Raw genomic sequence first — 228,650 nt, forward strand, 5'->3', positions numbered from 1 at the left:
CGGCAACTTCGCCCACAGAATGTCGAAGGCGACATGATCGCTGTCGCGGCTGACGAAAGCGTCCGTGAGAAACATGCACCAGAGAAACACGATCATCGCCAGCTCATCGGACCAGGCGATGGGGGCAGAGAATACATATCGCGCGGCGACACCGGCGATGTAGATGGCAAAGATCGCAAAGAACATCGCCGTCGTCACCCACTCCGCAACGATGCGGAAGCGGGTGACGACGTGTGTAAAAGCCGCGCGCAAAGCGATGCCTATTTCGTGTCGGCGATGCGCTTCAGGAGATCGGCATTCCATTTCTGCGACAGGCCGGAGTCCTGATATTGCTTGTCGACGGAGGCCTTGAATGCCGCGAGATCGGGCTCGGTAATGGTGATCCCGGACTTGCGGAAGGTATCGACCAGTTCCTTTTCGTCTTGCAGGCGGCTCTTGTCGTTGAACTCAGCTGCTGCGCGCGCGTGCTTGAGGATCACGACCTTTTGTGCCGGCGAAAACTTGTCCCACACCGGTTTGGCCACGGCGAAAGCCACTGGCTGCACGACGTGATTGGTCAGCACGAATTGCTGCGACACTTCGTTGAGGTTATTAAAGCGCGCAATGGCGAGCGGATTTTCCTGTCCATCAATCGCACCGCTCTTCATCGCGAGATAGACTTCCGGCATCGCCATCGGCGTCGGCGTGACCCCGAGCCCGCGGCCCAGCGCATTCCATCCCGGCCCCGGCGGCATTCGCAGCTTGACACCGGCCAGATCGGCCGGTGTTTTCACGTTGCGTGCCTGACGCAGATTCACCTGCCGCGTGCCAAGATAAATGAAATCGATGATCTCGATCCCCATCTTCGATGCCACGGCCGCCGCATACTCCTTGCCGATCGGCCCGCCCATCACCTTGCGCATGTGATCGTAGTCGCGGAACACGTAACCGGCAGAGAACAGACCGAATTCGGGGATCTGCTGTTCGATCTCGAAGGTGGTCATCGTGCTCATTTCGAGATTGCCGCGCTGGATGGCCGGCAATTCGGTGCCCTGACGAAACAGCGAGGAACCAGGATGCACCGATATCGCGACCTGCCCTGGCAGATCGCGCTCGACATTCTCCTTGAACTGCTGAAGCGCGCGCGTGAGCCAATCCTGCTCCGCCGCGGCCGTCGAAATGCGAAACTGAATCGGCGCGCCTTGCGCCAAAGCAACGCCCGGCAAGCAGCTTGCAAGCGCGAACGCGCCAGCAATAACGGTCCGTCTGGTGATCATATCGACACTTCCTTATGTTGCGCCGTTCACCCGGTCAGCGGCTCGCGAATGGTGACTGAAAGCGTTCCGATACCTTCGATGGTGGCGTCGACATGATCGCCGACCGACAGGAATGTCTGCTTCGGCGCGCCGACACCGGCAGGCGTCCCGGTCAGCACGACATCGCCCGGATCGAGCGTCATGATGCGCGACAGGATTTCGATCTGCTCGGCGATCGAGAAGATCATGTCGGTCGTGCGTCCGTCCTGCTTGACCTCGCCGTTCACCGAAAGCTTCAGCGCAATATTCTGCGGATCGGGAATAGCCGATGCTGGAACGATCCGCGGGCCAAGCGGACAGCAGGTATCGTGCGCTTTGCCCGCCACCCAATCGAGCTTATAAAAGGTGTCCGGTGCGCGGTTGTGATCGCGCGCCGAGAAATCGATGCCGATGGTGTAGGCCGCGACATACGACAGCGCGTCTTGCGCCTTCACCGCCCGTGCGCGCTTGCCGATCACGGCGGCCAATTCGATTTCCCAATCGAACGCTTTGGTATCGATCGGCATGTGGACGGTCGGCCCCTCGCCCACCACCGCGTTGTGCGCCGGCTTGAAGAAGAAAAACAGCCGCTGCGCTTCCTTGCGCGTATCGGGAACGCCCATCTCCTTCAGATGATCGTAATAATTCGCACCAGCGCAGAGGACCTTTCCGGGATAAAGCAGCGGCGCCAGGCGCTCCGACGCAGCCGGCACCTTGTCCTCCGCGCTTACCGTGGCGGCGGCTTTGTTGAGCGCCGCGTACGAGCGGTCCCAATCGGAAAACAGGCTCGCGACATCGCTCGCGCCGCTCCAGCCGGCACGCGCCAGTGTGGGTTCCAAGCGATAGAGATTGCCGTCCACTTCAAGACAGGCAGTCGGCCCGTCCAACTTCACGGTTGCAAGTGCCCAATTGGCAACTGTCATTCGCCCCGTCCCCCTAGAGCATGATGCCGAAAAGTGCGAAGCGGTTTTCGGACGAACATCATGCTCTAACGTATTAGAATCGATCACGTTTTATGGTTTTGGATCAATTTGATCCAAAACCATCGTGATCTATTGTCATGAATTGCACCAGAATTTATAAATTCTGTCAAACGTGAGATTCCAACTTTCATGAACGATCCACTGGCGCCTTTCGATCTTGAGCCGCGTTCGGAAGCCGAGCGGGCCTATCAAGTGCTTCGCCGCGAATTGCTGAGCGGGGAATGGTTGCCGCTCGAACGTTTGCGCCCCTCCGTCTTGCAGCAGCGGTTCGAATTGGGTCTCACACCGATCCGAGAAGCGTTGATGCGGCTGGCCGCCGATGGTCTGGTGCAAGGCGAAGCGCAGCGCGGCTATCGCGCCTGCGGCGTATCGGCATCGGAATGGAAAGATCTGATGTCGACCCGGCGCGAGCTCGAGCAGTCATGCCTTACCCAAGCCATGCAACTGGGCGATGCGACCTGGGAAGCCAGGATCGTTGCGACCATGCATCTGTTGGCCCGCACGCCGCTGCCGAAATCGGCCAGCGACCGCAAGTCCGCGGAATTATGGGAAGTGCGCCACCGCAATTTCCACTTTGCACTTGTGTCGGCCTGCGGATCGGACTGGCGTCTGCGTTTCTGGAGCACGCTGACCGATCATTCCGAACGCTACCGCAAGCTGCGTCTTCTGCGCCGCAAGGAAACCGCCGCGCATGTGCGCAATGCAGTGGGCGATCACCAGACCATCATGGAAGCGGTGCTTGCGCGCGACGTCCCGCGCGCGACGCAACTGATGGACGATCATCTAGCGACAACGGAACGTGCGATTTCCGAATTGCTGCGCCACGCCGACGACGGAAACGGCAAACATAAACAGCAAACATAAACAGCAAACATAAACAGCAAACATAAACAGCAAACATAAACAGCAAACATAAAAAAAACGGGGCGATCGCTCGCCCCGCATCCAGTTCTCAGCGGTGACTGTTTTTTGTTATCCCGGCACCGCCCTTTCCTGCCCGCGTTTTCCGCGTTCTATTTTTCGAACTTCAGATTGCCGGCCTTGATCACGTCCGACCACATCTTCTGCTCGTTCTCGATGACCTTCGTGAATTCGTCAGTCCCGGTGCCGGTCGGCCGTACCGCCATGCCACGCAGTTTGTCCTTCACCTCGGTCTGTGTGATCACCGCACTCAGTTCCTTGTGGATCTTGTCCACGATCGCTTTCGGCGTTCCAGCCGGGACGAAAAATCCGCTCCACAAGCTGACATTCACATCCGGAAATCCAGATTCGGCCATCGTCGGCACGTCCGGCAGATCGGGAAAACGCTCCTTAGACAGCACAGCGAGCGCACGCAGCTTGCCGCCCTGAACCTGCGGCACCATCGGCGGCGGATCGACGACCGTCATCGCCGCGTTACCGGAAATCACCGCGAGGATGGATTCACCCGAGCTCTTGTAAGGGATGGCAGTACCGCTCGCGCCCGACTTCATCTTGAACAATTCGGACGGCAACGTGAACGCCGGCGACGAGGTCGCGTAATTCGCCTTATCCTTGTTTGCGTTGGTCCAGGCGACAAGATCTTTCGCAGTCTTGGCCGGATGATCACTCCCGACCGTAAGGAAAAGCGGAAAATCTCCGATCATCGTCACGGGAATGAAATTCTTCAGCGTCTGATAGTCGGTCTTGTAGATCAGCGGGCCGATCGCCATCGCACCGCTTGCACCGACAAGGATCGTGTAACCATCGGCCGGCTCGCGCGCGACATATTCAGCCGACAGCCGGCCGCCGGCGCCCGCCTTGTTCTCGACGACAACTGTCCAGCCGGTCCGTTTGCTCAATTCATTCTGGATCAGGCGCGCGAAGATATCGTTGCCGCCGCCGGCTGCGAAGCCAACGATCATGCGGATCGGCTTGTTGGGAAATGATGCGGCTGGATCCTGCGCCAAGGCCGCACCAGCGGACAAGCTCAAAGCAAGAATGCCGACGCTAAACGCTGAGCGGCTGAGCCACCCTGAAACCATGCTATCCTCCCGTATCAGGTTTTTCTTGCCGGCACTGATTGATCGCACCGGTCACGTTCGCTTCACACCATAGCGGGTTCGCCCCCGATCAGGATAGCCAATTTTTGATGGGCTTTGATCGCGTCCGGCAGGCGGTCTAAACGATCGGCAGGCCCGCATAATTCTCGGCCAGAGAGGTCGCCGCCGCCCGGGAATTAACGATGTAATCGAGTTCGGCCAATTGCCGGCGGCGGTCGAACGGCACTTCGTTCGGGAAGACGTGGAAGATCTGCGTCATCCACCAGGAGAAGCGCTGCCCCTTCCAGACCCGCTCCAGACAGGTTTTCGAATAGCCCTCCAGAAGATCGGTCTTGTGTGACTTGTAGTAAGCGGACAATGCGCGTGAGAGCATGCGCACATCGGCCAGTGCGAGGTTCATGCCCTTTGCACCGGTCGGCGGCACGATATGCGCGGCGTCGCCGGCGAGAAACAATCGGCCAGTCTGCATCGGCTCACAGACAAAACTGCGCATCGGCGTCACGCCCTTCTGCAGAATCTTGCCTTCCTGCAGCTTGCGCGTGCCCTGCAACCGGATGTGCAATTCCTCCCAGATCCGGTCGTCCGGCCAGTTGTTGACGTCCTCGTCGTGATCGACCTGGACATACAGCCTTGAGATGGTTGGCGAGCGCATCGTGTAGAGCGCAAAACCCCGATCATGATAGCTGTAAATCAGCTCGTGATCCGGTGGCGGAGAGTCCGTCAGGATACCAAGCCAGCCGAATGGATATTCGCGATCGTAGAACGTCAATGTGCCTTCCGGAAAGCTCGGACGGCAGATGCCGTGGAAGCCATCGCAACCGGCGATGAAATCGCAATCGATGCGCTGATCTTTGCCATCCTTGCGGAACGTGATCGACGGCTTGTCAGTGCCGAAGTCATGCACCGCTGTATCCTCGACCTCAAAGATGATCTGGCCACCATCCTTCAGACGTTGTGCGACCAGATCCTTCACCACCTCCTGCTGGCCATAGATGGTGATCCCCTTCCCGACCAGGTCCTTGAAATTGAGGTGATGCGTTTCGCCATTGAAGCAAAGATGATTGCCGTCATGAAACATCGCCTCGCGCTGCATGCGCTCGCCGACGCCGGTCTCGATGAGCATGTCGGTCGCCCATTGCTCGATCAGCCCGGCGCGAATGCGGTGCTCGATATAGTCGCGGCTGCGGTTCTCGATGATGATCGATTCGATGCCGGCGAGGTGCAGCAGATGCGACAGCATCAACCCGGCAGGACCTGCACCGATGATTCCGACCTGTGTTCGCATCGTTCTCGCATCTCCTTAGAGTTGAGACGCGCGTGTTACCGGCACGGCCTGCTCCGGCAAAGGTCTTTTTCCCGGAACGGCTGGCACGTTTCATGAGGCTTTTGCAGTACGGCAATCATGCCGCACTGCACACATCAACGATTCCCGCGAGCATCCGCGCGGAATGTCTTGGTTTCCGATACCGAACCATCGCGGTACGTCAGCTCGATCGAAACGAATTTCGTGCCGGGCGAAAGCTTCAGATATGGCTGCGCGCTGTGCGGAATCGAAGATGGATTGCTTGGGTCACAGACCGGCATCGCCAGCTTCTTGTCCGGCACGGTCGAATCGATGCCGATCTTCACCTCGCGGATCGCGCAGCGATACGACATCAGATGTGTGTAATAGACCATCAGGCCATTGAACTCCCGGAACGACAGCCAGCTGCCGCTGGTCATTTCCAGGATCTGGCGCTCACCGCGTTCCAATGCAGCAACCGGGTCGAACTTGATCGGGAACGGCTCCGCCCACTCGCCGCGGATATCGGCGTACCGCACATAGATCGTACCTTCCGGCGTATCGGCATCGAGCTGCAGTGACGGGTTGGGCATGCGCTTGCGCGTGCGCGGATCGAGCGTGTCGAGGAAGCCCGTCTCCCTGAAATTACCCTTGTCGCCATAGCGCCAGGAAATTGCGGTCACCGGATCGGCGAATGACAGCGTCACCGACCAGCCGCCATTGTGGCGCATGAAATTGGCCAGCGGCGCGTTGAGTTGCTCCGGCTCGCTCGGACGGTTCGGCAATGGCGACGGCTGCACCGGCAGGGCCGCGACCTGTTGCGGGATGACCTCCATCGCACGCTTTGGATCGAGCGTGCCGTTCAGCACCACATCGCCGACGATCTCGTCATAATAGGCCGGGCGCTGTGCGTGCTTGTATTTGCGCGCCAGCTCAGTGACGCTCGCCTGCGTGCGCTTGGCGACCTGCACCAGCGACAGTCCCGGTGTCTCCAGCTCCTTCACGAAATAGCGGGTGAACACGGAATTGGGGTCCTTGTCGTCAGCCGACGCATAATCGAGCGCGGTCTGGTTCTCGGACGCCGAATAGATCACGAAGGCGCCGTCCTCGCTCATCGCCGCGAGACCACCGCCCCCACGGACACTGCGGGTGCCGGCGCGCTCGAACGGATTGTTGCGGCAGGCGTCGAGCACCAAAATAGTCGTGCGGACGCCCTTGCTGCGGACCCGCTCCATGATCCGCCGGGCAAGGAAGGAGTTCTCGTGAATCTTTTCCTCCTCGCCGTCGAGGGCCATCGGCACGTCGGTCGGTAAGAGGTAATTCTCGCCTTTGATCTGGAAGCCGTGGCCAGCGAAGAAGAAAAAGGCGGTATCGCCTTCCGACAGCGCCCGCTCAAAGGCAGTCAGGCTGTCGCTCATGCTGCGGCGGTTCTGGTTGGTGGCCGAGATCACCTGGAAGCCGAGACCCTTGAGGGTCTTGGCGATCCGCTCGGCATCGTTGCCGGCTTTCCTGAGGGGCGTCACGTTCTGATAGGTGTCGTTGCCGATCACCAGTGCCACGCGCTTCTGCGCCGCCGCCGGTGTGAGCCCCAGCGCAAGCAGCATTGCTGCGACAATACACGTCAGCCTGACCATGAATGCGCCCCCTCAGAACGCCGCTAAGCCTTGAAGAATCGCGGGCGCCACGTGGAGCGCCTAGTCAGCCATAGTCGCATGAAAGGCTGCTGCGGTTCAATTTTGACGGCCGTCCGGATCGGATATTCACCCGCCCGAATTGAGGCAATACGGAATCGCCGTTATCAATTGTGTGACACAGCGCCGTGAGAGTGCTGGAGCAAGGGGCGAACGCGGGAGGACGAGATGATGAACCGGGACCATGGCATGAGCCAAAGGCGTATGATGCGCGGGCGGGAAACGGCGGCGGCAGCGTTTGCAATCGCCCTTGTCGGCGCGATGCTGGCCATGGCCGGCACCCCGGCTCAAGCCCAGACCTGGCCGCAGCGCCCGGTCCGGCTGGTGCTGCCCTTCGGCGCCGGCAGTGCCACGGACGTGGCCGCGCGGCTGATGACCGACAAGCTGCAGGCCAAGTGGGGCCAGCCGGTCGTGATCGAAAACAAGCCGGGAGCTGACGGCCTACTCGCCATCAACGCCTTCCTGCAGGCCAATGACGACCACGTCCTGCTTTATTCCTCCAGCGCCTCGTTCATGGCGCATCCCTATACGCTCGACAAAATGACCTACGATTTCGAGCGCGACATGACGCCGATCGCGCGGGTGACCGATACCGTGCTCTGCGTGAATGTGCCGGCCTCCTCGCCGATCCAGACGCTCGGCCAGTTCGTCGCCGCCACGCGCGCCGCCCCCGGCAAAATGAACGTCACCGGGGCGCCCGGCGTGCCGGATTTCACCCTCGACTATTTCCTGAAGACGCAAGGGCTGCAGGCCCAGAAGATTCCGTTCAAGAATATCGTCGAGGCGGCCACCGCCCTCGCCGGCGGCCAGATCGACTTTCTCCTGACCTCGGTCGCCATCGTCCAGCCGCTGGTCAGCGCCGGCAAGATCCGCATCCTTGCGGTCACAAGCCGCGAGCGTGCATCCTTCGCACCCGATATTCCGACCGTCCACGAACTCGGCTTCGGCGGCCTCGGCGTCGAAACCACCGCTGGCCTGTATGGACCCAAGACGATGCCGCGTGAATTACGTGAACGTATCGCCCGCGATGTGACGGAGGTCGCTGCCGACAAAACTGTCTCGGAGCGGTTGCTCGCCACCGGCCAGGTGGTGCGGACCGGAAGCCCGGACCAGCTTGCGAGCACTATCAAGGAGCAATCCGACCTGACCGCCCGTATCGCCAAGACACTCGATCTGAAACCGAAAAACTAGGAGCCAAACCCACAGAATGCAGCGCAGATTCAAATGGGCTTCGCTGCCGGATGACAAGCTGCTGAAACTGCGGCTGAAGGACCTGCACGTCCGTGTCGATGGCACATGGCTCGAAGACTGTCTGCAGGACCTCTACGAGGAACTCGAAGAACGCGACCTTCGCATCCACCCTCATGTCTGGCTGTCAGATGAATGGTTCAGCCCCGATACGACACCGGGCATCGCCATCCCGTTCTATCTCGCGCATCCGCGGCTGATGCAGCTCGAGCGCAAAATGATCATCGACGTCGAAGGCGGCACGCGGCTCGACTGCATGCGCATCCTGCGTCACGAAACCGGCCATGTGATCCAGAACGCATTCAAGCTGCAGCGCCGCCGCCGCTGGCAGGAATTGTTCGGCAATTCTTCCGCGCATTATCCGCGCTATTACCGGCCCAACCCGGCAAGCAAGAATTACGTGCAGCATTTGCGCCTGTGGTATGCGCAAAGCCATCCCGACGAGGATTTTGCCGAAACCTTCGCCGTATGGTTGAAGCCGCGTTCGGACTGGCGCAAGCGCTATGCGGGATGGCCGGCTTTACGCAAACTCGAATATGTCGACGAGGTGATGAACGAGGTCGCCGGCCAGCGCTCGCAATTGCCGCGCGGCCCCGCGGTGCATCCGTTGAGCCAGATCAAGACAACCTTGGCCGTTCACTACGAAAAGAAGCAGGCGCTTTACGCTGTTGACACGCCACGCACCTATGATCGCGAACTGCTTCGCATTTTCTCCGACGACCCGAAACATCGCAGCACGTCGCCGACAGCCGCCGAATTCATCCGGCGCAATCGCTCCCACATTCGTCACGTCGTGGCACGCTGGACCGGCGAATATCAGTTGACACTCGACACCGTTCTCGACGACATGATCGACCGTTGCCGGGAACTGAAATTACGCGCCGTCGGTCCCGAACGGCAATTACGAACAGATTTCACCGTTTTGTTAACGGCGAAGACGGTTCACTCGCTTTATAGTCCGTCTCGCCGACAATGGTACGCCCTATGAAAAAAACGCGCGTTCTGGTTCTTTTGCATCCAGAGCAGGCGCCGCCGGACTCGATCAAAGGATACAGCGAGCAGGATATACTCGCGTTCAAGACCGGCTACGACGTCGTCAATACATTGCGAAAGGCGCGGCACGAAGTTCGTGTCCTCGGCGTGCAATATGAATTGCGGCCGATCCGGCAAGAAATCGAAGATTTCAAACCCGACATCGTCTTCAACTTGCTGGAGGAATTTCACGGCGAGCCGGCCTACGACCAGAATGTCGCAAGCTATCTCGAATTGCTCCGCATCCCCTATACCGGCTGCAATCCGCGTGGATTGATTTTGTCACGCGGCAAGGATCTGTCGAAGAAACTCGTTCACTATCATCGCATTCCGACACCAGCCTTCGCCGTCTTCCCGATGAACCGGAGAATCAAGCGGCCTGACCGTCTGCCTTTTCCGCTGATTGTCAAAAGCCTGAGCGAGGATGCGTCGCTTGGCATTGCGCAGAAATCCATCGTCGATAACGACGACAGGCTGGAGGAGCGCGTCACCTTCATTCACGAAAAGATCGGCACCGCTGCGATTGCCGAGCAATATATCGACGGCCGCGAACTTTATGTCAGCGTGCTCGGCAACGAACGGCTGCGCCTTTTCCCGATCTGGGAGCTTGAATTCGGCGATATCGGCAGCCGCATTGCAACCGCCAAAGTGAAATTCGATGTCAAATATCAGGAAGAGCGCGGCATCCTGCAGGGCGCCGCTGTCGATCTTGCGCCGGACATTGAAAAGCGCATTTACAGCCTGACACGCCGCATTTGCCGCACCCTCGAACTCGACGGTTACGCGCGCGTCGATTTTCGGCTCGCGGCCGATGGCACGCCGTATTTTCTCGAGGCTAACCCCAACCCGGAAATCGCCCGCCATGAAGTGTTCGCGGAAGCGGCTGAATATGGCGGCATGAAGTATTCCGATATGCTGCGCCGGATCGTCCAGCTTGGCCTGCAGCGCAGCCGGAAGATGCAGCGCTAGCCTGAAGGCATTGCGAGTGGCGAGCCGGCCGCGTCCGTCTTACTTGATCGCAGCGAACGCGCCCTCCAGATCGGCGATCAGATCGTCCACGTCCTCGATCCCGACCGACAACCGCACAAGACCGTCGTTGATACCGAGCTCCGCCCTCACCTCTGGCGGTACCGATCCATGTGTCATCACGCCGGGATGCTCGATCAGGCTTTCGATGGCGCCAAGGCTTTCGGCGAGCGCGAATAATTCCGTCCGTTCGAGGAACGCTTTCGCACCATCGAGATCGGTTTTCAATTCCACCGAGATCATGCCGCCGAAGGCGCGCATCTGAGCTTTCGCCAACGCATGCTGCGGATGGCTCTCAAGTCCTGGATAGATCACGCGCTTCACTTTCGAATGCGCTTCCAGCCACTCGGCAATTTTCAGCGCCGATGCCGATTGCCGCTCCATCCGCAATGACAGGGTTTTCACGCCGCGCAATGCCAGGAATGAATCGAATGGCCCCTGGATGCCGCCGATGGCGTTCTGCAGAAAGCCGAGCCGCTCACGCATGTCCGCATTGTCGCCAACGACGGCAATGCCGCCGACCATGTCGGAATGACCGTTGAGATATTTCGTCGTCGAATGCACCGCAATATCGAATCCATGCTCGATCGGCCGCTGGATATAGGGGCTGGCAAAGGTGTTGTCGGCGACCGCAATGATCCTGTGCTTGCGCGCGATCTCGGCAATGCGCGTCAGGTCGGCGAGCTTCAGCAGTGGATTGGTCGGCGTCTCGACCCAGATCATCTTCGTGTCGGGGCGGATCGCCTTCTCCACCGCCGCCAGATCGCTCAGGTCGACATAGGTCGTTTTGATCCCGGCCGAGCGCTCGCGCACGCGCGCGAACAGCCGCCGTGTCCCGCCATAGAGATCGTCGGACGCCACCACATGCGCCCCCTGATCGAGGCATTCGAGAATGGTCGAGATCGCCGCGAGCCCCGACGCGAAGGCAAATCCGGCCGTCCCGCTTTCCAGATCAGCCACGCAGCGCTCGAAGGCCATCCGCGTCGGATTTTGCGAGCGCGCATATTCATAGCCTTTGTGAACGCCGGGACTCTGTTGCACATAGGTCGAGGTCGCATAGATCGGCATCATCACCGCGCCGGTCGTCGGATCGGGCGACTGGCCGGCATGGACGCAGCGGGTGGCAAAGCCGGGACGGTTGGGTTTGGTCATTGATGAAACACCGGTCTGTCGCTGTGCGATGAAAGATTCAGCACGCCAGTAATCACAAAACGTTAGTCTGGTCACGCCATAGAATAAGATGCTGCTGTACGGTCTGAATTCGATACTTATATTGCTGAAATCGATCTCGGGCTGTGTATCCCGTCCTGCATGGACGGCAACAAGGTCTGGCTTCCCTGATGTATTGCGCAACGATCGGCACCCAGCGTTATACGTTCGACGACCTGAAGACCTTGCTCGCCAAGGCAACGCCCCTGCGCAGCGGCGACCAGTTGGCCGGCGTTGCCGCCGAAACAGGTGAGGAACGCGTCGCCGCGCAGTTTGCGCTGGCCGACCTGCCGCTCGATACATTCCTGCGGCATGACGTCGTTCCCTATGAGACCGATGAAGTCAGCCGGCTGATCGCCGATACGCATGATCGCGATGCCTTTGCGACGGTGTCGCATCTCACCGTCGGCGGGTTTCGCGACTGGCTGCTGTCAGACGAAGCAACGGCCTCGTCACTCACCGCCCTCGCCCCCGGCATCACGCCGGAAATGGCGGCCGCCGTCTCCAAGATCAGCCGGCTGCAGGATCTGATGGTGATGGCGGCGAAATGCTCGGTCGTCACTCGCTTTCGCAATACCATCGGCTTGCCCGGACATTTCTCCGTCCGCCTGCAGCCCAACCACCCGACCGACGATGCCCGCGGCATTGCCGCCAGCATCCTCGATGGGCTCTTGCTCGGGTCAGGCGACGCCGTCATCGGCATCAACCCCGCCACCGACAGCGTCGAGCGCGCGCACATGTTGCTCTGCATGCTCGATGACATCCGCCAGAAGCTCGACATCCCGACACAAACCTGCGTGTTGGCGCATGTCACGACGACGCTCGAATTGATGCACAAAGGATCACCTGTCGATCTCGTGTTTCAATCCATCGCCGGCACGGAGGCGGCCAACAAGGCCTTCGGCATCGACCTCGCCCTGCTGACGGAGGCGCACGATGCGGCGCTATCGCTGAAGCGTGGCACGATCGGCAACAACGTCATGTATTTCGAAACCGGTCAAGGCAGCGCGCTTTCCGCCAACGCCCACCACGGGGTCGATCAACAAACGCTCGAAGCGCGCGCCTATGCCGTGGCGCGGCGCTACAAACCGCTGCTGGTCAACACGGTGGTCGGCTTCATCGGCCCGGAATATCTGTTCGACGGCAAGCAGATCACACGCGCCGGACTTGAGGATCATTTCTGCGGCAAGCTGCTCGGTCTGCCGATGGGTGTCGATGTCTGCTACACCAATCACGCCGAGGCCGATCAGGACGACATGGATGCGCTTCTGGCACTTCTTGTCGCCTCCGGAGTGAATTTTATTATGGGCGTTCCGGGCGCCGACGACATCATGCTCGGCTACCAGAGCACCTCGTTCCATGATGCGCTGGCGATGCGCGATCTCTTTGACCGCAAGCCGGCGCCGGAATTCGAGGACTGGCTGTCGCGGCAAGGGCTGATGAACGAGGCTGGACACATCCGCCCGCGCGAATTGCCCGGCCGTTTCCGCGCCCTGCTTCCGGATCTGTCATGACCGACGACTGCTCTCCACCGTCCGGCATGCCATCGCAAGTTGATGCGCTGTGGATCGATCTGCGCCGGCTGACAGCGGCACGGATTGGGCTCAAGCGCACCGGCGCGTCGCTCGCAACCAGTCCGCTGCTCGATTTCAGGCTGGCGCATGCCCGCGCCCGCGATGCCGTCCATGAGCCGCTCGACGACAAACGGCTCGCCGGCGATCTCGCGCCTCTCGGGCTGCCGGTGATCGATATCGCCAGCGCCGCCAACGACCGCACGAGCTATCTGATGCGCCCCGATCTGGGCCGCCAGCTTGCCAGCGGAGCTGAGACCGCACTGCAAGCATATACCGCGCGTTACGATATCGCGTTTGTCATCAGCGATGGACTGTCGGCGCGCGCCATACAGTCGCATGCGGCGCCGGTGCTGGCTCATCTGCTGCCTGCCTTGCAAAAGCGGAACTGGGCGATCGCGCCGCTTGTCATCGTTCGTAATGGGCGGGTTGCGATCGGCGACGCCATTGCCAACGTGCTGAACGCGGATTGCGTTGCGACACTCATCGGCGAGCGGCCGGGACTCTCTGCTCCCGACAGCATGGGAGTCTATTTGACCTGGCAGCCCAGCCCGCGAAGTACCGATGCCGACCGCAACTGCATCTCGAACATCCGGCCCGACGGCATCGGCTATGCGGATGCAAGCAGAAAGATGCGGCATCTTTTGCAGACCATCCGGTCGCAGCAGCTGTCGGGGGTGAAAATCAAGGACGGTTCAGATCGATTACTAGACAACGAAGGCTGATAAACAATCAGCTTATTGCATCGTCATGCGGAAATAATTGATCAGGTCGATCCGCGTCACGAGACCGAGATAACGATCTCCGTCCATCACGATCGCCACATAATCCTGCTTGAACAACGGGACCAGATCGCGGATCGGCGCATCCGCCGATATCGTCTCCAGCTTCGTCACCATCATGTCCTTGACCGGGCGGTCGAACGCCTTGTCCTCGCCGAGCGTCAGCACGGCGCCAAGGAGATCACTCTCGGTCACGAGCCCGACGATGCGGTCGCCTTCAATCACGGGAAGCTGCGATACATCGGAGGCTCGCATGCGGGCAAAGGCCGCACGCAGATTGTCCTGCGGCCGCACCTCGACGGCACTGCCGCCACCGTGCGGGCTGGATACCAGATCGCGCACCTTGCCGGTGCGCGCACCGATGAAGCCTTCCTGCGCGAGATAGGCTTCGTTGAACACCTTGGAGAGATATTTCGCGCCGGAATCGCAGACGAGTGTCACAACGCGTTTTGGCTCGCTCTGCTCGCGGCAATAGCGAAGCGCCGCCGCCAGCAACGTGCCCGATGACGAGCCGCCGAGAATACCCTCCGCGCGCATGAGCTCGCGTGCCGTTGCAAAGCTCTCACGATCGGGAATGGTATAAGCATCTTTCACCAACGACAGGTCGCAATTAGGCGGAATGAAATCTTCGCCGATGCCCTCCACTGCCCAGCTTCCGGCTGATCTCATCTCGCCGGTCTTCACATATGGCGCAAGGATCGACCCTTCCGGATCGGCCAGCACCATCTTCGTCTTCGGCGAATACTGGCACATGTAGCGGCCGATGCCGGTCAGCGTGCCGCCGGAACCGACGCCGACCACGATCGCATCGATATCGCCATCCATCTGCCGCAGGATTTCCGGCGCGGTCGTCTGCTCATGCGCGTAAGGGTTTGCCGGGTTTTCGAACTGGTTGATATAGATCGCGCCCTTGGTTCGCGCGGTGAGATCGGCGGCGAGATCCTGATAATAATCGGGATGGCCTTTGCCGACATCGGAGCGCGTGACGATGATCTCCGCGCCCATCGCCCGCGCATGCAAAATCTTCTCGCGCGACATCTTGTCGGGAACGACCAGAATGGTGCGATAGCCCTTGCGCGCGCCGACGAAGGCCAGACCCAGGCCCGTATTGCCGGCCGTCGCCTCGATCACCGTGCCGCCCGCCTTCAGCCGCCCGTCATATTCGGCCGCCTCGATCATCGCGCGCGCCGGCCGATCCTTGATTGAGCCGGACGGGTTCTGGCTTTCAAGCTTGAGGAACAGCCGGCATGGCCCGGTCTCGAGCCGGGTCACTTCAACCAGCGGCGTGCCGCCAATGAGATCGATGATCGAGGTCATTTAGATTTCGCTCCGGTCTCCCAGTCATACACGAAAGAGTGACGTCTGAAGACCGGTTGATCCAGCTCAATACGAGGCGATGCAATCCAGATCAGATACATTTGAATATTTGCAAATATGAGCAGTCATGTCGCCCAAGATCAAATTTTCTGCCGTGGCGGGCGCCGTCCTCATCGTGGCGGCTGCGATATTCTATTGGTACGGCACGCGGGAAATTGCGGTTCGGATTGCCAATCCGCAGACCGATACGGACGTCAGGGTCTTTGGCATTGGCACGGTTGAAGCTCAGGTCGTCTCCAAGGTCGGCTTTCAACTGGCCGGCAAGCTCAGCCAAATCGGCGCGGACCAAGGCGACTTTGTGAAAACGGGCACGCTGTTGGCCAAGCTCGACGACGACGCACAGCGCGGCAAGCTGATGAAAAGCGAAGCCGCCCAAAGGCAGGCCGCGGCCAACCTGCTCAGGGCACAGGCCCAGCGCGACCGCGCCGATGTCCTGTATCAACAGAAAAAAAGCGTCAACTTCCGGCGCCAGACCCTGGTCGGGCGCGGAACCGTGTCACAGGAAGCAGCCGAAGATACACAGGCCGCCGAAGAAATCGCACGCAGCGAGCTCAAACTGGTCGAAGCGGATGTCACTGTCGCCAATGTGTTGCAGGACGATGCCGCCGCACAACGACGGATCGACGCCGTCCTCCTCGATCAACATGAGTTACGCGCACCCTTCGATGCCAGGATCGTCGCGCGCCATAAGGAACTCGGCAGCGTGGCCAATGCCGGCGAAGCGGCCTTCACGCTGATCGAACCCGCTTCGATCTGGATTCGTGCCTATGTCGACGAAGCCTCCGCCGGCGGACTGCAAATTGGTCAGAAGGCTTTTGTCCGCCTTCGTTCTGAAGCCAATACCGAGGTCGAAGCCGAGGTCGTCCGCATCGATCAGGAGAATGACCGCGTTACCGAAGAGCGCCGCGTCTATGTTCGGTGTCTGCAATGCGGCCCGGAGCATCAATTCCGCTTCCTTGGCGAGCAGGCGGAAGTCGAAATCGTCAAGAAACGCATCGCCGCTGGGCAATTCATCCCGCTGAAATTCGTCGAAGGCTATGACGGTCGTTCCGGCACGATCTGGGTTCTCGAAAACGGTCGCCTGGCCAAACGACAGGTCCAATTCGGCGAACGGCTGCTGGATGGCCGCGTCCAAATCGTCGGAGGGACGACACCAGACACGGCCATTGTCGCCGACGACAAACCGGGAATGCGCGTAGGCCGTGCGGCGCGCGCCTCTTCCGATTCAGGATCATGACGTGAATCTCGCGTTACGCGATATCAAGCATAATCTCGGCCGGTTCCTGCTGACATGCCTGGGGCTCAGTCTGCTGCTCGGCATCGTGCTCGCCATGGTCGGCATTTACCGCGGGTTGATCGAGGAGTCGCTCGGTCTGGTTCGCGCGGCGAAAGCCGACATCTGGGTTGTCGAGGGCGGCACGCGCGGGCCGTTCGCAGAATCCTCGCGGCTCCCGGCCGACACACGCGAAATTATCGCCGCCCAGTGGGGCGTTGCCGCCGCCGGTTCCGTCGCCTACCAGAATGCGGAGGTCCTGCATCGCGGCACCACACAAAGGCTGCTCGTTGTCGGCTCCGAGATCGGGCGCATCGGCGGCGCGCCGCATATCGCAGAAGGCCGTCCGATCCTGCGCAGCCGCTATGAAGCGGTCGCCGATATCCAAACCGGCCTCGCGCTCGGTGAGCGGATCAAACTTGGGCGCGACAATTTCACGATTGTGGGATTGACGCGGGGGCTTGTCGCGTCCGGTGGCGATCCGGTCGTCTTCGTCTCGCTCCGTGATGCCCAGAAACTGCAATTCGATCTCACGCCCGCTGCCGCGCACCGCGAAGCCGCCAGAAATCCAGCAGCGACCGGTTCGACCGACACGGTGAATGCGGTGCTGGTGCAATTGCTGCCCGGAGTCAGCAGCGAGCAATTCGCCGCCGCCATTGATCGCTGGAAGCATCTGGGCGCGCTGACGCAGGATCAGCAGGAGACCGTTCTGTCACGATCGGTAATCGAACGTGCGCGACGCCAGATCGGACTGTTTACCAGCCTGCTCCTGGTTGTTTCTGCCGTGATCATCGGCCTCATCATCTACACGATGACAATCGACAAGAAGAAGTCGATCGCCACCCTCAAACTGATTGGAGCACCGGACAGCAGGATCGTCGGCCTGATCGTTCAGCAGGCTTTGGCGATGGGCGTCATCAGTTTCGCAGCGGGTGCGGCGCTCATCAACGCCATGCACGGATATTTTCCGCGCCGCGTCGTTCTCGAAAGCGGCGATGCCATGCTGCTCTTCGCCATCGTCCTGTGCGTTTGTTTATTGGCGAGCGGGCTCGGCGTCAGGACCGCACTGAACATCGACCCGGCGTCTGCCCTTGCAGGATGAGATATCGAACATGCCGGTTGTCGAGATCAGAAACATCTCCAAGCATTTCGGCGAAGGGTCAACGCGTGTCGATGCGCTGCGCGATGTCTCGCTCGATATTCACGCCGGGACAGTGATCGGACTGCGCGGCCCAAGCGGTTCCGGAAAGAGCACGCTTCTCAATGTGATCGGCTGTATCCTCGAACCCAATTCCGGAACGATGACTTTGAACGGCGAACTCGTCTATGCGCAGAAATGGCTGCGGCACGATCTGAGACGATTGCGGCTTGAGAAGATCGGCTTCATTTTTCAGTCGCACAATCTTCTGCCCTTTCTTAATGCGTGGGAGAATGTTGCCATTGCCAACATTCTGGCAGGAAAAAGCCAGGCGATGGCGCGGAAGCGCGCCATCGAGCTGCTCGCCTATCTCGGCGTCCAGAAGCGCAGCGGCGCCATGCCGGGTCAATTGTCAGGCGGCGAAGCCCAGCGCATTGCGATCGCTCGCGCGCTTGCGAATGATCCGCGCATCATCCTCGCAGACGAGCCGACGGCGGCTCTGGATTCCCAGCGTGCAGGCGCAGTCATGGACTTGCTGCGGAAGGTGGCGGAGGAACATCGCTCCGCCGTGATCGTCGTGACCCACGATGAGAAAATCTTCGATCGCTTCGATCGTATTTTCACATTGCGTGACGGTGCACTCGAGCGGACTGAATCGCTCGCAGCCTGACGCAGACACGGAATGGTCCGCTTCGCCGATCCCGTGCCCCTGTCAAATCTTCATCCACTCCATCAGCGTCTTCGTCACGAATTCCGGCTGCTCCAGCGTCGAGAGATGTCCGCAATTTCGCACCACAACATGCCGGCTGCCGGGGATCAGGCTCGCCATCTCCTCCGCCAGATGCGGCGGCGTCAGTTGATCGCCGTCGCCGACCAGCACCAGCGTCGGGCATGTGATGGCTGGCAAAAAGGGCCGCGAATCCGGCCGCGTCATGATTGCCTGCTGCTGCCGCACGAAAGCCTCGGCACCGCTCATCAGGCTCATCTCGGTCACCACCGCCTTCAAGGCCGCATCGTCCTTTCGCTCGGCGTGAACGAGGAGCGGCCACAGAATATCGTTAATCGCCTCGAGCTGGCCATTCTGAGCCATGGCAATCTGGGCCTTGCGGCGCTCGGTCTGCTCGGGCGTGTCGCTGCGCGAGCCGGTGTCCAGCAAGGCCAGTTTGGCCACCCGCTCCGGCGCGATCCGCATGATCGCTAGGGCAATGTAGCCACCCATGGACAGTCCGGCCAAAGCAAACCGGCGGGGCGCGTTATCCAAAATCTGCCGGGCAATGGTGTCGACATGGTCCGCCCGCCGGTGATCCGCCACGGTTATTGGCCCGAACGTCCCTAACGCAGGCATCTGCCCGGTATAGAGGCGCGCGGTGCAGGCGAGGCCCGGAATCAGCACAATTGGCAGGCTTTTCATATCGCTCATGTCATCATTCCGTCATCGCTTCAGCGCCGAAAACGCTTGTATTTATTTAACTTAACCAACCTTTGCAGCATTGACTTTCGGCCCCCCGGCCCTATGTTCCCGGCAACGGTTTGACCGACAGGATTCGACCGCCCTTCCCCGCGCGAAATGTCGTCATCTCATGATCCGGCGCGGATGAAAAATGCCCGGGCGGCGCCGTTCAGAGGTTTCATGTCTTTTTCCCAGCTCGGTTTGTCCGACAAAGTATTAGCCGCAGTTCAGGCTGCGGGTTACACCAATCCCACCCCCATTCAGTCTGAAGCCATTCCGCACGTGCTCGCAAGGCGCGACGTCCTCGGCATCGCCCAGACCGGCACCGGCAAGACCGCGGCGTTTACCCTGCCGATGATCACCATGCTTGAGACCGGCCGCGCGCGAGCCCGCATGCCGCGCACGCTGATCCTCGAGCCGACCCGCGAACTCGCCGCACAGGTGCAGGAGAATTTCGAGAAATACGGCGCCGGGCAAAAGCTCAATGTCGCGCTGCTGATCGGCGGCGTCTCCTTCGACGATCAGGATGCCAAGTTGATGCGCGGCGTCGATGTGCTGATCGCAACGCCGGGCCGCCTGCTCGACCATTTCGAACGTGGCCGCCTTCTGCTCACCGGCGTCGAACTGCTGGTGATCGACGAAGCCGACCGCATGCTGGATATGGGCTTCATTCCCGATATCGAACGCATCTGCAAACTGGTTCCATTCACCCGCCAGACGCTGTTTTTCACCGCAACGATGCCCTCGGAAATCCGGCGCATCACCGAGCAGTTCCTGCACAATCCGGTCAAGGTCGAGACCTCGCGTCCGGCCACTGCTGCCACCACGATCACGCAGCAACTCATCAAAAGCGGCCGCGAACCGCATGACAAGCGTGAAACATTGCGCCATATCCTGCGCACCGCAGAGAACTTCAAGAACGCGATCATCTTCTGCAATCGCAAACGCGAAGTCGCGCTGCTGCATCGCTCTCTGGTCAAGCACGGCTTCAATGCGGTTGCCTTGCACGGCGATCTCGATCAATCGACCCGCACCGCCGCGCTCGACAAATTCCGCAAGGGCGAAGCCGATCTGCTGATCGCATCCGACGTCGCCGCCCGCGGCCTCGATATTCCGGATGTCAGCCACGTCCTCAATTTCGACGTGCCATTCCATGCGGACGATTACGTGCATCGTATCGGCCGTACCGGCCGTGCTGGGAAAACCGGTGTCGCCTACACCATTGTCACCTCGGCCGATCACAAGTCGGTCCTGGCGATCGAGAAACTGATGGGCCAGGCGATCCCCACCGGTCCCGAGATGGCCGCCAAATCCGAGGAAGCCGAACAATTGCCGCCAAAGCCGGCTCGCCGCGAACGCTCCGGCAACCGCAATCGTGCCCCACGCAAACCGGCTTCCCAAGTGCCGGCCGCCGCTGCCCCGGCTCCCGTGACCCGGATTGATCAAGCCCGCCGCAAGCCGCAACCGGTGGCTGACCTGGAGCCGGATCACTCACATTTGCCGGCGTTTCTGCTGCGGCCAGTCGTCCGCGTCAAAGCGTAAGGTCATCCGTCTTTTAGAGCGCAATCAAACACTCAAAGCCCTTTTGAGCGGACCGCCTGTCTGACGATGAATATTTACCCCCCGTTCATGGCTGTCGAATAGCTTTTTGAAAGTTTGAAGCTTCCGGCCACCCCCCAATGGCGGGGGCTGGCCATATTGCGTTGCGCGCGTTCGGGGATCCAAGGAATGGCGACCAGCAGCGGCGAGCACGAACGCACTTTGGCGTTCGCCGAGATCGCGCTCGGGCAGATCAAGGCCCTCCGTCAGCCGGCATCGCCGCGCAATTTCGAAGTTTGGTATTCTTACGCCACCGGCTACTACCCGTCGTTGAACGAGATGGTCAACGACATCCTGTCGCGCACCGGCACATTGTCGGAGCACGACGCCGACAGCATCTACAACCTGTATCTTTCACCCACACGTCTTGGCGACAAGATCGACAAGGTCGGCGCCCGTGTCGTGGACGAGATCGAGCAGGTCATGGCGATGGTGGATGCGGCCGTCGGTTCGGCCAGCAATTATTCGGAGAGCCTTGCCGGCGTCTCGCGCAGTCTGCCAGCGGCCGATCGCGAAGGCGTACGCACCATCATCGAAAGCCTCGTCGGCATGGCCAAGGAGATGGAGCTGATCAATTACAAGCTTGAAGAGCGTCTCTCCGCCTCAAAACGGGAGATCAACCAGCTTCAGCGCAATCTCGAAGTCGCGCGCAATGAAAGCCTGACCGACCCGTTGACGTCGCTGTCCAATCGCAAATTCTTCGATCAGACACTGACCAGGGCCGTCGCCGAAGCCGCCACCGACAATGAAGCCTTGTCGCTGATCATGACCGACATCGATCACTTCAAGACATTCAACGATACCTATGGTCACCTGACCGGCGACCAGGTGCTGCGGCTCGTCGCGCTGTCGGTAAAGCAGAACGTCAAAGGCCAGGACACCGCCGCACGCTATGGCGGCGAGGAATTCGCCGTGATCCTGCCCGATACCGTGCTGCGCTCGGCCGTCACCGTTGCCGACCACATCCGCCGCGCGGTGATGAGCAAGGAATTGATGAAGCGCTCGACCGGTGAACATCTTGGCCGCGTGACGATCTCGATCGGCGTTGCCACGCTGCGGCGGGGCGACACGGTGCAATCATTGATCGGCCGTGCCGACGCTTGCCTCTATGCCGCCAAGAATACTGGCCGCAATCGCGTGATCTGCGAAACCGATCCGGAAGTCTCGGCCAACGAGAAGACCGCCGCGGTCGCGTGACCGCAAGCCTTCAAAAACTCCACGTCGCGAACAGATAACCGGCAAGCCCGCTCCCGTTCACGCCCCTCTGTCCTTTATTGATGCCAGGCAACGGCAGATTGGTATTGATCGCCGAAGCGATCGAGCTACCCAAAAGATTGTTGAAGAACACGGGATTGAACAGCCCAAGGCCGAGCAGGCCGATCGGTCCGCCGCTGTCGATATCGGCCTTCACGTAACCCACCTCCGCGCCAAACCTGAGCTTGTCGTCGGGCTTGTAGATCAGGTTCGCCGCATAGCGGTTGGTGCGGATCGACGGCGACTGGCGATCCATGGCCAAATCGAGCGCAAGATAGCTCGTCATCGCGTTCGCCTCCCAATGCTCGGAGAAGACATGATGATAGGATCCGACGATGCTCCAACCTTTTGTCGTGACTGGCACGCTGACGACGCCCGCGAGGGTCGACAGGTCGGCGACCGTGCCGAGATAGGGTGACGCATTCACCGCGTACGTGGCCTGCATGCTGAAGGCGCTGCCATCCTCGCCCCATTTCACCGGCAAGGTCAGCCCCGCGGTCGTCGCCCAGCCAAAGGCATCGAACGCTTGCGGACGCCCCGCGAATGCAAGCTGCGGATGGGTGCCGTCGATACGCAGGTCATGCACCATGCCGGCGAGCTGAAATTCGGTATCGTCCTTCTCGTAATAGAGCTTGGCGCTCGCGACCGGGTCTTTCGGATACACGGTGACGAAATCAGACTGACCTGCCTGCGAGGTCGGCAGGCCGGTTTCGTAAGCCAGCGTGAAGGTCCAGGCATCGTTGAGTTTGAACTCGTACCCGGCGAGCCCCACCGTGCGCTGCGGCGCCGTCGCGGAAAACTGGAAATCGCCCGACCAGAAATTCATCTGGCTGTCGGTATAGCCCCCCTTGAAACCGGACCAGGTGAGGATGCCCTCGATCAGCGTCGCAATGCCATTGCCGCCATCGACCGTCGTCTTTTCGTATTGAACCTCAAACCCCGTCTTCAGATCGCCAAGCGACGTCTTGCGCGTGGTATCGACACGGATGCTGGCATCGAAGGTGCCGAGTTCGCTTGCATTGGTCAGGCCGCCCTGCCGTGTGGTCAGGATCGGGATGCGGCTGCCGGAATTCTTCTGCTTCTGATAGACGATGGACAACTCGCCCGACACTTCGAAACACGCGCCCTCCCAGGCAAACCGCTTCCACAACGGCACCGGCTTGTCGTCGTCGTCATCATCGTCGGATTTGCAGATCTCGGATTGCTTGGCGGGCACGGGCAGGACCTGCGCCAGGGCCACAGCAGGGATGGCAAAAACAAGGGCCATCGCGGCGCAGATGATCGCCGGCACGCGCATTCCAACGCAACGCAGCTGAACGCAACGAGTCCCGCACACAACGCATTCCCCCGCCCGCATTGGGCAGAGCGATCAGCGCTTCGTCAAGCGTCTGGCTTTGGTTGTCCGCTTGGTCTTTCCGGATTTGCTCGCCGTTTTTGATGCCTTGGGGCTTTTTGATCTGGCCGCGCGCTGAGGCATGGCCGTTTTGCGCTTGAGCACGTTTTTGGCCTTTGACCTGCCTGCCCGTTTGACGGTTGTCTGACGCGGTGCCGATTTGCTCAGCGCCGCCGCAAGAGCGCGCGAGGCCCATTGCGCCAGTTCGTCCGGGTCGTCGTAAAGCCGATCCGGCATCCGGCGATACGACCTTATGCCCCGCATGACGCCATTTCGCTCATATTCGAACGGTGGCAGGTCCTCGCGCACGAAATCGGACTCGTTCTTCTCATCAACCTTGAGATAGAGCACGCCCTGCGACGACAGCAGTGCGAACATCACGCTGTCGGCATAGACGCCCGCCCCACCGAACAGGCGCCGCACGGTGACGGGACGAAAGCTGGAAAACAGATCGCGGATGAATTCAGCGTCCATGCTCTATGCACCCGCTCGTCCCCGCGAAAGCGGGGACCCAGACTTTTCAATTTTACTGGATTCCCGCCTTCGCGGGAATGAGCGGAAACAGCAAGCGCTTAATGCGCCGCGACCGCGTCGCCCTCGGCGGGCGTGATCTGCACCGACTCGCCGCAGCCGCAGGCCGAGGTCTGGTTCGGATTGTTGAACACGAACTGCGCCGCCATCTTGTCGATCTTGTAATCCATCTCGGTGCCGAGCAGGAACAGCACCGCCTTGGGATCGATCAGGATACGCACGCCCTTGTCCTCGACCACCTCATCTGTGGCCTTAGCTTCCTGCGCATATTCCATGGTGTAAGCCATGCCGGCGCAGCCGCCATTGCGCACGCCGACGCGCAACCCGGCGATCGGGTGATCCGATTGCGCCATCAATTCCTTGATGCGCTCGGCGGCAGCTTCGGTCAGCCGCATCACCTGTGGCCTTGGACGGGCAGTAGCCATTCTTGCAACTCTCCTCTCACCGGATTCAAGGTCCGGCAACGGACTCGCATGCCACTAAAATAACAACGAAATTCGCCGTGTGAAGGCCGCAAAACCTGGATTTGCTCCAGCCATTCCGGCGCCTCAATAGATCGCCCACAAACCGGGTGTGGCCAATTCGAGCAAATGACCGTCCGGATCGCGGAAATAGATGCTGTGGCCGCCGCGTGGCCAGTCGGTCCGGCCCTCGATGGCAATCCCGTGCGAGTCCAGCCGCTTGGTCCAGACCGGCAGGTCGTCCGCACTGACCGCGAACGCGATATGCAGCGGCCCGTGCCCGTCATGCGGCGGAATGGTGCCGCCCGGCAGATGGACTGTTTCCAGCGTTGCGCCACGATGAAACAGCAAAAGCACATTCCTGCCGCCAACGTCATAGGCGCGGAAGCGGGAATCCTGCGTCAGCACCGGAAGTTCAAGCACCTGTTCGTAAAACCGCGCCGCCGTCTCGAGATCGTCGACATAGAGCGCCGTTTCCAGAACGCCGTTGAGCTTCGGTGCCAAACGCCTCATCACCACATGTTCAGGACGAGACGGGCCTCATCGGACATGCGGCTTGGATCCCACGGCGGATCCCAGACCACCTGCACGGTGACCGGGCCGACGCCCTGCACGCTCGCCACCGCATTCTCCACCATCATCGGCAGTTCGGCGGCGGCGGGGCAATTCGGCGTCGTCAGCGTCATATCGACATCCACGGTCCGGTCGTCCTTGATATCGACCTTGTAGATCAGGCCGAGTTCATAGATGTCCGCCGGGATTTCCGGGTCATAGACGGTCTTCAGCGCCGAGACGATATCCTCGCTCATGCGCGACAACTCCTCGGCCGGCAGCGCCGATTCCGGCTGCGGCGCAGCCTGGGTTTCGGCGGGTTGTGTTTCTGCAGTCTTTGTTTCGTCGGTCATGAGAAAAATTCCTGGGCCTTCACGAGGGCGCGCGCAAGGCTGTCGACTTCGTCCTTGGTATTATAAAGCCCGAATGATGCCCGGCATGTGGCCGTCACGCCGAGTCGGTTCAAGAGCGGCATCACGCAATGGGTTCCGGCTCGCACGGCGACGCCGGAGCGGTCAATGATGGTGGCGACATCGTGCGGATGCGCCCCCTTCATTTCGAAGGAAATCACCGCCCCCTTTTCCTTCGCCTGGCCGAAGATCTTCACCGAATTGAGTTCCCGCAGCCGGTCATGCGCATAGCGGAGCAGGCTTTCCTCGTGCGCGCGGATGCGCTCCTTGCCGATCGAATTCACGTATTCGATGGCGGCGCCGAGACCGATCGCCTGCACGATCGGCGGCGTACCGGCTTCGAACTTGTGCGGCGGATCGCCATAGGTGACGCGGTCCTCGAACACATCGCGGATCATCTCGCCGCCGCCATTGAACGGCGGCATGGCTTCGAGGTGCTGCGACTTGCCCCACAGCACGCCGATACCAGACGGCCCGTAGATCTTGTGGCCGGTGAACACGTAGAAATCACAGCCGATGTCCTGCACGTCGATCGGCAGATGCACCGCAGCCTGGCTGCCATCCACCAGCACCGGAATGCCGCGCGCATGCGCAATGCGGACCACCTCTTTCACCGGCACATAGGTGCCGAGTGCATTCGACATATGCGTGATCGCGACCATCTTGGTGCGCGGCGTCAAGAGCTTCTCGAACTCGTCGATCAGGAAATTGCCGTCCTCGTCGATCGGCGCCCATTTGATCACCGCGCCCTGCCGTTCGCGCAGGAAATGCCATGGCACGATGTTGGAATGGTGCTCCATGATCGAGAGCACGATCTCGTCGCCCTCTTTCAAGCGCTCGCGGCCGAAGGTGTAGGCAACGAGATTGATCGCCTCGGTCGCGTTGCGCGTGAATATCACTTCTTCCTTGCGCGGGGCATTCAGGAATTTCGCGACGATCTCGCGCGCGCCTTCATAGGCGTCGGTTGCGGCATTGGCGAGATAATGCAGACCGCGATGCACATTGGCATATTCATGCGTGTAGGCATGCTGGATGCGATCCAGCACCGCCTTCGGCTTTTGCGCGGAAGCCGCGTTATCGAGATAAACCAGCGGCTTGCCATAAACCTGCATCGCCAGCGCGGGGAAATCCTCGCGAATGCGGGCAACGTCATAAGGCTCGATCGTGACAGCCTTGTTCATGCACTTCACTTTCCTGTCCCTCCCGCACAGGGAGGGATAACAACTACGTCCGGGACGCGAGCCAGTCGCGTGTCTGGGTCATCAGCGCCTCGCGCAAGGCTTCATGGCTCACCGCTTCAACCGTCTCGCCGACAAAGGCCTCGATCATCAGCGCCTCGGCTTCCTTCTGCGGAATGCCGCGTGCCCTCAGATAGAATAGCAGATCCTCATCAAGCGCGCCGGCCGTGGCGCCGTGTCCGCAGACGACGTCGTCGGCGAAGATTTCCAGCTCCGGCTTGTGATCGGCTTCGGCATCTTCTGACAGCAGCAGCGCATGCGAGGCCATCTTGCCATCGGTTTTCTGCGCGTCCGGGCGCACGATGATCTTGCCCTGAAAGACCGAGCGGCTCTCATTGTCGAGCACCGACTTGAACAATTCACGCCCGGTGCAGTGACCGACCACGTGGTCGATTTCCATCGTGGTGTCGGCATGCTGGCGCCCGCGCAAGAGCGAAGCCCCTTGCAAGGCGAGTTCCGAGCCCTTGCCGTTCAGCGCGATGAAGATCTGATGGCGCGACATCGCCCCGCCGACATTCATCGAAAAGCTGCTGAGCCTTGCGTCGCGTCCGACCTGCGCGCCGAGCGTCGACAGCCCGAGCGCGGCATTGCCGGCATTGTTGTTGCGGATGTGATCGATCTTGGCGCCGTCGCCGGCATCGATCTCGACCAGCGTGTTCGACTGATAAGCTACGCCCTCCGGTCCATCATGCGTCTCGATCAAGGCGACCGATGCGCCCGCCTCCACAACCACAAGCACACGCGCGAAACTCGCCTGCGCAACATGGCCGGTGTTGCGGAAGATGAGATGCAGCGGACGCTCCAGTTTTGTACCGGCCGGCACATGCAGGATGGTCACATCATTCATGAACGCGGTGTTGAGCGCGACCGCGGCATTGTCGGCATAGCTGCGCCCGCTGTTCAGCGCCTGCGTGACGGTTGGCGGCAGCGCATCGCCATTCGCCAGGCGATACCAGTTGAAACCTTCGGTCTTGCCAGTCGAGACATCGCGTCCGTTCACGAACAGGACGCGATGCGCATTGACAAGATCGAGCGGCGTCGCCTGTTGCGCCGCAGCCTCGACCTCGGCGCGCGACGGCGCATCGGCGATCGGCGGCAAGTCGCGCATAAAGGCGCGCAGGTCGGTATATTTCCAGTCCTCGACGCGGCGCGTCGGCAGGCCTTTCGCTTTCAGCGTCTCGAATGCCTGTTGCCGCTGGCGCGCGACCGGCACGCCGCCCCAGGATTGGGTGGCGTTGAAATCCGGAAAGCGCGAGAGGATCGCCTCTTCCGCTGCCGAGCGTATGAGAGTGAGTTCCGCCATCGCGCTCACGCGGCCTCGCCGACATACTGGGCGTAGCCCTTCTCTTCGAGTTCGAGCGCAAGCTCCTTGCCGCCGGTGCGGACGATGCGACCACGCGACAGCACATGCACCACATCCGGCACGATGTAATCGAGCAGGCGCTGATAGTGGGTGATGACGACGAACGACCGCTCCGGCGAGCGCAGACGATTGACACCGTCCGACACGATCTTCAAGGCGTCGATATCGAGGCCGGAATCGGTTTCGTCGAGCACGGCAAGGCGCGGCTCCAGCATCGCCATCTGCAGGATCTCGTTGCGCTTCTTCTCGCCGCCGGAAAAGCCGACATTGACCGCACGGCGCAGCATGTCCTGATTGATCTCGAGCCTCGCCGCGGTGTCGCGCACCTTCTTCATGAATTCCGGCGTCGACAATTCCTCTTCCCCGCGCGCCTTGCGCTGCGCATTCACCGCGGTGCGCAGGAACGTCATCGTCGCAACGCCGGGAATCTCAATCGGATACTGGAAGGCCAGGAACAAACCCTTGGCCGCACGCTCATCCGGCTCCATGCCGAGCACGCTCACACCGTCGAGCAGCACATCGCCCTCGGTGACGTCGTAATCGGCCTTGCCGGCCAGCACATAGGACAGCGTCGACTTGCCCGAGCCGTTCGGACCCATGATGGCATGCACCTGCCCCTTCTCGACGGTGAGGTCGAGGCCATTGAGGATTTTCTTGCCGCCGATCTCGACGTGCAGGTTTTTGACTTCAAGCAGAGACATCGTGTTGATCCAGTTAGTCGCCGAGCGTCGCGATCTGATCGATCAGCTCATTGAGTGTTGTTTCGCGGCCGCCGCCATAATCGACAAGGTTGGTCGAAGGCGCGGCCACGCTCAGGGAGACCCGGAACAGATCGGGACCCGCACGGCGCACGATCAGAAACCGCCCGCCCCCCTTGATGAAGAGATCGTCGTTCTCGCGAAACACGTCCGCGTCCGGGAAATATCGCGAAACGCAGTCGACCATGTCCCCGGCCGGCTTGTCCTGCCCGAGACACGCGGCAGCTTCTGCCCTGAATTCGTCCGGGCTCATCCGACGCTGCCTTCCAGCGAGATCGAAATCAGCTTCTGCGCTTCCACCGCGAATTCCATCGGCAGTTGCTGCAGCACGTCCTTGACGAAACCGTTGACCACAAGCGCGGTCGCCTCTTCCGCCGACAATCCGCGCTGGCGGCAATAGAACAGCATCTCTTCGGAAATCTTCGAGGTGGTCGCTTCGTGCTCGAACACCGTCGAGGAATTCTTGGCTTCGAGATACGGCACCGTATGCGCACCGCATTTGTCGCCGACCAAGAGCGAGTCGCAGTTGGTGAAGTTGCGCGCGCCCGATGCCTTGCGATGCGCCGACACAAGCCCGCGATAGGTGTTCTGCGATTTGCCCGCGGCGATACCCTTGGAGATGATCCTGGAGGTCGTGTTCTTGCCGAGATGAATCATCTTGGTGCCGCTATCGACCTGCTGCATGCCGTTCGAGATCGCGATCGAGTAGAATTCGCCGCGCGAGTTATCGCCGCGCAGGATGCAGCTCGGATATTTCCAGGTGATCGCCGAACCGGTCTCGACCTGCGTCCAGGAAATCTTCGCGTTCCTGCCACGGCAATCGCCACGCTTGGTGACGAAGTTGTAGATGCCGCCGCGGCCTTCCGCGTCGCCCGGATACCAGTTCTGAACGGTCGAGTATTTGATCTCGGCGTCGTCGAGCGCCACGAGTTCAACCACCGCCGCGTGAAGCTGGTTCTCGTCGCGCATCGGCGCGGTGCAGCCTTCGAGATAGCTGACGTATGAGCCCTTGTCGGCGATGATCAGCGTGCGCTCGAACTGGCCGGTATTCTTCTCGTTGATGCGGAAATAGGTCGACAGTTCCATCGGGCAACGCACGCCCGGCGGCACGTAGACGAACGAACCGTCGGAGAACACCGCCGAGTTCAGCGTCGCATAGAAATTGTCGGTCACCGGCACGACGCTGCCGAGATATTTCTGCACGAGTTCCGGATATTCGCGGATCGCTTCGGAGATCGGCATGAAGATCACGCCGGCCTTGGCCAGCTCCGCCTTGAACGTGGTCGCAACCGAAACCGAGTCGAACACGGCGTCGACCGCGACGCGGCGCTCGCCTTCAGGCCGCACCACACCGGCGAGGATTTCCTGCTCGCGCAGCGGAATGCCGAGCTTCTCGTAGGTCGCAAGGATTTCCGGATCGACCTCGTCAAGCGAGGCCAGCGCCTTCCGCTTCGGCGCCGAGTAGTAATAGTAATCCTGGAAATCGATCTTCGGATACTGCACGCGCGCCCAGGTCGGCTCGCGCATGGTCAGCCAGCGGCGATAAGCCTCCAGCCGCCAGTCGAGCATCCACTGGGGCTCGTCTTTCTTCGCCGAGATAAAGCGGACGGTATCTTCGGACAGGCCCTTCGGGGCCTTCTCGGATTCGATCAGCGTCTCGAATCCATACTTATACTGGTCAACGTCGATACGGCGAACCTGTTCGACGGTCTCTTGTACGGCCGGCATTCTAATCTCCCCTTGCGGTTTCAAGGACCGCAGCGGACGGTGTCGGTTATGGTCAGTTCTGGCCTTGCGTCGGTTACCCTCCGCCAAGCCGCTCAAGCGGCGATGATGGTTCGCCCCTTAAGTAGTGATTCCGAGAGCTTTCTCCAAGCTTTCAGGCAATGATCAATTTCGGCCTCGCCGGTCGCATATCCGGTGGAAATGCGGATCGCGCCGCGGGCAAGCCCGGCCTCGATCCCCATGGCCGCCAGCACATGCGAGGGCTGGACCTTGCCTGAGGAACAGGCAGAACCCGATGACACGGCAACCCCCTCAAGGTCAAAGGCGATCACCGCCGTTTCGGCCTTGAGACCGGGATGGGTAAACAGGGTCGTGTTGGGCAGGCGCTGCGCGCCCTGTCCGAAAATGATGGCCTCGGGGCTTGCAGCCCTGATCCCGGCCTCGAGCCGCTCCTGCAGCCGCGCCATCTGCGCAGAATCGCTCTCCCGGGCCGCGCCGGCAGCCTCAGCCGCCACACCAAAGCCGGCGATCGCCACCACGTCCTCGGTCCCAGCCCGCAGGCCGCGTTCCTGCCCGCCACCGCGGATCAGCGGCTCAGACAGGTGCAATCTGTCATGGCGCACCAGCGCGCCGGTCCCCTTGGGACCACCCAGCTTATGCCCGGAAATTGTCAGAAGATCGGCACCCAAGGCTTTGATATCACAAGGAATACGTCCCGGCCCCTGCACCGCGTCGACATGCAGCAGTCCGCTGGCTTCATGCACGAGATCGGCAATCTCCCGGGTTGGCTGGATCACCCCGGTCTCGTTATTGGCCAGCATGACCGACACCAGCGCCGGCCCCGCCTTCAGGGCGGAGCGCAAAGCCTCAAGATCGATGATACCTTGGCCAGTTACGGGAATGTTCTCAACACGATCCGCAGGAAACCGCCCGCCCTGTCCGGCGGAAGGATGCTCGATGGCCGAGACCAGGAGCCGGTCAAAGATCGCGCCCCCCCTGCCAGCCGACCAGGCCGGCGACAGCGCCATCATATTGGCCTCGGTGCCGCCCGAGGTGAACGTCACCTGCGCCGGATCCGCTCCCACCAGGGCCGCCACCTGCGCCCGCGCCCGCTCCACGGCGACGCGCGCTGCCCGTCCCTCGGCATGAACCGATGATGGATTGCCGGCCAGATCGAAGGCCTCGGTCATCACGGCGCGCGCCCGCGGCCGCAGCGGGGCGGTCGCATTCCAGTCCAGATACGCACGCGCGCTCATCACCACACTGAGTACCGGTTTCGAACCCTGTTCCGAACCTCGTTCTGCCCTTTGGCTCGCCATCGGGACAGTCAACGTCCTACCACACGAGGCCGCCAGGCTTGGCACGAGAAAGCTTGCATTTTGCCCCCGGCCTCATGTTAGAAAGCCTTCATTCGCGCCGGTCGGTTCCGCTTCTTGCGGTTGCAACCCCGGAGCGACACCATATTTAGAATGGTTCTAAAAATTACGTGCGCGCGTTCCCAACGTCAAGCACGGTTTAAGAACCCGCGGCAGGGCTCAAGTCCTTGCCGCTGCAGCCGAGGTCTTTCATGCCAGAGGTCATTTTTACCGGTCCCGCCGGACGCATCGAGGGCCGATATCACCCCGCCGCGCAGAAAAATGCCCCGCTGGCACTGATCCTTCATCCGCACCCGCAATTTGGCGGGACGATGAACCATCAGATCACTTATCAGCTCTATTACGCCTTCGTGCACCGCAATTTTTCGGTGCTGCGTTTCAACTTCCGCGGCGTCGGTCGCAGCCAGGGCTCGTTCGATCACGGCGTCGGCGAATTGTCGGACGCGGCCTCGGCCCTCGACTGGGCCCAGACCATCAATCCGGAAGCGCGAACCTGCTGGATCGCCGGCTTCTCGTTCGGTGCCTGGATCGGCATGCAATTGCTGATGCGCCGGCCGGAGATTGAAGGCTTCATCTCGATCGCGCCGCCCGCCAATCTCTATGACTTCTCGTTCCTCGCGCCCTGCCCGTCTTCCGGCCTGATCATTCATGGCGACAAGGATGCGGTGGTGCCGCACAGAGATGTCACCACGCTGGTCGACAAGCTGAAGACGCAGAAGGGCATCGTTATCGAACAGAAGGTCGTGCCCGGCGCGAACCACTTCTTTGACGCCAAGATCGATACGCTGATGGAGCAGGTCAACGGCTATCTCGACAAACGGCTCGGCGCCACCGGACGCAAGCCCACGGCGGCTTAAGTTGCGGCTCAACACCGTCCTGGAGCCCGGTTCAAACGGGCTCTAATGACCGAGCCACTATCGCGAAGCCGTTGGGTCTTTTGCCGGCCAGTCGTTCAGAAGCGTGATCCCAAATTTCGGTGCGGCTTTTTTGAGCCGATCGAGATCGGCAGGAGTCGGCGGTCTGACGACCTCTCCCTCCTGAAGTTCATGGCCACCTTCGGCGAGGAACTGCTCGAACACACTCGGCGTGCCAATCAGGATGTAGCGAGCGGGCCGATTGCTCGGGTTCATGAGTTGGTGCGGGATACCGCGCTTTAAAAAGATGCTCTCGCCTGGCGAGAGCACCCGGACCTCGCCATTCAGAATTGCGGTCATCTGGCCTTCGATGACGTAGATCGTCTCATCGTCATGCGCATGAACATGGATTGGCGTCTTCGTCTGCCCGTCGCTTCTGTTTTCGAAGAGACAAAACGAGCCGCCCGTCTGCGCGCCGGAAATCAACCGCTTCATAGCGACGCCAACAAGCACAAACTCCTTCGGTTCGATATCCGTCATCGTTTTAATCCTGTCTGACAGATGAGAGCTTCAGCGCATTCGCTTAAGGCCCGAGCATAACTGGCTCAGCTAGAGCGTTTTCGAGCGAAGTAGGCACCGGTTCGCGTGAAGAAAACGCGTCAAAACAAAAGGCTAGAGCCTCGGCTTTGATTCCATCAAAGCCGGAACGGCTCTAGAGGTTCGGAACGCTCTCCGCTCCAAATTTAGGTCCTCCCGCATGCTGCCTTCAAGGTGAAGAAACGGTGACGGAACCCGGGCGTTATCCTTCGCGTTTGCTTGCAAGCAATATGGGGAGTACCGATGCGCGAAGGCCATTCACCGGACACGGTGAAGCCGTCAGATAATCACGACGACAAGAACAAAGCCGTCGGAAAAGAGCCTTCGCTCGACGATGCTGCCGCTCACCCACCACAGAACGATACGTCAAAGGACGATCCGCAAGCCGAGGCGGCAAAGGAAAAACGGCGCAAGCGCGCGCTGCAGAGCCGGTTCTGGGCGTCGGCCTCCGGCTTCTGGGGCCACAAGGGCGATCGCCTCGCCTGGCCTCTCACCATCGGGCTGTTGCTTCTGATCTTGCTGACGGTCGCCGCGCAATACGGCATCAATGTCTGGAACAGAGCAATCTTCGATGCGCTGGAGAAGAAGGAGGCGGCGCGGGTTTTCACGCTGGCGATGATCTTCTTTCCCCTGGCCGGCGCCGCCATTGCGCTCGGTGTCGCCAATGTCTATTCGCGCATGTCGACGCAGCGGCGGTGGCGCGCATGGCTCAGCGACCATATTCTGAACGAATGGCTGAAGAACGGCCGTTACTATCAGCTCAATCTCGTCAGCGGCGATCATCAAAATCCCGAAGGCCGTCTCACCGAAGATTTGCGGATATCGACCGATGCGCCGGTCGATTTCGCAGTCGGTGTGACGACGGCGTCGCTCTCGGCGATCACCTTCATCTATGTCCTGTTGACCATCGGCGGATCGCTCACTGTATCTCTCGGCGGCAACGAGATCACCATCCCTGCCTTTCTGGTCATCGCCGCCGTGCTCTATGCCGTCATCGCCAGCGGCACGATGACCTATGTCGGCAAGCGCTTCGTCGAAGTTTCTGAATCCAAGAACCAGACCGAAGCCGAATATCGCTATCAGCTCACACGTGTGCGCGAGAATGGCGAGAGCATCGCCCTCCTCGGCGGCGAGCAGGAAGAACGTGCCGGTCTCGACCGTTCGCTGATCGGAGTCTTGCGGCGCTGGCGCGATCTCTGTGGCCAGCACATGCGCACGACTATCGTCTCGCAAGGCTCAGCCATCGTCGCGCCTGTGCTGCCGGTCATCCTCTGCGCGCCGAAATTTCTGGATGGCTCGATGTCACTCGGCCAGGTGATGCAGGCCGCCTCCGCCTTCACCATCGTACAGGCGGCCTTCAACTGGCTGGTCGACAATTATCCCCGCCTCGCCGATTGGAATGCTTGCGCCCGCCGCGTTGCTTCGTTGATGGTGTCGCTCGACGCCCTCGAACGCGCCGAAACCGGCGAAAGCATCAATCGCATCAGGCGCGGCGAGACCACCGACGCCGCTTTGCGGCTGAAGGATTTCAATGTCTCGCTCGACAACGGCATGGCCGTGGTCGACGACACCGATATCGTCATCAAGAAGGGCGAGCGCGTCCTCATTGTCGGCGCTTCCGGCTGCGGCAAAAGCACCCTGGTGCGCGCGATCTCAGGACTGTGGCCGTGGGGCGGTGGCGAGATCGACGTGCTGAAGGACGCGCGGCTGTTCCTCTTGCCACAGCGTCCTTATGTGCCGACCGGCACCTTGCGGCGCGCGGTCGCCTATCCGGGCGCCGCCGAGGACTGGGATCTCGAAACCATCGGCAAGGTGCTGGATCGCGTTGGCCTCGGCCACCTGATCGACCGCATCGAAAATGACGAGCCGTGGGATCAAACGCTGTCCGGCGGCGAGAAGCAGCGTCTCACCATCGCGCGCGTATTGTTGCATCGGCCCGATATCATCGTGCTCGATGAAGCCACCGCCGCGCTCGATCCGAAGAGCCAGGACGACCTGATGAAGATGCTCGCTGAAGAGATGGAGGGGTCGACCATTCTCAGCGTCGGCCATCGCCCCGAGCTTGAGCAATTCCACTCCCGCAAACTGACGCTCGAGAAAAAGCCCGGCGGCGCCAAGCTTGTCAGCGACATTCTCTTGGTGAAGCCATCCTCTCAACCGCGATTGATCGGGCGATTCCTGCGGCGGCAAAAGCAGAGCAGGAAGGCCGCGTAATTTTTTCCGACGTCAGCCGCGACAATCGTCTTCGAATCGTGTTTCACGCCCGAGCAATCGATGTTCTACGAGCATGACGGTATCGCTATAGGAATATTTTCACGTGAAACAGAGAGACCAGAAGCCTCAGTGCTAAAAGGACTTTTTCACTTTCCGTCCGCGCGGTTCGACCAGCACGCCGCCCGTCATGGGAGCCGCAACACCCGTTGTCGTCGGGAATGTAATGGGTAATCCCCGCATTGATCGCACGGCGAGATAAGCAAAAGCCTGTGCCTCGATCGCATCCGCGCTCCAACCGACCGCATCCGCTGCTTCAACGCTTGCAGGCGAAAGCCGCTCGCGCAGCATCCGCATCAATGTCGGATTGCTGGCGCCGCCGCCGCAAACAATCCATGTGCGCGGCGCTTTCGGCAATTGCGGAACGACCGCGGCAATGGTCGCCGCGGTGATGGCGGTCAGCGTCGCCGCACCGTCTTCAACTTTCATCTCCGACACAGCGGCCTGCTCCGCCACCCACTCGCGGAAGGCGTTGCGGTCGAGCGACTTTGGCGGTTTCAACGCAAAGAAGGGATGCGCCAGCACGCGCGCGACCGCGCCGTCGTCGACCTTGCCGCGCGCCCCCGCTCCGCCATTCTCATCACGCGAGGCGCCAGCACGCGCCCGCATGAAATCGTCGATCAGCGCATTGCCCGGTCCGGTGTCGCAGGCCCAGGGATCACCCGCACCGTCAATGAACGTGACGTTGGCGACACCGCCGATATTCAGCACGGCAACCGGGCGCGGACGATCAAGCATGTTCACCAGCGCGCGATGATAGACCGGCACCAGCGGCGCGCCCTGCCCGCCGACCGCGACATCCTCAGCCCGAAGGTCATAGACCACGGGAATGCCGGTTTCGTCCGCAAGCGCCTGCCCGTCGCCGATCTGCGCCGTCAGCCTTGCCTCAGGGCGATGCAGGATCGTCTGGCCGTGAAAGCCTATCACGTCGATACTGGCAGGATCGATGCCATGGGCGTCGAGGAAGCCGCGCACCGCACCTGCATGCAGCGCCGTCACCATCCGCTCGGCCTGCCCAATCACACCCGGCCGTTGCTTGCGGTCGGTCAGGCCCACGGCGGCGTCCACCGCCGCGCGCAGCAGGGCCACCTCGTTTTCGGCGTAGGGATGCAGTGCCGAGGGGCCGAAACGGGAGACGGTCTCGCCGTCGGTTTCGATCGCAGCGACGTCGATGCCGTCCATGGACGTGCCGCTCATCAGCCCGATAGCGCGATAGGTCCGCAAAATCTGCCCCTTGTTTTACTCCGTGACCGAACCTGATACACCACCGGCTCGCTAGCGGCGATAACGGTTGTATTCATGAGCCAGTTCAAATCGGATTTTCTTCGCGTCCTGTCGGACCGCGGTTTCATTCATCAGGTCTCGGAACCGGAGGCTTTGGACGCGCTCGCGGCCTCCTCCCGGATTACCGCCTATATCGGCTATGACTGCACCGCCCCCTCGCTGCATATCGGCCACCTCTTGCCGATCATGATGCTGCACTGGATGCAGCAGACCGGTCACCGGCCGATCGCGCTGATGGGCGGTGGCACCACGAGAGTTGGCGATCCGTCGGGCAAGGACGAGTCGCGCCGGATTCTGACCGAAGACACCATCAACGAGAATCTGAAGAGCATCCGCGCGACCTTCTCGAAATTCCTGACCTTCGGCGACGGCCCCGGCGACGCGGTGATGGCCAACAATGCCGACTGGCTGAATACGCTCAATTACATCGACTTTCTGCGCGATGTCGGCCGGCATTTCTCGATCAACCGCATGCTGTCGTTCGATTCGGTGAAGCTGCGGCTTGAGCGCCAGCAGGAATTGTCCTTCCTCGAATTCAACTACATGATCCTGCAGGCCTACGACTTCGTGGAGTTGCACAAGCGCTACGGCTGCGTGCTGCAGATGGGCGGCTCCGACCAATGGGGCAACATCATCAACGGCATCGATCTCGGCCGCCGGATTCAGAACGCACAGCTCTTCGCACTGACCGCACCGCTGATCACCACCTCCTCCGGCGCCAAGATGGGCAAGACCGCGGCGGGCGCCGTGTGGCTGAATGCCGACCTGGTGAGCCCTTACGATTATTGGCAATTCTGGCGCAACACGGAGGACGGCGACGTCGAACGCTTCCTCAAGCTGTTCACGGTGCTGCCGCTCGATGAGATTGCACGGCTTGGCGCCTTGAAGGGGCAAGAGATCAACGACGCCAAGAAGACGCTGGCGACCGAAGCGACGGCGCTGATGCATGGCCGCGAAGCCGCCGAACTCGCAGCGGAAACCGCACGCCAGACCTTCGAGGAAGGCGCACTGTCCGAAGATCTTCCCACCATCGAGATCAAGAAGGCCGATCTCGACAAAGGATTGGGCGTTCTGGCCGCAAATGTGGAAGCTGGCCTTGTCGCCTCGACCAGCGAGGCGCGGCGTCAGATCAAGGGCGGCGGCCTCAAAATCAACGATGCGACGGTCATCGACGAGAAGATGGTGCTAACGGCAAAGGACCTGACGCCCGAAGGCGTCATCAAGCTTTCGCTCGGCCGCAAGAAGCACGTCTTGCTGAAACCGGTCTAACGGGTCAGCGCGTCGCGGCGCCGACCGGCGCCGCATCCGGCATCTCGATCCGGTTAGAGTTCGGAAATTCGAAGAATTTGCGCAGCATGCCGGGCGCAACGGCGGAAATCGGGTTAACGCGCAATGTCGGTGAGCTAGGCGGCCCCACCACCTCATAAGTGATACCGACAAGCCCCTCATTGGCGCCGCCCAGGAACAAACCAACGATCGGGATTTGCCCGAGCGCGTTGTTCAAGCCGTAAAGCGGCACAAAGGTGCCGCGCATACGCACATCGTTCTTGGCGAAATCGATCGTGCCGTCCACCGTCGCGCCGACGGTCGGACCGCGCACCACCCCTTCTTTCACCTGCAGTTTTCCGGGCATTCGCGTGAAATCGACCTTCATGCGGGTGAATTCGACACCGCGTGAATCATTCTGTGCCGCACCGACGACGTTGTTGAGCGCCGGCTCGCCGCGTACCCAGAAGTCGCGGAAATTGACGATACCGTCCTGCGGCGCCTGATCGCCGGTTGGCGCATCCATCGCCACCCACATCTGGCCGCCATGCATGCGCGGATAGGTATCGGTGAAGCGCATCAGCGCGCCGGCATCATGCGCCTCGAAATACATGACGTTCTTGCGCTGTGCCGACGATCGCAGTTCTCCCGTCAAGGCAGCATCGCGTCCGATCTTGGAGTTAAGAGCGAAGGTGCGGATCTGGCCGTTCCGGCGCGATACTTTCAGGTCGACGCCGCGCAGTGCTTCGCCATTGTGGCCGGCAATCGCGCCGAGGCGAACGTCGACATCGAGATCGATGCCGACGGTCTTCGGCTTTTCGTTCGCGTCCCCGCCGCCGAAGAACGCCTTCACGAAACCACGACCATCATAGACATCGCCGCGCATCGATATGCGCATCACGCCGTCATTGCCCCGCTCGGCCTTCACACTGGTCTTATCGCCATCGGAGAGCGCGAAGACCGGAAATACCGCGGAGGCGAGATCGCCCGCCGCATCGAGTTCGACCGTTCCGCGAACATTGGCGCCAGAGCCGTCGATGACGATGTCTTCGAAACGCGTGCCTTTTTCGCGGCTAACCAGCGTGAAGACGGCCCGGTTGGTCTTGCCCGCGGGTTTCACCCAGCCCGGCAACAGATTCTCGATCCTGGATGGCGTGAGGTCGGCGTCGATCGTCAGCCGCGCATCCTTGTTGTCCGAAATCTTGCCGGCGATCTTAACCGGCACCGGTCCACTCAGGGATGAGCCTGTGGCAAAACCAAAACGAGCACGCGCCGCTTCGTCGAGCGTCGCCTGCACCCGCACATCGGCGTCGGGACTGTCATTGGTCTTGCGATAATCCAGAGCCGCCGGAGTACCGTTGATGCGGACATCACCCCTGATCTGATAGCCCTGATTGTTGGCACTGACCTTCAGGGCCTGCGCTTCGATTTTCTGGCCCATCACCATCTTGTCGGCGGCGAATCCGGCAACATCGAGATTGATGGTGTATTGCGTTGAGTTCGGCGGCGGATCGGCGGTAATCGGCAATCCGACCGTCACCTGCCCGCTGAAATTGCCACGGCTGTTCGCTGCATCCATCGGAATGGCGGCCTGCCCGCGCAGTCGCTCCATGTTGAGCAGTTCGAGAGCGACCGGCACCGGCCCGTCAATCCGGAAGCGCGCTTGCGCCGGTGGCGCCTTCGGATCCGTATCCGGCACTTCGAATACACCGTTGGTCAGCGTCAGCTTGCGGCCGCCACCAAGGTCGATGATGCCCCGGCCGACACTGACGACCACCTGACGGCCCTTGATACTGGTTTTCAGATCGGCCTCGGTGATCGGCGGCAGCCCGGTCACCGGCCGGATCGTCGCGTTACGGACCGTGACATCGACCGACAAGCCGTCGGCGGGAATGGGCGGGCCTCCCTCCTTCAGCGTCTCGATCGGCGCATTGGTGGCAATATCGACGCGCTCGATGTCTCCGCTCTGCAGATTTTCGGCAACCCAATTGCGCACCTTGGTCGCAATGAAAATCGGCCAGACCTTCTTGGCGACATCAGAGCTCATCGGCGTGATCGCCAGACCGATCGTCAGCCGCGGATCGCTGCCGGAAAAATCGACACTGCCGCTGAGCGAACCGGCAACGCCCGCGCCGCCCAGATCGCCCTGCACGAGATCGATGCGACGGCGCATGAGATCGAGATTGGCGCGCATCATGATCTTGTTGAGCACTAGGGTTCGCGGATCGTCCGCGCCATCGCTCAGCACGACTGAGCCACCGGCCACTGTGGCCCGCCACGGGTCCCCCGGCATATTCGGCGCCTCGAAGCGGCTGAACAAGGTCACGCGATTGGCGCCAGACTGAATCTGGAACGGCATCGCAAGACTGCGCCGGTTGGCATCCCAGTCGAGCGTCAGGTCGGCACGATCGATCTGAACATGCCCGCCGATATCGGCCGGGTTGCCGAGAATGCCCGAACCCGCGGTGAATTTGCCCTCCACGATGCGTGGTAGGGAATCGGGTCCGATCTCGGCCCGGAGTTCACCGGTCAGCGGAATATCGGCCTGGAATTGTCCGTCACCGATACGCGTTGCAAGAAACAGATCCTTGATGGAAACGCGGTCGAGACTGATACGCACCGCTCTGCGTTGCACCCCGCTTTGGCGGATGGCCGCCACGAGCGACCAGGGCCGTTCGTCGTCATCGGAACTCAACCGCACAGAGATGCCGCTGCCTGGCCGATTGATGCTGAAATTGATGTGCTCAAACGTCCAATGCTTGTCGGTGCGCAGGTCGTCGACTTTCAGCACGCCATCCTTCAGACCGATTTCACCGAGCCCCTGACCGTCGAGGCCTGTCTCCGACAGCCGGTCGAGCCAGGACACGAACGCAACAAAGCGTTCCGCACCCGTGGCTTCCAAGGTTTGCCCCGGTGCCGGACTGATGGATGCGGTCGATGGCGGAGCCAATTGAACATGCGGTGCTTGTCCGGGCGTCAGAGCCCCGGCTGGTCTGATGATGGCTGGGGTCGCAGCCAGCGGCCGGTCCGTTCCGGTCGAAATCGTGACCTGCCCGTCCTGCTCGATCCGAACCGACAATTCTGCGCCGACGAGACTGACGCGCTGCGCCCGCAATTGCCCACGCAGCAAGCTCGCCCCGGATAACGAGACTTCGGCTTTTTGGGCATTGGCAACCACTACGCCTTCGGTATCGCGGACCTGCATGTCGCGAATACGAACCGATGTCCGGCCGGATTGATCCCGTTCAATCTGGGTGCCGCCGATCATCACACGATGCTGCTGACCGATCGCCTGTTGAACGGCGGAGGATATCCAGGGCGAGGCGAAATTGATTTCGATCGGACCCGCGCCTAGCCGCAGCCACAGACCGGTACAGGCAATAAAGGCGAACGCGGCTACACCACCGACGCCGTACGCGATTCGCCGCGCCAGCGGGCGCCGCAGCTCGCGCCGGGCGCGCCACCACAGCCGCAATGCCCGTGTCCGAAGGTCATGACAGGGCGTACGTTCCCGGTGTGCCTTGAGGGTGTCCTCAAGGTCACGCAAACAGTGAAAGCGTGATGCGTGATCCGGTTTGGTCATGCCCGGTCGGACATCCCCTTGTCCGTATGACCGGCGGCTGTAACGTCGCCGATCTGGTTGACCTGAATTCGGTTTTGGCCGGACATGCCTGCATGCCCCTCCGCTTTCGCCCAAAAGCGGGACCGATCAGGCAGATTGACCCGCTGAAAGCGACGAAAGGAAGGCATATGACAAAGGCTCTGGTCGACGGCGGCAAAGCTCCGGCCTTCAACCTGTCCGGCAGCGACGGGGGCAAGATTTCTCTCGCCGATTTCAAGGGACGCAAGCTCGTCCTCTATTTCTATCCCAAGGCCGACACCCCCGGCTGCACCCAGGAAGCCATCGACTTTTCCCAACTCAGGGCGGCCTTCGAAAAGGCCGGAACCAGCGTGCTCGGTGTTTCCGCCGATCCGGTCCGAGCCCTCGATCGGTTCCAAGCCAAGCATGATCTCAATGTCGCGCTCGGCTCCGACGAAAGCCACGCCATGCTCGAAGCCTACGGCGTGTGGGGCCAAAAATCGATGTTCGGAAAGAAATACATGGGTGTGAACCGCACGACCTTCCTGATCGGTCCGGACGGACGAATCGCCAAAATCTGGCCGAAGGTCAAAGTGTCCGGTCATGCGAAAGAGGTCCTCGAAGCGGCCAAGGCATTATAGAGGCTTAGCACTGAATCATTTGCGGAAAATTAACCATACACGGCTGAAATCGACGCTGTTCTCAGCGTCGGCCCGTCCGACGAGCCCGGCGGGAAATGTTCATGTCGTACCGGTCCATTCATCAACCTCCGCGACATCGGCATTACGCCCAACCGCAAGATAGCTGGGCCTCCGAGGCTCCCGACGCTCATCACCGGCCGCTCTATCAACACGCACCGGTGCCTCCGCAACATGCCCGCCTACAACAGCGCCCGCCCGTGCAGGCTCAGTCGCCTCGCCGCAAGCATGCCGGGGGCGACTACACACTGGCTCACGGTCGACGTCAGGTCAGGCTGGGACCGTTTGCGTTCTGGGTTGTTGTCGGCGGATTGATCGTTATGGCCGGCTGGTCGGTCCTGACCGGCACCTATTTTGCTTTCCATGATGACGTTCTGAAGCGGTTGATCGCTCGCCAGGCCGAGATGCAATTCGCTTATGAGGATCGTATTGCCGAATTGCGGGCCCAGGTCGATCGCATTGCCAGCCGTCAGTTGCTCGATCAGGAGCAATTCGAGCAAAAGCTGGACCAGGCGATCCGCAAACAAGCCGTGCTTGAGCAGCGCACCGAGACGCTCTCGGCTCTTCCAGATATGATGACGACGGGATCGATTCCAAAGCCGGCGAAGGGCGGTCATCAGCGCAGATCGTCGCTAAGGCCCTCCCCGATCGACAATACCGATTTCACTGCAACGGCTCCGGATCGAGAGGCGCGTTCCTTTGTCCCTTGGCGCAATTCAAACAAGCCACGCGGAGGCTTAGAAGCTGCGCTGGCGCGGGTGCAAGATTCGCTTGAGAGGCTGGAAGCGAAACAGGCCAGCGCGCTCAATGCACTTGAAGAAAGTTTTGAAGCCAAAGCAAAACGCATCCGCTCCGCCCTTGCAGATATCGGCATCAACACTGGCAAAGCCGCTGCAGCACCATCATCCGGTGTCGGCGGCCCTTACGTTCCCGCCAATCTCACGTCGGACAACAAATCCTTCGAACGCCAGCTCTCTCGCATTCAGGTTTCGCGATTGCAGGTCGATCGTCTGACGCGCACGCTAAACGACATTCCGATCCGAAAGCCGGTCAGCGGCGAGATCGATATGTCATCTGGTTTCGGCATGCGCATGGATCCTTTCCTGCGCTCGCCGGCGATGCATACCGGCCTCGATATGCGCGGCGATACGGGCGAACCCGTTCGCGTCACGGCGAACGGGACGGTAACAATTGCCGGCGTGAATGGCGGCTATGGCAAGCTGGTTGAAGTCGAGCACAGCAACGGTCTGGCAACACGCTACGCCCATTTATCCTCTATCGATGTGAGGCTCGGTCAGACTGTGAAGATCGGGCAGATCATCGGCAAGATCGGCTCAACTGGCCGTTCAACTGGTCCGCATCTGCATTACGAAACGCGCGTCGACGGCGATCCGGTTGATCCGCAGAAATATTTGCGTGCGGGCGTTCGTCTCGGCCTCAACGAGCTTCGCTGAGTTCCAAACGAACGCCGCCGAATAACTTTGCACAATGCGACCTTTCGTGACTTGACTTCCATTGTAGATGATTCAGTCTTTGCGTGTTTACGCCACGAGCACGGAGGTTGCGATGGAACCACCTGCACATTTGGCCGCGATGATCGCCGAAGAACTCGTTCGGCCTGCTGCGTAGCGGCTAAACAACACGAACGGCTTGCCGGGGTGGGCCTCCAGGGGCAGCATCAGTGAGGCAGTGCCCCGCTTCGGCCCTCCCGGCTAAGTAAATACCGCTGCGTACGCCTCCATTATGAACGCAAGACTGCGTTTTGAGCGCGGGGCGTTATATCCCATAAATGCTGGCGCGATTTGATGTCATCGCAAGCGGCGGCTTGCCGAACGTCAGTCGACGTCTTCGACACTTTCCGGACCACCGCCGAACGCCTTCTGCGCCAGCGCAGCAGCCATGAACGGGTCGAGATCCCCATTGAGAACACCGGCCGTGTCCGACGTGGAGACGCCGGTACGCAGATCCTTCACCATCTGATAAGGCTGCAGCACGTAAGAGCGGATCTGATGTCCCCAACCGATATCGGTCTTGGCGGCGTTTTCCGCAGCAGCCTTTTCTTCGCGGATCTTGAGTTCACGCTCATACAATCGCGCACGCAGCATGTCCCATGCCTGCGCACGATTACGATGCTGCGAACGATCATTCTGGCAGTAGACCACGATATTGGTCGGAATATGCGTCAGGCGGATTGCCGATTCCGTCTTGTTGACGTGCTGACCGCCCGCTCCGCTCGCGCGCATGGTATCGACGCGCACCTGGGATTCGTCGATGTCGATCTGGATCCGATCGTCGATCACCGGATAAACGTTCACACTGGCGAATGACGTATGGCGCCGCGCATTGGAATCGAAGGGCGAAATGCGAACCAGACGGTGCACGCCATTTTCCGATTTCAACCAACCATAGGCATTCCGGCCGGAAATCTTCACCGTTGCCGATTTGAGGCCGGCCTCTTCGCCGGGCGATTCTTCGAGATACTCGACCTTGTATTTGTGTTGCTCAGCCCAGCGCACGAACATGCGCATCAACATGCTCGCCCAATCCTGGCTTTCGGTACCACCAGCTCCGGCATGGACTTCGAGGAAGGTATCGTTGGCGTCAGCCTCGCCCGACAGCAGCGCCTCAAGTTCGCGGCGTGCGGCTTCAGCCTTCAATGCCTGCAAAGCCTGCTCGGCCTCAGTGACGACGGACTGATCCTGCTCGGCTTCGCCAAGCTCGATCAATCCGACATTATCATCGAGGTCTTGCTGGATACGACCGATAGCGTTGAGTTGATCTTCGAGCGCCGTGCGCTCTTGCATCACCTTGGACGCCCGCTGTGGGTCGTTCCAAAGCGATGGATCTTCGGCAAGGGCATTCAGTTCGGCAAGACGGGCATTGGATGCATCGAAGTCAAAGATGCCTCCTCAGCAGTCCGACTGACCGCTTGATATCTTCTACGAGTGCTTCAGTTTCAGCGCGCATATTTTTGTCCGCCACAATTGCAGCCGCATTTAACGGCTGACCGTTGCAGACGCAACCCGTTCGCCCGTGAATGATGAGTCCACGCCTGGGATATCAGGCGTGGACTTGCAGAACACGCCTAGTAGAGGCCACCCGTCCCCGAGCGGATGAAACGGTCGGAGTCGGCCGGGTTCGTGCTGTAGCCACCGCCCCCGTCGTAGCCAACCACCGAATAGGAATCCGGTGGTGCCGTTCCCGGTTTGAAGGCCTCGAGGATCACGCGCTCGGAGCCAGGACCCGCGCGCATGCCGCTCTTCGGATCGATGCGGATCAGCTTGATTCCGGCCGGCACGCGGAACGGCACGGCCGGCTTGTCGGCCAACGCGACCTTCAGGAAATCGCGGACGACCGGGGCAGCCAATTGACCGCCGGTCGCACCACGTCCCATCGACTTCGGCTTGTCGAAACCGAGATACACCCCCACCGCGAGATCCGGCGAGAAGGCGACGAACCAGGCATCCTTTTCGTCGTTGGTGGTACCGGTCTTGCCGGCTACGGGCTTGCCGACTTCGCGAACCGTCGTCGCCGTACCGCGCTGAACCACACCCTCCATCATCGACGTGATCTGATAGGCCGTCATCGGATCGATGACCTGCTCGCGTCTGTCGACCAATGTGGGTTCAGGCTGATTGGACCAGCGCTCGGCGTCGCAACCGCGGCATTCGCGTTGATCGTGCTTGTAAATCGTATGACCATAGCGGTCCTGGATCCGATCAATCAATGTCGGCTTGATGCGACGTCCGCCATTAGCGAACATCGAATAAGCGGCTGTCATGCGCAGCGTCGTTGTTTCGCCAGCGCCCAACGCGAACGACAGATACGGCGGCAGATCGTCATACACGCCGAAGCGCTTGGCATATTCTGCGATCAGAGGCATGCCAACATCCTGCGCTAGACGCACGGTCATCACGTTACGCGAATGCTCAATGCCAAAGCGCAATGTTTGCGGGCCGTAATACTTGCCGGCCGAATAGTTTTCTGGCCGCCACATACCCAAGCCCGGTCCCTGATCGATCTCGATCGGCGAATCCATCACGACGGTCGATGGCGTGTAGCCGTTGTCGAGTGCAGCAGCGTAGACGAACGGCTTGAAAGACGACCCTGGCTGGCGCAGCGCCTGCGTCGCGCGGTTGAACTGGCTCTGATCGAACGAGAACCCGCCAACGAGCGCCAGCACGCGGCCGGTCCTAGGATCCATCACGGTGATAGCCCCGCTGATTTCGGGAATCTGGCGCAACCGATATTGCGCATTCTGTTCCTGCTGCGCGTCCTTTGCGGCCAGCGGCTCGACATAAATCACGTCGCCTGGCTCGAGCACCTGGCTGACCTTGCTCGGAGTCCGCCCGCGGCCCGGCCCGGAGGCAGCCTTTGCCCATTTCACGCCTTCGAGCGGCACGATACCGACGCGGCGCTCCCGCATAATAGCCCCACCCGGCTCTCGCGCAGGCTGAAAGCCGATCCGGGCCGATTGATCGGAGGTTTCGAGGACGACGGCCATTTTCCATCCAATATCGGACAGGGCCTTCACTTCGGCGAGCTTCACCCCCCAATCGCCGGTGACGTCGAGTTTCTGAACCGCGCCGCGATAGCCCTGGTTCTCATCGTATTTCGTTAGGCCATCGGTGAGCACCTTGCGGGCCAGCGCCTGCAACTTCGGATCGAGTGTCGCGCGAACCGAAAGGCCGCCTTCGTACAGCTTCTTCTCACCATAGCGGTCGTAAATTTCGCGGCGCACTTCCTCGGCGAAATACTCGGCCGCGAAGATGTGCGATCCGGTCGGGCGCGCGGTGACGGCAAGCGGCTCCTTCTTCGCCTTCTCGCCCTCTTCCGGCTTCACATAGCCGTTCTCGACCATGCGATCGATGACATAGTTTCTGCGCTCGGTCGCGCGCTCGCGTTGACGGAAAGGATGCAGCGATGACGGCGCCTTCGGCAGCGCTGCGAGATAAGCCGCTTCCGCGACCGTCAATTCATGCACCGACTTGTCGAAATAGAGCAGCGAAGCCGCAGCGACGCCATAAGCCGAGAAGCCCAGATAGATCTCGTTGAGATACAGTTCGAGGATCTTGTCCTTCGTGTAGGCGCGCTCGATCTTCATCGCGAGCAGCGCTTCCTTGATCTTGCGCGTGAACGACACTTCGTTGGTCAACAGAAAGTTTTTCGCAACCTGTTGTGTGATCGTGGAGGCGCCCTGGGGGCGGCGGCCGGTGCCATAGTTCTGGATATACAGAGCGCCGGCTCTCGCCATGCCGTTGAAATCGAGGCCGCCATGCTCGTAGAAGTTCTTGTCTTCGGCCGAGAGGAAGGCGTGGATCACCCTCTTCGGCACTGCCTGGATCGGCAGATAAAGACGACGCTCACGCGCATATTCGGCGACCAGCGATCCATCGGTCGCGTGCACCCGCGTCATCACCGGCGGCTCGTAATCCTGGAGCTGCGAGTAATCCGGCAGGTCCTTGGAGTAATGCCACATCAAGCCGGCGACGCCGGCGACCCCGACCAGGAACAGGATCGTTCCGACCGCGAACAGGAAGCCGAAAAAGCGCAGCATCAATTTCATGATCGTTCAACCACTGGCAACGTTAGACCAAAATACGCCAAACGATGGCACGCCGGCGATGCTCACCGCACTCTGCCGCGCCGTTTGGGCATAATACCGCGATTTTTGCGAACCGTCTCTCACATCCGCCCGACTTTTTCCTCGTCGCGCGGTTTTATGGTCAAACTGAGGCCCCGCAGGTCAATATTACCATTGCCACGACCATTACCGTATCTGCCCGTTATCAACGCCGCGCCGAAGGCCCCGCCTCGGTCCCAGCGATTCGGGTGCGGAAGAACTGGTCCACCGCCTCCGCCATGGTCGCGGCGGTCTTGGCCCGCCAGGCATCCGAGGTCAACAGCTTCAGATCCTGCTTGTTGGTCATATAGCCGAGTTCGATCAGCACCGATGGCACGTCTGGCGCCTTGAGTACGACAAAGCCCGCCGACTTGAGCGGCTTCTTGTGCAGGCGGACGGCATTGCGCATCTCGCCGATCAGCAGCCGGGCGAAGGCATGGGAAAACGTCTTGGTCTCGCGATGCGCCAGATCGAGCAGGATGTCGGCGACATCGCCCGGCTCCTTGCCAAGATCGATGCCGGCGATCTGATCCGAACGGTTTTCGTCTTCGGCGAGCTTGGCGGCTTCCGCGTCCGACGCGGTATCGGACAATGTATAGATCGTCGCTCCCTGCACAGCGCCTCCCGACTTCGGCAGCGCATCGGCGTGAATCGAAACGAAAAGCTGCGCCTGGCGGTTGCGGGCGAATTTCACGCGATCGATCAGTGGAATGAAGGTGTCGTCGGTGCGGGTCATGACCACGCGATAACGTCCGCTCTTTTCAAGCTGATCGCGCAGCACGGTCGAGAAGCCGAGCACCACATCCTTTTCCAGGATCTCGCCGCCGCCGGCCTTGGTGCCGGTATCGGGCCCGCCATGCCCAGGATCGATCACAATCAAAGGCCGCACATCGCCGGACGGCTTGTCCGCAACCACCGTATCGATGCTTTTGCGAATGGCTTCATTGGCCCGAACCGCCGTGCGGTCGAGCGCCAGATGCCGCATGAAGGCTTCGCGGTCGGTCGCGGTCAGATCAAGCACCAGCCGCGCCGGCTGGCCGTCCTTGGCCTCCAGCACCTGCGCCTTCTCGATCCGCACCGGCTTGGTGACGTCAATGACGATGCGCGAGCCGCCGGCCATCACGAGGCCGAACCGATAAGCCTTGATCAGCCCCCGCCCCGCATCGCCCGATTTCGGCGGAAGCTGGAAGATGGTCTGCGGGATATCGACAACCACCCGATAGGGATCAGCCAGCGTGAAGGCGCGGACGCCAAGATTCTGCGTCACGTCCATGATCAGGCGGGTCGATTGATCGTCGCCGGCGACGCGAATGTCGGTCGCAACGGGAAGTGCCGCCGGAGCCTGGGCGCGGCTTTGCGCCAGCACGGGCGAAGCGCCCGCCAGTGTCAGCAACGCGGCAGCAAGAATGGTCGTCCGCCAGCGGCCGGTCACGATTTGCCCCTCCCGCTTCATCCATAACGCTTAAGGAGCAGACGGTTAACGACTTGTTACGGGCTTCGGTTCGATCCCAAAAAGGTGTGGCGGCCGGGAGACGCTAAAAAGGGGTGGATGCTGGGCCGTTCGGCCAATCCGGTCCGTGGTCACCAAAGCCAAAGACCCGGGCCGGGGCTGATTTTCATGACGCTCCTCAAGCACTCTTTGTTTTTTTCCGAGCGCGGGCGGCCTGCGCCGACGTATTCAGTGTGACAGCGGCGCGAATGAGCGTCTTCAACGCCTTCTCATTGATCTTGTCGCCCTCATGGATATCGATGGCGCGCCTGACATTGCCGTCGAGGCTGGAGTTGAAAAGACCTGAAGGGTCATCCAGCGACGCACCGTTTGTGAAAGTCAGCTTCACTTTGTCCTTGTAGGTCTCGCCGGTGCAGACGATTCCGTCGTGTGACCAGACCGGAACGCCGGCGGGATTGGATGGCTTTCGCCATTTCACCTCCTCGGCGATGTCAGGATCGGCCTGCTTGATCAGCGCACGAACCCGCGCGAGTGTCTCGCCGCGCCAGTCACCGAGCGCCGCGATTTTCGCATCGATGAGGCGGGAGGGACAGTCTCCTGCTTTTTCTTTCTTCGGGGCGGTTTTGCTCTTCTTCATGGGTGCCGTTGCATTCTTCATTGTGGACGTCATTAGCTCGAGTCGAACTCACTCAATCGGCACATAGCCGGTCGGGCTGAGTCTTGTGATCTCCGCGTAGCGGCGGCGAAGATACGCCAGCACGCGCTGATCGATCTCAACGTCTTCCAAGGGTGCAGGGCTAGCGGAATTCCTTTCGAATGGCCTGTAGACGGCGACGGTGTGAATCTCATGCAGATAAGCCCGCGCGCTATATTGGTGCTGCTCGGTCTCAAACTCATAGACGAGATAATTGTAGTCCTGCTCCAGACTGTTGCCGTCCCAAAGTTGCTCGCAGTTGTGCGTGATCCGCACCGGCGAGATCGGGTCTTCATCATCCAGTCTGAATTCTGCCATTGGCGCGCTGACTCCAACAATTGCTATTGCTGATAAATCCCTCGACCTAATGAACGGCCGTGGATATCCGCTATTGCCGAGACGGTCACTCGGTTTGGCCGAACTTGGACAGCCAAGTGCGCAGGGTGACGAAGAAATTGTCGCGCGCAAAGCGTTCAATCCAGGGCGAGTGGCCGCATTTATCGAATTCGCGATATTCAAGCTCGGAAAGATGAGGCATGAGGCTGTCCCGAATCATTTTTCCCGGATGCGGATCGTATGAACCGTGCAGCATGAGGACGGGCGAAGTGATGACCGCGAACGCCGCCGGATAAACGCCTTCGTGCTGCAGCCGTATCATGTCTTCCCAAGTCTGCAGATGGGCGGCCTTGTCAAGAGAGTCGTCAATGCTCTGCGTGATTGTTTCCAAAGGCGCGAAATCGTAAAGGCTCTCCCCGCGCGCGAGTCTGGCTTCGAGCGTTGCCGCTAACTTTGCTCGTGCAACAACATCAAAAGTGCCGCATCCGATGAGCGCGATCGGCCCAATAGTTTCCGGATGTGCGGCTGCATAGGCAAGCGCCAGCATCGCTCCCCAGGACTCGCCGACCAAGGCTGGCCGTTCACCGCCGGCGCGCGCAACGATTATGTCGTGAAGATCGGCAATGTGAGTTGAGACGGAAAGCGGATCTCCGCCACTGCCGCGCTGAAAAGGTTCCAACACGCGGAAAGTGTCCGCCAGCTCTTGAGCTATCGGCGTTGCATTGCCTGTGGCCGCCGGACCGCCGTGCAAGACGACAGTCAGAGGGCCGCCGGCCCCATAACTGCGAACGCGAAGGTCGCCTACCAACTCTAGTTTCGTTTTTTCTTCGATTGAACGTTCCTTCCCTCAATGGTGCGACGGAATGGCGTGGATGTCCGCTGATCGCCGGGGAGCGGATATTAGATGATGCCATGTTTCCTGAGCACCGCCTGCTCGTCGCCCGAGACCCATCCAAACACTTTTGGTTCGGAATTCAGCTGCTGAACAAAGTAGTGAACCTCGAAGTCTATTGCGGTGTCTTGCTGATCTTCGCGTGCGTATGTTGCCGTCCACGCGGCATGCGCAACGCAATGGTGTCGATCGATGGTCGAAATGCGAAGCCTCCGAAGCCGCATGTCCTTCATTCCCATGGCGCGATAGCGCTCATACCCCTTCGCCATGACTTGCTTGAGTTGCTCGTCGTTCTTTCCGCCGACGACTCGCGCAGGCGTGGCGGCTATGAAGTCGGACGCGTAGAGTGATGCCGCTTCATTCATGTCCAAGTCGCCGCGAAGACCACTTCTGAAGACCTGCTCATAGCGCTCGAAAAACCTTCTCACGCCTGTTTCCATCACCTTTTCTCCAGTCGTGACGACCTCGGCTCACATCACGTACGCACCTCGCCACGTCCCGCTCACATGCGTTCGCCGGGCAATTGGCTCGCCTGCTTCACCCAATCGACGAACTGCGCGTCGTCGAGCTGGCCCTCGTAGATGTCGAGGTAGCGCACGTCCTTATGCTTGGATTCACCGGGCGGCACAGGTCGCAGTGACGCGCCGCGGAAGAAAGCTACCTTGATGTATTTCGTGAAGCAGTGAAGGCTGAGGAACCAGACATTGTCTTCGACGCCATAGAACGGCGAATTCCATTTGACCGCCTTGCGCACACCGGGAACGGTGCGCACGATCAGCGCGTCGAGACGGCGCCCGACATCTCTTTTCCAGCCCGGCATGGCCGCGATATAGGCCTGCACAGGTCCGTCGCCATAACCTTTCGCGATCTGCGGATTGCCGCCTGAAAGCAGGACCGGACTTTTGGAGTCGCGGGATTGCGGCTTCGACGCCGCCTTGCGCGGCTTGACCGCTTTGGCAGCCACCGGTTTAACGGCGGCCTTCTTTGCGGCCTTCGTTGACCTGACGGATGTCTTGCCCACCATTGTTCGCTCCTAACCGCCGGCACCTCGCGCGCTGCGCCGCTTTGCGGCATACGGCAATATGAACATGTACAGACCGCTGAACAGCAGCAGAAACAACGGGAGGAGTGGCGAATAGACCACCCATGCGGGTGGTTCTCCCCATCCCATGGCCACGAAGTTGGCGATGACTGTTGCCGTAAAGGCGATCGACAGCCAGCGGTGGATTTGTCGAACCCAGTTGTTCCAAGTCAATGTGATCTCCTTAAGCTGAAGCGTGGGGTTGGTTAGGCGCACTCGGATCGGCGCTTCGCGCCGTCCGGGCACAGGCTCCACGCCGCCCCCCCACCGTCGGGACTGGCAACAAATTCAGCCGGTGGGTTACGCGCCTTTGGCGCTAACCCACTCCACAAGTTCTTACTCTGCTCGCATCAAGACCTGCTCCAGCTTTTCAAAGAACTGCTGCCAGCCGTGCCTGGCGCCGCCGTAAGCCTGTTTCTGATCCGGCCGGAAGCCCACCTGCTCCATGCGCAGATGTGTCCCGGTGCGCGTTGGCGTGAGCGTGAAGGTCACCACACTCCGCAGATCGTAGGCTGCATCGTCGTGCGCAAAATTCCACGTATAGGACAGCGTTCGGTTCGGCTCGATGGCGAGGACCTCGCAATCCAGCACGCCGCCCCACTCTCCGCGCAGATTGAAACGGTGACCCACCACCGGCTTGAAGTCGTTCTTCATCAGCCATTCCTCGATCAGGTGCGGTTGCGTGAGCGCGCGCCAGATCTTTTCCGGCGGATGCGGAATCTCGCGTTCGACAACGACGGAGCGCGTTTCGGCCGATGTTTCGGTCATTGGTCCATCCTTTTGAGCAGGGATTCGAGGTCGTCGAACCGGCTTTGCCAATAGCCGGTCATCTGGCTGGTCCAGTCGATCAGCGGAGCAAGCGCTGCGAGCTGCGCGCTGTAATGCGTCTGGCGGCCTTCATGACGGTCGCGCACCAGGCCGGCCTGCCTCAGAACCCCCAGATGCTTGGAGACGGCCGGTTGCGAGACCCCGGCCCGCGCCGTCAGGGCCGCAACGGTCTGCTCGCCTTCGCGGCACAATCGCTCGAAGAGCGCCCGCCGCGTCGGATCGGCGAGCGTTCTGAACAGCACATCGTGGGCGTTGGGCATTTTTGATCGATAACTCGCTGGTTATTGATAGACCTATAACCACCGAGATATGAATCAGTCAAGCGTGACCGTGAGTAGCGAGTATGCCGCAAGGGGTCTCAATCGCCGTCAGCTGATCCGTTGCAAATCCGGCTCAGTCGCTCCGCCTTGGCGAGATACTCCCTTCCCATCGCGCGAAATAAGTCAGCCAGCGCCAGGTTCTCCGGACGCATGGCTTCCAAGAACGCTCTACGGGCCAGCCGGCGCAATTCATCTGCATAGGCTGCAGCAGCCTCTTTTCGCTTCATTTCCGCTGGATGTCTGAGCCGGCGCAGCAATGTAGCTGGCACGCCGAAGGCGCCGGTGGTGCTATGTGAGCATACCGTTCCCTGTACAGAAAAAAGCCCGGCGCGCGGGACACCACGCTCTCACCCGTTAAAAACGCAGGGACCGGTTTGGCGCGTCACCACTCACGGCTGCGGTTAATGGACGGGCCGCGCATTTTAATGCTCATTCACCACATCGACGCCCATCGCATCGCGCCACCGGAACGTTGCCCGGCATTTCTTTTTGAACTTGTATGAGAGCGAACCGAAACGAGATCGACGAGTGTCGGCGTCACGAATTGGAATACCGCCACATGGCAGAGCAGACCGGCGATGAGGATCAACGTCTGCGACTACTTCGGCTTGCGGATTACTGGCACCGCCGCTTGGAGCGCGCCAAGCTGCCGACCACCTGTGCTATGGGTCGACGGCAGATGCGTGGACGGTAGTCCGCGGCGGCAGGATCTATGTCCAGCGCCAATTTTTTCGCTTTTCCGGATATACGCTTTGAACCGAAACGCGGGCCGGATCGACCCATGTTCAGGATGTGATGGTCGCATCTGCAAACAGGGGACTAAACCAATGATCCGCAACACCGTTCTCGCACTTGCCGCCGGCGCCGCTCTGGTCACGGCTGCCCTCGCACCGACCGCCGCTTCGGCAGGTGGATATGGCTACGGCTATGGCTACCGCTCGTACTATGCGCCTTCGTACAACAGCTATCACTACACCCCGTCCTACAGCTACGGTTACAAGTCTTACGGTTACAAGTCCTACGGCTATAAGTCCTACGGTTACGGCTACTAATAGCCCCGCGGGCCCTTCCGCAGACGTGACCTTTAAGCGCTTTGCCGCTCGAAGCCCGGCTACCGCGAGGTGAGCCGGGCTTTTGCCCAGCCAAGCGCGTCGCAACGCTTCGACTGCCGCCCATCTCTTAAAACTGTAGGCAAGTGAAACTGAAGCGGCATCGCCGGTGTTGCTTGCTCATGCTTCCCTTTGGACGAAAAACGCGCCCCTCGCGCCGGCGCGTCGACAAACAGGCCTGGCTTGTGTTCGACGGCGACTTCGCGCTGCGGCCCTGCACCGTCATTGACATGTCCGATGATGGTGCACGGCTGAATATCGATCAGACGGACCGGCTGCCGAAGCGTTTCAGCCTCACCTTCTCGCGCGCCAGCCGCGCCGGCCGACATTGCGAGGTCCGCTGGAAACATGGACGGTCGGTCGGTGTGAAATTCGTCACCTAGCTTCTTGCATTGCCATCGGGCCTTCAGACCGCACGCGACAGTGCGGGACGATAATCCGCATTGAAAGTCGGCGGCGACGGCCGCAGCAGGTACATCACCAGCACAAACCCGACGAGCAGACCGAGCGCAACGGCGAGGATCACGTAAAGCCTTGTTTGATTCATGACGGATTGTCTTGAAGAGCATGAGGCAAGGTGCCGGGGTAACGGATGTTTCTGACGTCATTGTCCGACGTTATCGCGACAAAGACTATTTTCGATGACACGCGGAAGACTTTGTTAACCGCTTGAACCGGGACGAAAGCGTCGCCCCGATTCGTTCTTCTGGAACGGAGCGCGAACGCTATGCCCGCAAGACACGTTTACCCGCAGTGCATGTTTACAAGGCATGGTCTCGCCGTCGTGATCGCGCGTGTTGTTATTTTCGCTTCTTGGCTTTCGCCTTGCGCGTCGTTGTTCGCCGCTTCGTGGCTTTCCGCTTCTTGGCCTTGCGCGTGCTGCGCGTCTCATCCTGGCTGAGAACAGACGCCGCAAGCTGCATAACTTCGCGCTGCGTCGCCTTTGCACCCTGCAAGACGCGCGAGGCGATTTTCGACAATGCACCGCTTGATTGCCTTGCCATGATGCCTCCTTCAGCAAATGGGCTCCGTTTGCAACTCCCGCGCGCTATGGAACTTCCGACACTGGATAAAGTTCCGCGCACAACACAAGGATTGGAATGCAGAAGGTCATTTCAGATCTGTGGAACGGACGAACACCGCTGCCGCGCGCCTTCTGGGAATATGCGATCTGCTATGGGACGCTGCTGAATCTCGTGACCACATTCGCGTCATTGGCGGCGCTGTCGATGGGCGCGGCAGGTCTCGTCGCGCTCGCGCTTCACTTCATGCCACTTCCCTACAATCTTTTCGCCGTTGTCGCAGTGTGGCGCAGCGCCGGCCATTATCGCGGATCTGCAAGCTGGGCTCTGCTGTCCCGCATCGGCGTCATCGTGTGGGCATTGATCGCCAGCGTTGCATGATTGTGGATCCGTGCGCGACTTCATCGCGCCAATGGCTGAGCGGGTGCGTCAATGACCGAGTTAATCAGTGACACCCGCCACGGCGTAGTCTGTGCTCAGTTGCACAACACCTTGCCGATGATGTGGGTGAGATCCTTTTGCAAACGCTCGCTATAGACGCAGCGCCCCGTGGCAAACAAAAACCCCCGGCGCTCATCGCGCACGGGGGCTTCGTTAACTGCAGACTGAAAGCGATCAGTCCTTGAGATCGGCCGGCACCTTGCCACCATTCTCGGCCAGCTTTTTCATCACGTGCTTGTGCAGCCAGATGTTCATCTTGGCGGAGTCATTCATGTCACCGGTATATTTAAGTTCCTTGGCGAGTTCCTGACGGGCCTTGAGGCTTGAATCGAGGTCAAGGACCTTCATCAGGTCGACGATCGACTTCTTCCAGTCGAGCTTCTCTTTTTTCTTGGCCGCCATTTCCGATACGACCTTCTCGACATCGACCTCCGACATGGTCCCGCCACCAGCCGCGCCTGTCGTCGCGCCGCTATCGGCCGGCGCCGCAGCCGAACCGGTACTCGCGGCCGAAGTGCTGGAGCCGAAAATCGTCGACATAATCTTCCCGAAAATACTCATCTTGTTCTCTCCTGCTTGCCGTCGCCTCCGAACACCGATTCTCTCATCGAGCAAGCGCCCCAGGCACGTGTTCAGTGTAACTCAATTTTGGCGGAAATCGTCGCATCATCGCCCGGTTTTCGCCGTTCCCTCATATGACGCGATCAATACATCGGGATGACGTGCAGGCTCCTCCGGATACCTGCGGCGGCGCCGATGAAGCAGAAAATCTCGTAAAAAGAATGGGTTAACCCATAAAATGATGGCTGCGGTGCGCACTGCTCACTTGCTATCCATGCATCCGCGTCTTAATAAGAGTCTGCTTATGGTTTGCACAGTTCCGGTTCGTGCCGCGTTCAGGCACCCGGCACGCCCGTCTCGGAGAGGCTCCGGCAAGAGGTCCGGACGCAGAGGTGGCGGGCGTAAGGGTCCCAAACCGACCCCCTGCCACGTTGCAGGCGGCGGATGACCCGACCAGCCGGTGTCGAGAAAATTTGTATCTTGGGATTCAGTATTGGATCGCAAGGACGACCGGAAGGGGCGCCAAAGTCAGGCGCCATGCAGAAACCCTGAGCGAAGGACTAAACCGCGGCCGCGCGTCAACGCGAAGGGCCGCCCCGCCACGGGTATTGAAGTGATGGCGCAGGTGGAAGCCAGGATCGGTTCTCTAGAAAGCGGACATGTCCGCGAGACCGGACCGCGCACGACTTCAGCATCCAAACATTCAGTCACACCATTGTCCCCTCGCCCGCGCCACGTTCCGATTCTCCAGGCTAGCCTGCTGCATGCCAGCACGCATCGGCCCTGGACGTTGACGCACGCGGCGCCGCCCGGGGCCCAGAGAACATTCGATGTCCAACAAAATGCTGATCGACGCGACCCATCCGGAAGAAACCCGGGTGGTCGTCCTGCGCGGCAACCGTGTCGAGGAGTTCGACTTTGAAAGCGCAAGCCGCAAGCAGCTTCGCGGCAATATCTATCTCGCCAAAGTCACCCGTGTAGAGCCCTCGCTGCAGGCGGCCTTCGTCGACTACGGCGGTAACCGTCACGGCTTCCTGGCCTTTTCGGAAATCCATCCCGACTATTACCAGATCCCGGTCGCCGACCGGCAGGCGCTGCTGGAAGACGAGCGTCGCTCGCACACCGACGACGAAGACGACAATGGCGGCGCCCAGAGCAAAGGCGAGCGGCGCGGTGGACGCCGCGGCCGTCACAGCCGTCGCGGTTCCAATCGCAATCGCAACCGCGATGTCGTGCGCAGCGATGTCATCGAAGGACAGACGGAAACGCCGGTCATCGACAAGGAAGCGCCGCACCATTCGTTCGAGGGCGATGCGCCAGAACAGGTGCTGAATGATAACGGCGACCAGTTCACACAGCAGGAATATTCCCGCGAGGCTGGTGAGACCGTCGCCGAAGCCACGTCAGGCGAACCGCAGCCGCAGGACGTCACACCACAGGTGTCCGAAGAGCCGGTGACGCCGCAAACATCCGAGCAGCCGGAAGCGAAAGAACCATCCAGCGAAGCCTCGGAAGCGAGCGTCGCTCCGGAAGCGAGCCCCGCCAGCGCCGCGGCCGTGGAATATGATGCGGGCGTTCCGGTTGAATCCGTTTCGGCGGCGTACGACAATGACGATGCCGACAATGACAATGCCGACAAAACGGCTGAAGACGCACCGGGCATTGCGGCCGACGCCAGCACTGACGACGAGCATGGCGCAGACGATCATGCCAGCGACGATCGCAGCACCGATCATGAAGATCGCAGCACCGATCATAATGGTGACGATGAAAACGACGACGACGATGGTGAGGAATCGGAAGAGTCGGACGAGGAAGAAGTCGTCGAATCGGTCGGTGGCGATGCCATCGAAGAGGTGATGGAGCGCGCTCCGCGCTATCGCCGCCATTACAAGATCCAGGAAGTCATCAAGCGCCGCCAGGTGATGCTGGTGCAGGTGGTGAAGGAAGAGCGCGGCACCAAGGGCGCTGCGCTGACCACCTACCTCTCACTCGCCGGCCGTTACTCGGTGTTGATGCCCAACACCGCGCGTGGCGGCGGCATCTCCCGCAAGGTCACCAATGCGGAAGACCGCAAGCACATGAAGGAAATCGCCGAGGCGCTTGAGGTGCCGGAGGGCATGGGCGTGATCCTGCGCACCGCCGGCGCGGCCCGCACCAAGATCGAGATCAAGCGCGACTTCGAATATCTGTTGCGGCTGTGGGAAACGGTGCGCGACCTGACGCTGAAATCCACCGCCCCCACCCTCGTTTACGAGGAAGGCTCGCTGGTCAAGCGCGCAATCCGCGACCTCTATCACAAAGACATTGAAGAGATCGTGGTTGAAGGCGAAGCCGCCTATCGCGAGGCCAAAGACTTCATGCGCATGCTCATGCCGAGCGCGGTGAAGAGCGTTGTGCCCTACAGCGATGCGCAGCCGATCTTCACCCGTTACGGTATCGAGTCGCAGCTCGATGCGATGTTCCAGCCGACCGTGCAGCTCAAGTCGGGCGGCTATATCGTCATCAACCAGACCGAAGCTTTGGTTGCGATCGACGTGAATTCAGGACGCGCCACGCGCGAGCATTCGATCGAGGACACGGCGACCAAGACCAATTCCGAAGCGGCGGTCGAAATCGCACGGCAGCTCCGGTTGCGCGACCTTGCCGGCCTGATCGTGATCGACTTCATCGACATGGACGAAGGCCGCAACAACCGGTCGGTCGAACGCAAGCTCAAAGACGCGCTGAAGAGCGACCGCGCCCGTATCCAGGTCGGCCGCATCTCGCATTTCGGCCTGATGGAAATGTCGCGCCAGCGCATCCGCTCGTCGGTGCTGGAGAGTTCGACCGAAACCTGCCCGCATTGCGGCGGTACCGGCCATGTCCGCGCCGTCTCGTCGGTGGCGTTGCAGCTCGTGCGCGGCGTCGAAGAGACGCTGCTCAAGGGCGCAACTCACAATCTCATCGTGCGCTCGCGCTCCGACGTCGCGATCTACGTGCTCAACCACAAGCGCGCGCATCTGCGCATGCTGGAAGAGCGCTTCAAGATCACGATCGCGGTGACGGTCGATCCGACGCTGACCGGACACCCCTCCTTCGCCATCGATCGCGGCGAGCAGGTGATGTCGATGGATCAGGCCAAGGCCATCGCTGCGACCATCAAGCCGGATTCGATTCCGGTTTATGCCGAGGACGAGGATATCGAGGTGGTCGAGGATGAAGTCCTCGACGAACTCGAAGCCGAAGGCGAAGAAACCGCGGAGGCGCAGGAGCAGCAGGAACCGACCGGCCGCCGCAAGCGTCGCCGTGGACGCCGCGGCCGCGGTCGCGATGGCGAAGGCCGTGAACAGGCGGAAGCGTCCGCCGTGCCGTCCGAAGGCGATGAGATCGCGGCGGGTGAAGCCGTTTCTTCCGACGGCGAAGCTGCAGCCGAGGATGCCACCGCATCCGCTGACGGCGATAGCGAAGGCGACAGGCGACGCCGCCGGCGCGGCCGCCGGGGTGGACGCCGCAATCGCCGTGATCGCGATGGTCAGCCTGACGACGCAACTGGTGATGAAGCGTCTGGTGAGGACGTTGCCCGCGACGACATTGCCGCAAAGCATGACGAGCCGGTCGACAAAGAGGCGGTGCAGGATGCGGTTCTTGCCATCGAAAACACTGGCTCCTCTCCGCAGGACGAACCGCAGCCACTGATCGCTGAAACACCGGCTGCCGAACCCGCCCCCGCTTCTCAGGCCTTCGAGGCACCGCAGGCACCGGCCGAACGCGAACAGCCCGTTGTTCGGCGCCGCTCGACGGTTCGCGAAGCGCCACCGGTGTATTCTTCGAACGGAGAAGCAGCGCCGACCTATGCGCCGCCGGCTCCGCCGCCCACATCGGCTCCGGTTGAATCTGCCGAGCCTGCTGCCGAGACGGCGACGCAGGAGAAGCCGCGGCGGTTTGGCTGGTGGTCAAAGCGTATCTGACATGAACATCAAAGGCAGGCTGTGCAAACAGCCTGCTTTTTTTTAACCGGCCCTGCGTTTGTTAGAGCCGCGACCAGCGTAGACTTGCCCGTGGCCAAGCTCATGCAGGCCGCTTAAAACCGAACAGATCAGTCGGAGCAAGCCATGAAAAGCGCGTGGGTCGAACGCGACGCGCAGGTCACCGTCGCGCATTACGCCAAGGCGGGCATTGCGCCTGATCTCGCGCTCCGCGTTTACACCACACGCCTGCTCGGCCGCGATCCAAAGCTTGTCCTGCATGGTGGCGGCAATACTTCGGTTAAAATGCGCCTGCGCGACCTGAACGGGGACGACACCGAGGTCCTGTGTGTGAAAGGCTCGGGCTGGGACATGGGCAACATCGAACCGGCGGGCCTGCCGGCGGTGCGGCTCGAAAATTTGCGCAAGCTGCGCATGCGCGATGCCTTGTCCGACGAGGACATGGTGAAAGTGCAGCGCGCCAACCTGATCGATCCGACGTCGCCCAACCCGTCCGTCGAAACGCTGCTGCACACGTTTCTCCCACACACCTTCATCGACCACACGCATTCCACCGCCGTGCTCGGCATCGTCGATCAGCCCAACAGCCGCGACTTGTGCGAGGAGATCTATAACGGCCGCATGGGCTTCGTGCGCTATGTCATGCCGGGCTTTGGCCTCGCCAAGGAAGCGGGTGAGGTGTTCGATAAAAACCCGAAGGTCGAAGGCCTGATCCTCGACAAGCACGGCATCTTCACCTTCGGCGACGACGCGCGGCAGGCTTACGAGCGCATGATCGACATGGTCACGCTTGCCGAGGAACGGCTGCGGAAGAATCGCAAGTCCGTATTCGTCACCGCGCAATTGCCGCAGAGCGCCGGCGCGCTGTCCGAGATCGCACCGATCCTTCGCGGTGCGGTCGCCCTGCCCGATGCAAAGATCGAGGGCGCGTGGAAGCGGCTGGTGTTCGATTTCCGCACGAGCGATGCGATCCGCAATTTCGTCGATGGCGCCGATGTGCAGCGCTACGCGCGCGTCGGCGTCATCACGCCCGACCACACCATCCGCACTAAGAACTGGCCGATGATCGTGCCGGCTCCCGACGGCGGCAAGCTCGCCGATTTCAAGCAGGCGGCCAAGATTGCTGCAGGCGAATTCATCGACCATTACAAGGCGTACTTCGCCCGCAACAATGATCGCGCCGGCGGCACCAAGACGATGCTCGATCCGGCGCCGCGCGTTATCCTCGTGCCGGGCCTCGGCCTGTTCGGCCTTGGCCGCTCGAAGAAAGCGGCGAAGGTCGCCGCCGATCTCGCCGAGGCTGCGGTCGAAGGGATCACCGATGCTGAAGCGATCGGCCGCTTCTCCCCGATCGGCGAAGAGGACATGTTCGACATGGAATACTGGTCGCTGGAACAGGCCAAGCTCGGCGGCGCCAAAGAACCGCCGCTCGCCGGCCAGATCGCGGTGATCACGGGAGGCGCCGGTGCCATCGGCTTTGCGACGGCGAAAGCTTTTGCTGCGGCTGGCGCGGAAGTCGCCCTGCTCGATCTCGATGGCGATGCAGCCCAAGACAAGGCCAAGGCAATCGACGGCGCGGCGCTCGGTCTTCCCTGCGATGTGACCGACGATGCGTCGGTCCGCGCGGCGTTCGACATGATCGCCGAGACTTTCGGCGGTGTCGACATCGTCGTGTCGAATGCCGGCGGGGCCTGGCAAGGCCGCATCGGCGAGGTCAATGACGAAACACTGCGCAAGAGTTTCGAACTGAACTTCTTCTCGCATCAGCGCGTGGCACAGAATGCCGTGCGTATCATGCTGGCGCAGGGCACCGGCGGGTGCCTGCTCTTCAATACATCGAAACAGGCGATCAATCCGGGGCCGAATTTCGGTCCCTATGGTTTGCCGAAAGCCGCCACCCTGTTTCTCGCCCGCCAATACGCACTCGATTACGGCGCCGACGGCATTCGTGCCAATGCCGTGAATGCCGACCGTATCCGCTCCGGCCTGCTCAACGAGGAAATGATTGCCTCACGCGCGCAGGCGCGGGGCCTTTCCGAGAAGGATTATATGTCCGGCAATCTCCTCCAGCGGGAAGTGACTGCCGACGATGTGGCGCAAGCGTTCCTGCATCAGGCGCTGGCGCTGAAGACCACCGCCGATGTGACCACCGTTGACGGCGGCAATATCGCGGCGGCCTTGCGGTAAATTCTTCTCGCCGGGTCGCTTGGCGCAGCAAGCCCGTCCAAGATCGCCTGAACAATAGGATGGCGCCACTCTTTCATGCCCCATCCCCTCGCCTTAAGTTAATGCTTTAGCAATGTGGAGGCATCGCCATGGCCCAGGCCGTACGACAGCAAACCGAGCCGCAATTCGTCGAGGCGACGCTCAATTACATGCTCAACAACGGGGAGAAGATCTTCACCCAAACCATGAGCGAAGGCGGCGCGGCCGACACCCGGGCTGGCGGTACGCAGGATCCACACCCGGTCACCATCCGCAACGGCCGGCCGCTGGCAAACGAATTCTCGCTCGATCGCGAGGGCTTCCGGTTTGTCGATCACGATACGAAGGTCAAGGATTTCTTCGACGAGAACGAAATCCGGCAGGTCTATTATCCCGAGATGGAAGCGCTGATCAAAGCGCAGAGCGGCGCAAAACGCGTCGTGGTCTTCGATCATACCTTGCGCACCGCAGACGAGGCAGAGCGCGAGGCGCGCAAGATCCGCGAGGTCGTGCCACGGGTGCACAACGACTATACGGAATGGTCAGGTCCCCAGCGCGTGCGCGATATCCTGCCGGATGAGGCGGAGGACCTCCTCTCCCGCCGCTTTGCCATCATCCAGGTCTGGCGGCCAATCCGCCTTCCGGTGGAGAGCTTTCCGCTGGCCATGTGCGACGCGCGCAGCATCTCGCCGGACGATCTGATCATCTCCGAACGGCGTTATCCGAACCGCATCGGCCAAACCTATGCGATCACCTACAATCCGGCGCACCAATGGTATTGGTTCCCGCTGATGCGGCGCGACGAGGCGATCGTGTTCAAGGTCTATGATTCGCTGAAGGACGGCCGCGCCCGCTGGAGCGCGCATACGGCCTTTGACGACCCAAGCGCGCCGCCGAATGCGCGACCGCGCGAGAGCATCGAGATCCGGACGCTGGCGTTTTTCTGATTCCAATATTCTCCCGTTCGGCTCCGAAGGACCAAAGCGAACGGAGAATACTCTTTCCCTGATGCAATCAGCGCGACACGCTGAATGTGTAGCGACAGGCTGCGATTTTTCAGATCGTTGACTCTGCGCGCAAGCACTGAAATCTTGCGCATAACGGCGCCTCGACGCGCCGGCTGATAATATTTTTCAGGCGAGGACATCATGATCCGGATACTAGATCACGATGATTTTGCATCTAATCGATCCAAAATCATAAACGTGATCGATTCTCAAAAGTCAGAGCATGATATCGTCCGAAGACCGCTTCGCACTTTTCGGTATCATGCTCTGGGCCTTTCGGCCGGTCTTATCGTTGCAACATCTCTCACTGCCGCACACGCGCAAACTTCGCCAGCGCAATCCTGTGAAAGTCTGCAAGGCCGGACGATCGCCCGAACGCAGATCGGGCTTCCTGCCGGTAACCCAACAATCGTTTCAGCCACAACAACGACGATGCCGGCGACCATGTCTGGGCCGGAGCCCACAGTCGCGTTCTGCAAGTTGCTTGGCGCGATTGCGCCTCTCGATCCCAACGCGCCGCCCATCCGATTCCAGATCAACCTGCCCGCGCAATGGAACGGACGCGCCGTGCAATATGGCGGAGGCGGCTTTAACGGCGTGCTCATCACCGGCCTTGCCCCGTTACGCGACGCTCCTCTCGACCTGCCACCGCCGGTCGCGCGCGGTTTCATGACGTACGGCACCGATTCGGGGCATGACAATGCGAAGCAGAAAGAAATCCAGGAATTCGCGCTAAACGACGAAGCGCTCGAAAACTTCGCGCATGCTGCCTATAAGAAAGTGCGCGATGTCGCGGTTGAGGTCGCCCGGCTGCATTATGGCCGGGCACCCGAAAAGCTCTATTTCTACGGCGGGTCCGAAGGCGGGCGTGAAGGCCTGACGATGGCACAGCGCTACCCCGCCGACTTCGACGGCATCGTCAGTGTCGTGCCTGTAATCAACTGGGTGGGACTGCAATTCTCGGGGGCACGCACGGGTCTCACGCAAATGGATGGCGGTTGGCTCAATCCGGCCAAGGTCAAGCTCCTGCATGAGGCCGTGCTCGCCGCCTGTGACGCCAGCGACGGGCTCAAGGACGGGATTGTCAGCCGCTACGAGACCTGCGCGAAAGTGATGAGCCCGAAGAACCTGCGCTGCCCCGACGGCAAGGACACCGGCGACACCTGTTTGTCCGATGCGCAGATCAACACTGTCGAGACCGTGCGCACGCGCTTCGAATTTCCATTCCCCCTCGCCAACGGGATCACATCCTATCCCGGCTGGAACTACGGCGGTGAGGATCAAGTAGACGGCATGACGTATTGGATGACCGGTCCGAAGCCACCCCAGCACCCACTCCCCTCCACCGTCGCCGAACAAGGCCGCATCTGGTACTACGGCTCGGGCATGCTGCGCTATTTCATCGCCCGTGATCCTTCAAAAGACCCGCGCGATATCACCCCTGCGGCCTACAAAGACCAGGTGTTGAAAATCTCAGCCCTGATGGATTCGACTAATCCCGATCTGTCCGCCTTCGCACGCCGCGGCGGCAAGTTGATCCTCAAGGAGAACATGGCCGATCTGGCGCAAAGCCCGAATGCCGGCGTGGACTACTACAAAAGCGTCGTTGCCAAGATGGGTCAGCCCGAGGTCGACCACTTCATGCGCTTTTATGTGACACCCGGCGCCAATCATGCGGGCGGCGGCAACGGCGCAAATGGCGCGCCGCTGGCCCGTGGCGTCGATCTGCTTGCGACGATCGATCAATGGGTTTTGAAGAACGAGCCGCCGTCCAGGCTCGTGCAAGTGGCGCAGGAGACAAAAGCCCCCTTTGCGACGATTGCGGCACGGCCGATGTGCCGATATCCAGCTTGGCCGCAATACAAAGGATCAGGCGATCCAAAAGACGCTGATAGCTTCACCTGCGCCACCGAATAGGCAGCGCAGGAAGCTACATGCCGTGGTGATCTAAAACTCTTCCCACTGATCTCGTGCAACCGCGGTCGCAAGGGCCGACTGCATCTGCCGCGCATTGCCACGCACGACCGGCGCGGCCCGCCGCACCGTCGGCGTTGCGCGTGACCGGACCGGAGCTGCGACCACAGGCGCTGGCTCGGCCTGCATATCCTCCTCGGCTTCTTCCATATAACCGTCGCCGTCGCGCAACCGGAAAGCCGCAACGCGGCCATCCAGCGCCGTGGACTGATGTTCCAGCGTCTTCGCCGTCGCCGCATTTTCCTCGACCAGTGCCGAGTTCTGCTGCGTCGCCTCATCCATCTGATTCAGCGCCCGGTTGATCTGATCGATTCCCGACGCCTGCTCGGCGGACGCATGCGCGATATCGGCAACAATCGCCGCGACCTGATTGAGAGATGACAGGATATCCTTCAGCGAGTCGCCGGCGCGGTTGACGAGCTGCACGCCCTCACCGACCTGATTGGATGAATTGACAATCAGGTCCTTGATGTCCTTCGCGGCCTGTGACGAACGCTGAGCGAGGCTGCGCACTTCGGACGCGACAACCGCGAAACCACGGCCCGCTTCGCCGGCGCGCGCGGCTTCAACCGCGGCATTGAGCGCGAGAAGGTTGGTCTGCCGCGCGATTTCGTCGATGACCGAGATGATGTCGGAAATCTTGCGCGAGGAATCCTCGATCCGCGACATCGCCGCAACCGCCTGTGACACAACTTCGCCGCCGCGATCGGCAACCTGCCGCGTTCCGCGCATCAGGCCGTCGGCATGCTGCGCATTCTCGGCATTCTTGCGAACCGTGGCCGAAATCTCTTCCATTGACGCAGAGGTCTGCTCGAGGCTCGCCGCCTGCTCTTCCGTGCGCTGCGACAGATCGGTGGTGCTGGTGGAAATTTCCGCCGAGGCGTTAGATACCTCGCGGGTCGATTCGACGATCGCGGTCAGCGTGTCCTGCAACTGGCCGATCGCGCCGTTAAAGTCGTCACGGATCTTCTGATATTCGTCCGCCCAGTTGTCGTGGACGCGATAGGTCAGATCGCCCTGCGCGAGGCGTTCGAGGCCGCGGCCAAGACCATCAACCACTTCCGCAACCTGACGTGCGGCTTCCGCACGCGCCGCGTCGTTGCGCTCGCGTTCCTCTTCGGCGGCACGCCGCGATTCCGCAGCCTCGACTTCAAGCCGCTCCTTCTCGATCGCCGCATCGCGGAAGACCAGGACAGAACGCGCCATCTCGCCGAGTTCGTCTTTGTCCTTCACGGCGGGAACGGCGACGTCATTCTGCCCGCTGGCCAGCATCTGCATGGTGTTGCGCAAGGCGACCAGGCGACGAACGATGTTGCGCTGAACGTAGAAGACCGCGATCGCACCGGCAGCCAGGAGGCTGATGCCGGCAATGGCGAGCAGCAGCCAGCGGCTCATTTCGAGCTGACTGACAAGACGGTCGATGCCGGCCGTCATGCCGCTCTTGGTCTCGCCGACCAGCTTTGACACGGCCTGATCGAGCTGCTTCTGCACCTTGACGTTTTCGTCGATCGCGCGCGCCGCACCGGCATTGACGTTCAATTCCTGAGAGCGGAGCGTGAAAATGCCATCGTTGCTACGACCAAATTCCAGAAGCGTATCGATATCCTTGGTCACCTCGGCATTGCGCACGGCCTGGGCGGCCTGCATCAGCAGCAAGCTCGACATCGTGAACTGATCGACCAGCGGCTGCATGCCGTTTTGCTCGCGCACGGCGGCGCCGGCGCTGAGCAGGCTGACGACCTGATGGGTCTGGGCCTTCAGTTCCAGCGCATTGCGGAGCGCATTCAGATGCGTATTGCCGGTGCCTTCGGCACGGTTGAGCGCGTCAAGATAGGCCTTGTCGGCGATCGGGGTGATGATGTCGGTGAGCTTGGTATGTAGCTTGTGCAGTGCTTCGATCTTGCGCTCGATCTGGGCGCGCAAATTCGATCGCGACACCATCACGGTGTCGAGCTCCGACAGATTGTTTTCCAGCAACCGTGATGCCATGTCGACCGCGCTGAAGGCCTCCTTGCTGGTGCCCTGCCGGACCTTGTCGATCAATGCACGCATCTGCATGCTGCGATCGTCGATCTGCGAAGCGATAATGCGCTGATCGCGAACGGTCGTGGCGCTCACAAAGCGTGCAGCGGCCGCGGATATTTCACCCGACATCACAGAGAGGCCTTGCGCCTCGGTCATCAGCGGCACTTCACGATGCGCGATCTGCTGGACGTCGCCTTCGGTGCTCCAGAAGGAAAAAATCGAAACAGCACAGGCAATCACCGTCATCAACGCCGCTGCACCAAATGCAAGCTGCAGCCTTGAGCCAATGCCTGAACGAAACAGCGATCGAAAAACCTTAATGGGATTGAGCCAAGAAATTGCTGACTTCAGCGCGCCCAGAGCTTTCATTCTAACCCCCAAGCCGGATTCTCCGGCCGCCCCGATATGGACAGACACAGTCGCCCTTTCGACGGTGTCTCATTCACCTCATACAGCCGGAAGCCTTCCGGCTGTATCAACCAAACGTTGCGGGAACTCTGAACGCTTGTGGTAAATCGAGTCCTAACAAGGTATGACGTTCCGGCATTATTATGGTTTTTTATTATCTGATAATTCGTCCGGTTATGACCCAGCGTCAGGTAGCGGCTCATCCTGTTCGGCCTGAAGAAGGTGGTTGATATTGATCATCGCGATCATACCGCCTTCGATGGTCAGGAGACCTGACAGAAACTCGGTCCGGCTGTTGCGGCTGACCTGCGGCACTGGTTGCATCTGCGATGTTTCGAATGCGACGATATCGAGCACGCGATCGGCCAAGAGCCCGACCTGCTGATCCTCGATCTGAACGATGATGACGACATGCAGCGGCGTCGCCTCGGTCAAGCCGCCGCCGAACCGGCAACGCAGATCGATGATCGGCACCATTACGCCGCGCAGATTGAGCACGCCACGCACGAATTCTGGCTGCTTGGGCAAATGGCTGATCTCGGACCAGCCCTTGATCTCGCGCACCGCCATGATGTCGACGCCGTATTGCTCGTCGCCGATGGCAAAGCTGATCAGTTCTTCCTGCACACCGGTCTGTGTCCGTGCAGCAGAATGCGAACCGGAAACGTCAAGCGCAAGCGTCATTGAAAGATCCCGTATCGAAAGCAGCGTGAATTCGGTGCGAGACCCTGCCAAACAAGTCTTAAGATCGACCTAAGTAACCTGGTAGGGCCGCAGCATTTGCTGCGGCCCTACTCATGTCAGAACCTTCGGTTAGCGCGACGCCCGCCTCCGCTTTTCCTTCAGCGGCAGCCGCGTCACCACATTCGAGGCAGGCGCCGATAAAGCACGCGCCGGCGTCTTGGCTGCGCCCAGCGCGAAGGCTGCGATCCTCTCATTCATGGCCACGGCCTGCTGCTCGAGCGTACGGGCGGTGGCGGCATTCTCCTCGACCATGGCCGAATTCTGCTGTGTCACCTCGTCCATCTGGGTCAGCGCCTTGTTGACCTGCTCAACACCGATGGATTGTTCGGCGCTGGCCGAGGCAATATCGCCAACGATGTCGGCGACCTGCCTGATCGCATCAAGGATTTCCTTCAGCGAGGAGCCGGTGCGGTTGACGAGTTCGACGCCCTCCTGCACCTGACCCGACGAGTTCGTGATCAGATCCTTGATGTCCTTGGCGGCTTGCGAGGAGCGCTGCGCGAGACTGCGCACTTCGGACGCGACCACCGCAAAGCCGCGACCCGCCTCGCCGGCGCGCGCGGCTTCCACCGCGGCGTTCAACGCCAGCAAATTGGTCTGGCGGGCGATTTCGTCGATCACCGAGATGATGTCGGAAATCTTGCGGGACGATTCCTCGATCCTGGCCATGGCCGACACCGCGCTCGCCACCACCTCGCCGCTGCGATCGGCGACTTCGCGCGCATCGCGGCTCAGATCATTCGCGCGCCTTGCATTCTCGGCATTGGTTTTCACCGTGGCGGCGATTTCTTCCATCGACGCGGAGGTCTGTTCGAGAGTAGCCGCCTGCTCTTCGGTTCGCTGCGACAAATCCATCGTCGTATGCGAGATTTCCCGGGACGCGTCGGTCACTTCATGCGCGCCAGCCGCAATGGCACTGACCGTGCTGCCGAGTTTCTCGATTGCGAGATTAAAGTCATCCCGCAACTTCTGGTAGGATGGATCGAATGTCTCCAACACGCGATGCGTGAGGTCACCCCTGGCCAGGCTGTCGAGCGCCGCTGTCAGCGAGCGGACGACGATAGCCTGTTGCTGAGCCGCCAGCGCATTGGCTTCTTCAGCAGCGCGCCGCTTTTCGTCTGCAGCTTCGATATAGGTCGTGATCGACAGGTCCATATCGAGCAGGACCGCCTTGACCAGAGCGGCAACCTTGGCTGCCACGTCCTCGCCCTTGGAATCCTTGCCGCCAAAGAAACCTTTCGGCCAAGCCTCCCGCAGGGCGGCTTTGATGAGACCGTCGGCGATCAGAGCGTAGCCGCCGATATACCAGCGCGGCTCAAGCCCGATCTTGGCATGGACCTGTCCCACCGCGCGAGCATTGTCGAGGTAGTCCTGGTCGAAGGCGCCGGCACTGATCCGTCCCCAATTGCGGATCTGCGCCGACTTGGCCTTATCGGCATGCCCGGAATCCTGGAAATAATGCGCCACCTCGGGGAATTCGCGGATCCGCGCATACAGCCCATCAAGAATCGCAGGCAACGCCTTGTCGATCATCGGCTTTATCGAACGGATCGCCGCCACGCTGTTCTCGTCAAGGGTGGTGAACTGCATGCGCCGGGAAAGCGACGAATCGTCAGACATTCTAATAGCCTTGGCTGGGTGACTGGACGGTTGCTCGCTCAAGCAGAAAAGCCCGCTTGTTCGAATTCAACATCACATGATGGGTTGCGCTAATCGGGATCAAGAATCACAAATGGCCGGATGTGCCTGTCGTGACTTTCGTCGGCTAGGCTTGATTTATAGTTAACAAAACGTCGTCGGGGCTGCGGCACACGCGCGGTTCTCTCCGCGCCAGAACAAACGGCGGACCGTTACCGGCCCGCCGCCCTGAGGATCGCTGTTTGAAGCCACCTTCCCAAGTGAATGGACGGCGCCAAGAAAAACGCCGCAACAAGCAGCGGGCGTCCCGGTCTTGATCCTGGTCAGGCCAGAGAGGCTTAGAATTCCCGCCAATCATCGCGCGCAACAGCGGTGGCGAGCGAGGCTTGCATCTGTCTGGCGCCGCGCGCCACCGGTTTCTTCGTGGCAGTCGGCAGCTTCTGTCGCGACAAGACGAGAGTTGGCTTTGCCGTGCCAGCCTTGTCCAGTCGGAACTTTCCGATTCGCTCATCCATGTCCGCAGCCTGTTGTTCCAGCGTTCTGGCGGTCGCAGCATTCTCTTCGACCATCGCCGAATTCCGCTGCGTCATCTCATCCATTTGAGTGAGCGCCTTGTTGATCTGCTCGACACCGCCAGCCTGTTCGTTGCTGGCCAATGCGATATCGGCAACGATATCCGCGACCTGCTTGATCGAATTGAGAATTTCGCCAAGCGACGAGCCGGCGCGATTCACGAGCTCGACGCCGTCGCGCACCTGACCGGACGAATTCGTGATCAGGTCCTTGATGTCCTTTGCGGCCTGCGAGGAACGCTGCGCCAGACTGCGCACTTCAGAGGCGACGACTGCAAAACCCCGGCCCGCCTCGCCGGCGCGTGCGGCCTCAACAGCCGCATTCAACGCCAGCAGATTGGTCTGTCGGGCAATTTCATCGATCACGGAAATGATGTCGGAAATCTTGCGCGAGGAATCTTCGATGCGGGCCATTGCCGATACGGCTTGGCCGACGACCTCACCGCTGCGGTCGGCCAGTTCGCGCGCGCCGCGGGTCAGTTCGTTCGCATGACCAGCATTCTCGGCATTCTTTTTCACCGTTGCGGCGATCTCCTCCATCGACGAGGATGTTTCCTCGAGGCTGGCCGCCTGCTCCTCGGTTCGCTGAGACAAATCGGTGGTTGAGGACGAGATTTCCGCCGCCGCACTCGCGACCTCTCGTGAGGTCGACTTGATCTCGCCCATCACGGCCGCAATGCGGTCGAGCAATTCATTGACACCGCCGCAGAGCGTTTCGAGTTCCCCGGTCTTGCCGGTCATCGGGATGCGTTGCGTGAGATCGTTGTCTTTCGCCGCGCTTATGGCTTCGCCGATCTGTTCGACGGCCATGCGCATCGGTGTGATGTCCGTTGCGAACTTCACCACTTTGAACGGGCGCCCGCTCGCATCCATGATCGGGTTGTAGCTGGCCTGGATCCAGACTTCGCGACCGCCCTTGCCAAGGCGCAGGTATTGTCCGGCGTCGAATTCCCCGCGCCCGAGCTTGTCCCAGAACAGTTTGTATTCCGGCCTCTGCTGGAATGCTGAATCGACGAAAATGCTGTGATGCTTGCCCTCGATTTCGCGCAAGCTGTAACCAAGGGTTTTCAGGAAATTATCGTTGGCGGTGATGATCGTGCCATCGAGATTGAATTCGATGACAGCCTGCGCTTTGTGAATCGCCGCGATCTGGCCTTCGAAATCTGAACTCCTGGTCTTGTCAGCAGTAATGTCCGTCGCAAACTTGATAACACCGGACACCTTGCCGGAACGGTCCAGGAGCGGATTGTAACTGGCTTGTAGCCAGACCTCACGACCACCCTTGCCAAGGCGCTTGTATTGGGCGGTATCGAATTCACCTTTGCCGAGCTTCGCCCAAAACGCCTTGTATTCGGCGCTTTGCCGGTAAGCCGGCTCAACAAACATGCTGTGGTGCTTGCCTTTGATTTCGTCGAGTGTATAGGCGACAGCCTTGAGAAAATTGGCATTGGCATGAATGATCGTGCCATCGATGGCAAATTCGATCACGGCCTGCGAGCGTCCGATCGCGACAATCTGCGATGCCATTTCGCTGCGGCTTAATTTTCGGCCGTCATCAGCAGCGGCATTGCCCCACATGGACCAGCTCATCGACTCATCCTCCCAGATGCAGACATGGTTGATCGGACGCGTGGGCGTCATGTTTCAGCGGATCTGCTGGCGACCGGCGCAGCAGAAACCACGCATGCGACAAATTCAGAATGGCGGGACGTTACTTCTTGAAGCAACGTGCCCCCTCAAGCCCGCGCCTCAGCAACAGATTCTCACAACGCAGTTCCGTAAAATAGAACCTGCACGAGTATGATTAATGCTGAATTAAAATCTTCGAACTGGTGTTCTGACGAGAAGCGGCGCCGCTTATTCGGCGGCGAGAATCAGATTCTTCACCAGCGGATAGATCTGACCTTCCCATTTCTTGCCGCTGAACACGCCATAATGGCCGACGCCCGGCTGCATGTGATGGCGTTTGCGATAGGGCCGCAGCGTTGAGCAGAGATCATGCGCAGCGAGCGTCTGCCCGACAGCGCAGATATCGTCCCGCTCACCTTCGACCGTCAGCAGCATGGTCTTTCTGATGGCTGAAGGATCCACCGGGCGCCCGTCATATTCCAGTTCGCCCAGCGGCAGCTTGTGCTCCTGGAAGACGATTCGCACCGTCTCGAGATAGAACTCGGCGGCGAGATCGAGTACGGCGAAATATTCGTCGTAGAAATCCTTGGTGATCTTCGCCTTCTCGATCTCGCCTCTCGCAAGATTTGCATAAAGCTCGCGATGCGCCTTGGTGTGGCGATCGAGATTCATGCTCATGAAAGCGGTGAGCTGCACGAAACCGGGATAGACCTTCCGGAAGGCACCATCATAGCGGAACGGCACACGCGCGATCAGGTTCTTCTCGAACCAGGAAATCGGCTTGCTCTTGGCTAGTTCGTTGACCTTGGTCGGATTGACGCGCGTATCGATCGGACCCGCCATCAGCGTCATCGATCGCGGCTGCGCCGGATGACCGTCCTGTGCCATCACCGCCGCGGCAACCAGCGCCGCAACACAAGGCTGACACACCGCCACGATATGCGCACCCGGCCCGATCACCTCCAAGAAATCGATCAGATGCGTGACATAATCGTCGAAGCCGAAACGGCCCGCCGAGAGCGGCACGTCACGCGCATTGTGCCAATCGGTGATATAAACGTCATGTTCGGGCAGCATGGTGCGCACCGTACCGCGCAACAGCGTCGCGAAATGGCCGGACAGCGGCGCGACGATCAGGACGCGGGGCTGTTCGGTGTCGATGTCCTTGCGAAACCGCAGCAGGGTGCCAAATGGCGTGACCCGCGCCGGCTCCTCGATCACCTCGACCTCGCGATTGCCGACCATGACGCTGCGGATGCCGTAATCCGGACGGGTGTGGGTCAGCCGCGCGCGGGAAATGAGCTCATAGGCCGCCGTGAGATTGCGCATAACCGGGCTGGACAGGCCGGGGAGAGCATTATGGGCGGTCAGCGCAAAACCTGCGAGGGCGCGAGCCGGAAGTGAAAAATCTGAGCTCGCCTGATAGGCCTGATACAACATTCCGCAGCGACCCCGCCCCTGTTGCGCTGCAAAAAGCCTAGTGCATTTTTCTTTGGCCCGCGAGATAATTCGCCGGCCGGTGGATAGCGCCGGGCGTACGGGGCCCGGCGCATGGGCCTTAAGGGGGACATCGGGAATGGCGCAAGCCACATTATCCATCAGCAGCCGCAATTACGGCTCCTGGTCGTTGCGGGGTTGGTTGCTTTGCAAGTTTTCCGGCATCGATTTCGAGCCGGTCATGGTTGACAGCGACGATCCCTCGGTCCGTGCCGAGCTGCTGCTCCTCTCGCCGTCTTTTCTCGTCCCCTGCCTGACCCATGACGGGGTGCGGGTGTGGGACACGCTCGCCATCGGCGGCTATCTCAACGAGCTCAGCCCCGATGCCGGCCTGCTGCCGCGCGAGCGGGTGGCGCGGGCGCATTGCCGCTCGGTATCAGGCGAGATGCATTCCGGCTTTTCGAACTTGCGCTCGGCGTTGCCGATGAATCTCAAGGCGCATTATCCGGGCTTCAAGATCTGGGCCGGTGCGCAAGCCGACATCGACCGCATCGCTGCGATCTGGAACGAATGCCTCTCCGCTTACGGCGGCCCCTATCTGTTCGGAGCCGTGCCCAGCATGGCGGACGCGATGTATGCGCCCGTCTGTGCCCGCTTCACCACTTACGACGTGCCGCTCGATCCGGCTTGCGACGCCTATCGCAAGACGATCATGGCGATGCCGCTGATGCAGGAATGGATCGAAGCGGCGAAGACAGAACCCGACGAGGTGGAAGAGCTCGACGTGGAGTTTTAGGCTGGCGTCTCGAACGGCAAACGGGTGGCGGACTTGGAAAAGTACTATGTTGCCCGTGATAGTGTAACAGCAGCGCCTTGGGTTACTCTGAATGTGGTCAAACGCAACGGAGCAAACCAATGACGGCCATCGACGTGACTATGGTCAAGTGCGCATGCAGTGACTGCATCTGCGTTTTCAGCACGAAAGCTGCCGTGACCAAGGAAGGCCGTTTCTATTGCAGCGAGGAATGCGCCAACCATCACAAGGGCGGATCAGGCTGTCATCACGCAGGCTGCACCTGCCACGGCTGAGCATCAGCACGGCCGCTTCAAGGCGCGCGTTCGACAACACTTTAAATTAATATGAGACTTACGGCGTGACCCCTCTCCAGGCGTTTGCGCCGTAAGCCCGTTGAATGACGTGAATCGGCCGCCTATAAGCTAGCCGACATGCGCCAACGGCTGGCCGTCGATTTCGACCGGCGCTGCATCGATTAGCACGAAAGCGATGACGCAGGGCTTGTCGCCCTTGTTGATCCAGTCATGAATGGTGCCACGCTGGACCATGACATCGCCGGCCTTCAGATGCACGACTTCGTCATCAAGCGTCATGTCGATCTCGCCGGACATCACGACCGCAAAGTCGATCGAGTCCGTGCGATGATTGCGCGGCGCGACGCCGGGTGCGTATTCGATCACCCGAAACACCGCCTTGTCCTTCATCGCCGTGCCAATAATCTTTTTGGCGCCGTCGCTGTCGTCGTTGTTGTCCACAGGCAGTGGCGTCGACCAGATGTTGAAGAAGGTGCAACCCTGGCGCGGGTTGACAACATCCTTGGAGATCTCATCGATCAAGACAGTCGCTTTTCCATCCCTCTTGTGACCGGTGACGACACGACGCACTTGCATTGACAATCCTCTGAAACAGTGACGGTGACGAAGAATACCGAGCTGGCAGCCACCCTACTTTGCCTCCAGCCCGATGCTACGGATGATCTCACCCCAGCGCTTGGTTTCCGACTTCACATAATCGTCGGCATCCTTCGGCGTGCCGCCGACCGCCATGAAGCCGATCTTTTCGAGCTGGTTCTGCGTATCCTTTTCCTTGAGGATCGCATCGACATCGGCATTGATTTTTTTGATCACGGCGTCGGGTGTTTTGGCCGGAACGAAGAACACAACCCAGGTCGTGTCGTCCTCTTCGCCGAGCCCGAGCTCACGCGCGGTCGGCACATTCGGCAGCGATGGGACACGGTTTTTGCTGGTGACGGCGAGGCCCTTCACCTGCCCGCCTTTGACATTTTCAACGCCTGCCGACATCGCGATGCTGGCCAGCGGAATATGCCCGCCGGCAACCGCCTGGAGAGCTGGGCCTGCGCCGGTGAACGGCGCATGTGGGATATCGACCTTGGCCTGCAGCTTGAAGATCCGCTCGGCGGAGAGATGCGGCGTCGTGCCGACGCCGGCGGTGCCATACGTCATTTTCTCTGTCTTGGCCGCCTCGACCACCTCTTTCAGGTTGTTGCCCTTGAGGCTTGGCGCACCGATGATCAGGTTCGGCGTTGAAGCAACGACCACGACGGCCTTGAAATCGTCGGAGCTGTAGCCAGGATTTTTGGTCAGCGTCTGATTGACCGCGAAAGCCGATGTGGTCACCAGAATGCTGTATCCATCGGGGTCCATTTTCGAGACCGCAGCCGCCGCGATGTTGCCGCCGGCGCCGCCACGATTTTCAACAACGACGCTCTGCTTCCATCGCTCGCTGAGCTTTTGCCCGATGATGCGGGCGATGACGTCGGCTGGACCGCCGGGCGCAAACGCTACCTGCAATTTCACCGGACGGTTCGGATAATCCTGCGCCGAAGCCGGCCCGGGGCCAAATGTGGCCGCGGCCAAAGCGACGCAGAAGCTTGTGACGATTCCAAATTTGTTCACGTGCGTTTCCTCAATCGTCTCTGATTGAGGGCCAAAGGCCATATCGGGTCGCTCTTGGCAAGGCGCGAGATTGCAGAACGCGCACATCCGCAATGCGTCTGCGACGCATGACCGCAGACCGGACGTTGTTCGCCCTTAACCTGCGGCGGCCTTGCGCGCCGCAGGTGCAACGCGCTCGGTTGGCAGGACGTCGAAACGGCGCAACTGGCCGCGGCGCAGCACATCGAAAGTCACAGTCCGGCCGATGCGATCCGCATTCAGGAGCCGGATCAGATCGTCAACGCCAGTGACCTTCTCACCATCGACCCGCACGATCACATCGAGCGTCATCAGGCCGCCGGCATCGGCCGGTGCCCGCTGCTCCAGCGAGGTGATCATGGCGCCTGTGGCATTGTCGATCTCGGCAGCGCGCGCATGACGGCGCGGTACGGCGATGGTCTGGCCGGCGATGCCGATGAAGCCGCGACGCACCCGGCCATGCCGGATCAGTTCGCTCAGCACGATCTGCGCGGTATTGCTGGCAACCGCGAAACAGATGCCTTGCGCGCCCATGATGATCGCAGTGTTGATGCCGATCACATCGCCATGCGCCGTGACAAGCGGTCCGCCCGAATTGCCGGGATTGAGCGCGGCATCGGTCTGGACCACATCCTCGATCAGGCGCCCGCTCTGCGAGCGCAGCGAACGGCCGAGCGCCGAGATGACACCGGCCGTGACCGTGGACTCAAAGCCCAGCGGATTGCCGATCGCGACAACAAGCTGTCCGCGCCGCAGCGCCTTGGAATCGCCGAGCGAGGCCGTCGGCAGATTGCGGACGGAATCCGCGCGCAACAGCGCCAGATCAGTGTCGGGGTCCTCGCCGAGTAGGCGCGCTTCCATCACCCGGCCTTCGGCATCGGTGAGCCGCAACTCGCGGGCGCCATCGACCACATGGCTGTTGGTCAGCACGAGGCCGTCCGGCGCGATGATGACGCCGGAGCCAACGCCGCCGGCGGGGCGGCCATTCTTGTCCTTGCGGCGCGTCTCGACGCGCACGACAGCGGGGCCGACGCGATCAGCGACGCCGATCACGGCATTGGAATAAGCATCGAGCAAGGCCGCGTCGGTCGCGGCATTGTCGGCATGATTGTCATTGTCGATACGGTTCTCTTCATCCGCATCGAAGACAGCATTGGTGCTGATATCGAGCATGATTGACTCACAGAGATCAGCGCAGCCGGTAAACACGCCAGAGCCCAATTCCGCAGGCTGCGCTTTGGGGTGTGGCCCGATATAGGACCGCGCCGCGTAAATTAAAGTGGCAGGGAAAACGAGCGTGTCAGGGCCGGATATGATGGAAAAACTCACTAAAAAAGTACGGCCCGAGACAATAAACGCTCGTCCACAACACCGCGCCCGTGCCTTGTGCCATCAGAAAATGATGCCACGGCATGGCCAAAGATCCTGCAATCAAGCCATTCAGCTGACGCATGACTGGCAGGAAGCGCGCAATCACCACAAGCCACGGCCCGCCTTTGCGGAATTTGTTTTCGATTTCCGAGAGTTTGTCGGGGGTCAGTTTAATATAGGGGCCGAATTTGCGGAGCAAAGCCCGGCCGCCGAAGCGGCCGATCACATAGCCAGTGGAGTCGCCAAGAATCGCACCCGCAAGAACCGCAAAATAAACCGGGACAATCGACAGCTCGCCCTTTGTCGCCAGCAACGCCGCCGCAATCACGCCGGTCTCGCCGGGCACCGGGGCGCCGAAGCTTTCAAAATAGATCATGAAAAAGATGGCGATCGCACCATAAGAGACGATGTAGGGCTCGATCAGCGCCCAGCCCTCGTGCAGCGTTCCCAGCATCTCAATTTCCGAGCGCGCTGCTGACGGCGCCGCCGATCTGCTGCATCACAGCGTCCTTCCATTGCACCGCCTGCGGCGTATCGAGTACCTGTGGCGCAACATCGGTCTTCTTGGCGCCTGGCGTCAGCCGCGCAATCCAGATTTCGCCGTCGGTCCAATAGCGGTCGCCTTCGCCATTGCGTGCGAGCAGTGTCGGCCCGATGCCGGTGACCTGATAGATCGCCTCCACCACATGCGCAGCTTTCAGGTCGTCGATCAAACCGTCACGCTCCTTGTCGATATCAGGCGAGATGTGATGCGTGACCTGGCCGGTATAGTGGCTGATGCCGACACCGCGATCGAAGGTGACGGAGCCGAGCCAGACCGGGCGGCCTTCCTGACCACGATTCAGCACCTGCCAGAACCGAACATGATGCCGACGGTCGGCGCTGCGCCCGTCCGGCTTCTCGAATGCGAGATCCTCAACCCGCCCGTCATAATAAAGCGGGCTAACGGGCGCGTCTTTATAGGGTCGATCCAGCAGCACGCTGCCGACGATCTCGATGCTCGATTTCATCGTGATCGGATCGGCCGGATACCAACCGGCTTCGTGCATGGCGCGGATCACGTCTGTTCGATCGCCGACCAGACCGACATTCAACGCGTCGCCGGGAATGCCTTGCTTTGTGCGTGTCACCATCGGCTTGTTCGCGAGCCCCGGCTGATGTTCGTGATGCGTCCACGCGGCCGGAAGAATAATATACGCAATCGCACCATACAGCAGCGCGCTGACCGCAGCCGTAAGAATGACCGTGCGACGAACGCTTCGTTTCATATCACTCACACCGGATCTATTCCGCCGCGGATCGCCGACCATGCGATCAATGCAGCAACGACAAGAATGGCGGCGCACGCACTCCAAGGTCCCGTAAAGGCGTAAGCCAGCGCTCCGCCCATCGCGCCGACCAAAAATCCGATCAACACCATGAACACTGTGGCGAAGCGCTTGCGCGCTTCGGCGACCTGAACGGCGAGCGCGGTATCGGCCGCGACGCGCGCCGGCCGGAATATCGCGTAAATCAGTTCCGTCGCGTCGATCGCAAGCTGGGTGGAATTGCCAGTCATCACATTGGTCTGCGGCACGCCGCGCAGCAGCAATCGCACGAGCGTCGATTGCACGCCCATCGCTGCTGCCGATAACAACCCGGCAGCCGCGACACGCCAGGAATCAGGATCGTCGACCGGCCATGAATACAGCATCAGACCGGTGAAGCCTGCAAGCAACAATGTTTCCAATGCAAACACCAGCGGCAGCGATGAATGTTTGCTTCCGCGACGGGCAATGATGATCGCGGCAGCGATACCCGCTCCCAGCATAAAAACCGGAATGGCGAGGAGCTTCGCCGCAACGCCGCGGTCATCGACCACGATCTCGGCGGCAGCGACGACAAAGCTGCCGGTCACCTGCGCGGCGAAGAATCCGAACAACGCCAGGAAAGTGATGCTGTCGACATAACCGGCGACGAAACTGAGCAGAGGCGGAACAACGCGTGGTAATGGCGCCGGACCGGTTGCGTCACTCATCTTTTTGCCAGCCATTCTCCGATGCGCTGCACGGCTGCGTGCATGTCGGCCTGCGATTGCGCATAGCAGAAGCGCAGATAATGCCGCCCATCGATCGGATCGAAATCGACGCCGGGCGTTGCGGCGACATGCGCCTCTTCCAACATGCGTTTGGCAAAATCGTAGGAGTCATCGGAGAAGCGCGACACATTCGCATAGAGATAGAATGCGCCATCGACGGGCAGAAATTTGTCGAGTCCGGCTTTCGGCAAACCGTCGATCAGGATCTGGCGGTTATCCTCATAGCCATACTTGACCCCATCCATCTCATTGCGGCCGTCAAAGGCCGCTTCCGCCGCGATCTGCGACAGCGTCGGCACGCTGATAGCGAGATTGCCCTGCAGGCGCTCGATCGGACGCACCAGCGGCTCCGGCGCAACGATCCAGCCGATCCGCCAGCCGGTCATGCAGAAATATTTGGAGAAGGAGTTGATCACCAGTGCATTCGACGAGAGGCGCAACGCCGTTTCGGCCGGGAACGCATAATCGAGGCCGTGATAGATTTCGTCGGAGATGAACCTGATGTTTTCCGCATCGGCCATGGCGATCAGGTCGGCCAGCGCCGCAGGTCGCATCATCGTGCCGGTCGGATTGGCGGGGCTTGCAACGAGCAAACCGGCCAGCGGCTTCTGCCGATGCACCGCCATCACCGCATCCGGCGTCACTGCCCAGCGCGTTGCCTCATTGGTCTCGATCAGCACCGGCTCGCAGCCGAGCGCTTTCAGGATATGCCGGTATGGCGGATAACCGGGATTGGCGATGCCGACCCGATCGCCCGGTTCGAACATCGCCAGGAAACTGAGAATGAAACCGGCGGACGAGCCAGTGGTGACGATGACGCGGGCCGGATCGAGATCGACCTTGTAGGCCTCACCATAATGCCGCGCGATCCGCGCCCTGAGCGAGGTGAAGCCCAACGCCTCGGTGTAGCGCAGCGGACCGTCGAGCGCCTTTCGTGCGGCCTCGATGGCGGTGCGCGGTGCCGGTGCGGCGGGCTGGCCGACCTCCATGTGGACAACGTGATGCCCGGCCGCTTCCACGCGCGTCGCCGCCGCGATGACGTCCATGACCATGAAGGGCGGAACATCGCTGCGCGCTGACGGTGAGAGAATCTGTCGGGCCCGCTCCTGCATCATGTCAGGTGTCTTCCAGTGACGGTTCCGGTTTCCTGCGCCCCGCTCCTGCCGCATTCGCGGGTTTGCTTCGTATCTTTCCGGACCATGACCTTGGCGTGATTTGACCGGCCACTGCCAGCTATCTAGTTTGCGCCAAAACGAAGCATCAGGGCGTTATGAGCGCAGCCGTAAACTCGCACAGGCCTGGTGCCGCGATTTTGAAGTTCCTGCACCATTTGCGGCAAACTCCAGTCAGGAACTTCAAAATCGAAAGCGGCACTAGAATCATAGACTTGCTAATGCACCTTTGTTTCCGAAGTTCGTGTAAGAGATTGCCGCAGATGGAGCATGAACTTCGGAAACGGTGCATTAGCAGGACCATGCGCGCGAAGCCAGTCTCCCGCTTCATTGCGGCCGCCGTTGCAATGGTCATGGCTTGCCCGCCGATGCCAGCCAAGGCGCAACGGGGCGGGCTGCCGCTGATCCGCGATGCGGAAATCGAGCAATTGCTGCGCGAATATACACAACCGATCTTCAGAACGGCCGGCCTCACCGGCGCCAATATCCGGATCGTGCTGATCAACGACAAATCCTTCAACGCCTTCGTGGTCGACGGCCGCCGCATCTTCGTGAATACCGGCGCTCTCTCAGAATCAACAACGCCGAATCAGATCATCGGCGTGCTGGCCCACGAAACCGGCCATATTGCCGGCCGACACCTGTCGCGCCTGCGCGAAGAACTCGCCCGTCTGCAAACGGCAGCGCTGATCGGCATGCTGCTCGGCGCTGCGGCGATGGCCGCCGGGGGCGGCTCGAGCGGAGCGGGCCAAGCCGGCGCGGCGATGATCACCGGTACCCAGCAATTCGCCACCCGCTCGCTGCTGTCATACCAACGCGCGCATGAGGAACAGGCCGACCGTGCGGCGGTGAAGTTCCTGGCGGCGACGGGTCAGTCCGCCAAGGGCATGTACGAGACCTTCAAGCGTTTCGCCGACCAGTCGATGTTCACTGCGCGTTACGCCGACCCCTACGCGCAGTCGCACCCGATGCCGACCGAACGTATCGCGGCGCTCACCGAAATCGCCCGCTCAAGCCCGAACTGGGAGAAGAAGGATTCGCCGGAATTGCAGGCACGTCACGACATGATGCGGGCCAAGCTGGCCGGCTTCATGGAATCGCCTCAGACAGTCGCGCGCCGCTATCCGTTGAGCGACACGTCTCTTCCTGCACGCTATGCGCGGGCGATCTCGACCTATCGTCACTCCGACCTGCGCGCTGCCATTGCCCAGATCGACTCATTGATAGCGGTACAGCCGAACAATCCCTACTTCTATGAGCTGAAGGGTCAGGCCCTGCTGGAAGGCTCACGTGCGGCTGAGGCGATCGCACCGCTGCGCCGCGCTGTACAGCTCGCGCCGCAGCCTACACTGATCCAGCTCATGCTCGGTCAGGCGCTGGTCGCCACCAACGATCCGAGACATTCGGAGGAAGCGATCACTATCCTGCGCAACGCGCTCGCCCGCGAACCCGATGCGCCGCAGGCTTATCAGCAACTGGCCATGGCCTATGGCCGCAAGGGCGACGTCGCGCAGGCCGACCTCGCCTCCGCGCAGGCCGCCTTCGCGCGCGGCGACATCAAGACTGCCCGCGAACTTGCCGCGCGGGCCAAGACCCGTTTGCAGGTCGGCTCCCCCGGATGGGTGCGGGCCGATGATATCGTAGCAACCAAGATACCCACTCTTCCCAACCGTCCGAACTGATCGGGCAAAGGATGATCCGATGACCGCCCTCTTCCGTTCACTCTTTGCGATTGCCGTTGCGGTCGTCGCATTCTCAGGCGTGGCGCAGGCGCAAAGCTTCACACCACAGCAACGCGGCGAGATCGAAACGATCATCCGCGACTATTTCATCAAACATCCCGAGATGATCGAAGAGTTGCAGGCGCTGGCTGCGTCCGAGAAGGTCAAGCGCCTGATCGGCGAGAACAAGGACATGCTGCTCAATTCGCCGCGGCAGGTGACGCTCGGCAATCCCAAGGGCGACGTCACGATGGTCGAGTTCTTCGACTACAATTGCGGTTATTGCAAACGCGCGCTCGACGACATGATGACGCTGATGAAGAACGACCCCAATCTGCGCATCGTGCTGAAGGAAATGCCGGTCCTCAGCCAAGGCAGCATGGAAGCGGCACAGGTGGCAGCGGCGCTGGCGATGCAGGACAAGTCTGGCAAGCGCTATCTCGACTTCCACCAGAAATTGCTCGGAGGCCGCGGACAGGCCGACAAGGCCCGGGCGCTGGCCGTCGCCAAGGAAGCCGGCGCCGACATGGCCCGGCTGGAAAAGGACATGACCAGCCCCGAGGTCAAGACAGCGCTGGAGGAGAGCTTCAAGCTGGCGGAAGCCTTCAACATTCAGGGCACGCCCTCCTACGTGATCGGCAATGAGGTGCTGGTGGGCGCGGTCGGCCTGAAGGAATTACAGAGCAAGATCAACGCCGCCCGTTGCGGCAAAGCCACCTGCTGAGGGGCGCTTAACAAGCCGTCAATCCTCCCGGCCGATGCCGGGCCGGGAGGGCCTCCGTCCGCCTGTTTGTTCCCAACCCGGGCTTTCCCTCGGCCGACAGCCCGCCTATAAGGTGCCCGCCAGGGCGCCCGCGCCCTTTTTCCCCCTCGTAACGACGGCGCGACAGAACGGCCACGCATGGCGACGATTTACGTCCTGAACGGTCCGAACCTGAACCTGCTCGGCACCCGCGAGCCGGAGGTTTATGGCCGTGCCACACTCAAGGATGTGGAAAAGCTGTGCCGGGACGCCGGCCAGAAGCATGGCTTCACAGTCGAATTCCGGCAAAGCAACCATGAGGGCCAACTGGTCGACTGGATCCAGGAGGCACATGCGCAACAGGCCGCCGGGATCGTCATCAATCCGGCCGCCTATACCCATACATCGATCGCGATCCTGGACGCCTTGCTCATGGGCAAGGCGCCGACGATCGAGGTCCATATCAGCAATATTCACGCGCGCGACGAATTCCGCCGCCATTCGTATGTCTCCAAGGCTGCGAAAGCGGTGATCTGCGGGTTCGGCGTGCAGGGTTACGTTCTGGCGATCGATGGCATCGCCGCAATGATCGACACATCGAAGGGCTGACACAACGTGGCTTCAGACAAAGACAAAAAAACCGGCGCCCAACCTTATGACGAGGACATGATCCGTGGCCTCGCCAAACTTCTCGACGAAACCGGACTGACCGATATCGAGATCGAGCGCGACGGATTGCGCGTTAAGATCGGCCGGGCCGCCCGTGCCGTTCAGGTTGCAGCCCCAGCGCACGTCCCGGCGGCCGCGCCTGCAGCGATTGCCCCGATCGCAACCAATGATCCGGCGAAACATCCGGGCGCGGTGCCGTCGCCGATGGTCGGCACGGCCTATCTTGCGCCATCACCGGGCGCGCGCCCCTTCGTCGATATCGGCCAGCCGGTGAAAGCCGGCGACACGCTGCTGATCATCGAAGCGATGAAAACCATGAACCAGATTCCGGCGACACGCTCGGGCATCGTCACGCAGATCCTTGTCGAAGACGGCCAGCCGGTCGAATTCGGCGAAGCACTGGTGATTATCGAGTGATGTTCGATAAAATCCTCATCGCCAATCGCGGCGAGATCGCATTACGGGTGCTGCGCGCGTGTAAGGAGCTCGGCATTCCCTCGGTCGCGGTGCATTCCACCGCCGATGCCGACGCGATGCATGTGCGTCTTGCCGACGAAAGCGTCTGCATCGGTCCGCCGCCGGCGCGCGACAGCTATCTGAATGTGCCGGCTCTGCTTGCGGCGTGCGAGATCACCGGCGCCGATGCCGTGCATCCCGGCTACGGCTTCCTCTCCGAGAATGCCCGCTTTGCCGAGATCCTTGCCGAGCACGGCATCGGCTTCATCGGTCCCAAGGCCGAACATATCCGCCTGATGGGCGACAAGATCGAAGCCAAGCGCACCGCCAAGAAGCTCGGCATTCCGGTGGTGCCGGGTTCGGAAGGCGGCGTCACCTCCGATGTCGAAGCGTTCAAGATCGGCAGGGAGATCGGTTATCCGGTGCTCGTGAAAGCAGCAGCTGGCGGCGGCGGACGCGGCATGAAGGTCGCCTATACCGAACAGGATATGAGCATGGCTCTGTCCACCGCGCGTTCGGAAGCGAAGGCGGCCTTCGGCGACGATGCCGTGTATCTTGAGAAGTACCTGCAGAAGCCGCGCCATATCGAAATTCAGATCCTGGGCGATGGCCGCGGCGACGCGATCCATCTCGGCGAACGCGACTGTTCGCTGCAGCGCCGGCATCAGAAGGTGCTGGAGGAAAGCCCCTCGCCCGCACTCAATACCGAGCAGCGCAACAAGATCGGCGAAGTCTGCGCCAAGGCCATGCGCGAGATGAAATATCTCGGCGCCGGGACAATCGAGTTTCTATACGAGGATGGCGAATTCTATTTCATCGAAATGAATACGCGCATCCAGGTCGAGCATCCGGTGACGGAGATGATCACCGACATCGATCTCGTGCTCGAACAAATCCGCGTCGCCGCTGGCGGCGACCTGCCCTGCAAGCAGGAAGACCTGAACTTCTATGGTCACGCGATCGAGTGCCGCGTGAACGCGGAAAATCCCTTCAACTTCCGTCCGTCACCCGGCAAGATCCTGCATTATCACCCGCCGGGCGGCCTTGGCGTGCGCGTCGATTCCGCAGCCTATCAAGGCTACACGATCCCGCCCTATTACGATTCGATGGTCGGCAAGCTGATCGTCCACGGCAAGACGCGGCAGGAATGCCTGATGCGGCTGAAGCGAGCGTTGGATGAATTTGTGATCGACGGTGTCGAGACCACGCTGCCGCTATTCCGCACACTGGTCCGCAATCAGGATATCATCGACGGAAATTACTCCATCCACTGGCTTGAGCAATTCCTCGCCCAAGGCGGGATGGAGAGTTAAAGCATTTCGAGCGAAGCGGGAAGCAGCCCGAACAGCACCGCGCCGCCCCAGGCTATGAGCCCGATGCCGGCCGCGCGGCCGATCCAATGACCGGCCGGCGCAAGCTTCTCGATCAGCACGAAGATCGAAAGACCTGCGATCCAGACGAGGTTCATCACGCCGCCAACGAACAGCAGCAGCATCAGCGCCCAGCAGCAACCGAGGCAAAAACCGCCGTGCCGCAATCCCATCACAAGCGCGCCGGCCCTGCCCTCCCGCCACTCGCTCACAATGAAATCGAGCGGCGAGCGACAGCGACGCAGGCATGACTGTTTGAAGGGAGTCCATTGATAGAGGCCGGCCAGGATCAGCATCGCCCCGGCCAGAGCGATACTCGTCATCTGCATCATCGGCGACATAAGGGCCACCTGTTCTGCGCCGAACTGAAGCGCGGTCGCTGCAACGCTGAACAAGACCCAGATGACGACGTAGCCAAGCGCGAACGATACTGTCGTCAGATCGTCCTTTTGCCGCCGCCGCTCGATCGTGCCAAACAGAAGAATGATGGGAGCGGCGCTCGGCAGCATCATTGCCGCCATCATGATCGCCCACATTGCAAAGACCAACGCGGCGTAGTTGAGCGTCCACGGCTCCATCCGCATCGGCATGAGCATGCCATCCATCTCGTGCATGCTCATGCCCGCGCCTGTCAGGAGATAAATCCACGACAGCACAATCACAGCGAACAACGCGGCCGCGACCAGCATCCGATCGCGGCGTAGCAGCCCTGCGATGGCCGTATTGATCACGACGGCTTTCCCAATCGCGCGTGGATTTGCCAAACGCTTAGATCACGCCGCGACACCCTGTGGCGTTTGCACGACATTCGCAAGCGTGCTGTGGGTGCCCCGGGTTTCAAACTTGATTGCGCCCATGCTGCGGATATTCGCGGAGGCCACCTCGCCCTCGATGTGCTCGAAGCCTTCGGGCATCACCACCCTGATGCGATGCGGCGCTCCGGTCACAGGATTCTTGATTGGCTCGACATCCGTTTCGAGCACACCTGGAATGCTGATGCGAGCGGTTCTCGCCTCTTTGTCGAAATCAAACGTGATAGGCGCGAAGATCGGATCGTGAAATTTACTCACGATCAGGCTGACGATCTGAAAAAGCGTTCCTTCGGCGGCGTTCTGTCCCGACAATATGTTGAACAGTGCCTCGCGCTGCGCCGCACTCGCCCGTTCGTCGATGATCGGTTGGGCCTGTCCGTTACCTTCGTGGAGAGCACCGGGAAACGAGACGGTGACGCAAAAACTCAAGCCATCGAGACTGACGTCGTTATAATGGCCCTTCGTGATCCGCATGGCGACAAATCCCTGGCAATCCCCGTTTGTCGGCTTGGCATTGAAGTCGCACGGGCATCCGAATGCACAGGTACAATTCTTCATCCATTCGCCTTCGAGGCGCCAATCGGCCATTGCCATCAGACTCTCCTGGATATCGGTGTTGCGTTATTGTCGCTCGGTACCTCCCAGTCCCGCTTTGAACGACAAGACTAGCCCTGAAGGCCGCACCCGAGAAGTATGGCCTTCGCTCACTTCTTGTTGTTTTCGGGGTCTGCTTCTCGCGTCTGCGAGATGAATCAGGCCGGCTATCCGCGGACGGCCCGGAGCACGACCTCTTCGACCCAATTGCGCCAGCCGGACAAACTGTCTGCGCCCATCAGATCGAGCCCAAGAAACGCCGACAACGTATAACGGTTGGACACATAGAAATAATTGAGCGCAAGAATGGTCAGATAGATGTGGAGCGGGGCAATTCCGCGCCGGAATACGCCCTGTTTAACGCCGGCCTGATAGACCTGCTCCATCAAATCGAGGGCCGGCGACGACAATTCCTTCATCGCCTTGGATTTTGAAACGTATTTGCCCTTGTGCAAATTTTCGTTGTTGAGCAGCGTCAGCATTTCCGGATGAGCGAGATAATGATTCATCGTGAAATGCACGATGTGCTTGAGCGCGGCGACCGGCTCTGAAAGATCGAGAGCAAGTTTGCTCTCGGCCTCCCACATGTCGCGGTAAATCTTTTCAAGCACCTCGACGAACAGCTTCTCCTTGCTGCCGAAATAATAATAGATCATCCGGTCGTTCGAACGCGCCGCGCGAGAGACGAGATTAATCCGGCCGCCGCCGAGCCCCCGTTCGGCAAATACTTTCACCGCTGCCTGCAGAATGTTGTCACGCGTATCCGCGGCTTCACCGCGCGGCTGCGCCTTTGGACGTCCGACTCGCGGAGCCTTGCGCTTTCCGGGTTTGAGGACTTCGGATTTTGACACTTTGGTCTTTGACACTTCAGTCTTTGACGATTCAGCCATTGACGCTTCGGTCTTGGGTCTTTTGACCTTAGACGCGGCTCGTGACGATTGAACCAGATCCCCCGGCATGCGAACGACCCCACTACGCGCCCAAGATATTTTTCGCACCTAAAGCTTTGCACATCCAGACGTGTATGGGCCCAAAGCGCTCTGGTACTCTGTCGCGCCTCGCCTCACATTTTCAAGTTCTGAATCGGCTTCAGTTCTGAATCGGCGCAATGTGAACCTGTATGCATGTGCACTGCGGGATTCACAAGCACGTCACCCGGCACGCCTCCAATGTCGAGGCAACGGTGCCGCGTTTTTCGACATTCACTCCCATTGACAGCGCTGGGAGACTGTCTAGACTTTAATTAAGTAAATACTTCATACATAGATTATGGTGAAGCGGAGCGGCGCCGATGGATGAATTCATCAGGAATGCTTGGTACCCCCTAGCTTGGTCGCGCGACATCTCACAAAGCCTCACGCAACGGCGCATATTGGGCCAGCTTGTCGTCCTCTACCGCAAGGCGTCGGGGACGGTCGTAGCGCTCGACGATGCCTGTCCGCACAGGCTCGCGCCACTGTCGATGGGTCGCCTGAAGGACGACAATATCGAGTGCGGCTATCATGGCCTGACCTTCGATTGCAGCGGTCAATGTATCCGCATTCCAGGGCAACCGGTCATCCCCCCGAATGCCCGTGTCCGCGCCTATCCGATCGTCGAAAATATGGGACTCGCCTGGATCTGGATGGGCGACCCTGCCCTCGCCGACCCATCAAAGGTGTTCGACCTGCCGCAATATCACGATGCCAACTGGAGCGCCGTGGAAGGCGACGCGCTGGAGATCGGCTGCCACTATCTCAACCTCGCCGACAATTTGTGCGATCCGGCCCATGTCAGCTTTGTCCATCTGTCGACGCTCGGCAATTCCGCCAGCGAGGACATTCCGGTTCACAGCGAAAAGCAGGGCGACACCTTCCTCACCTGGCGCTGGATTCTCGACGCGCCAGCGATCCCGCTGTTCCAGAAATTCGGAAATTTCGCCGGCAATGTCGATCGCTGGCACTACTATCATTATACGCCGCCTTGCATCGCTATGGTCGACTTTGGCAGCGCACCGACAGGAACGGGAGCTCCGGACGGCGAGCGTAGCAATAGTCTTCAGATTTTTGCATGCCACTTCATCACACCGGTCGATGCGGAACGCTGCATCGATCATTGGCTGTTCGTTAAAAACTTCCAGACGGACGAGGCGACCACGCAGGCAATGATCGGCCAATTCCGCACCGCCTTCGATGAAGACAAGACCATTCTCGAGGCGATCCATCTCAACGAGAAGGAACCGCGAAATACACGGCCGGTTCGTATCGCAATCGATGCCTCGCCCATGCGGATGCGCCGGGCCGTCGACAAGATAATTGAAACAGAGAAATCGTTCGCCCAATCCGGCGGTGCCAACGCCGCCTGACATATCCGATCTCGCCGAGCCGGCAGCGAAATCACATTCTTTGCTCATGCCAAATGAGGGGTTTGCCATGAAATACCGGTCCGTTGTCATCGCCACATCCATGGCTCTGGCCGTTGCGCTGGCCACTGTGAGCTCGTCGTCCGCGCAAAACGTCATCAAGATCGGCGACATCAACAGCTACAAGGCGATGTCGGCCAATCTCGGACCATACCGGAAAGGCGTCGATCTCGCGGTCGAAGAAATCAACGCGGCTGGCGGCCTCTTGGGCAAAACACTTGAAATCGTCGCGCGCGATGACGGGGCCAATCCCGGTGACGCGGTCCGCATGGCTGACGACCTGCGCCTCAATGCAAAAGTCGACATTCTCACCGGCACGATCCTGTCGCATGTCGGTCTCGCCGTGGCCGACTATGCCAGGCAACACAAGGTTTTCTTCCTGGCCTCCGCGCCGCTGACCGACAAGATCGTCTGGGATTCCGGCAACCGCTACACCTTCCGCCTGCGGCCATCGACTTACAGCCATGCCGCCGCGCTTGTGCCGCATGCGGCCGCTCTCAAACGCAAGCGCTGGGCTTTCGTCTATCCCAATTATGAATACGGACAATCGGCTGTTGCGACGTTCAAGAGCCTTTTGAAAGCCGCGCAGCCCGATGTCGAATTCGTCATTGATCTGGCCCCTCCCCTTGGCAAGATCGATTCTGCGTCTGTCGTTCAAGCACTCGCGGATGCCAAGCCCGATGCTGTCTTCAATGTTCTGTTCGGCGCTGACCTCGCCAAATTCGTGCGTGACGGCGAGACGCGGGATCTGTTCAGCGGCATCGAGGTTGTCAGCCTGCTGACGGGCGAGCCCGAATATCTCGATCCTCTTAAAGATGAAGCGCCGAAAAACTGGTATGTCACCGGTTACCCTTGGTATTTGATCAAAACCCCGGAGCACATGGAGTTTCTGACGGCCTACCAGAAGCGCTATAACGATTATCCGCGCATTTCATCGCTTGTTGGCTACACGACAATCAAGGCGCTTGCGGCAGGTATCGACAAGGCCAAGTCCACCAATTCGGAAGAGCTGGCCAAAGTCTTCGAGGGCCTGACGTTCCTGTCGCCATCGGGCAAGGTGACTTTCCGCGCCCTCGATCACCAGGCCACACTCGGTCTCTATGTCGGCCGAACGGCACTGCAAAACGGCAAAGGGGTCATGACCTCCTACGATTATCTCGACGGCGCCAAGTTGCAGCCGGCCGACGACATCGTGCGCAAGATGCGCCCGGCCCACACCCAATAATCGCGTCCATCCATCGGCGGATCCGGCACCACCTCTGTTAATATGACGCGGCTTTGACCGGAGATTGCGGCTCGCGGCCCGCCTGCGAAGCCCTATATTTATCAGATGATGATGCCGGTCGTGACCAGATGGCTCGCGGCTATAGGGAGCGCGGCTCTGATTCTCGCGCTCTTGGCCGCCCTCCTAGCCGGCGCACAAGCTGCGCCTGGCAAGCGGGTTCTTGTTATCGAGATCAAGGGTGCCATCAGCGTGGCCGCGCAACGTCAGGTTTCGCGCGCCATCGACCTGGCCCGCCGGGACGATGCTGCAGCGATCCTGATCAACCTCGATACGCCGGGCGGCCTTGTCAGCGCCACCCGCGATATCATCCGCGACCTTGTCGCTTCGCCGGTTCCCATCATTGTTTACGTCGCACCGAGCGGTGCCCGGGCAGCCTCGGCGGGCACCTTCCTTGTATACGCCTCGCATCTTGCTGCCATGGCACCCGGGACCAATCTGGGCGCAGCAACGCCGGTGCAGATGGGCGGCATTCCGGGCGTGCCGCAGCCCAAGGATGACAAGAAACCTGCCGAGCCGAGTGCGGCTGAAAAGAAATCGATCAACGATGTCATCGCGCTACTGCGCAGCCTCGCCCAGATGCGCGGACGCGATCTCGACTTTGCGGAAAAGGCGGTGCGCGATGCCGCCACCCTCACCGCCACAGAAGCCCGCGCGCAGGGCGTGATCGAAATCGTGGCCAGCAATGTGCCGGATGTGCTGGCACAAGCCGACGGGCGCCGCGTAACCGTCGCTGGCGCAGACCGGACCTTGTCCACACGCGACGCTGAAATCGTGAATGTCACGCCCGACTGGCGAACCCAGTTGCTCGCCATCATCGCCGATCCCAATGTAGCGTTCATCCTGCTGCTGATCGGCATTTACGGCCTGTTGTTCGAATTCTGGACGCCCGGCGCGATCATCCCCGGAGTGCTTGGCAGCATCTGCCTGCTGCTGGGATTGATCGCGCTTTCAGTATTACCGGTTCAATATGGCGCGCTCGGTCTGCTGCTGCTGGGTATTGCGTTGATGATTGGCGAGGCCTTCACGCCCGGCATCGGCGCTCTGGGCATCGGCGGGCTTATCGCCTTCGTGGTTGGATCATTTTACCTGTTCGAAACCGATGGCGCCGATTTCGATCTACGTGTTTCGCTTGCGGTGATTGCCGGTGCGGCGATCGTCAGCGCCGGATTTGCCTTTCTCGTTCTCGGCGCGGCGGTTAAGGCGCGTCACCGTCCAGTCACGCTCGGTCTGGATGACATGCTCGGCACCCGGGGCATGGTGATTGACTGGCAGGGTGAGCAAGGCCATGTCCGCGTCCAGGGCGAAATCTGGAATGCGCGCGGCAACCATGCCTTCGGAAACGGAGACATTGTGCGCGTGCAGCAGCGCAAAGGCCTGACCCTGTTCGTCGAACCGGGATAGACAACGGAGAGCGTCATGTTCGATTTCCTGTTTCCAGGCTTTTCGGGGCTGCTGATTCCCGTCATTGCTGTAATTGCGCTGCTCTTTTATGCGTTCCGCATCTTGCGGGAGTACGAGCGCGGTGTGGTGTTCATGCTCGGCCGGTTCTGGAAGGTGAAAGGCCCCGGTCTTGTCATCGTCATTCCCTTCATCCAGCAGATGGTGCGTGTCGATCTGCGAACGCGCGTCTTCGATGTGCCGTCGCAGGATGTGATTTCTCACGACAACGTATCGGTCAAAGTCAATGCGGTGCTCTATTTTCGTGTAATCGATCCCGAAAGAGCGATCCTGCAGGTCGAGCATTTCTTCGATGCGACAAGCCAGCTCGCGCAGACGACATTGCGCTCGGTGCTCGGCCAGCATGATCTGGACGAGATGCTCGCAGAGCGCGGCAAGCTCAATCTCGACATCCAGAAAATCCTCGACGAGCAGACCGACGCGTGGGGCATCAAGGTGTCGAATGTCGAGATCAAGCATATCGACCTCAACGAAACCATGATCCGCGCTATCGCCAAGCAGGCGGAAGCCGAACGTATTCGCCGTGCCAAGGTGATCGATGCCGAGGGCGAGTTTCAGGCGGCTCAGCGGCTTGCCGATGCCGGGCAGATCTTCGCCTCGCGCCCGGAAGCGATGCAGCTGCGCTATCTCACGGCATTGCAGAATATCGCCGGCGAGCGCGCCTCGACGATCGTACTGCCATTGCCGACGAACTTGCTCGACAAATTACGAAGCTAGGACCCTGAGCGGCGCGTGCCGGCTTTCCAGCACCGCCATGCGTTGCGACATCAGCACCTCCACAGCGGCGCAGGCCCGTGCCGGGCTGTATGGCTTTTGCAGGGTGGTAGAGAGCGGTAAGTTGCGGACTTCTTCCAGCCGGCCCCAGCGGCCGGATGCATAAATGACCGGCAGATCCGGCAGCAGCCCTCGCGCCTGCTCGGCGAGTGCGGCGCCGTCAAGCTCGCCGGGCAGATTGATGTCGGTGAACAAGATGTCGACCCGGGAACCGGTCGACAGATGGGCCAGAGCTTCGGAGGCGTTGGACACCGAGTGAACAGAGAAACCGTGCTCTTCCAGCGCTTCGCCGATAATCTCGGCAATCAGGGATTCGTCCTCGACCAGAAGCACGCAGGTTTGCGACGATTCGACCGTTCGCAGACCTTGTTCGTTGGGTTCTTGCTCGTCCTGAGCAGACCGTTCGTCCTTGGCCTTCCCGTTCCAGGTGTCCTGATCCATGATCAGCCCCCTCTTTACGCAACATCCGGGTGAGCAAATCCTGCCCGGCGGATTTGTTCGCAAAGTGTCTAAAATTTAACAAGCCAAGGGATAACAGCGGGTTAAGTTAAAGAATGGCTAGCAGAGACACCGCCCGTGAAACTGGCCTTGTCGAGATCACCCCGGAGGTGCTCCTGAAGGCCTATGCCTGCGGCATTTTCCCGATGGCGGAGAATGCCGATGACCCCTCGCTCTACTGGATCGAGCCGGAGCATCGCGGCCTGATCCCGCTGGACGGGTTCCATGTTCCCCGCCGGCTGGCTCGCACGATCCGCAGCGATCAGTTCGAGGTTTTCATCGACCGCGATTTCGAGGCGACCATTGACGGCTGCGCGGAGCCCCAGGCCGGGCGGTCCCGCACTTGGATCAACGGCCGGATTCGCTCGCTCTATTGCAAGCTGCACGAAATCGGTCATTGCCATTCGGTCGAGACCTGGCGCGACGGCAAACTGGTCGGCGGCCTTTACGGCGTGCGGCTTGGCCGTGCGTTCTTCGGCGAGAGCATGTTCCATCGCGAACGCGATGCCTCGAAGGTGGCGCTGGTCCATCTCGTCGCGCGCCTGCGCGCTGGCGGCTTCACCCTGCTCGATACGCAATTCGTCACATCGCATCTGTCTGGCTTTGGTGCGATCGAAGTCAGCAAGCGGCTCTACAATCGCATGCTGGAACGCGCGCTGGAGGACGAAGCCGATTTCTTCGCACTCGACAACGATCCGGTGCCCGGTGCGGCGGCGCTTGCCGCACTCGGAATAAAAATACAACCGTCATCCTGATGACGGGGCGCAAGCTAGAGCGTTTTCAAGCGAAGTGAGTACCGGTTCGCGTGAAGAAAACGCGTCAAAACAAAAAAGCGAGAGCCCTTCTGGCTTTGATTCCATAAAAGCCAGAAGGGCTCTAGCACAGACGCACTGGTCTGCGCCGTGATGGACGGCTGTGAATCGCATCTCACAACGAATACCGATCACGACGATGACCTGGAATCGGTTCGATCCAAAGTGATTTAGCGGATCGGTGCCGGGAATGCGCGATTGAACTCCGCCGGCCGCTGCGGCTGAGCTTGCGGCCGCGGACGCGGCCGTTGTGCCGCTTGCGGCTGACGCGGCGCAGGCGAGGTCTGCTGTGCTGGTGCCTGTTGTTCCGTGCCGGCTTGCGGGATCGAAGCAGGATCTTCGGCGACCTTTACCAGCGGCTGCTTACAATCGGTCAACCATACATCGTAAATAGGGTGTTCCACGGCATTGAGGCCGGGGCTTGCCGCGAACATCCAGCCGGCGAAGATGCGCCGCACCTCGCCCTGCAACGTCACCTCGCTCACCTCGACGAAGGAATCGGTGGCAGCCGCTTCGGTCGGCGGACGCGTGTAGCAGACACGCGGCACGACCTGCAGCGCACCGAATTGTACGGTTTCGCCGATCGCCACATCAAACGAGATGATGCGGCCGGTGATCTTGTCGAGACCGGAAAATACCGCAGTCTGATTCGGGATCTTCTGGGTCGGCGGCGCGCTCACCACCTCGTCGCCGGGCTGCGGCGCTGTGTTGGCCGGCTGCGGCGTACCGCGCGGCTGACGAACCCCTGGCGGCAGGCCCGGCGTGACACCGGATTGCTGGGATGCCGGCCCGCCATCTGCCGGCGGCAACGGCTCGGCCTGAATGGGAGCAGGCGCGCGGCGCGCCGATGGCGGCGGTCCAGGCGGCAGGCGTTCCGGGAACTGATCGGGCGATTCCTGCGGGAATTGCTGGCGCCGCGGCGGCGGCTCACCGAAAGGCTGAGGGAATGGACTTTGCTGCTGCCGCCCGCCGGGAACGCCGGCCGGGGGCCGCGGCGGTGAGGGATCACCAAAGATCGAGCCGAACTGGGCGCTCGCATCGGAGGCCACAAGACAAAGCATGATCGCGCTTGCCGCCGCAGCGACCAGCCCGGCAGTCTGGTGTCGTGTCGAAACGACCGTCATAGAGGCCCCGGTAATAGCGCAATCCGCCCGCGCAACGGGATTGCAAGTCCCCCCGGTTAACATGTCGAATGCGGCGGCGAAAGGGCGATCGGCTTCCGGATACCCCCTCTCGCCCGCTTGCAGCGCCGGTTGCCTCCAGTCATGCTGAATCCATCGAGAGTGCCGCAAAGGCGCCTGATCACAGGGAGGAACCTCGCTCATGCCGTCGATCATCGGTCGCCGGGCGATGCTGATGCTTATCACCGCCGCCCTTTTCTATCCGACCATCACCACCGCACAGACATATCCCAACCGTCCGATCACCATTGTCGTGCCACTGGCCGCCGGTAGTGGTCTGGATGCCCTTGTTCGGATCTATGCGGAGAAGTTGCAATCGAACCTCGGCCAGCCAGTCGTTGTTGAAAATCGTCCCGGTGCCGCATTGATGCTCGCAGCCTCGACTGTCGCGAAAGCGCCGCCGGATGGCTATACGCTGCTGGTCTCGACATCGTCGGCGATGGCGATCAATCCGGTTCTCTACAAGAAGGTGAACTACGACCATGTGAAGGATTTCGTGCCGATCTCCTTCTACGTGAAATCGCCTATGATCCTTGTCATTAATCCCGATCTGCCGGCGAAGACCGTTCCCGAACTCATCAAGCTGGTGAAGGATTCCAAAACGCCGCTGACCTATTCATCGCCGGGCGCCGGCGTCGCGCAACATCTGTCGATGGAATACATGAAGAAGCGGTTCGGCCTCGAAATCACGCATGTGCCCTACAAGAATACGCCGCAATCGATCGCCGACATCGTCGCAGGACACGTCAATCTCGGCTTTGCCGAAGCCGGCGCATCGCTGCCGCTCATTCGGGAAGGCAAGCTGCGCCCCCTTGCGGTCTCGGCGACAACACGCATTCCGTCCCTGCCCGACGTACCGCCTTTCGCAGAAGCGGCGAACGCGCCGGATTTCGAAGCGGTGTCCTGGCACATGCTGTTCGCGCCGGCGGCCACGCCGAGACCTATCGTCGAACGCCTGCACGCCGAAATGAAGAAGATCATGCTCGATCCGGAGATGATCAAGCTCACCGAAAAGATCGGCCTGCTCCCCGTCGATACGCCCTCGATCGACGGCATCCAGACCTACCTTACGTCCGAACGCGACAAATGGGGCTCGCTGGTGAAGCAGCTCGGTCTCGAGGGAACGATGTAGCGTAGCCGCTACGCAAACGAGGGCAGTCTAGGCCGGGCGGGCGTGGAAGAATTCGCTGCAATAATAAAGCAGCGCAACCGCGGCAAATCCTGCGCCCGCGCACGACGTCGCAATCCATCCGCCATGGACATATACCGCACTCGCAATGGCCGAGCCGACAGCACCGCCAAAAAACGCCGATGCCATATACAGCGCGTTCAGCCGGCTGCGAATCTCCGGGCCAAGCACATAGATCGCGCGCTGACCGAGAACGAGATTGAGGATGCACCCGACATCCAGAAGAATGGCTGCGGCGACGAGAAGCGCAATCGAACCGACAACAACGCCGAGCGCGGCAACAACAAATGAAAAGAGAACGAGAAACAGCGCGGAACCTGTTGCTGACCGCGTCCATCCGCGGTCGGCAACGCGTCCGGCCACCGGAGAGACCAGTGCACCGGCGGCGCCAGCCAGAGCAAAAACGGCGATGCCGCGCTGGCCCCATCCAAAAGCCGGACTCGCAAGCAATAAGGGCACCGTCGTCCAGAACAGGCTGAACGCTGCGAACATCGCCGCCTGATACAAGGCGCGGCGGCGCAGAATGGTTGTGTCGCGCCAGACCGGCCAGAGCGAGGCAATCAACCGGCGATAGGCAAAACCGCCCTCGGGACGGCGCATGGGCAAATTCCAGCGCAGCAGCGCCGCAAGACACGCCATGAGGATCGCGGCAAGCCCGAACACGGCGCGCCAGCCAGCCAAGTCGGCGATCAGACTCGCCACCGGCCGCGCCAGCAAAATCCCTGTCATGACGCCGCTGACAACCTTGCCGACGGTTGCTCCGCGATGGGCTTCTGGCGAAAGCGTTGCTGCGAAAGGCACCAACATCTGTGCAACAACCGCGCACCCACCAAGTACCAGCGCCGCCGCAAGAAAAGCGGGCTCCGAACCTGCAAGAGCCGAAATCGCAAGGCTCGCACTCACGGCAAGCAGCGTCAGCACAACGAGTCTGCGGTTTTCAACGAGATCGCCGAGTGGTACCAGGAGAAGAAGACCGATGGCGTAACCGACCTGCGTGAACGTCACCATCAGGCTCGCCAGGACCGGACTGAGCCCGATGTCGGGGCCAATCAATCCGATCAGCGGCTGCACATAATAGATGTTGGCAACGGCTGCGCCTGCAGCGAACGCGAACAGAAAGATCAGCGCGCCCGACATCGGGGTCGGCGTCGGTGTTTGTTCAGTCGCGACAGGCCCGGCGGTCTGTCCTGCAAGCTGACCAACTCCACCCTCACCGCCCGGATGCTCGATGCGCGCCATCACAAATCTCTTTGGAAAAATGCTGGCCCGACACCAGTTGTGCCGGCCTCAGGTAGAAGCCGGTCAAAACGGTTTCAATCGCAACCTTTGTATAGGTTGCAGCACAAGAAAAAGAGAAGACGTTCGGGAGGAACGACCGCCGTTCGCGGCGGTAAACGCCATAAGGCGCCTCGTCGCCTTGATGCGGCCGTTTCGCTCAGTGTCTCTATCAAGCGATGCGAAATGGGCGGCAGATATTTTGCCGCAGCGATCAGGCCGCAGCGACTGACGCGGGCCTCGCGATGCGAATGCCGCGCTGTTCCAGCAGCGGCAGCACATTGTCGCGGAAATACGGGAATTCCTCGACATAGTCGACGAACGACAAGGTCGTACCGCGGAAGCCGGCGGCATGCAGTGCGGCAATGCCGTCAGCCACTTGCTCTGGCGTTCCCGTCAGCGGGAAGCCGCCATGACCAGCGGCCATGCGATCGCGGATCAGCGCCAGCAGGTCATGCGGGAACGATTGCGCGTGCGCGAATTGCAGCCGCACCAGATTATCGACCGCATCCCAGTCGGCATGCGTTTTACCGGAATGCTCGAGATAGGATTTCGCTTCGGCTTCCGTCGGACGGCACACCACATGAGAGAATGTCAGCACATCGACATCGCGCCCAACCTGCTTTGCCTGCTGCTTCAGCGCGGCAATCTCCTCCGTCGAACGCGACAGGTCGATCGCCGGCGTGAACAGAAAATTGGCATTGCGCACGGCGAACTCGCGGCCCTGATTTGAACCGGCCGCGTTGATGATCGGCAGCGGCACGCCGGGTCGTGGATCGCCAAGCACATTCTTCAGCTTGAAAAACTGCCCGTCCCAATCGAAGGCCTGATTGCGCGTCCACAACGCGCGAACGATATCGAACCATTCCTGCGCGTAGCCGTAGCGCGTCTCGTGATCGTCCGGCAGCGTCAAGCCGAGCGCCTCATATTCTGGCTTGTTCCAGCCCGCGACGATATTCAAGCCGATACGGCCACCGCTGATCTGGTCGATTGTCGCGAGTTGCTTGGCGACGACGACCGGGTGATTGGCGGCCGTGTGAATTGTCGCAAACACGGTGATCTCGCGCGTCCGCGCCAGCAAGCCGGCGGCCCAGGTCATCGTCTCGAGCACGCTGCCGTGGAAATTGGTTTCGCCGCCGTAACCGATCCAGCGCGCGATCGGCAGCATGAAATCGATTCCGGCGTCATCGAGAAGCGCCGCCAGTTTCAGGTTATTGTCCCACGAACTGTTCCAGCGTTCGGGAAGCTTCGTCACCGTCATGCCGCCGGAACAATTGGAGGCGAAGGTACCAAGTAGAAACTGGTTGCGGTCGAACATCCGGTTCTGTGACGGCATCATTGCGTCTCTCCATTGCGAATGTCGGAATAAAATTAATTTTATGATAGAAAGTCTATTTGATCGTCAATCTGGACGCAAGCACAAGTCCGGTGCAATGCCCTGAGCCGAAGTTGTGCAGGAGAGGCAAGCGAAATGCCGAAGAACAGCCGCCGCTCCGCCGGTGATCGGTCCAAACCGATCGATCGTTCCTGGCATTTAGCGCGCACCGCGCAGGAAATGGATGTGGCGGAGCTAGAATATGCATTGATCCGCTGCTGGGAAGGCTTCGGGCATTGGCAGGCCGAGTGCCTCGCTTCGGTCGCGGAATTTTCCGCCAGCGGTCCGGATAATGCCTTACTGCACATGATCCGCATGAACGACCGGCCGAAAAGCTTGCGCGATCTCGCGCATATGGCCAATCGCGACGATATCCCCAACCTGCAATACAGCTTGCGCAAGCTGATCAAGGGCGGCCTCGTGACGCGCAGCGGCAGCGGCCGATCCGGCGTGACATACGAAACCACCGCCTTAGGCAAAACCGTCACCGATCGTTACGCCGACGTGCGCGCCCATCTCCTGATCGAAGCGGTGGCGCGTGTGCCCGATCTTGCCAAGCGCCTGCAAGATGTTGTGCACACACTCGACTTGATGACGGGAATTTACGAACAGGCCGCGCGCGCGGCCGCCACCCACCGGCACCGGGCCGGACGTCTCGGCCAAGAGAAATTAGGCCAAGAAAAATTAGGTCAAGAGACATCGGATCAGGAAAAATAGTCGACCAAGAGTTATCGCGCCGCCATCGGCATCTTGAATCGCGCGAGCATCGCAGCAACGCCGACCAGCGCAAGCGCTGTAAATCCGGCGCCGGCAAAGAAGGTGGCGGCCGGCCCGATCATGTCCCACAAGGCACCGGCTATAACGCTCGCCGCCAGCAGCATCAGGCCGCCGGCGAAGCTGAAAATGCCAAAGGCCGTTCCGCGCAGATCGGCCGGCGTGACATCGGCGATCAACGCGGCCAGCAGCCCTTGAGTCAATCCCATATGCAAACCCCAGAGCGCAGTGCCGGCCACGACCACGGCAATGTTGCCCGCAAGTGCCAGCACGATGTCAGCCAATAGCAGTGCCACGATGCCGATAAGCAGCATGGCGCGGCGACCAAGCCGATCCGACAGCGCGCCCGCTGGATAGGCCGATAGCGCGTAGACAATATTCATCACCACCAGGATCGCCGGAACCAGCGCAACGGCCATGCCGAGCTGTTGTGCGCGAAGGATCAGAAAGGCTTCGCTGAATCGCGCGAGCGTCAACACACTGCCGACGGCGACAACGATCCAGAACGCAGGCGGCAACCGCCGGACATCCGATAGCGCGAGCCCCGGCCGGCCGTTCTGCGGTTCCGCGTGCCGCACGGGCTCCTTGACCGCAAACAGGATCAGCGCAAATGCGATGAAAGCTGGAAACACCGCAATCCAGAACACGCCGATGAAATTGTCGGCCATCACCGCCATCAGTCCGACCGCCAGGAGCGGGCCGACAAAAGCGCCGATCGTATCGAGCGACTGACGCAGGCCGAAAGCGGCGCCGCGAATGGGTGCCGGCGTGAGATCGGCCACCAGCGCATCGCGCGGAGCGCCGCGGATCCCCTTTCCAAGGCGATCGATGAAGCGCGCAGCGACGATCCACCCCAATCCCGTGGCTAGTGGAAAGATCGGCTTTGTGAAGGCCGCAAGCCCGTAACCGATCACGGCCAAGAGCTTGCGCTTGCCGAGCCAGTCGCTGAGTGCGCCCGAGAAGACGCGGACCACCATCGCCGTCGCTTCGGCAATGCCCTCGATGACGCCAACCGCGACCATCGACGCACCGAGCCCGACCACCAGGTAGACCGGCAACAGCGCATGAATCATCTCCGAGGAGATGTCCATGAACAGGCTGACCAGACCTAGCGCCCAGACGCTACGTGGAATGTCCCTGAGGCGAGAAAGATGAGACCTGTCGGATGAGGTCGCCACCCGGCGTTCGCGTCAGCGGCCTGGCGTCCAGGCCTTGTAGTCGCCGGTCGCCTTGGGGCGACGACCCTGCGCCAGCGTCGAACCGCTCGGACGATAGGCACCCAGCGTGCCGGTCAGATTCGGCCGATGCGGCTTCTGCCAGGCGCGGGGCTTATATTTCTCTTCGGTCGGCGGCGTGTCGACGGTGTGATGCATCCAGCCATGCCACGACGGCGGAATGGTCGAGGCCTCGGCATAGCCGTTATAGATCACCCAGCGACGCTCGAAGCCGAGCACCGGATCGATCTTGCCGCCCTTGGTCCGATAATAGCGGTTGCCTGCCTCGTCGTCGCCGACATGCTCGCCATAGAGCCACGTCCAGAGCTGTGTGTTCAGCGTCTGTCCGTTCCACCAGGTGAAGAACTTGAGCAGGAAACTCTTCATGTTGCGCCGCGTTGGAAATGGATCGCGGGTTTCATGCCATTGCCGGCGGATGAAGTCCAGAGAGCCATTTTCCTGAGAATTCACACCAACAGGCGGTATGACGGACCTCTTTTGGAACCTATGGACCTGGATCGATTCTGTCCTTGAGGCCATCCCGGCCCCGATTGCCGCAATCTTCTTGCTTGCCGGGGCCATTGCGGCGGCGATGCTGTTATTTTCCATCATCGTCCGGCTGACCCGCCATCTCTTTGCGGTCCGCCACCCGATCCTGTTCTCGTTCCTGCGCCGGACCAAGGGGGTGCTGCGTTTCGCGCTGATCCTGCTCGCGCTCTCTGTCGCCGCACGCAATGCTCCGCTCAACCAGGATGTCGCCGGCGCCCTTGGCCGCATCTTCCAGGTCGGCTTCATCGTCATGATCGGCTGGCTCGCCATCGTTGGCGCCAATCTGCTGGCCGACATTTACCTCCTGCGTTTTCGCATCGATACCGAAGACAACCTGCTGGCGCGGAAGCACGTCACTCAGGTGCGTATCCTCAAAGGCGCGGTGCAGATGCTGATCATCGTCATCACCGCCGCCTCCGGTTTGATGACATTTGAAGTCGTGCGGCAGTTCGGTGTGTCGCTGTTCGCATCCGCCGGGATCGCCGGCATCGTCGTCGGCTTTGCAGCCCGCCCCCTACTTTCCAGTCTGATCGCGGGCATGCAGATCGCAATGACGCAGCCGATCCGCATCGACGATGCCGTTGTGGTGGAAAACGAATGGGGCTGGATCGAGGAGATCAAAGCCACTTATGTCGTCATCAAATTGTGGGACTGGCGGCGCATGGTCGTGCCTCTCTCCTACTTCATGGAGAAGCCGTTCCAGAACTGGACGCGTGAGACGGCCTCACTGATCGGCACCGTGTACGTCAATGTGGATTACACCGTTCCGGTCGAAGAGGTGCGGCAGGAGGCGTATCGTATCGCCCGTGAATCGAAATTATGGGACCGCAACGTCATCAATCTGCAGGTCACGGACGCGAAATCCAACACGATCGAGCTGCGCATCCTCGCCAGCGGCCGCAATTCGCCCGAAGTGTTCGATCTTCGCTGCGAGATCCGCGAGAAGATCATCGATTATCTGCAGCGCGAGCACCCCGATGCCCTGCCCCGCGCGCGTCAGGAACAATATTGGCACAACACGCCATCGCTCGTTCCGGGCGGCAATGCGAGCAAAGACATCAATGCAACGGAAACCACCGGCACCGACGGCAACGGCAAGGATCCTGCCCTCCCGCGGCAACGGTCGTGACATTGGTATTGCAACTGATTTGCAATTGAATTCATAGCGCTTGCATCGCTGCGGCGCGCGGCCTAGATCCTGCGCATCCAATCTAGTGCACTGTTTCCGAAGTTCGTGCAGTATCTGCGGCAGTCTCTACACGAACTTCGGAAACAAGGTGCACTAGGAACTCTATGATTCTAGTGCCGCTTTTGATTTTGAAGTTCCTGACAAGAGCTCGCTACAAATGGTGCAGGAACTTCAAAATCGCGGCACTAGCCTGTTATGACACGTATTCAGACCCTTGCCGCTGGCAGCATTGCGGTTGGCTTCATCGTTCTTGCACTGAAATACGTTGCCTATCACCTGACGGGCAGCGTGGCCTTGCTGTCGGATGCGATCGAAAGCATCGTCAATGTCGCAACCGCCATCGCCACACTGTTCGCCATCAGCTTCGCGGCACAGCCGGCCGACGCCAATCATCCCTATGGCCACCACAAAGCCGAGTACATCTCCGCCGTTCTCGAAGGCGTGTTGATCGTTGTCGCCGCGATCGCCATTCTGCACGAGGCGTGGCTCGCCTATCAATCGCCACGGATGATCGACGCACCCTGGGTCGGTCTTGCGGTGAATGGCGGCGCCTCTGTTCTCAACGCGATCTGGTGCTACGTCCTGATTGCACAGGGCCGCGCCCATAAATCGCCGGCGCTGGTCGCGGACGGCCGACATCTGTTCACCGATGTCGTCTCATCTTTCGGCGTGTTTGTCGGCATCGCCCTTGCTGCTCTCACCGGGCTGTCGATCCTCGATCCGATTCTTGCCGCGCTGGTCGCGCTCAACATTCTGTGGGCGGGCTGGCGTCTGATGAGCCAATCCGTGGGCGGCTTGCTCGACGAGGCCCTACCGGAAGGTGACCTGTCACGGATCCGCGCGGTCATCGCCGCCAATGCCGATGGCGCGATCGAGGCGCATGATCTTCGCACGCGCCAGGCCGGCCGCATGACATTCGTCGACTTCCACCTTGTGGTGAAAGGCCAGATGAGCGTCACCGAAGCGCACGATATCTGCGACCGGCTCGAGCGCGCGATCAAGGCGGAGGTTCAGGATGCCTTGATCTCGATTCATGTGGAACCCGACGACAAGGCCAAGCATTCCGGCATTGTGGTGTTGTAAAAGCTTCGCCAGCTATGCCGGCGACGGCCGGTGCCCACCTCGCTCGAAAACGCTTAGAACGGCAGCCCGACATAGTTCTCCGCGAGAGACCCCTTCGCCAGATCGGACGACATCAGATAGGCCAGATCGGTGTCCTGAAGCTTGTCCTCATAGGGGCTGTTCGCCGGGAAGCGATGCAGCAGCGACGTCATCCACCAGGAGAAACGCTGCGCCTTCCACACCCGCGCTAACGCCTTGTCCGAATAGCCATCGAGCTTTTGATTGTCGCCCTTCTGATAGTGGTCAACCAGGCCGTGATAGAGGTAATAGATATCCGACGCCGCGCTGTTGAGCCCACGCGCGCCGGTTGGCGGCACGATATGAGCGGCGTCGCCGGCGAGGAACAGGCGCTTGTAGCGCATCGGTTCGGCGACAAAGCTGCGCAGCGGCGCGATGCTCTTCTCGATCGCCGGCCCGGTGACCATGCGCGCCGCCACCTCCGCCGGCAGACGCCGCTTCAGCTCCGCCCAGAACGCGTCGTCCGACCAATCCTCGACCGAATCCTCCAGCGGCACCTGAATGTAATAGCGGCTCAGCACTTGTGAACGCAGCGAACAGAGCGCGAAGCCGCGCTCGTGCTTGGCATAGATCAGCTCCGGCGACACCGGCTTGGTCCGTGACAAGACGCCAAGCCAGCCGAACGGATAGACCCGCTCATACTCGCGCAATATTCCCTTCGGGATCGCCTTGCGGCTAACGCCGTGGAAGCCGTCGGCGCCGACGATGTAGTCGCAATCGATACGCACGATCCTGTCGCCGGCGCGATAGGTCACATAGGGCGCATCGGAGGCAATGTCGTTGAGATACACGTCCTCGACATTGTGGATGACATTGCCTTTCATGCGCTCGCGCGCCTCATAGAGATCGCGGGTGAGTTCGGTCTGGCCATAGACGACCACCGAATTGCCCCCCGAATATTTATGCAGGTCGATGCGGTCGAGTCGGCCGTCATGCGCGATGAAGAAGCCCTCGTGGATCTCGCCCTCGCGATCCATACGCTCACTGCACTGCGCTTCGCGCATGAGCTTGGCGAAACCGTGCTCCAGCACCCCTGCGCGAATGCGGCCCAGCACATATTCACGGCTGTGCCTCTCGAGCAGGATGGTATCGATGCCCTTGAGATGCAGAAGCTGTGACAGCAGCAGGCCGGACGGGCCGCCGCCGATAATGCAGACCTGTGTTTTCATTGCCGTTTCCTCCCGTCAGATGCGGCTCTGCAGCATCAATTATGGCGGGAGCGCCGGAAAGGACATGGATCAAGCGTGCGATCTCTTGTACAAATCGAACATGCCCGGCACCGCAAAATCTGTTATCCAGTCGTATAATCTGTTCGGCGAGACCGGCGACCTTCCCGACGTCATCCATTGCGAGACCATCGCGGCGCGCTCGGTGCTGCATGACTGGGAACTAGAACCGCACCGGCATGCGCGCCTGCATCAGGTGCTGCTGGTAGCGCGCGGCGGCGGACAGCTAACAATCGAGGGACGGCGCCATCGCTTGCGCCCGATGCATCTCGTCAATGTGCCGGCCGGTCAGGTGCACGGCTTTTCGTTTCGTCCGGGCACGCAAGGCTTCGTGGTGACCTTCGTGGCCGAGATGCTCGATCATATCCTGGTGCCGCCGGAGGGGCTCGCACGGGTCCTTGCCGAAGCGGCGGTGCTGCGCGGCACGCCGGAGATGCGCAGGGTCGTGACGAATATCTTCGCCGAATATGGCGCGCGGCACTATGCGAGGGCCCACATCCTGCGGGCGCTTTCGGCGACGTTGCTCGGCCTCGTGGCGCGCGAGATCGCGGCCGAGCACGGCCCGAACGCCCGCGCGTCCGGCGCCGATCTCGTCCAGCGGTTCGAGGCGCTGCTGGATGCTCATTTCATCGAGCACTGGCCGGTCGCGCGCTATGCCAAGGCGCTCAAGGTGACACCGACACATCTGACACGCGTCGTGCGGGAGACTCATGGCTGTCCGGCGACCCACATGATCCGCGATCGCATGGTGCGGGAGGCAAGGCGCCACCTCGTCTACACGAACCTGTCGATCTCCCAGATCGCCTATGCGTTGCGCTTCGATGACCCCGCTTATTTCTCCCGCACCTTCACCCAGGCCACCGGCCAATCACCGCGCGACTTTCGTCACCGCATCGGTTCGCTCTGAATGTGGACGAACGGGTACCCGAAGTCCCCTTCACGACGATCAAGGCGGGGCGAAGTCGGCCGAAGCCGGACAACTCAACAGCGCAGTTAAGAGAAGTAAGACCTCCGAAGCCATGCATGGTAGCTGCAGTTTGCGTATGTTGGCCACCATGCACGGACATCGTGACAGGCCGATCACGCCGCCTGCGTCTGCCGCTGCGCGTCGCGCACCGACAGCCGGCCGGCAAACAACGCGAGCTTGTCGAGATAACTCTGCAGGAATGTCGCGGTCTGCTCGTCGGTGATGTTGCCGTCCTCGTCGATCAATTCCGGCTTGTAGGCGAGATAGACTTCCGGCTGCCCCAGAACGAGAGCGCCAACCGCCGTCAGCATCGTGCGCATCTGGTGCTGGGCGACCGCCGTGCCGATGACACCCGGCGACGTGCCGGTCACGGAGGCAAGCTTGCCGTCCCATACATTGGTCCCCCAGGGACGGGTGCCCCAATCGAGCGCATTCTTCAGCACGGCCGGTACACCGCGATTGTATTCCGGAGTCACGAACAGCACCGCGTCCGAGGCCGCAACAGCCTCCTTCATGCGCTGGACGGACGCCGGGACATTGTTCTCACGCTCGGGATCGAAAAACGGCAGATCGTCGACCTCGACCAACTGAAAATCGAGCTTGGCGGCGCCGAGCTTTCCAAGCGCCTTGGCGAATTTCCGGTTGATCGAACCCGGGCGCGAGCTTCCCACAAAGACCGCGACCTTGGATTTGGGTGAATTGGACATGGCTTACCTCGGTTTCAGGAGCGTGAATGTGATGGTATTGTTTTGTAACCGAGGATGATTAGGTGACTGCCTGGGCAGGCCACAAGGAGGCACAATTTTGTCACGCGGTTACACCCATGTGCCCGAGGAATGCGGGGCCATCAGCGAGATCCTGTCGCGCATCGGCGACAAATGGACCGTGCTGGTGGTGTCGATGCTCGGCAACGGACCGATGCGGTTCAATGAGTTACGCCGGGAAATTGGTGGCGTTTCACAACGCATGCTCACGCTGACGCTGCGCGGCCTTGAGCGCGACGGCCTTGTTACGCGAACGGTTTATCCGACAGTACCGCCGCGCGTGGATTATGAACTGACCGAGCTCGGCAAGACCTTGCTGGAGCCGATCGTCGGCGTCGCCGCCTGGGCCAGGGCCAATCGCGCCAAGATCGCTGCGGCCCGTGTCGTTTACGACAAGGCGGCCAATCGCGAGGCCAAGCCGGGTGTTGTGGCTCGAACGCCGGCTGCTTGAGCCGCATATCGGTTTATGAAGACCCTTTCGCCGCGACAAAAGCCTGGCCGAAGGCGTCGGACGCCACGAAACTCAAGACCTTCCGAAGCTCGGCAGCCCTTTTTTTTCCAAAGGCGGTTTCAAATGCCCCCTGAGCTTTTGCCCATAACGCACTTGCCGCTTTCACCTTCTGCTCTCCGACCGCGGTCAGCTTCACCCGCTTGGCACGTCTGTCCCGCTCATCCGGAAATGTCTCGACCAGGCCGTCGCGTATGAGCGGCTTCAGCGTGTGGCCGAGTGCAGACAGATCCATCACCAAGGCGCTCGCCAGCTGCGCCATCGTTGGCCGATCGAGCGCGACGACATAGGCCAATAGACCGAACTGCGTCGCCCGCAGTCCGCTCGGACTGATGATGTCGTCATAGAGCTGGCCTAACTGTCGCGCCGCCTGCCGCAACACGCTGTTGTTACACAGGGTCGGGTCCATATCGGCCGGCTTCAAATCTCTCTCCTTGTGTACCGGACGTCATGCGAACGGCGGATTTCATCCTAACGCATGACTTGATTGGCGGACAACAACAGGTATATGCCAGTAGTTAATGGCATATACCTGTAATTTCAATCTCAGGAGAGACCGAAATGGCCACCAATCCATCCACGGGGACCGCCCTCATCACCGGCGCATCGGCTGGTATCGGGGCTATTTACGCCGACCGGCTGGCGCGCCGCGGCTACGACCTCATCCTCGTTGCGCGTAACGAGGCCCGGCTTCGTGCTGTTGCCGACAAAGCCGCCGCCAATACCGGTCGCCACGTGCAAACGGTGATCGCCGATCTCGGCAAAAAGAACGACCTGCTGCGCGTGGAGAAGATCCTGCGCGATGACCCATCGATCACCATGATGGTGAACAATGCCGGTTTCGCTTCTGTTCAGCCGCTGCTGAACGAGAATGTGGACCGCATGGAAGACATGATCGCCCTCAATGTCACCGCGCTGACCCGCCTCGCCTATGCAGCCGCGCCCGGCTTCGTCGCCCGCGGCAAAGGCACGATCATCAACATCAGCTCGATTGTCGGCATCAGCGTCGAAACGCTCAACGGCGTCTACGGCGCCTCAAAGGCCTATGTGCTCGCATTGAGCCATTCATTGCAGCATGAACTTGCCGGCAAGGGTGTACGGGTCCAGGCCGTGCTGCCCGGCGCGACTGCGACCGAAATCTGGGAGAATGCCGGTGTTCAGCTATCAAGCCTGCCGAAAGAGATCGTGATGTCTGCCGACGAAATGGTCGACGCCGCACTGGCCGGTCTTGATCAGGGCGAGACAGTCACAATCCCCAGCCTCCAGGATGGCAGCGAATGGACGCGCTATGAGGAGGCCCGCCGGGCCCTCTCCTCCCGCCTCTCCACCGATCATGCCGCACCCCGCTACAGGGCGGCGTAGGCTCTCCCCGACAAACCGCTTACCAGGGCCATGGAGTTATCCCCATGGCCCTGAAGCTATTGGGAGAATCGGTGCGCTTTCCGCTTTGCAAATCGCTTTTTCGGCGGTTTTATCGCACCGCTCTCTGGGGCCCTGCTGGATATCCCAATCAGCGTCTCGCCACCGCTTCCGCCCGAAAAAAGCCTATTTTCTGCCAGGCGACGGCCTGATGACACCATCTACAAGGATGGCCGGAATTTCGCTCTTGGCGAATCCGAAATCCGCTCCCAAACTCCCTCATCAGCGCACGAGTATTCCCCACAATTCACACAAGGGGACACAAGCTTTAGCGTTTGATTCAGACTTGGCCACTAAAGCTTGACGGGCTAGCCGAGTCTGCATAGTTTTAAAGTCTAGTCCGGTGCGGGTGTGTCTGAAGTCTCCGCCGGCTCCTCCGACAGCATGCGAGGCAGTCTCACCCGCCTAGAACTAACCCTTGGCGGGGGTGTGCTTCGCGTCGCCGCAAGAGGTCAATCGGTGCCGGCCAACGGTACCGGACGTTAGAGTGAACGGGCGTCGAACAGAAATATGGGCTGAGGGTACGGGCTGGGGGACAGCGTCTGTATCTCGACTCGCCGGTGCAACGTCACCGGCATTGGAAGACAACGGGGCAAGACGAATGCGAATTGAGCGGCGCTACACCAAAGAAGGCCAATCTCCCTACGCGGAGATCGGCTTCCGGCTGACCACGAGCGAGATCAAGAATCCGGATGGCTCGGTGGTGTTCCGGCTCGACAATGTCGAGGTGCCGGACTTCTGGTCACAGGTGGCGTCGGACGTTCTCGCCCAGAAATATTTCCGCAAAGCCGGGGTTCCGTCGCGGTTAAAGCGCGTCGAGGAAAATTCTGTCCCTTCTTTTCTGTGGCGCTCGGTGCCGGATGAATCCGCGCTGTCCATGCTCGTAGAAGCCGAGAAGTACGTCGGCGAGCACTCCGCGAAACAGGTATTCGACCGGCTTGCCGGCACCTGGACTTACTGGGGCTGGAAGGGCGGCTATTTCGACAACGAGGACGATGCCCGCGCCTATTACGACGAGCTGCGCTACATGCTGGCGATGCAGATGTGCGCGCCGAACTCGCCGCAATGGTTCAACACCGGCCTGCACTGGGCCTATGGCATCGATGGTCCTTCGCAGGGCCACTATTATGTCGACTACGAAACCGGTCAGCTCACCAAGTCGGATTCGGCCTACGAGCATCCGCAGCCGCATGCCTGCTTCATCCAGTCGATCTCCGACGACCTGGTGAATGAAGGCGGCATCATGGATCTGTGGGTGCGCGAGGCGCGCCTGTTCAAATACGGCTCCGGCACCGGTTCGAACTTCTCGCGTCTGCGCGGCGAAGGCGAAAAGTTGTCGGGCGGCGGCAAATCGTCCGGCCTGATGTCGTTCCTGAAGATCGGCGACCGCGCCGCGGGCGCGATCAAGTCGGGCGGCACCACGCGCCGGGCGGCGAAGATGGTGGTGGTCGATGCCGACCATCCGGATATCGAGCAATATATCGACTGGAAGGTGAAGGAGGAGCAGAAGGTCGCCGCTCTCGTCACCGGCTCCAAGATCAACCAGAAGCATCTGCGCGCGGTGCTGAAGGCCTGTGTGAATTGCGAAGGCTCGGGCGATGACTGCTTCTCGGCCGACAAGAACCCGGCGCTGAAGCGCGAGATCAAGCTGGCGCGCAAATCCTTCGTGCCGGACGCCATGATCAAGCGCGTGATCCAGTTCGCGCGTCAGGGCTATACCGATATCGAATTCCCGGTCTACGACACCGACTGGGATTCAGAAGCCTATCTCACCGTCTCGGGCCAGAACTCCAACAATTCCGTGCGCGTCACTGACGACTTCCTGAAAGCGGTCGAGACCGACAGCGGCTGGAATCTCAACTGGCGCAACAAGAAGGGCGTGGCGAAAACGCTGAAGGCGCGCGAGCTGTGGGACAAGATCGGCTATGCCGCCTGGGCCTGCGCCGATCCCGGCCTGCAATTCCACACCACGGTCAACGACTGGCACACCTGCCCGGCTTCGGGCGAGATCCGTGCGTCGAACCCGTGCTCGGAATACATGTTCCTCGACGACACGGCGTGTAACCTTGCCTCGCTGAACCTTCTCACCTTCCGCGACAAGGTCACCAAGGAGTTCGACGTCGCCTCGTATGAACATGCGGTGCGGCTATGGACCATCGCCCTCGAAATCTCGGTGATGATGGCGCAATTCCCGTCCAAGGAAATCGCCCAGCTCTCCTATGAATACCGGACGCTCGGCCTTGGCTACGCCAATATCGGCGGCCTGCTCATGTCGTCCGGCATTCCCTATGACTCCGATGCCGGCCGCGCCATCGGCGCTGCCCTCACCGCGATCATGACCGGCATTTCCTACGCCACCTCGGCGGAAATGGCGGCGGAGCTCGGCACCTTCCCCGGCTTCGACAAGAACCGCGAACACATGCTGCGGGTGATGCGCAACCATCGCCGTGCCGCTTACGGCGAAAGCACCGGCTACGAACAGCTCGGCGTCAATCCGGTGCCGATCGAGGCCTCGCATTGCCCCGATCCGAAACTCGTCAGCCATGCCAAGCTCGCCTGGGACAAGGCGCTGGCGCTCGGCGAACAGCACGGCTATCGCAACGCGCAGGCGACCGTGATCGCGCCGACCGGCACGATCGGCCTCGTGATGGATTGCGACACCACCGGCATCGAGCCGGACTTCGCGCTGGTGAAGTTCAAGAAGCTGGCCGGCGGCGGTTACTGGAAGATCATCAACCGCGCCGTGCCGGAGGCGCTGCGCGCGCTCGGCTACAGCGAAGCCGATATCGCCGAGATCGAGGCCTATGCCGTCGGCCACGGCAACCTGTCCAATGCGCCCGGCATCAATCACACGACGCTGAAGGCCAAGGGCTTCACCACCGAGGCGATCGCTCTCGTCGAAAAGGCCCTGCCGACCGCCTTCGACATCAAGTTCGTCTTCAACAAGTGGACGCTCGGCGAGCAATTCTGCCGCGATGCGCTCGGCGTCTCGCCGGCCGATCTCGCCAACCCGTCCTTTGACCTGCTCGCCCATCTCGGCTTCACCAAGCGCGAGATCGAAGCCGCCAACATCCATGTCTGCGGCGCGATGACGGTGGAAGGCGCGCCGCACCTGAAGCCGGCGCATTACGCTGTGTTCGACTGCGCCAATCCGTGCGGCCGCACCGGCAAGCGCTATCTCTCGGTCGAAAGCCACATCCGCATGATGGCGGCGGCGCAGCCCTTCATCTCCGGCGCCATCTCCAAGACCATCAACATGCCGAACGAGGCGAGCGTCGAGGATTGCAAGAACGCCTACCTCCTCTCCTGGAAGCTCGCGCTGAAAGCCAACGCGCTCTATCGCGATGGCAGTAAGCTCAGCCAGCCGCTCAATTCGCAGCTGATCGCCGACGAGGACGACGAGGACGACGATATCGAGGCCTTCCTCGACAAGCCGGCCGCGGCGCGCACCACGCAGCTTGCCGAACGCGTGATCGAGAAGGTGGTCGAGCGCATCACCGTCATCCGCGAGCGCGAGAAGCTGCCGTCACGCCGCAAGGGCTATACGCAGAAAGCCGTGGTCGGTGGCCACAAGGTCTATCTGCGGACCGGCGAATACGATGACGGCCGCATCGGCGAAATCTTCATCGACATGCACAAGGAAGGCGCCGCGCTCCGCTCCTTCATCAACAACTTCGCGATCGCGGTGTCGCTCGGCCTGCAATATGGCGTGCCGCTCGAGGAATATGTCGACGCCTTCACCTTCACGCGGTTCGAGCCGTCGGGTCCGGTGCAGGGCAACGACACGATCAAGTTCGCAACCTCGATCCTCGACTATGTGTTCCGCGAACTCGCCGTGTCCTATCTCTCGCGCTTCGATCTCGGCCATGTCGATCCGTCGGAAGGCGCGTTCGATGCGCTCGGCAAGGGCGAGGACGAAGGCAAGGCGCAGGGTATCCCCTCGCCGGCCGCGAAATATCTGTCCAAGGGCCTCACCCGCTCGCGCACCGACAAGCTCGGTGTGATTGCGGGCGGCACGACCCAGACCGGCAGCAGCGTGCCATCCTCGCCTGCGCAGCAGGCGGCGACCAATGTCACCTCGTTCCATTCCGCCGGCGCCACCGCGCTGAAGGCGGACGCCAAGCCCGCCGCCGGTCTCGACCGGCTGGAATGGCAGCAGGTGGAAGAGCGCATGCGCGCGATGGTGGGTGACGCCAAGCCGCAAGCACAGGCCCAGGCCAAAGCGGTCGTCTCGGAGCGGCGCGCGGAAGCGAAAGCCCGCGGCTATGAAGGCGAAGCCTGCGGCGAGTGCCAGAACTTCACGCTTGTGCGCAACGGCACCTGCATGAAGTGCGACACGTGCGGCTCGACGACCGGCTGTTCGTAGGGATTTGGTTGTCATGGCCGGGCGTTCGCCCGGCCATTTGTTTCGCAGTATGTGCTCTTGGCGTTTCAGCGGCCATCGGTCATTGAACGATTTCAAACCAATACAAAAAGGATAACGCATGACCTTCTTCCGCACCGTGTGCGTCGCGCTTGCCGCTCTCCTCGTTGCCGGCCTCACCAACGCCCGCGCCGACACCGGCACCATTCGCATCTCCTTCATCAAGGCGGGCTGGGTGATTGGCGGCACGGTCGGCTCAGGGACACTCACCTTTCGCGGCCGCACCTATCCGCTGACCATCGGCGGCCTCAGCTACGGCCTCACCTTCGGCGGTTCGCAGACTAATCTGCGCGGCCGTGTCAGCAACATCTTCCGCCCGCAGGATATCGAAGGCGTCTATGGCGCGGGCTCGGCCGGCGCCGCCGTGATCCGCGGCGCGCAGGCGGTGATCCTCACCAATCAGCGCGGCGCGGTGATGGAGCTCTCCGGCACGCAGACCGGGCTGATTTTGAATCTGGATCTGAACGGGATGGCGCTGAGCCTGAGGCGGTAATCTTCCAACACTGGAGAGCTGCGGGTTCTTAGGCAAACTCTCTCAACGTCATGGCCGGGCCTAACCCGGCCATCCACGACTTCAAAGGGCGGCCCAAAGGTCGCCCTTTCTGTTAGTCTCACTCCGAGAACGCAATATCGCGAGTGCATGGCATGAGCATTTCGGCAACTAACGTCAGCTTCGACGACTATACGATGTGGGTCGAATTGACCGACGGACGCACCATCGGCGTGCCGCTGGCATGGTTTCCCCGGCTTCTGCAGGCGACGCCGGCACAGCGCGCGCGGGTCGAGCTGAGCCGCACCGATTTGCATTGGGAAGAGATCGACGAGGATATCTCCATCGCCGGCTTGCTGGCGGGGCGTGGGGATATGACGAAGAAGGTCGAGAGCGCAGCCTGATGCGCGATACTCGTAGGGTGGGTTAGCGCCGAAGGTGCGTAACCCACCCGCGCTATCACGACGAGAAAGATGGTGGGTTACGGCACTGCGTGCCTAACCCCACCCTACAAATCTCACGCCGCAGCACTCACCCCACCTCCACCGCACCATATCTCCGCGCGGCCTCGATCGTCAGCCCCTTCCCGACCGCGCCGAAGGTGTCGCCTTCGACTACGCGCGCGTCCGGCACGCAGGCGACAATCGCGCGCCGCACATGCGCAAGCTGCACCGAACCGCCCGTGAGGAACACCGCATCGATGTCCGCCGCTTCAAGACTGGCTTGCGCGAGGCATCGCCCGATCCGCGCGGCGATGCCGTCGGCCAGCTCCGACGTGTGCTGCACGAGATCCTCGCGCGCGAGGTCGACGCTCAAACCCTGTTCGATCCAGTCCAGCGAAAAGCCTGAGCGCGGCGTATCCGACAAGGCGATCTTCGATGTCTCGACATCCATCGCCAGCGTGTGGCCGCGCTGCTCGTCGAGCACGCGCAACAGGCGGTCGAACAGCTCCGGCTGTCTGGCTTCCTTGCGCACATGGCGGATGTCCTGCGCGACGCCGCGCTCATACATGCGGTTGATGTTCGACCAGGTCGCGAGATCGTGGAAATAGCTGGTCGGCGCGTTGAGCCCAGCCCGGTTCATCGCGCTGCCATAGCCCAGAAGCGGCATGACCTTGCCGAGGCTGACGCGCCGGTCGAAATCCGTGCCGCCGATCCGCACACCGTCACTGGCGAGAATGTCGTCCGCGCGATCGGCCAGGCGATGCCGCTGCGGGCTGAGGCGCACGATGGAAAAGTCCGACGTGCCGCCGCCGATATCGGCGATGAGCGCGATCTCCTCGCGCGATATCTGGCGCTCGTGTTCGAGCGCGGCCGCGATCGGCTCGAACTGGAAGGTGACGTCGTCAAAGCCGATGCCGCGGGCGATCGCGCGCAGCGACGTCTCGGCCGCCTTGTCGGCGTCCGGCGCATTGTCGACGAAATGCACCGGGCGGCCATGAACGACGTTGCGGAACTCCTGGCCCGCCGCCTGCTCCGCCCGCCGCTTCACCGCGCCGAGATAATAGGCGATGACATCGCTGAACTTGCGGCGCTCGCGTCCCACCTGCGTGGTCTCGTCGATCAACGAAGTGCCGAGCACGGATTTGAGGCTGCGCATCAGCCGGCCCGGCAATCCCTCGACATAGGCGTCGATGGCCCGCCGTCCGATCAGCGCGCCGCCGTTGCGTTCAAAGAAGATGGCGCTCGGGATCGTGCCGTGGTCCGCCTCCAGCGGCACCAGAACAGGGGCGTGATCGATGATATGGCCGAGCGTGGTATTCGAGGTGCCGAAATCAAATCCGCAAGATGACATTGTCGCTCCGCGAGCATGATGCCGAAAGCCTGCCCTCGGGCATCGACCCGAGGATGCGAAGCGTCATGCTCCAACGTGTGAGAAGGAGCGTCCGTGTACACAGGTCGGGCGCAGCGATCCAGCGCTATTTGCCTTCAGGCAAAGCTCTCAAGGCCGCGTTCAGATCGGACCCTGGCGCATGTGCTTCTCGCGCCATTTCGGACCGGGACCGCGCATATAATGCAGCTCGGGACGATACGGATCGAAGAACCACGTCGTCGCCTTGAATACGATCCGCACGGCACGCGCCTGGCGGACGCGCGAAACAGCGTTGCGATGAAAACCGATTGCGAGCGGAGCCTGTGTCGAGATCGTCATGGCGCTCTCCTGCGACCATCAAGGACAACCAACCTGCCCCGACGATATCCACGCCCTGACGCCGATCCATTCTATGGAGGTTCATCCGCACGCGACGTTGGTGTCGTGGCTCACATACCAAGGTTTAGATCGCATCGAAGCGATCGGACGCGGACGCGGACGCGCCATTTCATTCACCGCGCATTGACCAAACGCAATGACGCGTGGCGCATGCCGGCAATGGTCTGGCGTCAAAACCAAGTGGCGCGATCGCAACGACAACCGCTTTGCACGATGTGTCCGACATGGTGCGCTCGAGCGCTGTGCTGAATGAGACAATTGGGTAAGCGATGAACCGCCAAATGATGAATTTCGCACTGCAACATGGGCATTTACCAAGCCTTCTTTCGGCAAATTTTGCGATGCTGCGATGCTTGTTTCCTGCGGCCATCCGGTGGGAATGGACCTGTGCTGTGATCGTGATATGAACAAGCCAGGGCGACTGGAAGAGGATCGTTAAGGCAAGGATATGTCGACCGCTTTGCGCATTGCTCATGGTGAATTCGGCCGTGTCGCCCTGCTCGACATGGACCGTTCGCTGGTGCGCCACGCGCATCCGCATTGCCATGTTCTGATCAAGGCGAGCGGCGCCGACACGCAGTTCGCGGTCGGCGATCATCTCGTCCCGCTCACCGACACGCAAGCCGTATTGATCAATACGTGGGAGCCGCATGCCTATGTGCATGATCAGGAGCGGCCGCGGACCACGATCCTGGCTTTGTATATCGAGCCGGACTGGCTGAAGAGTTTCCGTCCGAACTGGAGCGCCAGCGGCGCGCCCGGCTTCTTCGAACAGCCTGCAGGCGAAGTGTCGCCGCGCATCCGGCGATTGTCGATGGATCTGGCGGCGCAGATGCTGGCGGACCCGACCGCCGAAGCCACGGAAGTGTTGCTGTCGGATCTGATGATCTCGATCATCGAGCGCTTCACGCCCTGGCGTGCCATGTCCAACCTGTTGCGCGAATTCGAAGCACAACACAACCAGTTCGACTGGCGCATCCGGCGCGCCATCACCGTCCTGCGCAACGATCCGAAAGCTGCGCCGGATGTCAGCGCGATGGCGAAGGAGGCCGGTCTGTCGCGGGCGCATTTCTATCGGCTGTTCGAACGCTCGACGCGGATGACGCCGCACCTCTACGTCAATCTGCTGCGGATGGAGCTTGCCGTCAAAACCGTGGTGCATAGTGACGAGAGCCTGGCTGCGGTGGGAGATTCGCTCGGATTCGCAGCTCCCAGTCACTTTACGCGCTTTTTCCGCGATCATTCCGGCGTGAATCCCAGCGAATTCCGGCAGGTTGCCCGACTTGGTTCGGCATTTTCCGCCTGAGTTTGCAGCGTTTCAGATGAGACATTTCGGTAAGCCGAAATGAGACGCTTCGGTAAATCGTGAGACATGGCGGTATCGCCCCGCCCTGCAAACCATGACAGCGTGACCCTCGAACGTGCCGGCAAGAGCATGTTGAGGGAACGTTTTGAATTCAGTCACACCGATCAAGAGCGCCAGTTGGTGCGGACAATCAGTCGAGCGCGTGGAAGACGCCGCGCTGCTGACGGGACGCGGCCGTTTCGTCGATGATCTCGGCGTCAGGCCCGGCACGCTGCATGCCGCCATTCTGCGTTCGCCGCATGCGCATGCCACCATCACCGCCATTCGCACCGACGCCGCGCGGCAGATGCCGGGCGTCGTCGCGATCCTGACCGGGCCCGACATCACTGCCAATTCGGCAAGTCTTCCGGTCGGCGTGCGTGCGCCGATCGAATGCTGGCCGATCGCCGTCGATCGCGTGCGCTATGTCGGCGAGCCGGTCGCCATTGCCGTGGCCGAGAGCCGCTATCTCGCCGAAGACGCGCTCGATCTGATCGAGGTCGATTACGAAACGCTGCCGCCGGTGATCGATCCGCTTGCAGCGCTCGATAATGCCGGGCCCATCCTGCACGCCGCCTTGGGTTCGAACCTCGTCAACGAGCGCCATTTTCGCTACGGCGATCCGGAGCAAGCCTTTGCGCAAGCCGCGCGCAAGATCTCCGTCACGATCCGCTATCCGCGCAATTCCTGCACGCCGATCGAAACCTACGGCATCGTCGCCGAATACGATCCGGGCGAAGACGCGTATGACGTTCTCACCAACTTCATGGGGCCGTTCAGTCTGCACAGCGTAATGGCGCGCGCGCTGAAAGTGCCAGGCAACCGCTTCCGCCTGCGTACGCCGCCCGATTCCGGCGGCAGTTTCGGCGTCAAGCAAGGCGTCTTTCCTTACGTTGTGCTGATGGGCGTGGCTGCGCGTCTTTGCGGCCGGCCGGTGAAGTGGATCGAGGATCGGCTGGAGCATCTCGCCGCCTCCGTGTCCGCGACCAATCGCGTCACGACGCTGGAAGCCGCCGTCGACGCCGGAGGCCGCATAAAGGCGCTGTCCTACGACCAGATCGAGGATGTCGGCGCGCATATCCGCGCGCCCGAGCCGGCAACGCTCTATCGCATGCACGGCAATCTCACCGGTGCCTATGACATCCGCCATGTCGCGGTGCGCAACCGCGTGGTGGTCACCAACAAGACGCCGACCGGCCTCAATCGCGGCTTCGGCGGCCCGCAGGTTTATTTCGCGCTCGAGCGATTGGTGCAGCAGATCGCGATCGAGCTTGGTCTCGACCCGCTCGACGTGATCCGCAAAAATCTCATTCCGTCCGGCGCCTTCCCCTATCGCACGGCAAGTGGAGCGCTGCTGGACTCCGGCGATTACGTCAAAGCGTTCGATCTTGCGCTGGCCGATGGCGGTTTCGATGAACTGCGCAAGCGCCAGGCGCAAGCGCGTGCCGAAGGCCGTCTCTACGGCATCGGACTGACGGCCGCGGTCGAGCCCAGCGTCTCGAATATGGGCTACATCACCACGGTGCTGACGCCGGAAGAGCGGCGCAAGGCCGGGCCGAAGAATGGTGCGCAGGCGACAGCGACGATATCGCTCGATCCGCTCGGCTCGGTGTCGGTTCATGTCGCGTCCGCCCCCGCCGGTCAGGGCCATCGCACGGTCCTGGCGCAAATCGTTGCCGATGCATTCGGGCTGAAACCGTCCGACATCCGTGTCGTCGCCGAACTCGATACCGCACGCGATGCCTGGTCGATTGCCTCGGGCAATTATTCGAGCCGCTTTGCCGCCGCCGTCGGTGGCGCGGCGCATCTCGCCGCCGGCAAGATCAAGGCAAAGCTTGCGAGGACAGCGGCGGCGCAACTCAATGTGCCGGCCTCGGAGATCGAATTCGCGCACGGCCGCATCCGCGCGCGCGGCAATCCCGACAACGCGATTTCGTTCTCGCGCCTCGCAGCCGCAAGCCACTGGTCGCCCGGCCTCGTGCCGGAAGAAAACCAGGCGCTGCGCGAGACCGCCTTCTGGACGCCGCCGGAACTCACGCCGCCGAACGAGCAGGACGAAATCAACTCCTCGCTGTGTCACGGATTCATCTTCGACTTCTGTGGTGTCGAGATCGATCGCATCACGGGCGCGGTGCGGATCGACAAATACGTGACGATGCATGATTGCGGCCGCATTCTGCATCCGGGCATGGTCGAAGGCCAGGTCACCGGCGGCTTCGCGCATGCCGTCGGCGCCGCGTTGTACGAAGAGTTCGCCTACGGACCGGACGGCGCGTTCCTGACCGGCACCTTCGCCGATTATCTCGTGCCGACGGCGACGGAAGTGCCCTCGCCGGTCATCCTGCATTTTGAAACGCCGTCGCCGTTCACGCCGCTTGGCACCAAAGGGGTTGGTGAAGGCAATTGCATGAGCACGCCGGTCTGCCTTGCCAACGCGGTCGCGGACGCGCTCGGGATTGATGCCGTTGATCTACCGCTGACGCCGGCGAAGATTGCCGCCTTCGTGCATGGTGAGGAAAAGCCGCAACGCCATGCCAAGCCTGCTCCCGCGACATCTGCGAAAGCCGGAGGCCGCGCGCTGCGCGGTCAGGGCGAAGCGCGTGTTGCAGCGTCTCCCGAAGCCGTCTGGGAGATGCTGCTCGATGCGAACACGCTTGCCTCGATCATTCCCGGTGCGCATGGCGTTCAGAAACTCTCCGACACGCATTTCAAGGCCGATGTAACGCTCGGCGTCGGACCGGTTACCGGACGCTACAAGGCGGATATCCAATTGTCCGATCTGGTGCGGCCGAAATCGGTGACATTGGCCGGCGTTGTGACGGGAGCACTCGGCGACGGGCGCGGCACCGGCCGCATCACCCTGACGCCGACGGATAACGGCGGCACGACCCTCGCTTACGACTACGACGCCGAGATCGGCGGCAAGGTCGCGTCGATCGGCGGTCGTCTGCTCGACGGCGCAGCCAAGATGGTGATCCGGCAATTTTTTACGGCGCTGGCGCGGAAAACTGGCGGCGCGCCCAAGCGCGGTTTCTTCGCACGATGGTTCGGAGGCGGCGCATGAAACCGGCCCGCTTCGACTATCTGCGCGCCACTACACTCGCCGAGGCACATGCTGCGCTCGTGGAAGACGGCAACGACGCCCGCATCGTCGCCGGCGGACAGACTCTCATGCCGATGCTGTCGATGCGGCTGGCGCGTCCCAAGGTCCTGGTCGACATCATGCATCTTCCCGAGCTGCGGAAGATTACCAGCAGCAACAACACCATTCGCGTCGGCGCCGCCGTGCGGCAGGCGGAACTGCTCAGTTGGCCGGAGCTTGCCAAAGAACAGCCTCTGCTTGCCGCCGCTCTGCCCTGGGTTGGCCATCCACAGACGCGCAGCCGCGGCACGGTCTGCGGCTCGGCCGCGCATGCCGACCCCAGCGCCGAAATCCCGCTCTCGCTGATCGCGCTCGGCGGCACCGTCGAACTGTCGTCCCGTCGCAAGCGGCGAAGCGTTGCCGCCGAAGATTTTTTCACCGGCATGATGTCGACCGCGCGTGATCATGACGAGATGATCGAGGCGGTCACCTTCCCCACGGCGAAGCGCGGTTACGGCTACGCGTTCAGTGAGTTCGGCCGCCGTCACGGCGATTTCGCGATTGTCGCTTGCGCCGCTGTTGCATCAGACAAGGAGACGCGGCTTGCGATTGGCGGCGTGGCCGACCGGCCGTCGACCCGTGAGTTCGGGACGCTCGAGGGCAGCGCTCTCGACGATGCGCTCAACGATTTCGCGTTCGATCTCGATGCGCGCGACGATCTGCATGCGACCGCGCGTTATCGCCGCGAGCTGGTGCGCCGGATGGGCCGCGCAACGATCGAGGGGGCCCGCCAATGCCGCGTCTGAGCGCCGATGCGCGTCATCGCATTCGCTTCACCGTCAATGGACGCGTGATGGAAACCGAGGCCGAACCGCGTGCCTTGCTCAGCGATGTCCTGCGCCACGATCTTGCGCTGACCGGAACGCATGTCGGTTGCGAACATGGTGTGTGTGGCGCCTGCACCATCCAGATCGATGGCGTGCCTGCGCGGTCGTGTCTCACGCTGGCTGTCCAGGCCGATGGCGCCGATGTTCGCACGATCGAAGCATTGGCGCCGGCTCCCGGCCGATTGTCCGTCTTGCAGGACTCGTTCCGTCGTCATCACGCCCTGCAATGCGGCTTCTGCACGGCGGGCATCCTGATGTCGCTCGACAGCTATCTCCGCAAACATCCCAACCCGTCCGAAGGCGAGTTGCGGGACTATCTCGGCGGGCATCTGTGCCGCTGCACCGGCTATGTCCCGATCGTTGCCGCGGCCCTCGACGCCGCGAAAAGACTGCAAGAGGAGCCCGCCCGTGCTTGATCTTGGCAACAGTTTCCTGGGCAGCGTCGAGCGCAAGCCGGATGCGCTGGCCTTTGTCGATGGTCCGGTGCGCCTCACCTATGCGCAGGCCTATGAGCGCATCTCGGCGCTTGTCGCCGGCTTCGACGACCTCGGACTGATGCCCGGCGATCATCTCGTCACCGTGCTGCAGAACCGGTACGAAGCCGCCCTGCTTCACTGGGCCTGCCAGTTCGCCGGCATCGTCATCACGCCGTTGAACTGGCGCGCCAAGGCCGACGAGATCGATTTCGGCATCGAAAATTCGGAAGCCAAGGCGATCGTGTTCGAGGACGTGTCGGCGGACGCCACACGGCTATCGTCGGAAGCACAAGCCCGCAAGTGCATTGCGCTGGACGGCGCCATCCCTGGTGAAACGACATTCGACAGCCTTATCGACCGCAAGGCGAGACCGGTCGAACCGCGCGTCTCCGCCGATGCCTGGTCGATCATGCTCTACACATCCGGCACCACAGCCAAACCGAAGGGCGTGCCGCGCCGTCAGCGGGCCGAACGCGCGGCGGCTTTGGCTCACGTTGCACAAAATCTTTACGGAACGGGCGAATGCACGCTCGGCGTGATGCCGCTCTATCATACGATGGGCGTCCGCTCGCTCCTTGCGATGTCGCTCATCAACGGCACGTTCGTGTGCCTGCCGCGTTTCGATATTGCGACGGCGTTGAAGCTCATCGAACAGGAGCGCGTCACAAACCTCTATCTCGTACCGACGCTTTATCACGACATCATTCACGATGAACGCTTCGGCACGTTCGATGTCAGCTCGGTGCGCAAGCTCGGCTTTGCCGGCGCGCCGATGACCGATGGCCTGCTGAAAGAATTGACCGCCATCTTCAAGCCCGAGCTGTTCGTCAACCATTACGGCTCGTCCGAAGTATACACCTTCACGATCGACCAGAACGCACCGAACAAGCCCGGCTCTGCCGGACGCGCCGGCATCAACCAGCGCATCCGTGTTGTGAAGCTCGGGTCCGGCTCGCCGGACGACCTTGCCGATATCGACGAAGAAGGCGAGATCATCGCCCTGCTCCTTGGCGATGAGTCCTTCGAGGGCTATTGGCGCCGTCCTGACGCGAACGAAAAGTCGATCCGCAAAGGCTGGTACTTCACCGGCGATACCGGCTATTTCGACAAGGACGGCGATCTGTTCGTCACCGGCCGCGTCGACGACATGATCATCACCGGCGGCGAGAATGTCTCGCCGGTGGAGATCGAAAGCTGCCTGTCGTTGCATCCCGGTGTGTCCGAAGTCGCTGTCGTCGGCCTGCCCGACGAACGCTGGGGCAAGATCGTCGCCGCCTTCATCAAGCGTCGCGGCAACGTGCAGGACGCTGAGCTCGATCAGTTCTGCCGCACATCCGGCCTCGCCAATTTCAAGCGGCCGCGCCGCTACATCTTTGTCAACGACATCCCGAAATCGCCGGTCGGAAAACTTCTGCGCCGCAAGCTGGTCGCAGGCGAATTCGAGACCGAAGAGCAATCCCGCACAAAAGGCAATGCAGCATGACGACCAAGATGACATTCACCGATCCGCGCCTGGCGGCGCTCAACGGCTTCCGGGTTGAGCTGACGCCGGACAAGCAGCGCGCGGATATCATCCTGGATCGCCCCCCGCTCAACGTCATCGAGATGGCGCAGCGCGATCAGTTGCGGCTGGTCTTCGAAGCGCTTGACGAGGACGACCGCGTGCGCGTGATCGTCTTGCGCGGCATCGGTGAGCATTTCTCCAGCGGCGGCAACATCAAGGGCTTCATGGAAGCCTCGCCCGAGCATGTCTCGAAGCTCGCCTGGAATATCGCAGCTCCTGCACGCTGTTCGAAGCCGGTGATCGCCGCCAACCGCGGCTATTGCTTCGGCGTCGGCTTCGAGATTTCGCTCGCCTGCGATTTCCGCATCGTTTCCGAAACATGTTTTTACGCCCTGCCCGAACAGAAGCTCGGCCAGATCCCGGGCTCCGGCGGCTCAGCCCGGTTGCAGAAGATCGTCGGCATCACCCGCACCAAGGACATCGTGATGCGCTCCAAGCGCATCCCCGGCAAGCAGGCGCTGGACTGGGGCATCGCCACAGAATGCGTGCCTGACAACAAGCTGGAAGCGGCGACCGACGCTCTCGTCGATGAATTGCTGACCTTCTCGCCGCTCGCACAACGCACCGCCAAGAAACTGCTCAACGACACCGAAGACTCGACGCTCGCCATCGCCATCGAGCTCGAGGGTCATTGCTACAGCCGCCTGCGGCAATCGACAGACTTTAAGGAAGGGGTGGAAGCGTTCCACGGCAAGCGCGCTGCGAAATTCATTGGAAGCTGAACGTGAAATGCCGGTGGCAAAAGCCACCGGTCAATAATTCCAAAGGGAGAAATGCCATGAGACAGATCAAAACAACCGCCCTCGCCGCCCTGATGTCGGCAACGGCACTGACCACCGTTTACGCCGCCGATCCGATCAAGATCGGCGTCGTGACGCCGCTCAGCGGCACCTATGCCGGCATCGGCCAGCAGGTGAAATGGGGCCTCGAACTCGCAACGAAGGAAGTGAACGCTGCCGGCGGCATCATGGGCCGGCCGGTCGAACTGATCTTCGAAGACGAGGAAGCAAACCCCGCCGTTGCCGTGCAGAAGGCCGACAAGGTCTTTCAGGTCAACAAGGTCGACTTTCTCACCGGGACTGTGAACTCGGGCTCGACGCTTGCCGTCGGCCAGGTTGCCGAACGTGCCGGCAAGCTGATGGCGACAACCGTGTCGTTCGCCGATTCCATCACCGGCGACAAATGTTCGCCCAATGTCTATCGCGTCAATGCCCGCGCCGGTCAGCAATCGGCCGCCCTCGCCGTCTGGATGTCCAAGGACAAGCCGAAGGCGAAAGTGTTCTATCTCGGCCCGGATTATGAAATGGGCCGTTCGACCGTCGCCGCCTTCAAGCAGAGCGCCGAGAAGGTCGGCGCGCAGACTGGCGGCGAGGTTTTCGCCCCGCTCGATTCCAAGGACTACACGCAGTATTTCGGTCAGCTTCGCGCCGCCCGGCCGCAGGTGCTCTACACCTCGGTCGCCGGCAACGACACCGTGCGTCTGTTCACGCAATTGCAGGAATTCGGCCTCCTTAACAACCTGACCGTTGTCGGCGCCTCCGGCACGGTGACGGCGCAGAATATCGGCGCAATCGGCAAGGCGGCGGAAGGTTTCGTCACCGGCGTCGGCTATTCGGCCGAGATCGATACACCCGAGAACAAGAAGTTCGTCGAAGCCTTCAAGGCCGCGAACAAGATCGATCCCGATCTTTATGGCGCGGACTCCTACGGCTTGATCTACGCCTACAAGGCGGCCGTCGAAAAAGCCAAGAGCACCGACACCGACAAGGTCCGCGAAGCCTTCAAGGATCTGACGTGGAAGACGCCGCAAGGCGAAAAGACGCTGCGCGCTGGCGATCATCAGGCCGTGCAGACGATGTATGTCGTGCGTGTCAACAACGGCAAATTCGGCATCGTCGGTCAGGTGAAGGGCGAAGACGCTATCGGCGCCGACACCTGCACGCGCTTCTGATCGAAACGGATATCGGGCGCGAGGCACGATGATGGCCGGAGCATTCGACTACTTCCAGTTCGTTCTGGCTCCCCAGATCGTCATCGGCCTCGTGCTGGGTGTCGCTGTGATCCTGGTGGCGCTCGGGCTGACCATCATTTTCGGTCTGCTCGACGTGATCAACATGTCGCACGGCGAGTTCTACGCGCTCGGCGCCTTCATCAGCGTCTCGCTCGCAGCGCTCGGCGTGCCGTTCTGGCTGCTGCTGGTGCTTGTGCCGGCGCTGATGTTGCCGATCGGCTATGCGGTGGAGCGATTGCTGATCCAGCGGGTGTTTCATTCGCCGGATCGGCACGTCACGACATTGCTGCTGACCTTCGGCCTCGCTTTGGTGCTGGAAGATGTTTTCCGTCTGATCTGGGGCCCCAATCCGCTGCGGCCGGAAACGCCGATCCGCGGCGCGATCGAAGTCGCCGGCCTGTTCCTGCCGCTCTATCGCGTCTTCATGATCGGCATCGGTGCGCTGATCATCATCGGCACGGCGCTGATCGTCTATCGTACACGCATTGGCGCAATGGTGCGCGCCGCCGCCTTCGACCGCAACATGGCGGCCTCGCTCGGCGTGCCGGTGCAACTGGTCTATGCTGGCGCTTTTGCCTTCGGCGTCTCGCTTGCGGGCCTCGCCGGCGTTCTGCTGGCGCCGCTCTATTCGGTCTTTCCGACCATGGGCCGCGATTTCATTTTGATGGCCTTCACCGTCGTCATTGTCGGCGGCATGGGCTCGATCGCCGGCGCCGTCGTCGCCGGCCTGTTCCTGACACAGGTTCAGGCGATCGCGTCTCTTTATATCTCGCCAGTCTGGACCGACCCGATCGTGTTCGGAATCATGGTGATCATGCTGATGGTGCGGCCGCAGGGCCTGTTCGGGCGGCTCGGCCATGCGTGATGCTCTCACCACATCGATGCGTGCGAGCCATTGGCTCGCCGCCCTGCTCGTCGTCTTCGCGCTGATCACCGCCGCGGTGGGCGCGGCGATGAACGACACCTTCTACCTGCGGCTCGCCACTGAGGCGCTGATCTTCGCCGGTCTTGCTTTATCGGTCGATATCCTTCTCGGCTATACCGGCCTCCTCTCGCTCGGACAGGCGCTGTATTTCGGACTCGGCGCTTACATCTCCGCATTGACGCTGATGCAGGTGCCGTCATTCTGGCTGGCCTTGCTGGTCGCTCTCGCGTCCGGACTGGTGCTGGGCCTCGTCGGCGGCTTCATCGCCTTGCGGGTGCGCGGTGTCTATTTCGCGCTGATCACCTTCGGCATGGCGCAGGTGATTGCCAAGGTCATCTATAATACCCGAGCGCTCGGCGCCTCCGACGGCATGACCGGCGTGCCGATCATCGATGTCAATCTCGGCATCACATCGATTTCAAGCGCATCGCCGGCCGGCTTCTTCCTCGTCGTGCTGGCGGTGACCATGGTGCTCTACGCCATCGCCGCCTATCTGCTCGATACGCCGTTCGGCCGGTTGCTGATCGCGATCAAGGCCAATGATCGCCGCGTGCCGTTCCTCGGATACAAGGCGCCAACACTGCGGCTCGGCTCCTATGTCCTCGCGGCGACCATCGCCACCGTGTCCGGCGCGCTATATCCGATGCTGCGCGGCTTCGTGTCGCCGGAACTGCTGTTCTTCTCAACCTCCGGCAATGCCGTCATCACCGTCATTCTGGGCGGCGTCGGCACACTGGTCGGTGCCCTCTATGGCAGCATCTTGCTGACGGTTCTGAAATCGGTGATCGGCAGCTGGACCGAACACCATCTGATCATCATCGGCCTTCTGTTCATGGGCGCTGTGATCTTCTTCCCGCAAGGCCTGATGGGCGTCATACGCCCGCAGGTCGCCAAGTGGCTTTCGTACAGGTGGCTATCGCGCGGAGGCAAACCATGACCGCGCCGGTTCTCGAAACCCGCAATCTCTCCATCTGGTTCGGCGGCTTGCGCGCGGTCGACAATGTCAGCTTCAGCGTCGCACGCAACCGCATCACCACCATCATCGGGCCGAACGGCGCCGGCAAATCGACGCTGTTCAATCTGATCTCGGGTGCGATACGTCCGCGCTCCGGCGGTCATGTGCTGATCGACGGCACGGACTACACCGCGCAGCCACCGTACAAGATGCAGGCGGCGGGGCTCGCGCGTTCGTTCCAGATCACCAACCTGTTCTTCAACCTGTCCGTTGCCGAAAACCTGCGGCTCGCCTCGCAAATTCTCGAACCCTGGCGCATGGCATGGCGCCCCGTCTCCGCGAGCAAGGCGGCGCTGACTCGCGTCGATGAATTGCTGGAGCGTTTTTCACTCACCAGCAAAGCCGCCTATCAGGCCGGCGAACTCTCGCATGGCGAACAACGCCGTCTGGAAGTCGCAGTCGCCCTCGCCTGCAAACCCAAAGTGCTGCTGCTGGACGAGCCGACGCAAGGCATGAGCCACGGCGACACACAGGACACGGCGGAACTGATCAAGTCGCTGGCGAGCGATGTCACGGTGCTGCTGATCGAGCATGACATCGGCCTCGTGATGAGCCTGTCCGATCATGTGATCGTCATGCATCAGGGCCAGAAGCTCGCCGAAGGCGCGCCCGCGGACGTCCGCAACAACCCGGCCGTTCAGGCCGCCTATTTCGGGCACGCCTGACATGCTCGACATCCGCAATCTCCACACCAATTACGGTTCGAGCCACATCATTCAGGGCATCGACGTTTCGGTGCGCGATGGCGAAGTGTTCGGCATCTTCGGACGCAACGGCGTCGGCAAGACGACGCTGCTGAAAGCGATCGCCGGTTGGGTGAAGCCGACCCAAGGCGAAATCGAATTCGCCGGCACGCGCATCGACGGTCTCAGGTCCGATCGCATCGCCCGGCTCGGTGTCGGCCTTGTCCCGGAGGACCGGCGGATCTTTCCCGGCCTCAGTGTCGAGGAAAATCTCACGCTTGGCTTCCTGCAGGTGCCGGGCCGCTCCCGCGCCGACGGTCAGGCGGCACTGGACAACATCTACAAGCGGTTTCCTCGATTGGCGGAACGCCGCCGCCAGAACGGCACGACCTTGTCGGGCGGCGAGCAGCAGATGCTGGCCATGGCCCGCGTCATGATCGGCAAGCCGCGCCTCCTGCTCATCGACGAGCCGAGCGAGGGCCTGGCGCCGATGATCGTGGCCGATCTCTTCGCGATCATCCGCGAGATGAAAGCCGCTGGCTGCACGATCCTGCTGGTCGAGCAGAATGTGCACCAAGCCCTTTCGGTGTGCGACCGCTTCATCGCCATCGAGCGCGGGCGCGTAATGCTGAGCGGTGATGCAAAGAACAAAGGCGATTGTGAGCGTCTGGTCGAAGGGATCGCCGTTTAGCACACACTGAAAACAAGAAATTGGGAGGATAACCGTAATGATGAGAACGAGATTGCTTCTGGCCGCAGCGTTTCTGTGTGCGGCAACAACCGTCGACGCGCATGCACAAAGCGATAATTATCCCAATCGGCCGGTGACGGTGATCATGCCGTTCGCCGGCGGCAGCGCCAGCGATGTCATCACGCGCATCCTGCTCGATCGCATGTCGAAGACCTTGGGACAGCCCTTCGTCGTCGATAACAGGCCCGGCGCCGGCGGCAATACCGGAACGGCGGCCGCCGCCAAGGTCACGCCCGACGGCTATACGCTGCTCGTCAGTTCATCCGGCCCGCTGGCGGCGAACAAGACGCTGTTCAAGTCGCTGCCCTACGAACCGGAAAAAGACTTCACACCGGTCTCGCTGTTCGCGGTGATGCCGAACATCGTGGTCGTCAATTCCAAATTGCCGCCCAAGACGCTGAGCGAGTTCATCGGCTACGCCAAGGCGCATCCCAAGCAGCTCAATTACGGCAGTGTTGGCGTCGGTTCATCGCAACACCTGGCTGGCGCCTTTTTTGATCAGTTGGCGGGCGTCGAACTGGTGCACGTGCCCTATCGCAACATCGCGCAATACACGCCGGATTTCATCGCCGGTCAGGTGCCGATCGGCTTCCAGCTTCTGCCGAATGTGTCGGCGCTGCTGCAATCCGGCGACGCACGGCCGCTGGCTGTCACCAGCGACAAGCGCATGACCGCGTTGCCGGATGTTCCGACAGCGGAAGAAGCGGGCCTGAAAGGCTATCAGACCGGCGCATGGTTTGCCTTGCTCGGCCCGGCCGGCATGCCGAAGCCGATCGTCGACAAACTGTATGCGGCCATGTCGGAAGCCTTGAAGGACCCGGAGGTGCGCAAGCGCCTCACCGAACAAGGTGCCGAGCCATCCTCGCCCGGGCCCGAGCACCTCAAGAAGTTCATCGCCTCCGAAACGATCAAGCAGCGCGACATCATCAAGAACGCCGGCGTCGAGCCGATGTGAGACGGATCAGCGGGGCCTTTACAGGCTCCGCGCTTGCCCTGCTCCGGGCGCCGGCCTCATTCCGCCCGGCGCGACGTTGCGTGATGCCAGGGCAACGCAATGCGCTCGATCGCTCCGATCAGCGCTATCAGGGCGACACCCAGCACCGCGAGAATGGCGATCGCGGCAAAGACGCGCGGCGTGTCGAAGGTCCCCTGCGCCGTGAGGATCACATAGCCAAGACCACGCTGCGAGGAGACGAACTCGCCGACAATGGCACCGACCAGCGCCAGCGACATCGCCACCTTGAGCCCGGCAAACAGATGCGGCAGCGCGCAATAGAGCTTGATCCGCAGCAGCACTTTCAGGCGCGATCCGCGCAGCGTGCGCGCCAGATCGATGGTGTCCGGCGGCACCGATTGCAGACCGAGCGCGGTATCGATCACCACGGCGAAGACCGCGATCAGAAAGGCGATGGCGATTTTCGGTTCCGCCCCGGTGCCGAACCAGATCAGGAATAGCGGTGCCAGCGCCACCTTCGGCACGCTGTTGAGCGCGACAAACAGCGGAAACAGCAACCGGTCCAGCACCTTCCACTCAACGATGAGAATGGCGAAAAGGACGCCGAACACGGTGGCGACGGCAAAGCCCGCCAGCGTGATGCCAAGTGTATACGCCGTCTGCTCCGCGAACCAGACCGGCGAAGCGATCAGTTCTTCGCCAATCAGCGAGGGCGCCGGCAACAGGATCGGCCGCACGCCGAACAGGCGAACGCCCGCCTCCCACACGAGGAGAAAGATCACCGCGCCGAGGAGCGGCATGGCGCTGCGGCGCGCGGCTTTGGCCAGAGCACTAATCATGGATCAGGCCCATCTGTTCGAACAGGCCCCGGATGCGGCTGGTATAAGCGCCGAATTCTGCGCTTTCCCGTATCGCCAGTTTGCGTTCGGCCGGAAGATCGATGGCAATGTCCTCGACGATGCGGCCCGGCCGCGGCGTGAACACGACCACGCGGGTCGAGAGAAACACCGCCTCGGTGATGCTGTGCGTAACGAACACGACCGTCATCCGGTGCCTGGTCCATAGCCGGCGCAGATCGACATTGATCTGATCACGCGTCAGCGCATCCAGTGCTCCGAACGGCTCATCCATCAGCAGCAGGCGTGGATCCAGCAGCAGCGAGCGGCAGATGGCGACGCGCTGGCGCATGCCGCCGGATAACGCTTGCGGATAGGCGCCGGTGAACGCGTCCAATCCGACCATCCGCAGCAATTCGCGCGCGCGGGCTTCGTATTTCTTCTTGCCATAGCCGCCGAAATCGGCAGGCAGCAGAACATTCTCGAGGACGTCGAACCATTCCAGCAGCGCATCGCGCTGAAACGCCATGCCAAGACGCTCCGGCGGCCCCTTGATCGGCGCGCCATCGAGTTGAAGGCTGCCGCTCGTCGGTACTTCGAGGCCGGCGAGACAACGAAGGAATGTGCTCTTGCCGCATCCGCTCGGCCCGACCAGGCTAATAAATTCACCTTCGGCAATGTCGAGCGAAATGCCTTGCAATGCGGTGACGCCATCGGCACCGCCGAAACGTTTGACGACGTCAGACGCCGCGATCATCGGCTTCGTCAACGGACGTGATCAATGCTTGCCGCTGGCGACATCGGCAACGATCGCAGCGTCGATCAATTCGTTCGTGAATGTCGAATTCGAATCCAGGCTTTTGTCGACCAGTCCACCTTCCACCAGAACCTCCACCGCCCGTTTCCAGTCGGAGGCCGCCATCGTGCCGAAGGGCAGCGACTTGGTCGCCTCGGTCACGGTGTAATCCTTCAGCGTATCGATTTGCTGGCGCAGCACGGCGGGATTAAGCTTGGCCTGCGGCCGCGCCGCGATGATCGCCTGCACCGCTTCATCCTGATGCCCGTCGAAGATATAGGCCCAGGTCCCGGAGACGACGCTGGCAAAGCGTTTCAGCGCCTCGCGTTTCGACGCGATCGACTTTTCCGTCGCCATCAATCCGAAGCTTGGAAAATTGAGGCCCTGATCGGCGAAGCGGATGGCATTCGAGGGCCGCTGGCTTGCGACCACGGCCAGAAAGAATGGCGCCGACGAAAACGCAGCATCGGAGCGTCCCGCCATGTACAGCCCCGCCTTCCCGGCCGCGTCGACGCTGATCAGATCGACATCGCCTCGTGTCAGCTTGCCGGCGGCGAGAAAGCGATCAATGAACGGCGCTTCCAGCGAGCCGGCCGTAAAGGCAATCTTCTTGCCCTTGAGATCGGCCGGCCCCGCGATGCCGCTGTCTTTCGGCACCAGCAGGCCGATATCGTTCTGCTTGATGAAACCGGCAATCGCCTTGACCGGCAATCCCTTGGAGCGGGCGATAACCATCGGCGCGAGCGAGGCATGGCCGACATCGTATTCGCCATTGCCGACGATCTGAACGGTGGCGACGGATCCGTTACCGTCTTCCAGCACGACATCGAGATCGTATTTTGCGAACAATCCCTTCTTCGCTGCCAGATGGAAGGGCGCTTGCGATCCCCACGGCGTCCAGTCGAGCCGGACGGCCAGACGATCGGCGGCCGACGCCGGCTGATTCGTCAGTACACCAGCAGAAAGAACTGCAATCGCAGTCAACAACCGAAATCCAAACATGTGCACACCCCTCACATTTGCCCGGCATTACTGCTGCTTCCGGAAAAAGGATACCACGCCCCCTCACTTCCGCAAGATATGATTATGTACTGATCATTTGCCAAAGCGCCGCACAAACAAGCGTGGCGTCGAAGCGCCCCAGACGCAATTTACGTCGCTCGCAACATTCAGGCCGCACGCGCTGTTTCAGAACGCGTCGGCCTGCGTGCTTGGTTCGGTCGTTCGGAAGGCATCGAGCGTCATGCAGCGATCGGTGATCGCCAACAGCTTCGGATAAGCGTCCAGCGAACAATTGAACCGCCGCGCGTTGAAAATTTGCGGCACGAGGCAGATATCCGCCATTGTCACCGTATTGCCGTAACAGAAATCGCCGGACATCCCCTCGCGCGCGAGGTAACCCTCAAGGCCCGACAACCCTTCGGCGATCCAGTGCTCATACCAGGCATTGGTGGCCGCTTCGTCGGCGCCGAATTGCGCCTTCAGATGCTTCAGCACCCGCACATTGTTGAGCGGATGAATTTCACAACCGATGATTTGCGACACCGCCCGCACATAGGCCCGCCCGGCCGGATCCTTCGGCATCAACGGCGGATCGGGATAGACCTCATCGAGATACTCGATGATCGCCATCGACTGGATCAGCGACCGGCCGCCCTCGACGAGGAGCGGCACCAATCCCTGCGGGTTGATGTCCCGATACGACGGGACCCGGTGCTCCATCTTCGGCAGGCTGACATAATGCGGCTCGTAATCGAGCCGCTTGTAAGCCAGCGCAATCCTCAGACGGAACGAGGTCGAGGAGCGGAAGAACGTGTAGAGCTGACGTGACATGTCACGTCACTCTGCCGCCTTCTGCAGGATCTCGTCCGGTGTCGAGGAGACCACCTCGACATATTTCGGGATGAATTTCCCGCCTTCGATATACTTGATGAATTCCGGCTTGATCTCGTTGGCGAGAATCTTGCGGATCTTGGCGTGCTCCTCGATGTCACTCCACTCGGCGATCAGGAAGAAACGCTGCGGATCTTCGGTGTCGCGGCAAAGCACGCCGTCCTTCACCTGCGCCGATGATTTATGCATCGGATTGCCGTCCGAATAGTCAAACTCCTCGAACAGCCTGATGAATTCTTCCTCATGCCCAGGCATGACTTTGAAGTCGTAAATGTGAAGATAATTGCCCTTGGTGGCGATCGGCTCCTGCGCCATGCGAGTCTCCCGTTCCGTGGAATATATGATGGTACACTGAGTATTTTTCTTTAGCAATAGCGTCGATATCGCGCGCTTTTGCGATGCGCAACGGTTCGTCTGCAGTTGTGTGACGGAAAAATGATGTTATACTGATTATAATTTCCAGTGTGAGAGATGCCGCAGATGGCATGGACGATAGCGGCTTCGTTGAACGAGGTCCCCGAGGGCAAAACCCTTGGCGTGGAAGTCGATGGCGTTCACATCGCGCTCTACAATCTCGACGGCAAAATCTACGCGACGCACGGAATTTGCACACACGCCCTCGCCCTTCTGTCCGAAGGCTGGATCGAAGACGGCAAGATCGAATGTCCGCTGCATCAGGGGCAGTTCGATATTCGCAGTGGAAAGGCATTGTGTTCGCCCGTCACCGAAGACTTGCGGACATTCGCTGTGCGTGTCGACGGCAACGACATCCTCGTCGATGTCGATCAGCCGGGGGCCGCCTCACCGCTCAAGCATGTTACGCCCGAACCGGCGGCCTCGGAAAACACAAATCGGTCGGACAACACCAATCGCGTGGTGATTGTCGGCGCCGGTCAGGCTGCGGCGGCGGCCATTCGCGCGATGCGCGCCGAGGGTTTCAACGGCAGCATCGATCTCGTCGGCGCCGAACCGCATCTTCCCTATGAAAGGCCGCCGCTGTCGAAGGAGCTGTTGCTCGGCCAGGCGGACGCTGCATCCGGCGTACGGCTCAGCGAGGCGGATGCAGCGCAGCACGGCGTGCATCTGCATCTTGGCATTGCGGCGACGTCGGTCGATCCGGCGCAGCGGCAGATCACGCTCGATGATGGCGGTGTGCTGGCCTACGACGCGTTGCTGATCGCCACCGGCGGAGAGCCCCGGCGTCTGAGCATTCCCGGCGCCGATCTCGCCGGCGTCCATTATCTGCGGACGATCGAGGATTCGCTGGCGATTGCAGCGGCCCTTGACGGCGCACATCATGTTGCCGTCGTCGGCGGCGGCTTCATCGGGCTGGAGCTCGCATCGGCAGCGATCACGCGTGGCGTTGCCGTCACGCTGCTCGAGCGCGAGCCGGAGATCATGGCGCGGATCATGCCCGCGGCCATCGGCGGCGCCTTCCGCGATCTCGCGCGGCGTCATGGCGTCGATGTGCGCCGCAACGCCACCGTCACCGCCATCACCAAGCGCGGCACACGCCTCGGCGTCATCACCGGTGAGGATGTGGTCGAAGTCGATGCGGTGCTTGTTGGCATCGGCATGCAGCCCATGCTGAGCCTGGCTTTGCAGGCCGGCTGCGCAACCACGACAGGCGGCATCGCTGTGGATGCGCAGGGGCGCACTTCCGTGCCGGGAATCTGGGCGGCGGGCGATTGCGCCTTATATCACGATGCCATCGCCGGCCGTCGGATATCGCTCGAAAGCTGGCAGAATGCCGAAGAACAAGGCGCGGCAGCAGGCCGCTCCATGGCCGGAAACAAGGCGCCGGCTGCGCAAAAGCGGCCATGGTTCTGGACCGACCAGTTCGGCTGCAACATTCAGATGCTGGGCGTGACTGGCCCGCAAGATGGCGTGGCGTTTGCAGGTTCAGCCCAAGCGGCGCCCGGCGCGATCTATCGCACCTTCGATCGCGCGACCGGCGTGCTGACCAGTGTTGTTGCTTTCTCCGACCCGCAGGCCATCCGGGCTGCGCGGGCCGAACTCGACGCCGCAACCCTATACGACCCAGCGGTCCACGGCCCTCTCCTGTCCGACGAGCGGGAGGACGCCGACACAACGACGGAGGCTAGCCTCATGAATGCCCATCCGAGCCTGTCGCTCACCAAGCGCTATATCTGGCCGGCCGACGGCCTGACGCGCATTCCCGATTGGGTCTATACCGATCAGACCATTTATGAGCGCGAGGTCGAGAAGATCTTCCATGGCCGCACGTGGAATTATGTCGCGCTGGAAGCCGAAGTGCCGAATGCCGGCGACTATATCCGCTCGAATGTCGGGCCGACGCCGGTCGTGGTCGCGCGCGCCGAAGATGGATCGATCAATGTCTTCGAGAACCGCTGTGCCCATCGCGCAGCTGAGTTCTGCCGCGAGCTGTCCGGCAATGCCAAGGAGTTCGTCTGCCCCTATCATCAATGGTCCTACGACCTGAAGGGCAATCTTGCGGGCGTTCCGTTCCGGCGGGGCGTTGGCGGCAAAGGCGGCATGCCGGCCGACTTCAAGAATGCAGACCATGGCCTGCGCCGTCTCAAAGTCACCACACACCGCGGCGTTGTGTTTGCATCCTATTGCGAGGACATGGAGCCGCTCGCCGACTATCTCTCCCCGGAGATCCTGCGCGAGTTCGAAGCGACCTTCGACGGACGCCGCCTGAAGGTCCTCGGTCATTACCGCCACTCGCTGCCGGGCAATTGGAAGCTCTATCACGAGAACCTGAAAGACCCGTATCACGCAACGCTGCTGCACACCTTCCTGGTGACATTCGGTCTTTTGGTGGCCGGCAACAAATCGCTGATGCTCGCCGATCCGAGCGGGCGTCACGGCGTGATGGCGTCGGCCAAGTCGGACGGCAAAGCTGTGTCCAGCGACGCCAAGAAGGAAATGCGCGCCTACAAGGAAGGCATGACGTTGGCCGATCCGCGCTTCATGGATTTCGTCGACGAGTTCGACAGCCCGTGGTCGGTGACCATGGCGACGATCTGGCCCAATCTGATCATCCAGCGCGAGATGAACACGCTCGGCATCCGGCAGATCGTCCCCACCGGCCCGCATGAATTCATCATGAAATGGACCATGTTTGGCTATGAAGGCGATACCGAAGAGATGACACGGCATCGCCTGCGGCAAGGCAATCTCATGGGTCCCGCAGGCTTCCTCGGCCTGGAAGACAACGAAGCGATCAAGTTCGTCCAGGATGGCATGCTGGGCGTGCCGCATGGCGAACATCTCGTGAAGCTCGATCCCGCGGTCGAAGCCGGCACCGCCGACAACCTGATTTCGGAATCGGCCATCCGCGCCATGTACAAACACTGGCGTGCGGAAATGGGACTCTAGGTCATGGATCTCGCCGTCAAGCGCACCCCATCGCCCGCTCCGCTCATGGATCCCCGTCTTGAAGCCGTTCTGCTGCGGCACGAGATCGAAACCTTCAACGTCCGCTATGCGGCGGCGCTGGATGAGCAGCGCCTCTCCGACTGGACGGACATGTTCACCGACGACGCGCTCTACGTCGTCCTTTCGCGCGAGAATTTCGACCACAACATGCCGGTCGGCCTGATCTATTGCGAAGGCAAGCCGATGATCCATGATCGCGCTTTCGCATTGAGCGAAACGGCGATGTTCGCGCCGCGCTACCTGCGGCACATCATCGGAAATCTCGATGTGCTGAGCGAGGAACAGGACGGCATCGTCAAGGCGCGCGCGAACTATGTCGTGCTGCAGGTGCTTTTCGATCGCCCCGACGCAACACTGCATCAGGTCGGCGCCTATCACGATGTCTTCCGCCGCGAGAACGGCGTGCTCAAGCTCGCCGAACGCCGCTGCGTCTACGATAACCTGCTGGTTCCGAACGCGCTCTGTTTGCCGGTTTGAGGCCACATGATCTGCGGACAAACCCCGACAGATACAGGTCCCGCTCGCACCAGGCGAGCGGCCTCAGCTCGGCTGAAACACTGTCCGGCCCAGATGGTTGTTGGCGTCCACAAGCCGCAACAGTCCCGCCATCAATGCTGCCCGCTCCTTCGGCGGCAACGGCTCGAGCAAACGGGCCTGCGCGCGCTGCATCGCCTTGAACATTTCGCGGGTGACTTTCTCGCCCGCTGGCGTCAGACGAGCGAGCACAGCTCTGCGGTCCACCTCGCCTCTGCGGCGCGTCAACAGACCCCGCTGCTCCAGGCGGCGAAGAACATCGGCGACATTGGTGCGATCGATGCCGACCTCGCGCCCGAGCGTGTGCTGATCGGTATCGGGATTGAGACTGAGCGTCGTCAGCAGCGAGTATTGGACCGGGGTGATGTCGAAGCCGGCGCATTCCTCGAAGAACAGCGCGTAATTGATTTGATGCAGCCGGCGGATCAGGAATCCGGGACGGGCCCACAGCGGCATGCTGGCATAGAGAGACCGGTGCTCGACGCTCTTTTTGCGGGCTGGCGCGGCTTTCTTGGTCCGGACTGGGGTGGTCTTCTTGCTTTTCTTGGATTTGGCCAACGTCAAAAATCTCCCTGCGACTTCTCCGGCCGCTCTCTATCACCGTCCGCTTTCACTCGCATCTCCTTCGTTTTGGAAGATCCCATAAACTCGTCACGGCTCCATCTCCGCGCGTGACCGATTGCAGGCTTTCCCTATGACGGAGTTCATCAGCCCTGGGCCCGCAAAGAAAATAAGCAGCACGCTGCATAATATAGCGAGTCAGCGAATGTCCGCAATCGATCGGCGCCGCAATCGCCCGGTTCGTTTCATCGGACATCGCCGGGACTACACCAGATCCATTCTAATATATCTGCGGAATCCTGCAGTTTTTGCCGCAGTCGACCGATCGCCCATATCGAAGATGCCCTGACGCCGGTAGACGCCCTGAAGTGGTGCAGCTTTTGCATCGTTCAAATAGGATATATACTGAGTAATATGGTTCAGACATGACCGCACACGGCACGACGAACATGGTTCTTGGCAGACATGAAAGCGATTCCGATGGCGCGATGGTCGCGGCCGCAATGCATTTGTCAGCCGTCGTATTTTTCCAGTGAAGAAGAAGGGGATGGGAACTATGAATCGTCGTAAGCTATTAAAGGGATTGGCGGGCGGGACCGCTGCAACTGCTACGCTCGCTGCACCGGCCATTGCACAGACGCAGCCGACTGTCCGTTGGCGTATGGCGACGGGCTGGCCGAAAAGCCTCGACACGATCCATGGATCGGCAGAAGAGCTTTGCAAGCGCGTCGGTCAATTGACCGAAGGCCGCTTTGACATCCGCTGCTTCGCCGGTGGCGAAATCGTTCCGCCGCTGCAGGTTCTCGACGCCGTCCAGAACGGCACGATCGAGTGCGGGCACGTATTGTCCGCCAATTATATCGGCAAGAGCCCGACCTACGCCTTCGACGCCGGCTTGCCGTTTGGGCTGAATGCGCGGCAACAGGCAGCGTGGCTCTTTGAAGGCGGCGGATTGCCGCTCATTCGCGACTTCTACAAAAAGACCAATGTCATCCCCTTCCCGTGCGGCAATGTCGGCACTCAGATGGGCGGCTTCTACCGCAAGGAAATCAACTCCGTGCAGGACCTTCAGGGCCTGAAGATTCGCATCGGCGGTCTGGGCGGTGTGATCCTGCGCAAGCTCGGCGCCGTGCCGCAGCAATTGCCGCCGTCCGATATCTATTCCGCCCTGGAGCGCGGCACGATCGACGCGTCGGAATGGATCGGACCATATGACGATGCCAAGCTCGGTTTGAACAAGGTGGCGAAATTCTATTACGCCCCCGGCTGGTGGGAAGGCAGCGCCGGCATTACCGCGCCGGTCAGCCTGCCGGCGTGGAATGCGCTGCCCGAGCATTTCAAGATCGCCTTCGAGACCGCGTGCAACGAACAAATGATGATGATGCTCGCGAAATACGATGCGCGTAATCCGGATGCGCTGCGGCGCATGATCGGCGAAGGCACGCAACTGCGTCTCTTCCCGCGCCCGGTGCTCGACGCCTGCTACCAGGCCAGCTTCGAGACCTTCGACGAGTTGTCAGCCAAGGACGCCGACTTCAAGACGATCTACGGCCCCTGGAAGCGTTTCCTCGAAAGCTCCAATCCGTGGTTCCGGGTGGCCGAGCAAAGCCTCGACGCCTATCGCTTCTCCCACGATATCCCGCCATCCAAATGAACCTGCGCATCTGATTGCGCGACCCGTGCCGGGCGATCCAAATCGCCCGGCACATCTTCATTTGCAGATCGATACGCCATTCGCTTTGCGAGCCTGCGGTGAACAGGGCAGCGAATGTCAAATCCTCCCCACGAGATCGATCTGCAACAAAGGATGGATTGATGCGTGCTTTGATGGCCTTGAGCCGCGGCATTGATGCCTTGAGTGCGGCCTTCGGCAAGATTGCGGACTGGATGGTGGCAGCGGCCTGTCTCATCAGCGCCGCCAATGCCGTGATCCGCTACAGTCTGAGCAACAGCTCGAACGCCTGGCTGGAAGCGCAATGGTATCTTCTGGCGGGCATGGTCATGCTCGGCGCCAGCTACACGCTGTTCCGCAACGGGCATGTCCGCGTCGATCTGCTGTACAGCACCTACAGCACCCGCACGCGTCTGTATGTCGACCTGTTCGGCATGACCTTCTTTCTGCTGCCGACCACCATCCTGCTGACCTGGATGACCTGGCCATTCTTCGTCACCAGCTGGTTGTCGGACGAAGCCTCCTCGAATGCCGGCGGGCTGCTGCGATGGCCAGTGAAGCTGATCCTGCCCCTCGGCTTTCTGCTGCTCACGTTGCAGGGCTTTTCGGAAATCATCAAACGCATCGCGCTGTTGCGGGGCATGGATCCGCAAACCGAAGTCGTGACCGATTATCAACGACCGGACCAATGATCATTTCCCCTGTACCTGCCGATCTCGTGAAAGATACCGCCCGATGTTGACTGTAGAGCATATGCCGCCGCTCATGTTCGGCGGCATCGTCGTGTTCCTTTTGATCGGCTTTCCGGTTGCTTTCTCGCTTGCCGCGGTCGGGCTGTTCTTCGGCTTCCTGTCGGTCCATCTCGGCTTCTTTCCGGAGGTCTATCTCGGCAATCTGCCGCTGCGCGTGTTCGGCATTCTGTCGAACGATCTGCTGCTGGCGATTCCGTTCTTCACGCTGATGGGCGCGATCCTCGAACGCAGCGGCCTGGCAGAAGACCTTCTGGAGGGAACGGGCCAGCTCTTCGGCGGCGTTCCGGGAGGCCTCGCTTATGCCGTGGTTATTGTGGGGGCCATTCTCGGCGCCATCACCGGCACCGTCGCCGCGTCGGTTATTGCGATGGGCATGATCTCGCTGCCGATCATGATACGCTACGGCTACGACATGCGCATTGCAACCGGCGTGATCGCCGCATCGGGCACGATCACACAGATCATTCCGCCCTCACTCGTCCTCATCATTTTGGCCGATCAGCTCGGCCGCTCTGTTGGCGACATGTATGCCGGCGCGATCGGCCCAGCGATTCTTCAGGTGCTGCTGTTCCTTGCCTTTGTCACCGTCGTGGCGCTGATTGCGCCGCATCGCGTGCCGCCACTGCCGAAGGAAGCTCGTAAACAGCGAGGCTGGCCGCTGATCCGGCGCGTTCTTTGGGGCATGGTGCCCTCCATTATCCTGATCTTCATTGTGGTCGGGACGATCTTCATGGGGCTCGCCACCCCGACCGAAGCCGGCGCGATGGGTGCCGTCGGCGCCGCCATTCTTGCTGCGCTCAACCGCCGTTTGACCTTCGCGTTGATCAATCAGGCCCTGCAGAACACCATGCGCATCACCTCGATGGTGATCTTCATCCTGATCGGCTGCACCGTGTTCAGCCTCGTCTTTCAGGGTGTGGACGGCTCACGCTGGATCGAGCATCTGCTCAGCCACGTACCCGGCGGACAGACCGGCTTCCTGATCTTCGTCAATGTCTTCGTGTTCTTTCTCGCCTTCTTCCTCGACTTCTTCGAGATCGCCTTCATCATCGTTCCGCTGCTGGCGCCGGTGGCCGACAAGCTCGGCATCGATCTCATCTGGTTCGGCGTTCTGCTTTGCGTCAACATGCAGACGAGCTTCATGCATCCGCCGTTCGGCTTCGCGCTTTTCTATCTGCGGGGCATTGCTCCGAAAGAAGTGTTGACGCGCGATATCTATCTTGGCGCCGTACCCTGGGTCGGGTTGCAACTCGTGTTGGTTGCGATCGTAATCGTCTGGCCCGGCAGCGTCACCTACTGGCTCGATAAACGCGCGAACGTGGATCCATCGACGATCCGCATCGAACTTCCGAAGACCGACAGCGGCGAGAACGACGCTCCGGCCTTGAGTTTCAAATAACGCCCCCCCTGCGCCGTTGCCTTGACAGGCCCTTCTTTATAGTCAGTATACATCGCATTATTGGACGGACAAGAAACCAGAATGGCCCTGACACGCACGCAGATGAACGATCGGGCGAAAGCAGGCAGCATCGAGGAAACGATCGCCGATACGCTGGACCGCTGCGAGCGCAGCCAGTCGGAGCTCAATGCTTTTGCCCGCATTGATCGCGACGGTGCACTCGCGACTGCGCGCAAACTTGACGCGGGCGAACAATCGGGAAAACTCGCCGGCATTCCGATCAGCGTGAAGGACATTCTCAATGTCGGCGGTCTGCCGACCCATTGGGGATCGCGGCTGATGCAGGATGCAGCGCCTGCCGCGGCCGATACGGTCGCCGTCGCGCGTCTCCGCGCCGCCGGTGCCGTCATCATCGGCAAGAGCACGACGACAGAATTCGCGCACACCATGATGGGCTCCTCGCCCCACACCGGCCTGACCGTCAATCCCTGGAATGCCGACATAACATGCGGCGGATCGAGCTGCGGCGGCGGCGTCTCCGTCGCCGCGGGCCTCGTTCGCATGGCACTGACCACCGACGCCGGCGCATCGACACGCTTGCCGGCGGCCTGCACCGGCGTTCTCGGATTGAAGCCGACCCTCGGCCGCATCCCGCATGATCTCGTGCCGGAAGGCTTTGCCAATTTCATTCATCTCGGCGCTATCACCCGCAACGTCGCGGACATGGCGCTCGCCCTTGAGGCGATGGCGGGACCAGCATCGAGCGATCCGCATTCGCTCGCCGTGCCGCCGATCGACACCTCGCGCATCAACGCCCAGGCCGGAAATCTTGCGGGCAAACGCATCGGCCTGCTCATGCAGGTCGGCAACGCCCGCATCAGCCGCACGATGACGGACACGATACGGCGCGTGGCCAAGTCCTTTGAAGACTTCGGCGCTTCCGTCGCGGAGATCGACTGGACGATCGACAACCCCGAGCCGACCTGGCGCATCCTGCAGCAATCGAACTGGGCGGCGCGGCTGGGCAAGACCATCGACGAGGTCGAGAGCAAGATCGAGCCAAGCCTGACCGAAGGCGTGCGCATCGGCCTGTCTTATTCCGGTCAGGATCTCCAGGGCGCTCTCAATCGCCGCACCGCCATTTTCCGGCATGTGCAGAAACTGTTTGAAGGCTTCGACTTCCTTCTGACGCCGGTAATGAGCCGCGAACCGCTGGATGCGCTGCACAAGCCGCTCGACCCGATCAGCATCGACGGCGAGGTGGTCGGCGACATGCGGCGCGAATGGACGCCCTATCTCAATCTTTTCGACCTGAGCGGACATCCCGCCATCAGCGTGCCGGCCGGATTGTCGGACAGCGGCGTTCCGCTGGCCTTCCAGCTCGTCGCCCCCTGGTATGCGGAAGAAAGATTGCTGTCGGCCGTCGCTTTCTATGAGCAGCAGCATCCCTGGCCACTTCTCGACGCCCGTTCGTGAGGTAAGCTATCGACCCGTTCAAGAGCGCAAAGCAGATGACACACGATAATGATGGCGAAGGCATCGGCGCACGCGTCCCGCGAAAGGAAGATGATCGGCACTTGCATGGCCGCGGTCAGTTTACCGGTGACATTCGTTTGCCGGGCATGCGCGAGGTCGCCTTCCTCCGCAGTCCGGTCGCGCATGCGCTGATCACCCGGCAGAGCAAGCCGCAAGGCTATGAAGACAGTGTCTTCTTCCACGGCGACCTTGCCGGCGTCTTGCCGATCACCACACGCTCATCCATTCCCGGCTATAAAGTCTCGGACTATCCCGCACTCGCAACCGGACGTGTCCGCTTTGTCGGAGAACTGGTTGCGATGTGCGTGGCGAGCAACCGCGCAGCCGCCGAAGATCTCTGCGAGCTGGTCGACGTCGATTACGACGAACTGCCGGTCATTGCCTCCAGCACCGCCGGCCGCCAGCGCGATGCGGCGCTCCTGCATCGCGAATGGGGCGACAATCTCTTCCTCGAAACCAGTTTCGATCGCGGCATGGACAGTGTCGCCAAGACCGCGCCCGTCGCCGTCGAGCTCGACTTGTCGACCGCCCGTCAGGTGATGCACCCGATGGAGGGCAAGGGCCTCGTGGTGTGGTGGGATCACCGCGCTGGCCAGCTTGTCGTGCATACATCGACGCAGGTGCCGCATCTGATCCGCATCGGTCTCGCCGAATGCCTCGGCATTCCGCAAGCGATCGTGCGGGTGGCGCCGCCCGATGTCGGCGGCGGCTTCGGCTATAAATGCATGTTGATGCCGGAAGAGATTGCAGTTGCCTGGCTTGCATTGACGCAGAAGCAGCCGTTCCGCTGGATCGAGGACCGCCGCGAACATCTGACGGCGGGCGCCAATGCGCGACAGCACGAATACAAGCTCAAGGCTTATGCGGATGAGCGCGGGCGCCTGCTCGGCCTTGATGCGGAAGTGGCGGTCGATTGCGGCGCCTATTCCGTGTGGCCGTTCTCGGCTTGCCTTGAAGCCGCGCAGGCCGGCGGCAATCTGCCCGGCCCTTATGATCTTAAATCCTATCGCTGCAAGACCTATTCGGTTGCGACCAACAAGCCGCCCTTCGCACCTTACCGCGGCGTCGCGCGTCCCGGTGTCTGCTTCGCCATCGAACTGACGATCGATGCCATCGCCAAGGCCGTCGGACGCGAGGCGTGGGAGGTCCGCATGGAGAATCTGGTGGCAGCGGCGGCGATGCCCTACACCAACATCACCAACAAGCACTACGACAGCGGCGACTATCCGGCTTCCCTTCTGGAAGTGAAGCGCATGATCGACTTCGATGCGCGGCGCAAACTGCCGGCGCGGGACGAGAAAGGCCGCTATCTCGGCATCGGCTTTGCGACCTATACCGAACAATCGGCGCATGGAACGAAAGTCTTCGCCGCCTGGGGGCTGCCGCTCGTGCCCGGCTTCGATCAGGCGCATGTCAAGCTCACGCCCGATGGCGCGCTCGAGGTGAAGGCTGGCATTCACACGATCGGACAGGGCCTCGAAACAACACTGGCGCAAGTGGCACACGAGATGACGCGCGTGCCGTTGAAGGACATTCGCGTCACGCTCGGCGATACCGCAAACACCCCCTTCTCCACCGGCGCTTATGCCTCGCGCGGCATTGTGATGACCGGCGGCGCCGTCTCGCGCGCGGCCGATATGGTCGCCGTGCGGATCAAGGCCATCGCCGCGCATCTGCTGCAGGTCAAGGCCGACGACGTCACCTTCCGCGAAGGCCGCATCTTCGCCGGCGCGGCGAGCGTTTCCTACGCCGACGTCGGCCGCGCCTGGTATATCCGGCCCGATGAATTGCCCGACAATGTCGACCGCTCCGGCCTTGAAGCCACCGCTGCCTACAAGCCAGAAACCGACAACGGCGTGTTCTCTTATGCCAGCCACGCGGCCTATGTCGCTGTTGATGCGCAGACCGGGCTTGTCGAAATTCTGGATTACGCCATCGTCGAGGATTGTGGACGCATGGTGAACCCGATGGTCGTCGAAGGGCAGACCTTCGGCGGCGCCGCGCAAGGCGTCGGCACCGCGCTGTTCGAGGAAAGCCCCTATGACGATAACGGCCAGCCGCTGGCATCGACCTTGATCGATTATCTGCTGCCCGGCCCGACCGAATTGCCGCGTTTTCGCATCCATCACATGGAAACGCTGTCGCCCTATTCGGCGCACGGCGTCAAGGGCGTCGGTGAAGGCGGCGCCATCGCGCCATCCGCCGCGATTGTCAACGCGATCAACGATGCATTGTCGCCGTTGAACGCCGTGCTGCGCGACATTCCGGCGACGCCGGAACGCATCCTGCATGCGATTGCCGCGGCCAAACCCAGCGCCCCCGAAAAGGATGCGGCATGAAACCCGCAGCACTCGATTATGCTCGCGCGCGGACGCTGGACGAAGCTTCGGAATGGCTCGCCGCCGGCAATGGCGACGCCAAGGTTTTCGCCGGCGGCCAATCCATCGGGCCGATGCTGAATCTGCGTCTCGCCCGCCCCGGCAAGCTGATCGATATCCGGCACATCCCGCAATTGCGGGCGATCGAGACTGACAGCCGCATCACGTCCATTGGCGCAACCTGGACTCATGCCGAGATCGAAGACGGCATGATCGAGGATCCGACGCGCGGCTTTCTTCCCTTTGTCGCGCGCGGCATCGCCTATCGCGCGGTCCGCAATCGCGGCACGATCGGCGGCAGCCTGTCGCATGCCGATCCCGCCGCCGACTGGGTGTCGACGATGGCCACGCTTGGCGCGACCATCGTCATCCACAATGCAAAATCGGGCGCGCGCCGCATCGCCGCCGACAGTTTCCTGCTCGGCGCCTTCACGCCGCAACTGGATGCAACCGAAATTCTCTGCGCGGTGGAAATTCCGCGTTCCTCGCCGGACATGCGCTGGGGCTATTACAAGGTGTGCCGCAAGACCGGCGAATTCGCCAAGGCCATTGGCGCCTGCGTCGCGGATGCAAGATCGGGGACCTATCGCGTTCTGGCCGGCGCGCTGAACGGCCGTCCGCTGCTTCTGCCGAAAACCTCCGAATGCTTGAAGCAGGACGGAGCGGAACAGGCTGCCACCGTTGTGCGCGACGAAATCGATCAGTTGCTCGCGCATCTCGATGCGGCGCATCGCCAGCAATTGACGGTAGCGGTCCAGCGCAGCCTCGCGCAACTAACGGACACGCGGAGTTCCTGACATGCCGACGACGATCGATGTCTCTCTCTCGGTCAACGGACAGCCGGTGCGGCGTCAGGCCGAGCCGCGCATGCAACTGCTGGAACTGCTGCGAGACGATCTGAATCTCACCGGCGCGCATGTCGGCTGCGAGCAAGGCGTCTGCGGCGCCTGCACCGTCATCGTCAACGGCAAGCCGCAGCGCTCCTGCATCAGCTATGTCGGCGATGCCGACGGCTCTGCCGTGACCACCATCGAGGGGTTGGATAACGATCCGCTGATGAATGAATTGCGGGCGGCATTCACCAGACATCATGGCCTGCAATGCGGCTTCTGCACGCCGGGCATGCTGATCACCGCGCGCGATATCGTCACCCGTCTTGGCGATGTCTCGGCAGCCCGCATTCGCGAAGAACTGTCCGGCAATCTCTGCCGCTGCACCGGCTATGTCGGCATTGTCGAGGCGATCCAAGAAACCTGCGCCGGCAAAACGCCAGTTGCGGCGTCCGCCGCAATCGCAGCCAGCGGCGCGCGAACCGAAACATCGTCGTCGATCGCGGTGACAGAAACCGCCGCGCCGCCGCGCCCATCATCCACCCCCGCCACATCCGCTGCAGGCAAGCCGTCCCGGCAGGGCTGGACCTCGATCGAGCAGCGATTGCAACTGGTATCGGCACCCGCCGATGTCTGGGCCAAACTGGCGAATTTCCAGGAGGTGGCGCGCTGTCTTCCCGGTGCGGAAATCACCGCCATTGAGGGCGAGCACATCGAGGGCCGGATGCACATGGCGCTCGGCCCGATGAAGGTCGCCTTCAAGGGCGAAGGCCAAGTGCACCTTGATGCGGCAACGCATCAAGGCACGATGACCGGCCGCGGGCGCGACACCGGATCGGGATCTGCGGCAGAGGGTGAAGTGATCTGGCGCGTGCTGCCCGCAGACGACACGCACGCAACCGGCAGCACTTTGCTGGTCACGTTGTCCTGGCGCCTCAGCGGCCGGCTGGCGCAATTCAATCGCGCGGGTCTCGTGCAGGATATCGTGCAGCGCCTCGCCGCCGACTTCGCGGCCAATCTCGACAACGCGATGACCGGCGCGCCGGTCTCGTCATCGCAGGTGAAACCGATCAGCGTCTGGTCATTGCTCTGGTCGATCCTGAAGTCGCGCTTGAAGGGATAACGCACGAATCTCTCTCGACTTGCCCCGGCAATTGCGACGCAGCTTGCCGGGGCAATCGTCCACGACAAGATCGATGACTCTGAATTAATGTCGCTCGACATTATACCGCTTCCAGTAACTGATCAGCGGCCAGACTGAACCGAAGCAATGGAAGCGCCCGTCCACGAACGGGCATTTCTTTTGGATGGACGGATCGTGCTTCGGCTTCTTCGGATCGTAATCGCGGCTTGCATAACAGTCAGCGCGATTTGCTACGTTGCATTCAAATTCAGCCCCTGGCCATCGGCGATGCTCGTTCGCCTGCCCTTCGATTGGGAGGCGAGAAAAATGGCACAAGCGCTTGAAAAACATGTCCCGAAAGATGTGTCGGCGCATCTCGACATTCCATATGACGCCTCCGACGACGACGCGACGCTGGATGTCTTCTATCCGTCGCGCATCGAGGGAAGCGACATAACCTTGCCAACGATCGTGTGGATTCACGGCGGCGCGTGGGTCTCGGGCAACAAGAATTACGTTGCAAATTATCTCAGGATACTCGCAGCACGCGGCTACACGACCGTCGGCGTCGGTTATTCGTTAGCACCGGACGCGACCTATCCGACACCCGTCAGACAGGCGAACGCGGCCCTTGGCTATCTGACGAAGAATGCAAAGTCGCTTCATATCGACAGCGGGACATTGTTCCTGGCGGGAGACTCGGCCGGAGCGCAGATCGCGGCACAACTCGCCAATATCATCAGCGTTGCATCTTATGCCGCGGATATTGGCATCATGCCAACCATACAACGATCCCAATTGCGCGGGGTGCTGCTCTATTGCGGCGCTTACGACATTGCCAAAATCGATCTCGACGGCCGTTTCAGCGACTTCCTGCGGACAGTCCTGTGGTCGTATCTTGGCACCAAGGATTTCATCCATGACCCACGATCGGCGCAGGCCTCGGTGGAAAGGCATGTCACGCCGGCGTTTCCTCCGACGTTCATCACGGCCGGTAACGATGATCCGCTGAGGGCACAATCACGCGAGATGGCGAAGGCTGTGGCGAGCCAGGGCGTCTATGTCGACAGCCTGTTTTATCCGGACGATCATAAGCCGCCGCTTCCACACGAATACCAGTTCAACCTCGACAATGCCGCTGGCCAGACCGCTTTGGAAAGGTCGCTGCAATTCCTTGCACGGCAGACCCAATAATAGGCCATGCGTATCTACCCAGCCGCGATCAGCGCCCGGATGCCGGTCCACAAAATCTGGATGCCGATGCAAAGCAGGATGAAAGCGGAAAGCCGCACCACGACGTTGGTGCCGCTCCGGCCCAACAGGGCGATCACGCTTTCGGCCGAGCGGTAGCAGACAAACACCGTCAGCGCGATCGCGAGAATGCCGGTGATCGCTGCACCGGACAACGCCACCCATTGCTCCCAGTCATGAACGCCGGACGGCCGCTGGCTGCCGAGCGCAATCGCCACCGAAATGCCGCCCGGACCGACGGTCAGCGGCATGGTCAGCGGGTAGAATGAATCGATCGGCGTCCCCTGCTTTTCCGCCTTGGCGGCACGCTGGTCGTCCGAATCGACGCCGCTTTGCAAAAGCTTCCAGCCGAACGCCGCCACCACCAGCCCGCCGGCGATGCGCACCACCGGCAGCGTAATGCCGAAAAACACCAGAAGATGCGAGCCGATAAACATCGAGCCGGCCAGAAGAAAAATGCTGTTGATCCCCACACGCCATGCCAGCGTGTTGCGCTCGGCCTCCGTGCAGCCCGCGGTCAGCCCGAGGAAGATCGGCGCGCTGCCGACCGGATTGATGATCGGAAACAATCCGGCATAGACCAAGAGAAAGGCATTTATGACGTCAGACATGGGGGAATCCAAAAGAACACTTGGTGCCGTCGAGGAACGGCATTCAAGGACGCAAGCTTATCACGGCATAAGCAGGAATATCCTAAAGCCCATCGTCAAAAATAGCCTGCGTCAATTGACGCTGCTCGCCGCCGGCACATAATGGCATCGCCACTGCGATTCAGCCGTCCCGACCTGGATCCTTTGTCAAAGGCTCGCCATGATCCTCCCCGATCTGCTCTGGCTCTGCACCGCGGCCTATGCCCTCCACGTCGTCGAGGAATACCAGTTGAACTGGCGCGACTGGGCGCGCGCGGTGATCAGGCTGCCGGTGCAGTGGACGGATTTCTACATCGTCAATGTGCTGGCCATTCTGCTCGGCATCGTCGCCGCCAACATCGTCCGCCAGCCGGCGCTGGCCCTCGCCTATCCCGCGCTGATGCTGATCAATGCCACCTTCTTCCATGTGCTGCCGATGCTGCTCACGCGCGGCCGCTATTCCCCGGGGGTTTTCACCGCGGTCGTGCTGTTCTATCCGCTCGGCATCGCCTGCTTTCATCGTGCCTTGTCGGTCGGTCTCGTTGGCTGGCGCGGTGTTTCGCTCGCCTTCGTCATCGGTGCGCTGTTGATGGCAAGCCCGGTCGTGCTGCTCAAGCTTAAGAGCAAGCCGTATTTCCGGCAGACCTGACATGCACCTCCGCAGCCCCTGCGAAACTGCCAACATATGGGCTGATCGCCGCAACCATTCAGTAACGCGCCGCGCCTAGCTTCGCCGGATGGGCTCGGTCGTTCCTTTCCGGCGCAATCCGCCGCCGCCTGCACGCAAAGCTGCGCCGCGTGGCCGGCGCCTGCTCGGCATTCCGGTCAGCATCGTGTTTATCGGCGGCGTCATCGGCGCAGTCGTGCTGCTGCGGCCGCTGATCGATCCAAAGCCCACCGCGATGACTTCGCCGGTCACGGTGATCGACGGCGATTCCCTGCGCACCGGACCTGAGACCATCCGCATTCTCAACATCGATGCGCCGGAGCTGCATCAGAGCTGCCGCGACGAACAGGGGCGCGAATGGCCCTGCGGCCGCGCGGCGCGCAGGCGTCTTGCCGAGTTGACGGCGAAAGGCGACGTTGCCTGCACATCGCAAGGCCGCGACCGCTTCGGCCGCACGCTCGCCACCTGCACGGCGAAGGGTGTCGACGACATTGGCGCCGTCATGGTGCGCGAGGGCCTTGCCGTGAATTTCGGCGGCGAGACCGGTCCCTATGCATCGATCGAGGATGATGCGCGCATTGCCAAACGCGGCCTGTGGCGCGGCAGCTTCGAGCGCCCGCAGGCCTGGCGCGATGCGCATCCGCGACAAAACTGACGCACACTTCGCGGCGGCGGCACTGAGCGAAGGCCTTTCTCGCGCGGCCTGCATCACCGATATCCGTTATCGTTCATCGGAATCATGATGGCGCGCTTTTCCGGCGCTGCAGAGCATTGTTTTCCTCGTTGCCCGGAACCTCCGCCGTCGCGGTCCGTTGACGCATGCGCCTTTTGATTTGTGACAATGCGAGGTCGGCACGCGAATGAAAGACGTTTTGCGAAAGCACGCCGCTCGGACGGAGAGGCGTCAGGCTCGCAGTATCGATATTGCCAATCGTGCAGAACTCAGGACATCCAAACACTGGCAAAAAGCCTTCGCCCATACCCGAAAGGACAAACGCTATTACGAGATCGTGCAGGACACGATCATGCCGGACTTCGACTTCCGCTATTTCATCCTTCGCGATGATGACGGCAAAGTCTGCGCAGTGCAGCCGTTCTTTCTGCTCGATCAGGATCTGCTTGAAGGCTCATCACGCATTCTGAGATCCAGCGCAGAGCTCATTCGCGGGATGTGGCCTTCTTTTCTGAAGATGCGCACTTTGATGCTCGGCTGCGCCGCAGGCGAAGCCCATCTCGACCGGAGCAATGGCCATGCATCGGCCGATGCAGCCTTGATCGCGCAAAACATCACCCATCATGCGAAAGCGATGGGTGCGAAGCTGATCGTGCTCAAGGAGTTTCCGGCCCGCTATCGCCACGATCTTGAATTCTTCATCGATCATGGCTTCGCGCGTATTCCCAGCCTGCCGATGGCGGAGTTGAAACTCGATTACAAGGATTTCGAGGATTATCTGCGGCGCGGTTTGAGTGCGCGCATGCGGTCGGATCTGCGGCGAAAATATCGTGCCGCCGACGCCGGCCCGCCAATCAGCATGACCGTGCTGCGTGATGTGTCGGATATCATCGACGAGATCTATCCGCTCTATCTGCAGGTTTACAATCGCTCGAACCGGCATTTCGAAAAACTGACCAAGGACTATTTCCGCGCGCTTGGCGCCCGCATGCCGGACAAATCGCGTTTTTTCGTCTGGCGGAGCGAGGGCCGCATCGTCGCCTTCAGCCTCACCATGGCGCACGGCGATCACATCTGTAACGAGTATCTCGGGCTCGATGACGATGTCGCGATGGAACGGCATCTGTATTTCGTGGCGTTCCGCGATGTGATGAGCTGGGCCATCGCCAATGGTTACAAGCGCTGCCTGTCGACCGGCTTGAGCTACGGCCCCAAGCTCCATCTCGGTTTCGATCTTTATCCCATTGATCTCTATGTGCGGCATGTGTCGGATCACCTGAACGGATTGTTCAAACGCGTTCTTCCCTTTCTCGAGCCGACGCGCGCGGAGCCTCTGCTGAAGCGGTTCAGGAATTACGATGCGCTATGGGCGGGACAGTCGTCTCTCGGCGAAGGCAGGGCCCATGACCACCGCTCTGCGAAAGCTACCGCACACCGATAGGAATGCCCTGCGTCTTTCGGCGCATCATTCCCTCACCTTCTCAAGCTAAAAGCGTACCCCGCGCCGCAGAGAACAGGGGCGATCGAGCTTGCCTTGTGCGTCTCAGGTCTCCGGCTCGGTGGTGAAGAACAGCGGATAACCCTTCTGCTTGCCGAGATCGGTCGCTTCCTTCGCCTTGGTCTCGGCGACATCGCGGGTGTAGACCGCGATCACGCAGGCGCCGCGGCGATGCGCCGTCATCATCACCGCATAGGCCCGCTCGGCCCCCATGCGGAACACAGCCTTGAGCACCTGCACGACGAATTCGCGCGGCGTGTAGTCGTCGTTCAGCAAAATGACCTTGTAGAGCGGCGGCCGCGCCGTCCTGGTCTTGGTTTTCGGGCGGGTTTTGACGATCGGGTCGGGCATTGCGGCCTCCGGCGTCGGCATCCGGCTAAAGGTAACGCAGAAGCCGGCAGGCGCAATATTGCCCTCGGCGCAGGTCAGCTCTTCGCAACCAGCGCCAGCAGCCGGTCGATGAAGTCACGCTGGCTCTCCAGGATTTTCACACGCGCGTCCTCAGGCGAAAACCACGCCACCCGGTCGACTTCGGGAAAGCTTTGCCTCCGCCCGCTTTTCGGCGGCCATTCCATCTCGAAGGCGCCGGGTTTGATGATGCTGATTTCGAGATCGCTCTCGAGCGCGAACGCGGTCACGATCTTGCCGCCGCGCTGCTTCACCTCGCCGAGCGCGTGGCAGTCGCCGCGCGGCACGATCCCGAGTTCTTCGGCAAATTCGCGCCGTGCCGCCGACAGCGGCGCCTCGTCCGCACCATATTCGCCTTTGGGGATCGACCAGACGCCGTCATCCTTCTTCGCCCAGAAGGGCCCGCCGGGATGCACGAGCAGAACCTGCAAGCCCTCGCCCGCGCGCTTGTACACCAGAAGACCGGCGCTGCGTTTTGACAGGATAGCCTCACCCGCTCACAACGAAGGTGACGCCGACATTACGCGCCTGCGCCCGTCGCGCGAACCTCGCCAGTTCGCTCAACCAGGCCCGGGCCTGATGCGGGGCATGGCCAAGCTCGGTTTCAAGCAGCGCAATCAACGCCGGAAGCTGCGGCGCAGTGAACCAGAATTCCTCATACGCGCCGATGATGCCTTCATGCGGGATGCCGTGCATATGTTCGCAGAGTGCGGACGTCTCGAAGGCACTCCACGCATCGGCGGGAATGGGCCGGCTTTCGAACAGCGCCTCGTCGGCGGGGTCGCCCGGCGTCACGTCGTCGATCCATGGCCCGCGCGCGGCATAGGTCCGGCCGATCTCACGCGCCGTCTCGTGTGCGAGGTTTTGCGCCATCGTCGCCCCCATCAATCGCTTCCAGCTCCGACGCGGGCTGTCGGGCCCGCGCCCATGAGGAAAGATCGAAGGCGCGCGATGCGCGGCGGATCACGCCGCCGGTTTAAAGTTCATCGCAACGCCGTTGATGCAATAGCGAAGACCAGTCGGCGGCGGGCCGTCCGGGAAGACATGGCCGAGATGGCTGCCGCAACGGCTGCAATGCACTTCGGTGCGCACCATGCCGTAGCTGCTATCTTCGGTCGTCTCGACGGCGCCCGGCTCCGGATCGTTGAAGCTCGGCCAGCCGGTGCCGCTCTCGAATTTGCGGCCGGACTTGAACAGCGGCTGGTCGCAGCCCGCGCACTCAAAGGTGCCGGCACGCTTTTCATAATTCAGCGCACAGCTTCCCGGCCGTTCGGTGCCGTGCTGGCGCATAATGTGATATTGCTCGGGCGTCAGCAGCGCACGCCATTCGGCATCGGTGCGGGTGACGGGATAGGTTTTTGTCAGGGTGTCGCTCATGGCCGTAATATGGGCCCGGCGGCCTCACCTGCCAAGCCTGTCGCTCGGCCTGCCGCCGGGCGAGACGATCACATCTGCGGAACCTTATTGGTCATGATCGAAACAGCGATCCGGTTTGCCCTTTCGAATTTCACGCTCACCCTCTTGATGATCGGCCTGATCGCGGCGGCGATTGCGTATGCCGCAAAGCCCGCGCCGCGGACGCGCGGACAACTGGTCGAAGCGCTGTTTGCGTATTTCCTCTTGTTCTCGATCGGCATCAGCTATTTCTACAATTTCGTGATGCATGTGTTCTTCGGCGAGATGGCCGCGCGCTTCATCGGCTGGGCCGACAGCCCGTTCCAGACCGAGGTCGGTTTCGCCAGTCTCGGCTTTTCGGTCGTCGGGTTCCTCGCCTTTCGCGGCGATATCGGCCTGCGGACCGCGGCCGTCGTCGGCCCGTCGATCTTTCTTCTCGGCGCTGCCGGCGGCCATATCTATCAGATGATCACGGCGCATAATTTCGCGCCCGGCAATGCCGGCGTTATTTTCTGGACCGACATCCTCCTGCCGGTCATCGGTTTCGCACTTTTGTATCTGCAGAGACGTGAGATCGCGGTTTCGAAGCAGAATCCTCCGTTGTCCGCGGTCAACCAATTCAATCCTGCGCCGCCATCCCCAGCAGCACGATCAGGGCGTAAAACGGCAACGCAATGATGAGGCCGATGATCGCGCTGCCAACCGGTGTTTCACCTGGCGACGACCATGCCACCAGCGCGAAGAATTCAGCGGCTAATCCGCCAAGAAAGATGCCGGCGCAGATGACAATGGCAATCTGACGCCCTCCGAAGAATACGTTCAGTGTCACGCTTGTTTCCTGCGTCACCCAAAGCCACAAAACGGCTCCGATCGCCAATGCGACCGCCGCGGCAATGCCGGGAACATGGCGACGAAGGAACGGCGACAGAATCATAACGAAGACTCCAAATGGGTCTTCGTCAGTCGCGAGGGACCTCAAGCCGGTTCAGAGCAAGAATAAACCGTTGCGCCAGTTTGGGTTATAGATGTCCGGGCGGCCGATTCACGGCGCTATCGAGGCCCCATCATGAACCGCAATAACCTGCTCTATCTGGTCATCGGCGCTTTGGCGGTGATCGTCGCCATCCTCGGCTACAACCTTTATCAGGAGAGGAAACAGCCGGACGGAGTGCAGATCAATGTCGGTCCGGGCGGCATTTCCATCGAGAAGAAGTAGACCGTCGCTGGCCATTATTTCTCGACAAAGTCGGCGCATTTGGCAACATCGCCATTGGTGCCCCAGGGCATGATCGGAACCGATGACGTCGAATTTTTCGGCGATCCTTCAATGATGCGATCGGAATAGACCATGTAAACAAGGACGTTGCGCTTCTCGTCGCAGCCGCGCACGATCTGCATCTTCTTGAAAAAGAGCGAGCGCCTGGCGCGGAACACATCCTCGCCCTGTTCGAATTTCGCCTTGAAGCGGATCGGACCGATCTGGCGGCAGGCCAGCGAGATATCGGACACTTCCTCGGCAAGGCCGAGCCAGCCCTTGAAACCGCCCCTCTCCGGAACGGTGAAATGGCAGGCAACACCTTCAACCTCAGGATCATCAAGGCCGTAGGTCGCAAGCTTGTCGTTCGGCGAGATCCATTTGAACACCGTGGATCGCTTGAAGATCAGATCCGGCTCTTCAGCCGCTCCGGCCGACCCAAGCGGCAACAGCACAAACGCGAACATCGCAACACTGCGGGCGAACATTCCCCAGCCTCCCAAACAACAGCGGCCCCTACATAGTGTTGGTCGAGACCGGTGAAAGGGGCCGCCTTTACACAGGATCGCTCGCGGTTTTCAGCGGCGGGTGCGGTCGCGCTCTTTCGGCGCCGCTCGCGATGACGGCGCCGACGGCGCCTTATAGAGCGGATTCACAACGCACATATCGGTCCCAAGACGGGTCTGCTGACATTGCTCGAAGCTGACATAGCCGCAGCTATAGGCGCCCTCACTCAGACCGCCGGTGATGATGCACCACGGATAATTTGTGTCGGCGGATGCCGTATTGCCGCCGGCCAGCCACAATCCAAAACCCAGCGCGATCACCGATAACGTTTTCATATCGATCCTCTCCGGAAGGGGCAGTGTACGCGAGAAAACCCCGCCTGACCGGGCGGTGTTCCCTGACAAACACAAACCCGCAGCGACGTCACCACCGAGGCCTGCATGGTCTCCATGCGAATGGCGTCCTGCGCGTGAACATAAAGCGCAACACTGCCGCCCACAGCCAGGATCAGCGCGATCACACACAGCAATCGATTGACGACGTGCATGGGCAACCCGGAGCGTTCAAGGAATCCCTAGTTAGCTGTCGAAGGCCGCACTCCGTTCAGGCTTCGCCTGGTTGTAATGACGCTGCTGGTTACCCGCGGCTCAATGCGATCATAGAAAGGCGGTTTCGTTTTGCTCATCCCTATGGCGAGCTAGCCACAAATTTCTCCGAATTCGCGCCGTTCCACTTTGAACCGGCCTCAAAGTGGCCGCGACCAATGGCCATCGCATCCAATCAAGGAAATCAGGCCATGACCATTGTGACGAAATCCGCACTCGCCGCCGCAATTCTGGCCGTGATGGCCGTCTCCGCTCACGCCCAGCAGGGCCCGAGCCGGCAAATCCAGGTTCTTCCGGCTCCCGGCCAGCAAGCTCAGCTTCAACAGCCACAAGCAGCCGCCGCGCCGGCTCCTGCACAGGCTCAAGAGGCGTCTCAGGCCGAGGCGCCCGCGCCAAACGCTGCTCCTGCTCCCGCTCCGGAGGTCGCACCAAAGGCCGAACCGAAGCTCGTCCCGGCACCCGCACCGAAATTTGCTGAGCCAAAATTTATCGAGAAGCCAGCTCGCAAGGCCTACGGTTACGCCGGTTACAGCGGCGGCTACGGTTACGGCCACCGCGCTCCGAACTGCCACTAAATATTCGCTAGCTCCGCCGGCAGCATCTGATGCGGCCGGCGAACGCGTCAAAGATCAGCGGATCATCGAGAAGAAGCCGCCATCGAACGGTCCCCGCCGCCAGCCACCGCTATTGGATGAGGAATAAGAATTCTCGCTCCAACGGCTGGCGCTGCGCTGCTCGTCCCGTCTGGCTCGCAATTCGGCACGGGCCTCACGCTGCTCGCGCGTCATACGCACCTTGCGCCGCGCTTCGCGGCGCTGGTCCTGTGCGCGATGCGTAATCGTATTGTTGATCTTTGGCGGCGTTGGACTGGTGACCGGTGCGGCGGTCGGCGGAGCTGCCGCTGGCGGCGTTTCGGACGGCGCTGCATTCGCCACGGTCGTCGCCTTTACAGGTGCGCTTGTCGCTTCGTTGCGCGGTGACACACCTGTCGTGCTGGCGGCCGTCTGCGTGGATCGAGAACGCGTCGTAACGATGGTTGTACCATCGGGCGATTTCACCCTCGTTCTTTTCTTGCGGGAGGCCAGCACGTGCGATCCAGATCTCTCCTTTCCCACGAGCGCTTGTCTGGATAGCCCACGCTCGGATCGTTTGAGAGATTGAGTATCGATCAGGCAGCGTCCCTCGATAAACGGCCAGCTTTGCTCGGCACAGGATTTGTCCTGGTTCAACACGATTGCAGGCGGACGCACATCAGGCCCGGCATTCGCCAGATCGGAGAGTTGATTGGATTTCAGATGCAGGATTGTCAGCAAACCTCCGCCGATCACGACGACGGCCGCGCTTGTGAGCGCGATAGCTGCCAGACGGCCCCTGCGACGCTGTTGCGGCCGCAATCCGCCGTCGAAGGACGCTTGGAATACACCGAAAGCTGACATGCTCCCTGTCCCTTTCAGCCCCACAGCGTCCCGCTGATCAAACTCCTTAGTGGCCTCGCCGTTCCGCACCGTTGCACTCATGGAGGGCGCGATCACGGGTATTTGCATTCGATGGTTTTGAGAGCATTGATAAGCAACGGAAAAGGATAATCGAAGCTGATGAACCGACCGCGCTTTGCAGCAGTGTTGGTGGCGCTCGCTACGCCACTTTTATCGGGGCACGCAAAGACTTAGGGCGTGAGCCGTGCCGCAGCTTTCGGTTTTTCGTTCAAGACGCTGGACGGTGGCGACATCAAGCTCGCCGATTACAGCAGCCGGCCGATCCCCGTCGCGAATATGGCGTCGTTGTGCGGATATTCACCGCAATATGCCAGGCTAGCCAGACTAGCTAGATATGAGGCGTCCCAATGAATGAACCCTCCACAGAGACACCTATGACAGCCCAAGCCGCAATGACCGAAAGCGAAGTTCACGACCTGCTCAGGCGCTTTTTTGCCGCGTTTACCAACCCGGCTACGAAGCCTGAGCAATTTTCCGAGTTGCTGTCGCCCGACTACATCCAGCGTGTCGACGGCGAGCAGCTCGATTATGCTGGCTTCCTCCGACACAGCGAGGCAGTTCAGGCGAGCATTTCTTCAAGTAATGTGACGTTCGAGCATATAGTCACCGATGGCGTTTCTGCGGCGAGTGTTCATATTGCCGAGGCTATTAAGACCAACGGTAAACGCATTCGTCTTAAGGTGATCGCGTATTACCAGTTTCGCGGCAACCGCATCAGCCTGGTGGATGAGCTGACCCACCTGCTCGAGGGCGATGCCCAGGATCGCGATCTCGGTTCACGGATATCAGATTGAGGGATGACGAAGCGGGCCCGTGGTCACAACAGGCACCGCACTGGAAGTTGAACGTATCGGTCGCACCCGCGGACAGGGTCATCGGGAACCGAACGCAAGCTGTCCCAAACGGGGATTCCTGTGGAACAAATCGTGTCTGCCGCGTCACAGCTAACCATATTTCATTAACAATCATGGCGGGATTGGGCTGATTCGTTGACTCCAGCCGGCAGAAGCGCTTTCCATGGAAAATCAGTGGGTAAGGAGCATAAGCTCCGCCACTTCTTGAGGGGGTTCCATCATGCGCACCTCTTTCGCGTGTGTTCTTTTTGTGTCCGCATCACTCCTGAGTGCTCCAGCGATCGCCCAGACGGCCGGAACTGCGGCGAAATGCGACAATCCGAACGCGCTCGGCATTTCGCGACTGGTCGAGATCGATACCACCGGCGGGCCGGGTTTCGGCTTCGAACATTTCAAGCAGCATGACTTCCTGCGCGCCAATGAAGTGCTACTGACCTTCGACGACGGCCCCTGGCCGGTGAATACGCCGGCCGTGCTCAAAGCGCTGGCCGAGCATTGCACCAAGGCGACGTTTTTCATCGTCGGTAAGCACGCGACCTACCACCCCGAGATCCTGAAGCAGGTTTACGACGCCGGCCACACTGTCGGTTCGCATACCTGGTCGCATCAGAATCTCAACCGCAAGTCGATGACACCGGAACAGGCCAAGGCGGAGATCGAAAAAGGCATCAGCGCCGTCAGCTTCGCTCTCGGCGCACCGGCTGCGCCCTTCTTCCGCTTCCCGGCCCTGCAGCATCCGCCGGAACTCGTGACCTATCTTGGCGAACGCAATGTGGCGATGTTCTCGACCGACCTCGACTCGTTCGATTTCAGAGCGCGCAAGCCTGAGCAAGTCATCAATACAATCATGGCGAAGCTGAAGAAATTCGGCAAAGGCATCGTGTTGATGCACGACTTCCAGCATGTCACCGCGGAAGCTCTCCCCGAATTGCTCAACCAGCTCAAGGCGAACGGCTACAAGATTGTTCACATGCGGGCGAAAGACACCGTGAAAACGATCGCCGCGTATGACGAAGCGATCAAGAAGGAAGCCAAGCTTCCGACTGTGAGCCAGCGTCCGACCGCGAGCGTGGTGCGCACCGTCGACTGATCGTCGTACGACAATCCAGATTGGTGAAATCGCCGGGCTTGCCCGGCGATTTTCTTTTTGTGTCACCGGCGTCACAATGGCTCACTCGTGACAAGAGCGGACGTTCCAAGTTATGCTTTATCGCTTCATCGGCTATGCCATCGTATCGGAAGACGGAATGCTGGCCGATATCGCCGGCGTGATCCCTCCATCACTGATTGTGAAAGCAGACCAGGAGTTTTTCATGCGCGGCCTCGATGCCGCTGCGGCGCTCGTGCATGGCCGCAACTCCGCCGAACAACCGACCTCGCCGCTTCGGCGCCGCCTGATCGCAACGCGAAAAATACCGGCGACCGCGCCGGCCGGAGACAATCCGAACGCGTTGTTATGGAATCCGCAAGGCGTCCCGGTTGACGACGCACTCAACAGGCTGGGCGTCCAGGGCGGCGACATCGCCATCATCGGTGGTACCGACATCTTCGGCGCTTTTCTGCCGCGTTATGACGTCTTTCACCTCACCCGGGTGCCGGACGTGGTGTTGCCCAGCGGGCGTCCGGTTTTTCCCGGTGTGCCCGCGCAATCCCCGGAAACACTCCTGAAAACCGCGGGCCTCGCACCGGGTATGGCCCAAAGTCTCGATCCGGAACGCGGTATCACGGTAGTTAGTTGGCGGCGCGGTGAAGCATGATTGCCATTTCTCAACTGGCAACGTGCGGTAGCAAGATAAGGGTGACGCTGCCCAAGAATCGGGCGATGATTCCTGCGAATTTCGATTCGCTTTTTTATTGGTCACGCGAGGCCGGCAGCTGTTGAGCGCCACTCGCATACGAGGTTCCTCCCGCGTGGCGTATCAAACTTGGGGCGGCTCGCTTGGCCGCCCTCTTCCTTTCAGACAATCAGTCTTCGCCGCTGAGCATCGTCAGCGATAATATCGCCGCGGCTGATAAGGGCCGGCAGGATAGCCGGCAAAGCGCGGGTTGATCGCGCAATCGCCGCCGGTCGCAGACACCGCCTCCTGGCATTGCTCGAAGGTGAAATACGAACAATCCATCTGCCCGTCATAGGCGCGGACACACCACTTCGTTACCGGCCAGCGGCCAGCCTGAGCATCGTTCACCGCATCTGCGGCCATGGCCATCGCCAACACACCGGCCAGCATTAGCCCGCGCAGGAGATAACGTGACATTCTCAAAGCTCCTTCACCGTTACAGGCGTTCCGCCGCAGGATCGTCATAGCGATAGGCCGAAGGCCGCCACGAACCAAGAACAAAAAACACCAGCAAGCCGCCGATCAATGACACATTCTTCAGTGCGTTGACCATATTGGCTTCGCGCTCCGCTCCGGTCATCGTCCAGAACGGATGGAAATAGTAGATCGTAGCAATCGTAAACAGAATCAGAAGTACGGCCCCGGCCCTTGTCCCGATATTGGCAGCGATCATCAATGCCGCGCCGACTTCCACGATACCGGTGAGAATGGCCAGCATGTTGGCGGTGGTCATGCCCGTGGCCGTTTCGAGCTGTGGCGTATAGGCGGTCACGAAATCCGGCAGGACGACTTTGGAGCCGATCAGCGTCGCCGTGCCCGGAATATCCATCAGCTTCTGTGCGCCCGAAAGAATAAAAATCAAAACAAAAGCAATCCGTCCCACAACGAAAAGAATATTCATCGCAAGATCTCCATAAGGTCGCTGCGGCAAGACGTGACCGTGACGATCGCATGGGGCGAGCAACGGACCTGATGAAACGTGGCGACCCGGACACGACAATGCCATGACGGGGTCTTTTCCGCCGCTTCATTTTTTCGTGGCGCCGCCTTTCTTGGATGATTTTTTACCGGCTTTGGAGGGCCGCCCCTTCTTGGCCGCCGCAGCAGGAGGGCGCCCCCTGATCTCGACCACAAGCGCCCGGACCTCCTTGTCCCCTTCGTTCGCCGTGGCGGTTTCCTGGGAGGGAATCCACAATGCCTCACCCGCCTTGAACGTCAGCTCATAGGCGGTCCGGCCGGGCGGCGTAAAAACAAGGGAGCCGTCCGTCAGGGCATACAAGAAAGTATTCGGGCGCGCTTCGGCCGGCTGCTTGGCACCCGGAGCGAGGCGCAATTCGCGCACCCTGATCTGATCGTTTTCCAGCAGCGCACGGCTGGGTTGATTTTGGGCGAAGGCAACCGACGCCGGCAAGATCGTCAGCGCGATAGCAAGAACAGCAGGTTTCATGGAATCCGTGATGCTGGGGGCTATGGATGTCACGCGGCTCTGGTGCGTTGGAAATGGCGATCGTAACGCATACTCGCGAGGCGGTAAGAGCCAAAGACAAAACGGCATTTCAGCCCGCCTGTTCCTTGCCCCACCATAAACAGGAGCCAGACCGGCTTCAAATGCGCTGCCTCAAACGACATCAGGCGGCAAAAGCCGATTTTCGAGGCGAAAGCTGCCGCAACGGCCCCGGGCTCAAGTCCAGCTCCCGCGGCCGCGGATCGATGGCGTCCATCAATTGCAGGAACGACGACGCCGGCAAAGGTGGCGCAAAAACATAACCCTGCGCCGACCGAATACCGCGCTCACGCAAGGCGATGACCTGCTCGAAGGTTTCAACACCTTCCGCGATGATGTCCATGCGCATGCTGTCAGCGAGATCGACCAGCGTCTCGATAATTGTCGAGGAATGGCTTTCGGTTGCCAGTGCATCGACGAACATCTTGTCGATCTTGATGATGTCAGCGCCGAGTTTGAGCATGTAGGACAAGCCGCCATGACCGGTCCCGACATCGTCGATGGCGACGCGAACGCCGAGATCCTGCAGCGTCGCCACGACGCGCCGCGTGCGGCTCAAATTCTCCAACGGCTGCCGCTCGGTGACTTCGAGGATGATTTGCGAATAGCGAATGGGAGAGCGCTCGAAGATCGCACGCAGGTCCCGCACGATGGTTTCGCGATCGAAATGCTGGGCGGTCATATTGAAGCCGATCTTGACTTTGGGACGCGCTGCGTAAGCATCGCCCATTTCCGCGATCACCGTCCGCATCATGCTGCGGGTCATCTCGATGATGAGGCCGCTCGATTCCGCCAGCGGGATGAAGGCGGCAGGCGGAATGATGGTGCCGTCCTTCTTTCTCCACCGCATCAGCACTTCAGCGCCGTGCAGCTTGCCGTTCGTGATGTCGACGATCGGCTGATAATAGGGGATGAACTCGCCCGCCTTGAGCGCTCGCTCAAGCTCAGCGACCGGATTTTCGCATCGGCGCTGACGCAGCAGCAAGGCGAGGACGATGAGCACCAGGAGGCAGATCGCCGCAATAACGATCATCATTTCGCGCACGCCAGCGAGTGAGACGTTGCGATCGCGCTGCGGGTAGGACGTCGCGACGCGCAATGCAAACCGGTCCGAGCTGCGTGCATTGGCGTTGATGGCTGCAAGCGTGTCGGCATCCGAAGGACGATCGCCGATTTCGTCGATGATGGTTCCATCCATCAACGCGATTTCAGCATAGCTGCCGGGATCGACATTGTGGCCCATCTGCGCAGACAATACGCTGGTCGGCAACAATGCGGCGACGCCATTGGCACCAAAGCCGCTCTGACGGCGCAACCGCACCATGCGGGTCACACGATCGCCGATCTGGACGACCTCGAGCACCGCCCCGCTGCCCTTGACCGGCCGCGCACCCAGCACCTTGACGGGGCCGACTGTCACGCTGGAATCGGTGCAGAGCGGCTGGCCCGCCGGTCCCAATACCGACATCTGCTTGACCCAGGCGACGGAGAGCGAGGCAGCGTTTAGCGCATCGATCTGTTCGGGGCGGCAATCGTCGATGCCGCGACGCGCCAGGTCATCGAGTGCCGCCAGCGAAGCGCCGAGCCGTGCGTCGGCGAGAGTGATCGATCGCCGCGCGAAAGTCTCGATCTCGCTGGCGCTCTGGCGGACGATCAGCCGGTCGATCCAGCTATCGAGCGCGATGAGGGGGACGCTCGCCAACAGGACTCCGACCGCCACCGCGATCAGCTTTTTAAGTCTCGGAGTCAAAAAACCGCCCCTGCTTATTCCGGACAAATTGCCGGTATGGCGTAAAAAGCAGGTTTAAGCGCGCGCTCGCCTTACGCGGTTACAGCCTCCATATCGCCTGTGATCGGAAATATGGTTACAAGAAGCTTAAATTGCGTGACATTCAAACGGCCGCGACGAACAGCTCGACCGTGTCAGTCATTCGGCAACGGGATGAACTCGACGTCATCACCCGGAACGGTGTCAAACCGCGCCGCTTTCCAGTCAGCCTTGGCCTGTTCGATCCGGTCCTTTCGCGACGACACGAAATTCCACCAGATATGACGCGGACCATCGAGCGCGGCGCCGCCGACAATCGCGATATGCGCTTTTTGCGTCGCGCGGATTGTGATGGGGTCACCGGGCCGAAACACCAGCAGCCTTGGCGCGGAGAAGCTGTCACCGGCGACCTCGATCTCGCCATCGACGATGTAAATGGCGCGCTCTTCGTAATCCGTATCGAGCGGAATCGTCGTTCCGGCTTCTAGCAGCACGTCGACAAAGATCGTGTCGGACGCCGTGACCACCGGCGAGCGCATGCCAAAGGCCGAGCCCGCAATGACCCGTGCCGCAAAGCCATTGCCGGTCGTCAATGGCAGATCGCTCGCGTCCCGATGAAAGAAATCAGGTTCGATCTCTTCCTTGTCGGATGGCAGCGCCACCCAGCATTGCAGGCCGTGCAGTTTATCACCGGCGACGCGGCGTTCCGCGGCCGTGCGCTCCGAATGCACAATGCCGCGCCCGGCCGTCATCCAGTTGACCTCGCCCGGCCGGATCGCGGCGAAGGTGCCAAGGCTATCGCGGTGCTGGATTTCGCCATCGAACAGATAGGTAACGGTCGCAAGCCCGATATGCGGGTGCGGCCGCACATCGAGGCCGCTGCCGGCGCGAAATTCCGCCGGACCCATGTGATCGAGAAAGACGAACGGACCGACCATGCGGCGCTGCGCCGATGGCAATGCTCGGCGGATTTCAAAACCGCCGAGGTCAGTCGTGCGCGGTACGATCACGCGTTCAATGGCGTCACAAGCGAGCTTGTCGCCCGCAGCGGGATCTTGGCCTGGAAAAAAGCTCATCGCCGATTGTAAGCGCGCAATCGTGAAGAATCCAAGACGCGCCTCATGTCCGTGACCAAGCGGTAATCAAACCCGCAGGCCAAAGACATCACGAAACTTGCGCGCGCCAAGCGGCGTGACTTCAACCACACGGCTGCTGCGGCTGCGTTTGATCCAGCCAGCCCCAAGGCAATGATCCATCATCCGCGCGCCCAAAGTGCCCGCGAGATGATGGCGCCGCTCGCTCCAGTCGAGGCATGGCCGGCAGAAAGGCCGGCCGTTCTTCGCGTCGGCCAGATCGAGACCGAGGCGGCGAAGGAAGATGCGTCCGCTATCGGTCAGTTCACCACCATCGCCGGACAGCGACAGATGCCCTGCTTCGACCAACATATCGGCGATGCCGACAGCGAGCCGCCCGGCAAGATGATCATAGCAGGTGCGGATCAGCCGCAGCCTCTCGTCGGACGGCCCGATCCGGCCAAGCCTGTGCGTGGGCTCTGCCGCCACCACCATCATGCTTTCCAGCATCAGCGCGACTTGTGGCGAGGCAAGCCGGTAATAGCGGTGGCGTCCCTGGCTGGCGACTACGAGCAATCCCGCATCGACCATGCGTGCCAGATGCCCACTCGCAGTTTGCGGCGTAACGCGCGCGACAGCCGACAATTCGCCGGCGGTGAAAGCGCGACCGTCGGCCAAAATGGACAACATGCTGGCGCGTGCCGGATCGCCGGCGCAGGCGGCCACAATGGCGAGTGTGTTGCTTGCAGTCATGCACGCGAATCTGGACCGCCGGAGCGAAGCGCGCAAGGCGCAACCCTTCGGCAATTGCCGAAACATTGAGGGGACGAGCGGCGATATGCGGAGCGTCCAGACGATGGACGAGGCCGACCATGACCAAGCTATGTCGATGGATATCCGCAATGATCGTGTCGCTCGCCGCCATCGCAGAACGGCGGCGGCAGCGACGATCGCTGGCCAATCTCAACGATCATCTTCTGCGCGATATCGGGATCACTCGTTACGATGCTGAGCAGGAAATCAAGAAACTATTTTAGCGACACAGGATTACGCCGCATCTACACGGTCACGAATGAAGCGCGGCAATGCGAAGGCGGCGCGATGGACTTCGGGCGTCCAGTATTTGGTGGAGAAACGGCCGGCCGCCTCATAACGCTGCGTCAGCGTTTCAACGGAAACATCGCGCAGCGATTTGTCGTCGCTTGCCCATCCCATCGCCAGGTGGCCGCCGACATAGGTCGGAATCGCCGCGACGTAGCAGCTACCATCGGCAAACAGCTTGCGGAATTTCGATACCGAGCCTGTCAATTCGTCGGGCTGGAAGAACGGCACACCGTTCTGCGTCACCATCACGCCGTCCGGTTTCAGGCAGCGCTTCACACCGGCATAGAATTCCTCGGTGAACAGCACGGCGCCCGGCCCTTGCGGATCGGTTGAGTCGACAATCACCACATCGAAACGGCGATCCGTCTCGGCGACGAATTTCATGCCGTCATCGATGACAAGATCGAAGCGTTTGTCAGACAGCACCGGGCCGGTGAATTCCGGGAAATGCTCTTTCGAAAATTCGACAACGGACGCGTCGATTTCGACCTGCGTCAGGCGCGCCACCGATTTGTGCTTGAGCACTTCCTCGGCAATGCCGCAATCGCCGCCGCCGACGATCAGCACCTCTTGCGCATTGCCATGCGCCAGGATCGGCACATGCGACATCATCTCGTGATAGACGAACTCGTCGGCGGTCGTGACCTGGGTCGCGCCATCCAGCATCAGCATCTTGCCGAAATACGGATTCTCGAACAGCACGAGATCCTGATGCTCGGTCTTCATCTCGTACAGCACGCGCTCGACCTTGTACGACACGCGGAAGCCGAGTTCGTCGAACAGCGTTTCCGAAATCCAGCGCTCGTTGGTCATTGTTTATGTCCGCTCATTCCCGCGAAGGCGGGAATCCAGAGTCTTTGCATTACGCGCTGGGTCCCCGCCTGCGCGGGGACGAGCGGCAGATTTTGCACCACTCAGCGCAATCAAACGCCCTGCCCGCGCAGGATTTCACTCACCGCGATGCGGCCCGGCTTGAACGCCTCGCGCAGCACCGGCACGCAGGCTTCCGGCTTGGCATCGCCGCACATGAACACATCGAGCGCGGCATAGCCGTTCTCGGGCCATGAATGGATCGAGATGTGGCTCTCGGCCAGAACGGCGACGCCGGATACGCCTCCATTCGGCTCGAAGTGATGCAGATGGATGTGCAGCAGCGTCGCACCGGACGCAGTCACGCAGGCGCGCAAAGCCGCCTCAATGTGATCGATGTCGTCCAGCTTCTGCGCGTCGTAGAGATCGATGATGAGATGCGCACCGGCGCACTTCACCCCGTTCCTCACCACGAAATGGTCGTTACGTTCATCAGCTTGCGCCGTTGGCGTCGCGACCGCGAAATCCTTCTTTCGGGAGGTACTTGGGGTCCCCAAGCCCGTCGCCGATTGAAAGAGGCTGTTCCGGCTCATATGCCGTCCTCCTCAACCAGAGAGCGAAGCCCGAGAGACCGGCATGCCGGCTCACGGAGTGAAAAAAAACGCCGCCCCGACAGCCCATCACGAAGCAAATGGACTAATCCAAGCGGCTTCAGGGGAAATAGTCAGTTCGGCGCAGGGTATCAAGCAAATTCTTGATTTGGCGTTGTGACAACGCCAATGGGCGTTAATTAAGGACAATTTGCCGCGAAACGCGCGCTCGACAGATTTTGTCAGAATTTTGCGCCTTGCGCTTCCACCACCGCCAGCGCCGTCATGTTGATGACGCCACGCGCCGTCACCGACGGCGTCAGGATATGCGCCGGCATTGCCGCTCCGATCAGGATCGGCCCGACGGCGAGCGCGTCGGCCAGCACCTTCGTCATCTGATAGGCGATATTCGCCGCATCGAGATTGGGCATGATCAGCACATTGGCTTCGCCCTTGAGCCGTGAATTTGGGAACACCCGTTCGCGGATCATCGGGCTCAGCGCGGTGTCGCCATTCATCTCGCCCTCAACTTCCAGATCCGGATGGCTTTCGCGCAACCGTGCCAGCGCCGCACGCATCTTGGCGGCCGATGCGCTGTCGAACGAGCCAAAGTCGGAATGCGACAGCAGAGCGATTTTCGGTTGCAGGCCAAAGCGGCGGACATGTTCCGCCGCCAGGGCGGCCATATCGGCGATCGCGTCGGCATTGGGCTCGGGCGTCACTTGCGTGTCGGCCAGGAAATACGCGCCCTTCTTGGTGATGACGAGCGAGAGCGCTGCGAATTCGCGCACGCCGGGCGCCAGCCCGATGACATCGCGGATATTCTTCAGATGCGCCATGTAGCGGCCTTCAAGGCCGCAGATCATCGCATCGGCGAGCTTCAAGCGTACCGCGAGCGCAGCAATGACCGTGGCATTGGTGCGCACAATCGTGCGCGCCGCATCCGGCGTGATACCGCGCCGTCCCGCCGCCTCGATATAGGCGTGGACATATTCGCGGTAGCGCGGGTCGTCCTCGGGATTGATCAGCGTAAAGTCGCGATCCGGACGGATCGAGAGGCCGTAGCGTTCAAGCCGCGTCTCGACCACCGACGGGCGGCCAATCAGGATCGGCGTCGCCAGCCCCTCCTCCACGATCACCTGTGTTGCACGCAACACGCGCTCATCTTCGCCTTCGGCGTAGATGATGCGCTTGGGCTCCTGCTTCGCCCGCGTGAAGACCGGCTTCATGATGAAGCCGGAGCGGAACACGAAACGATTGAGCCGCTCACGGTAAGCGTCGAAATCGCTGAGCGGCCGCGTCGCCACGCCGGATTCGATCGCCGCCTGCGCTACGGCCGGCGCGATACGCAGGATCAGCCGCGGATCGAACGGATTGGGGATCAACGAGCCGGTGCCAAAGGTGCGCGCCTCGCCGCCATACGCCATCGCGGCCACATCCGACGGCGCCTCGCGCGCCAGCGCGGCGATAGCCTCAACGGCGGCCCGCTTCATCTCCTCGTTGATCGTGGTGGCGCCGACATCCAGCGCGCCGCGAAAGATGTAAGGGAAACACAGCACGTTATTGACCTGGTTCGGATAGTCCGAGCGGCCGGTGCATATCATCGCATCGGGCCGCACCGCGATCGCCTCTTCCGGCATGATTTCCGGGTTCGGATTGGCCAGCGCCATGATCAGCGGGCGCTCGGCCATGCGCTTGACCATGTCCGGTTTCAGAACGCCGCCGGCCGACACGCCGAGGAAAACGTCGGCACCTTCGATGATCTCGCCAAGTTTCCGCGCCTTGGTGTCCTGCGCGTAAACTTCCTTCCAGCGATCCATCAGGGTGTTGCGGCCGCGATAAACCACACCCTCGATATCGGAGACGAAGATATTCTCGCGCTTGGCACCCAGCGCAACGAGAAGATTGAGACAGGCGAGCGCCGCAGCACCCGCGCCCGACGTGACGATCTTGACGGCCTCGATCTTCTTGCCTGTCAGATAAAGGGCATTCAGAACCGCTGCGCCGACGATGATGGCGGTGCCGTGCTGGTCGTCGTGAAAGACCGGGATCTTCATCCGCTCTTTCAGTTGCGCCTCGACATCGAAACATTCCGGCGCCTTGATGTCTTCGAGGTTGATGCCGCCGAAGGTCGGCTCCAGCGCCGACACCACATTGACCATGCGCGCGACATCCGGCGCATCGATCTCGATATCGAACACATCGATGCCGGCGAATTTCTTGAACAGAACCGCCTTGCCTTCCATCACCGGCTTTGATGCCAAGGGGCCGATATTGCCGAGGCCCAGCACGGCACTGCCGTTGGAAATCACAGCAACCAGATTCTGGCGGCTGGTCAGTTCGGCCGCTTCTTTCGGATCAGCAGCAATCGCCTCGCAGGCTGCGGCAACGCCGGGCGAATAAGCCAGCGCCAGATCGTGCTGGGTGCCGAGCGGCTTGGTGGCTGCGATCTCGAGCTTTCCGGGCTTCGGAAAGCGGTGATAGGTGAGCGCTTGCGTCTTAAGGTCGTCGGACAGATTGGACATTACAGATGGCATCCAAGGATTCTCCCGACGTCCAGCTTAGGAAAGAATGGCGCAGGACCGAAAGACTTATGACTTCTGAGGCAGTGCAAGCCGGATATGCAATTCCTTGAGCTGCTTCGGCGTCACTTCCGACGGCGCACCCATGAGCAGATCCTCTGCCCGCTGGTTCATCGGGAACAGCACAACCTCGCGGAGATTCTCTTCTTCGCACAGAAGCATGACGATACGATCTATGCCTGGCGCAATGCCGCCATGCGGCGGTGCGCCAAGCGACAGCGCCCGCAGCATGCCGCCGAACTTGGCTTCCAGCACGTCCTCGCCGTAGCCGGCGATGGCGAAGGCCTTCTTCATCACGTCGGGGCGATGGTTTCTTATGGCACCCGAAGAAAGCTCCACGCCATTGCAGACGATGTCGTACTGGAACGCCTTGATGCCGAGAATTTTGTCGGTCTCGCTCGGATCGAGGCCTAAGAATTCATCGACCGGCATGTTCGGCATTGAGAACGGGTTGTGGGAGAAGTCGATCTTCTTCTCCTCCTCGCTCCATTCATACATCGGGAAGTCGACGATCCAGCAAAACTCGAAGCGGTCCGTGTCGACCAGCTTCAGTTCTTCGCCGACGCGCGTGCGCGCAAGGCCTGCAAATTTCACGAAGTCCTTCGGCTTGCCGGCCACGAAGAACACAGCGTCGCCAACGCCAAGCTTGAGCTGATCGGCAATCTGCTTGGTCCGCTCAGGGCCGATATTCTTGGCAAGCGGACCCGCGCCGCCCTCCTCGCCTTCGCGCCAGAAGATGTAACCCAAGCCAGGCTGCCCTTCGCTCTGCGCCCAGGAATTCATCCGGTCGCAGAAAGCGCGGTTGCCGCCGGTCGGCGCCGGGATCGCCCACACCTCGACCGCTGGATCATTCGCGATCATGTTGGCGAAAATCTTGAAGCCCGAGCCCCGGAAAGCATCCGTGACATTGGCCATCTTGATCGGGTTGCGCAGATCCGGCTTGTCGGTGCCGTAAAGGCGCATCGCATCCGCATAAGCAATGTGCGGAAACTTCTGCGTCACCGGCTTGCCGTTCGCGAACTCCTCGAACACGCCGCGCAGCACCGGCTCGACCGCATTGAACACGTCGTCCTGCGTGACGAAGCTCATCTCGATATCGAGCTGATAGAATTCGCCCGGCGACCGGTCGGCGCGCGCATCCTCGTCGCGGAAACAGGGCGCGATCTGGAAATAGCGATCGAAGCCCGACACCATGATGAGCTGCTTGAACTGCTGCGGCGCCTGCGGCAGCGCGTAGAACTTGCCGGGATGAATGCGCGAGGGCACGAGATAGTCGCGCGCGCCTTCCGGCGAGGAGGCCGTCAGGATCGGCGTCTGGAATTCGAAGAAGCCGCCCGCCTTCATGCGGCTGCGGATCGAATCGATGATCGCGCCGCGCTTCATGATGTTGTTGTGCAGCCGCTCGCGCCGCAGATCGAGGAAGCGGTACCGCAGCCGGATGTCTTCGGGATATTCCTGATCGCCGAACACCGGCATCGGCAATTCGCCGGCCGGCCCGAGAACTTCGATTTCGCTGGCGAAAACCTCGACCATTCCGGTCGGGAGATCGGGATTCTCGGTGCCTGCGGGACGATTCCGCACCTTTCCGTCGATCTTTACGACCCATTCCGAGCGCAGTTTCTCGGCGTCCTTGAAGGCCGGGCTGTCCGGATCGGCCACCACCTGGGTCAGGCCGTAGTGGTCGCGCAGGTCGATGAACAAAAGGCCACCATGATCGCGCACGCGATGCACCCAGCCGGACACCCGGACCGCGGAGCCAATGTCGGTCTCGCGGAGCGCGCCGCAGGTATGGGTGCGATAACGGTGCATGAAAATCAGGTCTCGCGGTCGATTCGGTACGGAAATCGGTGTGTCTGGAGGCGCGGGAAAAGCGCATGGGGGTCACGCTTTGTCAAGGCAAGCTGCGGCCTCGACAGCGCCGCGCGTATCTGCATTGTGAGAGGCGGAAACAGACCCTCAAGGAATCATGACAAACACAAGCGCAAAGCCGGCTCCAAGCCCGGCCAGCCTCAGCAATTCCAACCCTCCCGCGCGGATGACCACCGGCCAGGCCGTGGTGTCCTCGCTGCTCGCGCACGGAATCGACACGATTTATGCGCTGCCGGGCGTTCACAATGACCACTTTTTCGACGCCCTGTATGGCGCCGGGAACTCTGTCCGGGTGCTCCACAGCCGCCATGAGCAGGGCTGCGCCTATATGGCCCTTGGCGCGGCGCTCGCGACCGGCAAGCCGCAGGTCTACTGCGTGGTGCCCGGCCCCGGCCTCCTGAATACCGGCGCGGCGCTGTTGAATGCCTACAGCACCAACGCCCCGGTGCTGGCGCTAATCGGCCAGATCCCGCAAAGCGCCATCGGCCGCGACCTTGGCCATCTCCACGAAATCCGCGATCAAGCCGGTATCATCGCCCGGCTGGTCGACCATTCGGCCCGGATTCCCCGCGCGGCCGATGCGCCCCGGATGGTGGCGGCGGCGGTCCAATCCATGTTCACCGACCGGCCGGGTCCCGCAGCTCTGGAAGTCGGCATGGACGTCTGGGGCCGGACCGAGCCGGTGGCCGAAATGGGCCCCTTGCCCGCTTTCCAGCCACCGATCGACGAGGACGCGGTCGCGGCGGGCGCCAAACTGCTGGGGGCCGCCAAGAACCCAATGATCATTTGCGGTGGCGGCGCGCAGGACGCCTCGCCGGAGGTGACCGAGCTCTCCGCGATGCTGCAGGCCCCGGTCGCCGGCTATCGGCGCGGCCGTGGCGTGCTCGACAGCCGCGACCCGCTCAGCATCACCCTGCCGCTCTGCCATGCCATGTGGCCGGAGGTCGATGTGGTCGTCAGCGTCGGCTCCCGGCTGCAGCAGCAGCTCACCGTCTGGGGCACGGACAAGAACCTGAAAGTCATCCGCATCGATGCCGACCCGGATGAACCGGAGCGCGCCTGCAAGCCGGACGTCGCCCTGATCGGCGATGCCGCGCCGATCCTGCGCGCCCTGCTCAAAGCCCTCCCTGCACACAATGCCAAGCGCGCCTCGCGCAAGGAAGAAATGGAAGAGCGGCAAGCAAAGATGCGCAAGCGGCTTGAGGTGCTGGTGCCGCAGCTTGCCATCCTTGAGGCCATCCGCGCCGAATTGCCGGAAGACGGCATCTTCGTCGATGAGGTGACGCAGATCGGCTTTGCCGCGCGCCTCACCATGCCGGTCTACAAGCCACGCACTTTCATCTCGCCCGGCTATCAGGACAATCTTGGCTGGGGCTTTGCCACTGCGCTCGGCGTTCAGGATGCGCGGCGCGACGTACCGGTGCTGTCGATTTCCGGTGACGGCGGATTTCTTTACACCGCAAGCGAACTCGCCTCCGCTGTGCGGCACAACATTCCGCTGGTGACAGTTGTGTTCAACAACAACGCCTATGGCAATGTGAAGCTGATCCAGCAGGAATGGTATGGCGGGCGTACCATCGCCAGCGATCTGGTCAATCCGGATTTCGTGAAATTCGCCGACAGCTTCGGCGCCGCCACCGAGCGCGTCGAAAATCCTGACGAGCTTCGCGCCGCCTTGCGGCGCGGCTTCAATCGCCGCACTGGACCGACCCTGATCGAGATGCCGGTCGGGCCGATGCCTTCGCCCTGGGACTTCATCATGATGCCGCGCGTGCGCGGGTGACTTCGAGACACTATGGACCTTATTACAGCAACGAAAGATCTCGCTGAAATCTGCGAACGTATGGCGAAGCATCCCTTCGTCACCGTCGATACCGAATTCCTGCGTGAATCGACCTATTATCCACAATTGTGCGTGGCGCAGCTTGCGACTGAAGATGAATCCGTCGTTGTCGATGCGCTGGCGGACGGCATCGATCTCAAGCCGTTCTTCGAGCTGATGGCCAATGAAAGCGTGGTGAAGGTCTTTCACGCGGCACGGCAGGACATCGAAATCGTCTGGCACAGGGCCAATCTCATCCCGCATCCGGTCTTCGATACGCAGATTGCGGCGATGGTTCTCGGCTATGGTGATTCCGTTTCGTATGACCAGCTGGTCCAGCGCATCACCGGCGATGCACTCGACAAGTCATCCCGTTTTACCGACTGGACGCGCCGGCCGCTCAGCAAGGCGCAGATCGAATACGCGATCTCGGACGTGACGCATCTTCGCGATGTCTATCGCAAGCTGAAGGCCGATCTCGAAAAACGCGGACGCACCGATTGGCTGAGCGAGGAAATGGATATCCTCACCTCGCCCGACACCTATCGCATGGACCCGGACAATGCCTGGCAGCGGCTGCGCACGCGTGTGCGCAAGCCAAAAGAGCTGGCCGTGCTGATCGAAGTGGCAGCGTGGCGCGAGCGCGAAGCGAAAGCGCGTGACGTCCCGCGCGGCCGCGTGCTGAAAGACGACCTCGTCGCCGACATCGCCATTCAGGCTCCCACAACGATCGAACGTCTCTCCTCCCTGCGCTCGTTGCCGAAGGGGTTCGAGCGCTCGAAATGGGGCATGGAAATTCCGGACGTGGTCAAAGCAGGGCTGGCGCGCGATCCGAAATCGCTGCCGACGATCGAACGCAACAAGCCGGTGCAGAACGGCTCGGCCATTGTCGAATTGCTGAAAGTGCTGCTGCGCATGACGGCGGAGAAGCACGCCGTCGCCGCCAAGGTGATCGCAACCGTCGACGATCTCGAACGGCTGGCCGGCGATGACAACGCCGACATACCGGCGCTGAAGGGATGGCGCCGCGATCTGTTCGGCGAGAAGGCGCTGGCGCTGAAATCCGGCCGCCTTGCTTTGGCGATCGAGAAAGGCCGCGTGTCAACGATCGAGAAAGACTGATCGAGCAATCTCTCTCCCCGCTCGTCCCCGCGAAAGCGGGGACCTAGAGTTACGCGCTGGATTCCCGCCGGAGCCTGCCATCGGGCGCGCGCAAGCGCGGCCCGTTGGCGGGAATGAGCGGGTTTTCAGCCCAACCGAAAAGGCAGCCGCATGTCCAAAGCCCCGATCGCTAAACGTGTGCCGCATAGCTTCACGCGACATGGCGTCACGATCGCAGATCCATACGCGTGGCTGCGCGATCCCAGCTATCCGAATGTCACCGAAGCCGATGTGCTGGATTATCTCAAAGCCGAGAATGCGTATTTCGAAGCCGAGATGAAGCCGCATCAGGACCTGATCGACACCATCTTTGCGGAGATGAAGGGCCGCATCAAAGATGACGAGTCCAGCGTGCCGCAGAAGGACGGCGACTACGTCTACTGGTCGGCCTTCGATGCCGGCGGCCAATATCCAAAATGGTACCGGCGACTGGCCAAGGGCGGTCCCGACATTGTCATTCTCGACGAACCCGAGATGGCAAAAGACCATGAATTCTTTCGTCTCGGCGGCCATGCCGTCAGCCCGGACGGCCGCCTCCTCGCCTATGCCGTCGATACCAACGGCTCCGAACGTTATGTGCTGAAGGTCCGCGATCTCGATACGGGAATGGACCTTCCCGATGTGATCGAGAACTGGCGCTACGGCCTTGTCTGGGCCGCTGATTCAAAAAGCTTTCTCTACACCGACGCGGACGAAAACTGGCGCTCCAAGACCGTCTGGCATCACAAGCTCGGCGAGATGCAATCGGCAGACCGCATCGTCTATCAGGAAAGCGAACTCGAATTCAGCGTATCCGTCGGGCTCACGCAATCGCGCGCCTTTGCCGCGATCAGCACCGGCGACAGCGATACCAATGAAGTGCGCCTTATTCCGACCAGCGATTTCACCGCCGAACCCGTGCTGATCTCACCGCGCAAGCCGGACCGGCTTTACGATGTCGACGAGCGCGAAGGCACGCTCTATATTCGCGTCAACGACACGCATGTGAATTTCCGCATCGTGACCGCGCCGGTCTCAGCGCCCGGCACGTGGACCGAACTAATCGCGGGCGATGAGCATCACTACCTTCTCTCGCTCACGAGTTTCGAAAATCTTCTGGTGATCGAAGAACGGATCGACGGCCTCTCGCAAATCCGGCTGCGCGACTATGCCGATGGCAAGGATCGCTACATCTCGTTCAAGGAAGCGAGCTATGTCGCGGGCCTTGGCAACAATCCCGAATACAAGGTCGACCGGCTGCGCCTCTCCTATCAGTCGATGGTCACGCCGAGCACGGTCTATGACTACCACCTCGCCGATGCCCGCCTTGAAACGTTGAAAGTCCGTGAGATTCCCAGCGGCTACGACGCTTCGCAATACGTAACCGAACGCCTGATGGCGCCGGCGCGCGACGGCGTCATGGTCCCCATCTCGATCGTCTATCGGAAGGATTTCAAGAAGGACGGCTCGGGCTTCCTGCATATCTATGCCTATGGCGCTTATGGCTTTGCCTATCCGCCGAACTTCTCGGCCAACCGGCTGTCGCTGCTCGACCGCGGCTTTGCCTGCGCGATCGCGCATATCCGCGGCGGCGACGATCTCGGTTACCGCTGGTATCTCGACGGCAAGCTCGACAAGCGCACCAACACATTCAACGATTTCGTCGATGTCACGCGCTTCCTGATCGACCAGGGCTATGCCAAGGCCGGCCACGTCACGGCGGCCGGCGGCTCGGCCGGTGGCGAGTTGATGGGCGCCATCGTCAATCAGGCGCCGTCACTCTATGGGGCGGTTGCGGCGCATGTGCCTTTCGTCGACGTGCTGAACACCATGCTCGACGACACGCTGCCGCTGACGCCCGGCGAATGGTCACAATGGGGCAATCCCATTACCGACAAGAAAGCGTTCGATTACATCCGCAGCTACAGTCCCTACGACAATGTCACCGCGCAGGATTATCCGGCTTTGTTGATCACCGGCGGTTTGAACGATCCTCGCGTGACCTATTGGGAGCCGGCCAAATGGGCCGCGAAACTGCGCGCCACCAAAACCGACAACAATACGCTGCTGATGAAGATCAACATGGGCGCCGGCCATGGCGGCAAATCAGGCCGTTACACCTCGTTGCAGGAATCTGCCGAAGAATATGCGTTCATGCTAACGCAGATGGGCGCCGTGCAACCCACAATCGCCCCGGTGTCTTTGACCTAGCGCAAACCAATTGCCGACTGAGCCGCTACCCTTCTTTCCAAATCACAAGGAAAAAAGGGTGCCGTATGGGAGAACTCGTCCTCGCCGCCAAGATCACACATGTGCCCTCGCTCATGCTGTCGGAGACGATCGAGCCGCTGAAGGGAACGCGGGACGGCCCTATCAATGCGCTGAAGCTCCTCGGCCAGCGGGCACGCGAACGCGGCGCCGATACGGTCGTGGTCTTTGACACGCACTGGATTTCAAATTTCGGCTTCCACATCAATGCCAATGCATGGCATCGCGGCACCTATACGAGCCCGGAAGCGCCGCACATGATCAGCGACATTTCCTACGACTATCCGGGCAATCCCGATCTCGCCGATCTGATTGCGGTGGAAACCGCCAAGACCGGCCCGCTCGCACTCGCACATCAGGTCGCAACCCTGCCGGTCGAATACGGGACCATCGTCCCGATGCATTACATGAATGCGGACAAGGCATTTTCCGTCGTTCCGATTGCCTCGCCGATTTTTGCATCGGTCGATGAGAACCGGCGCTTTGGCGACGCCGTCCGCCGCGCGATCGAGAAGTCGAAATCCAAGGCCGCTATTCTCGCGAGCGGATCGCTCTCGCATCAGCTGTTCGAGAACAGCAAGCTCGGCCCGGAGGCGTGGAACCGCATTTCCAGCGAGTTCAACCGGCAGATGGATTTGCGCGTCCTGGATCTGTGGCAGCAAAGCCGCTTCGCCGAATTCTGCGCCATGCTTCCCGACTATACCCGCAAGTGTAACGGCGAAGCGCTGATGGCCGACACCGTGATGCTGTTCGGCGCACTCGGCTGGGACCGCTTCAAGGGCAAGGCCGAACAGCTTTGCGACTATTTCCCCTCCAGCGGCAGCGGACAGGTCACAGTCGAATTCCACGTCAACTGAATGGAGCGCCGCGCTTACGCCGCCGCGTCGGTGGCGTATTGCGCGTCGCCGTGGCCGAAGGACCAGTTCTCGGGCAGCGTCTCGACCAGATTGATGAAGACATCCTCCGGGCGAAGACCGGGATTGTCGCCGAGCTTTTCAACGATGCGGCGATAAAGCGCCTTCTTCTGAGCGAGGGTGCGCGTGTTGCTGACGGTCAGTTGGACGATGACGAGGTCCTCGCTGCGCGCGATTCCGAAATAGTGGGGGCTGCAGTGGAAATCAGCTGCGTCATGCTCCGTGACGACCATGAAATAGTCGTCCTCGGGCACATTGAAGGTCTCGCGCATCGCCTCGTAGAGGCCGTCGAGAATAGCCTGCCGGTAGGCGGCGGCCTTGCCCCGGCGCAGAAAAACACGGCTGAGCGGCATGGTGTGACCTCCTGACTGAGCGATCGGGGATCGATCGGTGCGCAAGGAATAGCGCAGCATTGACCATTGCAAAATCATATGAAAACATATTTCAATGATTTACATCTGTTATGATTGGTCATCGTGAAGGCGCTCGATATCGAGGCTGTACAGGCGTTCGTCCTGGTCGCCGATCTGGTGAGCTTCACCCGCGCGGCTGAGGCGATGGACTCGACGCAGTCTGCGGTGAGCCTGAAGATCAAACGCCTCGAGGATGGGCTCGGCCGGCGCCTCTTTGAACGGACGCCCCGGCGCGTTCGCCTGACCGCCGCCGGCGAACTCTTCCTTGAACGGGCGCGCACGCTGATCGCAGCCCATAGCAACGCACTCGATGCGTTCGCGGCCGAGCGACGGCGGCTCGTTGTGGGTATCAGTGATCACGCGGTTGGCGCGGAGCTGCCACTCCTGCTTCAGCGCGTGAAGCGCGCCGATCCGAACCTCCTGCTTGAAATGCGCGTCGGCAGTTCACGCGACCTCCTCGCCGCCTTCGACGATGGCGCGCTCGACGCCGCGGTCGTGATGGGTCATGACGCGGGTCGACGCGGCGGCGAGGTCCTGCTCGCGGAGGCTTTCGGCTGGATGGCCGCGCGCGATTTCACGCATCGTCCGGGCGATCCGATCCCGCTCGCCGCGCAATCCGATTATTGCGGCATGCGAAGCATGGGCGTGGCGGCGCTCGACAATGCCGGGATCCCCTGGACCGAAGTTTTCGTCGGAGGCGGAGTCGGCACGATCGCTGCCGCGGTCTCGGCCGGGATCGCCGTCGCCGTGCTCGGTCGGCGTGTCGCCCCGCGAGACTCGATCGATCTCGGCCCGAGCCTCGGTCTGCCGGCGCTGCCGCCGCGCGATCTTGTGCTCTATGCGAGCCTCTCCGACCCTGTGGCCCGACAGTCGCTCAAGACGCTCGCGGCCGCCATTCGCTCGACGGCGGGATGAAGCGGAATATCGCCCCGCCGTCCGCGCTTAAGCCTCGAGCACCAGCGATTCGCGGCCGATCAGCCGCGACAGCGTGCGCATGCGATTGGTGACGCGCTCGCCGTTCAGCGCAGCGAACCGGCCCGGCAAATGCAAGGTCAGCTTGCCGCGCTCGACCTTCAGCGGCGTCTTCGGCAAAACGCCCGGCATCGAGGCCGAAACCATATAGGCAACGCGCATCGCTGCCCCCAGCACCCGCGCCCGGTCGAGAATGCGGGTCGAGGCGAGTTCACGCAGACGCGGCGACAATTCATCGTCATGCGTGATGCCGACATGACGGAAATAGACGGCCAGCGCAAGGTAGGCCCGTCCGGGGTGATCCAGCGCCACAAATTCCGCGTGCGAAATGAGATTGAGCGCCTGCTCGCCGCGATAATCCGGATGCGTCCGCCAGCCAATATCGGCGACGAGACATGCCGCGTGACGCAGCCGTCGCTCCACCGCGTTTTCGTTGATGCCGGTCGAATCCATGAGCTGGTCGGTCCAGGCGACCAGTTCCTCACCGTGCTGCGGTGAGCGCGACCGCAGCACATTCAGGCTGCGCGCCGCATCGATCAGCGGGTCTTTCTCTTTCTCTCGTTGGCTCAGCAGCGAGTACAACAAGCCCTCGCGCACGCCGAGCGCGGAGACGACAACGCTTTCCGGCTTGATCCTGCGGATCAATTGACCAAGTACCACAGCGGCGTAACCCAATAGCGGACGGCGGGCCGCCGATACGACTTCGATCTGCGACAGCGTCTCAGGATCGACGCGCTGCACCAGTTCGCAGAATTCCAGCGCCTCGCGCGCGCGCAATGTATAGCCATGCATCACGTGCAGCGGATAACCGGTCTGCGCCATGTGCAGGCCCGCAAGCGAACGCCATGCCCCGCCGACGGCGTAGAATTTGCGCCCCTTGCCCGCCTTCAGCGAAGGCACGTCGGACAATGCATTTTCGGCGATCTTCTCGGCCCGCTTCAATGATTGGCCGGACGCATCCTTCAGCATCAGCCCGCCGAGCGGCAACGTCACGCCCTTGCGGATTTTGGTGCCGCGCACATCGATCAGTTCGAGCGATCCGCCGCCAAGGTCGCCGGCAATGCCATTCGGATCGTAGATGCCGGACACGACGCCCAGTGCCGCAAGCTCGGCCTCGCGGCGGCCCGAAAGAACGTCGATCTTGATGCGGCAGATCCGCTCGGCTTCTTCGATAAAGGCGGGACCATTCTGCGCATCGCGGCACGCTGCGGTCGCGATGCCGAACACCCGGCCAACCTGCAAGGTGTCGCACAGCGCCCGAAAGCGGCGCAGAGCCGCCAGCGCCTCGGCCACCGCATCCGGCGCCAGCAAACCCGTGGATTGGACCTCGCGGGCAAGACCCGCCAGCACCTTTTCGTTGAAGATCGCCGTCGGACTGCGAGTCAGCCCCTCATAGACGACGAGACGCACCGAGTTGGAGCCGATATCGATCACGGCAACGGACGGCCCATGATCGAGCCGGCCCTGCGCCATTTCGATCGGTGCCGAGGTCTTTTTCAACGACGCCTGGAACTTTTCACGGCTTTTCGCGCGCGCGCCTCTACCGCCGGCCTTTTTGCGGCCGGATTTTTTACCGCCGCTCTTGGCGTCTGATAAGGCGGCGCGGCGTCGATTCTTTGAGCGATTTCCCACGACCCGACAGGCTCGGATTGGTCATGAAGTATTTCTGAGCGTTGAAAGGCTCCTCGCCTTTCGCGGGCCTTATGCGGGTTGCGGTGCCGTCAGGCAAGACCTTCCAGCTCTGCTCGTTATCGTTGAAGTTAACCACCATGATCTGATCCAGCACCTGCTCGTGCACGGTGGGGTTGGCGATCGGGCACAGCACCTCGACGCGGCGGTCGAGATTGCGCGGCATCATGTCGGCGGAGGAGATGTAAACAATGGCCTTGGGATTGGGCAGACCATGGCCACCGCCGAAGCAATAGATGCGCGCATGCTCCAGGAACCGCCCGACAATCGACTTCACGCGGATGTTGTCGGACAGTCCCGCCACTTCCGGGCGCAGGCAGCAGATGCCGCGCACCACGATATCGATAGAAACGCCCGCAGCGGACGCTTCATAGAGCTTGTCGATGATACCGGGATCGACCAGCGAATTCATTTTCATCCAGATCGCTGCCGGCCGGCCGGCCTTGGCGTGAGCGATCTCGGCATCGATGTGGTCGACAATACGCTGGCGCAGATTGACCGGCGACGCCGCCATCGCTTCCAGCTCAGCCAGCTCGGCATAGCCGGTGATGAAGTTGAAGATGCGTCCGGCGTCGCGCGCAATCACCGGATCGTCAGTAAAGTACGACAGGTCGGTATAGATGCGCGCCGTGATCGGGTGATAATTGCCGGTCGCGACATGCACATAGGTCGCAAGCTTGCCTGCCTCTCTGCGCACGACCAGCGACAGCTTGCCGTGCGTCTTCAGCTCGATGAAGCCGAACACGACCTGCACGCCGGCGCGTTCGAGGTCACGCGCCCAGCGGATGTTGGCTTCTTCGTCAAAACGCGCCTTCAGTTCGACCAGCGCCGTTACCGACTTGCCGGCTTCGGCCGCTTCGGCCAGCGCTTTTACGATCGGTGACTCGGCCGACGTCCGGTACAAGGTCTGTTTGATGGCGATGACATCGGGATCGCGCGCGGCCTGCTGCAGATATTGCACGACCACATCGAACGACTCGTAAGGGTGCTGGACGATGAAGTCCTTCTGCCGGATCGCCGCAAAACAATCGCCACCGTGATCGCGGATGCGCTCCGGAAAACGCGGATTATATGGCGGGAACAGAAGATCGGGACGATCGATCGAAACCACCTCTTTCAGATCGTTGAGCGCCAGCATGCCATCGACCAGGAAGGTCTCGTCGTCCTTCACGGCCATCGCACGCTGAACGAAGCGGCGCAGATCATCAGGCATCGACTGTTCGAGCTCGAGCCGGATCACCGAACCGCGGCGGCGGCGCTTCAACACCGTTTCGAACGAGCGCACCAGATCTTCGGATTCTTCCTCGATTTCGATTTCGGAATCGCGAATGACGCGGAAGGCGCCGACCCCATTCATGGCGTATCCCGGGAACAACTGGCCGATAAACAGACAGGCCACCTGCTCAAGCGTGATCAGACGCAGCGCACCGCCCTCACGCGGCAGATGCACGAAGCGTTCGATCTTGTGCGGCACGCGGATCAGCGCATTCATCGCCTTGCCGTCGCTGACACGCGACAATTGCAGCGCCAGCGTGTAGCCGAGATTGGGAATGAACGGGAACGGATGCGCCGGATCGATCGCCATCGGCGTCAGCACCGGGAAGATCGAGGCGAGGAAATAATCTTCCAGCCACGCGCGTTCCTGCTTCGTCACATCCTGCGCATCGACGATGACGATGCCATTCGCCGCGAGTTCCTTGCGCAGTTCGCGCCAGCACGCCTGCTGGTCGCTCGCCAGCACGGATACCACTTCGGCGATGCGGCCAAGCTGTTCCGCTGGCGTAAGGCCGTCCGGGCTTTGCGTCGTGACGCCCGCGCCGACCTGCCCCTTAATGGCGGCGACGCGGACCATGAAGAATTCGTCGAGATTGTTCGCCGAGATCGAAAGAAACCGGAGCTTCTCCAGCAGCGGATGGTTTTCGTTGGCCGCCTCGTCGAGCACCCGCCGGTTGAAGTGCAGCCACGACAATTCACGATTGATAAACCGTTCCGGGCTGCCGCGGAGATCCGGGACCGGCGCCGATTCCAGGACATCCACCGGAATTTCGTCTGCCAGAACAATTGCTTCGCTGCGTTCTTTCATGTCCCTGCCGCCATTATCAAACCGTCACATTAGGCGACATTCGTGACCGCCCGGTGACTGATTTCCGCGTTTGAACCGAACGGTTAGGATGATGCCTTGCGGTACAACTCTGCGGCAAGAGTTCGGTTGACCGGCCGCCCCCGCTGCAGGGCCTCCCGGTCCAGTGTATCGACGGCATCGCGGGCGGCCGCGAAAGACCGGCCGATCCGCGGCAAAAGATAAGCGATCAGCGCCTCATCGACCGCAAGCTGCCGGTCGGCAAACAGCTTGACCATGACGGCCCGCAACAGCGCCTCGTCCGGCATCGCCAGCGAAACCGCCGGCATGGCCCGCAGCCGTGAGATGAGATCGGGCAGCGCAACCGTCCATAATGTCGGCGCCGACCGCGTCGTCAGCAGCAACCAGCCACCCTCTTCGCGCACCAGGTTGAGCAGATGAAACAGCGCGCGCTCGTCGAGTTCCTCCGGCGCGCAATCTTCCAGCACCAAAGCGCCAGTCGCGAGCGCTTCCGGCAAAGCCTCGGTCGACAACGCCCGCGCGGCCATGAACCGCGCGCCGGATTCAGTCGCCCAGATCGACGCCAGGTGACTCTTGCCGCTGCCTTCCGGGCCGACAAGCGCCAGCATCCGCGCCGGCCAGTCCGGCCAGCGATCGAGCAAGGCGAGCGCATTTTCGTTCGATGGCCCAGGCAGGAAATCGTCCCGGGTCAGCTTGGCCGCGTGATCGAGCGCGAGAGCGAGCTGTCGTGGACGAGGCTCGCCGGCCATCAGCCTTGCTGGTTGCCGGTATAGAAGGGACTGGCGAGATATTGCCGGAGCATGAAACGCACAAGCACGCCGATGGCGGCCGCAACCGGCACGGCGACCAGCAATCCGACAAATCCGAACAGCACGCCGAACGCGATCAGCGAGAACATCAGCCAGACCGGATGCAGGCCGATTTCCTTGCCCACCAAAAGCGGCTGCAGGATGTTGCCCTCAATGAATTGGCCGAAGATGAAAATGCCAGCCGCCGCCGCCGGCATGGTCCAGTCCGGCCAGAATTGCGCGAGCGCAACGCCGACCGCGAGAATGAATCCGGTGATCGTGCCGATATAGGGCGCAAAACTCAGGAAGGCCGCGATCAGACCAATCAGCAATCCGAAATTGACACCGATTGCGATCAGCCCGACCGAATAAATGACGCCGAGAATGAGACAGACCAGCGCCTGCCCGCGCACGAAGCCGGAGATCGCCGCATCCATCTCACGCGCAAGTCCGCGCACCGTGTCCTTATGCTGCAGCGGGATCCATGAATCGACCTTGACGATCATCCGCTCCCAGTCGAGCAGCAGATAAAACGCGACGATCGGCGTGATGATCAACAGCGAGATCACCGACACCAGCGCCTTACCGCCCGACCAGATCGAGCCGAGAAAAGCAGCAATCCATCCGGCGGCCGACGATGCCACACCGCCAAGCGACTTCTGCGCTTCCGGCAATTTCTCGCCGACGAACTGTCCGAGCCATCCCTGGCTCTGCTCTTGCGCAAGCTGACGCACCCGATCCATGTATTGCGGCAGCTTTTCCATGAATCCGGCGATCTGCTCGCCGAGGGCCGGGAGCAGCAGGATCAATCCCAGCGTCAGCAACACGATCACCAGCACCACGATCACCACCGAGGCGAGCGTTCGATTGAGACCCAGCTTCTGCAGCCGCCGCACCGACGGATCGAGCAGATAGGCCAGCACCATGCCGGCAATGAACGGCAGCAGCACCTCGTTCAGCAGCCACAACAGCGCCGCCAGGACCAGGAAGGCGCAGGCCCAGAAGATCAGTTGCTTGGTCAGCGAAATCGGTTTGCGCGAAGGCGGCGGCGGATTCATCGCCGGACCCGTCGTCATGGTGCTCATCGTGCTCCGCCCCTGCCCGCCTCAATCCACCGACCCGTTGGTCCCGAAATGGCGGATCCATTCAGCGACATAGAAGCCGATCGAAAGCAAGGTCAAGATCGTGACCAGCCCGATCAACGCCGGCACAATCCACCCGGCATCGAAATTCAGGCCAAGGGATGCCAAGACCATCCCCGCAAGCAGGATCTGGGCGACCGTGTTGAGCTTGGACACAGGATGCGGGCGCACCGGCATCGGCCGGTCGATCATCATGGCCACCAGAAAACCGCCGATGATCAGGATGTCGCGCGAGACCACGAGGATCACCACCCACAGTGGCAGCGCCTCGCTGAAACTCAGGGCCACGTAGATCGAAACGATCAGGGCCTTGTCGGCCAGGGGGTCGAGCATGGCGCCCAGTTCCGTCGCCATGTTGAACCGCTTGGCCAGGAACCCGTCCACGGCATCGCTGAGCCCGGCGGTGAGGAACAGGAGAAAAGCCGGCAGCATATGGCCGGAGGTGATGGTCCATACGATCAGCGGCACGCTCAGAATGCGCGCCATGGTAATGAGATTGGGCAGGTTCAACGTAGCGTCCCGGCAGAAAACATGGCCGGCAGGGACCGGCCCGGATAGAGTATAGCGGCGTCAAGGCATTGCGCATAATGCGATTCCCGCGCTACGACGCGGCGAATTTCGCCGCAGGCTGGCGGGTTACCACAGGACAAACCGATCAATGGCTGAAAAGCGCGGCCTGACCTATGGCGAGGCCGGGGTCGATATCGACGCCGGCAACCGCATGGTGGACCTCATCAAGCCGCTGGTGCGCGCCACCGCGCGGCCGGGCGCCGATGCCGAGATTGGCGGCTTTGGCGGCCTGTTCGATCTGGCCCGCACCGGTTTCAAAGATCCGGTTCTGGTGGCGGCGACCGACGGCGTCGGTACCAAGGTCAAGATCGCCATCGATACCGGCCGGCACGAGACCATCGGCATCGACCTCGTCGCCATGTCGGTCAATGACCTGGTCGTCCAGGGCGCCGAGCCGCTGTTCTTTCTGGATTACTTCGCCTGCTCCAGGCTCGATCCCGAGGTCGGCGCCAAGGTCGTTGCCGGCATTGCCGAGGGCTGCCGTCTGTCCGGCTGCGCCTTGATCGGCGGCGAGACGGCGGAAATGCCGGGGCTTTATCAGAGCGGCGACTACGATCTCGCCGGCTTTGCCGTCGGCGCGGCCGAACGCGGCACGATCCTGCCGCGCAAAGATATTAACGCGGGCGATGTCGTCCTCGGCCTCGCCTCCTCCGGAATCCATTCCAACGGCTTTTCGCTCGCCCGCAAGGTGGTCGAGCGGTCCGGGCTCTCATGGGACGCGCCGGCGCCGTTCGATCCTTCGCGCAGCCTTGGCGAGGCGATGATCGTACCGACAAGGCTCTATGTGAAATCCTGCCTCGCCGCGATCCGCAAGACCGGTGCGGTGAAGGCGCTCGCCCACATCACGGGGGGCGGCTTCCCGGATAACATTCCGCGCGCGTTGCCGAAGTCGCTCGGCGTGCATCTCGATCTCTCGAAGGTCAACGTGTTGCCCGTGTTCCAATGGATGGCAAAGACTGGCGACATTGCCGCGCAGGAAATGCTGCGCACCTTCAATTGCGGGATCGGCATGATCGCCATTGTTTCGCCGGGTGAAGCCAAGGCGGTGATGGCAACGCTCACCGAACATGGCGAGAGCGTCGTGCAATTTGGCGAAGTCGTGCCGGCCCAGGGCGACGAACGCGTGACCTATAGCGGCACGCTCGATCTTGGACGGTGATCTTGGCCGATAACGCGACGATGGAGCGCAAACGGGTTGCGATCCTGATCTCCGGCCGCGGCTCCAACATGTCGGCGCTGATCGATGCCGCGAAGGATCGCGCCTATCCCGCGGAAATCGTTCTCGTCGTATCGAACCGCCCCGATGCCGGCGGTTTGCAACGCGCGACCGAAAACGGCATCGCCACGGCGGTTGTCGATCACAAAACTTACGGCAAGAACCGGGAGGGCTTCGAGCAGGCGCTTCAGAGCGTGCTTGAACAGCACCACATCGATATCGTCTGTCTTGCCGGCTTCATGCGGCTGCTCACATCGTGGTTCGTGTCGCGCTGGACCGGCCGGATGTTGAACATCCACCCGGCGCTGTTGCCGGCCTTCAAGGGCCTCGACACACATCGTCGCGCGATCGAAGCGCGGGCGGAACATCATGGCGCGACTGTGCATTTTGTCGTGCCGGAAATGGATTCCGGCCCCACCATCGCGCAAGGCACGGTTCCGGTGTTGCCGGATGATACGGAAGACGATCTGGCGAAACGCGTTCTCGCGATCGAGCATCGGATCTATCCGCTGGCCCTGAAACTCGTCGCCGCCGGACGTGTGCGTGTCGAAGGCGATCATTGCGTGATCGACGGCGACATCAGCGCCGAGGACGCCGCGCTGCTTCCTGGTTCAAAGCCTGCGGCGCATTAAAAAACCCCCGGAATTGCCGGGGGTCGAAATTCAGTGTCGCGCTGAACGCGATGATCGTGACCTGAGCATGATCCGGAAAAGTGGAAACCGGTTTTCCGAAAAGATCTTGCTCAAACAAATACTAAGCCACTTTCAGATTTTCCGCAGATTCCTTGCCGCGGTTCGAAACGAGTTCGAACTCGACGGTCTGTCCTTCGTTCAGGGTCGACAACCCTGCCCGCTCGACAGCCGAAATGTGCACGAACACGTCCTTGTTGCCGGTCGTCGGCTTGATGAACCCGTAGCCTTTGGTCGGGTTGAACCATTTGACGGTACCCTTCGGCATCGTCGCTCTCCTGGTCTAGTCGTCAGAGATGACGTCGCACGCTTGCCGCATCGGCGCCACAACCCGGCTTTTGGGAAGTCCGAACGGTCACGTCGCAACGAAGCAGCGGGGCGAAGGAAACCAAAGTCAGATTGTTCTGAAAGCCAAACGGAAGAATACGGCTGAACCAAGACAGTTGGCCGCGCCGGGCTCACGGGTCAGCACGATTTCTTGTGTATTTTCTGTGCAGCGCGGTTGCTCGTCCCATTCAGGAACGAAAGCCGTTTTTGACCTGTCAGGCTCGGCTGCACGACCGCGAGATCGCTGCACTATCCACCGACCACGGCATCGACCCGTTCGACGCCAGCGACGCCTGCTGCTGCGGCGACAAGCCCTGCACCACCGTCTTGGCGTAGCACTGGCAATACGGCGCCTTGCCCTTCTTCGGATCGACGCTGACGTTGGAGGAGGTGTCGGTCATGCAGCGATCGATCAACGCAAGCCGCGCATTCTCCGCTGCATTCGCAGGATTGGCCGGCGCGCCGGACGACAGCATCGCGCCGCTATCGGCTCCGCCGCAATTTCCGACAACAAGGGCAAGAGACACGACGCCAACGACTCGCAACAGCATAGAAAAACTCCAAACGTGCATTTCACAATTTGCCGGCGTGCTAAGGCGCCAGCCTCACCCAAACCTTGTTATCGTGAAATGCCGCGCCGCCAAAGGGCGCAATCGCATCCGCGCCGGTCAGCGAATTGATGCCGCAGCCGTCCGCGTAAGCGGAATTCGGCCAGATCGATTCCGCGATCACGACACCGCGCCGCACGCCATCGAACAACTTGACGTGCAATCTCACCTCGCCGCGCCTGTTGCCGATGACCACAAAAGCGCCATCGGCGATCCCGTGATGCGCCGCATCGCCCGGATGCATCATCAGTGTCGGCCGCCCTTCCCGCTTCACCGATGTCGGCGTCTCATTGAAAGTGGAATTGAGAAACTGCCGCGCCGGCGATGTCGCGAGCCGGAATGGATATTCGCTGTCCGCAACTTCGATCGCTTCCCAATGATCCGGCAGCGCCGGAATGTCGTCGATCGGCCCTGCCGTCCACGGCGATTTGAACGGCACCTTCGGCCAGTCCGGCTTGAAGCGGAACTTCTTGTCCGGCCAGTTGAAGCCTTCGGTGTAATGCGCGCGTTCGAACGGCGGCTGGCAATCGATCCAGCGTTCGCGCTCGAGCCGTTCAAGGTCGCCCCAGCCCGATTGCTGCAAGGTCCAGTCGATCAGTTCGCGCGGCGACATCGCAAAGCCCGGATGCTCCGCCCCCAGCCGCTGCGCCAACGCGCAGATCACCTCATGGTTGGAGCGGCACTCACCCGGCGCATCCACCAGCTTCGGCCCGAGCAAAATGTATTGGCTGCCGCCGGCCTGATAGACGTCGTCATGTTCCATAAACATCGTCGCCGGCAGCACGATATCGGCCATCTCCGCGGTCTCGGTCATGAATTGCTCATGCACGCACACGAACAGGTCGTCGCGCGCAAAACCGCGCTTCACCACATTCTGGTCCGGCGCCACCGACATCGGATTGGTGTTCTGGACCAGCAGCGCCGTCACCGGCGGCCCGCCCTGCAGCGCTTCATTATCGCCGACAAGGATCGGCCCGATCCGCGACTGATCGAGCATGCGGATCGATGGATCGACCAGGTCGAGCCCGTCGATCATCGTCCTGTTCCAGTGATAGATCGCGCCGTTGTTGTGAAACGCGCCACCGCCTTCGTATTGCCACGCGCCCGTGACCGCGGCGATGCAGCTCGCCGCATGCATGTTGACCGCGCCGTTGCGCGAGCGCGAGAAGCCATAACCGAGCCGGAAGAAGGTGCGCTTGTTGGCCGCCACCAGCTTTGCGAATTCCTCGATCGTCTCGACCGGACAGCCGGTGATGTCCGACGCCCATTGCGGCGTTCTGGTTTTCACATGCGCCTCGAGCTCGTGCGGCACATCGGTGAATCGTTCGAGGAAGTCCCAGTCGGCCGCACCGTCGCGGAACAGGCAATGCATGATCGCGCAGGCGAGCGCGCCGTCGGTGCCGGGCTTCACCAGCACCGGCAGATCGGCCTGCTGCATGGTGCCGTTCATGTAGATATCGACCGCGACGATCTTGGCGCCCCGCTCTTTCCGCGCCCGGGTCGCATGCGTCATGACGTTGACCTGCGTCGAGACCGGATTGGTGCCCCAGATCACCACCAGGTCGGACTTGGCCATTTCGCGCGGATCAGGCCCGGCGAGCCGTCCCGTTCCGGCAATGAAGCCGCTCCACGCCGGGTTCACGCAGATCGTCGAGAAGAAGCCGGAGTATTTTTTGGCGTGACGCAGCCGGTTGATGCCGTCGCGCATCACGAGGCCCATCGTCCCGGCATAGAAATACGGCCAGACGGTTTCAGAGCCGTAGCGTGCTTCCGCCTTCACGAACTGCTCGGCGACGATATCGAGCGCGTCATCCCAGCCAATCGGCTCGAACGCGCCCGAGCCTTTCGCGCCTTTGCGGCGCAGCGGCTTGGTCAGACGATCGGGATGATGGATGCGTTCGGCATAGCGCGCGACCTTCGCGCAGATCACGCCGGCCGTATAGGCGTTGTCATCGGCGCCGCGAATTCGGCCGATGCGCTGGCCGTCGAGCACTTCGACTTCAAGCGCGCAGGTCGATGGGCAGTCATGCGGGCAGACCGAGGCCCGGACAGCAAGAGAGGCAGGGTGAATGTTCATCCTGCCTCTCTTCTAGTTTAGTGCGCAACGAGACGCAAAACCATGCAGTGCTCAGTGCTTGTGCGGGAACTCTTCCGGCCCGGGCGGGTCCATGACCAGCGGCGCGTCCAGCATGCGCTTGTGGTGCTTGGTCCGCAGAATCCAGCCGAGCCCGACGACAAACACCGCGCCGGCAGCCGCCGCCCAGAAGTGCAGCGAATGCAAAGCGTCGGCGCTGAGGAATGCGTTCAGCGCATTGTCCTTGGCCATGATATCGCCGGCCACCCAGCCAAGGAGAGCTGCGCCGGCCCAGACCAGAATGGGGAAGCGATCGAGCAGCGACATCAGCAAGGCCGAGCCGGCGATGATCAGCGGCACCGACGTCGCAAGGCCGAACACGATCAGGATCGCTTTGATGGTCGAGGCATGCGCGAGATCGACTGCGGCGGCCGCCGATTCCGCCGCAGCGGCGATGGCGATCACGTTGTCGAGGCTCATCACGATATCGGCGATGGCGACGATGCGCACCGCACGCCAGAGATTGTCGGCCGCGGCGACTTTGCCTTCGCCGTGATCCTCTTCCGGCACCACCAGCTTGACTGCGACCCACAGGAGCAGGATGCCGCCGACCAGCTTCAGATATGGATATTCCATCGCCTGCGCGACGACGAGCGTGAAGACGATGCGCAACGCCACGGCAACGCCGGCGCCCAGGACCATACCCCAGAAGCGTTCGCGCGCGGGCAGCATCCGGCAGGCCAACGCGATCACCACCGCGTTGTCGCCGGACAGAATGACGTTGATGCCGATGATTTTTCCCGCCGCCACCCAGAAGGCGGGCGAGAACAGATCCGCGAGAAGCGTTTCCACCAGAAACCCCTTTTGATTATCGGTCGGGTGTGTTTTTACGACCGTAAATCTACAGGGGCAACAGTATTAAGTATGCCAGGCTGTGGGAACTTGCCGCAGCATTTGGAAAAACGGCGCGTTCGTACCACTGCGCGGCGCTTTATTGATGATGCAGCGCACAAATCCGGCGAAGGTCCTCCCCTCGCCGGATCGAAGGTTCGGTCTCAGCCGACGATCTCGTTGCCGGAGAAGAACTGGGCAATTTCCTGCGCCGCCGTCTCGGCTGCGTCAGAGCCATGAACCGAGTTTTCGCCAACCGACTTCGCATACAGCTTGCGGATGGTGCCGTCGGCCGCCTTTGCGGGGTCGGTGGCGCCCATGACTTCGCGATATTTGGCGATGGCGTTGTCGCCTTCCAGAACCTGGACCACGACCGGCGCCGAGATCATGAATGACACCAGCTCACCGAAAAACGGCCGTTCCTTGTGGACGGCATAGAAGGTCTCGGCCTGCTCCTGCGTCATGCGGATGCGCTTTTGAGCGACGATCCGCAGACCTGCCTTCTCGATCACCGCATTGATCGCGCCGGTCAGATTACGCTCGGTCGCGTCCGGCTTGAGAATCGAAAAAGTACGCTCGATCGCCATGAGAAACGTCCTTGAATGTCAGAAAATGGGAGCCCGGAAGGGATGCGCGCGGCTTATAGCGGCGGCATTGCCGTCCGGCAAGGCAACCTCGGCCTTTCAGGCGGCGTCGAACCTTTTCCGGGATGGCTGCGACCGATGCAGGTTATGGGGTTCGCTGCTGGCGTACCCTCGCCACCGCCCGCGCTTTCCTCGACCACCGCTTCGTCCGGCTAAGACGGCTATGGCGACACCCGCGTTTGCCGGTGATTGAATTTCGGACGCATCACATCGAAGCCGGGCCTTCGCACGGAGGCTGCGCTTTTCGTTTCCTGCACGCCTGCATTCGTTTCCTGCACGCCTGCATCTGCGCAACCAGCATCGATGCTTCGTTAACCGCATGACGCTGCCACGATGCATTGCCGAAATTTAATCGAACGAACTCGGAGCACGTCGCGACCTATCCGCACTGGATGCGATCAAGCATCCGCAGACAGGAGAGTGAAATGATCCGTAAGTTCGCTATTGCGTTCGCCGCGCTTGCTGCCATTGGCGTTGCCTCCCTCGCCTCGACGGCGCCCGCTGAAGCCGGCTGGAAGGGTGGCAAGCATCATCACTTCCATGGCCACAAGCATTGGGGTCATGGCTACCGCCACTTCCGTCCGGTTTACTACGGCGGCTGCTGGCGCAAGGTGTGGGTCGGTGGGCCGTATTACGGCTACTTCCGCCGCATCAACGTCTGCTACTAATTCGAAGCAGGCATCATTTTGCCGGTAGCAAAGAGCCCTGGCCTCGCACGAGGCCGGGGCTCCTTCATTTGCAGCGCTGTCCATTGTAAGGCCGCAATACAAAGCGACGGTGAATGTTTCTTATGCTGGGGGCGCAATGAAACAACGCTATGCAATTTTTGCCGCTTACAATCGCTGGTCGAACGAACGGCTTTATAACGTCGCAGCATCGTTGCCCGATACCGATTATCGCGCTGACCGTGGCGCCTTCTTCAGCTCGATCCACGGCACATTGAACCATATGCTCGTCGCTGATCGCATCTGGATGAAGCGGTTCACAAAAATTGGGGATGCGCCAACACGGCTTGACAAAATTTTGTACGACGATCTTTCGTCGCTGCGCGCGGCTCGCGCTGAAGAAGACGAGAGGATCGAAGACTTCATTTCAAGCCTGACGGCCGACGACCTCGATGGCATGCTGCGCTACCGCACCATGGTAAATCCCGTCGAAATCGAACAGCCGCTGTCGGCGGCTCTCGATCATTTCTTTAACCATCAGACGCATCATCGCGGTCAGGTTCATTGCCTGCTGACCGCGATCATCGGCAACATCGCAACACCGTCGCTCGATCTCCTCATCTTTCACCGGGAGACCCAGGAGCGCCCGGCGCTCATGAAATACAAACCTCAGCGATCACATGATGTGAACCGTCCGTAGCCGAGGTCGATCGTGCAAGGGCTGTAGACGCTTGGCCGATACCGCCGGCCCGAGGGGCTGAACGACGGATCGGCGGCGTAGGAACGGCGATAAACCGGCCCGTAGCCCCTGCCATATCGATAGCCGTTATAATAGCGGACGTGTTTCGATCGCTTGCTGGCAGACGAGAAATCCGTTTCTTGAGCTTTTTGCGTGGCGTGTGCCGGCGCTGATATTGCGGACAGGCCGGCAACCGCAAAAGCGCCGGCAACGGCGATGGCAATGAAAGGTTTCATGCGCTCCTCATGGGTTGTTCGTCAGGCCAACCCGGCCCCGCGGTAAAAGTTCGCTGGCTGAAGACAGTCCCTCCCCGGCATCTCAATATTGGACATCATGTCAGCGCCATCAGCCGCACCGGACCGCCGGTTGCGCCCTTGATTTTCGCGGCACCGACGACGAGCGTCGCTCCCGCCGGCGGCACCTTGTCGAGATTGGCTGCGCATTCGATGCCCCAGCGGCCGGATGGCAACCACAGATAATGCGTCTTGAAATCCTTCGATGGTCCGTGATCGAGCGACAGCGTGTCGACGGCGAGCCCCGCAACGTTGCGCTGCGCGAGCAGCCATTGCGCGGCATCCGGCGATACACCGGGGAAGTGAAAAACCCCTGCCGCATCCTTGCCGGTGAATTTCGCATCGTCGGTGGCGTAACGTCCTCAGCCCGAATGCATCGCCACGCAAGCATTGTCGGGAATGCGGCCATGCTTTCCTTCATAGGTTTCGAGATCGGCGCGGCTCATCTGATAGTCGATGTTTTTCGCCGCTTGCGGCGACACATCGATCACCGCAAGCGGCACCACCAAGGATGACGCAGCGAGTTGATCGGCTGTCGCTCCATTTTCTGAAAAATGGATCGGCGCATCGAAATGCGTCCCCGCATGTTCGACGATGCGCCACCAGTAGAGATTGAAACCGTCCTTCTTCAGATCGAACTGCTTCTGCATTTCGATGCCCGGCACGCCGAAGAAGGTCGGAAAATCCGGCGACATCGTGTGCGTCAGATCGACAACGCTAGTGAAGCTGCGCGCCTGCGCAAATGCAGGCTGTGGTGCCGCGACAGCTGTGGCCGCGAAGGCCGTCGCAGCCGCACCTTTAAAAAACCCGCGCCGGCTCAATGCGTGGCGAACGGCTTCTTCGCATCCTGGAACACACATCGGCGCCTCCTGTGTTTCCTGAAAGATCGTACCGCGCGCCATCGCTGACAAGCACAATGCCGTGGACCTGCGCAGTGGCCCCGCCGGTTTAGAACGGTTGCAAGCATCGATACCGCACAGTATCGTTTATTGCCGGCTGAACAGGATTTCCGAACATGTTTCGTGCGCTCCTTGCTGCTGCCTCGCTCATTCTCTCCGGTCTTCCTGCTGCGTCCGCTCAGTCCTATCCCGCAGGCTCTGTCACCTTCCTCGTGCCCTACGCACCCGGCGGCAGCGCCGACATTGTCGCGCGGCTGATCGGCCAGAAGCTGCAGGAGCGGCTCGGCCGTCCCGTCGTGATCGACAATCGTCCTGGTGGCTCGGAAATGATCGTCACCGAAGCGCTCGCCCGCTCGGCGCCGGACGGGCACACCATTGCGATCCTGTCCAATGCCATCGCCATCAACGAAACACTGGTGCCGAACCGTCGTTTCGATCTCGAAAAGGATCTGTCGCCGGTCGCCCGCGTGATCGAATTGCCATTCGCACTGATGGTGCATCCATCGGTGCCGGCCCGGACCGTGGCGGACTTCGTCGCCTACACCAAGGCCCATCCCGGCAAGCTCAATTACGGACATCTCGGACCGGGAAGCCCGCATTTCTTCACCATGGAGTGGCTGAAGCGCAATGCCGGCCTCGACATCCTCGCTGTACCCTATAAGGGCGCGGCGCCCGCTTATGCGGCGCTGGTGGCTGGCGAAGTGCAGGTGATCGCATCGGGACTGGGCGCGGCGACACCGTTCCTCGATGCTAAACAGGCGATCGCCCTCGCCGCCTTCTCCGGCAAGCGGCCCTCGTCGCAACCGGACTTGCCGACCATCGCCGAAGCCGGCTTTACCAATTTCAATCTGCGCTCCTGGATGGGCATTTTCGTGCGGAGCGGCACGCCGCCGAAGATCGAGCAGAAACTGGAAACCGAAATCCTCACGGTGCTTGGCGATCCTGAACTCAAGGACCGCCTCGACAAGCTCGGGCTCGATATTTCGCCCATGAAGAAAAACGAATTCCACGCTTTCGTGCGCGAGGAAATCAAATCCTGGGAAGATATCGTCAAAGCGACGACCGCTCAGCGCTAGTTCAGACCGATCATCGAGATGGGTTACCGCGCGGCGTATCTGGGAGCTTCAGCTCAACCAGACGACGCCGGACAACATCGTTGCATTAAAAACATTAGGCCCGGACAGAAAATCGTCTGTCCGGGCCTGTGTATTCCTACTTTTTCTTTTTGGCTTTTTTCTTCGATGTTTTCTTTGCTTTCTTCGCCATAGCGTCCTCTTTGCGGTTTGAGGTGATACGCCACACGAGCACCCTGTTCGGAAGCCCCGCAAACAATGTCATGCGATTCGGCAAAAGAGTCACGGGCACCGGCGCGGCGTTGCAACCCCGACGCCACTATTTTTTGCCAGCGATGGCGGAAGCCGCACGTCCGACACACAAACGTCGTACCCACCGCACGGCGCGCGAGACCTGCAGGACTGACGACGGCCTTGATCCTATGGGGGATTGCAGTCTCGCGGCCTTTTCGTCACAACCCCGCGCATGCTGAACATCGAAAACCTCTCCGTCCGGGTGGCCGGGCGCCTGCTTCTTGACGATGCCACCGTGCGCATTCCCGCCGGCTCGCGCGCCGGCCTTGTCGGCCGCAACGGCACCGGCAAGACCACGCTGTTCAACGTCCTGACCGGTCAGCTCGCCGCCGAAGGCGGAAATATCACCGTGCGCCAGCGCGCCAAGGTCGGCCGCCTGTTGCAGGAGGCGCCGTCCGGTCCAGACAGCCTGCTCGACGTCGTGTTGAATGCCGATACCGAGCGGAAGGACCTGCTGGAAGAGGCCGAACACGCCACCGACCCGCAGCGCATCGCCGACATCCAGATGCGGCTCGTGGATATCGACGCCCATACCGCGCCGGCCCGTGCCGCGGCGATCCTTTCCGGCCTTGGCTTTTCGACGCAGGATCAGGCCCGCGCGATCTCCGAATTCTCCGGCGGCTGGCGCATGCGCGTCGCCCTCGCCGCCGTCTTGTTCACCCAACCGGATCTCCTGCTGCTGGACGAGCCGACCAACTATCTCGACCTCGAAGGCACGTTGTGGCTCGAGGATCATCTCGCCCGCTACCCGCATACGGTGATCGTGATCAGCCATGATCGCGATCTGCTCGACAATGCGGTGGATTCCATCCTGCATCTGGAGAACGGCAAGCTCACCTTCTATCGCGGCAGCTATTCCTCATTCGAGCGCCAGCGCCGCGAAAAGCAGATGCAGGACGCCAAATTCGCCAAGAAGCAGGAAGCGCAGCGCAAGCATCTGCAGGCCTTCGTCGACAGATTCCGTGCCAAGGCGTCGAAAGCGCGTCAGGCACAGTCGCGCCTGAAGATGCTGGCCAAGCTTGAGCCGACCAGCGCGTCGGTTTCGGATGACGTGCGGCCGATCATCCTGCCGGCTCCCGACAAGCTGCTGTCGCCGCCGATCATCGCGCTCGATGGCGTGTCGGTCGGCTACGAGCCCGGCAAGCCGATCCTGCGCAATCTGTCGCTGCGGATCGACAATGACGACCGCATCGCCCTCCTTGGCGCCAACGGCAATGGCAAGTCGACTTTGGTAAAGCTGCTGGCGGAACGTCTGCCGCCGATGGGCGGCGACATCACCCGCGCCGACAAACTGCGGATCGCCTATTTCGCGCAGCACCAGCTCGACGAATTGCATGAGGACCAAAGCGTCTACGAACACGTGCGCCGGCTGATGCCCGACGATCCTGAAGCGAAAGTCCGCGCCAAGGCCGGCGCCATCGGGTTCTCCGGGCCCCGCGCCGACAGTCCGGTGTCAACGTTATCCGGTGGCGAGAAGGCGCGCGTGATGCTGGGCCTTGCGACCTTCCACAACCCGCATCTCGTGATCCTTGACGAGCCGACCAACCATCTCGACATCGACAGCCGCGCCGCCTTGATCGAGGCGATCAACGATTATCCGGGCGCAGTGATCCTCGTGTCGCATGACCGCTTCCTCTTGGAAGCCTGCGTCGATCGTCTGTGGATCGTGCGCGACGGCAAGGTTGGCGCCTATGACGGCGACCTCGACGATTATCGCGGACTGATCCTGTCGGGAAACGGCAGCGACGCGCGCAAGAACGGCTCCAACAAGACCGCGTCTAAGCCCGCTGCCGGGTCGAACAAATCGACGCCGCAGAAACGTGCGCAGCTGGCAAGCCTTCGCAAGCGGGTCGCTTCGGCCGAGGACAAGGTCAAACGCCTCACCACCGAAATCGAAAAGCTCGATGCGTCGCTGACGACGTTGTTCGCCACTGATCCGGCCAAGGCTGCGCAAGTGGCCAAGGCGCGCGCTGAAGCTGCGGGAAAGCTCGAACGCGCCGAAGAGGAATGGCTTGGCGCCAGCACGGAGCTGGAAGAAGCCTCGGCTTAAATTATCAATCGTCATTCCGGGGGCGCGAACCAACGGATCTGCGCAAAAGCGCGGCCCGATGGTGCGCGAACCCGGAATCCAGGGGCCGGCATTCGTGGTCTTTGTGGCTCTGGATTCCGGGCTCGCGCCTTTCAGGCGCGCCCCGGAATGACCGGTTCGGCGATCTTCCCGCCTTCGCGGGAATGAACGGAGAGAAATGCCGACTCCAATTATTTCTCGATCTTCGCGTCCTTGATCACCTTGGCCCACATGTCGAGTTCGCTCTTGATGCGCGCCAACGTCTCCTCGGGCGTCGTTCCCATCGGCGAGAAACCGAGCGCATCCAGCTTCTGCACGACATCGGGCATCGCAACGATCTTGCTCATTTCACGAGACAACAGATCGACGATCTCCTTCGGCGTCCGCTTCGGCGCCAGTGCGAGCAGAATGGTCTCGGTTTCCTGACCCGGTAACCCCGCCTCTGTCATGGTCGGCACATCCGGCAATGCCGAGACACGCTTGGGTCCGATGATCGCAAGCGCACGCAATTCGCCCGATTTGACCAGCGGAATCGCCGGTGCCAGAGCGGCAATCACAATCGGTGTGTGCCCGCCAACAGCCGATTGCAGCGCCGGAGCGCCGCCGGCAAAGGGCACGTGCAGCAGGTCGAGCCCGTAAGCCGCCTTGAACATCTCGCCCTGCAGATGCGGTGTCGATCCAACGCCGGCCGATGCGTAGCTATGCCTGCCCGGCTCTTTCTTCACCGTGTCGATCAGCTCTTTCATGCTCTTTGATGACTGACCGGCGTGAATCGCCAAAATGCTTGGTGAGGCACTGAGAACACTGATCGGGGCGAAACCGCCGATCGGATTATAGGGGACCTTCTGCAGACCCGGATTGATCAGAAAACTCGAGCTGGTGATCATCACCGTATAGCCGTCCGGGGCCGCATCCTGCACGAGCGCTGCGCCGATATTGCCGCTGGCACCACCGCGGTTCTCGATGAAGAAACTCTGGCCGAGATTTTCCGACAACTTCTGCGCGACCAGCCGTCCGACGACATCCGCAACGCCACCGGGCGGAAATGGCAACACGATCTTGACGGCTCGGTTCGGATAACCGGCGGTTTGACTTTGAGCGTAGCTGGCACCGGCCGCCAGCATCACCGACATCACAACCGCCGCACGCAAGATCATCTTCATCGCAGGTCCCTTTGCCCGATGCGTTAGAGCATGATGCCGCAACGTGCGCAGCGGTTTTCGGCATCATGCTCTAACGTATTAAAATCGATCACGTTTATGACTTTGGATCGATTCGATCCAAAGTCATCGTGATCTGGTCGTGGCGCATCGATCGCTCCATCATCATCGTGCGAGCACATTATGCGAGCAACAAAAGCAAATCCCGGGCCACTCACATCAGTGGCGGGTTCAGAGCCGTATGCGAAAGAGAAGCGTTATTGCTGCGTGCCGCGGATCGGCGCCTGCGAAGACTTCTTCGCCTTTGTGGATTTGGCGGGCCTCGCCGGCGCAGGCACGTCGACCCGTTCGATCGAGACGAGGCGACCGCCGCGAAAACGATAAAGCCCGGGCGACGTTCCGTGCGTCACCGTCACCGTCGTCACACGTGTACCGCCTTCGGCACCGATATCCACACGATCGGGAAAGCCGGTCCGTTGCACAACCTGACATTCCGTCATCGCCAGTGCGATGCCGCTGAGAACGGGCGGTATCGCCCCTTGTCCGGACTGCGCATCGCTTGCCGTTTCTGGAGCATTTGCCCCCTCAGGCGTCGCCTGTGCTGTCACGACATCGGGTGTGCCGGCGCAGCGGCCGTCCGCGCTGACGAGATCGTCCGGCGTAATCGCGCGCTGCTGCGCGGTTGGCTTCGAATTATTGAACTTCGCCCATTCCGGTGTCGCGAACAGATCGGACAATTTGCCGGTCCCCTGCGTCGTATCAGGCGCAGCGCAGTTCGCGAGCAAAGCCAGCACGGCGGACAACACAGCCGCACGCGGCATGGTTCTCGTGAAGACGCAATCCCGCACGCAACATCCCTGATTTTGACGATCGTCCCAGCGACCAACAGAGCCGAATTCTTAGTCGGCAAGATGGCGAGGATCAACGTCGTGATGAATGAATCACCGCGGCTCGTTAATGGCGATTTTTACCTCCCGGCCGATTCATATGCCAAAATGCCGCACCTCGAAATGACAGGAGCAGGAAAGAGCAAGTCTTTGAAATTGCTAACGATATACGCCGATTCTGTTGCCTGGGTCGTCGCGGTCAGGCCTTCTGAACCCACCGGCCATTCTCGTCGGGCTGCCAATAGCTCGCGTCATGCCCCTGCCCCTTTGCCTGTGACCAGCGTTCGCGCGCGAGCGCGACGGCCTCATCGTCGTTGCCGTCGAAGATCAGAACCAGCCGGTCGTAATTCGCCGCATCGTCCGGCAACGGCGCACCGTCGATCAGAAAACGGACATTGGCATGATTAGGGTTGCCGTCATTGGCCGTGATCAGGACCGGCTGATCGACGGCATCCGGACTGCGTGACGTGCCATGCGGCAGAAAACTGTCATCGCGATAGGTCCACAGATGCGCATCGAGCGCCTCGACGCGTTCGTCCGACGACGCCTGCACGACCACCCGCCAGCCACGCTGCAGCGACAATTCAAGAAGCTGCGGCAGCACGCGTTCGAGCTTCTGGTCGATCAAATGATAGAAGCGGACTTCGGTCACCGCTGTTGCCTTATCATCGAAACAAAAGCTTCAGCATCGCGGCGGAAAGCTGCGCGCGATTCATCGCGGCTGTAGAACATGTGCCCGCCCCTGTAATTGCGCTGTGCGATCCGGCCGCCGAAATCCGGCAACTGGTTGAGGATCAGCGTGCTCTCGAAATACGGCGTCTGCAAATCCGAATACCCGTGCACGACCAGCACGCGCAAGGCCGGATCGAGCGCCAGCATCTTGCGCAATGCCGTGACCGATTCCGGCAGGCCGTGATCGCTGTTCCATTGCCATTCGTCGAATACGGCTTCGTTCGATACGATATAGGCGCGCTGCTGTCCGGGCACATTCGTCTTGAGCAGATCGGACATCGCGATCGTCAGCGGCGCTTTCAACGCAGCAAGAAACGGATCGGCGTAGTCGGGACGCGGCGTCGCCGGGTCGGGATCTTCGCTGGTCACACTCGGATCATAGGACGATGTCAGCTTGCCGTTCATTCTTGCAAATTCGCGGCTGAACAGCTTTTCGTCGATATGGCCGCGCGCCGCCGACACGACAGCCGCCGGCAGACCGGTGATGGCGGTGACGCGCTCCGTCAATCGCGACGCGGCCTCCTTGTCGCGCAGACCGCGTAGATATTCGTCAATGAACACGCTGCTTGCATAATCCTCAACCGCGATCAGCTTGTGCGCCTCGAACGTCCCCTCGCTTTCCAGCCGTGCAGCGGCGAAGGACGGCAGCAACGTGGCAAACGACAGCGGTGACGTGCGGGCATGATAGCGCCAGCCGTAATCGAGTGCGGGCGAAGCGAGGATCAAGCCGTTGAGCGCGATGCCATGACGGATTTGCAAGGCCTCCGCGATGCGGGGAGTGCGGACGCCACCGTAGCTTTGACCCAGCAGCAGTTTCGGCGCGGCCAAACGGCCGTGATTGCGCAACCATGTCGCGATCGCGTCGGATAACAGATTGATGTCGCCATCGACCGACCAGACGCGCTCTTTCGTCCTGGCATCCCGTTGCAGCAGCAAACCCTGCCCCGTGCCCGGCGGATCGATGAACACGAGATCGGTGAAGTCGAGCCAGGTCTCGGCGTTCGCCAATAACGGTCGCGCCTTTGACGGGCTGCCGTCGAAAGCAATCCGCCAAGGCCCGATCGCGCCGAGATTGAGATAGGCCGACGATGTCCCCGGTCCGCCGCCGATAATGAAGGTGATCGGTCGCGGCGAACCGGCATCCTTGCGCAGGAATGCAAGGACACCGGCCTCGGCATCCACCTGGCCGCGATCATTCTTCAGCGGAAGGCGTTCAGCGACAACGCGAAACGCCAAAGCGCGATCCGGCAAGGCAACCGAAGCCGTCGTTTCGGCGGCGGGCTTGCGACTGGTTTGCGCGATTGCGTCATGCGGCACGACGGCGAAGCATGTCAGCAGCAGAAGAATCCCACTGCCGATCATGAGCCGTCTCGTCATCGCGCGATCCGCAAGAGCCTATTTCTCGTAAGGGGATTATTTCTCGTAATGGTCGGCCACCAGCCGGTCGAGCAGACGCACGCCGAAGCCCGAGCCCCAGCTCTTGTTGATGTCCGATTGCGGCGAGCCCATGCCGGTGCCGGCGATATCGAGATGGGCCCATGGCGTCTTGTCGACGAAGCGCTGCAGGAATTGCGCGGCGGTGATCGATCCGCCCATGCGTCCGCCGGTATTCTTCATGTCGGCGAACTTCGAATCGATCTGTTTGTCGTATTCTGGTCCGAGCGGCATCCTCCAGACACGCTCACCGGTGTACTGACCGGCTTCTACGAGCCTTTCCGCAAGCTTGTCGTTGTTGGAGAACAGGCCCGCATATTCGTGGCCGAGCGAGACGATGATGGCGCCGGTCAGCGTTGCCAGATCGACCATGAATTCCGGTTTGTAGGTCTTGCCGACGTACCAGAGCACGTCCGCCAAAACCAACCGCCCTTCGGCATCTGTATTAATGATTTCAATAGTTTGGCCGGACATCGAGGTGACGATATCCCCTGGCCGCTGGGCATTGCCATCGGGCATATTTTCGACGACGCCGATGGCGCCCACGACATTGACCTTCGCCTTGCGGGCGGCCAGCGCATGCATCAATCCGACGACGCAGGCGGCCCCCGCCATGTCGCCCTTCATGTCCTCCATGCCGGCGGCCGGCTTGATCGAAATGCCGCCGGTATCGAAGGACACGCCTTTCCCTATGAATGCCAAGGGCTTATCGCCCTTTTTTCCACCATTCCATCGCATCACGACGACGCGGCTTTCCCGCACCGATCCCTGACCGACGCCCAGCAATGCATTCATCTTGAGCTTGGTCAGCGCCTTCTCGTCGAGGATTTCGACATCGACGCCGACCTTTTTCAGCGTGGCGGCGCGGCGCGCGAATTCTTCCGGATAGAGGATATTCGCTGGTTCGTTGACGAGGTCGCGCGCGATCACAACGCCCTCGACAACGGCCTCGCGGTCATTCCAGGCCTTGCGGGCCTTGTCCGCATCGGCGGCACCGATCGTCAGCTTGCGCTGCTTGGGCTCGTTGTCGTCGTCCTTGCGCTTGGTCTTGTAGCGATCGAAGGAATAGGCCCGCATCATCGCGCCAAGCGCCAGATCCGCAACCTGATCAGCATTCATCGGACCATCCGGCGTTTCGCCGATCATCGTCACTTCATCGGCACTTTTCGGCGCGCGTCCGAAGGCGCTGCCGCCCAGCTTCACAAAGTCGTCCGACTTCAATTCGGACGCCTTACCCGTCCCGATCACAATGAGGCGCGAGACCTTCAACCCCTGCGGCGCGATCAGATCGAGCGCGGCGCCGTTCTTGCCCTTGAAACCGTCCGCTTCGGCGGCCCGGGACACAAGATCACCCGTCGGCGCCAGTAGCTTTTTGGTGGCCGGGCCGAAAGCCAGGTCAGTCCCCGCGAAAACGACCAGTACCCCCTTGCCTGGCACCGAGAACGATGAAAATCCGAGTTTGGGAGCGCCTGCCATGGGTGAGCTTTCCTATCTGTTCGTCACATTTGTCGCCGGGAACCGTCGCCCAACCTTTAAGACGGGGTGCGGCCCGAGCAAAGCGATTCGACGTTTTCAGGTAACCTGAGGCTCACACTGGCCAGTCGGTCGCCCCGAATGAGCGACCTCTTAACCATAACGGAACCTCGGCGCCGGCGGAACGTGTTCCCGAGGACACAGCGCCGGAAATCTTGCCTGCGGATTAACTTTTTTCGATGCATTTTCAACAGCTTTGCCTTGGCCGAGCCACTTTGTGAATCGATTATGAACGCGGCTTGGAGACGGCTTTGGGGAGGCCGCTTCAGATAAGCAACCGAAGGTCCATCCGGGGCCGCGGGCGAACTGGGGAACGTCGCGGCGTTATGGGTCCGATCAGGCTGGGTCCAATTCACATCGGTGCGATCAGGCTGGGCTCGGTCCTGCCTGGCCGCTTCAGCTTGCGGTCGATCGGACTGGGATCGCTCGCGCCAAGCGCCATCGCCCGTTACATTTTCGCGACGACATTCAGCGCTTTCGCCATCGTGCTGTTCAGCCTCACCGCCGTCATCTGGATCACCCAGGCGCTGCGCGATATCGACCTGATGACCAGCCGCGGCCAGACCGTGCTGGTTTTCCTCGGCATCACGGGCCTGGTCATCCCGATGCTGGTGCTGGTGATCGCGCCGATCGCTCTGATGATCGCCGTCATGCATGCGATCGGGCGGTTGTCGAACGATTCCGAATTGATCGTCATGAATGCAGCCGGCATGTCGCCCTGGGTACTGTTCCGGCCCTTCCTCTATATGTCGGTTTTCGTCTCGCTGATCATGAGCATCATTGGCGCCTGGCTTGGGCCGCTGGGCCTGCAGACGCTGAACGATTGGGCGAACGATGTTCGCGCCGATCTTGTCACCAACATCGTGCAGCCGGGCCGCTTCAATGGCTTCGAGCGCGGCCTGACCTTCCATGTGCGGGAACGGCTTCCCAATGGGCAGCTCCTCGGCGTTTTCGTCGATGACCGCCGCAGTAAGACCGAGCGCGCAACTTTCCTTGCCGAGCAAGGCACCATCGTGAAGGACGAACGCGGCACATTTCTTGTACTTGAAACCGGCAGTGTTCAGCGCCTTGAGGTCACGCCGCAGCAAAAAAACAAAAAGGGTCAGAAGAATCAGCCCGGTCTGAAAGATCAAAAGGTTCAGAACACAGTCCCGGAAAAACAAAAGGACCCGACGATTGTGAAGTTCGAGCGTTATGCGCTTGATCTGGCACAGGCATCGAATGATCAGTCGATCCAGCGAAACTCAGCCCGTGATCGCTATATCTGGGAATTGATCACCAACGATCCGAAAAAGAGCAAGCTTCAGGAAGGCCAGGTCCGGGCCGAGCTGCACGATCGGATCTTTGCACCGATCTATCCTATCGTTTTCACCATCATCACCTTCGCCTATCTCGGGGCGCCGCGGACCACACGTCAGGGCCGCGCCATGTCGGTCGCCGGCGCGGCCGTCGCGATTTCGGTGATCCGCCTGATCGGTTTCGTCGTGATCGTGTTGTGCGTTCGCTATCCTTTCGTCCTGGCGTTTCACTACGCCCTTCTCGCGGCTGCTACGATATTCGGATTGTTCGCCATCCATCGGGGTCTCGTCATCGAGGCGCCCGCTTTCGTCACCAATGCAGTCGATGCCATTGGCGCACGGCTCAGGCGTGCCGCTCCGGCGGCCGCGACCTGACGGGGATCGAGCGTGCGTGTATCAATGACCCTTGGCCGTTATTTCGGGATGAAATTCCTGGTCACTGCGCTTGCCGTCTTCGGCGGCGTTGTGCTCCTTGTCATCCTGCTCGATTCGGTCGAGCTGATGCGCCGCACCGCCAGCAACGAGAATGCGACGGCCTTTCTGGTGATAAAGTTGTCGTTCTTTCGCGTACCGATGATGGCCGAACGCATTCTGCCTTTCTGCATCCTGGTCGGTGCGATGTCCTGCTATCTCGGTCTCTCGCGCCGGAATGAGCTCGTGGTGGCGCGGGCGGCGGGTGTGTCGGCCTGGGAATTCACCGCTCCCGCGGTCATCGTCGCGCTCCTTCTCGGGGCTTTCGCGACGCTGGTTTACAACCCCGTTGCAGCGAGCCTCCAGGAACGGGCGAAGCGCTACGAGGCCGAGATATTCGGCCAGCGCAGTTTTGGACAACAGGATGCCGGCTTCTGGGTCCGCCAACGCAGCGTTGATGGCCAATCGATTATCAATGCCCGCGACAGCCGCCGGCAAGGCATGCGCCTCGTCGGCGTGACCGTATTTACTTTCGATCCGCAGGGCCGATACCAGGATCGGATCGAGGCCGACTCGGCCGAGCTTAAGGATGGGCATTGGGAGCTCATCAATGCTCGCGTTTATCCGACCGATGAGCCGCCAAGCGTTCACGCGACCTACAACCTGAAAACGAACATCTCGCGCGAGCAGGTTCAGGAGAATTTCGCCACGCCCGAGACGCTGACACTCTGGGAATTGCCGGACTATATCCGGATGGCCGAGAACGCCGGGCTTGCGGCTGCCGGATACCGGCTCCAGTACCACAAGTTGTTATCCCGCCCGTTTTTGCTCGCGGCGATGGTATTGCTGGCCGCTGCTTTCAGCCTGCGTTTCGCCCGTATGGGTGGCGTCCAAAAAATGGTTCTTGGTGGCGTCTTGTCCGGATTTTTGCTTTATGTTCTCTCGAAAATCACCGAAGACATGAGCAAGACTGAGTTGCTGTCTCCCGTGACGGCGGCTTGGGCTCCTGTTCTTGTTGGGGGGCTGACGGGGTTTTTGGTGTTGCTTTATCAGGAAGACGGGTGATGGCGTTGCGTTTCCTTCCCCGTCCCGGATCGATCGGCCGCGCGCTCGCCGCTGCGGCCTTGACGTGGTGTGCCGCAGCTCTGACCGGGCTGGCGACGGTGGCGCCTGCTTTGGCTCAGACCGACTTTTTCAGGTTTGAACAGCGGCCGCCCAAGCCGAAGGCGGGGCCAACGACGTCTGCGCGTGGTGACAAGCAGATGATGGTTCAGGCGACGGAGGTCCAATACGACCACGTCAATGAACGCGTGAATGCCGTCGGCAACGTGCAGATCTACTATGACGGCTCGACCATCGAAGCCGATAAGGTCACCTATAACCAGAAGACCAAGCGGCTGCGCGCCGAAGGCAATGTTCGTCTGACCGAAGCGAACGGCAACATCACCTACGGCGACATTCTCGAGCTCAACGACGATTACCGCGACGGCTTCGTGGATTCGCTGCGGCTGGAAACGCCGGATGCCACCCGCTTTGCGGCGGCGCGCGTCGACCGCAGCGAGGGCCGCTATTCCGTGTTGCAAAGCGGCGTCTATACCGCATGCGAAGCCTGTAAAAATGATCCGAAAAAGCCGCCGCTCTGGCAGGTCAAGGGCGCGCGCATCATCCACGATGAACAAGAGAAGATGATCTATTTCGAGCAGGCGCAGCTCGAATTCTTCGGTATGCCGGTTGCCTATTTCCCGTATTTTTCGGCGCCGGATCCGACCGTGAAGCGCAAAAGCGGTTTCCTGATGCCGAGCTTCGGCTCCGATTCAAAGTACGGTCTTCGCGCCGACGCACCCTATTTCTGGGCGCTGGCGCCGAATTACGACCTGACGCTGACGCCGACCATCACGACCAAGCAGGGCCCGCTGTTGCAAGCCGAATTCCGGCACCGGCTGATGAACGGCGCCTATGCCATTCGTGCCGCCGGCATCCGGCAGCTCGACAAGGACGAATTCATCCACACGAACGGCGATCCGACGCCAGGGTACCGCGATTGGCGTGGTGCGGTGGAATCGAACGGCCAGTTTGCCCTGAACCAGAAATGGGTCTGGGGCTGGGACGCCTTGCTGATCTCGGACAAGACCTTCTATCAGGATTATCACCTGAAGAGTTTCACCAATAACGCGAGCGATCCTTTCCAGAACGGCCAGATGGAAGGCGTATCGCAGCTTTATCTGACGGGCCGCGGTAACCGCTCCTATTTCGACGCACGTGCCATCCACTATTACGGCTTCTCCGAATTCGACGACCAAAAGCAATTGCCGGTCGTGCATCCGGTGATTGATTACAACTACATCGTTGGACAGCCGGTGCTGGGAGGCGAACTCGGCTTCAAGTTCAACTTGACGAGCCTGTCACGTCAAACAGCGTCATTCGATCCGATCACGACCTTTGCCGAAAATAACGACGCTTGCGGTCTCTCCACAGCGGACCCGGCGGTGAAAAACACCAAGAACTGCCTGTTGCGCGGTGCACCGGGCAGTTACACGCGGTTTTCGGCGGAGGCTAATTGGCGCAAATCGATCATTGATCCGTTTGGCCAGATCTTTACGCCATTCTTCTCGCTGCGTGCGGACGTCGCTTCGGTCAATCTGACGAACCAGCCAGGCGTCTCGAATTTCATCGAGACCAGCGACTCGGCGTTGTTCCGCGGTATGCCTGTTGCTGGTCTCGAATATCGCTATCCCTTCGTGAACGTGCAGTCCTGGGGCACCAATACCATCGAGCCGATCGCACAAGTCATAGTGCGTCCGAACGAGACGCAGATCGGCAAGCTGCCGAACGAAGACGCGCAGAGCTTCGTGTTCGACGACGGCAATCTGTTCGCAGTTGACAAGTTCTCGGGTTGGGATCGCGTGGAAGGCGGCGGCCGGGCGAACTACGGTGTGCAATACACCGCGCAGTTCAATCAGGGCGGCTATTTCAATGCGCTGTTCGGGCAGTCCTATCAGCTGTTCGGCGTGAACTCCTTTGCTGTAGGCGATGCCACCAATACCGGTTTGAATAGCGGTCTCGATACGCGCGCATCCGATTATGTCGCCCGCCTCGCCTATCAGCCCGATCGGATCTTCACCTTCACCACGCGCTATCGCTTCGGTGAGGAAAACTTCGATGTGAAGCGTTTCGAACTCGAGGGTAAAGCGAACTTTGACAGACTGTCGCTTCAGGCTCTCTACGGCAATTATGCCGCACAGCCGGAACTTGGCTTCCTGACCCGGCGCGAAGGCATCTTGGGCGGGGTGTCTTACAAAATGACACAGAACTGGGCCGTGATCGCCGCGGCTCGGTACGACCTCGACGCGGACCAGTTCGATCAGACCCGCCTCGGCCTCGGATATGTCGACGATTGCCTTATCTTGGCCTTGAATTACATCACCAGTTATACCTACAGCGGCAACCCGGGGAAGGATCATCGGGTCATGCTGCAATTCGGTTTGCGCACGCTCGGCACCACACAGACGTCGACTGGCGTGGGCTCCATCGGCGGTGGCTTATAAGCCGGGCTGGGCTGACATGGTCTGGCTTACAAGACCCGCCTCAATACGATGGCTGTTATCGATGATGCACGCGACCTTACCGACAACGATCACGCTCGACCGCGATGATTTTGGATCGAAACGATCCAAAATCATGAACGTGATCGATTCGAATACATTAGAGCATGACGTCGTCCGAAAACCGCTTCGCACTTTTCGGCATCATGCTCTGGCACTCCGCCCCGTCCTGCGCATGCTGGCTGTCGCTGTTGTTCTTGTCATTGCGGCTGGTTCGACCGCAAAAGCCCAGATCGTTCTCTACGTCACCGGACAACCGATCACCGCTTATGACATTGAGCAACGTGGCCGTCTGATGGGCCTCGGCGGCGGCAAAGCAAAGTCGCGGCAAGAGATCATCAACGAGCTGATCGACGACAAACTCAAAATCCTGGCCGGCAAGCGCTTTAATTTCGAGCTCAGCGACAAGGAGGTCGATAACGCCTTCGCCGGTATCGCTCGCAATGCCGGCGCGACGCCGGACCAGTTTGCGAAGCAGCTCGAGAAATCCGGCGTCAATCCGAACACGCTGAAGGCACGCCTGCGTGCCGATCTGACATGGGGCCAGATCGTGCGCGGCCGCTATGCGACGCAGTTGCAGGTCGGCGAAAAAGACATCTTCGAAGCCGAAGCCAAGAGCGGCGAAGAGAAGGATGTCGGCATCGACTACACGTTGTATCCCATTACTTTCGTCGTCCCGCGCGGCGCCGGCGCCAATGTGATCGAAGCACGCAGGCGCGAGGCCGATGCATTGCGCGGACGCTTCCAGGATTGCTCTGCCGGTCTGCCCTTCGCGCGCGCGCTTCGCGACGTCGTGGTGCGTCCGCCGGTGCGGAAAAACTCCGCGGACCTCTCCCCGGCACTTCGCGAGATTCTTGCAAAGGTCGAAGTGGGCAAGCTCACACCGCCGGAAAGCACCAGCGGTGGCATCGAGGTCTTCGCCTTGTGCGACAGGCGGGAAACGACCGCCGATTCCCCGACAAAACGCAAATTGCGCGACGAAATGTTCCAGCAGCGATTTCAGAAGCAGGCCGACCGCTATCTGAAGGAACTGCGGGCCGGCGCAATGATCGAATACAAGCAATAGCACGCCATGCTGGCGCAGCCCCAGCGACCTTTGGCGCTGACCATCGGTGAGCCGGCTGGCATCGGCAGCGATATCACGCTTGCGGCTTGGCAGCAGCGAACCGAAACCAATCTGTCCGCTTTCTACGTCATAGCCGACCCCGACCATCTCGCAGCACGCGCAACACAGCTGGGTCTGACGATCCCGATCCAGATCGTCACGCCCGAACAAGCCTCGACCGCATTTCATACGGCCCTCCCGGTCGTCCCAATCGAGGAACGCGCGACAGCACAACCAGGCCATCCCGACGACAGCAGCGCCGATGTCGCGATTGCCTCCATCCGGCGTGCGGTGCGAGATGTGATCGACCGCCGCGCCAGCGCCATCGTGACCAACCCGATTTCGAAAGTGGTTCTTTACCGCCGGGGCTTTACCGATCCAGGCCACACCGAATATCTCGCGCGTCTTGCGCACGAGATGCTCGGGGTCGACGCGATGCCGGTGATGATGCTGTGGTGCAAGACACTGGCCGTCATTCCGGTGACGATCCACGTTCCCTTGAGCACCGTCCCGCAATTGCTGAACACCGAGCTGATCGTCAAAACCGGCCGGATTGTCGTCCGCGAGCTGACGGAACGTTTCGGCATTCGCACACCGCGCCTCGCCGTGACTGGTCTCAATCCGCATGCCGGCGAAAACGGAACGATCGGCGACGAGGAAGCCACCATCATACGTCCAGCCATCGAACAACTGGGCGCATTGGGGATCGCGGTGCGCGGCCCGTTGCCTGCCGATACACTGTTCCATCCGGCAGCGCGTCGAAGCTATGACGCGGCTTTGTGCATGTACCACGATCAGGCGCTGATCCCGATCAAGACCATCGCTTTCGATGATGCCGTCAATGTCACGCTCGGCCTGCCGTTCGTGCGGACGTCGCCGGACCACGGCACAGCCTTCGATATCGCCGGCAAAGGCGGCGCCAACCCGGCAAGCCTGATCGCATCACTGCGCCTGGCAGCGCGAATGGCCGAAAGAGAGCGGGCACCCGCGCCGGCCCCATGACCACGGCGCATGACGGGCTTCCTCCACTCCGCGATGTCATCCGCAAACATGATCTGATCGCCCGGAAATCGCTCGGACAGAATTTTCTGTTGGATCTCAACCTGACCGGACGCATCGCCCGTGCTGCAGGTCCGTTGAAAGGCGCAACCGTCATTGAGATTGGCCCAGGCCCCGGCGGATTGACGCGCGCCTTGTTGTCTGAAGGTGCAACGCACGTCATCGCGATCGAGCGCGACCGGCGTGCCATTGCGGCGCTACAGCAGGTCGCCGACTATTATCCGGGTCGCCTCACGGTGGTCGAAGGCGATGCGCTGGAATTCGATCCAGCAGCTTATCTCGGCGGAGGGCCGGTGCGCATCGTCGCCAACCTGCCCTACAACATCGCGACGCCGCTGCTGATTGGCTGGCTCGAAACAGAACCGTGGCCGCCGTTTTTTGACCGTCTGGTGCTGATGTTTCAGCGCGAGGTAGCCGAGCGCATTGTCGCCAGCCCGAACACCAAGGATTACGGGCGATTGTCGATCCTCGCCCAGTGGCGCACGCAGCCGAAAATCCTGTTCGACATCGCCCCATCCGCCTTCGTCCCGCCGCCAAAGGTGACGTCGTCGGTGGTGGAGTTCGTGCCGCGCCCATTGCCAGATCCATGCGATCGGCGCGTCCTCGGACGTGTTGCCGAAGCCGCTTTCGGACAGCGTCGCAAGATGCTGCGTCAAAGCCTGAAGTCGCTGACACCGGATCCCGTGCCATTGCTTGAATCCGCCGGCATCGCGCCAACGGATCGCGCCGAGGATATTCCAGTCGCTGGATTTGTCCGTCTCGCCCGCGAATATGAAATCCAGTCGCGTGCGTGAAACCGCGTTTACTGACCCGCCACCACTGGCAAGCTTGCAAGCGCCCTGAGGCCGGGCCTTTCGCGCCACCGGATTTGCGAGTCCGGAACGGCCATTTCGAGCTTCGGCCAGCGCGTGAACAAGGCTTGCAGCGCACACCTTGCTTCGATACGCGCGAGCTGATGACCGAGACAAAAGTGAATGCCGGTCCCGAACGAAAGATGCCGGTTGGGCTGCCGCGTGAGCTCCAGTTGTTCGGGATGCTCGTTCGCTTCCGGATCCATATTGGCGGCCGCGATCATGGCCATGATCTTCTCGCCTTTTTTGACCTGAACGCCCCCCAAATCTACGTCGCGCCGCACGAAACGCGGCTTGGAAAACTGCACCGGCGAGACGAACCGCAGGAACTCTTCGATCGCGAGATTGGCGCGGCTCCAGTCTTCTTCCAGCCAGTCACGAAGCTTTGGATTTCTGATGAGCTCATAGACGGACCCGCTGATCAGATGAGTCGTCGTCTCCGAACCGGCGCCGAGGAGCAGGAAAACCATCGCCACCATTTCATGGGGGCTGATGCGGCCGCCCTCTTTTTCGACACGGACAAGCTCGGCGATCAGGCCGTCACCGCCCTCGCGGCGCGCCGCATCGAGGCGTCCTTCCAAATAGCGCTTCATGGAGATCATGGCCGGGATCAATCCCAGAAATCCCGTCATGCCGGTCAGGCGCGTGAAGCTGTTCGTCCAGGCAATGAATTTCGGCCGATCTTCTTGCGGCAAGCCGAGCAATTCGCAAATCACCGACAACGGTAATTTGCGTGCATATCTCTCAACCAGGTCGGCGGGACTTCCATCGGCAAAGAGCGAAGCCGCAAGCGCATCGGCCATTGAAAGAATATGCGGCTCCATCTCGATGATGGCCCGGCGCCGGAACGCTTCATCCACGATGTTCCGCAGTCGGGTGTGATCCGGCTCGTCCATCGTCAGCATGTTGTCGGCGACCGCGCGGATAATGCCCGGCATCCACCATCGAAGCCCGGCGACCGTTCCATCGTCCTTGCGCAGGGTGAATGTCTCGCTGTCTTTCAAGACGCGAGCAGCCATGTCCTGCGTCGTGGTTGCCCACACCGTCCCTACGATCGGAAACTTCACCTGAACGACAGGTCCGGCCGCTCTTAGCTTCTCGATCGCTGCGGCCGGATCGCGAAAAAACGCCTGGCCGGTGAAGTCGGCGCTTACGACCATGATTGCCCCCGCTCCATCCTGCTTCACACACAGCCCCATCAAAATGGGATGTGGAGATGCAACCGCAATACAGGGCGAAATGGTAAAATCAGCCGTTCAGGGCGTCAGAGTTTTCAGGTCGGACAACAGATGATCGACGAAGTCCTGAATGTCTTCCTTGCGCACGCGCTTCAATCGTTCGGCCGTGAGGATACCACGCAGACGGATGAAACTTTTTTCGAGATCGCGATTGACGAGGACGTAGTCATATTCCTCCCAGTGCGGGATTTCCTCGGCCGCGTTCTTGAGACGGCGCGCGATGATCTCCTGCGTATCTTCCGCCCGCCGCTCCAACCGCAGTTTCAACTCTTCGGCGGTCGGCGGCAAAACAAAGACGCTCACCACATCCTGACGCATCGAATTGTAGAGCTGCTGCGTGCCCTGCCAATCGATATCGAACAAAACATCGCGGCCTTCCGCCAGCGCGGTTTCGACCGGCTCGCGCGGAGTGCCATAGAAATTACCGTGCACCTCCGCCCATTCCAGAAGCTCGCCGCCGTCGCGCATCAACTCGAATTGACGTCGCGACAGGAACTTGTAGTGAATGCCATCGATCTCGCTCGTCCGTCGCGCACGGGTGGTCACTGAAATCGATAGGCTGACATTCTCTTCCTTATCCAGAAGATTACGTGTCAACGTCGTCTTCCCCGCACCCGAGGGCGACGACACGATCAGCATGATGCCGCGGCGGGCGATTTCAATATTCGCATTCATTCGAGATTCTGTACCTGCTCGCGAAACTGCTCGACCACACTCTTCAGTTCGAGTCCGATATTGGTCAATTCAATGTCGTTCGACTTCGAGCAAAGCGTGTTGGTTTCGCGGTTCAATTCCTGCGACAGGAAATCCAGCCGGCGGCCGACCGCGCCGCCACCCGTCATCAATTTGCGCGCCTGCGCGATATGCGCGGCGAGCCGGTCCAGCTCTTCACGGATATCGGCCTTGCCGGCCATCAGGATTGCTTCCTGATGCAGGCGGTCGGGATCGAACCGGCTGGACGCATCGAGCAGGACGGCGATCTGATCGGCGAGCTTTTTCTTGACGGCTTCCGGCTGGCGTCCCGGTGCCTTCTCGGCCCGATCGGCCAGCACCGCCATTTCATCGAGGCGTGCGAGCAGCACCTTGCCGATCGCCTCACCTTCATGCCGGCGCATCTCGGTCAGCCCCTTGATCGCCTGCGCAAAACCGGCAATGACGGCAGTCTCCGCGTCGCTCTTTGCCTCTTCGGTCTCTTCGTCTTCGCTGACGTCGATGACACCTTTCAGCGCCAGCAATCCGTCGAGCCGCGGCCTTTCCGCATCCACCTGGCGGGACAGTTTGCCGATGGCATCGATCAGCGCATTCAGGACGGGCTCGTTGATCCGCACCACCGGCGCGACACCCTCGCGGCTGACCGTCAAGGTCGCGTAGACATTGCCGCGTGACAGCATCTCGGCGGCCTTTGCACGAACCGCGACCTCAACCGCGTCGAAGCCTGGCGGCAGCCGCAGTCTCACATCAAGGCCCTTGGCATTGACCGACTTGATTTCCCAGGACCAGGCATAATTCCCACTCGCGCCATGGCTGCGGGCGAAGCCGGTCATACTCGATAATGTCATGGACCATCCGGCCGTTAGATCACGATGATTTTGGATCGAGTCGATCCAAAATCACTTGAGGAATCGAAAACCGGCAGGACCATACCCCATGAGTCTGCGGCGTAAAGTCGGCCGTTGGCCCATGCGCGGTGAACCATCAGTGCTGTAAAGGCGCTTTATTGCGTCCGACCGCCGTTCGCAGGTGCCGTATTTTGGGTGCGGGCGCCCTGCTTTGACCGGTTGCGCTGCGCTGGCCGCGCGGCAGGAGCCGCCGGCTTTTCGCCTGTCGTGGCCGCCGGCTCGGCCGGTGTCTGTGTGCCATCCGCATCAGCAGCAGCCGCGGCGGCGTCCTTCTCGATGCCGCGCAACTTCGTCACAGCCTTCTGATGCTGGTCATAGCTTTCCGTGAAGGTATGACCACCTGTCCCATCGGCCACAAAATAGAGCTCTTTGGTGCGCGCCGGATTGGCGGCGGCCTCGATCGACAAGCGCCCCGGATTGGCGATGGGCCCCGGCGGCAGCCCCTCGATGACATAGGTGTTGTAGGGCGTCGGCTGCGTAATCTCGCTCTTGAGGATGCCGCGACCGAGCGAGCCTTTGCCACCGACCAGACCGTAAATGATCGTCGGATCGGATTGCAGCTTCATCTTGCTCTTCAGGCGATTGACGAAAACGGCGGCCACACGCGTGCGCTCATCCGGCTTGCCGGTTTCCTTCTCGATGATCGAAGCCAAAGTCAGCAATTGATCCGGCGTCTTCACGGGAAGATCCTGCGCGCGACGATCCCAGACTTCCTTCAGCACGCGCTGCTGCGCCGTCTGCATGCGTTTGACGATGTCCTCGCGCGATGCTCCGCGCGTGAAGCGATAGGATTCCGGCAACAGCGAACCTTCCCGCGGGATTTCCCGCAGCGTCCCGGTCAGCTTGTCGTTCTCAAGCAGCTTGGCGACGATCTGTTCTGATGTCAGACCCTCGGCGACAGTGAATTGATGTTGCACGACCTTGCCGTCGATCAGCGTCTCGGCGACAGCGCGCGGGCTTGCGCCTTTGGCGAATTCGTATTCGCCGAATTTGAGGTCCTCGCCGCGCGCCTTCAGCGCCAGCGCCCCGCCCGTAAAGATCCAGGGATCGGAAATGACGCCTTCGCGCGCCAATAAATCGCTGATATCGCGAATGCCGAGCCCACGGGGAATATTGACCACTTTCTCGTCCTGCAGCGGCCCCGGCTGCTCGAATTTCTGCTTGCCCCAATAGACGCCGACGCCGGTGACCACGGCGAGCAAAAGAATGATGGTAAAGATCGCATTGCCCGCGACCACGACAGGATGGCGGGCTCCCCGAGACCGGCGCTTCTTTGGCGCCGCGACCCGCTCCGGTTCGAGAGCAGCGCGGGGGGAGCGCGGTGTTATCGGGGTCTGATCCATTGCAGCGACCGAATTCCTGATGATTAGTCGTCAGTCAGCGCAACCACAATCACATCCGGCACGGAGAGGTGTTTCCGTCCTTACTGTGAGTTGCACGCAAGCAAACCGGCGAGCACAACAACCCTAAATCGACCCCTACCCCTTTAGCCGCTCTTCATCACGTGGCAACACCACATTTGTGTCCGGACGATCAGAGGTGAGACCCACGGCAGGGTGATTCGATAGCAGGCAGGTATGGCACCCCTGTGGCACGAAACGCCGCCCCGGGGAAATATCGCTTATGAGACAAACAGTTGCATTAAAGATGCGTTACCTTGCGGGACCCGTGGACCGAAACGAGCGGTCAATCGCAGCGAAACTCACCTAGACAGAGAGCAAACCGGCGACAAAGGCTTTGCTAGATCGCGCGCACGACCAGTGTCGCGTTGGTACCGCCAAAGCCGAACGAATTCGACAGCGCCACCTTGATCTCCCGCTCGCGGGCCTTATGCGGCACAAGATCGATCGGCGTTTCAACAGACGGATTGTCGAGGTTGATCGTGGGCGGGGCGACCTGATCACGGATCGCAAGGATCGAGAAGATCGCCTCGACCGCTCCCGCCGCGCCGAGCAGATGCCCGATCGATGATTTGGTCGAGGACATCGAGATCTTCGCAGCGGCATTGCCGACGACACGCTCGACAGCGGCCAGTTCGATCGTGTCCGCCATGGTCGATGTCCCATGCGCGTTGATATAGTCGATATCACCCGCGGAAATGCCGGCGCGTTTGATCGCGGCGGTCATGCAGCGAAACGCACCTTCACCATCGGGCGACGGTGCGGTGATGTGATAGGCGTCGCCTGACATGCCATAGCCGATCACTTCGGCATAAATCTTCGCGCCGCGCTTTTTGGCATGCTCGTATTCTTCAAGCACGAGTGCGCCGGCACCCTCACCCATGACGAAGCCATCGCGATCCCTGTCATAAGGACGCGACGCCCGCTCGGGCGTATCGTTGTAAGAGGTGGACAACGCACGGCAGGCCGCAAAGCCGGCCATCGACAGCCGGTCGATCGGCGATTCCGCGCCGCCCGCCACCATCACGTCGGCATCGCCAAGCGCAATCATGCGCGACGCATCGCCGATGGCGTGCGTACCCGTCGAACAGGCGGTGACCACGGCCGAGTTCGGACCTTTCAGGCCGAATTCGATCGAGACATAGCCGGAGGCGAGATTGATGATGCGGCCGGGAATGAAAAACGGGGACAGCTTGCGCGGTCCGCGTTCCTTCACGAGGATCGCACCTTCTGCGATGCCGCCGACGCCGCCGATACCGGAGCCGATCATCACGCCTGTGGCATATTGCTCATCCGGCGTGCTCGGCTTCCAGTTCGCGTCATCCAGCGCCTGACGTGCCGCGCTCATCGCATAGATGATGAACGGGTCGACCTTGCGCTGCTCCTTCGGCTCCATCCACTGATCGGGATTGAAGGTGCCGTCGGAGCCATCACCACGCGGAACGCTGCACGCGATCCGGCATGGCAGGTCGGAGGTCTCGAATGTCTGGATCGGGCGGGCGCCGCTACGGCCTTCGAGAATACGTTTCCACGAGGTCTCGACGCCGCAACCCAGCGGCGAGACCATTCCCATGCCTGTAACGACAACACGCCTCATGATCCGGCTCCCGCCACATCCGATCGATTCTGCACATATAGTGATGCGCAGGCGTCCGGACGAGCGCGATCAGCTTTTCTTGCGATCAGCTTTTGGCGTTCTTTTCGAGGAACTTCACGGCATCGCCGACGGTGAGAATGGTCTCAGCCGCGTCGTCCGGAATCTCGCATCCGAATTCTTCTTCGAACGCCATCACGAGTTCGACCGTGTCCAGGGAGTCCGCCCCGAGATCGTCGATAAAGCTCGCCTGCTCGGTCACCTTGTCGGGCTCGACACCGAGGTGCTCCACAACAATCTTCTTCACTCGCTCGGAGATGTCACTCATCTGTTCGAACCTCTGCTTCCAGTGATGGGCTCAATCGGCGGCGCGATCGAAGCTGTCGTTGCACGGCCATTGATACGGTTCAAGCGGCAAGAACCCGAGTGGTTCGTGCGGCCTGACCGGAACGGATGGCCGTTCCAGAACCGTGATGACGGCGGCGTGTATTGTGTCGCAGACATGGCGTCAAGCCCGCGCCCCCCACGCTTTCCCCAGCCCGGCTGAAAAATCGCTACCATACTTCAAAACCATTGGCCAGCAGCGGCAGCGGCCCGTCGCGCCACCGTCATAAAGGCCGTATTTCCTTCAGATCATTGCCATTCCGCCGTTCACGTGCAGCGTCAGCCCCGTGACATAGGCGGCTTCGTCCGAGGCCAGATACACAACCGCTGCGGCAATATCGTCGCCCGAGCCAAGACGGCCCGATGGCACCATTTGCAGCACCGCTTCGCGCTGTTTTTCGTTCAGCTTGTCGGTCATTGGTGTTGCGATGAAGCCCGGTGCGACGCAATTGGCGGTAACGCCGCGGCGTGCGTATTCCTTGCCGATCGATTTCATCATGCCGATCATGCCGGCCTTCGCCGCGGTGTAATTGCCCTGCCCCGGATTGCCGGTGACGCCGACAACCGACGTAATGCCGATGATGCGGCCGTTGCGGCGGCGCATCATCGTTTTGACGGCCGCACGCGACAGGCGGAATGTTGCGGTCAGATTGATGTCGATGACGCTGTCCCAATCCTCGTCGCGCAATTGCACGAACAGATTGTCCTTGGTGATGCCGGCATTGGCGACGAGGATGTCGAGCTTGCCCATCACCTCTTCGGCCTTCGGCACCAAGGCCTCGACCTCATCCTTGTTGGAGAGATCGCAAGGCAGCACATGCACGCGCTCCTTCAACTCTCCTGCGAGTTGATCGAGCACCTCCTTGCGCGTGCCGGAGATCGCCACGGTTGCACCTTGCTTGTGCAGAGCCCGCGCGATCGCATTGCCGATGCCACCGGTAGCGCCGGTTACAAGCGCAGTCTTGCCGGTCAGGTCGAACATCATTGTATCCCTTTCACTCACACGCCTGCGGCCGAGCGAGCAGCCTTGAAGGCGGCGATATCGTCCGGCGTTCCAATCGCGGAACCGGTTGCACCATCAACGATGCGCTTCAGCAAACCGGTCAGAACCCTGCCGCTGCCGACTTCGTAGAACTGCGTCACACCGGCTCCGGCCATCGTTTCCACGCATTCGCGCCAGCGAACGGTGCCGGTCACCTGCTCGACCAGCCGCCGCACGATTTCCTGTGGATCGTCGATCGGCTGCGCCAGCACATTGGCGACCACCGGCACGACTGGCTTGTTCACGTTGGTCTTTGACAAAGCTTCTGCCATCGCGTCGGCGGCCGGCTGCATCAGCGCGCAGTGAAAGGGTGCGGAGACCTGCAGAAGCATCGCGCGCTTGGCGCCCTTGCCCTTGGCGATCTCGACGGCGCGCTCCACTGCGGCCTTGTTGCCGGAGACGACGACCTGCCCTCCGCCATTGTCATTGGCGGTCTGGCAGACCTCACCTTGTGCGGCTTCCTGCGCGGCGGCCGCAGCATCCTCGAAGGATAGCCCGAGAAGCGCCGCCATCGCTCCTTCACCCACCGGCACCGCCTTTTGCATGGCGTTGCCGCGAATCCGCAGCAGCCGCGCCGCATCCCCGATCGAGAAGGCGCCGGCCGCCGCCAGCGCCGAATACTCGCCAAGGGAATGGCCAGCGACGAATTTGGCATCACGCTTCAGGTCGAGCCCCGCTTCCGCCTCGAGGACACGCATTGCCGCGAGCGACACCGCCATCAGCGCGGGCTGGGTGTTTTCCGTGAGCGTCAGCCGGTCGGCCGGGCCATCCCACATGACGGCCGAGAGCTTTTCCCCAAGCGCGGAATCCACTTCCTCGAATACGGCGCGGGCCGCTGGAAAGGCCTCGGCCAGCGCCTTGCCCATGCCTACGGCCTGGCTGCCCTGTCCCGGAAATACAAATGCCGCCGCCACTCTGATCGCCCCTCCTGCGCCGCGGACCCCCAGTCCGCCCAATCCGGGCCGAAAAACAACGCGCTATCCGCCAAGTCAAGCGCGAGCCGGACCGCGAACCTTCTCTTGCTGGTGGTATTGCCTTTCAGGGAGGCCGAATAGATGAGTGAACCCTACGGGAGGATGGCGGTCGGAATGGCCATCGGCATAGGCCTCGGAGGGGCCATCGGAGCCGCAATAGACAATGTTCCGATCGGTATTTCGGTAGGAATAGCGCTTGGGGCAGCTCTTGGTGCCGTCTCCTCACGCTTCTCATAAGGCCGCGCCCAACGGCCCTTTATCCTTGCCATCCCGGCAAAAACCCCTATAAACCCCGCTTCCGCTCGTCCCGGCCGAAGGCTGAACGGACGGCCGCATGGCTCTTCTCTCGGGCCCTGCGGCAGGACCAGTCGGTCCGTCGTCCCGTGTCTTCGCCATCAGAGCATCGAGCCTTTCCGAAGGACTCGTTGGGCTTCGCGCCGGACAGCGCCACAGTGAGAAGGAAGGCACATGCCGTTATACGAGCACGTTTTTCTTGCGCGCCAGGATGCCAGCGCGCAGCAGGTCGATGACCTGACCAATCAGTTCAAGGGCATTGTCGAGGGTCTTGGCGGCAAGGTCGAGAAGACCGAATACTGGGGCGTGAAGTCCCTGACCTACCGCATGAATAAAAACCGCAAGGCGCATTTCACGCTGATGAATCTGGACGCTCCGGCGGCCGCCATCAACGAGATCGAGCGTCAGGAGCGTCTCAGCGAAGACGTCCTGCGTTACATGACGATCCGCGTCGAGGAACTCGAGGAAGGCCCGTCCGCAATGATGCGCAAGGCCGAGCGCGACGATCGTGAGCGCGAAGGCCGTGGCTTTGGCGGCGGCTTCGGTGGTGGATTTGGCGGCGGCGGCGGCCGCTTCGGCGACCGTGACCGCGGCCCGCGTCGTGATCGCGACGACCGGCCGCGCGATGATGCTGGCGCGTCGAGCAACGCCGGCGGGGAGGCATAATCATGTCGATGCAGAATTCCGGTGGCGGACGCCGCCCCTTCTTTCGTCGTCGCAAGACCTGCCCGTTCTCTGGCGCCAATGCGCCGAAGATCGACTACAAGGACGTGAAGCTGCTGCAGCGTTACGTCTCCGAGCGCGGCAAGATCGTGCCGAGCCGGATCACCGCGGTATCGGCCAAGAAGCAGCGTGAACTCGCCCAGGCGATCAAGCGCGCCCGCTTCCTCGGCCTGCTGCCTTACGTGATCAAGTAAGGTCGACGAGACAGACTCTTCGCGATCCGGCACGCCGGATCGCGCTTTAAAAGAACGAGGCGTTCGGACTAAGCCGCGCGCCGATGGTTGGGGCAAGCAAGACTTGCCTCTAACCGCTGAACAAGCGGGACAGCTCGTGATGATGCAGATTGTTCTTGTCGGATTGGGTGCAGGCGCGGCGTCCGCGCTCCTGTTCGCATCCATTGCATCCGGCTCTCTGCTGTCGATCTTCCTGTTCTATCTCGCACCGCTGCCGATCATGATCGCGGCGATCGGGTGGAGTCATTGGTCAGCCCTGGTCGCGGCCGTGGCTGCCGCACTCGGTCTCGGCATCGCCTTCGGCAACATCTTCTTCTTCCTTGCTTTCGTGATCGGGATTGGCCTGCCTGCCTGGTGGCTTGGTTATCTTGCGCTGCTGGCGCGCACCGACGCTGATGGCAATGTCGAATGGTATCCGGCCGGCCGCATCGTTTTGTGGTGCGCGGCCATTGCCGCTGCGATGGTCCTCATCGCAATCCCGAATTTCGGTCTCGACGAAGAGCAATTCCGCGCCGGTTTGCGTAATGCCTTCGAGCGTGTGCTGCAGGAACAGGGCCGCACGGCCGCCGGCACACCGCTGGATGCGAACAGCGACAACGCCAAGCGCATCGTGGATTTGCTGGTCGCGATCATGCCGCTCGCCGCGGCCATCCTCGCCACCGTCACCAATTCACTGAACCTCTATCTGGCCGGTCGCATCGTGACGGTGTCAGGCCGCCTGCGCCGCCCCTGGCCCGATCTGTCCGCCATTCGGTTCCCGCCTCTGGCGCATGCAACCTTCGCCACATCGCTGGTCTTGTCATTCATGCCGGGCCTGATCGGCACGATCGGCAGCATCGTCGCTGCGGCCTTGATGATGGCGTATGGCCTGCTCGGCTTTGCAGTCCTGCATGCCATTACGCGGGCAACCGGCGGCCGCTTCTTCATCCTGACCGGCACCTACATCGCCGTGCTGTTCATCGGCTGGCCGATCATCGTTCTCACGCTCATCGGCGTCGCTGACGCCATTTTCGATTTCCGCAACCGCGTCGGAGCCGGCAAGCCGCCGGCCCTGACAGAGTGATCAACCAACGAACGGCAATTTTTGAAGGAGAAAAAAACATGGAAGTGATTTTGCTCGAACGCGTCGCCAAGCTCGGTCAGATGGGCGAGACCGTGCGCGTGAAGGACGGCTTCGCGCGCAATTTCCTCTTGCCGCACGGCAAAGCCCTGCGTGCCACCAAGGAAAACAAGGAGCGCTTCGAAGGCATGCGCAAGGAGCTTGAGACCAAGAATCTCGAGAACCGCGGCGAAGCCCAGAAGGTCGCCGACAAGCTCGACGGCAAGAGCTTCACGGCCCTGCGTCAGGCGTCGGAATCCGGCCAGCTCTATGGTTCGGTGTCGGCGCGCGATATCGCCGACCTCATCACCGAAGGCGGCTTCAAGGTTGCCCGCAGCCAGATCGCCCTGCATGCACCGATCAAGATGATCGGATCGCACAAGGTCGAAATCGCATTGCATCCGGAAGTCGACGTCAAAGTCACCATGATCGTTGCACGCAATGCCGATGAGGCTGAGCGCATTGCCCGCGGTGAAGACGTCACCGTGCGCCGTGAAGATGCCGACCATGCGCGCGAAGTCGCCGCCGCTGCGGCCGGTGCCTTCTTCGATCCGGACGCAGAGCCGGAAGCGGAAGAAGAAGCCTCGGAAGAATCAGCCGACAAGGCCTGATCGCACAAACGCAAAGAAACGCCTGCCCGGGGTCAGACCTGAGCAGGCGTTTTTTTGTAACTGCCGCGATCTCGCGTCCGGGGCGCGATACCGGTTAAAGCGGAATTTCAGGCCCAGCCGGCTTTTCTTCAACGGGCGGCGCCGCTGGTGCTGCGGCCGGTGCAGGCTCATGCGGCGGTGTTGCGGCCTCGGTGTCAGGCGATGCAGCAGCGGGCGCTGCCGCCGGCGCCGGTGGGCTGGCGGGGGCAGCAGCCGCGGCCGGTCGCTCGTGCCTTTCGACAGGTTTGCGTTTTGCCGGCGCCTCCCGCTCGGGCGCGCGAGGGCTTTCAGGACGCGCCGCTTCCTGCGGTCGCGCGGGCTCCGGCGGCTTACGGCGGAAGAGCGATGGCGGTTGAGCATCGTCTTCATCTGCAGGCGGCCGCCGGATTGCTGTTGGCACCCGATTCGGCGCGGCCCCAGGTGTCGCCGTTGCCGGCGGCCTGCGTCCTGGTCCCGCCGAAGTCAGGAAACCGGCCAGCGTCCCTGCATGCTGGACACTGACCGTGTAATGTTGGCGCAGGAAGCCGATGAGCTCGTTCGGGTGGCGGCCTTTGGCCAGGCCCGCCGGGCTTTGATGGCACACGGCACAACCCGACTGAAACAGTTCGGCGGCCGACTTGCCTTCATTTAAATCAATAGCTTCGGTTTGTTGCCCGCTCGGCGGCAGGGCTGGCGCGCTGCGGCCCGATGTGGCGCTGCTCCGCGGCTGAGCGATCACGTCCTGCGTTGCAAGCGGCAGCATCAGCGCTGACACCGCAATAAGATAACCAAATGCTTTCCGCAAAGACCCGCTCCCGCCACCAGCCAACCGGTCGGCCGTGCTATCGAAAAAACGCAGAACCGCCCCGAATTGGGAATGGCTGGCGCATAGTCGGCGAATGTGGCTCATTTTCGAAGATCGAATTGCCGCTGCGCCCAGATTTTGTTCTAATCGCAAGGTTTTGAGCAAGATGCCGGTCGAAAGGCGGCGGGTCATGGATGGAGGCGGCCGATGGAGCGGTTGCTTCAGGCTGGTCTGACACGGTTCATTCGTCGCGGCAACCTGCGTCTAACGGTCGCCGACGAAAAACCACTGAATTTCGGCGACGGAACCGGAACGCCGGTTGCGATTCGATTTTGGAATCGCCGCGCGGTGTTACGTGTCCTGCTCAATCCGGAGTTGCGTTTCGGCGAAGCCTATATGAAGGGCGACTTTGTGCTCGAAAGCGGCACGATTGCCGACCTGCTTTCGGTGCTGATGTCGCAGGGACAGCATGGCGAGGTCCCCTTCTTCGCACGCCCGCAAGCGATCCTGCGTTATGGCCGTCGCCGGTTGGACCAATTCAACCACCGGAAGCGCTCGCGGCGCAATGTCGCCCATCACTATGACCTCGACGGGCGTCTCTACTCGCTCTTCCTCGATGCCGATCGGCAATATAGCTGCGCCTATTTTGAGACGCCGGATCAGACGCTCGATGATGCGCAGCTCGCCAAGAAGCGGCATCTCGCCGCCAAGTTGCTGATCGAAAGCGGCCAGCGCCTGCTCGACATCGGCTCCGGCTGGGGCGGACTCGGCCTTTATCTCGCCGAATATTGCGGCGCCAAGGTCACCGGCGTCACCCTGTCGGAAGAACAACTCAAGCTTGCGCGCGGCCGCGCCGTCGAACGTCACCTGACCGATTCGGTCGAATTCCGTCTGCAGGATTATCGCGATCTCAACGAACGCTTCGACCGGATTGTCTCGGTCGGCATGTTCGAGCATGTCGGCGTCAATCACTACCGCGGCTTTTTTGAGCAATGCGCGCGCCTCTTGAGCGACGACGGGGTCATGGTGTTGCATTCGATCGGGCGGTCGGAAGGCCCGAGCGCCACCAATCCATGGATCGACAAATACATCTTCCCCGGCGGCTACATCCCTGCTTTGTCCGAAGTCCTGCCGGCGATTGAGCGCGCCGGACTGCTCGTCACCGATATCGAAATCCTGCGCCTGCATTATGCGGAGACACTCAAGGCCTGGCGGACCCGTTTCATGGCCCGTGCCGAGGAGGCGCGCCGCCTTTACGACGAGCGATTCGTGCGGATGTGGGAATTCTACCTGGCAGCATCGGAGATGGCGTTCCGCCATCAGGGCATGATGGTGTTCCAGATCCAGCTCGCCAAACGTGTCGAGGCCGTGCCGATCACGCGTGATTATATCCCACGCGAGGAAAACCGGCTGCGCGCGCGGGAACGCAACACGCGCGCACCGTTGCGCATGGCCGGCGAATGATCGCTGACCGGATTACCATCCGCGGCTGATTTACCCGCACTAGTCAAGAATATTCACGCGTGAATTTTGTGTTCGCGTGAGTTATGGGGACATTCGCAATTCGTCCCAACACACGAATGGCTTCAGTGCTACAGCAGTTTCGTTCCGGGTCTAGTGCAGTGTTTTTGACGTTCCGATCACCCTTGCGGTAATCTCTCCATCGGAACGTCAGAAACAAAACCGCACTAGAATCAAATATTGCGAGTGTCCTTTTGTCTCCAACGCTTCGTTTAGAAGTCGCGGCAAGGGATACGAAGCGTTGGAGACAGGACACTCGCCGCAATCTCGGAGGTGTTTGTACACGTAGCGTTTGTTGCGATGCGTGCCGCAATGGGCCGATTAAAAAACTTAGACTGATACAAAGACCGCTGGACCGATGGCACCCTTCGACTCAACCGCGCGTAAACTCGCCGCGGACCAATCACCGCTCTACCGCGCTGCGCCGCACAACATCGAGGCCGAGCAGGCGCTTCTCGGTGCCATTCTAGTCAACAACGAAGCGCTCTATCGCGTCTCCGATTTTCTGGAAGCGCGACACTTCTTCGAGCCGATTCACCAGAAGATTTTCGAACTGGCCTCCCAGCTCGTGCGCGCGGGCAAGGTCGCAAGCCCGGTCACGCTGAAGACCTTCCTGCCCGGCGATGCCGATATCGGCGGTCTGACGGTCAACCAGTATCTCGCGCGGCTCGCGGCAGAAGCCACCACCGTCATCAACGCACAGGATTACGGCCGCACCATCTATGATCTCTCGGTGCGCCGCTCGCTGATCGTGATCGGCGAGGATATCGTCAATGAGGCCTATGACGCACCGGTCGATTTCGCGCCGGCCAAACAGATCGAGGAAGCCGAGCGCCGGCTTTATGAGGTCGCGGAAAGCGGCCGCTATGAAGGCGGCTTCCAGGCGTTCTCGCAAGCGATCACCACCGCCGTCGATCTCGCCGCCAAGGCCTATCAGCGCGACGGAAAACTGTCCGGCATCGCGTCCGGCCTGAACGATCTCGATCACAAGATGGGCGGGTTGCAGCCGTCCGATCTGATCATCGTTGCCGGCCGCCCCGGCATGGGCAAGACCGCGCTCGCCACCAACATCGCCTACAATATCGCCAAGGCGTGGCAGGGTGAGGTGCGGCCCGATGGCCATATCACGACCGTCAATGGCGGCATCGTCGGCTTCTTCTCGCTCGAAATGTCGGCCGATCAGCTCGCCACCCGTATTCTCGCCGAGCGCACCGGCATTCCGTCGAGCACGATCCGCCGCGGCGGTATCAGCGAAGCCGATTTCGAAGTCATCCGCGACGTCTCGCTCGAACTGCAGAACATGAAGTTCTTCGTCGACGACACCGGCGGTCTGTCGATCGCGCAATTGATGGCGCGCGCCCGCCGCCTGAAGCGTCAGCGCGGGCTCGACATGCTGGTGATCGACTATATCCAGCTCCTCTCCGGCTCCAGCAAGCGCGCCTCCGAAGGCCGCGTGCAGGAAATCACCGAAATCACCACCAGCCTCAAAGCGCTGGCGAAGGAGTTGAGCGTTCCGATCATCGCCCTCTCCCAGCTTTCGCGTCAGGTCGA

Annotated in this window: 217 protein-coding genes and 1 pseudogene (2 of these 218 only partly in view); 101 read left to right on the plus strand and 117 right to left on the minus strand. The window is 61.1% G+C overall.

The window, feature by feature from the left end:
• The 3 genes in view from CAK95_RS24860 to CAK95_RS24870 are tightly spaced (at most 26 nt apart) and all read right to left on the minus strand, a layout consistent with a single transcriptional unit that may run on beyond the window.
• A protein-coding gene (locus CAK95_RS24860) for a TRAP transporter small permease (RefSeq protein WP_157699738.1) crosses the window boundary here: on the minus strand, positions 1–252 show its start. 279 nt of this gene lie to the left of the window's left edge; only the first 252 of its 531 coding nucleotides appear in the window; its start codon is at positions 250–252; its stop codon lies beyond the left edge, outside the window.
• Positions 253–260: 8 nt separating this feature from the next.
• Positions 261–1,256 (minus strand): TRAP transporter substrate-binding protein DctP, encoded by a 996-nt coding sequence (gene dctP, locus CAK95_RS24865; protein ID WP_086090357.1) that lies wholly within the window; start codon positions 1,254–1,256, stop codon positions 261–263.
• Positions 1,257–1,282: 26 nt separating this feature from the next.
• Positions 1,283–2,197, minus strand: coding sequence for a fumarylacetoacetate hydrolase family protein (locus CAK95_RS24870; protein WP_086090358.1), 915 nt, complete (start codon positions 2,195–2,197; stop codon positions 1,283–1,285).
• Positions 2,198–2,386: 189 nt separating this feature from the next.
• On the opposite strand from CAK95_RS24870, the gene CAK95_RS24875 reads away from it, so the two are divergent.
• Complete coding sequence (locus tag CAK95_RS24875) at positions 2,387–3,121, plus strand: GntR family transcriptional regulator (protein ID WP_086090359.1); 735 nt, start codon at positions 2,387–2,389, stop codon at positions 3,119–3,121.
• Positions 3,122–3,270: 149 nt separating this feature from the next.
• On the opposite strand, the gene CAK95_RS24880 is transcribed toward CAK95_RS24875, so the two are convergent.
• From CAK95_RS24880 to CAK95_RS24890, 3 genes are all read right to left on the minus strand, one after another.
• Positions 3,271–4,260, minus strand: coding sequence for a Bug family tripartite tricarboxylate transporter substrate binding protein (locus CAK95_RS24880; protein ID WP_086090360.1), 990 nt, complete (start codon positions 4,258–4,260; stop codon positions 3,271–3,273).
• 136 nt (positions 4,261–4,396) lie between these two features.
• The gene (locus tag CAK95_RS24885) at positions 4,397–5,563 is read right to left on the minus strand and encodes a 4-hydroxybenzoate 3-monooxygenase (protein ID WP_086090361.1); all 1,167 of its coding nucleotides are present in this window, start codon (positions 5,561–5,563) and stop codon (positions 4,397–4,399) included.
• A 134-nt stretch (positions 5,564–5,697) separates the two neighbouring features.
• Positions 5,698–7,194, minus strand: a complete 1,497-nt coding sequence (locus CAK95_RS24890) for a caspase family protein (protein ID WP_086090362.1) — start codon at positions 7,192–7,194, stop codon at positions 5,698–5,700.
• Positions 7,195–7,440: 246 nt separating this feature from the next.
• Here CAK95_RS24890 and CAK95_RS24895 point away from each other — a divergent pair, with 246 nt between their 5' ends.
• From CAK95_RS24895 to CAK95_RS24905, 3 genes are read left to right on the plus strand one after another with little or no spacing between them, the layout of a single operon-like run.
• Complete coding sequence (locus tag CAK95_RS24895; protein ID WP_157699739.1) at positions 7,441–8,442, plus strand: Bug family tripartite tricarboxylate transporter substrate binding protein; 1,002 nt, start codon at positions 7,441–7,443, stop codon at positions 8,440–8,442.
• A gap of 16 nt (positions 8,443–8,458) precedes the next feature.
• Entirely contained in the window at positions 8,459–9,487 is a 1,029-nt protein-coding gene (locus CAK95_RS24900; protein WP_086090364.1) for a putative zinc-binding metallopeptidase, read from the plus strand.
• Positions 9,484–10,500: a D-alanine--D-alanine ligase family protein gene (locus CAK95_RS24905; protein WP_086090365.1), complete on the plus strand. Its 1,017-nt coding sequence runs from the start codon at positions 9,484–9,486 to the stop codon at positions 10,498–10,500. Before CAK95_RS24900 ends, CAK95_RS24905 begins: the two co-directional genes overlap by 4 nt.
• 39 nt (positions 10,501–10,539) lie before the next feature.
• Here the strand turns inward: CAK95_RS24905 and CAK95_RS24910 are convergent, their stop codons facing one another.
• The gene (locus CAK95_RS24910; protein ID WP_086090366.1) at positions 10,540–11,709 is read right to left on the minus strand and encodes a trans-sulfuration enzyme family protein; all 1,170 of its coding nucleotides are present in this window, start codon (positions 11,707–11,709) and stop codon (positions 10,540–10,542) included.
• A 185-nt stretch (positions 11,710–11,894) separates the two neighbouring features.
• Here CAK95_RS24910 and CAK95_RS24915 point away from each other — a divergent pair, with 185 nt between their 5' ends.
• Together CAK95_RS24915 and eutC are read left to right on the plus strand one after the other, a co-directional pair.
• Entirely contained in the window at positions 11,895–13,280 is a 1,386-nt protein-coding gene (locus CAK95_RS24915; protein ID WP_086091644.1) for an ethanolamine ammonia-lyase subunit EutB, read from the plus strand.
• Complete coding sequence (gene eutC / locus CAK95_RS24920; RefSeq protein WP_245303512.1) at positions 13,277–14,062, plus strand: ethanolamine ammonia-lyase subunit EutC; 786 nt, start codon at positions 13,277–13,279, stop codon at positions 14,060–14,062. The genes CAK95_RS24915 and eutC overlap by 4 nt, the downstream gene beginning before the upstream one ends.
• Positions 14,063–14,074: 12 nt before the next feature.
• Here eutC and CAK95_RS24925 read toward each other — a convergent pair whose 3' ends face one another.
• Positions 14,075–15,436, minus strand: a complete 1,362-nt coding sequence (locus CAK95_RS24925) for a pyridoxal-phosphate dependent enzyme (RefSeq protein WP_086090367.1) — start codon at positions 15,434–15,436, stop codon at positions 14,075–14,077.
• A 127-nt stretch (positions 15,437–15,563) separates the two neighbouring features.
• Here CAK95_RS24925 and CAK95_RS24930 point away from each other — a divergent pair, with 127 nt between their 5' ends.
• The 3 genes from CAK95_RS24930 to CAK95_RS24940 are packed head-to-tail and all read left to right on the plus strand — an operon-like array spanning position 15,564 to position 18,577.
• Entirely contained in the window at positions 15,564–16,733 is a 1,170-nt protein-coding gene (locus CAK95_RS24930) for an efflux RND transporter periplasmic adaptor subunit (RefSeq protein WP_086090368.1), read from the plus strand.
• Position 16,734: 1 nt separating this feature from the next.
• Positions 16,735–17,871, plus strand: a complete 1,137-nt coding sequence (locus CAK95_RS24935; protein ID WP_086090369.1) for an ABC transporter permease — start codon at positions 16,735–16,737, stop codon at positions 17,869–17,871.
• A 10-nt stretch (positions 17,872–17,881) separates the two neighbouring features.
• Positions 17,882–18,577: an ABC transporter ATP-binding protein gene (locus tag CAK95_RS24940; protein ID WP_086090370.1), complete on the plus strand. Its 696-nt coding sequence runs from the start codon at positions 17,882–17,884 to the stop codon at positions 18,575–18,577.
• Positions 18,578–18,619: 42 nt separating this feature from the next.
• Here CAK95_RS24940 and CAK95_RS24945 read toward each other — a convergent pair whose 3' ends face one another.
• On the minus strand, positions 18,620–19,327 hold the full coding sequence (locus CAK95_RS24945) for an alpha/beta fold hydrolase (protein WP_198343760.1): 708 nt from the start codon (positions 19,325–19,327) through the stop codon (positions 18,620–18,622).
• Between the two features lie 210 nt (positions 19,328–19,537).
• On the opposite strand from CAK95_RS24945, the gene CAK95_RS24950 reads away from it, so the two are divergent.
• Both CAK95_RS24950 and CAK95_RS24955 read left to right on the plus strand, forming a co-directional pair.
• Positions 19,538–20,899 carry a DEAD/DEAH box helicase gene (locus CAK95_RS24950; RefSeq protein WP_086090371.1) on the plus strand — a complete coding sequence of 454 codons (1,362 nt, stop codon included), beginning with the start codon at positions 19,538–19,540 and terminating at the stop codon, positions 20,897–20,899.
• Positions 20,900–21,085: 186 nt separating this feature from the next.
• Positions 21,086–22,153, plus strand: coding sequence for a GGDEF domain-containing protein (locus CAK95_RS24955; RefSeq protein ID WP_086090372.1), 1,068 nt, complete (start codon positions 21,086–21,088; stop codon positions 22,151–22,153).
• Positions 22,154–22,163: 10 nt separating this feature from the next.
• Here the strand turns inward: CAK95_RS24955 and CAK95_RS24960 are convergent, their stop codons facing one another.
• From CAK95_RS24960 to CAK95_RS25010, 11 genes are all read right to left on the minus strand, one after another.
• Positions 22,164–23,501, minus strand: a complete 1,338-nt coding sequence (locus CAK95_RS24960) for a hypothetical protein (RefSeq protein WP_147413534.1) — start codon at positions 23,499–23,501, stop codon at positions 22,164–22,166.
• 78 nt (positions 23,502–23,579) lie between these two features.
• The gene (locus tag CAK95_RS24965) at positions 23,580–24,077 is read right to left on the minus strand and encodes a TfoX/Sxy family protein (protein ID WP_086090374.1); all 498 of its coding nucleotides are present in this window, start codon (positions 24,075–24,077) and stop codon (positions 23,580–23,582) included.
• Positions 24,078–24,175: 98 nt separating this feature from the next.
• Entirely contained in the window at positions 24,176–24,559 is a 384-nt protein-coding gene (locus CAK95_RS24970; protein WP_086090375.1) for a HesB/IscA family protein, read from the minus strand.
• A 123-nt stretch (positions 24,560–24,682) separates the two neighbouring features.
• The gene (locus tag CAK95_RS24975; RefSeq protein ID WP_086090376.1) at positions 24,683–25,108 is read right to left on the minus strand and encodes a VOC family protein; all 426 of its coding nucleotides are present in this window, start codon (positions 25,106–25,108) and stop codon (positions 24,683–24,685) included.
• Positions 25,108–25,500 (minus strand): SUF system Fe-S cluster assembly protein, encoded by a 393-nt coding sequence (locus CAK95_RS24980; protein ID WP_086090377.1) that lies wholly within the window; start codon positions 25,498–25,500, stop codon positions 25,108–25,110. Before CAK95_RS24980 ends, CAK95_RS24975 begins: the two co-directional genes overlap by 1 nt.
• Positions 25,497–26,738, minus strand: a complete 1,242-nt coding sequence (locus CAK95_RS24985; protein WP_086090378.1) for a cysteine desulfurase — start codon at positions 26,736–26,738, stop codon at positions 25,497–25,499. Before CAK95_RS24985 ends, CAK95_RS24980 begins: the two co-directional genes overlap by 4 nt.
• A 43-nt stretch (positions 26,739–26,781) precedes the next feature.
• Positions 26,782–28,098, minus strand: a complete 1,317-nt coding sequence (gene sufD / locus CAK95_RS24990) for a Fe-S cluster assembly protein SufD (RefSeq protein ID WP_086091647.1) — start codon at positions 28,096–28,098, stop codon at positions 26,782–26,784.
• Between the two features lie 5 nt (positions 28,099–28,103).
• On the minus strand, positions 28,104–28,853 hold the full coding sequence (gene sufC, locus CAK95_RS24995) for a Fe-S cluster assembly ATPase SufC (RefSeq protein ID WP_086091648.1): 750 nt from the start codon (positions 28,851–28,853) through the stop codon (positions 28,104–28,106).
• 19 nt (positions 28,854–28,872) lie between these two features.
• Positions 28,873–29,169, minus strand: coding sequence for a hypothetical protein (locus CAK95_RS25000; RefSeq protein ID WP_086090379.1), 297 nt, complete (start codon positions 29,167–29,169; stop codon positions 28,873–28,875).
• A complete protein-coding gene (gene sufB, locus CAK95_RS25005) occupies positions 29,166–30,644 on the minus strand; it encodes a Fe-S cluster assembly protein SufB (protein WP_086090380.1) in 1,479 nt (492 codons plus the stop codon). The genes CAK95_RS25000 and sufB overlap by 4 nt, the downstream gene beginning before the upstream one ends.
• Before the next feature lie 92 nt (positions 30,645–30,736).
• Positions 30,737–31,897 (minus strand): cysteine desulfurase family protein, encoded by a 1,161-nt coding sequence (locus CAK95_RS25010; protein WP_086090381.1) that lies wholly within the window; start codon positions 31,895–31,897, stop codon positions 30,737–30,739.
• A gap of 311 nt (positions 31,898–32,208) precedes the next feature.
• Between CAK95_RS25010 and CAK95_RS25015 the strand changes: the two genes are divergently transcribed.
• The gene (locus CAK95_RS25015) at positions 32,209–32,874 is read left to right on the plus strand and encodes an alpha/beta hydrolase (protein ID WP_086090382.1); all 666 of its coding nucleotides are present in this window, start codon (positions 32,209–32,211) and stop codon (positions 32,872–32,874) included.
• 57 nt (positions 32,875–32,931) lie between these two features.
• On the opposite strand, the gene CAK95_RS25020 is transcribed toward CAK95_RS25015, so the two are convergent.
• On the minus strand, positions 32,932–33,411 hold the full coding sequence (locus CAK95_RS25020) for a cupin domain-containing protein (RefSeq protein WP_086090383.1): 480 nt from the start codon (positions 33,409–33,411) through the stop codon (positions 32,932–32,934).
• A gap of 300 nt (positions 33,412–33,711) precedes the next feature.
• On the opposite strand from CAK95_RS25020, the gene CAK95_RS25025 reads away from it, so the two are divergent.
• Entirely contained in the window at positions 33,712–35,682 is a 1,971-nt protein-coding gene (locus CAK95_RS25025; protein WP_086090384.1) for an ABC transporter ATP-binding protein/permease, read from the plus strand.
• Positions 35,683–35,814: 132 nt separating this feature from the next.
• Here CAK95_RS25025 and CAK95_RS25030 read toward each other — a convergent pair whose 3' ends face one another.
• Positions 35,815–36,963 (minus strand): anhydro-N-acetylmuramic acid kinase, encoded by a 1,149-nt coding sequence (locus CAK95_RS25030; RefSeq protein WP_425349637.1) that lies wholly within the window; start codon positions 36,961–36,963, stop codon positions 35,815–35,817.
• Between the two features lie 75 nt (positions 36,964–37,038).
• Between CAK95_RS25030 and tyrS the strand changes: the two genes are divergently transcribed.
• Positions 37,039–38,292, plus strand: coding sequence for a tyrosine--tRNA ligase (gene tyrS / locus CAK95_RS25035; RefSeq protein ID WP_086090386.1), 1,254 nt, complete (start codon positions 37,039–37,041; stop codon positions 38,290–38,292).
• A gap of 4 nt (positions 38,293–38,296) precedes the next feature.
• Here tyrS and CAK95_RS25040 read toward each other — a convergent pair whose 3' ends face one another.
• Complete coding sequence (locus tag CAK95_RS25040; RefSeq protein ID WP_086090387.1) at positions 38,297–41,872, minus strand: YhdP family protein; 3,576 nt, start codon at positions 41,870–41,872, stop codon at positions 38,297–38,299.
• Positions 41,873–42,039: 167 nt separating this feature from the next.
• Between CAK95_RS25040 and bcp the strand changes: the two genes are divergently transcribed.
• Complete coding sequence (gene bcp / locus CAK95_RS25045) at positions 42,040–42,510, plus strand: thioredoxin-dependent thiol peroxidase (RefSeq protein WP_086091649.1); 471 nt, start codon at positions 42,040–42,042, stop codon at positions 42,508–42,510.
• A gap of 101 nt (positions 42,511–42,611) precedes the next feature.
• A complete protein-coding gene (locus CAK95_RS25050) occupies positions 42,612–44,021 on the plus strand; it encodes a M23 family metallopeptidase (RefSeq protein ID WP_425349638.1) in 1,410 nt (469 codons plus the stop codon).
• Between the two features lie 381 nt (positions 44,022–44,402).
• Here the strand turns inward: CAK95_RS25050 and prfB are convergent.
• From prfB to CAK95_RS25110, 12 genes are all read right to left on the minus strand, one after another.
• A protein-coding gene (gene prfB / locus CAK95_RS25055) for a peptide chain release factor 2 (RefSeq protein WP_120265370.1) occupies positions 44,403–45,534 on the minus strand; the annotation gives its coding sequence in 2 pieces (ribosomal slippage) (positions 44,403–45,464 and positions 45,466–45,534; 1,131 coding nt in all).
• A gap of 118 nt (positions 45,535–45,652) precedes the next feature.
• On the minus strand, positions 45,653–48,133 hold the full coding sequence (locus tag CAK95_RS25060; protein ID WP_086090390.1) for a penicillin-binding protein 1A: 2,481 nt from the start codon (positions 48,131–48,133) through the stop codon (positions 45,653–45,655).
• A 223-nt stretch (positions 48,134–48,356) separates the two neighbouring features.
• Positions 48,357–49,643 carry an N-acetylmuramoyl-L-alanine amidase gene (locus tag CAK95_RS25065; protein ID WP_086090391.1) on the minus strand — a complete coding sequence of 429 codons (1,287 nt, stop codon included), beginning with the start codon at positions 49,641–49,643 and terminating at the stop codon, positions 48,357–48,359.
• Positions 49,644–49,818: 175 nt separating this feature from the next.
• A complete protein-coding gene (locus tag CAK95_RS25070) occupies positions 49,819–50,298 on the minus strand; it encodes a DUF1801 domain-containing protein (protein ID WP_086090392.1) in 480 nt (159 codons plus the stop codon).
• A 27-nt stretch (positions 50,299–50,325) separates the two neighbouring features.
• A complete protein-coding gene (locus CAK95_RS25075) occupies positions 50,326–50,652 on the minus strand; it encodes a hypothetical protein (protein WP_086090393.1) in 327 nt (108 codons plus the stop codon).
• A gap of 85 nt (positions 50,653–50,737) precedes the next feature.
• Positions 50,738–51,421, minus strand: a complete 684-nt coding sequence (locus CAK95_RS25080) for an alpha/beta fold hydrolase (protein ID WP_157699740.1) — start codon at positions 51,419–51,421, stop codon at positions 50,738–50,740.
• Positions 51,422–51,570: 149 nt separating this feature from the next.
• The gene (locus tag CAK95_RS25085) at positions 51,571–52,002 is read right to left on the minus strand and encodes a hypothetical protein (protein ID WP_086090395.1); all 432 of its coding nucleotides are present in this window, start codon (positions 52,000–52,002) and stop codon (positions 51,571–51,573) included.
• Between the two features lie 62 nt (positions 52,003–52,064).
• Positions 52,065–52,586, minus strand: a complete 522-nt coding sequence (locus tag CAK95_RS25090) for a DUF1801 domain-containing protein (protein WP_086090396.1) — start codon at positions 52,584–52,586, stop codon at positions 52,065–52,067.
• A gap of 9 nt (positions 52,587–52,595) precedes the next feature.
• A complete protein-coding gene (locus tag CAK95_RS25095) occupies positions 52,596–52,817 on the minus strand; it encodes a hypothetical protein (RefSeq protein ID WP_086091650.1) in 222 nt (73 codons plus the stop codon).
• A 162-nt stretch (positions 52,818–52,979) separates the two neighbouring features.
• Positions 52,980–53,411: an SRPBCC family protein gene (locus tag CAK95_RS25100; RefSeq protein ID WP_086090397.1), complete on the minus strand. Its 432-nt coding sequence runs from the start codon at positions 53,409–53,411 to the stop codon at positions 52,980–52,982.
• On the minus strand, positions 53,408–53,731 hold the full coding sequence (locus tag CAK95_RS25105) for an ArsR/SmtB family transcription factor (RefSeq protein ID WP_086090398.1): 324 nt from the start codon (positions 53,729–53,731) through the stop codon (positions 53,408–53,410). The genes CAK95_RS25100 and CAK95_RS25105 overlap by 4 nt, the downstream gene beginning before the upstream one ends.
• Positions 53,732–53,829: 98 nt before the next feature.
• Positions 53,830–54,018, minus strand: coding sequence for a hypothetical protein (locus CAK95_RS25110; RefSeq protein WP_086090399.1), 189 nt, complete (start codon positions 54,016–54,018; stop codon positions 53,830–53,832).
• Between the two features lie 600 nt (positions 54,019–54,618).
• Between CAK95_RS25110 and CAK95_RS25115 the strand changes: the two genes are divergently transcribed.
• Both CAK95_RS25115 and CAK95_RS25120 read left to right on the plus strand, forming a co-directional pair.
• Positions 54,619–54,843 (plus strand): hypothetical protein, encoded by a 225-nt coding sequence (locus tag CAK95_RS25115; protein ID WP_086090400.1) that lies wholly within the window; start codon positions 54,619–54,621, stop codon positions 54,841–54,843.
• 179 nt (positions 54,844–55,022) lie between these two features.
• Positions 55,023–55,283: a PilZ domain-containing protein gene (locus CAK95_RS25120; RefSeq protein WP_086090401.1), complete on the plus strand. Its 261-nt coding sequence runs from the start codon at positions 55,023–55,025 to the stop codon at positions 55,281–55,283.
• A 23-nt stretch (positions 55,284–55,306) separates the two neighbouring features.
• Here the strand turns inward: CAK95_RS25120 and CAK95_RS29415 are convergent, their stop codons facing one another.
• On the minus strand, positions 55,307–55,447 hold the full coding sequence (locus CAK95_RS29415; protein WP_157699741.1) for a hypothetical protein: 141 nt from the start codon (positions 55,445–55,447) through the stop codon (positions 55,307–55,309).
• 253 nt (positions 55,448–55,700) lie between these two features.
• Positions 55,701–55,904, minus strand: a complete 204-nt coding sequence (locus tag CAK95_RS25125; RefSeq protein ID WP_086090402.1) for a hypothetical protein — start codon at positions 55,902–55,904, stop codon at positions 55,701–55,703.
• A 96-nt stretch (positions 55,905–56,000) separates the two neighbouring features.
• On the opposite strand from CAK95_RS25125, the gene CAK95_RS25130 reads away from it, so the two are divergent.
• The gene (locus CAK95_RS25130; protein WP_086090403.1) at positions 56,001–56,303 is read left to right on the plus strand and encodes a hypothetical protein; all 303 of its coding nucleotides are present in this window, start codon (positions 56,001–56,003) and stop codon (positions 56,301–56,303) included.
• Positions 56,304–56,537: 234 nt separating this feature from the next.
• Here CAK95_RS25130 and CAK95_RS25135 read toward each other — a convergent pair whose 3' ends face one another.
• Entirely contained in the window at positions 56,538–56,924 is a 387-nt protein-coding gene (locus CAK95_RS25135) for a DUF3597 domain-containing protein (protein WP_086090404.1), read from the minus strand.
• A gap of 830 nt (positions 56,925–57,754) precedes the next feature.
• Here CAK95_RS25135 and CAK95_RS25140 point away from each other — a divergent pair.
• The 4 genes from CAK95_RS25140 to CAK95_RS25155 all read left to right on the plus strand — a co-directional run bounded on the left by CAK95_RS25140 (position 57,755) and on the right by CAK95_RS25155 (position 66,021).
• A complete protein-coding gene (locus CAK95_RS25140) occupies positions 57,755–60,874 on the plus strand; it encodes an Rne/Rng family ribonuclease (RefSeq protein ID WP_086090405.1) in 3,120 nt (1,039 codons plus the stop codon).
• A gap of 144 nt (positions 60,875–61,018) precedes the next feature.
• The gene (locus tag CAK95_RS25145) at positions 61,019–63,079 is read left to right on the plus strand and encodes a bifunctional aldolase/short-chain dehydrogenase (protein ID WP_086090406.1); all 2,061 of its coding nucleotides are present in this window, start codon (positions 61,019–61,021) and stop codon (positions 63,077–63,079) included.
• 128 nt (positions 63,080–63,207) lie between these two features.
• Positions 63,208–64,044, plus strand: a complete 837-nt coding sequence (locus tag CAK95_RS25150; protein ID WP_086090407.1) for a CmcJ/NvfI family oxidoreductase — start codon at positions 63,208–63,210, stop codon at positions 64,042–64,044.
• A gap of 504 nt (positions 64,045–64,548) precedes the next feature.
• Entirely contained in the window at positions 64,549–66,021 is a 1,473-nt protein-coding gene (locus CAK95_RS25155; RefSeq protein ID WP_157699742.1) for a tannase/feruloyl esterase family alpha/beta hydrolase, read from the plus strand.
• A 30-nt stretch (positions 66,022–66,051) separates the two neighbouring features.
• On the opposite strand, the gene CAK95_RS25160 is transcribed toward CAK95_RS25155, so the two are convergent.
• The 5 genes from CAK95_RS25160 to CAK95_RS25180 all read right to left on the minus strand — a co-directional run bounded on the left by CAK95_RS25160 (position 66,052) and on the right by CAK95_RS25180 (position 74,534).
• Entirely contained in the window at positions 66,052–68,472 is a 2,421-nt protein-coding gene (locus tag CAK95_RS25160; protein ID WP_086090409.1) for a methyl-accepting chemotaxis protein, read from the minus strand.
• Positions 68,473–68,685: 213 nt separating this feature from the next.
• Positions 68,686–69,195, minus strand: a complete 510-nt coding sequence (locus CAK95_RS25165; protein WP_086090410.1) for a chemotaxis protein CheW — start codon at positions 69,193–69,195, stop codon at positions 68,686–68,688.
• Between the two features lie 129 nt (positions 69,196–69,324).
• On the minus strand, positions 69,325–70,875 hold the full coding sequence (locus tag CAK95_RS25170; RefSeq protein WP_086090411.1) for a globin-coupled sensor protein: 1,551 nt from the start codon (positions 70,873–70,875) through the stop codon (positions 69,325–69,327).
• Positions 70,876–71,231: 356 nt separating this feature from the next.
• The gene (locus CAK95_RS25175; protein WP_245303514.1) at positions 71,232–73,055 is read right to left on the minus strand and encodes a methyl-accepting chemotaxis protein; all 1,824 of its coding nucleotides are present in this window, start codon (positions 73,053–73,055) and stop codon (positions 71,232–71,234) included.
• A 267-nt stretch (positions 73,056–73,322) separates the two neighbouring features.
• Positions 73,323–74,534, minus strand: a complete 1,212-nt coding sequence (locus tag CAK95_RS25180; RefSeq protein WP_086090413.1) for a polyhydroxyalkanoate depolymerase — start codon at positions 74,532–74,534, stop codon at positions 73,323–73,325.
• A 136-nt stretch (positions 74,535–74,670) separates the two neighbouring features.
• On the opposite strand from CAK95_RS25180, the gene CAK95_RS25185 reads away from it, so the two are divergent.
• Together CAK95_RS25185 and CAK95_RS25190 are read left to right on the plus strand one after the other, a co-directional pair.
• Positions 74,671–75,327: a glutathione S-transferase family protein gene (locus CAK95_RS25185; protein WP_086090414.1), complete on the plus strand. Its 657-nt coding sequence runs from the start codon at positions 74,671–74,673 to the stop codon at positions 75,325–75,327.
• A gap of 140 nt (positions 75,328–75,467) precedes the next feature.
• On the plus strand, positions 75,468–75,620 hold the full coding sequence (locus CAK95_RS25190; RefSeq protein ID WP_342588018.1) for a metallothionein: 153 nt from the start codon (positions 75,468–75,470) through the stop codon (positions 75,618–75,620).
• Positions 75,621–75,749: 129 nt separating this feature from the next.
• Here the strand turns inward: CAK95_RS25190 and CAK95_RS25195 are convergent, their stop codons facing one another.
• The 7 genes from CAK95_RS25195 to CAK95_RS25225 form a co-directional block, all read right to left on the minus strand.
• Positions 75,750–76,217, minus strand: a complete 468-nt coding sequence (locus CAK95_RS25195; protein WP_086090416.1) for a cupin domain-containing protein — start codon at positions 76,215–76,217, stop codon at positions 75,750–75,752.
• A 54-nt stretch (positions 76,218–76,271) separates the two neighbouring features.
• The gene (locus tag CAK95_RS25200) at positions 76,272–77,243 is read right to left on the minus strand and encodes a Bug family tripartite tricarboxylate transporter substrate binding protein (protein ID WP_157699743.1); all 972 of its coding nucleotides are present in this window, start codon (positions 77,241–77,243) and stop codon (positions 76,272–76,274) included.
• Between the two features lie 135 nt (positions 77,244–77,378).
• Entirely contained in the window at positions 77,379–78,434 is a 1,056-nt protein-coding gene (locus CAK95_RS25205) for a S1C family serine protease (protein WP_086090418.1), read from the minus strand.
• A 127-nt stretch (positions 78,435–78,561) separates the two neighbouring features.
• A complete protein-coding gene (locus CAK95_RS25210) occupies positions 78,562–79,086 on the minus strand; it encodes a DedA family protein (protein ID WP_086090419.1) in 525 nt (174 codons plus the stop codon).
• 1 nt (position 79,087) lies between these two features.
• Positions 79,088–79,900, minus strand: coding sequence for an LssY C-terminal domain-containing protein (locus tag CAK95_RS25215; RefSeq protein WP_086090420.1), 813 nt, complete (start codon positions 79,898–79,900; stop codon positions 79,088–79,090).
• Between the two features lie 5 nt (positions 79,901–79,905).
• Positions 79,906–80,649 (minus strand): YoaK family protein, encoded by a 744-nt coding sequence (locus tag CAK95_RS25220; protein ID WP_157699744.1) that lies wholly within the window; start codon positions 80,647–80,649, stop codon positions 79,906–79,908.
• The gene (locus CAK95_RS25225; protein WP_086090422.1) at positions 80,646–81,824 is read right to left on the minus strand and encodes a pyridoxal phosphate-dependent aminotransferase; all 1,179 of its coding nucleotides are present in this window, start codon (positions 81,822–81,824) and stop codon (positions 80,646–80,648) included. The genes CAK95_RS25220 and CAK95_RS25225 overlap by 4 nt, the downstream gene beginning before the upstream one ends.
• Positions 81,825–82,183: 359 nt before the next feature.
• On the opposite strand from CAK95_RS25225, the gene CAK95_RS25230 reads away from it, so the two are divergent.
• From CAK95_RS25230 to accC, 5 genes are all read left to right on the plus strand, one after another.
• The gene (locus CAK95_RS25230) at positions 82,184–83,563 is read left to right on the plus strand and encodes a M48 family metalloprotease (RefSeq protein WP_245303515.1); all 1,380 of its coding nucleotides are present in this window, start codon (positions 82,184–82,186) and stop codon (positions 83,561–83,563) included.
• A 19-nt stretch (positions 83,564–83,582) separates the two neighbouring features.
• Positions 83,583–84,326 carry a DsbA family protein gene (locus CAK95_RS25235; protein ID WP_086090424.1) on the plus strand — a complete coding sequence of 248 codons (744 nt, stop codon included), beginning with the start codon at positions 83,583–83,585 and terminating at the stop codon, positions 84,324–84,326.
• A gap of 177 nt (positions 84,327–84,503) precedes the next feature.
• Positions 84,504–84,953: a type II 3-dehydroquinate dehydratase gene (gene aroQ / locus CAK95_RS25240; protein WP_086090425.1), complete on the plus strand. Its 450-nt coding sequence runs from the start codon at positions 84,504–84,506 to the stop codon at positions 84,951–84,953.
• Positions 84,954–84,959: 6 nt separating this feature from the next.
• Positions 84,960–85,430, plus strand: coding sequence for an acetyl-CoA carboxylase biotin carboxyl carrier protein (gene accB / locus CAK95_RS25245; protein WP_245303516.1), 471 nt, complete (start codon positions 84,960–84,962; stop codon positions 85,428–85,430).
• Entirely contained in the window at positions 85,430–86,782 is a 1,353-nt protein-coding gene (gene accC, locus CAK95_RS25250) for an acetyl-CoA carboxylase biotin carboxylase subunit (RefSeq protein WP_086090426.1), read from the plus strand. The genes accB and accC overlap by 1 nt, the downstream gene beginning before the upstream one ends.
• Here the strand turns inward: accC and CAK95_RS25255 are convergent.
• From CAK95_RS25255 to CAK95_RS25265, 3 genes are all read right to left on the minus strand, one after another.
• Positions 86,779–87,570, minus strand: a complete 792-nt coding sequence (locus CAK95_RS25255; protein ID WP_245303517.1) for a DUF2182 domain-containing protein — start codon at positions 87,568–87,570, stop codon at positions 86,779–86,781. The genes accC and CAK95_RS25255 overlap by 4 nt on opposite strands.
• A gap of 42 nt (positions 87,571–87,612) precedes the next feature.
• On the minus strand, positions 87,613–88,245 hold the full coding sequence (locus CAK95_RS25260) for a DUF1326 domain-containing protein (RefSeq protein ID WP_086090427.1): 633 nt from the start codon (positions 88,243–88,245) through the stop codon (positions 87,613–87,615).
• Between the two features lie 167 nt (positions 88,246–88,412).
• Positions 88,413–89,135: a TetR/AcrR family transcriptional regulator gene (locus CAK95_RS25265; protein ID WP_086090428.1), complete on the minus strand. Its 723-nt coding sequence runs from the start codon at positions 89,133–89,135 to the stop codon at positions 88,413–88,415.
• Between the two features lie 401 nt (positions 89,136–89,536).
• Here CAK95_RS25265 and CAK95_RS25270 point away from each other — a divergent pair, with 401 nt between their 5' ends.
• From CAK95_RS25270 to CAK95_RS25285, 4 genes are all read left to right on the plus strand, one after another.
• Positions 89,537–90,589: an aromatic ring-hydroxylating dioxygenase subunit alpha gene (locus tag CAK95_RS25270; RefSeq protein WP_086090429.1), complete on the plus strand. Its 1,053-nt coding sequence runs from the start codon at positions 89,537–89,539 to the stop codon at positions 90,587–90,589.
• A 67-nt stretch (positions 90,590–90,656) separates the two neighbouring features.
• Complete coding sequence (locus CAK95_RS25275; RefSeq protein WP_086091653.1) at positions 90,657–91,871, plus strand: ABC transporter substrate-binding protein; 1,215 nt, start codon at positions 90,657–90,659, stop codon at positions 91,869–91,871.
• A 111-nt stretch (positions 91,872–91,982) separates the two neighbouring features.
• Positions 91,983–93,332, plus strand: coding sequence for an NfeD family protein (locus CAK95_RS25280; protein WP_198343874.1), 1,350 nt, complete (start codon positions 91,983–91,985; stop codon positions 93,330–93,332).
• A 15-nt stretch (positions 93,333–93,347) separates the two neighbouring features.
• On the plus strand, positions 93,348–94,106 hold the full coding sequence (locus CAK95_RS25285) for a slipin family protein (RefSeq protein WP_086090430.1): 759 nt from the start codon (positions 93,348–93,350) through the stop codon (positions 94,104–94,106).
• On the opposite strand, the gene CAK95_RS25290 is transcribed toward CAK95_RS25285, so the two are convergent.
• Positions 94,095–94,604, minus strand: coding sequence for a response regulator (locus CAK95_RS25290; RefSeq protein ID WP_086090431.1), 510 nt, complete (start codon positions 94,602–94,604; stop codon positions 94,095–94,097). The genes CAK95_RS25285 and CAK95_RS25290 overlap by 12 nt on opposite strands.
• A 113-nt stretch (positions 94,605–94,717) precedes the next feature.
• Between CAK95_RS25290 and aat the strand changes: the two genes are divergently transcribed.
• On the plus strand, positions 94,718–95,416 hold the full coding sequence (gene aat, locus CAK95_RS25295; protein WP_086090432.1) for a leucyl/phenylalanyl-tRNA--protein transferase: 699 nt from the start codon (positions 94,718–94,720) through the stop codon (positions 95,414–95,416).
• Positions 95,417–95,643: 227 nt separating this feature from the next.
• Here the strand turns inward: aat and CAK95_RS25300 are convergent, their stop codons facing one another.
• Positions 95,644–96,597 (minus strand): DUF2155 domain-containing protein, encoded by a 954-nt coding sequence (locus tag CAK95_RS25300; protein WP_245303519.1) that lies wholly within the window; start codon positions 96,595–96,597, stop codon positions 95,644–95,646.
• 199 nt (positions 96,598–96,796) lie between these two features.
• Between CAK95_RS25300 and CAK95_RS25305 the strand changes: the two genes are divergently transcribed.
• On the plus strand, positions 96,797–97,786 hold the full coding sequence (locus CAK95_RS25305; protein WP_086090433.1) for a Bug family tripartite tricarboxylate transporter substrate binding protein: 990 nt from the start codon (positions 96,797–96,799) through the stop codon (positions 97,784–97,786).
• Positions 97,787–97,813: 27 nt separating this feature from the next.
• Here CAK95_RS25305 and CAK95_RS25310 read toward each other — a convergent pair whose 3' ends face one another.
• Positions 97,814–98,980 (minus strand): MFS transporter, encoded by a 1,167-nt coding sequence (locus CAK95_RS25310; RefSeq protein ID WP_183044216.1) that lies wholly within the window; start codon positions 98,978–98,980, stop codon positions 97,814–97,816.
• Positions 98,981–99,332: 352 nt separating this feature from the next.
• Complete coding sequence (locus CAK95_RS25315; protein ID WP_425349715.1) at positions 99,333–100,454, minus strand: LLM class flavin-dependent oxidoreductase; 1,122 nt, start codon at positions 100,452–100,454, stop codon at positions 99,333–99,335.
• Positions 100,455–100,589: 135 nt separating this feature from the next.
• Here CAK95_RS25315 and CAK95_RS25320 point away from each other — a divergent pair, with 135 nt between their 5' ends.
• Entirely contained in the window at positions 100,590–101,210 is a 621-nt protein-coding gene (locus CAK95_RS25320; RefSeq protein WP_086090436.1) for a winged helix DNA-binding protein, read from the plus strand.
• 11 nt (positions 101,211–101,221) lie between these two features.
• On the opposite strand, the gene CAK95_RS25325 is transcribed toward CAK95_RS25320, so the two are convergent.
• Positions 101,222–102,445 carry an MFS transporter gene (locus tag CAK95_RS25325; RefSeq protein ID WP_245303520.1) on the minus strand — a complete coding sequence of 408 codons (1,224 nt, stop codon included), beginning with the start codon at positions 102,443–102,445 and terminating at the stop codon, positions 101,222–101,224.
• Between the two features lie 12 nt (positions 102,446–102,457).
• Complete coding sequence (locus CAK95_RS25330; RefSeq protein WP_086091656.1) at positions 102,458–102,868, minus strand: NADH:ubiquinone oxidoreductase subunit NDUFA12; 411 nt, start codon at positions 102,866–102,868, stop codon at positions 102,458–102,460.
• A 97-nt stretch (positions 102,869–102,965) separates the two neighbouring features.
• Here CAK95_RS25330 and CAK95_RS25335 point away from each other — a divergent pair, with 97 nt between their 5' ends.
• Both CAK95_RS25335 and CAK95_RS25340 read left to right on the plus strand, forming a co-directional pair.
• Positions 102,966–104,159: a mechanosensitive ion channel family protein gene (locus tag CAK95_RS25335; RefSeq protein WP_086090438.1), complete on the plus strand. Its 1,194-nt coding sequence runs from the start codon at positions 102,966–102,968 to the stop codon at positions 104,157–104,159.
• A gap of 255 nt (positions 104,160–104,414) precedes the next feature.
• Positions 104,415–105,302 carry a cation diffusion facilitator family transporter gene (locus CAK95_RS25340; RefSeq protein WP_086090439.1) on the plus strand — a complete coding sequence of 296 codons (888 nt, stop codon included), beginning with the start codon at positions 104,415–104,417 and terminating at the stop codon, positions 105,300–105,302.
• Between the two features lie 53 nt (positions 105,303–105,355).
• Here CAK95_RS25340 and pobA read toward each other — a convergent pair whose 3' ends face one another.
• Positions 105,356–106,528, minus strand: a complete 1,173-nt coding sequence (pobA, locus tag CAK95_RS25345; protein ID WP_086090440.1) for a 4-hydroxybenzoate 3-monooxygenase — start codon at positions 106,526–106,528, stop codon at positions 105,356–105,358.
• 64 nt (positions 106,529–106,592) lie between these two features.
• On the opposite strand from pobA, the gene CAK95_RS25350 reads away from it, so the two are divergent.
• Positions 106,593–107,492 carry a helix-turn-helix domain-containing protein gene (locus CAK95_RS25350; protein ID WP_086091657.1) on the plus strand — a complete coding sequence of 300 codons (900 nt, stop codon included), beginning with the start codon at positions 106,593–106,595 and terminating at the stop codon, positions 107,490–107,492.
• 173 nt (positions 107,493–107,665) lie between these two features.
• On the opposite strand, the gene CAK95_RS25355 is transcribed toward CAK95_RS25350, so the two are convergent.
• Entirely contained in the window at positions 107,666–108,259 is a 594-nt protein-coding gene (locus tag CAK95_RS25355) for an NADPH-dependent FMN reductase (RefSeq protein ID WP_086090441.1), read from the minus strand.
• 97 nt (positions 108,260–108,356) lie between these two features.
• Between CAK95_RS25355 and CAK95_RS25360 the strand changes: the two genes are divergently transcribed.
• The gene (locus CAK95_RS25360) at positions 108,357–108,767 is read left to right on the plus strand and encodes a winged helix-turn-helix transcriptional regulator (protein WP_086090442.1); all 411 of its coding nucleotides are present in this window, start codon (positions 108,357–108,359) and stop codon (positions 108,765–108,767) included.
• 13 nt (positions 108,768–108,780) lie between these two features.
• Here the strand turns inward: CAK95_RS25360 and CAK95_RS25365 are convergent, their stop codons facing one another.
• Positions 108,781–109,248, minus strand: a complete 468-nt coding sequence (locus CAK95_RS25365) for a MarR family winged helix-turn-helix transcriptional regulator (protein ID WP_342587970.1) — start codon at positions 109,246–109,248, stop codon at positions 108,781–108,783.
• A gap of 137 nt (positions 109,249–109,385) precedes the next feature.
• On the opposite strand from CAK95_RS25365, the gene CAK95_RS25370 reads away from it, so the two are divergent.
• The 4 genes from CAK95_RS25370 (at position 109,386) to CAK95_RS25385 (ending at position 115,560) form a co-directional block, all read left to right on the plus strand.
• Positions 109,386–110,186, plus strand: a complete 801-nt coding sequence (locus tag CAK95_RS25370) for an SDR family NAD(P)-dependent oxidoreductase (protein WP_086090443.1) — start codon at positions 109,386–109,388, stop codon at positions 110,184–110,186.
• A gap of 658 nt (positions 110,187–110,844) precedes the next feature.
• A complete protein-coding gene (locus CAK95_RS25375) occupies positions 110,845–114,609 on the plus strand; it encodes a vitamin B12-dependent ribonucleotide reductase (RefSeq protein ID WP_086090444.1) in 3,765 nt (1,254 codons plus the stop codon).
• A 118-nt stretch (positions 114,610–114,727) separates the two neighbouring features.
• On the plus strand, positions 114,728–115,159 hold the full coding sequence (locus tag CAK95_RS25380; protein WP_086090445.1) for a lipid-binding SYLF domain-containing protein: 432 nt from the start codon (positions 114,728–114,730) through the stop codon (positions 115,157–115,159).
• Positions 115,160–115,311: 152 nt separating this feature from the next.
• Complete coding sequence (locus CAK95_RS25385) at positions 115,312–115,560, plus strand: DUF2442 domain-containing protein (protein WP_086090446.1); 249 nt, start codon at positions 115,312–115,314, stop codon at positions 115,558–115,560.
• 127 nt (positions 115,561–115,687) lie between these two features.
• Here the strand turns inward: CAK95_RS25385 and CAK95_RS25390 are convergent, their stop codons facing one another.
• Positions 115,688–116,950, minus strand: coding sequence for an Hsp70 family protein (locus CAK95_RS25390; RefSeq protein WP_086090447.1), 1,263 nt, complete (start codon positions 116,948–116,950; stop codon positions 115,688–115,690).
• A gap of 159 nt (positions 116,951–117,109) precedes the next feature.
• A complete protein-coding gene (locus CAK95_RS25395) occupies positions 117,110–117,307 on the minus strand; it encodes a hypothetical protein (RefSeq protein ID WP_086090448.1) in 198 nt (65 codons plus the stop codon).
• Positions 117,308–117,815: 508 nt separating this feature from the next.
• On the opposite strand from CAK95_RS25395, the gene CAK95_RS25405 reads away from it, so the two are divergent.
• The 12 genes from CAK95_RS25405 (at position 117,816) to CAK95_RS25460 (ending at position 131,061) form a co-directional block, all read left to right on the plus strand.
• Positions 117,816–118,673: an AraC family transcriptional regulator gene (locus CAK95_RS25405; protein WP_086090450.1), complete on the plus strand. Its 858-nt coding sequence runs from the start codon at positions 117,816–117,818 to the stop codon at positions 118,671–118,673.
• A gap of 145 nt (positions 118,674–118,818) precedes the next feature.
• Positions 118,819–121,776: a xanthine dehydrogenase family protein molybdopterin-binding subunit gene (locus tag CAK95_RS25410; protein WP_086090451.1), complete on the plus strand. Its 2,958-nt coding sequence runs from the start codon at positions 118,819–118,821 to the stop codon at positions 121,774–121,776.
• Positions 121,773–122,600: an FAD binding domain-containing protein gene (locus tag CAK95_RS25415; protein WP_086090452.1), complete on the plus strand. Its 828-nt coding sequence runs from the start codon at positions 121,773–121,775 to the stop codon at positions 122,598–122,600. Before CAK95_RS25410 ends, CAK95_RS25415 begins: the two co-directional genes overlap by 4 nt.
• Positions 122,588–123,097: a (2Fe-2S)-binding protein gene (locus CAK95_RS25420; protein ID WP_086090453.1), complete on the plus strand. Its 510-nt coding sequence runs from the start codon at positions 122,588–122,590 to the stop codon at positions 123,095–123,097. The genes CAK95_RS25415 and CAK95_RS25420 overlap by 13 nt, the downstream gene beginning before the upstream one ends.
• Entirely contained in the window at positions 123,090–124,640 is a 1,551-nt protein-coding gene (locus CAK95_RS25425) for an AMP-binding protein (protein ID WP_086090454.1), read from the plus strand. The genes CAK95_RS25420 and CAK95_RS25425 overlap by 8 nt, the downstream gene beginning before the upstream one ends.
• Positions 124,637–125,443, plus strand: a complete 807-nt coding sequence (locus CAK95_RS25430) for an enoyl-CoA hydratase/isomerase family protein (RefSeq protein ID WP_086090455.1) — start codon at positions 124,637–124,639, stop codon at positions 125,441–125,443. The genes CAK95_RS25425 and CAK95_RS25430 overlap by 4 nt, the downstream gene beginning before the upstream one ends.
• Before the next feature lie 56 nt (positions 125,444–125,499).
• Positions 125,500–126,672: an ABC transporter substrate-binding protein gene (locus CAK95_RS25435; RefSeq protein WP_086090456.1), complete on the plus strand. Its 1,173-nt coding sequence runs from the start codon at positions 125,500–125,502 to the stop codon at positions 126,670–126,672.
• A gap of 28 nt (positions 126,673–126,700) precedes the next feature.
• Positions 126,701–127,597, plus strand: coding sequence for a branched-chain amino acid ABC transporter permease (locus tag CAK95_RS25440; RefSeq protein WP_245303521.1), 897 nt, complete (start codon positions 126,701–126,703; stop codon positions 127,595–127,597).
• Positions 127,590–128,594 (plus strand): branched-chain amino acid ABC transporter permease, encoded by a 1,005-nt coding sequence (locus CAK95_RS25445; protein ID WP_086090457.1) that lies wholly within the window; start codon positions 127,590–127,592, stop codon positions 128,592–128,594. The genes CAK95_RS25440 and CAK95_RS25445 overlap by 8 nt, the downstream gene beginning before the upstream one ends.
• On the plus strand, positions 128,591–129,337 hold the full coding sequence (locus tag CAK95_RS25450) for an ABC transporter ATP-binding protein (protein WP_086090458.1): 747 nt from the start codon (positions 128,591–128,593) through the stop codon (positions 129,335–129,337). The genes CAK95_RS25445 and CAK95_RS25450 overlap by 4 nt, the downstream gene beginning before the upstream one ends.
• 1 nt (position 129,338) lies before the next feature.
• Positions 129,339–130,046, plus strand: a complete 708-nt coding sequence (locus CAK95_RS25455; protein WP_086090459.1) for an ABC transporter ATP-binding protein — start codon at positions 129,339–129,341, stop codon at positions 130,044–130,046.
• Positions 130,047–130,083: 37 nt separating this feature from the next.
• Positions 130,084–131,061 (plus strand): Bug family tripartite tricarboxylate transporter substrate binding protein, encoded by a 978-nt coding sequence (locus CAK95_RS25460; RefSeq protein ID WP_086090460.1) that lies wholly within the window; start codon positions 130,084–130,086, stop codon positions 131,059–131,061.
• Between the two features lie 56 nt (positions 131,062–131,117).
• Here CAK95_RS25460 and CAK95_RS25465 read toward each other — a convergent pair whose 3' ends face one another.
• From CAK95_RS25465 to CAK95_RS25485, 5 genes are all read right to left on the minus strand, one after another.
• Positions 131,118–131,900, minus strand: a complete 783-nt coding sequence (locus CAK95_RS25465; protein ID WP_086090461.1) for an ABC transporter permease — start codon at positions 131,898–131,900, stop codon at positions 131,118–131,120.
• Positions 131,893–132,654, minus strand: coding sequence for an ABC transporter ATP-binding protein (locus CAK95_RS25470; RefSeq protein ID WP_198343762.1), 762 nt, complete (start codon positions 132,652–132,654; stop codon positions 131,893–131,895). The genes CAK95_RS25465 and CAK95_RS25470 overlap by 8 nt, the downstream gene beginning before the upstream one ends.
• 21 nt (positions 132,655–132,675) lie before the next feature.
• Positions 132,676–133,677 carry an ABC transporter substrate-binding protein gene (locus CAK95_RS25475; RefSeq protein ID WP_198343763.1) on the minus strand — a complete coding sequence of 334 codons (1,002 nt, stop codon included), beginning with the start codon at positions 133,675–133,677 and terminating at the stop codon, positions 132,676–132,678.
• Positions 133,678–133,881: 204 nt separating this feature from the next.
• Complete coding sequence (gene maiA / locus CAK95_RS25480; protein ID WP_086090464.1) at positions 133,882–134,526, minus strand: maleylacetoacetate isomerase; 645 nt, start codon at positions 134,524–134,526, stop codon at positions 133,882–133,884.
• A gap of 6 nt (positions 134,527–134,532) precedes the next feature.
• Complete coding sequence (locus CAK95_RS25485) at positions 134,533–134,901, minus strand: antibiotic biosynthesis monooxygenase family protein (protein WP_086090465.1); 369 nt, start codon at positions 134,899–134,901, stop codon at positions 134,533–134,535.
• A gap of 165 nt (positions 134,902–135,066) precedes the next feature.
• On the opposite strand from CAK95_RS25485, the gene CAK95_RS25490 reads away from it, so the two are divergent.
• Together CAK95_RS25490 and CAK95_RS25495 are read left to right on the plus strand one after the other, a co-directional pair.
• On the plus strand, positions 135,067–137,952 hold the full coding sequence (locus CAK95_RS25490; RefSeq protein WP_086091660.1) for an FAD-dependent oxidoreductase: 2,886 nt from the start codon (positions 135,067–135,069) through the stop codon (positions 137,950–137,952).
• A 3-nt stretch (positions 137,953–137,955) separates the two neighbouring features.
• The gene (locus tag CAK95_RS25495) at positions 137,956–138,489 is read left to right on the plus strand and encodes an aromatic-ring-hydroxylating dioxygenase subunit beta (RefSeq protein ID WP_198343764.1); all 534 of its coding nucleotides are present in this window, start codon (positions 137,956–137,958) and stop codon (positions 138,487–138,489) included.
• A gap of 63 nt (positions 138,490–138,552) precedes the next feature.
• Here the strand turns inward: CAK95_RS25495 and CAK95_RS25500 are convergent, their stop codons facing one another.
• The gene (locus CAK95_RS25500; RefSeq protein ID WP_245303522.1) at positions 138,553–139,104 is read right to left on the minus strand and encodes a MarR family winged helix-turn-helix transcriptional regulator; all 552 of its coding nucleotides are present in this window, start codon (positions 139,102–139,104) and stop codon (positions 138,553–138,555) included.
• A gap of 559 nt (positions 139,105–139,663) precedes the next feature.
• On the opposite strand from CAK95_RS25500, the gene CAK95_RS25505 reads away from it, so the two are divergent.
• From CAK95_RS25505 to CAK95_RS25540, 8 genes are all read left to right on the plus strand, one after another.
• The gene (locus tag CAK95_RS25505) at positions 139,664–140,761 is read left to right on the plus strand and encodes a TRAP transporter substrate-binding protein (protein WP_086090466.1); all 1,098 of its coding nucleotides are present in this window, start codon (positions 139,664–139,666) and stop codon (positions 140,759–140,761) included.
• Positions 140,762–140,922: 161 nt separating this feature from the next.
• Complete coding sequence (locus CAK95_RS25510) at positions 140,923–141,471, plus strand: TRAP transporter small permease subunit (protein ID WP_086090467.1); 549 nt, start codon at positions 140,923–140,925, stop codon at positions 141,469–141,471.
• A gap of 43 nt (positions 141,472–141,514) precedes the next feature.
• Positions 141,515–142,930, plus strand: coding sequence for a TRAP transporter large permease (locus CAK95_RS25515; RefSeq protein WP_086090468.1), 1,416 nt, complete (start codon positions 141,515–141,517; stop codon positions 142,928–142,930).
• Between the two features lie 81 nt (positions 142,931–143,011).
• Positions 143,012–144,406 (plus strand): amidase, encoded by a 1,395-nt coding sequence (locus CAK95_RS25520; RefSeq protein ID WP_086090469.1) that lies wholly within the window; start codon positions 143,012–143,014, stop codon positions 144,404–144,406.
• Between the two features lie 35 nt (positions 144,407–144,441).
• Entirely contained in the window at positions 144,442–146,805 is a 2,364-nt protein-coding gene (locus tag CAK95_RS25525) for a xanthine dehydrogenase family protein molybdopterin-binding subunit (protein ID WP_086090470.1), read from the plus strand.
• Positions 146,802–147,641: an FAD binding domain-containing protein gene (locus CAK95_RS25530; RefSeq protein ID WP_086090471.1), complete on the plus strand. Its 840-nt coding sequence runs from the start codon at positions 146,802–146,804 to the stop codon at positions 147,639–147,641. The genes CAK95_RS25525 and CAK95_RS25530 overlap by 4 nt, the downstream gene beginning before the upstream one ends.
• Before the next feature lies 1 nt (position 147,642).
• On the plus strand, positions 147,643–148,797 hold the full coding sequence (locus CAK95_RS25535; RefSeq protein WP_086090472.1) for a xanthine dehydrogenase family Fe-S subunit: 1,155 nt from the start codon (positions 147,643–147,645) through the stop codon (positions 148,795–148,797).
• A gap of 327 nt (positions 148,798–149,124) precedes the next feature.
• Positions 149,125–149,991 (plus strand): alpha/beta hydrolase, encoded by an 867-nt coding sequence (locus CAK95_RS25540; RefSeq protein ID WP_245303523.1) that lies wholly within the window; start codon positions 149,125–149,127, stop codon positions 149,989–149,991.
• A gap of 14 nt (positions 149,992–150,005) precedes the next feature.
• On the opposite strand, the gene CAK95_RS25545 is transcribed toward CAK95_RS25540, so the two are convergent.
• A complete protein-coding gene (locus tag CAK95_RS25545; RefSeq protein ID WP_086090473.1) occupies positions 150,006–150,659 on the minus strand; it encodes a MarC family protein in 654 nt (217 codons plus the stop codon).
• 199 nt (positions 150,660–150,858) lie between these two features.
• Between CAK95_RS25545 and CAK95_RS25550 the strand changes: the two genes are divergently transcribed.
• From CAK95_RS25550 to CAK95_RS25560, 3 genes are all read left to right on the plus strand, one after another.
• Entirely contained in the window at positions 150,859–151,326 is a 468-nt protein-coding gene (locus tag CAK95_RS25550) for an HXXEE domain-containing protein (protein ID WP_086090474.1), read from the plus strand.
• A gap of 88 nt (positions 151,327–151,414) precedes the next feature.
• Positions 151,415–151,999, plus strand: coding sequence for a thermonuclease family protein (locus tag CAK95_RS25555; protein ID WP_086090475.1), 585 nt, complete (start codon positions 151,415–151,417; stop codon positions 151,997–151,999).
• Between the two features lie 205 nt (positions 152,000–152,204).
• On the plus strand, positions 152,205–153,458 hold the full coding sequence (locus CAK95_RS25560; RefSeq protein WP_086090476.1) for a GNAT family N-acetyltransferase: 1,254 nt from the start codon (positions 152,205–152,207) through the stop codon (positions 153,456–153,458).
• Between the two features lie 102 nt (positions 153,459–153,560).
• Here the strand turns inward: CAK95_RS25560 and clpS are convergent, their stop codons facing one another.
• The 4 genes from clpS to msrB form a co-directional block, all read right to left on the minus strand.
• Positions 153,561–153,866, minus strand: a complete 306-nt coding sequence (gene clpS / locus CAK95_RS25565; RefSeq protein ID WP_086090477.1) for an ATP-dependent Clp protease adapter ClpS — start codon at positions 153,864–153,866, stop codon at positions 153,561–153,563.
• Between the two features lie 74 nt (positions 153,867–153,940).
• The gene (locus CAK95_RS25570) at positions 153,941–154,405 is read right to left on the minus strand and encodes an NUDIX hydrolase (RefSeq protein ID WP_086090478.1); all 465 of its coding nucleotides are present in this window, start codon (positions 154,403–154,405) and stop codon (positions 153,941–153,943) included.
• Between the two features lie 7 nt (positions 154,406–154,412).
• Positions 154,413–154,808: a hypothetical protein gene (locus CAK95_RS25575; protein WP_086090479.1), complete on the minus strand. Its 396-nt coding sequence runs from the start codon at positions 154,806–154,808 to the stop codon at positions 154,413–154,415.
• 78 nt (positions 154,809–154,886) lie between these two features.
• Entirely contained in the window at positions 154,887–155,300 is a 414-nt protein-coding gene (gene msrB, locus CAK95_RS25580) for a peptide-methionine (R)-S-oxide reductase MsrB (protein WP_086090480.1), read from the minus strand.
• Between the two features lie 93 nt (positions 155,301–155,393).
• On the opposite strand from msrB, the gene CAK95_RS25585 reads away from it, so the two are divergent.
• Positions 155,394–155,996 (plus strand): DUF6790 family protein, encoded by a 603-nt coding sequence (locus CAK95_RS25585; protein WP_342587971.1) that lies wholly within the window; start codon positions 155,394–155,396, stop codon positions 155,994–155,996.
• On the opposite strand, the gene CAK95_RS25590 is transcribed toward CAK95_RS25585, so the two are convergent.
• Positions 155,938–156,252, minus strand: a complete 315-nt coding sequence (locus CAK95_RS25590) for a hypothetical protein (protein ID WP_086090481.1) — start codon at positions 156,250–156,252, stop codon at positions 155,938–155,940. The genes CAK95_RS25585 and CAK95_RS25590 overlap by 59 nt on opposite strands.
• Positions 156,253–156,384: 132 nt before the next feature.
• Between CAK95_RS25590 and CAK95_RS29665 the strand changes: the two genes are divergently transcribed.
• Positions 156,385–156,534 carry a hypothetical protein gene (locus tag CAK95_RS29665; protein WP_183044181.1) on the plus strand — a complete coding sequence of 50 codons (150 nt, stop codon included), beginning with the start codon at positions 156,385–156,387 and terminating at the stop codon, positions 156,532–156,534.
• Positions 156,535–156,548: 14 nt separating this feature from the next.
• Here the strand turns inward: CAK95_RS29665 and CAK95_RS25595 are convergent, their stop codons facing one another.
• Complete coding sequence (locus CAK95_RS25595; protein WP_086090482.1) at positions 156,549–157,061, minus strand: CreA family protein; 513 nt, start codon at positions 157,059–157,061, stop codon at positions 156,549–156,551.
• Between the two features lie 90 nt (positions 157,062–157,151).
• The gene (locus tag CAK95_RS25600) at positions 157,152–157,415 is read right to left on the minus strand and encodes a DUF3551 domain-containing protein (RefSeq protein WP_086090484.1); all 264 of its coding nucleotides are present in this window, start codon (positions 157,413–157,415) and stop codon (positions 157,152–157,154) included.
• Between the two features lie 461 nt (positions 157,416–157,876).
• Here CAK95_RS25600 and CAK95_RS29420 point away from each other — a divergent pair, with 461 nt between their 5' ends.
• Positions 157,877–158,260, plus strand: coding sequence for a hypothetical protein (locus CAK95_RS29420; protein WP_120265372.1), 384 nt, complete (start codon positions 157,877–157,879; stop codon positions 158,258–158,260).
• 54 nt (positions 158,261–158,314) lie between these two features.
• Here the strand turns inward: CAK95_RS29420 and CAK95_RS25610 are convergent, their stop codons facing one another.
• Positions 158,315–159,121 (minus strand): hypothetical protein, encoded by an 807-nt coding sequence (locus CAK95_RS25610; RefSeq protein ID WP_086090485.1) that lies wholly within the window; start codon positions 159,119–159,121, stop codon positions 158,315–158,317.
• Between the two features lie 407 nt (positions 159,122–159,528).
• Between CAK95_RS25610 and CAK95_RS25620 the strand changes: the two genes are divergently transcribed.
• The 3 genes from CAK95_RS25620 (at position 159,529) to CAK95_RS25630 (ending at position 161,792) form a co-directional block, all read left to right on the plus strand.
• Positions 159,529–159,975 carry a nuclear transport factor 2 family protein gene (locus CAK95_RS25620; RefSeq protein WP_086090488.1) on the plus strand — a complete coding sequence of 149 codons (447 nt, stop codon included), beginning with the start codon at positions 159,529–159,531 and terminating at the stop codon, positions 159,973–159,975.
• Between the two features lie 310 nt (positions 159,976–160,285).
• Positions 160,286–161,125, plus strand: coding sequence for a polysaccharide deacetylase family protein (locus CAK95_RS25625; protein ID WP_425349644.1), 840 nt, complete (start codon positions 160,286–160,288; stop codon positions 161,123–161,125).
• Between the two features lie 112 nt (positions 161,126–161,237).
• Positions 161,238–161,792 (plus strand): dihydrofolate reductase family protein, encoded by a 555-nt coding sequence (locus CAK95_RS25630; RefSeq protein ID WP_086090491.1) that lies wholly within the window; start codon positions 161,238–161,240, stop codon positions 161,790–161,792.
• A 231-nt stretch (positions 161,793–162,023) separates the two neighbouring features.
• Here CAK95_RS25630 and CAK95_RS25635 read toward each other — a convergent pair whose 3' ends face one another.
• The 6 genes from CAK95_RS25635 to CAK95_RS25660 all read right to left on the minus strand — a co-directional run bounded on the left by CAK95_RS25635 (position 162,024) and on the right by CAK95_RS25660 (position 166,971).
• Positions 162,024–162,290 (minus strand): DUF3551 domain-containing protein, encoded by a 267-nt coding sequence (locus CAK95_RS25635; RefSeq protein ID WP_157699745.1) that lies wholly within the window; start codon positions 162,288–162,290, stop codon positions 162,024–162,026.
• A gap of 19 nt (positions 162,291–162,309) precedes the next feature.
• Positions 162,310–162,774 carry a DoxX family protein gene (locus CAK95_RS25640; protein ID WP_086090495.1) on the minus strand — a complete coding sequence of 155 codons (465 nt, stop codon included), beginning with the start codon at positions 162,772–162,774 and terminating at the stop codon, positions 162,310–162,312.
• Between the two features lie 126 nt (positions 162,775–162,900).
• Positions 162,901–163,284, minus strand: coding sequence for a cupin domain-containing protein (locus CAK95_RS25645; protein ID WP_147413538.1), 384 nt, complete (start codon positions 163,282–163,284; stop codon positions 162,901–162,903).
• A gap of 217 nt (positions 163,285–163,501) precedes the next feature.
• Positions 163,502–165,079, minus strand: coding sequence for an EAL domain-containing protein (locus tag CAK95_RS25650; RefSeq protein WP_183044182.1), 1,578 nt, complete (start codon positions 165,077–165,079; stop codon positions 163,502–163,504).
• Positions 165,080–165,300: 221 nt separating this feature from the next.
• Positions 165,301–166,221: a pirin family protein gene (locus tag CAK95_RS25655; protein ID WP_086090500.1), complete on the minus strand. Its 921-nt coding sequence runs from the start codon at positions 166,219–166,221 to the stop codon at positions 165,301–165,303.
• A gap of 66 nt (positions 166,222–166,287) precedes the next feature.
• Complete coding sequence (locus CAK95_RS25660; protein ID WP_086090501.1) at positions 166,288–166,971, minus strand: ArsR/SmtB family transcription factor; 684 nt, start codon at positions 166,969–166,971, stop codon at positions 166,288–166,290.
• A gap of 149 nt (positions 166,972–167,120) precedes the next feature.
• Between CAK95_RS25660 and CAK95_RS25665 the strand changes: the two genes are divergently transcribed.
• Positions 167,121–167,255, plus strand: a complete 135-nt coding sequence (locus CAK95_RS25665) for a DUF1127 domain-containing protein (protein WP_245303524.1) — start codon at positions 167,121–167,123, stop codon at positions 167,253–167,255.
• Positions 167,256–167,265: 10 nt separating this feature from the next.
• Here CAK95_RS25665 and speE read toward each other — a convergent pair whose 3' ends face one another.
• The 4 genes from speE to aspS form a co-directional block, all read right to left on the minus strand.
• Positions 167,266–168,135, minus strand: coding sequence for a polyamine aminopropyltransferase (gene speE / locus CAK95_RS25670; protein ID WP_086090505.1), 870 nt, complete (start codon positions 168,133–168,135; stop codon positions 167,266–167,268).
• Positions 168,136–168,245: 110 nt separating this feature from the next.
• Entirely contained in the window at positions 168,246–168,725 is a 480-nt protein-coding gene (gene speD, locus CAK95_RS25675) for an adenosylmethionine decarboxylase (protein ID WP_086090507.1), read from the minus strand.
• A gap of 239 nt (positions 168,726–168,964) precedes the next feature.
• Positions 168,965–171,247 carry an NADP-dependent malic enzyme gene (locus tag CAK95_RS25680; protein WP_086090508.1) on the minus strand — a complete coding sequence of 761 codons (2,283 nt, stop codon included), beginning with the start codon at positions 171,245–171,247 and terminating at the stop codon, positions 168,965–168,967.
• Between the two features lie 66 nt (positions 171,248–171,313).
• Positions 171,314–173,113: an aspartate--tRNA ligase gene (aspS, locus tag CAK95_RS25685; protein WP_086090510.1), complete on the minus strand. Its 1,800-nt coding sequence runs from the start codon at positions 173,111–173,113 to the stop codon at positions 171,314–171,316.
• A gap of 157 nt (positions 173,114–173,270) precedes the next feature.
• Here aspS and CAK95_RS25690 point away from each other — a divergent pair, with 157 nt between their 5' ends.
• The 4 genes from CAK95_RS25690 to hpaD all read left to right on the plus strand — a co-directional run bounded on the left by CAK95_RS25690 (position 173,271) and on the right by hpaD (position 179,260).
• Entirely contained in the window at positions 173,271–174,956 is a 1,686-nt protein-coding gene (locus CAK95_RS25690) for a thiamine pyrophosphate-dependent enzyme (protein ID WP_183044183.1), read from the plus strand.
• A 12-nt stretch (positions 174,957–174,968) separates the two neighbouring features.
• Positions 174,969–176,117: a ribonuclease D gene (rnd, locus tag CAK95_RS25695; protein ID WP_086090513.1), complete on the plus strand. Its 1,149-nt coding sequence runs from the start codon at positions 174,969–174,971 to the stop codon at positions 176,115–176,117.
• Positions 176,118–176,267: 150 nt separating this feature from the next.
• Positions 176,268–178,346, plus strand: a complete 2,079-nt coding sequence (locus CAK95_RS25700) for a S9 family peptidase (RefSeq protein WP_086090514.1) — start codon at positions 176,268–176,270, stop codon at positions 178,344–178,346.
• Positions 178,347–178,411: 65 nt separating this feature from the next.
• On the plus strand, positions 178,412–179,260 hold the full coding sequence (hpaD, locus tag CAK95_RS25705; RefSeq protein WP_086090516.1) for a 3,4-dihydroxyphenylacetate 2,3-dioxygenase: 849 nt from the start codon (positions 178,412–178,414) through the stop codon (positions 179,258–179,260).
• Between the two features lie 14 nt (positions 179,261–179,274).
• Here hpaD and CAK95_RS25710 read toward each other — a convergent pair whose 3' ends face one another.
• Positions 179,275–179,670, minus strand: coding sequence for a tautomerase family protein (locus CAK95_RS25710; RefSeq protein ID WP_086091664.1), 396 nt, complete (start codon positions 179,668–179,670; stop codon positions 179,275–179,277).
• 123 nt (positions 179,671–179,793) lie between these two features.
• Between CAK95_RS25710 and CAK95_RS25715 the strand changes: the two genes are divergently transcribed.
• Positions 179,794–180,645 carry a LysR family transcriptional regulator gene (locus CAK95_RS25715; RefSeq protein ID WP_086091665.1) on the plus strand — a complete coding sequence of 284 codons (852 nt, stop codon included), beginning with the start codon at positions 179,794–179,796 and terminating at the stop codon, positions 180,643–180,645.
• A 27-nt stretch (positions 180,646–180,672) separates the two neighbouring features.
• On the opposite strand, the gene ppx is transcribed toward CAK95_RS25715, so the two are convergent.
• The 5 genes from ppx to CAK95_RS25740 form a co-directional block, all read right to left on the minus strand.
• Positions 180,673–182,175 (minus strand): exopolyphosphatase, encoded by a 1,503-nt coding sequence (gene ppx, locus CAK95_RS25720; protein WP_086091666.1) that lies wholly within the window; start codon positions 182,173–182,175, stop codon positions 180,673–180,675.
• Positions 182,176–182,272: 97 nt separating this feature from the next.
• On the minus strand, positions 182,273–184,474 hold the full coding sequence (locus tag CAK95_RS25725) for an RNA degradosome polyphosphate kinase (protein WP_086090518.1): 2,202 nt from the start codon (positions 184,472–184,474) through the stop codon (positions 182,273–182,275).
• Positions 184,475–184,557: 83 nt separating this feature from the next.
• A complete protein-coding gene (locus CAK95_RS25730) occupies positions 184,558–185,241 on the minus strand; it encodes a P-loop NTPase family protein (protein WP_086090519.1) in 684 nt (227 codons plus the stop codon).
• Positions 185,241–186,365, minus strand: a complete 1,125-nt coding sequence (locus CAK95_RS25735; RefSeq protein ID WP_245303525.1) for an AI-2E family transporter — start codon at positions 186,363–186,365, stop codon at positions 185,241–185,243. Before CAK95_RS25735 ends, CAK95_RS25730 begins: the two co-directional genes overlap by 1 nt.
• A gap of 21 nt (positions 186,366–186,386) precedes the next feature.
• Positions 186,387–186,932 carry a CDP-alcohol phosphatidyltransferase family protein gene (locus CAK95_RS25740; RefSeq protein ID WP_086090520.1) on the minus strand — a complete coding sequence of 182 codons (546 nt, stop codon included), beginning with the start codon at positions 186,930–186,932 and terminating at the stop codon, positions 186,387–186,389.
• Between the two features lie 148 nt (positions 186,933–187,080).
• Between CAK95_RS25740 and purM the strand changes: the two genes are divergently transcribed.
• Complete coding sequence (gene purM, locus CAK95_RS25745; protein ID WP_086090521.1) at positions 187,081–188,151, plus strand: phosphoribosylformylglycinamidine cyclo-ligase; 1,071 nt, start codon at positions 187,081–187,083, stop codon at positions 188,149–188,151.
• 20 nt (positions 188,152–188,171) lie between these two features.
• Positions 188,172–188,840 carry a phosphoribosylglycinamide formyltransferase gene (gene purN, locus CAK95_RS25750; protein ID WP_086091668.1) on the plus strand — a complete coding sequence of 223 codons (669 nt, stop codon included), beginning with the start codon at positions 188,172–188,174 and terminating at the stop codon, positions 188,838–188,840.
• A 121-nt stretch (positions 188,841–188,961) separates the two neighbouring features.
• Here purN and CAK95_RS25755 read toward each other — a convergent pair whose 3' ends face one another.
• From CAK95_RS25755 to ndk, 5 genes are all read right to left on the minus strand, one after another.
• Entirely contained in the window at positions 188,962–189,165 is a 204-nt protein-coding gene (locus tag CAK95_RS25755) for a cold-shock protein (RefSeq protein ID WP_086090523.1), read from the minus strand.
• A 274-nt stretch (positions 189,166–189,439) separates the two neighbouring features.
• On the minus strand, positions 189,440–189,775 hold the full coding sequence (locus CAK95_RS25760; RefSeq protein WP_086090525.1) for a hypothetical protein: 336 nt from the start codon (positions 189,773–189,775) through the stop codon (positions 189,440–189,442).
• 40 nt (positions 189,776–189,815) lie between these two features.
• Positions 189,816–191,909, minus strand: coding sequence for a molybdopterin-containing oxidoreductase family protein (locus CAK95_RS25765; RefSeq protein WP_086090526.1), 2,094 nt, complete (start codon positions 191,907–191,909; stop codon positions 189,816–189,818).
• 51 nt (positions 191,910–191,960) lie between these two features.
• Positions 191,961–192,758 carry a TerC family protein gene (locus CAK95_RS25770; RefSeq protein ID WP_245303526.1) on the minus strand — a complete coding sequence of 266 codons (798 nt, stop codon included), beginning with the start codon at positions 192,756–192,758 and terminating at the stop codon, positions 191,961–191,963.
• 203 nt (positions 192,759–192,961) lie between these two features.
• Complete coding sequence (ndk, locus tag CAK95_RS25775) at positions 192,962–193,384, minus strand: nucleoside-diphosphate kinase (RefSeq protein ID WP_086090528.1); 423 nt, start codon at positions 193,382–193,384, stop codon at positions 192,962–192,964.
• Positions 193,385–193,866: 482 nt separating this feature from the next.
• Here ndk and CAK95_RS25780 point away from each other — a divergent pair, with 482 nt between their 5' ends.
• Positions 193,867–194,109, plus strand: a complete 243-nt coding sequence (locus CAK95_RS25780) for a hypothetical protein (protein WP_086090530.1) — start codon at positions 193,867–193,869, stop codon at positions 194,107–194,109.
• Positions 194,110–194,245: 136 nt separating this feature from the next.
• Positions 194,246–194,806, plus strand: a complete 561-nt coding sequence (locus CAK95_RS25785; RefSeq protein WP_086090532.1) for a DinB family protein — start codon at positions 194,246–194,248, stop codon at positions 194,804–194,806.
• Here CAK95_RS25785 and CAK95_RS25790 read toward each other — a convergent pair.
• The 3 genes and pseudogenes from CAK95_RS25790 to CAK95_RS30070 form a co-directional block, all read right to left on the minus strand.
• A complete protein-coding gene (locus CAK95_RS25790) occupies positions 194,776–195,081 on the minus strand; it encodes a hypothetical protein (protein ID WP_086090533.1) in 306 nt (101 codons plus the stop codon). The genes CAK95_RS25785 and CAK95_RS25790 overlap by 31 nt on opposite strands.
• A gap of 95 nt (positions 195,082–195,176) precedes the next feature.
• Positions 195,177–195,314, minus strand: a complete 138-nt coding sequence (locus CAK95_RS30065; RefSeq protein ID WP_245303937.1) for a cyclase family protein — start codon at positions 195,312–195,314, stop codon at positions 195,177–195,179.
• Positions 195,315–195,362: 48 nt separating this feature from the next.
• Positions 195,363–196,040: pseudogene (locus tag CAK95_RS30070) on the minus strand (cyclase family protein); the annotation flags it as partial.
• A gap of 113 nt (positions 196,041–196,153) precedes the next feature.
• On the opposite strand from CAK95_RS30070, the gene CAK95_RS25800 reads away from it, so the two are divergent.
• Both CAK95_RS25800 and CAK95_RS25805 read left to right on the plus strand, forming a co-directional pair.
• The gene (locus CAK95_RS25800) at positions 196,154–197,113 is read left to right on the plus strand and encodes a Bug family tripartite tricarboxylate transporter substrate binding protein (protein ID WP_086090535.1); all 960 of its coding nucleotides are present in this window, start codon (positions 196,154–196,156) and stop codon (positions 197,111–197,113) included.
• Between the two features lie 463 nt (positions 197,114–197,576).
• Positions 197,577–199,454: an ABC-F family ATP-binding cassette domain-containing protein gene (locus CAK95_RS25805; RefSeq protein ID WP_086090536.1), complete on the plus strand. Its 1,878-nt coding sequence runs from the start codon at positions 197,577–197,579 to the stop codon at positions 199,452–199,454.
• 209 nt (positions 199,455–199,663) lie between these two features.
• Here the strand turns inward: CAK95_RS25805 and CAK95_RS25810 are convergent, their stop codons facing one another.
• From CAK95_RS25810 to CAK95_RS25830, 5 genes are all read right to left on the minus strand, one after another.
• A complete protein-coding gene (locus CAK95_RS25810) occupies positions 199,664–200,635 on the minus strand; it encodes a Bug family tripartite tricarboxylate transporter substrate binding protein (protein WP_086090538.1) in 972 nt (323 codons plus the stop codon).
• 254 nt (positions 200,636–200,889) lie between these two features.
• On the minus strand, positions 200,890–201,453 hold the full coding sequence (locus CAK95_RS25815) for a hypothetical protein (protein WP_086090540.1): 564 nt from the start codon (positions 201,451–201,453) through the stop codon (positions 200,890–200,892).
• A gap of 265 nt (positions 201,454–201,718) precedes the next feature.
• Positions 201,719–202,171, minus strand: a complete 453-nt coding sequence (locus tag CAK95_RS25820) for a DNA polymerase III subunit chi (RefSeq protein ID WP_086090541.1) — start codon at positions 202,169–202,171, stop codon at positions 201,719–201,721.
• Positions 202,168–203,628 carry a S10 family peptidase gene (locus tag CAK95_RS25825; RefSeq protein ID WP_086090543.1) on the minus strand — a complete coding sequence of 487 codons (1,461 nt, stop codon included), beginning with the start codon at positions 203,626–203,628 and terminating at the stop codon, positions 202,168–202,170. Before CAK95_RS25825 ends, CAK95_RS25820 begins: the two co-directional genes overlap by 4 nt.
• A 36-nt stretch (positions 203,629–203,664) precedes the next feature.
• On the minus strand, positions 203,665–205,161 hold the full coding sequence (locus CAK95_RS25830) for a leucyl aminopeptidase (RefSeq protein WP_086090545.1): 1,497 nt from the start codon (positions 205,159–205,161) through the stop codon (positions 203,665–203,667).
• A 383-nt stretch (positions 205,162–205,544) separates the two neighbouring features.
• Between CAK95_RS25830 and CAK95_RS25835 the strand changes: the two genes are divergently transcribed.
• The 6 genes from CAK95_RS25835 to rsmA all read left to right on the plus strand — a co-directional run bounded on the left by CAK95_RS25835 (position 205,545) and on the right by rsmA (position 213,487).
• Positions 205,545–206,891: an LPS export ABC transporter permease LptF gene (locus tag CAK95_RS25835; protein WP_086090546.1), complete on the plus strand. Its 1,347-nt coding sequence runs from the start codon at positions 205,545–205,547 to the stop codon at positions 206,889–206,891.
• A 24-nt stretch (positions 206,892–206,915) separates the two neighbouring features.
• Positions 206,916–207,992 (plus strand): LPS export ABC transporter permease LptG, encoded by a 1,077-nt coding sequence (gene lptG, locus CAK95_RS25840; RefSeq protein WP_086090547.1) that lies wholly within the window; start codon positions 206,916–206,918, stop codon positions 207,990–207,992.
• Entirely contained in the window at positions 207,992–210,472 is a 2,481-nt protein-coding gene (locus CAK95_RS25845; RefSeq protein ID WP_086090549.1) for an LPS-assembly protein LptD, read from the plus strand. The genes lptG and CAK95_RS25845 overlap by 1 nt, the downstream gene beginning before the upstream one ends.
• 133 nt (positions 210,473–210,605) lie before the next feature.
• On the plus strand, positions 210,606–211,595 hold the full coding sequence (locus CAK95_RS25850) for a peptidylprolyl isomerase (RefSeq protein WP_157699746.1): 990 nt from the start codon (positions 210,606–210,608) through the stop codon (positions 211,593–211,595).
• Between the two features lie 6 nt (positions 211,596–211,601).
• Positions 211,602–212,636, plus strand: a complete 1,035-nt coding sequence (gene pdxA, locus CAK95_RS25855) for a 4-hydroxythreonine-4-phosphate dehydrogenase PdxA (protein WP_086090553.1) — start codon at positions 211,602–211,604, stop codon at positions 212,634–212,636.
• Positions 212,633–213,487, plus strand: coding sequence for a 16S rRNA (adenine(1518)-N(6)/adenine(1519)-N(6))-dimethyltransferase RsmA (rsmA, locus tag CAK95_RS25860; protein ID WP_086090555.1), 855 nt, complete (start codon positions 212,633–212,635; stop codon positions 213,485–213,487). Before pdxA ends, rsmA begins: the two co-directional genes overlap by 4 nt.
• A gap of 8 nt (positions 213,488–213,495) precedes the next feature.
• Here the strand turns inward: rsmA and CAK95_RS25865 are convergent, their stop codons facing one another.
• The 8 genes from CAK95_RS25865 to fabD form a co-directional block, all read right to left on the minus strand.
• Positions 213,496–214,704, minus strand: coding sequence for a cytochrome P450 family protein (locus CAK95_RS25865; protein WP_086090556.1), 1,209 nt, complete (start codon positions 214,702–214,704; stop codon positions 213,496–213,498).
• A gap of 96 nt (positions 214,705–214,800) precedes the next feature.
• Complete coding sequence (gene gmk, locus CAK95_RS25870) at positions 214,801–215,457, minus strand: guanylate kinase (RefSeq protein ID WP_086090558.1); 657 nt, start codon at positions 215,455–215,457, stop codon at positions 214,801–214,803.
• Positions 215,454–216,341, minus strand: coding sequence for a YicC/YloC family endoribonuclease (locus CAK95_RS25875; protein WP_086090560.1), 888 nt, complete (start codon positions 216,339–216,341; stop codon positions 215,454–215,456). The genes gmk and CAK95_RS25875 overlap by 4 nt, the downstream gene beginning before the upstream one ends.
• Before the next feature lie 155 nt (positions 216,342–216,496).
• Entirely contained in the window at positions 216,497–217,744 is a 1,248-nt protein-coding gene (mltG, locus tag CAK95_RS25880; RefSeq protein WP_086090562.1) for an endolytic transglycosylase MltG, read from the minus strand.
• 397 nt (positions 217,745–218,141) lie between these two features.
• A complete protein-coding gene (fabF, locus tag CAK95_RS25885; protein WP_086090564.1) occupies positions 218,142–219,398 on the minus strand; it encodes a beta-ketoacyl-ACP synthase II in 1,257 nt (418 codons plus the stop codon).
• An 85-nt stretch (positions 219,399–219,483) separates the two neighbouring features.
• Complete coding sequence (locus tag CAK95_RS25890; protein WP_086090566.1) at positions 219,484–219,723, minus strand: acyl carrier protein; 240 nt, start codon at positions 219,721–219,723, stop codon at positions 219,484–219,486.
• Between the two features lie 300 nt (positions 219,724–220,023).
• Complete coding sequence (gene fabG / locus CAK95_RS25895; protein ID WP_086091669.1) at positions 220,024–220,761, minus strand: 3-oxoacyl-[acyl-carrier-protein] reductase; 738 nt, start codon at positions 220,759–220,761, stop codon at positions 220,024–220,026.
• Positions 220,762–220,778: 17 nt separating this feature from the next.
• Positions 220,779–221,735 (minus strand): ACP S-malonyltransferase, encoded by a 957-nt coding sequence (gene fabD, locus CAK95_RS25900; RefSeq protein ID WP_086090568.1) that lies wholly within the window; start codon positions 221,733–221,735, stop codon positions 220,779–220,781.
• 162 nt (positions 221,736–221,897) lie between these two features.
• Here fabD and CAK95_RS30555 point away from each other — a divergent pair, with 162 nt between their 5' ends.
• The 5 genes from CAK95_RS30555 (at position 221,898) to rplI (ending at position 224,755) form a co-directional block, all read left to right on the plus strand.
• A complete protein-coding gene (locus tag CAK95_RS30555; RefSeq protein ID WP_483434311.1) occupies positions 221,898–222,032 on the plus strand; it encodes a glycine zipper domain-containing protein in 135 nt (44 codons plus the stop codon).
• Positions 222,033–222,263: 231 nt separating this feature from the next.
• The gene (gene rpsF / locus CAK95_RS25910; protein WP_086090571.1) at positions 222,264–222,755 is read left to right on the plus strand and encodes a 30S ribosomal protein S6; all 492 of its coding nucleotides are present in this window, start codon (positions 222,264–222,266) and stop codon (positions 222,753–222,755) included.
• A gap of 2 nt (positions 222,756–222,757) precedes the next feature.
• A complete protein-coding gene (rpsR, locus tag CAK95_RS25915) occupies positions 222,758–223,006 on the plus strand; it encodes a 30S ribosomal protein S18 (RefSeq protein ID WP_086090573.1) in 249 nt (82 codons plus the stop codon).
• 139 nt (positions 223,007–223,145) lie between these two features.
• Positions 223,146–224,108: a DUF2232 domain-containing protein gene (locus tag CAK95_RS25920; RefSeq protein WP_086090575.1), complete on the plus strand. Its 963-nt coding sequence runs from the start codon at positions 223,146–223,148 to the stop codon at positions 224,106–224,108.
• A gap of 38 nt (positions 224,109–224,146) precedes the next feature.
• Entirely contained in the window at positions 224,147–224,755 is a 609-nt protein-coding gene (rplI, locus tag CAK95_RS25925; RefSeq protein ID WP_086090576.1) for a 50S ribosomal protein L9, read from the plus strand.
• Between the two features lie 94 nt (positions 224,756–224,849).
• On the opposite strand, the gene CAK95_RS25930 is transcribed toward rplI, so the two are convergent.
• A complete protein-coding gene (locus CAK95_RS25930) occupies positions 224,850–225,578 on the minus strand; it encodes a hypothetical protein (protein WP_086090577.1) in 729 nt (242 codons plus the stop codon).
• 207 nt (positions 225,579–225,785) lie between these two features.
• On the opposite strand from CAK95_RS25930, the gene CAK95_RS25935 reads away from it, so the two are divergent.
• Complete coding sequence (locus CAK95_RS25935) at positions 225,786–227,042, plus strand: cyclopropane fatty acid synthase (protein ID WP_086090579.1); 1,257 nt, start codon at positions 225,786–225,788, stop codon at positions 227,040–227,042.
• 415 nt (positions 227,043–227,457) lie between these two features.
• Positions 227,458–228,650, plus strand: partial view of a replicative DNA helicase gene (locus CAK95_RS25940; protein ID WP_086090580.1) — the 5' portion only. The gene runs 301 nt beyond the window's last position; only the first 1,193 of its 1,494 coding nucleotides appear in the window; its start codon is at positions 227,458–227,460; the stop codon falls past the right edge of the window.

Source organism: Pseudorhodoplanes sinuspersici (genome assembly GCF_002119765.1).
In the GTDB taxonomy this organism is placed as follows: domain Bacteria; phylum Pseudomonadota; class Alphaproteobacteria; order Rhizobiales; family Xanthobacteraceae; genus Pseudorhodoplanes; species Pseudorhodoplanes sinuspersici.

Excerpts from the sequence above, each read along its gene's own strand:
- CAK95_RS25420 (WP_086090453.1), top strand. The coding sequence starts at position 122,588 with ATGCCGCGTCTGAGCGCCGATGCGCGTCATCGCATTCGCTTCACCGTC.
- CAK95_RS25600 (WP_086090484.1), bottom strand. The coding sequence starts at position 157,415 with ATGAAAACGTTATCGGTGATCGCGCTGGGTTTTGGATTGTGGCTGGCC.
- CAK95_RS29665 (WP_183044181.1), top strand. The coding sequence starts at position 156,385 with ATGAACCGCAATAACCTGCTCTATCTGGTCATCGGCGCTTTGGCGGTG.
- CAK95_RS29415 (WP_157699741.1), bottom strand. The coding sequence starts at position 55,447 with ATGAATCAAACAAGGCTTTACGTGATCCTCGCCGTTGCGCTCGGTCTG.
- speD (WP_086090507.1), bottom strand. The coding sequence starts at position 168,725 with ATGAGCCGGAACAGCCTCTTTCAATCGGCGACGGGCTTGGGGACCCCA.
- CAK95_RS25815 (WP_086090540.1), bottom strand. The coding sequence starts at position 201,453 with ATGCCGCGTGCGGCTGTGTTGTCCGCCGTGCTGGCTTTGCTCGCGAAC.
- sufD (WP_086091647.1), bottom strand. The coding sequence starts at position 28,098 with ATGGCGGAACTCACTCTCATACGCTCGGCAGCGGAAGAGGCGATCCTC.
- CAK95_RS25430 (WP_086090455.1), top strand. The coding sequence starts at position 124,637 with ATGACGACCAAGATGACATTCACCGATCCGCGCCTGGCGGCGCTCAAC.
- CAK95_RS25305 (WP_086090433.1), top strand. The coding sequence starts at position 96,797 with ATGCCGTCGATCATCGGTCGCCGGGCGATGCTGATGCTTATCACCGCC.
- CAK95_RS25640 (WP_086090495.1), bottom strand. The coding sequence starts at position 162,774 with ATGAATATTCTTTTCGTTGTGGGACGGATTGCTTTTGTTTTGATTTTT.
- CAK95_RS25505 (WP_086090466.1), top strand. The coding sequence starts at position 139,664 with ATGAATCGTCGTAAGCTATTAAAGGGATTGGCGGGCGGGACCGCTGCA.
- gmk (WP_086090558.1), bottom strand. The coding sequence starts at position 215,457 with ATGAATGCGAATATTGAAATCGCCCGCCGCGGCATCATGCTGATCGTG.
- CAK95_RS25205 (WP_086090418.1), bottom strand. The coding sequence starts at position 78,434 with ATGCTCGATATCAGCACCAATGCTGTCTTCGATGCGGATGAAGAGAAC.
- CAK95_RS25515 (WP_086090468.1), top strand. The coding sequence starts at position 141,515 with ATGTTGACTGTAGAGCATATGCCGCCGCTCATGTTCGGCGGCATCGTC.
- rplI (WP_086090576.1), top strand. The coding sequence starts at position 224,147 with ATGGAAGTGATTTTGCTCGAACGCGTCGCCAAGCTCGGTCAGATGGGC.
- aspS (WP_086090510.1), bottom strand. The coding sequence starts at position 173,113 with ATGCACCGTTATCGCACCCATACCTGCGGCGCGCTCCGCGAGACCGAC.
- CAK95_RS25395 (WP_086090448.1), bottom strand. The coding sequence starts at position 117,307 with ATGACGATCTCGACACAGGCTCCGCTCGCAATCGGTTTTCATCGCAAC.
- CAK95_RS25465 (WP_086090461.1), bottom strand. The coding sequence starts at position 131,900 with ATGATTAGTGCTCTGGCCAAAGCCGCGCGCCGCAGCGCCATGCCGCTC.
- CAK95_RS24885 (WP_086090361.1), bottom strand. The coding sequence starts at position 5,563 with ATGCGAACACAGGTCGGAATCATCGGTGCAGGTCCTGCCGGGTTGATG.
- CAK95_RS25105 (WP_086090398.1), bottom strand. The coding sequence starts at position 53,731 with ATGCCCAACGCCCACGATGTGCTGTTCAGAACGCTCGCCGATCCGACG.
- bcp (WP_086091649.1), top strand. The coding sequence starts at position 42,040 with ATGACAAAGGCTCTGGTCGACGGCGGCAAAGCTCCGGCCTTCAACCTG.
- CAK95_RS24955 (WP_086090372.1), top strand. The coding sequence starts at position 21,086 with ATGGCGACCAGCAGCGGCGAGCACGAACGCACTTTGGCGTTCGCCGAG.
- CAK95_RS25665 (WP_245303524.1), top strand. The coding sequence starts at position 167,121 with ATGATCGTGTCGCTCGCCGCCATCGCAGAACGGCGGCGGCAGCGACGA.
- CAK95_RS24945 (WP_198343760.1), bottom strand. The coding sequence starts at position 19,327 with ATGAGCGATATGAAAAGCCTGCCAATTGTGCTGATTCCGGGCCTCGCC.
- CAK95_RS25025 (WP_086090384.1), top strand. The coding sequence starts at position 33,712 with ATGCGCGAAGGCCATTCACCGGACACGGTGAAGCCGTCAGATAATCAC.
- CAK95_RS25790 (WP_086090533.1), bottom strand. The coding sequence starts at position 195,081 with ATGAAACCTTTCATTGCCATCGCCGTTGCCGGCGCTTTTGCGGTTGCC.
- CAK95_RS25810 (WP_086090538.1), bottom strand. The coding sequence starts at position 200,635 with ATGAAGATGATCTTGCGTGCGGCGGTTGTGATGTCGGTGATGCTGGCG.
- CAK95_RS25495 (WP_198343764.1), top strand. The coding sequence starts at position 137,956 with ATGGATCTCGCCGTCAAGCGCACCCCATCGCCCGCTCCGCTCATGGAT.
- CAK95_RS25485 (WP_086090465.1), bottom strand. The coding sequence starts at position 134,901 with ATGGCGCAGGAGCCGATCGCCACCAAGGGCAATTATCTTCACATTTAC.
- CAK95_RS25595 (WP_086090482.1), bottom strand. The coding sequence starts at position 157,061 with ATGTTCGCCCGCAGTGTTGCGATGTTCGCGTTTGTGCTGTTGCCGCTT.
- CAK95_RS25735 (WP_245303525.1), bottom strand. The coding sequence starts at position 186,365 with ATGAGCACCATGACGACGGGTCCGGCGATGAATCCGCCGCCGCCTTCG.
- CAK95_RS25660 (WP_086090501.1), bottom strand. The coding sequence starts at position 166,971 with ATGACTGCAAGCAACACACTCGCCATTGTGGCCGCCTGCGCCGGCGAT.
- CAK95_RS25060 (WP_086090390.1), bottom strand. The coding sequence starts at position 48,133 with ATGAAATTGATGCTGCGCTTTTTCGGCTTCCTGTTCGCGGTCGGAACG.
- CAK95_RS25175 (WP_245303514.1), bottom strand. The coding sequence starts at position 73,055 with ATGAGCTGGTCCATGTGGGGCAATGCCGCTGCTGATGACGGCCGAAAA.
- CAK95_RS25655 (WP_086090500.1), bottom strand. The coding sequence starts at position 166,221 with ATGAGCTTTTTTCCAGGCCAAGATCCCGCTGCGGGCGACAAGCTCGCT.
- fabF (WP_086090564.1), bottom strand. The coding sequence starts at position 219,398 with ATGAGGCGTGTTGTCGTTACAGGCATGGGAATGGTCTCGCCGCTGGGT.
- CAK95_RS24895 (WP_157699739.1), top strand. The coding sequence starts at position 7,441 with ATGAGCCAAAGGCGTATGATGCGCGGGCGGGAAACGGCGGCGGCAGCG.
- CAK95_RS25450 (WP_086090458.1), top strand. The coding sequence starts at position 128,591 with ATGACCGCGCCGGTTCTCGAAACCCGCAATCTCTCCATCTGGTTCGGC.
- CAK95_RS29420 (WP_120265372.1), top strand. The coding sequence starts at position 157,877 with ATGACCATTGTGACGAAATCCGCACTCGCCGCCGCAATTCTGGCCGTG.
- rpsR (WP_086090573.1), top strand. The coding sequence starts at position 222,758 with ATGTCGATGCAGAATTCCGGTGGCGGACGCCGCCCCTTCTTTCGTCGT.
- rnd (WP_086090513.1), top strand. The coding sequence starts at position 174,969 with ATGGACCTTATTACAGCAACGAAAGATCTCGCTGAAATCTGCGAACGT.
- dctP (WP_086090357.1), bottom strand. The coding sequence starts at position 1,256 with ATGATCACCAGACGGACCGTTATTGCTGGCGCGTTCGCGCTTGCAAGC.
- fabG (WP_086091669.1), bottom strand. The coding sequence starts at position 220,761 with ATGTTCGACCTGACCGGCAAGACTGCGCTTGTAACCGGCGCTACCGGT.
- CAK95_RS25470 (WP_198343762.1), bottom strand. The coding sequence starts at position 132,654 with ATGATCGCGGCGTCTGACGTCGTCAAACGTTTCGGCGGTGCCGATGGC.
- CAK95_RS25375 (WP_086090444.1), top strand. The coding sequence starts at position 110,845 with ATGCGAATTGAGCGGCGCTACACCAAAGAAGGCCAATCTCCCTACGCG.
- CAK95_RS25190 (WP_342588018.1), top strand. The coding sequence starts at position 75,468 with ATGGTCAAGTGCGCATGCAGTGACTGCATCTGCGTTTTCAGCACGAAA.
- CAK95_RS24905 (WP_086090365.1), top strand. The coding sequence starts at position 9,484 with ATGAAAAAAACGCGCGTTCTGGTTCTTTTGCATCCAGAGCAGGCGCCG.
- CAK95_RS25845 (WP_086090549.1), top strand. The coding sequence starts at position 207,992 with ATGGCGTTGCGTTTCCTTCCCCGTCCCGGATCGATCGGCCGCGCGCTC.
- maiA (WP_086090464.1), bottom strand. The coding sequence starts at position 134,526 with ATGTCACGTCAGCTCTACACGTTCTTCCGCTCCTCGACCTCGTTCCGT.
- CAK95_RS24880 (WP_086090360.1), bottom strand. The coding sequence starts at position 4,260 with ATGGTTTCAGGGTGGCTCAGCCGCTCAGCGTTTAGCGTCGGCATTCTT.
- CAK95_RS25680 (WP_086090508.1), bottom strand. The coding sequence starts at position 171,247 with ATGTCCAATCTGTCCGACGACCTTAAGACGCAAGCGCTCACCTATCAC.
- CAK95_RS25330 (WP_086091656.1), bottom strand. The coding sequence starts at position 102,868 with ATGAAGAGTTTCCTGCTCAAGTTCTTCACCTGGTGGAACGGACAGACG.
- clpS (WP_086090477.1), bottom strand. The coding sequence starts at position 153,866 with ATGCCCGACCCGATCGTCAAAACCCGCCCGAAAACCAAGACCAGGACG.
- CAK95_RS25370 (WP_086090443.1), top strand. The coding sequence starts at position 109,386 with ATGGCCACCAATCCATCCACGGGGACCGCCCTCATCACCGGCGCATCG.
- CAK95_RS25160 (WP_086090409.1), bottom strand. The coding sequence starts at position 68,472 with ATGAAAGCTCTGGGCGCGCTGAAGTCAGCAATTTCTTGGCTCAATCCC.
- hpaD (WP_086090516.1), top strand. The coding sequence starts at position 178,412 with ATGGGAGAACTCGTCCTCGCCGCCAAGATCACACATGTGCCCTCGCTC.
- ppx (WP_086091666.1), bottom strand. The coding sequence starts at position 182,175 with ATGGCGCAGGGCCGGCTCGATCATGGGCCGTCCGTTGCCGTGATCGAT.
- aat (WP_086090432.1), top strand. The coding sequence starts at position 94,718 with ATGGCTAGCAGAGACACCGCCCGTGAAACTGGCCTTGTCGAGATCACC.
- eutC (WP_245303512.1), top strand. The coding sequence starts at position 13,277 with ATGACCGACGACTGCTCTCCACCGTCCGGCATGCCATCGCAAGTTGAT.
- CAK95_RS25850 (WP_157699746.1), top strand. The coding sequence starts at position 210,606 with ATGAACGTGATCGATTCGAATACATTAGAGCATGACGTCGTCCGAAAA.
- CAK95_RS24970 (WP_086090375.1), bottom strand. The coding sequence starts at position 24,559 with ATGGCTACTGCCCGTCCAAGGCCACAGGTGATGCGGCTGACCGAAGCT.
- CAK95_RS25335 (WP_086090438.1), top strand. The coding sequence starts at position 102,966 with ATGACGGACCTCTTTTGGAACCTATGGACCTGGATCGATTCTGTCCTT.
- CAK95_RS25235 (WP_086090424.1), top strand. The coding sequence starts at position 83,583 with ATGACCGCCCTCTTCCGTTCACTCTTTGCGATTGCCGTTGCGGTCGTC.
- CAK95_RS24940 (WP_086090370.1), top strand. The coding sequence starts at position 17,882 with ATGCCGGTTGTCGAGATCAGAAACATCTCCAAGCATTTCGGCGAAGGG.
- mltG (WP_086090562.1), bottom strand. The coding sequence starts at position 217,744 with ATGGATCAGACCCCGATAACACCGCGCTCCCCCCGCGCTGCTCTCGAA.
- CAK95_RS25170 (WP_086090411.1), bottom strand. The coding sequence starts at position 70,875 with ATGTCTGACGATTCGTCGCTTTCCCGGCGCATGCAGTTCACCACCCTT.
- CAK95_RS25185 (WP_086090414.1), top strand. The coding sequence starts at position 74,671 with ATGGCGCAAGCCACATTATCCATCAGCAGCCGCAATTACGGCTCCTGG.
- CAK95_RS25270 (WP_086090429.1), top strand. The coding sequence starts at position 89,537 with ATGGATGAATTCATCAGGAATGCTTGGTACCCCCTAGCTTGGTCGCGC.
- CAK95_RS24950 (WP_086090371.1), top strand. The coding sequence starts at position 19,538 with ATGTCTTTTTCCCAGCTCGGTTTGTCCGACAAAGTATTAGCCGCAGTT.
- CAK95_RS25550 (WP_086090474.1), top strand. The coding sequence starts at position 150,859 with ATGATCCTCCCCGATCTGCTCTGGCTCTGCACCGCGGCCTATGCCCTC.
- speE (WP_086090505.1), bottom strand. The coding sequence starts at position 168,135 with ATGACCAACGAGCGCTGGATTTCGGAAACGCTGTTCGACGAACTCGGC.
- CAK95_RS25180 (WP_086090413.1), bottom strand. The coding sequence starts at position 74,534 with ATGTTGTATCAGGCCTATCAGGCGAGCTCAGATTTTTCACTTCCGGCT.
- CAK95_RS25385 (WP_086090446.1), top strand. The coding sequence starts at position 115,312 with ATGAGCATTTCGGCAACTAACGTCAGCTTCGACGACTATACGATGTGG.
- CAK95_RS25315 (WP_425349715.1), bottom strand. The coding sequence starts at position 100,454 with ATGCCGTCACAGAACCGGATGTTCGACCGCAACCAGTTTCTACTTGGT.
- CAK95_RS25350 (WP_086091657.1), top strand. The coding sequence starts at position 106,593 with ATGGATCAAGCGTGCGATCTCTTGTACAAATCGAACATGCCCGGCACC.
- CAK95_RS25275 (WP_086091653.1), top strand. The coding sequence starts at position 90,657 with ATGAAATACCGGTCCGTTGTCATCGCCACATCCATGGCTCTGGCCGTT.
- rsmA (WP_086090555.1), top strand. The coding sequence starts at position 212,633 with ATGACCACGGCGCATGACGGGCTTCCTCCACTCCGCGATGTCATCCGC.
- CAK95_RS25805 (WP_086090536.1), top strand. The coding sequence starts at position 197,577 with ATGCTGAACATCGAAAACCTCTCCGTCCGGGTGGCCGGGCGCCTGCTT.
- CAK95_RS25220 (WP_157699744.1), bottom strand. The coding sequence starts at position 80,649 with ATGAGTGACGCAACCGGTCCGGCGCCATTACCACGCGTTGTTCCGCCT.
- CAK95_RS25920 (WP_086090575.1), top strand. The coding sequence starts at position 223,146 with ATGATGCAGATTGTTCTTGTCGGATTGGGTGCAGGCGCGGCGTCCGCG.
- CAK95_RS25050 (WP_425349638.1), top strand. The coding sequence starts at position 42,612 with ATGTCGTACCGGTCCATTCATCAACCTCCGCGACATCGGCATTACGCC.
- CAK95_RS25195 (WP_086090416.1), bottom strand. The coding sequence starts at position 76,217 with ATGCAAGTGCGTCGTGTCGTCACCGGTCACAAGAGGGATGGAAAAGCG.
- CAK95_RS25610 (WP_086090485.1), bottom strand. The coding sequence starts at position 159,121 with ATGTCAGCTTTCGGTGTATTCCAAGCGTCCTTCGACGGCGGATTGCGG.
- CAK95_RS25120 (WP_086090401.1), top strand. The coding sequence starts at position 55,023 with ATGCTTCCCTTTGGACGAAAAACGCGCCCCTCGCGCCGGCGCGTCGAC.
- CAK95_RS25290 (WP_086090431.1), bottom strand. The coding sequence starts at position 94,604 with ATGGATCAGGACACCTGGAACGGGAAGGCCAAGGACGAACGGTCTGCT.
- CAK95_RS25935 (WP_086090579.1), top strand. The coding sequence starts at position 225,786 with ATGGAGCGGTTGCTTCAGGCTGGTCTGACACGGTTCATTCGTCGCGGC.
- CAK95_RS25355 (WP_086090441.1), bottom strand. The coding sequence starts at position 108,259 with ATGTCCAATTCACCCAAATCCAAGGTCGCGGTCTTTGTGGGAAGCTCG.
- CAK95_RS25390 (WP_086090447.1), bottom strand. The coding sequence starts at position 116,950 with ATGTCATCTTGCGGATTTGATTTCGGCACCTCGAATACCACGCTCGGC.
- CAK95_RS25000 (WP_086090379.1), bottom strand. The coding sequence starts at position 29,169 with ATGAGCCCGGACGAATTCAGGGCAGAAGCTGCCGCGTGTCTCGGGCAG.
- CAK95_RS25225 (WP_086090422.1), bottom strand. The coding sequence starts at position 81,824 with ATGATGCAGGAGCGGGCCCGACAGATTCTCTCACCGTCAGCGCGCAGC.
- CAK95_RS24890 (WP_086090362.1), bottom strand. The coding sequence starts at position 7,194 with ATGGTCAGGCTGACGTGTATTGTCGCAGCAATGCTGCTTGCGCTGGGG.
- purM (WP_086090521.1), top strand. The coding sequence starts at position 187,081 with ATGGCTGAAAAGCGCGGCCTGACCTATGGCGAGGCCGGGGTCGATATC.
- CAK95_RS24910 (WP_086090366.1), bottom strand. The coding sequence starts at position 11,709 with ATGACCAAACCCAACCGTCCCGGCTTTGCCACCCGCTGCGTCCATGCC.
- CAK95_RS25635 (WP_157699745.1), bottom strand. The coding sequence starts at position 162,290 with ATGTCACGTTATCTCCTGCGCGGGCTAATGCTGGCCGGTGTGTTGGCG.
- CAK95_RS25135 (WP_086090404.1), bottom strand. The coding sequence starts at position 56,924 with ATGAGTATTTTCGGGAAGATTATGTCGACGATTTTCGGCTCCAGCACT.
- CAK95_RS25415 (WP_086090452.1), top strand. The coding sequence starts at position 121,773 with ATGAAACCGGCCCGCTTCGACTATCTGCGCGCCACTACACTCGCCGAG.
- CAK95_RS24900 (WP_086090364.1), top strand. The coding sequence starts at position 8,459 with ATGCAGCGCAGATTCAAATGGGCTTCGCTGCCGGATGACAAGCTGCTG.
- CAK95_RS25545 (WP_086090473.1), bottom strand. The coding sequence starts at position 150,659 with ATGTCTGACGTCATAAATGCCTTTCTCTTGGTCTATGCCGGATTGTTT.
- CAK95_RS24975 (WP_086090376.1), bottom strand. The coding sequence starts at position 25,108 with ATGAGGCGTTTGGCACCGAAGCTCAACGGCGTTCTGGAAACGGCGCTC.
- CAK95_RS25065 (WP_086090391.1), bottom strand. The coding sequence starts at position 49,643 with ATGAAGCGGGAGGGGCAAATCGTGACCGGCCGCTGGCGGACGACCATT.
- CAK95_RS25835 (WP_086090546.1), top strand. The coding sequence starts at position 205,545 with ATGGGTCCGATCAGGCTGGGTCCAATTCACATCGGTGCGATCAGGCTG.
- CAK95_RS25085 (WP_086090395.1), bottom strand. The coding sequence starts at position 52,002 with ATGGAAACAGGCGTGAGAAGGTTTTTCGAGCGCTATGAGCAGGTCTTC.
- CAK95_RS25560 (WP_086090476.1), top strand. The coding sequence starts at position 152,205 with ATGAAAGACGTTTTGCGAAAGCACGCCGCTCGGACGGAGAGGCGTCAG.
- CAK95_RS25710 (WP_086091664.1), bottom strand. The coding sequence starts at position 179,670 with ATGCCGCTCAGCCGTGTTTTTCTGCGCCGGGGCAAGGCCGCCGCCTAC.
- CAK95_RS25555 (WP_086090475.1), top strand. The coding sequence starts at position 151,415 with ATGGGCTCGGTCGTTCCTTTCCGGCGCAATCCGCCGCCGCCTGCACGC.
- CAK95_RS25020 (WP_086090383.1), bottom strand. The coding sequence starts at position 33,411 with ATGACGGATATCGAACCGAAGGAGTTTGTGCTTGTTGGCGTCGCTATG.
- CAK95_RS30555 (WP_483434311.1), top strand. The coding sequence starts at position 221,898 with ATGGCGGTCGGAATGGCCATCGGCATAGGCCTCGGAGGGGCCATCGGA.
- CAK95_RS25830 (WP_086090545.1), bottom strand. The coding sequence starts at position 205,161 with ATGGCAGGCGCTCCCAAACTCGGATTTTCATCGTTCTCGGTGCCAGGC.
- accC (WP_086090426.1), top strand. The coding sequence starts at position 85,430 with ATGTTCGATAAAATCCTCATCGCCAATCGCGGCGAGATCGCATTACGG.
- CAK95_RS25015 (WP_086090382.1), top strand. The coding sequence starts at position 32,209 with ATGCCAGAGGTCATTTTTACCGGTCCCGCCGGACGCATCGAGGGCCGA.
- purN (WP_086091668.1), top strand. The coding sequence starts at position 188,172 with ATGGAGCGCAAACGGGTTGCGATCCTGATCTCCGGCCGCGGCTCCAAC.
- lptG (WP_086090547.1), top strand. The coding sequence starts at position 206,916 with ATGACCCTTGGCCGTTATTTCGGGATGAAATTCCTGGTCACTGCGCTT.
- CAK95_RS25090 (WP_086090396.1), bottom strand. The coding sequence starts at position 52,586 with ATGGTGGGCAAGACATCCGTCAGGTCAACGAAGGCCGCAAAGAAGGCC.
- CAK95_RS25125 (WP_086090402.1), bottom strand. The coding sequence starts at position 55,904 with ATGGCAAGGCAATCAAGCGGTGCATTGTCGAAAATCGCCTCGCGCGTC.
- CAK95_RS25460 (WP_086090460.1), top strand. The coding sequence starts at position 130,084 with ATGATGAGAACGAGATTGCTTCTGGCCGCAGCGTTTCTGTGTGCGGCA.
- CAK95_RS24870 (WP_086090358.1), bottom strand. The coding sequence starts at position 2,197 with ATGACAGTTGCCAATTGGGCACTTGCAACCGTGAAGTTGGACGGGCCG.
- CAK95_RS25690 (WP_183044183.1), top strand. The coding sequence starts at position 173,271 with ATGACAAACACAAGCGCAAAGCCGGCTCCAAGCCCGGCCAGCCTCAGC.
- CAK95_RS25825 (WP_086090543.1), bottom strand. The coding sequence starts at position 203,628 with ATGACGAGACGGCTCATGATCGGCAGTGGGATTCTTCTGCTGCTGACA.
- CAK95_RS25585 (WP_342587971.1), top strand. The coding sequence starts at position 155,394 with ATGATCGAAACAGCGATCCGGTTTGCCCTTTCGAATTTCACGCTCACC.
- CAK95_RS25115 (WP_086090400.1), top strand. The coding sequence starts at position 54,619 with ATGATCCGCAACACCGTTCTCGCACTTGCCGCCGGCGCCGCTCTGGTC.
- CAK95_RS24965 (WP_086090374.1), bottom strand. The coding sequence starts at position 24,077 with ATGGACGCTGAATTCATCCGCGATCTGTTTTCCAGCTTTCGTCCCGTC.
- CAK95_RS25730 (WP_086090519.1), bottom strand. The coding sequence starts at position 185,241 with ATGGCCGGCGAGCCTCGTCCACGACAGCTCGCTCTCGCGCTCGATCAC.
- CAK95_RS25510 (WP_086090467.1), top strand. The coding sequence starts at position 140,923 with ATGCGTGCTTTGATGGCCTTGAGCCGCGGCATTGATGCCTTGAGTGCG.
- CAK95_RS25110 (WP_086090399.1), bottom strand. The coding sequence starts at position 54,018 with ATGAAGCGAAAAGAGGCTGCTGCAGCCTATGCAGATGAATTGCGCCGG.
- CAK95_RS25075 (WP_086090393.1), bottom strand. The coding sequence starts at position 50,652 with ATGGCAGAATTCAGACTGGATGATGAAGACCCGATCTCGCCGGTGCGG.
- CAK95_RS25040 (WP_086090387.1), bottom strand. The coding sequence starts at position 41,872 with ATGACCAAACCGGATCACGCATCACGCTTTCACTGTTTGCGTGACCTT.
- CAK95_RS25300 (WP_245303519.1), bottom strand. The coding sequence starts at position 96,597 with ATGACGGTCGTTTCGACACGACACCAGACTGCCGGGCTGGTCGCTGCG.
- tyrS (WP_086090386.1), top strand. The coding sequence starts at position 37,039 with ATGAGCCAGTTCAAATCGGATTTTCTTCGCGTCCTGTCGGACCGCGGT.
- CAK95_RS24925 (WP_086090367.1), bottom strand. The coding sequence starts at position 15,436 with ATGACCTCGATCATCGATCTCATTGGCGGCACGCCGCTGGTTGAAGTG.
- CAK95_RS24985 (WP_086090378.1), bottom strand. The coding sequence starts at position 26,738 with ATGAACAAGGCTGTCACGATCGAGCCTTATGACGTTGCCCGCATTCGC.
- sufB (WP_086090380.1), bottom strand. The coding sequence starts at position 30,644 with ATGCCGGCCGTACAAGAGACCGTCGAACAGGTTCGCCGTATCGACGTT.
- CAK95_RS25575 (WP_086090479.1), bottom strand. The coding sequence starts at position 154,808 with ATGGGGGCGACGATGGCGCAAAACCTCGCACACGAGACGGCGCGTGAG.
- CAK95_RS25145 (WP_086090406.1), top strand. The coding sequence starts at position 61,019 with ATGAAAAGCGCGTGGGTCGAACGCGACGCGCAGGTCACCGTCGCGCAT.
- CAK95_RS25210 (WP_086090419.1), bottom strand. The coding sequence starts at position 79,086 with ATGCTGGGAACGCTGCACGAGGGCTGGGCGCTGATCGAGCCCTACATC.
- rpsF (WP_086090571.1), top strand. The coding sequence starts at position 222,264 with ATGCCGTTATACGAGCACGTTTTTCTTGCGCGCCAGGATGCCAGCGCG.
- CAK95_RS25100 (WP_086090397.1), bottom strand. The coding sequence starts at position 53,411 with ATGACCGAAACATCGGCCGAAACGCGCTCCGTCGTTGTCGAACGCGAG.
- CAK95_RS25070 (WP_086090392.1), bottom strand. The coding sequence starts at position 50,298 with ATGAAGAATGCAACGGCACCCATGAAGAAGAGCAAAACCGCCCCGAAG.
- CAK95_RS25010 (WP_086090381.1), bottom strand. The coding sequence starts at position 31,897 with ATGAGCGCGCGTGCGTATCTGGACTGGAATGCGACCGCCCCGCTGCGG.
- CAK95_RS25445 (WP_086090457.1), top strand. The coding sequence starts at position 127,590 with ATGCGTGATGCTCTCACCACATCGATGCGTGCGAGCCATTGGCTCGCC.
- CAK95_RS25620 (WP_086090488.1), top strand. The coding sequence starts at position 159,529 with ATGAATGAACCCTCCACAGAGACACCTATGACAGCCCAAGCCGCAATG.
- CAK95_RS25455 (WP_086090459.1), top strand. The coding sequence starts at position 129,339 with ATGCTCGACATCCGCAATCTCCACACCAATTACGGTTCGAGCCACATC.
- CAK95_RS25535 (WP_086090472.1), top strand. The coding sequence starts at position 147,643 with ATGCCGACGACGATCGATGTCTCTCTCTCGGTCAACGGACAGCCGGTG.
- CAK95_RS25320 (WP_086090436.1), top strand. The coding sequence starts at position 100,590 with ATGCCGAAGAACAGCCGCCGCTCCGCCGGTGATCGGTCCAAACCGATC.
- CAK95_RS25265 (WP_086090428.1), bottom strand. The coding sequence starts at position 89,135 with ATGGCTGAATCGTCAAAGACTGAAGTGTCAAAGACCAAAGTGTCAAAA.
- CAK95_RS25140 (WP_086090405.1), top strand. The coding sequence starts at position 57,755 with ATGTCCAACAAAATGCTGATCGACGCGACCCATCCGGAAGAAACCCGG.
- pdxA (WP_086090553.1), top strand. The coding sequence starts at position 211,602 with ATGCTGGCGCAGCCCCAGCGACCTTTGGCGCTGACCATCGGTGAGCCG.
- CAK95_RS25490 (WP_086091660.1), top strand. The coding sequence starts at position 135,067 with ATGGCATGGACGATAGCGGCTTCGTTGAACGAGGTCCCCGAGGGCAAA.
- CAK95_RS25540 (WP_245303523.1), top strand. The coding sequence starts at position 149,125 with ATGGCACAAGCGCTTGAAAAACATGTCCCGAAAGATGTGTCGGCGCAT.
- CAK95_RS25155 (WP_157699742.1), top strand. The coding sequence starts at position 64,549 with ATGTCTGGGCCGGAGCCCACAGTCGCGTTCTGCAAGTTGCTTGGCGCG.
- CAK95_RS25525 (WP_086090470.1), top strand. The coding sequence starts at position 144,442 with ATGACACACGATAATGATGGCGAAGGCATCGGCGCACGCGTCCCGCGA.
- CAK95_RS24875 (WP_086090359.1), top strand. The coding sequence starts at position 2,387 with ATGAACGATCCACTGGCGCCTTTCGATCTTGAGCCGCGTTCGGAAGCC.
- pobA (WP_086090440.1), bottom strand. The coding sequence starts at position 106,528 with ATGAAAACACAGGTCTGCATTATCGGCGGCGGCCCGTCCGGCCTGCTG.
- CAK95_RS25520 (WP_086090469.1), top strand. The coding sequence starts at position 143,012 with ATGGCCCTGACACGCACGCAGATGAACGATCGGGCGAAAGCAGGCAGC.
- CAK95_RS25865 (WP_086090556.1), bottom strand. The coding sequence starts at position 214,704 with ATGGTCGTAAGCGCCGACTTCACCGGCCAGGCGTTTTTTCGCGATCCG.
- CAK95_RS25435 (WP_086090456.1), top strand. The coding sequence starts at position 125,500 with ATGAGACAGATCAAAACAACCGCCCTCGCCGCCCTGATGTCGGCAACG.
- CAK95_RS25165 (WP_086090410.1), bottom strand. The coding sequence starts at position 69,195 with ATGACGCTTGCGCTTGACGTTTCCGGTTCGCATTCTGCTGCACGGACA.
- CAK95_RS25530 (WP_086090471.1), top strand. The coding sequence starts at position 146,802 with ATGAAACCCGCAGCACTCGATTATGCTCGCGCGCGGACGCTGGACGAA.
- CAK95_RS25310 (WP_183044216.1), bottom strand. The coding sequence starts at position 98,980 with ATGTCGGGCGCGCTGATCTTTCTGTTCGCGTTCGCTGCAGGCGCAGCC.
- CAK95_RS25760 (WP_086090525.1), bottom strand. The coding sequence starts at position 189,775 with ATGCTGTTGCGAGTCGTTGGCGTCGTGTCTCTTGCCCTTGTTGTCGGA.
- CAK95_RS25785 (WP_086090532.1), top strand. The coding sequence starts at position 194,246 with ATGAAACAACGCTATGCAATTTTTGCCGCTTACAATCGCTGGTCGAAC.
- CAK95_RS25150 (WP_086090407.1), top strand. The coding sequence starts at position 63,208 with ATGGCCCAGGCCGTACGACAGCAAACCGAGCCGCAATTCGTCGAGGCG.
- CAK95_RS25725 (WP_086090518.1), bottom strand. The coding sequence starts at position 184,474 with ATGAAAGAACGCAGCGAAGCAATTGTTCTGGCAGACGAAATTCCGGTG.
- CAK95_RS25380 (WP_086090445.1), top strand. The coding sequence starts at position 114,728 with ATGACCTTCTTCCGCACCGTGTGCGTCGCGCTTGCCGCTCTCCTCGTT.
- CAK95_RS25800 (WP_086090535.1), top strand. The coding sequence starts at position 196,154 with ATGTTTCGTGCGCTCCTTGCTGCTGCCTCGCTCATTCTCTCCGGTCTT.
- CAK95_RS25215 (WP_086090420.1), bottom strand. The coding sequence starts at position 79,900 with ATGAAACGAAGCGTTCGTCGCACGGTCATTCTTACGGCTGCGGTCAGC.
- CAK95_RS25780 (WP_086090530.1), top strand. The coding sequence starts at position 193,867 with ATGATCCGTAAGTTCGCTATTGCGTTCGCCGCGCTTGCTGCCATTGGC.
- ndk (WP_086090528.1), bottom strand. The coding sequence starts at position 193,384 with ATGGCGATCGAGCGTACTTTTTCGATTCTCAAGCCGGACGCGACCGAG.
- msrB (WP_086090480.1), bottom strand. The coding sequence starts at position 155,300 with ATGAGCGACACCCTGACAAAAACCTATCCCGTCACCCGCACCGATGCC.
- CAK95_RS24980 (WP_086090377.1), bottom strand. The coding sequence starts at position 25,500 with ATGACCGACGAAACAAAGACTGCAGAAACACAACCCGCCGAAACCCAG.
- CAK95_RS25280 (WP_198343874.1), top strand. The coding sequence starts at position 91,983 with ATGCCGGTCGTGACCAGATGGCTCGCGGCTATAGGGAGCGCGGCTCTG.
- CAK95_RS25700 (WP_086090514.1), top strand. The coding sequence starts at position 176,268 with ATGTCCAAAGCCCCGATCGCTAAACGTGTGCCGCATAGCTTCACGCGA.
- CAK95_RS24930 (WP_086090368.1), top strand. The coding sequence starts at position 15,564 with ATGTCGCCCAAGATCAAATTTTCTGCCGTGGCGGGCGCCGTCCTCATC.
- CAK95_RS25590 (WP_086090481.1), bottom strand. The coding sequence starts at position 156,252 with ATGATTCTGTCGCCGTTCCTTCGTCGCCATGTTCCCGGCATTGCCGCG.
- CAK95_RS25340 (WP_086090439.1), top strand. The coding sequence starts at position 104,415 with ATGACACGTATTCAGACCCTTGCCGCTGGCAGCATTGCGGTTGGCTTC.
- CAK95_RS25630 (WP_086090491.1), top strand. The coding sequence starts at position 161,238 with ATGCTTTATCGCTTCATCGGCTATGCCATCGTATCGGAAGACGGAATG.
- CAK95_RS25890 (WP_086090566.1), bottom strand. The coding sequence starts at position 219,723 with ATGAGTGACATCTCCGAGCGAGTGAAGAAGATTGTTGTGGAGCACCTC.
- CAK95_RS25765 (WP_086090526.1), bottom strand. The coding sequence starts at position 191,909 with ATGAACATTCACCCTGCCTCTCTTGCTGTCCGGGCCTCGGTCTGCCCG.
- CAK95_RS25440 (WP_245303521.1), top strand. The coding sequence starts at position 126,701 with ATGATGGCCGGAGCATTCGACTACTTCCAGTTCGTTCTGGCTCCCCAG.
- CAK95_RS25130 (WP_086090403.1), top strand. The coding sequence starts at position 56,001 with ATGCAGAAGGTCATTTCAGATCTGTGGAACGGACGAACACCGCTGCCG.
- CAK95_RS25755 (WP_086090523.1), bottom strand. The coding sequence starts at position 189,165 with ATGCCGAAGGGTACCGTCAAATGGTTCAACCCGACCAAAGGCTACGGG.
- CAK95_RS25230 (WP_245303515.1), top strand. The coding sequence starts at position 82,184 with ATGCGCGCGAAGCCAGTCTCCCGCTTCATTGCGGCCGCCGTTGCAATG.
- aroQ (WP_086090425.1), top strand. The coding sequence starts at position 84,504 with ATGGCGACGATTTACGTCCTGAACGGTCCGAACCTGAACCTGCTCGGC.
- CAK95_RS25285 (WP_086090430.1), top strand. The coding sequence starts at position 93,348 with ATGTTCGATTTCCTGTTTCCAGGCTTTTCGGGGCTGCTGATTCCCGTC.
- CAK95_RS25875 (WP_086090560.1), bottom strand. The coding sequence starts at position 216,341 with ATGACATTATCGAGTATGACCGGCTTCGCCCGCAGCCATGGCGCGAGT.
- CAK95_RS25260 (WP_086090427.1), bottom strand. The coding sequence starts at position 88,245 with ATGGCAATGGCCGATTGGCGCCTCGAAGGCGAATGGATGAAGAATTGT.
- CAK95_RS25405 (WP_086090450.1), top strand. The coding sequence starts at position 117,816 with ATGTCGACCGCTTTGCGCATTGCTCATGGTGAATTCGGCCGTGTCGCC.